Origin of the sequence: Roseateles sp. (assembly GCF_047654785.1) — a bacterium.
In the GTDB taxonomy this organism is placed as follows: domain Bacteria; phylum Pseudomonadota; class Gammaproteobacteria; order Burkholderiales; family Burkholderiaceae_C; genus Pelomonas.
In genome coordinates this window covers 677,673-897,836 of record NZ_JASGKQ010000003.1, presented here as the reverse complement: position 1 = coordinate 897,836, position 220,164 = coordinate 677,673, and the positions used below count along the sequence as shown (strand labels likewise).

At 72.4% G+C, this 220,164-nt stretch carries 207 protein-coding genes, 3 tRNA genes, 1 pseudogene and 1 riboswitch (2 of these 212 running past the window's edge); of the genes and pseudogenes, 78 read left to right on the top strand and 133 right to left on the bottom strand.

Annotated elements, in window-relative coordinates:
- A protein-coding gene (locus tag QM788_RS13250; protein ID WP_415661944.1) for a Bax inhibitor-1/YccA family protein crosses the window boundary here: on the top strand, positions 1-63 show its 3' portion. It extends 630 nt beyond the left edge of the window; 63 of the gene's 693 nt are visible here — the last part of the coding sequence; the start codon falls outside the window, past its left edge; the stop codon is at positions 61-63.
- A 123-nt stretch (positions 64-186) separates the two neighbouring features.
- On the opposite strand, the gene rlmD is transcribed toward QM788_RS13250, so the two are convergent.
- From rlmD to surE, 5 genes are read right to left on the bottom strand one after another with little or no spacing between them, the layout of a single operon-like run.
- Positions 187-1,539 carry a 23S rRNA (uracil(1939)-C(5))-methyltransferase RlmD gene (gene rlmD / locus QM788_RS13245; RefSeq protein ID WP_415661943.1) on the bottom strand — a complete coding sequence of 451 codons (1,353 nt, stop codon included), beginning with the start codon at positions 1,537-1,539 and terminating at the stop codon, positions 187-189.
- 24 nt (positions 1,540-1,563) lie between these two features.
- On the bottom strand, positions 1,564-2,574 hold the full coding sequence (gene rpoS, locus QM788_RS13240; protein WP_415661942.1) for an RNA polymerase sigma factor RpoS: 1,011 nt from the start codon (positions 2,572-2,574) through the stop codon (positions 1,564-1,566).
- A gap of 43 nt (positions 2,575-2,617) precedes the next feature.
- Positions 2,618-3,502, bottom strand: coding sequence for a peptidoglycan DD-metalloendopeptidase family protein (locus QM788_RS13235; RefSeq protein WP_415661941.1), 885 nt, complete (start codon positions 3,500-3,502; stop codon positions 2,618-2,620).
- Positions 3,503-3,562: 60 nt separating this feature from the next.
- Complete coding sequence (locus tag QM788_RS13230; RefSeq protein ID WP_415661940.1) at positions 3,563-4,420, bottom strand: protein-L-isoaspartate O-methyltransferase family protein; 858 nt, start codon at positions 4,418-4,420, stop codon at positions 3,563-3,565.
- Positions 4,380-5,123, bottom strand: coding sequence for a 5'/3'-nucleotidase SurE (surE, locus tag QM788_RS13225; RefSeq protein ID WP_415661939.1), 744 nt, complete (start codon positions 5,121-5,123; stop codon positions 4,380-4,382). Before surE ends, QM788_RS13230 begins: the two co-directional genes overlap by 41 nt.
- A gap of 95 nt (positions 5,124-5,218) precedes the next feature.
- Between surE and QM788_RS13220 the strand changes: the two genes are divergently transcribed.
- Together QM788_RS13220 and QM788_RS13215 are read left to right on the top strand one after the other, a co-directional pair.
- Positions 5,219-6,202 (top strand): NADPH:quinone oxidoreductase family protein, encoded by a 984-nt coding sequence (locus tag QM788_RS13220; RefSeq protein ID WP_415661938.1) that lies wholly within the window; start codon positions 5,219-5,221, stop codon positions 6,200-6,202.
- Between the two features lie 91 nt (positions 6,203-6,293).
- Entirely contained in the window at positions 6,294-7,025 is a 732-nt protein-coding gene (locus QM788_RS13215; protein ID WP_415661937.1) for a LuxR C-terminal-related transcriptional regulator, read from the top strand.
- Here the strand turns inward: QM788_RS13215 and QM788_RS13210 are convergent.
- Positions 7,022-7,819, bottom strand: a complete 798-nt coding sequence (locus QM788_RS13210) for a 2-keto-4-pentenoate hydratase (RefSeq protein ID WP_415661936.1) — start codon at positions 7,817-7,819, stop codon at positions 7,022-7,024. The two genes, QM788_RS13215 and QM788_RS13210, sit on opposite strands and share 4 nt — an antisense overlap.
- Positions 7,820-7,992: 173 nt before the next feature.
- Between QM788_RS13210 and QM788_RS13205 the strand changes: the two genes are divergently transcribed.
- From QM788_RS13205 to QM788_RS13190, 4 genes are all read left to right on the top strand, one after another.
- Positions 7,993-9,003 carry a sulfate ABC transporter substrate-binding protein gene (locus tag QM788_RS13205; protein WP_415661935.1) on the top strand — a complete coding sequence of 337 codons (1,011 nt, stop codon included), beginning with the start codon at positions 7,993-7,995 and terminating at the stop codon, positions 9,001-9,003.
- Positions 9,004-9,113: 110 nt separating this feature from the next.
- Positions 9,114-10,004 carry a sulfate ABC transporter permease subunit CysT gene (gene cysT / locus QM788_RS13200; RefSeq protein WP_415661934.1) on the top strand — a complete coding sequence of 297 codons (891 nt, stop codon included), beginning with the start codon at positions 9,114-9,116 and terminating at the stop codon, positions 10,002-10,004.
- A complete protein-coding gene (gene cysW / locus QM788_RS13195) occupies positions 10,001-10,876 on the top strand; it encodes a sulfate ABC transporter permease subunit CysW (protein WP_415661933.1) in 876 nt (291 codons plus the stop codon). The genes cysT and cysW overlap by 4 nt, the downstream gene beginning before the upstream one ends.
- Positions 10,876-11,934, top strand: a complete 1,059-nt coding sequence (locus tag QM788_RS13190; protein WP_415661932.1) for a sulfate/molybdate ABC transporter ATP-binding protein — start codon at positions 10,876-10,878, stop codon at positions 11,932-11,934. Before cysW ends, QM788_RS13190 begins: the two co-directional genes overlap by 1 nt.
- Here QM788_RS13190 and QM788_RS13185 read toward each other — a convergent pair.
- On the bottom strand, positions 11,931-12,113 hold the full coding sequence (locus tag QM788_RS13185) for a transposase family protein (RefSeq protein ID WP_415661931.1): 183 nt from the start codon (positions 12,111-12,113) through the stop codon (positions 11,931-11,933). The two genes, QM788_RS13190 and QM788_RS13185, sit on opposite strands and share 4 nt — an antisense overlap.
- Positions 12,114-12,249: 136 nt before the next feature.
- Between QM788_RS13185 and QM788_RS13180 the strand changes: the two genes are divergently transcribed.
- Complete coding sequence (locus QM788_RS13180) at positions 12,250-13,074, top strand: DMT family transporter (protein WP_415661930.1); 825 nt, start codon at positions 12,250-12,252, stop codon at positions 13,072-13,074.
- 56 nt (positions 13,075-13,130) lie between these two features.
- Here the strand turns inward: QM788_RS13180 and QM788_RS13175 are convergent, their stop codons facing one another.
- The 15 genes from QM788_RS13175 to flgB form a co-directional block, all read right to left on the bottom strand.
- On the bottom strand, positions 13,131-14,153 hold the full coding sequence (locus tag QM788_RS13175; RefSeq protein ID WP_415661929.1) for a hypothetical protein: 1,023 nt from the start codon (positions 14,151-14,153) through the stop codon (positions 13,131-13,133).
- A gap of 81 nt (positions 14,154-14,234) precedes the next feature.
- A complete protein-coding gene (locus QM788_RS13170) occupies positions 14,235-16,433 on the bottom strand; it encodes a tetratricopeptide repeat protein (protein ID WP_415661928.1) in 2,199 nt (732 codons plus the stop codon).
- 150 nt (positions 16,434-16,583) lie between these two features.
- Positions 16,584-17,468: a flagellin gene (locus tag QM788_RS13165; RefSeq protein WP_415661927.1), complete on the bottom strand. Its 885-nt coding sequence runs from the start codon at positions 17,466-17,468 to the stop codon at positions 16,584-16,586.
- Positions 17,469-17,798: 330 nt separating this feature from the next.
- Positions 17,799-18,863: a hypothetical protein gene (locus QM788_RS13160; RefSeq protein WP_415661926.1), complete on the bottom strand. Its 1,065-nt coding sequence runs from the start codon at positions 18,861-18,863 to the stop codon at positions 17,799-17,801.
- Positions 18,864-19,015: 152 nt separating this feature from the next.
- Positions 19,016-19,906, bottom strand: coding sequence for a flagellar hook-associated protein FlgL (gene flgL, locus QM788_RS13155; RefSeq protein WP_415661925.1), 891 nt, complete (start codon positions 19,904-19,906; stop codon positions 19,016-19,018).
- Positions 19,907-19,918: 12 nt separating this feature from the next.
- Positions 19,919-21,247 carry a flagellar hook-associated protein FlgK gene (gene flgK, locus QM788_RS13150; protein ID WP_415661924.1) on the bottom strand — a complete coding sequence of 443 codons (1,329 nt, stop codon included), beginning with the start codon at positions 21,245-21,247 and terminating at the stop codon, positions 19,919-19,921.
- A 24-nt stretch (positions 21,248-21,271) separates the two neighbouring features.
- Positions 21,272-21,607 carry a hypothetical protein gene (locus QM788_RS13145; protein WP_415661923.1) on the bottom strand — a complete coding sequence of 112 codons (336 nt, stop codon included), beginning with the start codon at positions 21,605-21,607 and terminating at the stop codon, positions 21,272-21,274.
- Positions 21,608-21,609: 2 nt separating this feature from the next.
- Positions 21,610-22,719, bottom strand: coding sequence for a flagellar basal body P-ring protein FlgI (locus QM788_RS13140; protein WP_415661922.1), 1,110 nt, complete (start codon positions 22,717-22,719; stop codon positions 21,610-21,612).
- Between the two features lie 11 nt (positions 22,720-22,730).
- Positions 22,731-23,528, bottom strand: coding sequence for a flagellar basal body L-ring protein FlgH (gene flgH, locus QM788_RS13135; protein WP_415661921.1), 798 nt, complete (start codon positions 23,526-23,528; stop codon positions 22,731-22,733).
- Position 23,529: 1 nt separating this feature from the next.
- Positions 23,530-24,318: a flagellar basal-body rod protein FlgG gene (flgG, locus tag QM788_RS13130; RefSeq protein WP_415661920.1), complete on the bottom strand. Its 789-nt coding sequence runs from the start codon at positions 24,316-24,318 to the stop codon at positions 23,530-23,532.
- Positions 24,319-24,338: 20 nt separating this feature from the next.
- Positions 24,339-25,076 carry a flagellar basal body rod protein FlgF gene (locus QM788_RS13125; RefSeq protein WP_415661919.1) on the bottom strand — a complete coding sequence of 246 codons (738 nt, stop codon included), beginning with the start codon at positions 25,074-25,076 and terminating at the stop codon, positions 24,339-24,341.
- Positions 25,077-25,327: 251 nt separating this feature from the next.
- Positions 25,328-26,536 carry a flagellar hook protein FlgE gene (locus QM788_RS13120; RefSeq protein WP_415661918.1) on the bottom strand — a complete coding sequence of 403 codons (1,209 nt, stop codon included), beginning with the start codon at positions 26,534-26,536 and terminating at the stop codon, positions 25,328-25,330.
- Between the two features lie 31 nt (positions 26,537-26,567).
- Complete coding sequence (locus QM788_RS13115; protein ID WP_415661917.1) at positions 26,568-27,248, bottom strand: flagellar hook capping FlgD N-terminal domain-containing protein; 681 nt, start codon at positions 27,246-27,248, stop codon at positions 26,568-26,570.
- 2 nt (positions 27,249-27,250) lie between these two features.
- On the bottom strand, positions 27,251-27,673 hold the full coding sequence (gene flgC / locus QM788_RS13110) for a flagellar basal body rod protein FlgC (RefSeq protein ID WP_415661916.1): 423 nt from the start codon (positions 27,671-27,673) through the stop codon (positions 27,251-27,253).
- 11 nt (positions 27,674-27,684) lie between these two features.
- Positions 27,685-28,047 (bottom strand): flagellar basal body rod protein FlgB, encoded by a 363-nt coding sequence (gene flgB / locus QM788_RS13105; RefSeq protein ID WP_415661915.1) that lies wholly within the window; start codon positions 28,045-28,047, stop codon positions 27,685-27,687.
- A 31-nt stretch (positions 28,048-28,078) separates the two neighbouring features.
- Between flgB and flgA the strand changes: the two genes are divergently transcribed.
- Positions 28,079-28,735 (top strand): flagellar basal body P-ring formation chaperone FlgA, encoded by a 657-nt coding sequence (gene flgA / locus QM788_RS13100; RefSeq protein WP_415662987.1) that lies wholly within the window; start codon positions 28,079-28,081, stop codon positions 28,733-28,735.
- 2 nt (positions 28,736-28,737) lie between these two features.
- Here the strand turns inward: flgA and QM788_RS13095 are convergent, their stop codons facing one another.
- From QM788_RS13095 to QM788_RS13015, 17 genes are all read right to left on the bottom strand, one after another.
- Positions 28,738-29,430 (bottom strand): glucosaminidase domain-containing protein, encoded by a 693-nt coding sequence (locus QM788_RS13095; RefSeq protein WP_415661914.1) that lies wholly within the window; start codon positions 29,428-29,430, stop codon positions 28,738-28,740.
- Complete coding sequence (flgN, locus tag QM788_RS13090; protein ID WP_415661913.1) at positions 29,417-29,848, bottom strand: flagellar export chaperone FlgN; 432 nt, start codon at positions 29,846-29,848, stop codon at positions 29,417-29,419. Before flgN ends, QM788_RS13095 begins: the two co-directional genes overlap by 14 nt.
- Positions 29,845-30,132 (bottom strand): flagellar biosynthesis anti-sigma factor FlgM, encoded by a 288-nt coding sequence (gene flgM / locus QM788_RS13085; RefSeq protein WP_415661912.1) that lies wholly within the window; start codon positions 30,130-30,132, stop codon positions 29,845-29,847. The genes flgN and flgM overlap by 4 nt, the downstream gene beginning before the upstream one ends.
- Positions 30,133-30,165: 33 nt before the next feature.
- The gene (locus QM788_RS13080) at positions 30,166-31,152 is read right to left on the bottom strand and encodes a flagellar motor protein MotB (protein WP_415661911.1); all 987 of its coding nucleotides are present in this window, start codon (positions 31,150-31,152) and stop codon (positions 30,166-30,168) included.
- Entirely contained in the window at positions 31,142-32,074 is a 933-nt protein-coding gene (gene motA, locus QM788_RS13075) for a flagellar motor stator protein MotA (RefSeq protein WP_415661910.1), read from the bottom strand. The genes QM788_RS13080 and motA overlap by 11 nt, the downstream gene beginning before the upstream one ends.
- A gap of 20 nt (positions 32,075-32,094) precedes the next feature.
- On the bottom strand, positions 32,095-32,814 hold the full coding sequence (locus tag QM788_RS13070; protein ID WP_415661909.1) for a FliA/WhiG family RNA polymerase sigma factor: 720 nt from the start codon (positions 32,812-32,814) through the stop codon (positions 32,095-32,097).
- 11 nt (positions 32,815-32,825) lie between these two features.
- Positions 32,826-33,299 (bottom strand): flagellar basal body protein, encoded by a 474-nt coding sequence (locus tag QM788_RS13065; RefSeq protein WP_415661908.1) that lies wholly within the window; start codon positions 33,297-33,299, stop codon positions 32,826-32,828.
- Positions 33,300-33,314: 15 nt separating this feature from the next.
- Positions 33,315-34,391: a flagellar hook-length control protein FliK gene (locus QM788_RS13060; RefSeq protein WP_415661907.1), complete on the bottom strand. Its 1,077-nt coding sequence runs from the start codon at positions 34,389-34,391 to the stop codon at positions 33,315-33,317.
- Positions 34,388-34,681, bottom strand: a complete 294-nt coding sequence (locus tag QM788_RS13055) for a hypothetical protein (protein ID WP_415661906.1) — start codon at positions 34,679-34,681, stop codon at positions 34,388-34,390. Before QM788_RS13055 ends, QM788_RS13060 begins: the two co-directional genes overlap by 4 nt.
- Positions 34,682-34,685: 4 nt before the next feature.
- On the bottom strand, positions 34,686-35,072 hold the full coding sequence (gene fliS / locus QM788_RS13050; protein WP_415661905.1) for a flagellar export chaperone FliS: 387 nt from the start codon (positions 35,070-35,072) through the stop codon (positions 34,686-34,688).
- Between the two features lie 3 nt (positions 35,073-35,075).
- A complete protein-coding gene (gene fliD / locus QM788_RS13045) occupies positions 35,076-36,452 on the bottom strand; it encodes a flagellar filament capping protein FliD (protein ID WP_415661904.1) in 1,377 nt (458 codons plus the stop codon).
- Positions 36,453-36,528: 76 nt separating this feature from the next.
- A complete protein-coding gene (locus tag QM788_RS13040) occupies positions 36,529-36,957 on the bottom strand; it encodes a flagellar export protein FliJ (protein WP_415661903.1) in 429 nt (142 codons plus the stop codon).
- Positions 36,954-38,264 carry a flagellar protein export ATPase FliI gene (gene fliI / locus QM788_RS13035; protein WP_415661902.1) on the bottom strand — a complete coding sequence of 437 codons (1,311 nt, stop codon included), beginning with the start codon at positions 38,262-38,264 and terminating at the stop codon, positions 36,954-36,956. Before fliI ends, QM788_RS13040 begins: the two co-directional genes overlap by 4 nt.
- A complete protein-coding gene (gene fliH, locus QM788_RS13030; RefSeq protein ID WP_415661901.1) occupies positions 38,261-38,935 on the bottom strand; it encodes a flagellar assembly protein FliH in 675 nt (224 codons plus the stop codon). Before fliH ends, fliI begins: the two co-directional genes overlap by 4 nt.
- Positions 38,932-39,960, bottom strand: coding sequence for a flagellar motor switch protein FliG (locus tag QM788_RS13025; RefSeq protein WP_415661900.1), 1,029 nt, complete (start codon positions 39,958-39,960; stop codon positions 38,932-38,934). Before QM788_RS13025 ends, fliH begins: the two co-directional genes overlap by 4 nt.
- On the bottom strand, positions 39,953-41,608 hold the full coding sequence (gene fliF, locus QM788_RS13020; RefSeq protein WP_415662986.1) for a flagellar basal-body MS-ring/collar protein FliF: 1,656 nt from the start codon (positions 41,606-41,608) through the stop codon (positions 39,953-39,955). The genes QM788_RS13025 and fliF overlap by 8 nt, the downstream gene beginning before the upstream one ends.
- Positions 41,609-41,618: 10 nt before the next feature.
- Entirely contained in the window at positions 41,619-41,966 is a 348-nt protein-coding gene (locus tag QM788_RS13015) for a flagellar hook-basal body complex protein FliE (protein ID WP_415661899.1), read from the bottom strand.
- A gap of 446 nt (positions 41,967-42,412) precedes the next feature.
- Positions 42,413-42,510: riboswitch (cyclic di-GMP riboswitch) on the bottom strand.
- 369 nt (positions 42,511-42,879) lie between these two features.
- Here QM788_RS13015 and QM788_RS13010 point away from each other — a divergent pair.
- From QM788_RS13010 to QM788_RS12955, 12 genes are all read left to right on the top strand, one after another.
- Positions 42,880-43,692, top strand: a complete 813-nt coding sequence (locus QM788_RS13010) for a FliM/FliN family flagellar motor switch protein (RefSeq protein WP_415661898.1) — start codon at positions 42,880-42,882, stop codon at positions 43,690-43,692.
- Positions 43,693-43,705: 13 nt separating this feature from the next.
- The gene (locus tag QM788_RS13005; protein WP_415662985.1) at positions 43,706-44,071 is read left to right on the top strand and encodes a FliM/FliN family flagellar motor switch protein; all 366 of its coding nucleotides are present in this window, start codon (positions 43,706-43,708) and stop codon (positions 44,069-44,071) included.
- A gap of 43 nt (positions 44,072-44,114) precedes the next feature.
- Positions 44,115-44,870, top strand: a complete 756-nt coding sequence (gene fliP, locus QM788_RS13000) for a flagellar type III secretion system pore protein FliP (RefSeq protein ID WP_415661897.1) — start codon at positions 44,115-44,117, stop codon at positions 44,868-44,870.
- Positions 44,871-45,127: 257 nt separating this feature from the next.
- On the top strand, positions 45,128-45,397 hold the full coding sequence (gene fliQ / locus QM788_RS12995; RefSeq protein WP_415661896.1) for a flagellar biosynthesis protein FliQ: 270 nt from the start codon (positions 45,128-45,130) through the stop codon (positions 45,395-45,397).
- Positions 45,397-46,188 (top strand): flagellar biosynthetic protein FliR, encoded by a 792-nt coding sequence (locus QM788_RS12990; RefSeq protein WP_415661895.1) that lies wholly within the window; start codon positions 45,397-45,399, stop codon positions 46,186-46,188. The genes fliQ and QM788_RS12990 overlap by 1 nt, the downstream gene beginning before the upstream one ends.
- A complete protein-coding gene (flhB, locus tag QM788_RS12985; protein ID WP_415661894.1) occupies positions 46,181-47,323 on the top strand; it encodes a flagellar type III secretion system protein FlhB in 1,143 nt (380 codons plus the stop codon). Before QM788_RS12990 ends, flhB begins: the two co-directional genes overlap by 8 nt.
- The gene (locus tag QM788_RS12980) at positions 47,320-49,419 is read left to right on the top strand and encodes a flagellar biosynthesis protein FlhA (RefSeq protein WP_415661893.1); all 2,100 of its coding nucleotides are present in this window, start codon (positions 47,320-47,322) and stop codon (positions 49,417-49,419) included. Before flhB ends, QM788_RS12980 begins: the two co-directional genes overlap by 4 nt.
- Positions 49,420-49,551: 132 nt before the next feature.
- The gene (locus tag QM788_RS12975) at positions 49,552-50,172 is read left to right on the top strand and encodes an RBBP9/YdeN family alpha/beta hydrolase (RefSeq protein ID WP_415661892.1); all 621 of its coding nucleotides are present in this window, start codon (positions 49,552-49,554) and stop codon (positions 50,170-50,172) included.
- Between the two features lie 77 nt (positions 50,173-50,249).
- Positions 50,250-51,194 (top strand): CysB family HTH-type transcriptional regulator, encoded by a 945-nt coding sequence (locus QM788_RS12970; protein ID WP_415661891.1) that lies wholly within the window; start codon positions 50,250-50,252, stop codon positions 51,192-51,194.
- Between the two features lie 41 nt (positions 51,195-51,235).
- Positions 51,236-52,231 (top strand): sulfate ABC transporter substrate-binding protein, encoded by a 996-nt coding sequence (locus QM788_RS12965; protein WP_415661890.1) that lies wholly within the window; start codon positions 51,236-51,238, stop codon positions 52,229-52,231.
- A gap of 106 nt (positions 52,232-52,337) precedes the next feature.
- Entirely contained in the window at positions 52,338-53,846 is a 1,509-nt protein-coding gene (locus QM788_RS12960) for a DUF1800 domain-containing protein (RefSeq protein ID WP_415661889.1), read from the top strand.
- Positions 53,847-53,851: 5 nt separating this feature from the next.
- Positions 53,852-55,042, top strand: coding sequence for a DUF1501 domain-containing protein (locus tag QM788_RS12955; RefSeq protein ID WP_415661888.1), 1,191 nt, complete (start codon positions 53,852-53,854; stop codon positions 55,040-55,042).
- On the opposite strand, the gene QM788_RS12950 is transcribed toward QM788_RS12955, so the two are convergent.
- Positions 55,039-55,602 carry a flavodoxin family protein gene (locus QM788_RS12950; RefSeq protein ID WP_415661887.1) on the bottom strand — a complete coding sequence of 188 codons (564 nt, stop codon included), beginning with the start codon at positions 55,600-55,602 and terminating at the stop codon, positions 55,039-55,041. The two genes, QM788_RS12955 and QM788_RS12950, sit on opposite strands and share 4 nt — an antisense overlap.
- Before the next feature lie 34 nt (positions 55,603-55,636).
- Positions 55,637-56,359 carry a pirin family protein gene (locus tag QM788_RS12945; protein ID WP_415661886.1) on the bottom strand — a complete coding sequence of 241 codons (723 nt, stop codon included), beginning with the start codon at positions 56,357-56,359 and terminating at the stop codon, positions 55,637-55,639.
- A 99-nt stretch (positions 56,360-56,458) separates the two neighbouring features.
- Here QM788_RS12945 and QM788_RS12940 point away from each other — a divergent pair, with 99 nt between their 5' ends.
- The 4 genes and pseudogenes from QM788_RS12940 to QM788_RS12925 all read left to right on the top strand — a co-directional run bounded on the left by QM788_RS12940 (position 56,459) and on the right by QM788_RS12925 (position 59,066).
- Positions 56,459-57,427, top strand: a complete 969-nt coding sequence (locus tag QM788_RS12940; protein WP_415661885.1) for a LysR substrate-binding domain-containing protein — start codon at positions 56,459-56,461, stop codon at positions 57,425-57,427.
- Entirely contained in the window at positions 57,424-58,347 is a 924-nt protein-coding gene (gene gluQRS / locus QM788_RS12935; RefSeq protein ID WP_415661884.1) for a tRNA glutamyl-Q(34) synthetase GluQRS, read from the top strand. Before QM788_RS12940 ends, gluQRS begins: the two co-directional genes overlap by 4 nt.
- Positions 58,344-58,688 (top strand): annotated as a pseudogene (locus QM788_RS12930) (FKBP-type peptidyl-prolyl cis-trans isomerase); the annotation flags it as partial. The gene gluQRS and the pseudogene QM788_RS12930, both read left to right, overlap by 4 nt.
- A 30-nt stretch (positions 58,689-58,718) precedes the next feature.
- Positions 58,719-59,066 (top strand): FKBP-type peptidyl-prolyl cis-trans isomerase, encoded by a 348-nt coding sequence (locus tag QM788_RS12925; RefSeq protein ID WP_415662984.1) that lies wholly within the window; start codon positions 58,719-58,721, stop codon positions 59,064-59,066.
- Between the two features lie 74 nt (positions 59,067-59,140).
- Here QM788_RS12925 and map read toward each other — a convergent pair whose 3' ends face one another.
- From map to QM788_RS12890, 7 genes are read right to left on the bottom strand one after another with little or no spacing between them, the layout of a single operon-like run.
- The gene (gene map / locus QM788_RS12920; protein WP_415661883.1) at positions 59,141-59,932 is read right to left on the bottom strand and encodes a type I methionyl aminopeptidase; all 792 of its coding nucleotides are present in this window, start codon (positions 59,930-59,932) and stop codon (positions 59,141-59,143) included.
- Positions 59,929-60,177 carry a ParD-like family protein gene (locus tag QM788_RS12915; RefSeq protein WP_415661882.1) on the bottom strand — a complete coding sequence of 83 codons (249 nt, stop codon included), beginning with the start codon at positions 60,175-60,177 and terminating at the stop codon, positions 59,929-59,931. The genes map and QM788_RS12915 overlap by 4 nt, the downstream gene beginning before the upstream one ends.
- 36 nt (positions 60,178-60,213) lie before the next feature.
- A complete protein-coding gene (locus tag QM788_RS12910) occupies positions 60,214-60,654 on the bottom strand; it encodes an acyl-CoA thioesterase (protein WP_415661881.1) in 441 nt (146 codons plus the stop codon).
- Positions 60,651-61,820: a hypothetical protein gene (locus tag QM788_RS12905; protein WP_415661880.1), complete on the bottom strand. Its 1,170-nt coding sequence runs from the start codon at positions 61,818-61,820 to the stop codon at positions 60,651-60,653. The genes QM788_RS12910 and QM788_RS12905 overlap by 4 nt, the downstream gene beginning before the upstream one ends.
- Positions 61,807-64,623: an ATP-binding protein gene (locus QM788_RS12900; RefSeq protein ID WP_415661879.1), complete on the bottom strand. Its 2,817-nt coding sequence runs from the start codon at positions 64,621-64,623 to the stop codon at positions 61,807-61,809. Before QM788_RS12900 ends, QM788_RS12905 begins: the two co-directional genes overlap by 14 nt.
- Positions 64,623-65,333: a hypothetical protein gene (locus QM788_RS12895; protein ID WP_415661878.1), complete on the bottom strand. Its 711-nt coding sequence runs from the start codon at positions 65,331-65,333 to the stop codon at positions 64,623-64,625. Before QM788_RS12895 ends, QM788_RS12900 begins: the two co-directional genes overlap by 1 nt.
- The gene (locus QM788_RS12890; RefSeq protein WP_415661877.1) at positions 65,330-66,643 is read right to left on the bottom strand and encodes a hypothetical protein; all 1,314 of its coding nucleotides are present in this window, start codon (positions 66,641-66,643) and stop codon (positions 65,330-65,332) included. Before QM788_RS12890 ends, QM788_RS12895 begins: the two co-directional genes overlap by 4 nt.
- A 91-nt stretch (positions 66,644-66,734) precedes the next feature.
- Here QM788_RS12890 and QM788_RS12885 point away from each other — a divergent pair, with 91 nt between their 5' ends.
- Complete coding sequence (locus QM788_RS12885) at positions 66,735-67,526, top strand: DODA-type extradiol aromatic ring-opening family dioxygenase (protein ID WP_415661876.1); 792 nt, start codon at positions 66,735-66,737, stop codon at positions 67,524-67,526.
- Between the two features lie 12 nt (positions 67,527-67,538).
- On the opposite strand, the gene QM788_RS12880 is transcribed toward QM788_RS12885, so the two are convergent.
- A complete protein-coding gene (locus tag QM788_RS12880) occupies positions 67,539-68,468 on the bottom strand; it encodes a Gfo/Idh/MocA family protein (protein WP_415661875.1) in 930 nt (309 codons plus the stop codon).
- Positions 68,469-68,567: 99 nt separating this feature from the next.
- Here QM788_RS12880 and QM788_RS12875 point away from each other — a divergent pair, with 99 nt between their 5' ends.
- The gene (locus tag QM788_RS12875; RefSeq protein WP_415661874.1) at positions 68,568-69,242 is read left to right on the top strand and encodes a 2-keto-4-pentenoate hydratase; all 675 of its coding nucleotides are present in this window, start codon (positions 68,568-68,570) and stop codon (positions 69,240-69,242) included.
- On the opposite strand, the gene QM788_RS12870 is transcribed toward QM788_RS12875, so the two are convergent.
- Genes QM788_RS12870 through QM788_RS12860 form a run of 3 tightly spaced genes read right to left on the bottom strand, consistent with a single transcriptional unit; the run spans position 69,220 to position 72,006 of the window.
- The gene (locus QM788_RS12870) at positions 69,220-69,816 is read right to left on the bottom strand and encodes a DUF1294 domain-containing protein (RefSeq protein WP_415661873.1); all 597 of its coding nucleotides are present in this window, start codon (positions 69,814-69,816) and stop codon (positions 69,220-69,222) included. The two genes, QM788_RS12875 and QM788_RS12870, sit on opposite strands and share 23 nt — an antisense overlap.
- Positions 69,813-70,328: a GNAT family N-acetyltransferase gene (locus QM788_RS12865; RefSeq protein ID WP_415661872.1), complete on the bottom strand. Its 516-nt coding sequence runs from the start codon at positions 70,326-70,328 to the stop codon at positions 69,813-69,815. The genes QM788_RS12870 and QM788_RS12865 overlap by 4 nt, the downstream gene beginning before the upstream one ends.
- A gap of 19 nt (positions 70,329-70,347) precedes the next feature.
- Positions 70,348-72,006: a DEAD/DEAH box helicase gene (locus tag QM788_RS12860; RefSeq protein WP_415661871.1), complete on the bottom strand. Its 1,659-nt coding sequence runs from the start codon at positions 72,004-72,006 to the stop codon at positions 70,348-70,350.
- 417 nt (positions 72,007-72,423) lie between these two features.
- Between QM788_RS12860 and QM788_RS12855 the strand changes: the two genes are divergently transcribed.
- Positions 72,424-72,855, top strand: coding sequence for a putative toxin-antitoxin system toxin component, PIN family (locus QM788_RS12855; RefSeq protein ID WP_415661870.1), 432 nt, complete (start codon positions 72,424-72,426; stop codon positions 72,853-72,855).
- Positions 72,852-73,103 (top strand): toxin-antitoxin system HicB family antitoxin, encoded by a 252-nt coding sequence (locus QM788_RS12850; protein WP_415661869.1) that lies wholly within the window; start codon positions 72,852-72,854, stop codon positions 73,101-73,103. The genes QM788_RS12855 and QM788_RS12850 overlap by 4 nt, the downstream gene beginning before the upstream one ends.
- Here the strand turns inward: QM788_RS12850 and QM788_RS12845 are convergent.
- Together QM788_RS12845 and orn are read right to left on the bottom strand one after the other, a co-directional pair.
- Positions 73,092-74,873 (bottom strand): chorismate-binding protein, encoded by a 1,782-nt coding sequence (locus QM788_RS12845; protein ID WP_415661868.1) that lies wholly within the window; start codon positions 74,871-74,873, stop codon positions 73,092-73,094. The genes QM788_RS12850 and QM788_RS12845 overlap by 12 nt on opposite strands.
- A complete protein-coding gene (gene orn / locus QM788_RS12840; RefSeq protein WP_415661867.1) occupies positions 74,873-75,430 on the bottom strand; it encodes an oligoribonuclease in 558 nt (185 codons plus the stop codon). Before orn ends, QM788_RS12845 begins: the two co-directional genes overlap by 1 nt.
- Positions 75,431-75,496: 66 nt before the next feature.
- Between orn and QM788_RS12835 the strand changes: the two genes are divergently transcribed.
- Genes QM788_RS12835 through rsgA form a run of 3 tightly spaced genes read left to right on the top strand, consistent with a single transcriptional unit; the run spans position 75,497 to position 78,005 of the window.
- Positions 75,497-76,777: a M48 family metallopeptidase gene (locus QM788_RS12835; RefSeq protein ID WP_415661866.1), complete on the top strand. Its 1,281-nt coding sequence runs from the start codon at positions 75,497-75,499 to the stop codon at positions 76,775-76,777.
- A complete protein-coding gene (locus QM788_RS12830; RefSeq protein WP_415661865.1) occupies positions 76,774-77,103 on the top strand; it encodes a 4a-hydroxytetrahydrobiopterin dehydratase in 330 nt (109 codons plus the stop codon). Before QM788_RS12835 ends, QM788_RS12830 begins: the two co-directional genes overlap by 4 nt.
- Positions 77,100-78,005 carry a ribosome small subunit-dependent GTPase A gene (gene rsgA, locus QM788_RS12825; protein WP_415661864.1) on the top strand — a complete coding sequence of 302 codons (906 nt, stop codon included), beginning with the start codon at positions 77,100-77,102 and terminating at the stop codon, positions 78,003-78,005. Before QM788_RS12830 ends, rsgA begins: the two co-directional genes overlap by 4 nt.
- A 29-nt stretch (positions 78,006-78,034) precedes the next feature.
- On the opposite strand, the gene QM788_RS12820 is transcribed toward rsgA, so the two are convergent.
- Genes QM788_RS12820 through QM788_RS12790 form a run of 7 tightly spaced genes read right to left on the bottom strand, consistent with a single transcriptional unit; the run spans position 78,035 to position 81,876 of the window.
- On the bottom strand, positions 78,035-78,319 hold the full coding sequence (locus tag QM788_RS12820; RefSeq protein WP_415661863.1) for a hypothetical protein: 285 nt from the start codon (positions 78,317-78,319) through the stop codon (positions 78,035-78,037).
- 2 nt (positions 78,320-78,321) lie between these two features.
- Positions 78,322-78,726: a type II toxin-antitoxin system tRNA(fMet)-specific endonuclease VapC gene (vapC, locus tag QM788_RS12815; protein WP_415661862.1), complete on the bottom strand. Its 405-nt coding sequence runs from the start codon at positions 78,724-78,726 to the stop codon at positions 78,322-78,324.
- Between the two features lies 1 nt (position 78,727).
- Positions 78,728-78,961, bottom strand: coding sequence for a type II toxin-antitoxin system VapB family antitoxin (vapB, locus tag QM788_RS12810; RefSeq protein WP_415661861.1), 234 nt, complete (start codon positions 78,959-78,961; stop codon positions 78,728-78,730).
- Positions 78,962-79,012: 51 nt separating this feature from the next.
- Entirely contained in the window at positions 79,013-79,753 is a 741-nt protein-coding gene (locus QM788_RS12805) for an SDR family oxidoreductase (RefSeq protein ID WP_415661860.1), read from the bottom strand.
- Complete coding sequence (locus QM788_RS12800; protein WP_415661859.1) at positions 79,750-79,923, bottom strand: penicillin acylase family protein; 174 nt, start codon at positions 79,921-79,923, stop codon at positions 79,750-79,752. The genes QM788_RS12805 and QM788_RS12800 overlap by 4 nt, the downstream gene beginning before the upstream one ends.
- Complete coding sequence (locus QM788_RS12795; protein ID WP_415661858.1) at positions 79,923-80,711, bottom strand: SDR family oxidoreductase; 789 nt, start codon at positions 80,709-80,711, stop codon at positions 79,923-79,925. Before QM788_RS12795 ends, QM788_RS12800 begins: the two co-directional genes overlap by 1 nt.
- A gap of 43 nt (positions 80,712-80,754) precedes the next feature.
- Positions 80,755-81,876: an ABC transporter substrate-binding protein gene (locus QM788_RS12790; RefSeq protein ID WP_415661857.1), complete on the bottom strand. Its 1,122-nt coding sequence runs from the start codon at positions 81,874-81,876 to the stop codon at positions 80,755-80,757.
- Positions 81,877-82,054: 178 nt separating this feature from the next.
- Between QM788_RS12790 and QM788_RS12785 the strand changes: the two genes are divergently transcribed.
- Positions 82,055-83,689, top strand: coding sequence for a sensor histidine kinase (locus QM788_RS12785; protein ID WP_415661856.1), 1,635 nt, complete (start codon positions 82,055-82,057; stop codon positions 83,687-83,689).
- Here QM788_RS12785 and QM788_RS12780 read toward each other — a convergent pair.
- From QM788_RS12780 to QM788_RS12750, 7 genes are all read right to left on the bottom strand, one after another.
- Entirely contained in the window at positions 83,683-83,898 is a 216-nt protein-coding gene (locus QM788_RS12780; protein WP_415661855.1) for a hypothetical protein, read from the bottom strand. The genes QM788_RS12785 and QM788_RS12780 overlap by 7 nt on opposite strands.
- A 170-nt stretch (positions 83,899-84,068) precedes the next feature.
- Complete coding sequence (locus tag QM788_RS12775) at positions 84,069-85,748, bottom strand: MFS transporter (RefSeq protein WP_415661854.1); 1,680 nt, start codon at positions 85,746-85,748, stop codon at positions 84,069-84,071.
- A 131-nt stretch (positions 85,749-85,879) separates the two neighbouring features.
- The gene (locus tag QM788_RS12770) at positions 85,880-86,353 is read right to left on the bottom strand and encodes a DsbA family protein (protein ID WP_415661853.1); all 474 of its coding nucleotides are present in this window, start codon (positions 86,351-86,353) and stop codon (positions 85,880-85,882) included.
- Positions 86,350-86,577, bottom strand: a complete 228-nt coding sequence (locus tag QM788_RS12765; protein WP_415661852.1) for a DUF1289 domain-containing protein — start codon at positions 86,575-86,577, stop codon at positions 86,350-86,352. Before QM788_RS12765 ends, QM788_RS12770 begins: the two co-directional genes overlap by 4 nt.
- Entirely contained in the window at positions 86,574-87,077 is a 504-nt protein-coding gene (locus tag QM788_RS12760; protein WP_415661851.1) for a YbaK/EbsC family protein, read from the bottom strand. Before QM788_RS12760 ends, QM788_RS12765 begins: the two co-directional genes overlap by 4 nt.
- 32 nt (positions 87,078-87,109) lie before the next feature.
- The gene (locus tag QM788_RS12755; RefSeq protein WP_415661850.1) at positions 87,110-88,270 is read right to left on the bottom strand and encodes a cyanophycinase; all 1,161 of its coding nucleotides are present in this window, start codon (positions 88,268-88,270) and stop codon (positions 87,110-87,112) included.
- A complete protein-coding gene (locus QM788_RS12750) occupies positions 88,267-89,715 on the bottom strand; it encodes a cyanophycinase (RefSeq protein WP_415661849.1) in 1,449 nt (482 codons plus the stop codon). Before QM788_RS12750 ends, QM788_RS12755 begins: the two co-directional genes overlap by 4 nt.
- Before the next feature lie 156 nt (positions 89,716-89,871).
- Here QM788_RS12750 and QM788_RS12745 point away from each other — a divergent pair, with 156 nt between their 5' ends.
- From QM788_RS12745 to QM788_RS12735, 3 genes are read left to right on the top strand one after another with little or no spacing between them, the layout of a single operon-like run.
- Positions 89,872-92,622: a TonB-dependent receptor gene (locus QM788_RS12745; protein ID WP_415661848.1), complete on the top strand. Its 2,751-nt coding sequence runs from the start codon at positions 89,872-89,874 to the stop codon at positions 92,620-92,622.
- A gap of 51 nt (positions 92,623-92,673) precedes the next feature.
- Complete coding sequence (locus tag QM788_RS12740; protein WP_415661847.1) at positions 92,674-92,928, top strand: type II toxin-antitoxin system HicA family toxin; 255 nt, start codon at positions 92,674-92,676, stop codon at positions 92,926-92,928.
- Entirely contained in the window at positions 92,925-93,257 is a 333-nt protein-coding gene (locus QM788_RS12735; protein WP_415661846.1) for a type II toxin-antitoxin system HicB family antitoxin, read from the top strand. The genes QM788_RS12740 and QM788_RS12735 overlap by 4 nt, the downstream gene beginning before the upstream one ends.
- A 32-nt stretch (positions 93,258-93,289) precedes the next feature.
- Here QM788_RS12735 and QM788_RS12730 read toward each other — a convergent pair whose 3' ends face one another.
- From QM788_RS12730 to QM788_RS12720, 3 genes are all read right to left on the bottom strand, one after another.
- Complete coding sequence (locus QM788_RS12730) at positions 93,290-93,739, bottom strand: acyl-CoA thioesterase (RefSeq protein ID WP_415661845.1); 450 nt, start codon at positions 93,737-93,739, stop codon at positions 93,290-93,292.
- Positions 93,740-93,804: 65 nt separating this feature from the next.
- Complete coding sequence (locus QM788_RS12725) at positions 93,805-94,428, bottom strand: YceH family protein (RefSeq protein ID WP_415661844.1); 624 nt, start codon at positions 94,426-94,428, stop codon at positions 93,805-93,807.
- On the bottom strand, positions 94,428-95,210 hold the full coding sequence (locus tag QM788_RS12720; protein WP_415661843.1) for an SDR family oxidoreductase: 783 nt from the start codon (positions 95,208-95,210) through the stop codon (positions 94,428-94,430). Before QM788_RS12720 ends, QM788_RS12725 begins: the two co-directional genes overlap by 1 nt.
- A 129-nt stretch (positions 95,211-95,339) precedes the next feature.
- Between QM788_RS12720 and QM788_RS12715 the strand changes: the two genes are divergently transcribed.
- Together QM788_RS12715 and fdhD are read left to right on the top strand one after the other, a co-directional pair.
- Positions 95,340-97,028: an electron transfer flavoprotein-ubiquinone oxidoreductase gene (locus QM788_RS12715; RefSeq protein WP_415661842.1), complete on the top strand. Its 1,689-nt coding sequence runs from the start codon at positions 95,340-95,342 to the stop codon at positions 97,026-97,028.
- A gap of 121 nt (positions 97,029-97,149) precedes the next feature.
- The gene (gene fdhD, locus QM788_RS12710; protein WP_415661841.1) at positions 97,150-97,920 is read left to right on the top strand and encodes a formate dehydrogenase accessory sulfurtransferase FdhD; all 771 of its coding nucleotides are present in this window, start codon (positions 97,150-97,152) and stop codon (positions 97,918-97,920) included.
- Between the two features lie 65 nt (positions 97,921-97,985).
- Here fdhD and QM788_RS12705 read toward each other — a convergent pair.
- Positions 97,986-98,076: transfer RNA gene (locus tag QM788_RS12705), tRNA-Ser, on the bottom strand.
- Between the two features lie 350 nt (positions 98,077-98,426).
- Between QM788_RS12705 and QM788_RS12700 the strand changes: the two genes are divergently transcribed.
- Together QM788_RS12700 and QM788_RS12695 are read left to right on the top strand one after the other, a co-directional pair.
- A protein-coding gene (locus tag QM788_RS12700; RefSeq protein ID WP_415659607.1) for an IS5 family transposase occupies positions 98,427-99,238 on the top strand; the annotation gives its coding sequence in 2 pieces (ribosomal slippage) (positions 98,427-98,757 and positions 98,757-99,238; 813 coding nt in all).
- Positions 99,239-99,286: 48 nt separating this feature from the next.
- Positions 99,287-100,097, top strand: a protein-coding gene (locus tag QM788_RS12695; protein ID WP_415659828.1) for an IS5 family transposase whose coding sequence is annotated in 2 segments (ribosomal slippage) — positions 99,287-99,550 and positions 99,552-100,097 — 810 coding nt in all. Because the reading frame shifts where the segments join, the coding sequence is not laid out codon by codon here.
- A 2-nt stretch (positions 100,098-100,099) separates the two neighbouring features.
- Here the strand turns inward: QM788_RS12695 and serS are convergent.
- The 3 genes from serS to QM788_RS12680 all read right to left on the bottom strand — a co-directional run bounded on the left by serS (position 100,100) and on the right by QM788_RS12680 (position 102,887).
- Positions 100,100-101,395 carry a serine--tRNA ligase gene (gene serS / locus QM788_RS12690; protein WP_415661840.1) on the bottom strand — a complete coding sequence of 432 codons (1,296 nt, stop codon included), beginning with the start codon at positions 101,393-101,395 and terminating at the stop codon, positions 100,100-100,102.
- Positions 101,396-101,466: 71 nt separating this feature from the next.
- On the bottom strand, positions 101,467-102,444 hold the full coding sequence (gene ispH / locus QM788_RS12685) for a 4-hydroxy-3-methylbut-2-enyl diphosphate reductase (RefSeq protein WP_415661839.1): 978 nt from the start codon (positions 102,442-102,444) through the stop codon (positions 101,467-101,469).
- Positions 102,444-102,887: an FKBP-type peptidyl-prolyl cis-trans isomerase gene (locus QM788_RS12680; RefSeq protein WP_415661838.1), complete on the bottom strand. Its 444-nt coding sequence runs from the start codon at positions 102,885-102,887 to the stop codon at positions 102,444-102,446. The genes ispH and QM788_RS12680 overlap by 1 nt, the downstream gene beginning before the upstream one ends.
- Before the next feature lie 41 nt (positions 102,888-102,928).
- Between QM788_RS12680 and radC the strand changes: the two genes are divergently transcribed.
- Both radC and QM788_RS12670 read left to right on the top strand, forming a co-directional pair.
- Positions 102,929-103,603, top strand: a complete 675-nt coding sequence (radC, locus tag QM788_RS12675) for a RadC family protein (RefSeq protein ID WP_415661837.1) — start codon at positions 102,929-102,931, stop codon at positions 103,601-103,603.
- A gap of 235 nt (positions 103,604-103,838) precedes the next feature.
- Positions 103,839-104,498: a Smr/MutS family protein gene (locus QM788_RS12670; protein ID WP_415661836.1), complete on the top strand. Its 660-nt coding sequence runs from the start codon at positions 103,839-103,841 to the stop codon at positions 104,496-104,498.
- Between the two features lie 15 nt (positions 104,499-104,513).
- Here QM788_RS12670 and QM788_RS12665 read toward each other — a convergent pair whose 3' ends face one another.
- The 3 genes from QM788_RS12665 to QM788_RS12655 form a co-directional block, all read right to left on the bottom strand.
- Positions 104,514-104,930, bottom strand: a complete 417-nt coding sequence (locus QM788_RS12665; protein WP_415661835.1) for a group II truncated hemoglobin — start codon at positions 104,928-104,930, stop codon at positions 104,514-104,516.
- A gap of 72 nt (positions 104,931-105,002) precedes the next feature.
- Positions 105,003-105,800, bottom strand: coding sequence for a MinD/ParA family protein (locus QM788_RS12660; protein ID WP_415661834.1), 798 nt, complete (start codon positions 105,798-105,800; stop codon positions 105,003-105,005).
- A gap of 58 nt (positions 105,801-105,858) precedes the next feature.
- The gene (locus tag QM788_RS12655) at positions 105,859-106,596 is read right to left on the bottom strand and encodes a GGDEF domain-containing protein (protein WP_415661833.1); all 738 of its coding nucleotides are present in this window, start codon (positions 106,594-106,596) and stop codon (positions 105,859-105,861) included.
- Between the two features lie 209 nt (positions 106,597-106,805).
- Between QM788_RS12655 and QM788_RS12650 the strand changes: the two genes are divergently transcribed.
- From QM788_RS12650 to QM788_RS12640, 3 genes are read left to right on the top strand one after another with little or no spacing between them, the layout of a single operon-like run.
- Entirely contained in the window at positions 106,806-107,657 is an 852-nt protein-coding gene (locus QM788_RS12650; protein ID WP_415661832.1) for a CheR family methyltransferase, read from the top strand.
- Positions 107,658-107,660: 3 nt separating this feature from the next.
- Positions 107,661-108,320: a chemoreceptor glutamine deamidase CheD gene (cheD, locus tag QM788_RS12645; protein WP_415661831.1), complete on the top strand. Its 660-nt coding sequence runs from the start codon at positions 107,661-107,663 to the stop codon at positions 108,318-108,320.
- Between the two features lie 16 nt (positions 108,321-108,336).
- Positions 108,337-109,422, top strand: coding sequence for a protein-glutamate methylesterase/protein-glutamine glutaminase (locus tag QM788_RS12640; RefSeq protein WP_415661830.1), 1,086 nt, complete (start codon positions 108,337-108,339; stop codon positions 109,420-109,422).
- Between the two features lie 6 nt (positions 109,423-109,428).
- Here the strand turns inward: QM788_RS12640 and hemW are convergent, their stop codons facing one another.
- The 5 genes from hemW to QM788_RS12615 all read right to left on the bottom strand — a co-directional run bounded on the left by hemW (position 109,429) and on the right by QM788_RS12615 (position 113,933).
- A complete protein-coding gene (hemW, locus tag QM788_RS12635) occupies positions 109,429-110,589 on the bottom strand; it encodes a radical SAM family heme chaperone HemW (RefSeq protein ID WP_415662983.1) in 1,161 nt (386 codons plus the stop codon).
- Between the two features lie 13 nt (positions 110,590-110,602).
- Positions 110,603-111,208, bottom strand: coding sequence for a non-canonical purine NTP pyrophosphatase (locus tag QM788_RS12630; protein WP_415661829.1), 606 nt, complete (start codon positions 111,206-111,208; stop codon positions 110,603-110,605).
- Positions 111,209-111,213: 5 nt separating this feature from the next.
- Positions 111,214-111,957 carry a ribonuclease PH gene (gene rph / locus QM788_RS12625; protein ID WP_415661828.1) on the bottom strand — a complete coding sequence of 248 codons (744 nt, stop codon included), beginning with the start codon at positions 111,955-111,957 and terminating at the stop codon, positions 111,214-111,216.
- Positions 111,958-111,973: 16 nt separating this feature from the next.
- A complete protein-coding gene (locus QM788_RS12620; RefSeq protein ID WP_415661827.1) occupies positions 111,974-112,882 on the bottom strand; it encodes a PP2C family protein-serine/threonine phosphatase in 909 nt (302 codons plus the stop codon).
- Positions 112,883-112,964: 82 nt separating this feature from the next.
- Positions 112,965-113,933: a serine/threonine protein kinase gene (locus QM788_RS12615; protein WP_415661826.1), complete on the bottom strand. Its 969-nt coding sequence runs from the start codon at positions 113,931-113,933 to the stop codon at positions 112,965-112,967.
- A 47-nt stretch (positions 113,934-113,980) separates the two neighbouring features.
- Between QM788_RS12615 and QM788_RS12610 the strand changes: the two genes are divergently transcribed.
- Entirely contained in the window at positions 113,981-114,880 is a 900-nt protein-coding gene (locus QM788_RS12610) for a YicC/YloC family endoribonuclease (RefSeq protein ID WP_415661825.1), read from the top strand.
- A gap of 24 nt (positions 114,881-114,904) precedes the next feature.
- Here QM788_RS12610 and QM788_RS12605 read toward each other — a convergent pair whose 3' ends face one another.
- From QM788_RS12605 to QM788_RS12580, 6 genes are all read right to left on the bottom strand, one after another.
- Positions 114,905-115,963: an OmpA family protein gene (locus tag QM788_RS12605; protein WP_415661824.1), complete on the bottom strand. Its 1,059-nt coding sequence runs from the start codon at positions 115,961-115,963 to the stop codon at positions 114,905-114,907.
- 10 nt (positions 115,964-115,973) lie between these two features.
- Entirely contained in the window at positions 115,974-119,354 is a 3,381-nt protein-coding gene (locus tag QM788_RS12600; RefSeq protein ID WP_415661823.1) for a hypothetical protein, read from the bottom strand.
- Positions 119,351-129,130 carry an SdrD B-like domain-containing protein gene (locus QM788_RS12595; protein WP_415661822.1) on the bottom strand — a complete coding sequence of 3,260 codons (9,780 nt, stop codon included), beginning with the start codon at positions 129,128-129,130 and terminating at the stop codon, positions 119,351-119,353. The genes QM788_RS12600 and QM788_RS12595 overlap by 4 nt, the downstream gene beginning before the upstream one ends.
- Before the next feature lie 437 nt (positions 129,131-129,567).
- Positions 129,568-129,864 (bottom strand): CcdB family protein, encoded by a 297-nt coding sequence (locus QM788_RS12590; protein WP_415661821.1) that lies wholly within the window; start codon positions 129,862-129,864, stop codon positions 129,568-129,570.
- A gap of 2 nt (positions 129,865-129,866) precedes the next feature.
- Positions 129,867-130,151, bottom strand: a complete 285-nt coding sequence (locus tag QM788_RS12585) for a type II toxin-antitoxin system CcdA family antitoxin (protein WP_415661820.1) — start codon at positions 130,149-130,151, stop codon at positions 129,867-129,869.
- A gap of 113 nt (positions 130,152-130,264) precedes the next feature.
- The gene (locus QM788_RS12580) at positions 130,265-133,660 is read right to left on the bottom strand and encodes an SNF2-related protein (RefSeq protein WP_415661819.1); all 3,396 of its coding nucleotides are present in this window, start codon (positions 133,658-133,660) and stop codon (positions 130,265-130,267) included.
- Between the two features lie 73 nt (positions 133,661-133,733).
- Between QM788_RS12580 and gmk the strand changes: the two genes are divergently transcribed.
- From gmk to QM788_RS12555, 5 genes are all read left to right on the top strand, one after another.
- Positions 133,734-134,354 (top strand): guanylate kinase, encoded by a 621-nt coding sequence (gene gmk / locus QM788_RS12575; protein ID WP_415661818.1) that lies wholly within the window; start codon positions 133,734-133,736, stop codon positions 134,352-134,354.
- A 26-nt stretch (positions 134,355-134,380) separates the two neighbouring features.
- Positions 134,381-134,584, top strand: a complete 204-nt coding sequence (gene rpoZ / locus QM788_RS12570) for a DNA-directed RNA polymerase subunit omega (protein WP_415661817.1) — start codon at positions 134,381-134,383, stop codon at positions 134,582-134,584.
- Between the two features lie 208 nt (positions 134,585-134,792).
- Positions 134,793-137,054, top strand: a complete 2,262-nt coding sequence (locus tag QM788_RS12565) for a RelA/SpoT family protein (RefSeq protein ID WP_415661816.1) — start codon at positions 134,793-134,795, stop codon at positions 137,052-137,054.
- A 299-nt stretch (positions 137,055-137,353) separates the two neighbouring features.
- Positions 137,354-141,157, top strand: coding sequence for a TonB-dependent receptor (locus tag QM788_RS12560; protein WP_415661815.1), 3,804 nt, complete (start codon positions 137,354-137,356; stop codon positions 141,155-141,157).
- A gap of 19 nt (positions 141,158-141,176) precedes the next feature.
- On the top strand, positions 141,177-142,706 hold the full coding sequence (locus QM788_RS12555; protein WP_415661814.1) for a tetratricopeptide repeat protein: 1,530 nt from the start codon (positions 141,177-141,179) through the stop codon (positions 142,704-142,706).
- Here QM788_RS12555 and greB read toward each other — a convergent pair.
- Genes greB through QM788_RS12530 form a run of 5 tightly spaced genes read right to left on the bottom strand, consistent with a single transcriptional unit; the run spans position 142,681 to position 146,402 of the window.
- Positions 142,681-143,247, bottom strand: a complete 567-nt coding sequence (gene greB, locus QM788_RS12550; protein WP_415661813.1) for a transcription elongation factor GreB — start codon at positions 143,245-143,247, stop codon at positions 142,681-142,683. The genes QM788_RS12555 and greB overlap by 26 nt on opposite strands.
- Before the next feature lie 11 nt (positions 143,248-143,258).
- Positions 143,259-144,452, bottom strand: a complete 1,194-nt coding sequence (locus tag QM788_RS12545; protein ID WP_415661812.1) for an NnrS family protein — start codon at positions 144,450-144,452, stop codon at positions 143,259-143,261.
- On the bottom strand, positions 144,449-145,564 hold the full coding sequence (locus QM788_RS12540; protein WP_415661811.1) for a hypothetical protein: 1,116 nt from the start codon (positions 145,562-145,564) through the stop codon (positions 144,449-144,451). The genes QM788_RS12545 and QM788_RS12540 overlap by 4 nt, the downstream gene beginning before the upstream one ends.
- A gap of 5 nt (positions 145,565-145,569) precedes the next feature.
- A complete protein-coding gene (locus tag QM788_RS12535) occupies positions 145,570-145,893 on the bottom strand; it encodes a metal-sulfur cluster assembly factor (RefSeq protein ID WP_415661810.1) in 324 nt (107 codons plus the stop codon).
- An 8-nt stretch (positions 145,894-145,901) separates the two neighbouring features.
- Positions 145,902-146,402, bottom strand: coding sequence for an Rrf2 family transcriptional regulator (locus QM788_RS12530; RefSeq protein ID WP_415661809.1), 501 nt, complete (start codon positions 146,400-146,402; stop codon positions 145,902-145,904).
- Positions 146,403-146,686: 284 nt separating this feature from the next.
- Here QM788_RS12530 and QM788_RS12525 point away from each other — a divergent pair, with 284 nt between their 5' ends.
- The 13 genes from QM788_RS12525 to QM788_RS12465 all read left to right on the top strand — a co-directional run bounded on the left by QM788_RS12525 (position 146,687) and on the right by QM788_RS12465 (position 163,204).
- A complete protein-coding gene (locus QM788_RS12525; RefSeq protein ID WP_415661808.1) occupies positions 146,687-147,784 on the top strand; it encodes an ester cyclase in 1,098 nt (365 codons plus the stop codon).
- Between the two features lie 8 nt (positions 147,785-147,792).
- Positions 147,793-148,896, top strand: coding sequence for an ester cyclase (locus QM788_RS12520; RefSeq protein WP_415661807.1), 1,104 nt, complete (start codon positions 147,793-147,795; stop codon positions 148,894-148,896).
- A complete protein-coding gene (locus QM788_RS12515) occupies positions 148,893-149,594 on the top strand; it encodes a hypothetical protein (RefSeq protein WP_415661806.1) in 702 nt (233 codons plus the stop codon). The genes QM788_RS12520 and QM788_RS12515 overlap by 4 nt, the downstream gene beginning before the upstream one ends.
- Before the next feature lie 43 nt (positions 149,595-149,637).
- A complete protein-coding gene (locus QM788_RS12510) occupies positions 149,638-152,400 on the top strand; it encodes a TonB-dependent receptor (protein WP_415661805.1) in 2,763 nt (920 codons plus the stop codon).
- A 34-nt stretch (positions 152,401-152,434) separates the two neighbouring features.
- Positions 152,435-153,910 carry an MFS transporter gene (locus tag QM788_RS12505; RefSeq protein ID WP_415661804.1) on the top strand — a complete coding sequence of 492 codons (1,476 nt, stop codon included), beginning with the start codon at positions 152,435-152,437 and terminating at the stop codon, positions 153,908-153,910.
- A 5-nt stretch (positions 153,911-153,915) separates the two neighbouring features.
- Positions 153,916-154,977 carry an ester cyclase gene (locus QM788_RS12500; RefSeq protein ID WP_415661803.1) on the top strand — a complete coding sequence of 354 codons (1,062 nt, stop codon included), beginning with the start codon at positions 153,916-153,918 and terminating at the stop codon, positions 154,975-154,977.
- A 76-nt stretch (positions 154,978-155,053) separates the two neighbouring features.
- A complete protein-coding gene (gene hisD / locus QM788_RS12495) occupies positions 155,054-156,373 on the top strand; it encodes a histidinol dehydrogenase (protein ID WP_415661802.1) in 1,320 nt (439 codons plus the stop codon).
- Positions 156,374-156,387: 14 nt separating this feature from the next.
- A complete protein-coding gene (locus tag QM788_RS12490) occupies positions 156,388-157,152 on the top strand; it encodes an SDR family NAD(P)-dependent oxidoreductase (protein WP_415661801.1) in 765 nt (254 codons plus the stop codon).
- 38 nt (positions 157,153-157,190) lie between these two features.
- The gene (locus QM788_RS12485) at positions 157,191-158,207 is read left to right on the top strand and encodes a LacI family DNA-binding transcriptional regulator (RefSeq protein WP_415661800.1); all 1,017 of its coding nucleotides are present in this window, start codon (positions 157,191-157,193) and stop codon (positions 158,205-158,207) included.
- Positions 158,208-158,245: 38 nt separating this feature from the next.
- Positions 158,246-159,373: a hypothetical protein gene (locus QM788_RS12480; RefSeq protein WP_415661799.1), complete on the top strand. Its 1,128-nt coding sequence runs from the start codon at positions 158,246-158,248 to the stop codon at positions 159,371-159,373.
- Positions 159,370-160,083 (top strand): alpha/beta fold hydrolase, encoded by a 714-nt coding sequence (locus QM788_RS12475; RefSeq protein WP_415661798.1) that lies wholly within the window; start codon positions 159,370-159,372, stop codon positions 160,081-160,083. The genes QM788_RS12480 and QM788_RS12475 overlap by 4 nt, the downstream gene beginning before the upstream one ends.
- A complete protein-coding gene (locus QM788_RS12470) occupies positions 160,080-160,853 on the top strand; it encodes an HpcH/HpaI aldolase family protein (protein WP_415661797.1) in 774 nt (257 codons plus the stop codon). The genes QM788_RS12475 and QM788_RS12470 overlap by 4 nt, the downstream gene beginning before the upstream one ends.
- Before the next feature lie 98 nt (positions 160,854-160,951).
- The gene (locus tag QM788_RS12465; protein WP_415661796.1) at positions 160,952-163,204 is read left to right on the top strand and encodes a hypothetical protein; all 2,253 of its coding nucleotides are present in this window, start codon (positions 160,952-160,954) and stop codon (positions 163,202-163,204) included.
- A 132-nt stretch (positions 163,205-163,336) separates the two neighbouring features.
- Here QM788_RS12465 and QM788_RS12460 read toward each other — a convergent pair.
- The 5 genes from QM788_RS12460 to hemC all read right to left on the bottom strand — a co-directional run bounded on the left by QM788_RS12460 (position 163,337) and on the right by hemC (position 167,671).
- A tRNA-Arg gene (locus QM788_RS12460) sits at positions 163,337-163,413 on the bottom strand.
- A gap of 125 nt (positions 163,414-163,538) precedes the next feature.
- Positions 163,539-164,786, bottom strand: a complete 1,248-nt coding sequence (locus QM788_RS12455; RefSeq protein ID WP_415661795.1) for a heme biosynthesis HemY N-terminal domain-containing protein — start codon at positions 164,784-164,786, stop codon at positions 163,539-163,541.
- 13 nt (positions 164,787-164,799) lie between these two features.
- Positions 164,800-165,960, bottom strand: a complete 1,161-nt coding sequence (locus tag QM788_RS12450) for a uroporphyrinogen-III C-methyltransferase (RefSeq protein WP_415661794.1) — start codon at positions 165,958-165,960, stop codon at positions 164,800-164,802.
- Positions 165,957-166,742, bottom strand: a complete 786-nt coding sequence (locus QM788_RS12445; RefSeq protein WP_415661793.1) for a uroporphyrinogen-III synthase — start codon at positions 166,740-166,742, stop codon at positions 165,957-165,959. The genes QM788_RS12450 and QM788_RS12445 overlap by 4 nt, the downstream gene beginning before the upstream one ends.
- Entirely contained in the window at positions 166,739-167,671 is a 933-nt protein-coding gene (hemC, locus tag QM788_RS12440) for a hydroxymethylbilane synthase (RefSeq protein WP_415661792.1), read from the bottom strand. The genes QM788_RS12445 and hemC overlap by 4 nt, the downstream gene beginning before the upstream one ends.
- A 183-nt stretch (positions 167,672-167,854) precedes the next feature.
- Between hemC and ppc the strand changes: the two genes are divergently transcribed.
- Positions 167,855-170,662, top strand: a complete 2,808-nt coding sequence (ppc, locus tag QM788_RS12435) for a phosphoenolpyruvate carboxylase (protein WP_415661791.1) — start codon at positions 167,855-167,857, stop codon at positions 170,660-170,662.
- Positions 170,663-170,672: 10 nt separating this feature from the next.
- On the opposite strand, the gene QM788_RS12430 is transcribed toward ppc, so the two are convergent.
- Genes QM788_RS12430 through QM788_RS12420 form a run of 3 tightly spaced genes read right to left on the bottom strand, consistent with a single transcriptional unit; the run spans position 170,673 to position 173,762 of the window.
- Complete coding sequence (locus tag QM788_RS12430; RefSeq protein WP_415661790.1) at positions 170,673-171,896, bottom strand: hypothetical protein; 1,224 nt, start codon at positions 171,894-171,896, stop codon at positions 170,673-170,675.
- 13 nt (positions 171,897-171,909) lie between these two features.
- Entirely contained in the window at positions 171,910-172,743 is an 834-nt protein-coding gene (locus QM788_RS12425) for a LytR/AlgR family response regulator transcription factor (RefSeq protein ID WP_415661789.1), read from the bottom strand.
- Positions 172,740-173,762, bottom strand: a complete 1,023-nt coding sequence (locus QM788_RS12420) for a sensor histidine kinase (RefSeq protein WP_415661788.1) — start codon at positions 173,760-173,762, stop codon at positions 172,740-172,742. Before QM788_RS12420 ends, QM788_RS12425 begins: the two co-directional genes overlap by 4 nt.
- An 88-nt stretch (positions 173,763-173,850) precedes the next feature.
- On the opposite strand from QM788_RS12420, the gene argH reads away from it, so the two are divergent.
- The gene (argH, locus tag QM788_RS12415) at positions 173,851-175,266 is read left to right on the top strand and encodes an argininosuccinate lyase (protein ID WP_415661787.1); all 1,416 of its coding nucleotides are present in this window, start codon (positions 173,851-173,853) and stop codon (positions 175,264-175,266) included.
- Between the two features lie 59 nt (positions 175,267-175,325).
- Positions 175,326-175,811 carry a hemerythrin domain-containing protein gene (locus QM788_RS12410; RefSeq protein ID WP_415661786.1) on the top strand — a complete coding sequence of 162 codons (486 nt, stop codon included), beginning with the start codon at positions 175,326-175,328 and terminating at the stop codon, positions 175,809-175,811.
- A 6-nt stretch (positions 175,812-175,817) separates the two neighbouring features.
- Here QM788_RS12410 and QM788_RS12405 read toward each other — a convergent pair whose 3' ends face one another.
- Positions 175,818-177,809 (bottom strand): M3 family metallopeptidase, encoded by a 1,992-nt coding sequence (locus tag QM788_RS12405; RefSeq protein ID WP_415661785.1) that lies wholly within the window; start codon positions 177,807-177,809, stop codon positions 175,818-175,820.
- 65 nt (positions 177,810-177,874) lie between these two features.
- The gene (locus QM788_RS12400) at positions 177,875-179,770 is read right to left on the bottom strand and encodes a propionate--CoA ligase (RefSeq protein WP_415661784.1); all 1,896 of its coding nucleotides are present in this window, start codon (positions 179,768-179,770) and stop codon (positions 177,875-177,877) included.
- Positions 179,771-180,004: 234 nt separating this feature from the next.
- Here QM788_RS12400 and QM788_RS12395 point away from each other — a divergent pair, with 234 nt between their 5' ends.
- Positions 180,005-180,718: a C40 family peptidase gene (locus QM788_RS12395; RefSeq protein ID WP_415661783.1), complete on the top strand. Its 714-nt coding sequence runs from the start codon at positions 180,005-180,007 to the stop codon at positions 180,716-180,718.
- Positions 180,719-180,769: 51 nt separating this feature from the next.
- On the opposite strand, the gene paaZ is transcribed toward QM788_RS12395, so the two are convergent.
- The 11 genes from paaZ to QM788_RS12340 all read right to left on the bottom strand — a co-directional run bounded on the left by paaZ (position 180,770) and on the right by QM788_RS12340 (position 191,014).
- Entirely contained in the window at positions 180,770-182,818 is a 2,049-nt protein-coding gene (gene paaZ / locus QM788_RS12390) for a phenylacetic acid degradation bifunctional protein PaaZ (protein ID WP_415661782.1), read from the bottom strand.
- Positions 182,819-182,922: 104 nt separating this feature from the next.
- Positions 182,923-184,068 carry an ABC transporter substrate-binding protein gene (locus QM788_RS12385; RefSeq protein WP_415661781.1) on the bottom strand — a complete coding sequence of 382 codons (1,146 nt, stop codon included), beginning with the start codon at positions 184,066-184,068 and terminating at the stop codon, positions 182,923-182,925.
- Between the two features lie 24 nt (positions 184,069-184,092).
- The gene (locus tag QM788_RS12380; protein ID WP_415661780.1) at positions 184,093-184,710 is read right to left on the bottom strand and encodes a TetR/AcrR family transcriptional regulator; all 618 of its coding nucleotides are present in this window, start codon (positions 184,708-184,710) and stop codon (positions 184,093-184,095) included.
- Positions 184,710-185,771, bottom strand: coding sequence for a 1,2-phenylacetyl-CoA epoxidase subunit PaaE (gene paaE / locus QM788_RS12375; protein ID WP_415661779.1), 1,062 nt, complete (start codon positions 185,769-185,771; stop codon positions 184,710-184,712). Before paaE ends, QM788_RS12380 begins: the two co-directional genes overlap by 1 nt.
- An 82-nt stretch (positions 185,772-185,853) precedes the next feature.
- Positions 185,854-186,321, bottom strand: coding sequence for a 1,2-phenylacetyl-CoA epoxidase subunit PaaD (gene paaD / locus QM788_RS12370; RefSeq protein ID WP_415661778.1), 468 nt, complete (start codon positions 186,319-186,321; stop codon positions 185,854-185,856).
- On the bottom strand, positions 186,318-187,082 hold the full coding sequence (gene paaC / locus QM788_RS12365) for a 1,2-phenylacetyl-CoA epoxidase subunit PaaC (protein WP_415661777.1): 765 nt from the start codon (positions 187,080-187,082) through the stop codon (positions 186,318-186,320). The genes paaD and paaC overlap by 4 nt, the downstream gene beginning before the upstream one ends.
- Entirely contained in the window at positions 187,082-187,375 is a 294-nt protein-coding gene (gene paaB, locus QM788_RS12360; protein WP_415661776.1) for a 1,2-phenylacetyl-CoA epoxidase subunit PaaB, read from the bottom strand. Before paaB ends, paaC begins: the two co-directional genes overlap by 1 nt.
- Positions 187,375-188,379, bottom strand: coding sequence for a 1,2-phenylacetyl-CoA epoxidase subunit PaaA (gene paaA / locus QM788_RS12355; RefSeq protein WP_415661775.1), 1,005 nt, complete (start codon positions 188,377-188,379; stop codon positions 187,375-187,377). The genes paaB and paaA overlap by 1 nt, the downstream gene beginning before the upstream one ends.
- Before the next feature lie 108 nt (positions 188,380-188,487).
- Positions 188,488-189,786 (bottom strand): phenylacetate--CoA ligase PaaK, encoded by a 1,299-nt coding sequence (paaK, locus tag QM788_RS12350; RefSeq protein WP_415661774.1) that lies wholly within the window; start codon positions 189,784-189,786, stop codon positions 188,488-188,490.
- A complete protein-coding gene (gene paaI, locus QM788_RS12345) occupies positions 189,783-190,211 on the bottom strand; it encodes a hydroxyphenylacetyl-CoA thioesterase PaaI (protein ID WP_415661773.1) in 429 nt (142 codons plus the stop codon). The genes paaK and paaI overlap by 4 nt, the downstream gene beginning before the upstream one ends.
- Positions 190,211-191,014: an enoyl-CoA hydratase-related protein gene (locus QM788_RS12340; RefSeq protein WP_415661772.1), complete on the bottom strand. Its 804-nt coding sequence runs from the start codon at positions 191,012-191,014 to the stop codon at positions 190,211-190,213. The genes paaI and QM788_RS12340 overlap by 1 nt, the downstream gene beginning before the upstream one ends.
- Positions 191,015-191,136: 122 nt before the next feature.
- Between QM788_RS12340 and moaA the strand changes: the two genes are divergently transcribed.
- The 4 genes from moaA to QM788_RS12320 are packed head-to-tail and all read left to right on the top strand — an operon-like array spanning position 191,137 to position 194,434.
- Positions 191,137-192,249, top strand: coding sequence for a GTP 3',8-cyclase MoaA (gene moaA, locus QM788_RS12335; protein ID WP_415661771.1), 1,113 nt, complete (start codon positions 191,137-191,139; stop codon positions 192,247-192,249).
- Positions 192,242-192,799, top strand: a complete 558-nt coding sequence (gene mobA, locus QM788_RS12330; RefSeq protein ID WP_415661770.1) for a molybdenum cofactor guanylyltransferase MobA — start codon at positions 192,242-192,244, stop codon at positions 192,797-192,799. Before moaA ends, mobA begins: the two co-directional genes overlap by 8 nt.
- 32 nt (positions 192,800-192,831) lie before the next feature.
- Positions 192,832-193,368, top strand: a complete 537-nt coding sequence (locus QM788_RS12325) for a DUF962 domain-containing protein (protein ID WP_415661769.1) — start codon at positions 192,832-192,834, stop codon at positions 193,366-193,368.
- Between the two features lie 52 nt (positions 193,369-193,420).
- Positions 193,421-194,434 (top strand): 2-dehydropantoate 2-reductase, encoded by a 1,014-nt coding sequence (locus QM788_RS12320; protein WP_415661768.1) that lies wholly within the window; start codon positions 193,421-193,423, stop codon positions 194,432-194,434.
- A 59-nt stretch (positions 194,435-194,493) separates the two neighbouring features.
- On the opposite strand, the gene QM788_RS12315 is transcribed toward QM788_RS12320, so the two are convergent.
- The 3 genes from QM788_RS12315 to QM788_RS12305 form a co-directional block, all read right to left on the bottom strand.
- A complete protein-coding gene (locus QM788_RS12315; protein ID WP_415661767.1) occupies positions 194,494-196,257 on the bottom strand; it encodes a ShlB/FhaC/HecB family hemolysin secretion/activation protein in 1,764 nt (587 codons plus the stop codon).
- Positions 196,258-196,297: 40 nt separating this feature from the next.
- Positions 196,298-202,426 (bottom strand): YDG domain-containing protein, encoded by a 6,129-nt coding sequence (locus QM788_RS12310; protein WP_415661766.1) that lies wholly within the window; start codon positions 202,424-202,426, stop codon positions 196,298-196,300.
- Between the two features lie 190 nt (positions 202,427-202,616).
- On the bottom strand, positions 202,617-203,654 hold the full coding sequence (locus tag QM788_RS12305; protein WP_415661765.1) for a helix-turn-helix domain-containing protein: 1,038 nt from the start codon (positions 203,652-203,654) through the stop codon (positions 202,617-202,619).
- Positions 203,655-203,825: 171 nt separating this feature from the next.
- Here QM788_RS12305 and QM788_RS12300 point away from each other — a divergent pair, with 171 nt between their 5' ends.
- Complete coding sequence (locus QM788_RS12300; RefSeq protein ID WP_415661764.1) at positions 203,826-204,593, top strand: TerC family protein; 768 nt, start codon at positions 203,826-203,828, stop codon at positions 204,591-204,593.
- Between the two features lie 242 nt (positions 204,594-204,835).
- On the opposite strand, the gene QM788_RS12295 is transcribed toward QM788_RS12300, so the two are convergent.
- Genes QM788_RS12295 through ureE form a run of 4 tightly spaced genes read right to left on the bottom strand, consistent with a single transcriptional unit; the run spans position 204,836 to position 207,617 of the window.
- Entirely contained in the window at positions 204,836-205,672 is an 837-nt protein-coding gene (locus QM788_RS12295) for an urease accessory protein UreD (RefSeq protein WP_415661763.1), read from the bottom strand.
- Complete coding sequence (gene ureG / locus QM788_RS12290; protein WP_415661762.1) at positions 205,665-206,315, bottom strand: urease accessory protein UreG; 651 nt, start codon at positions 206,313-206,315, stop codon at positions 205,665-205,667. Before ureG ends, QM788_RS12295 begins: the two co-directional genes overlap by 8 nt.
- Positions 206,312-206,995: an urease accessory protein UreF gene (locus tag QM788_RS12285; RefSeq protein ID WP_415661761.1), complete on the bottom strand. Its 684-nt coding sequence runs from the start codon at positions 206,993-206,995 to the stop codon at positions 206,312-206,314. Before QM788_RS12285 ends, ureG begins: the two co-directional genes overlap by 4 nt.
- The gene (gene ureE, locus QM788_RS12280; protein ID WP_415661760.1) at positions 206,979-207,617 is read right to left on the bottom strand and encodes an urease accessory protein UreE; all 639 of its coding nucleotides are present in this window, start codon (positions 207,615-207,617) and stop codon (positions 206,979-206,981) included. Before ureE ends, QM788_RS12285 begins: the two co-directional genes overlap by 17 nt.
- Before the next feature lie 63 nt (positions 207,618-207,680).
- Between ureE and QM788_RS12275 the strand changes: the two genes are divergently transcribed.
- Genes QM788_RS12275 through QM788_RS12260 form a run of 4 tightly spaced genes read left to right on the top strand, consistent with a single transcriptional unit; the run spans position 207,681 to position 209,766 of the window.
- Positions 207,681-207,905, top strand: a complete 225-nt coding sequence (locus QM788_RS12275; protein ID WP_415661759.1) for an AbrB/MazE/SpoVT family DNA-binding domain-containing protein — start codon at positions 207,681-207,683, stop codon at positions 207,903-207,905.
- A complete protein-coding gene (locus QM788_RS12270) occupies positions 207,902-208,297 on the top strand; it encodes a type II toxin-antitoxin system death-on-curing family toxin (RefSeq protein WP_415661758.1) in 396 nt (131 codons plus the stop codon). The genes QM788_RS12275 and QM788_RS12270 overlap by 4 nt, the downstream gene beginning before the upstream one ends.
- Positions 208,298-208,315: 18 nt before the next feature.
- A complete protein-coding gene (locus QM788_RS12265; protein ID WP_415661757.1) occupies positions 208,316-209,137 on the top strand; it encodes a crotonase/enoyl-CoA hydratase family protein in 822 nt (273 codons plus the stop codon).
- Positions 209,138-209,139: 2 nt separating this feature from the next.
- Positions 209,140-209,766 (top strand): LysE family translocator, encoded by a 627-nt coding sequence (locus QM788_RS12260; protein ID WP_415661756.1) that lies wholly within the window; start codon positions 209,140-209,142, stop codon positions 209,764-209,766.
- 12 nt (positions 209,767-209,778) lie between these two features.
- Here the strand turns inward: QM788_RS12260 and QM788_RS12255 are convergent, their stop codons facing one another.
- The 11 genes from QM788_RS12255 to selA all read right to left on the bottom strand — a co-directional run bounded on the left by QM788_RS12255 (position 209,779) and on the right by selA (position 217,990).
- Positions 209,779-210,087 carry a helix-hairpin-helix domain-containing protein gene (locus QM788_RS12255; RefSeq protein WP_415661755.1) on the bottom strand — a complete coding sequence of 103 codons (309 nt, stop codon included), beginning with the start codon at positions 210,085-210,087 and terminating at the stop codon, positions 209,779-209,781.
- Positions 210,088-210,122: 35 nt separating this feature from the next.
- Positions 210,123-210,548 (bottom strand): SgcJ/EcaC family oxidoreductase, encoded by a 426-nt coding sequence (locus QM788_RS12250; protein WP_415661754.1) that lies wholly within the window; start codon positions 210,546-210,548, stop codon positions 210,123-210,125.
- 110 nt (positions 210,549-210,658) lie between these two features.
- Positions 210,659-210,856, bottom strand: coding sequence for a DUF2283 domain-containing protein (locus QM788_RS12245; protein WP_415661753.1), 198 nt, complete (start codon positions 210,854-210,856; stop codon positions 210,659-210,661).
- A gap of 69 nt (positions 210,857-210,925) precedes the next feature.
- Positions 210,926-212,644 (bottom strand): urease subunit alpha, encoded by a 1,719-nt coding sequence (gene ureC, locus QM788_RS12240; protein WP_415661752.1) that lies wholly within the window; start codon positions 212,642-212,644, stop codon positions 210,926-210,928.
- A 76-nt stretch (positions 212,645-212,720) separates the two neighbouring features.
- Positions 212,721-213,026 carry an urease subunit beta gene (locus QM788_RS12235; RefSeq protein WP_415661751.1) on the bottom strand — a complete coding sequence of 102 codons (306 nt, stop codon included), beginning with the start codon at positions 213,024-213,026 and terminating at the stop codon, positions 212,721-212,723.
- Entirely contained in the window at positions 213,026-213,589 is a 564-nt protein-coding gene (locus tag QM788_RS12230) for a HupE/UreJ family protein (protein ID WP_415661750.1), read from the bottom strand. The genes QM788_RS12235 and QM788_RS12230 overlap by 1 nt, the downstream gene beginning before the upstream one ends.
- A gap of 20 nt (positions 213,590-213,609) precedes the next feature.
- On the bottom strand, positions 213,610-213,912 hold the full coding sequence (gene ureA, locus QM788_RS12225) for an urease subunit gamma (protein WP_415661749.1): 303 nt from the start codon (positions 213,910-213,912) through the stop codon (positions 213,610-213,612).
- A gap of 10 nt (positions 213,913-213,922) precedes the next feature.
- Positions 213,923-214,507, bottom strand: coding sequence for a nitroreductase (locus QM788_RS12220; protein WP_415661748.1), 585 nt, complete (start codon positions 214,505-214,507; stop codon positions 213,923-213,925).
- A gap of 18 nt (positions 214,508-214,525) precedes the next feature.
- Positions 214,526-214,621 (bottom strand) — tRNA-Sec (locus tag QM788_RS12215).
- A gap of 4 nt (positions 214,622-214,625) precedes the next feature.
- Positions 214,626-216,569 carry a selenocysteine-specific translation elongation factor gene (gene selB, locus QM788_RS12210; RefSeq protein ID WP_415661747.1) on the bottom strand — a complete coding sequence of 648 codons (1,944 nt, stop codon included), beginning with the start codon at positions 216,567-216,569 and terminating at the stop codon, positions 214,626-214,628.
- Entirely contained in the window at positions 216,566-217,990 is a 1,425-nt protein-coding gene (gene selA, locus QM788_RS12205; RefSeq protein WP_415661746.1) for an L-seryl-tRNA(Sec) selenium transferase, read from the bottom strand. Before selA ends, selB begins: the two co-directional genes overlap by 4 nt.
- Positions 217,991-218,129: 139 nt before the next feature.
- On the opposite strand from selA, the gene fdnG reads away from it, so the two are divergent.
- On the top strand, positions 218,130-220,164 hold the 5' portion of the coding sequence (gene fdnG, locus QM788_RS12200; RefSeq protein ID WP_415661745.1) for a formate dehydrogenase-N subunit alpha. 1,082 nt of this gene lie beyond the right edge of the window; 2,035 of the gene's 3,117 nt are visible here — the first part of the coding sequence; the start codon lies at positions 218,130-218,132; its stop codon lies off the right edge, out of view.

The following is a 220,164-nucleotide window of genomic DNA, read 5'->3' as shown; positions in this document are numbered from 1 at the left end:
ATCTACAACGTGTTCCAGAGCCTGCTCAGCCTGCTGGGCATCTTCGGCGGCGACCGGGAGTAGATAACCCACCCCCGAAGGCGCTGACGCGCCGCCCCCTCGAGGGGGCGCACTGAGCGGCCCGGCAGAGCCGGTTCCGCCAGTGCCGCTGGATGAGGAGCCTGCTGACGCGGCTCCTTTTCTTTTTCAGCGGTCGAAGACGGCGATGCTTTCGACGTGCGCGGTGTGCGGGAACATGTTCACCGCGCTGGCCGCCGTGCAGCGGTAGCCGGCCACGTTGACCAGCAGGCCGGCGTCGCGCGCCAGCGTCGCGGGGTTGCAGCTGACGTAGACGATGCGCTTCGGCGCCACCCAGCCGGGCGCCAGCGACGGGTCCTGCGCGATGTCGGCCACGGCCTTGGCCAGCGCAAAGGCGCCCTCGCGCGGCGGGTCGATCAGCCAGCGGTCGGCCGTGCCGTCCTGGGCCAACAGCGCGGGCGTCATCTCGAACAGGTTGCGCGCGACGAAACTCGTCTTGTGCGCCAGCCCGTTGGCGGCCGCGTTCTCGCGCGAGCGCTGCACCAGCGCCTCGCTGCCCTCGATGCCAAGCACCTCGCGCGCCTGCGTGGCCAGCGGCAGCGTGAAGTTGCCCAGTCCGCAGAACCAGTCGATCACGCGGTCCCCGGGCGCCACGGCCAGCAGCCGCAGCGCGCGGCCCACCAGCGTCGCGTTGATGTGCGGGTTGACCTGCGTGAAATCGGTGGGCTTGAACGGCATCCGGATGCCGAACTCCGGCAGCGCATAGGCCAGCTGCGGACCGCCCTCGTCCAGCAGCGCCACCGTGTCCGGCCCCTTGGGCTGCAGCCACCACTGCACGCCATGCCGTGCGGCGAACTCGCGCAGCAGCGCGAGGTCGCCCGCCGGCAGCGGGTTCAGGTGGCGCAGCACCAGCGCGATGACCTCGTCGCCCATCGCCAGCTCGATCTGCGGCAGGCGGTCGCGCTCGGCCATCGCGGCGATCAACGCGCGCAGCGGCATCAGCAGGTCGCTGACCGCCCGGGGCACGACCTTGCAGACCTGCATGTCGGCCACGTAGCGGCTCTTGCGCTCGTGGAAGCCGATCAGCACCACGCCCTTCTTCGCCACATAGCGCACCGAGAAGCGCGCGCGGTAGCGGTAGCCCCAGGCCGGCCCTTCGATCGGCCGCAGCAGCGTCTCGGGCCTGACCTTGCCCAGGTGCCAGAGCTGGTCCTCGACGACGCGCTGCTTCACCGCCACCTGCGCGCCCGCGTGCAGGTGCTGCATCTTGCAGCCGCCGCAGGCGCCGGCATGCAGGCCGAAATGCGGGCAGCCGGGCGTCACGCGCAGCGGGCTCTCCTTGCGGATCTCGGCGAGCTGGCCCTGCTCCCAGTTGTTCTTGCGGCGCGCGATCTGCGCCTTCACGATCTCGCCCGGCAGCGCGCCGTCGATGAACACCACCTTGCCCTCGGCGTTGTGCGCCACGCCCTGCGCTTCAAGCTCGAGGCTCTCGACCTTGAGCCAATCCGTTGTCTGAGTCATAGGGCCGGGATTATCCCGGCAGGCCTAGAAGATCGAGTCCCGGTCCACGCCATGCCGCATCATGTTGCGCTTGAGCTTGGCCAGCGCCTCGATCTGGATCTGGCGGATGCGCTCGCGCGTGAGCTTCAGGCGGATGGCCAGCACGTCCAGCGTCTCCGGCTCGCGGTCGGCGAGCCCGTAGCGGCCCGACAGCACCTCGCGCTCGCGCTCGTTCAGGCTGGCCAGGCCGTGGCGCAGCAGCGCCTCGACCTCGTGCGACAGGCGCAGCCCCATCGGGTCGATGGCCTGCTCGTCGGCCACGAGGTCCAGCATGGACTCGCCGCCCTCGCCATGGCGCTCGACCGGCGAATCCAGCGAGCTGGGCAGTTCGGCATGGGCCAGCAACTGGGCCACCTCGTCCACCGGCCGGCCCAGGGCCTGGGCCACGTCCTCGGCGCGCACGCGGCCCTCCGCACCCTGCGCGCTCTGCAGCGCCTCCAGTGCGCGGCGGGCCTTCAGCACCTGGTTCAACTCGCGCACGATGTGCACCGGCAGCCGCACCAGGCGCGCCTGCTGCATCAGCGCGCGCTCGATGCTCTGGCGGATCCACCAGCTCGCATAGGTCGAGAAGCGGAAGCCCCGCTCCGGCTCGAACTTGCCGATCGCATGCATCAGGCCGAGGTTGCCCTCCTCGATGAGGTCGCTCATCGGCAGGCCGCGGCCCAGGTAGTTCTTGGCGATGCTGACGACCAGCCGCAGGTTGTGCTCGATCATGGCCTGGCGGGCCTCGAAGTCGCCCGCGCGCGCGGCCTGCGCCGTGTCGAACTCCTGCTGCGGCGTCAGCAGCGGCGTGCGGCGGATGTCGCGCAGATAGGCCTGCAGCGCATTGCCGGACTCGACCTCGCCGCCCGCCTGGCGCAGCAGCGCACGCTCGTCGCCGCCCGCCGGCGGCCCGCCGTTCAGCGCCGGCGGCACCCCGCCCGGCTCGCCTGCGGCGGCGCCGCCAGGGCTGTCGTGGCCGTCATGGCCGTTCGGGAGGGGCGCAGCGCGTTTCATGGCGTGGTCGCTGGCCCGGGGTGTCGTCCGTGCGGCTCGGGCGTCAGCGCGGCGGCAGCAGCTTGGCCGGATCGACGGGCTTGCCGAGCTTGCGCACCTCGAAGTGCAGCTTCACGGAGTCGCTCTCGGTGGAACCCATCTCGGCAATCCTCTGGCCCTTGCGCACGGCTTGATCCTGCTCGACCAGCATCGCCCGGTTGTGGGCGTAGGCCGTGAGGTAGGTGTTGTTGTGCTTGATGATGACCAGGTTGCCGTAGCCGCGCAAGCCCGAGCCGGCGTAGACGACGCGGCCGTCGGCGACCGCGAAGACCGGGTCGCCCGCCTTGCCGGCGAAGTCCAGCCCCTTGTTGCGCTGCTCGTCGAAACCGGCGCTGACGGGCTGCGACACCGGCCAGGCCCAGGCCGGCGCGTCATCGTCCGACGCGGCGGCGGCTTCCTTCGCCGGCTCTTTCGCCGGCTCCTTGGTCGGCTCCTTTGCCGGCGCGGGCGCCGCGCTGGCCGAGGCCACCGGCGGCTTCGCGTCCAGCGGCCGCGACTCGACCTTGCCGGCGCTGGCGATGGGCCGCGCCGTCGCGGCGCTGGCGTCCACGCCCGGCGGCACCACGCGCAGCACCTGGCCCACCTCGATGCGGTTGGGGTTCTCCAGGCCGTTCCACCGGGCGACGTCGCGCCAGCTCTGGCCGTTGTCCAGCGCGATGCGGATCAGCGCGTCGCCCAGCTTGACCGTGTAGTAGCCGGGCTTGCCGGCGTTCTCGGCGCCGGGCGGCGGCTTGACCTCGTGCGCCTCGGCGGCGGACGCCGCGGGCGCGGCGGCCCTGGGCTGCGGGTTGCGGTCCTCGACCGGGGCCCGGTTCAGCGACGTGCCGCAGGCGCTGAGCAGCAGCGGGGCGGCGAGGAGGACGGAAAGGTGGCGCAGGCGTGAAGGCATCGTGGGGCTGGTGCACGTGGGAGGGCCGCCCGGATGGCGTGGCGCGGCGCGCCAGCGGTCTCAGACGACGCCGGATTTTAGGGGGACGAACAGCACCGCCTCGTGCTCGCTGCGCACCCAGCGGCTGGCGCCGCCTTCGACGACGTGGTCCAGCACGACCAGCACCTGGCCGCGGCCGGCGGCGGCCATGGGCGCCACGAGCCGGCCGCCTGGGGCCAGCTGCGCCGCCCAGGCCGGCGGGAGGTCCTCGCCGCCGGCCGCGGCGATGATGCTGTCGAACGGGCCGCTGGCCGCGTGGCCGGCGTGGCCGTCGCCCCAGATGAGCCGCGGCGCCGGCTGCGAGCGGGGCAGGGCCACGCGCTGCAGGTTCTGCCGCGCCTTGTCGTGCAGGCCCTGCAGGCGTTCGATGGTGGTCAGCTGGCGCGCCAGCAGCGCGATGACGGCGGCCTGGTAGCCACAGCCGGTGCCGATCTCCAGCACCCGGCCCAGCGAGCCGCGCTGCCGCGCGCCGTGGCCGGCGAACAGCAGCCCGAGCATGTGGGCGACGACCGAGGGCTTGGAGATGGTCTGGCCGTGGCCGATGGGCAGGGCCGTGTCTTCGTAGGCCTGCGCGGCCAGCGCGGTATCGACGAATTCGTGGCGCGGCACGGCGGCCATCGCGGCCAGCACGCGCTCGTCGAAGCGCCCCTCGGCGCGCAGCCTCGCCACCATGCGCTCGCGCACCGCGCCGCCGTCCAGCCCGGTGCCGCTGGGGCGGGCGAGCCGCGCGGCGTCGCGCGTGGCCTGGTGCAGGTGGCGCTGCGGCATCAGCACCTCGCGCTGCACGGCGGCCGCGGCGGGCTTGAGCGTGGCGGGGAAGCGCTTGGGCGCGGTCACGTCAGAGCCCGAGGCGCTGCGCCCAGGCGCCGAGCGACGCATGCTCGGTCAGGTCCACCTGCAGCGGCGTGATGGACACCTGGCCGTTGGCGGTGGCGTGGAAGTCGGTGCCCTCGCCGGCCTCGCGGGCGTCGCCGGCCGGGCCGATCCAGTAGATGGTCTCGCCGCGCGGGTTGAGCTGCTCGATGATGCCTTCGCTGGCGTGCCGCCGGCCCAGCCGCGTGATGCGGCGCGGCAGCGCGTCGGCGTCGGGCCGGTTGGGGATGTTGACGTTCAGCAGGAAGCCCTGCCCCAGCCCGCCGGCGATGACCTGCTCGATGAGGCTGCGCGCGACGCGGGCGGCGGCGTCCAGCTCGCCCCAGCCCTTCTCGACCTGCGAGAACGCGATCGACGGGATGCCGAACAGGTAGCCCTCGGTGGCGGCGGCGACGGTGCCGGAGTACAGCGTGTCGTCGCCCATGTTGGCGCCGTTGTTGATGCCGGAGACGACCAGGTCCGGCCGGTAGCCCAGCAGCCCGGTCAGCGCCAGGTGGACGCCGTCGGACGGCGTGCCGTTGACGTAGCGGAAGCCGTTGGCGGCCCGGTAGACGTTCAGCGGCCGGCCCAGCGTCAGCGAGTTGGAGGTGCCGCTGGCGTTCTGCTCGGGGGCGATGACGTCGATCTCGCCCAGGCCTTCACAGGCTTTCACGAGGGCCGCGAGGCCCGGCGCGAGGTAGCCGTCGTCGTTGGAAATCAGGATTCGCATGGCGCGCGATTGTAGGGAGCGCGTCACCTGCGGGACCGGGTGCCGGCCGCCCGATTTCTATCATCGGCGCTTCATATTTTCCCCAGGAGACGACGATGAAGGCATGGGTCTGCGAGAACCCGGTGGGCGTGGACGCGCTGCAGTGGCGCGAGGTGCCGGCGCCGGCGCTGGCCGCCGGCCAGATCCGCGTGGCCATCCGTGCCGCGAGCCTGAACTTCCCCGACCTGCTCATCGTGCAGAACAAGTACCAGATGAAGCCGCCGCTGCCCTTCGTGCCGGGCACGGAGTTCTCGGGCGTCGTCACCGAGGTGGGCGAAGGCGTGGCGGGCTTTGCCGTGGGCCAGCGCGTCGCCGCGTTCGGCGGGCTGGGCGGCTTCGCCACCGAGGTCTGCATCCCGGCCGCGCTGGCCATGCCGCTGCCGGACGGCTTCAGCTTCGAGGACGCCGCCGCCTTCATCTGCACCTATGCCACCAGCCACCACGGCCTGATGGACCGCGGCGCGCTGCAGGCCGGCGAGACGGTGCTGGTGCTCGGCGCGGCCGGCGGCGTCGGCACGGCGGCCATCCAGATCGCCAAGGCGGCGGGCGCGCGCGTGATCGCCGCCGCCGGCAGCGACGCCAAGTGCGAGGCCTGCAAGGCGCTGGGCGCCGACGCGGCGATCAACTACGCCACGCAGAACCTGCGCGACGAGCTGAAGGCGCTGACCGGCGGCAAGGGGCCCGACGTGGTCTACGACCCTGTCGGCGGCGACCTGGCCGAGGCCGCCTTCCGCTCCATCGCCTGGCGCGGCCGCTACCTGGTCATCGGCTTCGCGCAGGGCGCCATCCCGGCGCTGCCGCTGAACCTGGCGCTGCTCAAGGGCGCGTCGCTGGTGGGCGTGTTCTGGGGCGAGTTCGCCAAGCGCGAGCCGGGCCGCAACGCGCGGATGATGGCCGAGCTGGCCGGCTGGTATGCCGCCGGCCGCCTCAAGCCGGTGCTGGACCGCGTGCTGCCCATGGAGCAGCTGCCCGCGGCCTTCGCGCGCATGGCGGCGCGGGAGGTCGTCGGCAAGCTGGTCCTCGCCAATCCGGAAGCCTGAAACCCCAGGCCCTGCCCCCTGCGACAGCGCCCGACAAGGTGGCTGCGCTACATTCGCCGGTCGAACCGACAGCCGCTGCGCCCGCTCCGCCATGACCGTCAAAGTCCTCATCATCGAAGACAACCCCGTCGCCCGCAGCTTCCTGTGCCGGGTGGTGCGCGAGAGCTTCAGCGATGTGATGGAGATCACCGAGGCCGGCGACCTGGAGAGCGCGCGCCGGCAGGTCGGCAAGGCCGGGGACGGCGGCTTCAAGCTCATCCTCGTCGACCTGGAGCTGCCCGACGGCAACGGCATGGAGTTCCTGACCGAGCAGGCCGGCTCGACGGCGATCAAGATCGTCACGACGCTGTACTCCGACGACGACCACCTCTTCCCCGCGCTGCAGTGCGGCGCCGACGGCTACCTGCTGAAGGAGGACCGCTTCGAGGTGCTGGTGGAGGAGTTGCAGCGCATCGTGCGCGGCCAGCCGCCGCTGTCGCCGGCCATCGCGCGCCGGCTGCTGTCGCACTTCCGCCCCTCGTCGGGCGACAGCGGCACCATGCCGCTGACCTCCGGCTTCGGCTCGCTGTCGTCGTCGCACGCGCCGTTCGGCAACAGCCGCAGCGTGGCGCTGGACCCGCCGCCCGAGTGGGAGCGCCTGACGCCGCGCGAGAACGAGGTGCTGACCTACCTGAGCAAGGGCTTCACGATCAAGGAGATCGCGAACCTGATGGGCATCAAGTGGTTCACCGTCAACGACCACATCAAGAGCATCTACAAGAAGCTCAACGTCAGCAGCCGCGCGGAGGCGGCGGTGCTGGCGAGCAAGCAGGGCCTGGTCTAGTTGCCGGGGCGGGCCGCGGCGCGGGTGACCCGCACCCGCAGCTCGCCGACGCCCTCGAACACGTGGCGCGACTGCTGGCCGATGCGCACGTCGTGCACGCCGGTGATCATGCCGGTCGAGATGACGTCGCCGGCCCGCAGCGGCGCGCCCTGCTGCGCGCGCTTGTTCAGCGTGAAGGCCAGCGCACCCAGCGGCCCGGGCAGGAGGGCGACCCGGCCGGTGCCGGCCGACTGGCCGTCGATGAAGGTCTCGGCGGCGATGCTCTCGCGCTCGCGCCAGTCCGCGATCTCGGGGCCGACGACGACGCCCCAGTTGTTGCCGAAGTCCGAGATGACGGCGCCGGGGCCGAGGTCGTTCAGCGTCGCCAGCGGGCTGCTGGCCACTTCCACGCCGATGTGCATCGCGGCCACGAGTGCGGCGGCGGTGTCCGCGGCCCAGTCGCACTTGCCGGCCGGCGCGTCGGCCGCGACGACGATGACGATCTCCGCCTCGACGGCCGCGAAGCCGCCCTCGAACACCGGGCAGGCCGCCGCGTCGCCGGCAGCCGGGCGGTGGATGTTGGCCGCGAACGCCGGGCCGATGAGGCGCTCTTCAGGGAACTGGGCGGCGAACGCCGGGTTGACGCGCGCGACCTTCCAGCCGGCCACGGCGTCGGGCCAGCGGGCGATGGCGGCCGCCTGCACGGCATAGGCCTCGGCCAGCGTGGCCGGCGGCAGGCCGGGGTAGGCGGACAGCGCGCGGCCGGCGGCGCGGGCGGCGGTGAACTGGGCGGAAATGTCTTGGGGCTGGCTCATGGTGGGTCCCGCGGCGCGCGGCGGCGCCCTGTGGCATGCGGCCGGCAATGTACCCTGGCGCCGCCGTGGCCGCGATCGGGCGGATGGCGCATAAGGAAATAAGCAAACTGTCGTTCCCCGAATAAGCGACTTCGGGCACCCTCGCGGCTTCGCTCCATCGACGGCCTGCCGACATGTCCATTGCCAAGCTCACCCGCCGCGCCACCCTGGCGCTGTTCGCCGCCTCCGGCGCCCTGCCCGCCTTCGCCGCCGACCCGGTGCTGCTGAACGTCTCCTACGACGTGGCCCGCGAGCTGTACAAGCAGATCAACCCGGCCTTCGTCGCCGCGCAGAAGGCCAAGGGCCAGGCCGTCACGGTGAACCAGAGCCACGGCGGCTCCAGCAAGCAGATCGGCGCCGTGATCGGCGGCCTGGAGGGCGATGTCGTGACGATGAACCAGGCCACCGACGTGGACCAGCTCGCCAGCAGCGGCCTGACGCCGGCCGACTGGCGCAGCCGCTTCCCCAACAACGCGGCGCCCTATTCGTCGACGATGACCTTCCTGGTCCACAAGGGCAACCCCAAGGGCATCAAGGACTGGGCCGACCTGGCCCGCCCGGGCGTCAAGGTCATCATCCCCAACCCCAAGGTGACCGGCAACGGCCGCTACAGCTACCTCGCCATCTGGGGCAGCGTGCTGGCCAACGGCGGCTCCGAGGCGCAGGCGCGCGAGCTGGCCACCAAGATCCTGAGCAACGTGCCGGTGCTGGACGGCGGCGGCCGCGGCGCGACGACCACCTTCACGCAGCGCGGCATCGGCGACGTGCTGGTCACCTTCGAGGCCGAGGTGGAGCTGATCGAGAACGAGTTCGGCAAGGGCAAGTTCGAGCAGGTCAACCCCAGCATCTCGATCGAGACGGAGGCGCCGGTGGCGCTGGTCGACAAGGTGGCCGCCAAGAAGGGCACGGCCGCGCTGGCCAAGGCCTACCTGGACTTCCACTGGAGCCCGGAGGCGCAGGACATCATCGCCAGGAACAACTTCCGCCCGCGCGACCCGGCCGTCTTCAAGAAGCACGCGCAGCGCTTCGCCAACATCAAGCTGTTCACGGTCGAGCAGACGCTGGGCGGCTGGGCCAAGGTCAGCAAGACGCACTTCGCGGACGGCGGCACCTTCGACCAGATCATGGCCGGGATCAAGCGCTGAGCGCCGCCCCGCCTCCACACACACCCGGGCCGCCGCGCTGAACGCGGACCGGGCCTGGCCGCCGCCAATTCGAGGGCACGGCGATGCCTGCCAGCGCGGCCCGGCCTGAAATGCAGGACCTACCTCTCATTCCTATGGCTTCGTTCTCGCTGGGGCGACGGCGTGTGCTGCCCGGCTTCGCGCCGACGCTGGGCTTCACGCTGTTCTACCTGTCGCTGCTGGTGCTGATCCCGCTGGCGGCCGTGTTCATCAAGTCCGCCGGCCACGGCTGGGACGCGTTCTGGGCCGCGGCCACGTCGCCGCGCGTCGTCGCGTCGTACCGGCTGAGCTTCGGCGCGGCGCTGCTGGCCGCCGGCATCAACCTGGTGTTCGGCCTGATCCTGGCCTGGTGCCTGGTACGCTACGAGTTCCCCGGCCGCAAGCTGGTGGACGCGCTGATCGACCTGCCCTTCGCGCTGCCCACCGCCGTGGCCGGCATCGCGCTGACCGCGCTGTACGCGCCCAACGGCTGGGTCGGCGCGCTGTTCGCGGCCGGCGGGCCGCTGGCGCCGCTGTTCGGCGAGGAGGGCCTCAAGATCGCCTTCACGCCGCTGGGCATCCTGCTGGCGCTGATCTTCATCGGCCTGCCCTTCATCGTCCGCACGGTGCAGCCGGTGCTGGAGGACATGGAGACGGAGCTGGAGGAGGCCGCCGCGTCGCTGGGCGCGCAGCGCTGGACGACGTTCCGCTTCGTCGTGCTGCCGACGCTGCTGCCGGCGCTGCTCACCGGCTTCGCGCTGGCCTTCGCGCGCGCGGTGGGCGAGTACGGCTCGGTGATCTTCATCGCCGGCAACATCCCGATGGTCAGCGAGATCACGCCGCTGATGATCATCTCCAAGCTGGAGCAGTACGACTACGTGGGCGCCACGGCCATCGCGGTGGTCATGCTGGTGGTCAGCTTCGTGCTGCTGCTCGTCATCAACGGCCTGCAGGCCTGGGCGTCGAAGCGGGGGGCGCGATGAGCACCGCGCTGTCCGTCTCCCGCACCCGCCCGGACTACCAGGCCAACCCCGCCACGCGCGAGTCGCGGCCGGTGCGCTGGCTGCTGCTGGCGCTGGGCCTGGGCTTCTTCGCCGTCTTCCTGCTGCTGCCGCTGGTGGCCGTGTTCACCGAGGCGCTGCGCAAGGGCTGGGACGCGTACTTCTCGGCGCTGGCCGACGCCGACACGCTGTCCGCCATCCGGCTCACGCTGCTGGCCGCGGCCGTCGCGGTGCCGTTCAACCTGGTGTTCGGCGTCAGCGCCGCCTGGCTGATCGCCAAGCACGAGTTCCGCGGCAAGCAGCTGCTGATCACCTTCATCGACCTGCCCTTCTCGGTGTCGCCGGTCGTCGCCGGCCTGATGTACGTGCTGCTGTTCGGCGCGCAGGGCTGGCTGGGGCCGTGGCTGCAGGCGCACGACCTCAAGATCGTCTTCGCCGTGCCGGGCATCGTGCTGGCCACCGTGTTCGTGACCTTCCCGTTCATCGCCCGCGAGCTGATCCCGCTGATGCAGGCCCAGGGCAGGGACGAGGAGGAGGCCGCCACGGTGCTGGGCGCCAGCGGCTGGCAGACCTTCCGCCGCGTCACGCTGCCCAACATCAAGTGGGGGCTGCTGTACGGCGTCATCCTGTGCAACGCGCGGGCCATGGGCGAGTTCGGCGCGGTGTCGGTCGTGTCCGGCCACATCCGCGGCCAGACGAACACGCTGCCGCTGCACGTCGAGATCCTCTACAACGAATACCAGTTCGCCGCCGCCTTCGCCGTGGCCTCGCTGCTGGCGCTGCTCGCGCTGGTGACGCTGGTGATCAAGCAATTCGTCGAATGGCGCGCCACGGCCGCGTCGAAGGAAGCGTGATGGGAATCCAGGTCCAAAACATCCACAAGCGCTTCGGCGGTTTCACGGCGCTGGGCGACGTGTCGCTGGACTTCCCGCGCGGCGAGCTCGTCGCGCTGCTCGGCCCCTCGGGCTGCGGCAAGACCACGCTGCTGCGCATCATCGCGGGGCTGGAGCAGGCCGACGCCGGCCGCGTGCTGCTGGACGGCCAGGACGCCTCCGACACCCATGTGCGCGAGCGCCAGGTCGGCTTCGTGTTCCAGCACTACGCGCTGTTCCGCCACATGACGGTGTTCGACAACGTCGCCTTCGGCCTGCGCGTGAAGCCGCGCCGGCAGCGGCTGCCCGAGGCCGAGATCAGGAAGCGCGTCACCGAACTGCTCAAGCTCGTGCAGCTGGACTGGCTGGGCGACCGCTTCCCGCCCCAGCTCTCCGGCGGCCAGCGCCAGCGCATCGCGCTCGCGCGGGCGCTCGCCGTCGAGCCGCGCGTGCTGCTGCTGGACGAGCCCTTCGGCGCGCTCGACGCCAAGGTGCGCAAGGAGCTGCGCCGCTGGCTGCGCCGGCTGCACGACGAGCTGCACATCACCAGCATCTTCGTCACCCACGACCAGGACGAGGCGCTGGAGGTGGCCGACCGCATCGTGCTGATGGACCACGGCCGCGTGGAACAGGTGGGCACGCCGCAGGAGGTCTACGAGCGCCCGGCCACGCCCTTCGTGTACGGCTTCCTCGGCGCGGTCAACCACTTCGTGGGCCAGGCGCGCGGCGGCGTGCTGCACATCGGCGAGCACCAGCTGCCGCACCGCGGCGCGCACGGCGACGGCGAGGTGCAGGCCTACGCCCGCCCGCACGAGCTGCAGATCGCCACCGACGAATCGGCGCCCGGCCTGGCCGCGACCGTGGAGCGCGTGCTGGCCTTCGGCGCCAGCGCCCGCGTCGAGCTGATCGGCCCAGGCGGCCAGCCGCTCGAAGCCGAGCTGACCCGCGAGCAGGCCGAGGCGCTGCGCCTGCAGGGCGGCCAGCGCGTGAAGCTCAGCGCCAGCCGCCTGAGCCTGTTCGAGGCCGGCGCGGGCATCTAGTCGACCACGAACAGCTTGGCGCCAACCGCCGTCATGGAGCGATGCGGCTCCGCCCCATCGGCGACCCAGTCGTCCGCGCCGCTGGTCACCGCACACAGTGCCGTCAGCAGCAATTCGTCCAGCGGATAGGCGCAACTCGCCCTGCGGCGTGGGTCTTCCAGGGCTTCGAAGGCCTGCATCAGTGGGGGCTTCGGTCGCGTGGGTTCATTGGCTTCGGCTTGCTCTGCTCTTCTCACGTCGCAATGGCGTTGTCTTTGTCGGGAGAACCTATACCAGCATGTCGGGGACTGCGTTCATGCAATCGCCCTGACGGTGATGGCATTCATCATCAAGCTGGAAGCAAAACAGTTCTCGGTTCCCGACATCCTGTTCATCAGGTCGGCGTCGTCCGCCTGCTTCGTGCTGCTGCTCCGGCCAGTCCTCCGCTTCCCGCTGCGGACGCCTGTTTTCGGCCTCCATGCCCGGCGCAGCGCCTTCGGGCTGGTGTCCATGGCGACCTGGTACTACACGCTGGGGGTCTTGCCGATGGGCGTCTCCGTGACGCTGAACTACCTGTCGCCACTTTTCCTCGGGCTCATCCTCTACCTCGGCGACGGCTCCGGCAGCAAGCCATCGACGCGGGAGCTCGGATACCTCCTGCTCGGCTTGCTGGGCGTCATTGTTCTTTTGAACCCCTTCAGCGGCCGCCTGCAACCCGGCGATGTCATCCCCGTCGCGTCGGGCGTGTGCGCTTCGGCGATGGCGGCGCTTGCATTCAAGGACGTCCGCGTGCTGAAGCGCGCCGCGCAGAACGAATGGCAGATGGTGTTCTATTTCTCGGCCATCGCGGCCGTCCTGTCATTCCCGCTGACCTCGCTGGCCCGGCTCCACATCGGCCATGACGTCCAGGGCGGCCTGCTGCTCGTGATGGCCGGGGTCCTGGGGGCGCTGGGGCAGTTTGGCGTGTCGAAGGCGTTTGGCTCCGGCGACCCGATCGTCGCCGCGTCCCTCCAGTACCTGACCGTCGTGTTCTCGCTGCTTCTCGCGTGGCTTGCGCTGGGAGAAACGGTTTCGCTCGCGCAGCTGACGGGGGTCGGCATCATCGTCGCGGCCGCCCTCCTCAACATCGCCGCCCGCGGTCGCAGGCCATCCGGGGCGTAGCAGGCCGGGCCATGCCCGCCCCCGGGGCGCCGCGCGGACGCTGGCCGGCCGGCGCTTCACCGCAACGCCTGGTCCTGCTGCAGCACGCGGGCGATCTCCGCGGCGGCGCGGAACAGCGGCTGGCTGGCCGCCGCGGCCAGGCCCTGGGCGCGCTGTGCGGGGGCGGCGTCCGGCAGCGGCGGCGGACGCAGGCCCAGGCTGCAATGGCGCAGGCGCAGCGGCACGGCGGCCAGCGCCCGGGCGATGGCCGGCAGCCGCGTGCGCAGCCAGGGCAAGGCCTCGGCGCGCTCCGCGCAGCAATGCAGCAGCAGGCCGTGGCGCCACTGCAGCAGCACCAGCACCCAGCCCTGCGGCGTGGCCAGGTTCAGGCCCAGGCAGACGCCGCCGTCCGGCAGGCCGGCCCCCGCCGGCGCCCCCCCGCCCCGGCCGCCATCCTGCCGGCCCGCCTCATCGGCGCCGGCGGCGGCCGGCCAGAAGCCGCCCAGCGGGCCCAGCAGCCGCAGCCACAGCATCTGGCCCAGCCAGCCCGCCAGCTGCACCGGCGCGGCCTGGGCCGCCAACGCGGCGTCCGGGCCGGGCGGGGGCGCGGCCGGGCCGGCCGGCGCGCGCAGCTGCTCGGCCAGCATCCGGGCGCGCCACTGCACGGCCATCTGTTCTGCCACTTGTTCGGCGCCCTGTTCGGCCCCCTGCACGGGCAGCCGCGCGTCCTGGTCCAGGTGCCAGCGCTGCAGCCGGCCCTGGTCCGGCCGCAGCGCGCGCCAGCCCCATTCGTCGCCCGGCGTCTCGTCTGGCAGGGCAGCGGCCGCCGCCTCGCGCTGCAGCAGCTGCAGCGCCAGCCGCGGCTCGCGGGACAGCACGCGCAGCAGCAGCGTGTCGCCCGGCCGGGCCAGGCCGGCGGGCAGGCCCAGCTGCAGGCCGTCCTCGGCGTCGCCCAGCAGGCCGCCGTCGGCCGCCTGCGCGACGCGCAGGCGCAGCAGCTCGCCGACCTGCGCCTCCCGCCCACCCGCCTGGCGCGGCCAGGCCTCGACGGGGCGCAGCGGCCTGAGCGCCGAAACGGGGGCGGGGATGGGGGCGTTCATGGGCAGGCGGGCTGGCCCAGGAACAAGGCGACCGCCGCGCGGGGAACTTAACCCCGCGCCCCGGCGGACGCGGGCGGGCCGTCAGCGCCCGATGTGCAGCTTCTGGCCGGAGCCCAGGATGTCGGCGAGGTCGCGGCGGCTGCGCTCCTGGTCCAGCCGGGCCTGCAGGGCCTCGATCCGGGCGTCCTGCTCGCGGCAGCGCTGCGCGACCTGGTCCTGCAGCGTGTCGAGGGCCGCCTGCAGCCGGCCGTTGGCCGCCTCCAGCACGGCCACGCGCTGCGCCAGGCCGTCGGCGTCGGCCGGTGCGGGGCCTGGCGCCGGTGCCGCAGCGGCCGGCGGGCGTTCGGTGGCAGCCGGCAGCGGCTCGGGCGGCAGCCCCGCCTCGGCGCGCACCCACATGCGCTCCAGCAGCGCCGCGAAGTCGCGCGCATAGCGCGGCGCGTCGAACAGCGGCAGCTCGCGGCGCCGCTCGCGCAGCCCGGCCTGGGCGGCGCGCAGCTCGGCCAGGTCGCCCTGCGTCAGCGCGATGGCCCGCTGCACATAGGCCTGCGCATCGGCGCAGACGAAGCCGGGCAGCTCGCAGGCCTGGACCAGGCTGGCCGCCACGCGCGACGCGAAGGTCTCGCCGGGCACGGTCAGCACCGGCACGCCGGCCCACAGCGCGTCGCTGGCCGTGGTGTGCGCGTTGCAGGGCCAGGTGTCCAGGAACAGGTCGGCGGCCTGCAGCCGCGCGACGTTCAGGTCCTCGGCGACCCGTGGCGAGAAGAACAGGCGCTCGGCCGCCACGCCGCGCCGGCCCAGCTCGGCCACGAGCGCCTTGCTCGCGCCCTCGTTCCAGTTCAGCAGCCACAGCACGGCCTGCGGGCTGCCGTGCAGGATCTGCGCCCACAGCCCGGCCATGTCTGCCGTGATCTTGTAGGCCTGGTTGAAGCAGCACAGCACCGGCACGCCCGCGGGCAGGCCCAGCGCGGCGCGGTCCACCGGCGGCAGCGGCGCGCGCTGGCGGTCGTTGGGCTGGTAGCTGTGCGGCATCTGCGCGATGCGCTCGGCGTAGCCGTCCTGGTGCGTCAGCGGCGTCACCACCGGGTCGCCGATGAGGTAGTCCAGGAAGTCGGCGCCGCTGGTGCCGGGGTAGCCGAGGAAGCCCACCTGCACCGGCGCCGGCCGCTGGCTCAGCAGCTGCATCCGGCCGTTCTCGGTGTGGCCCTTGAGGTCGATGGCGATGTCGATGCCGTCCGCGCGCATCAGGCGCGCGACCTCGGCGTCGCTGACGTTGTTGACGTCGCGGAACTGGTCGGCCGCGGCGCGGATGCGCTGCTGCTGGGGCGAGCCGTCGGCCGGGCTGTGGCAGTAGAGGACGACCTCGAAGCGCCCGCGGTCCAGCAGCTCGACGAGCTCCACCAGCAGGGTCACGGTCGCGTGCCGGAAGAAGTCCGACGACAGCAGGCCCAGGCGCAGCCGGGGCTTGCGCGTGCCGGCGGCCGTGACCGGCGGCAGCGGCCGCAGCCCCCGCACCAGGCGCTGCGTCTCCAGGCGGCCGGCCTGCAGCTGCTGCGCGCGGCTGCTCGGCAGCGCCAGCAGCACGAACGGCGGCACGCCCTCGTCCGCGCGCGCCAGCCGCTCCAGCAGGCGCGGCGCCTGCTTCGCCAGGTCCTCCCAGCGCGCCAGCCGCCCCAACTGGTGGACCAGCAGGCTCTGCGCCAGCACGCCGCACTCCTGCGTGCCGTCGGCGGCGAGCAGGCTGGCCGTCTCGAAGCTGATCGCGGACTGCGCGTCCATGTCCAGCCGCTTCAGCGCCAGGCCGAGCAGGTAGTGCGTCGCGGCCCGCTTGGGGTCGAGCTGCAGCGCGTCGATGCAGACCTGCACCGCGTCCCGGGGCCGGTGCGCGCGGAACAGCGCCAGCGCCTGCTTCTCCAGCGCCTGCGGGTCGCGCCGCAGCGGCGCCGGCAGCTGCTCGCAGGCGGTCGCCAGCCCGGCCCAGTCGGCCTGCAGCTCCAGGCATTGCAGCAGCAGCTGCTGCGCCTGGGCGTGGTGGGGCACGAGCGCCAGCAGCCGCCGCGCCGCCCGCTCGGCACGCGCCGCGTCGCCCATGGTCAGCCCCAGCTCCACCAGGTTCAGCCAGGGCTCGGGCGCAGCGGGCGCGAGCCGGGCCGCGGACTCGAACAGCGCGGCCGCGCGCTCCCACTGGCGCGCCGCCATCGCCTTGCGGCCGGCCTCGCCGGCCTGCCGGGCCTTCGGGCTCTGGCGGGCCGCGCCGGGCCGGGGTGCGACAACATTCATACGGGCATCCTGACAAGAAAAAGCGGCCTGCCGGCAGCGGCAGCCCATCGGCCGCCACTATCCCCGCAAAGCCGCGCGGCGGTCCAAAAGGAAAACCGGGCCTCGGCCCGGTTTTTCACGCTTGCCGGCCCGTCATGCCGGGCCCCGGCCTCATTGCAGCAGCGACATGACCATGCCGGACATGCTGTTGGCCTGCTTCAGCATCGAAGTGCTGGCCTGCATCAGCATCTGCTTGGTCGTCATGTTGGACGTCTCGGTCGCGTAGTCCACGTCCATGATGCGGCCGGTGGCGGCCTTGGCGGTGGTGCTCATGTTCTGCAGGTTGTTGAAGACGTGGTCCAGGCGGTTGGACGCGGCGCCCAGGTCGGCGCGCAGCGCACCGACCTTGTCGAGCGCGCCGGCCAGCGTCGTCAGCATCGTGTTGTCCGTCGCGCTCATCTCCGTGCCCGCCGTGCCCGGCGTGGCGTAGGTGTGCGCCGCGGTGCTCAGCGCGGTGGCCAGGGACGTCAGGTTCGTGGCCAGGTCCACCGTCATCGTCTCGCCCGAGGTGGCACCGATCTGGAAGGTGACGCCGCCGGCCGTGGACAGCAGGCCGCCGGCGCCGGTGACGCCGGTGCCGTCGCTGAGCAGCTTGGTGCCGCCGAACGCGGTGTTCTTGACGATGTTGGCCAGTTCCTTGCCCAGCGCGTCGTATTCGGACTGCATGGCGGTCTTGTCGGCGGTGGTGGTGGAGACCGTGTAGGCCTCGGTCGCCAGGTCCTTCATGCGCGTCAGGATGTTGGAGACCTCGTCCAGCGCGCCTTCGGCCGTCTGCATCATCGAGATGCCGTTCTGCGTGTTCTTCATCGCCACGGCCATGCCGCTGGTCTGGGCCTTCAGGCGGGTGGCGATCTGCAGGCCGGCGGCGTCGTCCATCGCGGAGTTGACGCGGAAGCCCGTGCCCAGGCGGGACATCGAGGTGGACAGGGCCGACTGGGTGCGGCTCAGCGAGGCTTGGGTCGACAGGGCCGATGCGTTGGTGTTCAGGCTCAGCATGGGAGGCTCCAATAGGGTGGGTTGATCTGCTTGGCGGGGCGAGCTTTCCTGCCCTCAACAGCACAGGGCGGCCGCCCCGGCACCGGACTTAAGCGCGCCGCGCCGGCAAATCCACTTTCGCTGCATTCGCCGCGCCCCGCGTGCACTCCATCACGGCGCCGGGCCGATCCCCGGGCAGATGCCCCCGCAACGGCCACCGCCGCGATGGGCGAGCCGGCTTCCAGGGAGAGGCTTCTGCGGCGAAGGTTCGTGGAGCGGACAGCCGGCGTGCGGCGGCTCGCAGGGCAGAAGGCGGTATCGGAAACGGCGCGCGCGGCGCGGCGCCCGCGCTCAGGCCGCGCCGGGCGCCAGCAGCTGGTCCACGCGCGCGCGGTGCACGCCGGACACCGCCGGCAGCAGGGCCGACAGCTGTTCGTAGTCCAGCGGCGCGCCCTGCCCCGCCTCGGCGAAGTGGGCGGCCAGGCGGGCGGCGCTGGCGGCCTCGGCCGCATCGGGCGCGGGCGCCGCGGCGGCCGCGGCCTCCAGCCGCTGGCCCAGGGCCTGGCGCGCCAGGCCCAGCTGCTGCTGGGCCTGCACCACGCCGGCCAGGCTGGTGCGCTGGGCCTCGGCGTCGTCCACCTGCCAGCGGGCGGGCTGGAGGGCGTCGGGCCTGGCGTCCAGCATCGCGCGCACCGGCTGGCCGCTGGGGAAGCGGCGGCCGTCGCCGCGCAGCTGCAGGCCGTCGCGCAGCATCGGCCAGCGGCTCTCGGACACCGCGAGCAGCACGCCGCCGTCGGCCTGCGCGCGGGTCTGCACGCCCAGGCCGGCCAGGCCCTGGGCGACGGCACGCAAATGGCTGTCGCGGCCCCGGCCGTCGAGATGGATGCTGAGCGCACGGCCCTGGCCGGGCAGGGTCAGGCGCAGGGTCTCGGCGCCGGCGGCGGCCAGGCTGTTGCCGTCCAGCCCGCGCAGGCTGAACTCGCGCTGCGGCTCGCGGCTCTCGGGCACGGCCTGCAGGCGGGCGTCGATCCGGCCCCCGGCCTCGGCCTCGCGGGCCTGCCAGAGGCGGGCGACGCCGTCCACGCGGGCCTGCAGGTCCAGCGCGGAGGCGGGCAGCTGGCGCGCCAGCGTCAGGCTCAGGCCGCTCTTGAGCTGCTGCAGCGCGGCATCCAGCTGCTGCGCATAGGCCAGGCCCTGCTGCAGCGCGCCGACGCGCTGCTGCGCACCCGGCTCGCGCGCGGCCTGCCCGGCCGCCATCGGCCGCAGCGGCCGGGCCGCAGCCGGCACGCCCGGCGCGGACGCCAGCGGCGCCGGGGCGGCGGGCGCCAGCGCCCCGCCCGCCGCGGCGGTGGCGGTGCGGCCGGCGGTGCGGGTCGGCGGGTTCTGGAGGGCAGGCAGGGCCGGCAGCGCGGGCATCAGCCTAAATCCGGCGGTTGGGCATGCCCGCAGCGCCAGACCAGCGGGCGTGCAGCGCTACCCACCGAAGTGCTGATCTCCGCATCGGCGACAAGGTGTTGAAACATCAGCGCTTTCGATGAATGGCAAGCGGTCAACTGCCGGATTTGGGCTCAGAGCACGTCGAACAGGCTCAGGTTGCTGACGCGGGCATAGGCCTTCTGCGTCGCCTGCACGGCCAGCTCATAGCTGTTCAGCCGGATCGCCGCCTCGGCGTAGTCCACCTTGCCCAGCGCCAGCGTCGCGTCCTGGTTGGCCAGGCTGACCGCGGCATGGTTGTCGTCCAGCGTGTTGATGACGTTCTGGCGGCCGCCCTGCTGGGCGATCTGGCCACTGAGGAAGCCCAGCAGCCCATCCGCGGCGTCGATCTGGCTGCGCGCCGTGGCGCTGGTGTAGCTGCCGCTGCCGAAGGCCGTGATCGCGGCCTGCAGGCCGTTCAGGAAGCCGGCCACGTCGTAGTCGCTCAGCGCGACGTTCGCGGGCAGGGTCACGCCGTCGCCGACGGCGACCTGCTGGGTCGCGTTGTCGACCCCGGCGCCGAAGCCGTAGACGCCGGCCGACAGCGTCAGCGTCGGCACGTCGGACGCCGTGCCCGAGAACATGTACTGGCCCTCGGCGTTGCGCGTGTTGGCGCTGTAGAACAGGCTGTCGCGCAGCGACTCCAGCGAGGTCGCCATGGCCTTCACGTCCTCGGGCGTGGACGAGCCGTTGGCCGCCCAGACCATCAGGTCGCGCACCATCATCAGGTCGTCCTGCATGCTGGCCAGCGTGGTCTCGTTGTTCTGCAGCCGCGTCGTCAGCGCCGCGATGTTGTTGCGGTACTGGCCCAGCGCCGCCTCCTCGCGCGACAGGCGCGCCAGCCGCACGGTGGCGATGGTGTCGTCCGAGGGCTTGAGCACACGGCTGCCGGAGGACATCTGGCTCATCACCTTGGTCAGGCCGGCGTTGGCCGTCTGCAAGGCGGTGTTCATGGTCTGGCTGTACTGGGCGGTGGCGATGCGCATGGGGAGCTCCGGTCAGAACGCGGCGAGCGTGCTGTCGAACAGCTTGCCGGCGGCGGCGATGACTTTCATGTTGGCCTGGTACATCTGCTGGTACTGCATCAGGTTGATGGCCTCCTCGTCGGTGTTGACGCCGCTGGTGGCCGCCCAGGTGGCCTGCGACTGGTCGCGCACGGTCTGCGCGGTGGTCTGGGCCGCCTGGTTCTGCTGGCTGCGCACGCCCAGCGTGCCGACGAGCTGGGTGTAGATGTCGCCCAGCACGGTGCCGGTGCCGCCGAACTGGGTGACGGCGAGGCTGCTGTCTTTCAGCTTGATCAGCGCGGTCAGGTTGGCGCCGCCGCCGACGCCCTCGCCCGGCCCCGCGAACGCGAGCTGGGCGGCGGTGATGCCGGTGACCCCCAGCCCGTCCGGCGTGAACAGCGCCGGCCCGCCGGCCAGCGCCAGCTGGCCGTTGAACTTCTGCGCGATGCCCGCGGCCAGCTCCGTGACCGTCTGCTGCATCGGCTTGAGCACCTGCAACTCGTAGTCGATGACGCCGCCCAGCTGGCCGCCCAGGCCCTGGCTGGCCACGCCGAAGGTGGTGTTGGCGAAGCGCAGCTCCAGCGCGCCGCCGTTCTGGCTCAGCACCGCCGCGTCGTCGCCCACCACCAGCGGCTGGCCGTTGTTCAGCGACACGTTGACCGTGCCGTCCGCCTGCGCCACCACCTGCACGCCGGCCAGCGCGGCCAGCGCGTCGATGCGCTGGTCGCGCGCGTCCAGCAGGCCCGAGGTGTTCAGGCCGCCGGCCTGGGCCGCGGCGATCTGGCGGTTCAGCAGCGCGACGTCGGCCGTGTAGCCGTTGATCTGGCTGACCGCCGCGCCGCGCTGGTCGCCCAGCGCGTTGAGCTGCGTCGTGAACAGCTGCCGCTGGCCGGCGATGCGCTTGGCCAGCGTGTCCGCCGCGGTCAGCACCTGGGAGCGCAGCGAGGCCGAGTCGGGCTGCACGCTGGCGGCGTTGAGCGACGCGAAGAAACCATCCAGCGCGTTGTTGATGTTGGAGGTGTCGTCCGACATCACCGATTCGAGCTGGTCCAGGTAGGGCTGGCCGGCGTCGTAGCGGCCCAGCTCGGAGGCCGCCTTCCACATCTGCTGCGACTTGTAGCCGTCGGCGAAGCGGACCAGCGACGACACCTGCACGCCGTTGCCGGCCGCCATCAGGCCGCCGGCCAGCGCCTGGCGCGAACTCAGCAGCACGCCCTGGCGGGTGTAGCCCGGCGTGGCCGCGTTGGCGAGGTTCTGGCTGGTGGTGTTGAGCACCGTCTGCGCCGCGATGGCGCCCGACAGGGCGTTGTGGATCATGCTCATGGGCGGCTGCCTCGGGTCTGGGCCTCAGGTCTGGGAAGAAGGCGACGCGCCGGGGCCGGCGCTTAAATCCGGCGCCGGCAGCAGCTGCCTGAGCAGCAGGTCGGCGATGCCGAAGGCGCGCTGGCCCGCCAGCGCGTCGGCGACCAGGCCGTCGGCCAGGTCGTTCAACGGCTCGTCGGCCTTCTTCTTCAGCGGGCTGTCGTCGTCGGCCAGCTCGCGCGTGGCGGCGCGCATCTGGCCCAGCATCTGCTTGATGAACTGGGCCTCGAACTTGACGGCCGCGTCGGTGGCGCGCTGGTGCAGCCGGGCGTCGGCGTCGGCGGCCGGGGGCTGGGACTGGAGGGCGTTGTCGAGCTTCATCGCTAGATGACCTGCAGTTCGCCGTCGATCGCGCCGGCCTGGTCCAGCGCCTGCAGGATGGCCATGATGTCGTCGGGGTTGGCGCCGATGCTGTTGATGGTGTCGACGATGGCCTGCAGGCTGGCGCCGGCCGGCCAGCGCAGCATGCGGCCGCTGCCCTGGTCCACCGCCACCTGCGACTGCGGCACCACCTGCGTCTGGCCCCGGCCGAAGGGCGCGGGCTGGCTGACCTGGGGGCGCTCGCTGATGACCACCTTCAGCGCGCCGTGCGAGACGGCGGCCGGGCGCACGCGCACGCCCTCGGCGATGACCACCGTGCCGGTGCGCGAGTTGAACACCACCTTGGGCAGGCCGGCGCCGGCCTCGATGCCCAGTCCCTGCAGCTGGGCGATGAAGGCCACGCGCTGCGTGGGCTCCTCGGGCGCCTGCACCTCGACGCTGGTGGCGTCGCGCGTGCTGGCGACGCCGGCGCCGAAGCGCTGGTTGACGGCCTGCACGATGCGGGTGGCCGTCTCGAAGCTGGGGCGCTTCAGGCTCAGCGTCACGCCGGGGGCGCTGGCCAGGTCGTTGCCGATCTCGCGCTCGATGCTGGCGCCATTGGGGATGCGGCCCGTGGTGGGCGTGTTGACGGTGACGCTGGAGCCGCTCTGCCCCTGCGCCGACAGCCCGCCGACCACCACGTTGCCCTGGGCCAGCGCATAGACCTCGCCGTCGGCCGCCTGCAGCTGCGTCAGCAGCAGCACGCCGCCGCGCAGGCTCTTGGCGTCGCCCAGCGACGAGACCGTCACGTCGATGGTCTGGCCGCGCCGGTAGCCGCTCGGGAAGCTGGCGCTGACCATCACGGTGGCGACGTTCTTGGATTTGGGGTCCACGCCCGGCGGCTGCTTGATGCCGAACTGCTTCAGCAGGTTGTTGACCGACTGGCCGGCGAACTTGACCTGGGTGCTGTCGCCGCTGCCGTTCAGGCCCACGACCAGGCCGTAGCCCAGCAGCTGGTTCTCGCGCATGCCCTCGACGTGCACCAGCTGGCCCAGCGCCTGCGCGGCGTGGGCGGCCGGGGCCAGCAGCAGGAGCAGCAGCGCGGCGGCGGCCGAGGCGAAGAGTTGCTTCATGGGTCCGGGCCTCAGAAGGGCATCAGCGGGTTGACGAACCAGCGCGTCAGCCAGCCGGGGGTGTTCGCGTTCGCCATGTCGCCCTGGCCGGCGTAGGCGATGCGGGCGTTGGCGATGCGCTGCGAGGAGACGCGGTTGTCGCTGTCCACGTCGGCCGCGCGCACATAGCCGCCCAGGCGGATCAGCTCCTCGCCCTGGTTCAGGTAAAGGCTTTTCTCGCCCTGCACCTTCAGCAGCCCGTTGGGCAGCACCTCGCCGACGACCACCGTGATCGCGCCGCTGAGCGTGTTCTGCTGGCTGCTGGTGGCGCGGCCGCTGAAGTCGCGGCCGCTGCCGATGTTGCCGCTGCTGCCGATCTGGCGGATGCCCATCGCGAACTCGGCGCTGCTCTGCTTGCCCAGCGTCGTGTCGGCCTTCTTGCTGGCCTGGGTGGTTTCCTGCAGCACGACGGTCAGCACGTCGCCGGGGCGGAAGGCGCGCGTGTCCGAGGTCAGCGGCGTCGCGCGCTCGGCGACGAACACGCCACCGGCCCGCGCACGCACCGGCGCCGCCGCGGGCGTGACCGGCGGCAGTGCCTGCGGCTCGGCGGCGGGCAGCGGCGGGGGCACGAAGGCGGCGCAGCCGGTCAGCAGCCCGACCAGCGCAAGGCTGGCGTATTTCGACTTCGGGCCGAGCGCCGGGTTGCTCCCAAGCCGGCCCGCGCTGGCGATGTACTCGCGGCTCGACGCCGCGAGCATCGCCGTCCCCTCGGGGGACCGGCCGGGCTTGCCGGCGTCCAGCCGGCGCAAGACGGGGCGAGGGGCAGTCATCTCAGCGTGCAGCCTGCGCCAGCGTCTGCAGCATGTTGTCGGCCGCGGACAGCACCTTGGTGTTCATCTCGTAGGTGCGCTGCGCGGCGATCATGTCCACCATCTCTTCCACCACCTGCACGTTCGAGCCCTCCAGCGCGCCCTGCTTGAGCTTGCCCAGGCCGTCCGCGCCAGGCACGCCCTCGGTGGGCGCACCGCTGGCGCTGGTCTCCTGGTAGAGGTTGTCGCCCAGCGCCAGCAGGCCGGTGGGGTTGATGAAGTTGGTCAGGCGCAGCTGGCCCAGCTCGGTGGGCGTCGCGGCGCCGGCCACGGTGGCGGTGACCAGGCCGTTCTCGCCAATGGTCAGCCCCGTCGCGTTGGCCGGCACGCTGATCTCGGGCTGCAGCACCAGGCCCTGCGCGTTGGTCAGCTGGCCGTTGGTGTTGACCTGCAGCTGGCCGGCGCGCGTGTAGGCGGCGCGGCCGTTCGGGCCGGCCACCTGCAGGAAGCCCTGGCCGACGATGGCCACGTCCAGGCTCTGGCCGGTGGTCTGCAGGCTGCCGTTGGTGAACACCTTCTGCGTGCCCGCCAGCCGCGTGCCGTTGCCCAGCTGCACGCCGGCCGGCGCGGCGTTGCCGTCGTCGCCCTGCGCGCCGGGCTGGCGCTCCACTTGGTAGAACAGGTCCTCGAACATCACGCGGTCGCGCTTGAAGCCGACGGTGTTGACGTTGGCGAGGTTGTTGGCGACGGCCTGCAGCTTGGCGTCCTGCGCCTGCACGCCGGTCTTGCTGATCCACATGGCGGGGTTCATGGTTTTCTCCTGGCTGGGATTTATTCGCGGATGAGACGGTTGCCCGCTTCGGCCATGCCGTCCGCGGATTTGAACAAGCGCATCTGGATTTCGAAGTCGCGCGACAGGCTCATGGTCGTGACCATTTCCTCGACGGCGGACACATTGCTGCCCTCCAGCCGCCCGTTGGCCACGCGCACGCCCTCATCGGCGTCCAGCGGCGCGCCGTCGCGGGCCACCAGCAGGCCCTGCTCGTCCTTGCGCAGCCTGCTGAACTCGGGGCTGACCAGCTTGAGCCGGTCCACCGCCTGCAACTCCGCCGAGTCGGCGGTGCGCACCGAGATCACGCCGTCGGCGCTGACCTCCAGCTTGCTGTATTGCGGCAGCGTGATCGGGCCGCCCTCGCCCAGCACCGGGCGGCGGCCCAGCAGCAGCCGGCCGTCAGCATCCAGCGTGAAGCCGCCGGCGCGCGTGTAGGCCTCGCCAGTGGCGCCGCCCTGCTCGGTCTGCACGGCGAACAGGCCGGGGCCCTGGATGGCGATGTCCAGCTCGCGGCCGGTCTCACGCTGGCCGCCCTCGCGGGCGCTGACGGCGTCGCTGGCCAGCTCGTTGAGGTGGCGCGCGGCATAGCCGGCGCCCTCGACCTGGTGCGCGCTGGACAGCTCCAGGTTGGCGCGGAAGCCCGTCGTGTCGGCGTTGGCCAGGTTGTTGGCGTGCACCTGCTGGGCGCGCAGCACCCGCTCGGCGCCGCTCATCGCGGTGTAGATCAGGGCGTCCATGGCTCAGCCTAAATCCGGCAGTTGGGCATGCCCGAGGGGCTGGCGAGGCGGGCCGCTGGCAAGGCGCGCCGACGAAGTGGGCTGATGCCCACGAGGAGAAGCAACGCCGCCAGCGGCTCGCAGCGCCAGTCCAGCGGGCATGCAGCGGTGCTCACCGACGTGGTGATCCCCGCATGGGCGACAAGGTGTTGAAACATCATGGCTTTCGACGAATGGCAAGCGGTCAACTGCCGGATTTAGGCTCGGTCGCCTCAGATGGCTTGCATCAGCGCCTGCATCACCTGGCTCTCGGTGGAGATGACCTTGGTGTTGGCCTGGTAGTTGCGCTGGGCGGACATCAGGTCCACCAGTTGGCTGGTGATGTCGACGTTGGACTGCTCCACCGAGCCGACCGCCAGCGAGCCCGTCATCGACGTGCCGGGCTGCGAGTACAGCGCCGTGCCGCTGTCCGGCGTGGCCTTCCAGCTGGTGTCGCTGACGGCCTGCAGCGCGAACGGGTTGGCGAAGTTGGCCAGCGCGACGGTGCCCAGCCTCTGCTGCTTGCCGTTGCTGTAGGTGGCGATGACGCTACCGTCGTCCGCCAGGCTGGTGCCGGTCAGCGTGCCGGCGGCGTTGCCGTTGGCGGCGTTGGTCAGCGTCGTCGTGTCGCTGGCGTACTGCGTCGTGCCCTTGTAGTCGATGGTCAGGTTGATCGGGTCGACGCCGGCCGGCGAGGCGGTGAAGGTCGCCGTCGATGCGCCGGCCAGCGTGCCGTCGGTGCCGAAGCTCAGCGTGGCGTTGGCCGCCGCGGCCGGGGTGCTGCCGTCGAAGCTGTAGTAGACCTCGGCCTGGTTGCTGCCCGTCTTCACGAAGTACTGCGTCAGCGCGTGCTTGGCGCCCTGCGAGTCGTAGACGACCGAGGTGACCGAGCTGTTGTAGGTGGTCGCGTCCGTCATGTCGAAGGGCGTGGTGGCGGGCACGCTCCAGTCGGCCGACAGGTTGCCGTTCAGGTTGAGCTTGTCGCTCGCCGCGGCGCCCACCTGGGTGCTGCCGACGCGCAGGTCGCCGAAGGCGCCCAGGCCGGCGCCGGCCACCGGCTGGCCGTTGGCGTCCAGCACCGCGTTGTTGCCCTGCAGCTTGCGGCCCAGCGTGTCGATGACGTAGCCGTCCTTGTCGACGTTGAACAGGCCGACGCGGGTGAACACCGTCTCGCCCATGCCGTCGCGCACGGCGAAGAAGCCGCTGCCCTGGATCATCGCGTCCATGCTGCCGCCGGTGTTCAGCGCGCCGCCGGCCTTGCCGATGTTCTGCGTCACCGACGACACCTCGGCGCCGTTGGCCTGCGTGCCGGCGTACATGGCCGAGAAGTTCGCGCGGCTGCTCTTGTAGCCGTAGGTGCCGGTGTTGGCGATGTTGTGGCTGATGGTCTCCAGCGAACCGTTGACCGCGGCGATGCCCGAGCGTGCGATTTCAAAACTCATGGTGGGATCCTTGTCGCTTTGGGGAATGGGGTTAGTGGGCCCCGGCCGCGCCGGCGGCCAGGCCCTTGAACTGGGTGATGAGGCGCGAGCTGAATTCGCCCAGGCCGCCGAGCTGCACCATCGCGCTGCCGTCGCTGGCCAGGCGCACGCCGCTGATGCGGCCGACGGCTTCCGGCGTGACGCCCTGGCCGGCCTCGTTCAGCACCGCGACCGTGTAGCTGCCCGTGGCCAGGCCCAGCGCCTGCGGGTCCAGCGTGTAGCCGTGGCTGCCCCGGGCCAGGTCGCCGAGATCGACCTCGCGCTTGCGGCCGGCGGCGTCGGTCAGCAGCAGCGTGGCCGGCGCGGCGGCGCCGTCCAGCGTGAAGGCCAGCTCGACGGGGCTGCCGTCCAGCGCCAGTTGGCCGGCGCTGACATGCACCGTGCTGCCGACCTGGCTGCCCAGGCTCAGCATCTGCAGGCTGGACAGGATGCTGTTGTTGTAGGCCGTCTGCGTGGCCAGCGCCTGCAGCGACTCGACCTGGCTGAGCTGCGACAGCTGGTTGACGAACTGGCTGGCGTCGGTGGGCTCCAGCGGGTCCTGGTACTGGATCTGCGCGACCAGCAGCGTCGTGAACAGCTGCGAGATCTGTGCCGCGCCGTTGGCGGCCACGGCGGAGCCGTTGGCGGCCGTGCCGGCGGCGGCGCCGGCCTGGGTGGCATCGACGGTGCTCATGTTCAGGACTCCCCGAGGCGCAGCAGCGACTGCTGCATGGACTTGATCCGCCCCAGCACCTCGACGTTGGTCTCGAAGGCGCGCGACGCGGACAGCATGTCGGTCATTTCGGCGACCGGGTTGACGTTCGGATAGAAGACCTCGCCGCGCTCGTTGGCCAGCGGGTTCTCGGGCTCGTAGACGCGGCGCAGCGGCTCGTCGCTCTCCACCACGTCCAGCACCTGCACGCGGCTGCCGGCGAGCTGCCCGCCCGCCTCGCCGCCGATCGGCAGCGCCGCGAACACCGGCTTCTTCGCGCGGTAGGCGCCGTCCTCGCTGCCGGCGGCGGACTGCGCGTTCGCCAGGTTGCTGGCGATGGTGTTGAGCCGCGTCGTCTGGGCCGCCATGGCCGAGCCGGCGATCTGGCTGATCTGCTTGAAGGACATGCCGCTACTCCTTACTGCCCGTTGATGGCCTTGGCCAGGCCCCTGAGCTTCATGTTCAGAAAGGTCAGGCTGGCGCCGAAGTCCTGCGCGTTCTGCGCGAACGCGGCCTGCTCCACGCCCAGTTCGACGGTGTTGCCGTCCTGGGCCGCATGGAAGGGCACGCGGTACTGCAGCTCGCCCGCGTCAGTGTCGGCCAGCAAACCGTCTTCGCCGTCGCCGAGCTGGCGCAAGGTCGCGGCAAAATCCACATCACGCGCCTGGTAGCCGGGCGTGTTTTCGTTCGCGATGTTCGAGGCCAGCACCTTGGTGCGCTCGGCACGCAGGCGCAGCGCGTCGGCGTGCAGGCCCATGGCCTTGCTGAAATCAATGCTCATGCTTCGCTCTCCGAGAAATCTGTTGTGGGCCGTGCTGGCCCTGCCGCTGCCGGCGCTGGCCGCCAGCCTGGAGGCCCAGGTGCAGGACGCGGCCCGCCGCGCCGTGCTGGAACTGGCCGACCGCGAGGGCTGGGTGGCGCCCGAGCTGCAGTTCGCGCCGCTGGCCGCCCGGCCCGCGCCGGCCTGCGCCGGCGGCTGGGAGGTCACGCTGCAGGACGCGCGCAGCCTGTCGCGGCTGCGGCTGGCGGCGCGCTGCCCGGCCAGCCCGGCCGTGCCGGCGCAGAGCTTCGTGCTGCGCGCCAGCCTCAGCGCCGAGGTGCTGGTGGCCCGCCAGCCGGTCGCCGCCGGCCGGCCGCTGGCGGAGGACGATGTCGAGCTGCAGCGCCGCGACATCGGCCAGGCCAGCGACGCGCTGGGCCGGCTGGAGGACGCGCTGGGCCAGGCCCCGCGCAGCAGCCTTCGGCCGGGCCAGCTGCTGCAGAAGCGCCAGCTCGCGCCGGCCCAGCTGGTGCGCCGCGGCGAGCGGGTGCGCATCGTCGCGCACAGCGAGGGCATCGAGGTGCAGGGCGCCGGCGAGGCGCTGGACGCCGGCGCGCGCGACGCGGTCATCCGCGTGCGCAACAGCGCCAGCGGCCGGGTCATCAGCGCGCGCGTGCTGGACGCCGGCCTGGTGGAGCCCCTGCGCTGACATCAGCGCTTCCCCTTGGCGATCTGCGCCGCCACGCGGGCCAGCTTGTCGGCATAGGCCGGGTCGGTGGCGTAGCCGCCCTGCTGCAGCGCGCGGCCATAGGCCAGCGCGTCGCCGCCGGTGCCCAGCGCGCCCTGGTAGCGCGGGCTGCCGCCGATCAGCTGCGCGAAGTCGCGGAAGGCGCTGCCGGCGTCGGCATAGCTGCGGAAGCCGGCGCGGCGAGGCTGGGCCACGCCGTCCTCGTATTCGGTGGTCTGCACCTCGGCGACGTCGCCGCGCCAGGCCGCCGTGGCCTTCAGCCCGAACAGGTTGTGGCTGTCGGCGCCGGCCTCGGTGCGGATGGGCCGCTGGCCCCAGCCGGACTCCAGCGCCGCGTGCGCGGACAGCACCTCGGGCGCCACGCCCAGCGCGCGGCCGGCCTCCTCGGCCAGCGGCGCGATCCGCGCCAGCCAGGCCTGCTGCTCGGCGGACGGTGCATCCACGGCGCCGGCCTGCAGCCGGTGCACCTGCGCCTCGGGGCTGAGCCCGCCGCCCGCGTCGTCGCCCTGCGCGATGAAGCGGCTGACCTCGGCGTTCAGCTCGCGGTAGAGCGCGCCGAAGCTGCCGCCCGCGCCTCCCGCACCGTTCGCGCGCGGCGCGTCCGGCAGCGCCGCGAAGCCGCCCGCGGCGCCGATGCGGAACTCAGGATTCAGCATAGAGCCCCTCCTCGACGCCCATCACCCGGCGCATCAGCGCCTGCTGGTCGGTGATGAGCTGGCAGTTGCGCTGGTTCAGCGCCTTGCAGTCGCGCACCTGCGCCTCCAGCGCCGCCCACAGGCCGGCCAGCGGCTGCTCCACCGGCGCCGGCAGGCGCTGCAGCAAGCGGCCGATGCCGGGCTCGCCCTGCGGCCCCAGCAGCTGGCGCAGCAGCAGGCCGCGGCGGCGGGTGTGGGCGTCCAGTTCGTCCACCAGCGCGACGATCTCGTCGGCGAGCCGCCGCAGCGGCTCCGCCTGGTGGCGCAGCGCGGCCTGGAACTGGGCCTCCAGCAGCTCGCGCAGCCGGGCGTAGGCCGAGCGGTCGGCCTGCAGCCCGCGCAGCAGCGCCGCCAGCGCCTCGGTACGGCGACCCGTCACTGGCCGGCCCCGTGGAAGCGCTGGATCAGCCGGGCCAGGCGCTCGGCGTCGAAGCCGATCTCGCCGCGCGCCAGCGCCTCGCGCAGCGCGTCGACCTTGGCCTGGTCGATCTCGGGCAGCACGGCCAGCGCCTCGCGGGCCGGGCCCAGCACGCGCGACTCGAGCTCGGCGTTCGCCGTGCCCAGCACCGCGGCGGCGGCGCCGCCGGCCTTGGCGACGGCCGGCTGCTCGCCGCCGGCGGCGGGCTTGTCCACGGCATGGCCGCTGTTCGGGACGATCTTCATTCGGTCACCTCTCGACTTGGTTCGCATGGCCGCTCACTCCTTCTCGCCGGGCAGCGCCCGGCGCAGCTCGCGCGCGGCGTCGGCGGACTCGGCGCTCAGCGCCGACAGGCCGTCGCCCCCCTGCGACAGCGGCACGCTCTGCGGCGGCGCGCCGTAGATCTGCGCCAGCAGCCGGGTCTGGCCGGGGGTCAGGATCATCAGCTCGATGCGGCGGTTGGTCGCCGCGAAGCGGTCCTGCGCGTCCAGCGGCACGCTGTCGGCCATGCCGCTGACCTGCATGACGCTGCGCTCGGGCATGCCGCCCTCCAGCAGGTGTAGCCGGGCCGACATCGCGCGGTGCGTGGACAGCGCCCAGTTGGAGAAGGCCGCCGGGCCGCGGTCCACATACTGCGAGGCGTCGGTGTGGCCGACGATCAGCAGCTGGTTGCGCATCTGCGCGAACACCGGCCCGAGCTTCTGCAGCAGGGCCTTGAAGTGCGGCGACGGCGCGGCGCTGCCGCGCTCGAACATGCCGCTGGACTCGGTGTCGTGCAGCATCACGCGCAGGCCCTGCGGCGTGATCGCCATGCGCAGGTTGCCGCTCAGGCCCTCGTCGGCGCTGAGGCGCTCGATGGCGCGCGCCAGCGCCGCCAGGTCGGCCGGGCGCTCGTAGGTGGTGCGGCCGTCGGCGCCCTCCTGGCCGTCGTTCGACCGGCCGCGCGCGGGCGTCTCGCCGTAGGCCGGCACCGGGTGGCGCTCGATCAGGCTGCCGCGCGAGCCCGTGCCCTGCGTGTTGTTGATGCCGTTGCCGTCGTCCAGCATGTTGGCGCCGGCGCTCTTGATCAGCACCTGCATGCGGTCGGACTCGCGCGAGGCCAGCAGCCACATCACCAGGAACAGGCACAGCAGCGCCAGGCAGAAGTCGGCGAAGGCGACCTTCCAGGCGCCGCCGTGCGCTTCGTCGTGCCCCTTGCGCGAGACGCGCTTGACGACGGTGGGGTGCTGCTCGCCCGCGTGGCCGGGCTTGCCGTTAGGCTGCACTGCGCTCTCCCTCCATGCGGTCGGTCGAGCGGCGGCGCGGCGCCTCGCCGTCCTCGCCGCCCGGCTCGCCCAGCTTGTTGATCCAGCCCTCCAGCCGCGCGAAGCTGGGCTTGATGTTGAGCTGCACCAGGCGGCGGCCGGCGTCGATGGCCAGCAGCGGCGGCTTGCCGGCCACGTGCGTGACCAGCACCACCTTGACGGACTCCATCGCCGCCATCTCCTCGTGGACCACCTGCTTCATCATGCTGGCCAGCGGGTCGAACAGGCCGTAGCAGAACAGGATGCCGATGAAGGTGCCGACCATGGCCGCGGCCACCATCATCGCGATCTCGCCGGTGCCGGCGCCGTCGGCCACCGAGGTCATCGCCGTGACGATGCCCAGCACCGCCGCCAGGATGCCGAAGCCGGGCATGGCCTCGGCGACCTTGCCCAGCGAGCGCGCCGGCTGGCTCAGCTCCTCGTGGATGGCCTCCAGCTCCTGCTCCAGCACGCCCTCCAGCTCGTGGGCGTTGATCTTGCCCATCGCCATCAGGCGGAAGTTGTCGACGATGAAGTGCAGCAGCTTGGGCTCCTCCAGCACCAGCGGGTAGCGCTTGAACAGCGCGCTCTCCTGCGGCGCCTCGACGTGCGCGTCCAGCGCCTTCAGGCCGCCGGCCGCCGTCTGCAGCAGCTCGTACATCAGCAACAGCAGCTGGCGCTGGAACTCCTCGCCGGCCTTGCGGCGCGCGACCACCTTGCGCAGCTGCAGCAGCATCTCCGACAGCACGTGCTTGGGGTTGGCCAGCAGGATGGCGCCCAGGCCCGCGCCCAGGATGATCAGCAGCTCGATGGGCTGCCAGATCACCGCGATGTTGCCGCCGTGGATCACGAAGCCGCCGAAGACGCAGCCGATGACGATGAGGATGGCGATGAGGGGTTGCATGGTGGGGGGCGTCCTCGGCTTCAGGCCTGCTGCAGGAAGGCTTTCATCTTCCCGAGCGCGGCCTTGTTGATCTGGGAGACGCGCGCCTCGGTGAGATCGAGCACCGCGGCGATCTCCTTCAGGCTGGCGTCGAATTCGTAATAGAGCTGGATGACCTTCTGCTCGCGCGCGTCCAGGCACTGCAGCGCCTGCGCCAGCGAGCGCGTCACCATCAGCTGCGCCTCGGGCGTGCGCGTGTCGCTGGGCAGGTTGCTCAGCTCGGCCACCATCTCGTCGAAGCTGGCCAGCTCCTCGGCCACCTCGTCCTGCTGGAAGGCCTGGTAGGCCTGCGGCGTGATCTTCAGGTGGCTCAGGATCTCGGCCTCGCCGGGCTCGCGGCCGAGCTTGCGGGTCAGCGCGCGCAGCGCGTCGCGCAGCTTGTGGCTTTCCTGGCGCACCGAGCGCGGCCGCCAGTCCTGGCGGCGCAGCTCGTCGAGGATGGCGCCGCGCACGCGCAGCGCGGCGAAGGCGCCGAAGGCCTCGTCCGGCTGGCCGTAGCGGCGCAGCGCCTCCAGCAGCCCCATCAGGCCGACCTGCTCCATGTCCTCGCGGTCCATCACCGCGCTGGCCTGCGCGCCGAGCTGGCGCACGATGCGCTTGACCAGCGGCGCGTACTGGCGCAGCTGCGTGCGCTCGAAGTCCGGCCCCAGCAGGCTGGCGCCGGGCTGGGCGTACTCGGCGTAGGCGGCGGCGACGTGCATGGGTGGGGCCGTCACTCGATGATGAGCTTGCCGATCAGCGCCTCGGCGAACGGTGCGTCGCGCCGCTCGGCCGCGTAGCTGTCGCGGTAGGCCTTGTTCAGCGCCTCGCCGAACTGCGGCACCGTCATCTCGCGGGCGGCCTCCAGCGTGTAGGCCGACAAGGCGCCCACCGCCACCGTGCGCAGCAGCGGCAGGTGCTCCTTGGTGCGCTTCTCCTGGTCGGGCAGCGCCTTGAACACGATGTCCAGCGCCATGTAGTGCGGCGTGTTGTCGCCCTCGCCGCCGCGCACCATCACCAGCACCTTCTCCAGCGTGACGTATTTGTAGTCCGGCGCGGGCTTGGGCTCCTCGGCCGCGGCGGCCTCGGCCTTGCCGCCATGCGGCGCGCGGGCGCCCAGCACCCACCAGACGGCGCCGCCCGCAGCCCCGGCGGCCAGCAGGCCCACCAGCGCGACGACGGCGATCAGCTTGAATTTCTGTTTCATGGTCTTCCCTTGGCGTCAGGCGGCCGCGAGGTCGGCCGCGAAGCCGGCCGCGTCGCCGCCGTCCAGGCCGCGGCCCGGGCGGCGCTGCTGCTGTTGTTCCTGGCGCGCCTGCTGCTGGCCGTCGCGCGCGGCCTGCTGCTGGGCGCCGCCGCGGGCCTCCGTCTCGCGGCCGGGCGCGGCCTGGGCCAGCACCTGCACGCTGACCTCGCCCGTGTGGCGCTGCACCAGGCTCTGGCGCAGCGGCTCGCTGACCTGCTGGATCTGCCGCACCACCTCGTCGTGGCTGGCCGCGATGCGCACCTGCAGCTCGCCGGCCTGCTGGGAGATGGCGATCTCCACCCGGCCCAGCATCGGCGGCTCCAGACGGATGACGGCCTGGTCGCTGCGCGCGGCGATCTGCAGCTGCAGCCGGTCGCCCAGCGCCTGCAGCAGCGGCTGCTGCCATTGCGGGGCCTCGCCCTTCAGCGCGATGGCGGGCAGCGGCAGCGCCGCTGCGGCGGCCGGGGCCGGCGGCGCGGCGGCGAGGACGGGCCCGGCCACGGTGACCGGGGCCGCGTCGGCCTGGGCCGCGGCGCCCCGCGCCGGCTCATCCAGCCCGGCCGGTGGCAAGGCCGGCGATGCCGGCGCCGGCCGGGGCGCGGCGGCCGGTAGCGCGGCCAGCGCGGCCAGCGCGGACGCGACCGGCAGCGCCGCGTCGGCGGCCGCTGATTCGGCATCGCCCGCCGCGGCGGGGGTCGCCAGCGGCGCGGCCGGGGCCGCCGGCAGCACCGGCACCACGGGGGCGGCGGGCCCGGCCAGCAGGCCCAGCGCCGCCAGCGCGAAGGCGGACTGCGGGTCCAGCGCCTGCGGCTCGTCCTGCGCCGCCTCGGCGTGCGGCGCTTCGTCCGGGGCGCCGGCCGGCAGCCCGTCCGGCTGGGCCTGCGGCAGCGGCGGGGCCGCCAGCTCGGCGGCGCCGTCCAGGCTGGCGACCAGTGCGTCGGCGAAGCCCGCTTCCAGCGGCAGCGCGGCCGGGGCGTCGGCGATGGCGCCGGCCAGGGCGCCGCGCTGCGGGCGGGCCGCGGCGGGCGGGGGCAGCAGGGCTGCGGTGTTCATGGCTGGTCCTCCAACTGCTGGCCGCCGTGGGCGGCATAGGCGCGCCAGCGCTCGCGGCCCTCGCGCATCTGGCTCAGGGTCTCTTCGAGCGACTGCATCTCGTCGCGGCAGCACCGGCGGGCCTCGGCATGGGCCTCGCCCAGCGCCTGCAGCGCCTGGCGCTCCGGCTCGCCGGCCGGCGTCCAGCCGCGCAGCGCGGCGCCCAGTTCGAGGTCCAGGCGCTGCAGCGCGCGCCAGTCGCGGCGGCGGCCGGCGTCGCCCAGGGCCTGGGCCAGGCGCTGCAGCTGCATGGCCTTATCCATGGCGGGCCTGCACGCCCTGCCAGCCGTCGCGGATCTGGCCCAGCAGCCGGCTGACCTCGTCGACGATGGCCACGTCCAGCGCCACGCCGGCCCGGTACAGCCGCTCGGCGCAGTAGTCGTAGAGGCGGGCGAGGTTGTGGACGACCTCGCCGCCCGCGTCCATGTCCAGCGCGCTGGACAGGCCGTTGATGATGCCGACGCACTTCTCCAGGCTGGCCGCCTTGAGCTCGAAGCGGCGCGCCTCGATGTGGCCGCGCGCGCGCGCCAGCTCGTCGAGCAGGCCGTCCATCAGCACCAGCACGAGCTGCACCGGCGAGGCCTGCGCGGTCTGCGCCTTCAGGTTGACGGACTGGTAGCTTTGGTAGGCGTCGTGGATCATGGGCTACTGGGTGGAGAAGAGGCTGTCCAACAGCCCCGAGGTCTTGGACATCTGCTCCTGCATGGCCTGCAGGGCGGAGAACTGCTTCAGGTAGCGCTCGTACATCTGGTCGAAGCGGGCGTCGAGCCGGGTCTGGCGCGCGGTCAGCGTGCGCTGCTGGGCGGCGATCGCGTCCTGGCGCTTCTGCAGCAGGCCGCCGGTGCTGCTGGTCCACTGCTCGGTGGCGGTGGCGAGGCTGCCGAGCAGGCCGCTGCGGGTGGTCAGCGTGGCCTTGCCGAGGAAGCCGTCCAGCACGTCGGGCGTCGTCGCCAGCGCCCGGGACAGCTTGTCGCCGTCCAGGCTGAGCTTGCCGGCGCGGTCCAGCGAGAAGCCCAGGTCGCGCAGGTTCGTGCCGCCGACGTCCTGGCGCAGCAGGCCGGCGAGGCGGTCGCGCAGCGACTTCAGGCTGGAGTCGCTGGCCAGCGGGCCAGCCGCGCCGTCCGCGCCGCCGCTCTTGAGCAGGCCGTCCAGCGTGCTGCGCAGCGTGTTGTACGCGTTCACGAAGCCGGTGATGTTGCCCTGGGTGGCGCTGGTGTCCTGGGCCACGGCCAGCGTCATCGGCGCGCTGCCGGCGGCCTGGGCGGCCTTCAGCGTCAGCGTCACGCCGTCGATGGCGGTGACGGTGTTGCTGTTCTGCTCGATCTTCAGGCCGCTGCCCTGGGCACCCAGCCAGACGACGGCGTTGCGCGCGGCCACCAGCTCCCGGGGCGGGCCGTTCAGCACGGCGGCCAGCGCCGCATCGACGTTGCCGTCGGCGCTGACGGTCATCTCGCCGTCGCTGCCGCCGGTGCCGGCGCTGAACACCAGGCTGGACTGGCCGTTGACGGTGCTGACCATCGCGGTGACCTTGCCCTGGTTGCCGCTGGCGCCGTTCACCGCGCGGGCGATCTCGGCATAGGACAGCGTGCCGTTGCCGTCCATGTCGGCCACCGCGAGGTCGACCTCGAAGCTGTCGCCGTTGCCCAGCGACAGCTGGATCTTGCCGGCGGCGTTGGCCGCGGTGGCCGGCAGGTCCTGGAAGGCGATCTGCTGGTGGCTGGCCAGCTGCTCGACGAACAGCGAGTAGCTGCCCGGCGCGGCCTTGCCGCCCGCGGTGGCGCTGGCGACGGCGGGGTCGGACGCGGTCGCGCTCATCTTCAGCAGGCTGCCGGCGCTGGAGACGCTGCTGAGCGAGCCCAGCGCGGTCTGGAAGCTCGACAGCGCGCTCTGCAGCTTGCCCAGCGCGCCGGACGAGGTGGTCGCGGCGGTCTTCTGCGAATCGATCAGCGACTGCGCGGCCGCGGTGTAGGCCTTGGCCAGCGAAGTGGCCGTGGTCGTCGGGTCATAGCTCGTGGTGGTCATCGGCGGCTCCTCGGAGAGGTGATGGGACTACCCTCGGACAAGACGACGCGCGCGGCCGACAACTTAAAAAACCCCCTCATGCCCGGCTCCGCTGCCAGACCTGGCCGGCCAGCTCGTCCTGGCCCTTCTGCTGGCGCCGCTCGTCCTCGGCGCGCAGGCGGCTGCCCACGCGCTCCAGCAGCTGGCCGACGGCCTCCTGCTTGCGCGCCACGGCCAGCACGGCCTGGCGCTGGGCGGCCACGTCGGCCTCGTGGGCGGCGAGGTTCTCGCGCTGCCGGTCGGCCCACTGCATGACGGACTCCTTGTAGTCGCCGCCGTTGACGGCCAGGCTGGGCGAGAACGCGCCGGTCGGGCCCAGCTGCGCGTTCAGCGTCTCCAGCCGCTGCACGGCGGCGGCGCTGCGCGCGCGCAGCCGCTCCTTGGCGGCCAGCTCGGCCTGGTGGCGTTCCAGCTCGCGGCCGCGCAGGTCGACGATGCGGCGCAGGTTCAGTTGCAGTTGCTTCATTGCACGATCTCCGCGAGGCGCTGCAGGGTCTCGTCCAGCCGCGCCGGCTCGTTGACGCCCTGGTGCAGGAAGGCCTCGATCTGGGGGAAGAGCCGCACGGCGCGGTCGGTCTGGGGGTCGGCGCCGGGCACGTAGGCGCCCAGCGGCATCAGTTCGCGCACCTGCTCGTACTTGGCGGCCAGCGCCTTCAGCTCGCGCGCGGCCTGCTGGTGCGCCTTGGCCGCCACCAGCGCCATGCAGCGGCTGATGGACTGGGCCACGTCGATGGCGGGGTAGTGGCCGCGCTCGGCCAGCGCGCGGGACAGCACGATGTGGCCGTCCAGGATGGCGCGCGCGGTGTCCACCACCGGGTCCTGCTGGTCGTCGCCCTCGGCCAGCACGGTGTAGATGGCGCTCATGCTGCCCTGCGGGTGCTCGCCGTTGCCGGCGCTCTCGACCAGCTCGGGCAGCACCGAGAACACCGACGGCGGGTAGCCGCGCGTGGCCGGCGGCTCGCCCAGCGCCAGCGCCACCTCGCGCTTGGCCATCGCGTAGCGGGTCAGCGAGTCCACCAGCAGCAGCACGTGGGCGCCGGTGTCGCGGTAGTGCGCGGCGATGGTGTGGCACAGCTCGGTGGCGCGCATGCGCATCAGCGGCGACTCGTCGGCCGGCGCGACGACGACGACGGCACGCGCCAGGCCGGCCTCGCCGAGGCTGAGGTCGATGAACTCGCGCACCTCGCGGCCGCGCTCGCCGATCAGGCCCACGACCACCACGTCGGCGACGGTCTGGCGCGTGATCAGGCCCAGCAGCACGCTCTTGCCCACGCCGGAGCCGGCCATCAGGCCGACGCGCTGGCCGCGGCCCAGCGTCAGCAGGCCGTTGATGGCGCGCACGCCGACGTCCAGCGGCTCGTGCACCGGCGTCTTCTTCAGCGGGTTGACCTTGGGCGGGCGGCTGGGCAGCGGGTGCTCGCCGGTCAGCCGGCCCAGGCCGTCGATGGGCTCGCCCAGGCCGTTGACGATGCGGCCCAGCCAGGCCGGGCCGATCATCGGCGTGCGCAGCTCCGGCGCCGGCAGCACGCGCGCGCCGGTGGACAGGCCCTCGGGCTTCTTGAACGGCATCAGGTAGGACACCTCCTCGCGGAAGCCCACCACCTGCGCCGCGATCCACTCGCCGCCCGCGCCCTCGATCATGCAGCGCTGGCCGGTGCGCAGCGCGCAGCCGACGCTCTCCAGCAGCAGCCCGGAGGCGCCCACCAGCCGGCCCGTGGGCGTGGCCACCGGCACCTCGCCCAGCTCGACCCGGCGCAGCGCGGCGGCGATCACGAGGCCTCCTCCGCCGCCACGTCCAGCAACTGCGCCTTGACCTGGTCCATGCAGGCCGCCAGCCGCTGGCCGCAGCCGGCGTCGGCCTCGTGGCCGCCGGCCAGCAGCCGGCATTCGCCGCTTTCGAGCTTGGCGTCGGCGCGCAGCGTCCAGGCCGCGGCACGCTCGGGCGCCAGGTCCTGCAGCCGGCGCAGGTCCTCGGGGTTCAGGAACACCTCCACGCCCTCGCGGCGCACCGGCATGCTGGCCAGCGTCTCGTCCACCAGCGCCAGCAGCTGCGTGGGCTGCAGCGTCAGCTCGGCGCGGATGACCTGGCGCGCGACCTTCTCGACCAGGTCCACCACCTCCTTGCGCAGCGCCGACTGGTAGTCGGCCTGCAGCTGGCGCAGCTCGGCCAGCAGCGCGTCCACCGGGCCCGACAGCGCGGCGAAGCGCTCCTGCGCCTCGCGCCGGCCCTGCTCGCGGCCCTCCTCCCGGCCGACGGCCTGGGCAGCTTCGCGGCCGGCGGCCAGGCCGCTGGCGTGGCCTTCCTCGTAGCCCTTGGCCAGGCCTTCCTGGAAGCCCTGGGCCAGCACCTGCTGCAACTGCGCCGGCGAGCTGCCGGCCAGCTCGCGCGCGGCGCTGAGCTGGGCCAGCGGCGGAAAGCGGTGGGGGCGAAGTACGGGTTTCACTCGACGGTCGCCTCGGCAAACAGCTGCACCTGGATCTCACCGGCATCCACCAGGCCCTTGACCAGCGTCATGACCTCGTTGCGCGACTGCTCGGCGCGCGACAGCGGGATCGGGCCGCCGCGGCGGATCAGGTCCTCGAAGCTCTGCGCCTGGCGGCGCGGCATCGCGGCCAGGATGGCCGTGCGCACCGCCGGCTCGGCGCCCTTCAGCGCCACGGCCCACAGCTCGATGGGCACCTCCTCGATGATGCGGGTCAGCACCGCCTCGGTCTGGCGCGACAGGATGAAGAAGTCGTACATGCTGACCTCGATCTCGCTGACCACGTCGGGGTCCTGCGCGCGCAGCAGCTCCACCATCTGCTGGCGCTGGTCCGGCAGCCGGTTCAGGATCTCGGCGACCTGGCGCACGCCCTCGACGTTGGCGCCCTGGTGGCCCAGGCCCACCAGGCAGCGCTCCACCAGCTGCTCCAGCTCGGCCAGCAGCTCGGCGTCCACCTCGGACAGCCGGGCCACGTTCAGCAGCACCTGGTCGCGGCCGGCGTCCGGCAGCGCGGCCAGCACGTCGCTGGCCAGCGTGGGCGGCAGGAAGGCCAGGAACACCGCCTGCATGCGCACATGCTCGTCGGCGATGTGGTCGGCCAGCCACTTCGGCGAGGCCCATTGCAGGCGCTGCATCTTGGGGCGGATCGCGTCGCCGTAGATGCTGTTGAGCACGCTGTTGGCGATGTCGCCGCCCAGCGCCATGTCCAGCGAGCGCTTCAGGTAGCTGCGCGACGCGCCGTGCACGCCGCTCTGCTCGCGGTAGTCGTCGAAGAAGCCCTGCAGCGCGGTCTTGACCCAGTCGACCTTGATGCCGCTCATGCGCGACATCACCTGGGTCACGTCCAGCAGCTCCTCGCGCGACAGGCAGCGCAGCACCGCCGCGGCGGGCTCCTCGCCCATGCTCAGCAGCACGATGGCGGCGCGCTCCACCGGCGTCAGGCCGGCCGCGGTGGTGGCGGGGATCAGGTCGGTGGCCTCAGGCATTTTTCTTCTGCACCCATTGCTTGACCACCTCGGCGACGCGCTCCGGCTCCTTGGAGGCGAGCACCTTCAGGTGGTCCACCATCACATCCACCGGCGAGCCGGGGGGCGGCAGTTCGTAGTCCTCCAGCAGCGGCACCACGGGCATCGGCCGGTCGGCGGCGCCGCTGGCGGCCGGCGACGGCAGCGCGGCGGCCTGCGCGCCCGCGGCCAGCGCCGCCGGCTCGGCGGACTCCGGCGCCGCACGGCGCGGCGCCAGCGCCTGCTGGCCCAGGCGCAGCAGCGGTCGGGCGAGCAGCAGGTAGCCCAGCACCGCCGCCAGCGCCCAGCCCACCCAGCCGCCGATGTCGACCAGCGTGTCGCGCTGCTGGTACCAGGGGGCGGCGGGCGCCGGCGCGGGGAAGTTCAGCGTCGAGACGGCCAGCTTGTCGCCGCGCTCGGCGTTGATGCCCAGGCCGTTGCCCAGCAGCGTCTGGACCTTGGCGATCTCCTCCGGCGTCCAGGCCTTGGCGCCGCCGGGCGCGACCGCGTTGTTCAGCACCACGGCCACCGACAGCCGCACCAGCCGGCCGCGGCTCTTCTTCACCTGGGTGATGCTGCGGTCGTAGGCGTACTGGCGGGTCGCGGCGTTCTTGCGCGCCTGCGTGCCGTTGGCGCCGGCCGCCGACGCGGCCGGGTTGGGCGCGTTGACCGGGCGGTTGGACAGCGAGCCGGGGATGCCCAGCGCCAGCTGGCCGCGGTCCTGCTCCTCGCGCATGGCCTCGTTGGTCAGGCGCGGCGCGTCGCCGTACTGCTCGCGCGTCTCCTGCACGCGGTCGTTGTCGACCTCGGCGGTCACGGAGACGCGGTAGTTGTCCTCGCCCAGCACCGGGGCGAGCAGGTCGCGCGCGTTGCGGCGCGCCTCGTCCTGGTAATGCCGGGCGGCATCGGTGACCTGGCTGCCCTCGAAGCCCTCGCTGAGGTCCACGCGCGAGGACAGCAGGTTGCCGGCCTGGTCCACCAGGCTGACGCGCGCCGGCTCCAGGCTGGCGACGCTGCCGGCCACCAGGTTGATGGCCGCGGCGATCTGCTCGTTGCCCAGCGTGCGGCCGGGCTTGAGCGTCAGCACGATGGAGGCGGAGCTCTTCTGGCCGTCCGACAGCACGAAGGACGAGGACTTGGCGATGGACAGGTGCACGCGCGCCGACTCCACCGCGTCCAGGCTCATCATGCTCTGCGCCAGCTCGCCCTCCAGGCCGCGGCGGAAGCGCACGTCCTGCACGAACTGGCTGACGCCCAGCGGGTCGTTCCTGTCCATCAGCTCCAGGCCGGCCGGCAGCTTGGCGACGACGCCCTTGGCCGCCAGCAGCATGCGCACCCGGCCGAGCTGCGACTCGGGCACCAGCACCTGGCCGGTCTCGGGGTGCAGCCGGTAGCCGATGCGCTCGGCGTCCAGCACCGCCATCATCTCGGCCGTGGCGATGCGCTCGCGCTGGCCGAACACCGGCTTGTAGCCGGCCTGGTCGCGCCACATCAGCATCAGCGCCAGCGCGGTGCCGGCCAGCGCCAGCCCGACGACGGGCAGCAGGCCGCGCAGCAGCCCGCCCGGCAGGGCCTGCAGGGACGGCAGGCGGCTCCAGGCCGGGCCGAGGCGGGCGCTCAGGGCTTTCATCATGCGGGCCTCAGAGCGGCAGCTTGATCAGCTCGTCCACCGCGCCGACCACCTTGTTGCGCACCTGCATGAGCATCGAGAAGGACAGGCTTGCCTGCTGGCTGGCGAGCATGGCGCCGACGAGGTCGTCGCTCTCGCCGGTCTCGACCGCCGTCATGCGCTGGGCCGCGTCCTGGTCCTGCCCGTCGACGCCGCGCAGCGCCTGCACCAGGCTGTCGGCAAAGCCGCCCGCAGGCGCGGCAGCGGCGCCGGGCGCGGCGGCGGCGACCAGGCGCTGCGCATCCTGCTCCAGGCGGGCCAGGTCGGCCAGCAGCCCCGAGCTCAGCGACGGCGCCATGGAGGCGTCATTGACGGCCATTTTCATTCCTTCTCGTCAAAAGGCTGGCCCTGCGCCGGGCAAAACCATCCCCTGCCCCACTTCGGGGCATATTTACCGACTTATTCAATATCGACCCGCCGCGGTTCTTATTCGATGCCGGCGGAAACCTTGGCCGGGCCGCATCCGGCATCCCCAGGACGCGTCACCCGATTCACGGCCTGAATACTATTCAGGCCAATATGACGAATCCATGCTACCCGGGGCAGCGGCCGGGCAAGCCGCGGAAAAGGACCGGAAAAGGCCGGGAGAACCGGCGCGGCGCGGCCGGCGGGGCAAGGACGGGAAGCGGTTCGGCTCGCGCATGGTCGCAATCTCCAACGGGTGGGTCGGCGGCGAACCCGGCGAGTGCCAGCGGGTCACGACAGGCCGCGGCAAGCGACCCGGCAGGCAGGAGCGCGGCACCGGGGCGGCGCGGCGGACTCAGGCCTGGCAACCCCGCTATCGTGATGCACGGCCTGCGCCGCGCATGGTGGACCGGAAGCTTTGCGACCCCGACTCTCGTTCGGGTGTGCCCTGATGCGATGGACTGTAGCCAGCCCGGGCCGGGCCGCGGCGCACGGCGCCGCGGCCGCCGTGATTTTGTGCACGCGCAGCATGAGCCCCGCCGCGCCTCGGCGGCCGGCGTCTTCCCCGCACGAGCGGGCGCCGGCCCCGGGCCGCACGCCGCTCCAAAGACGAAGGCGACCGCCGGCGACGCCGGCTTAAATCGGCGCCGGGCCGCGCCGCGTGACTTTTTTCTCGCCGCAGCCGCAAGCAATTTCCCGCCGGACGCCGCCACCCTTTGCCGGCCCATCGAAATTTCGCCAGAATCCACCCACCCGGAAATACCCCCCAGCAGGCCGCCGCCATAATGCGCCGGCCGCCGCACCCCGATATTCATCCCGCACCGCCCATGAGCACCCCCACCCCCACCGTCCTGGACCCGCGCACGCTGGGCCGGCCGGTGCACCTGCTGCCGCAGTTCACCGGGCAGCTGAGCGAGGCGCTGGGCGAGCTGCTGCGCCAGCACAACCGCCGCTACCGCGCCCACTACCAGGTCGGCGAGGTGGCGCTCGCCCCGGGCCAGGGCGACGCCGGGCGCTGGCTGGTCGGCAGCGCCGCGGCCGGCCACCTGGCCTGCCTGCTGGAGCGCAGCCTGGTGCTGAGCCTGATGGCGCACCGCTACGGCGCCACGCCGGCCGAGACCGAGAACGCCCAGCAGACCGCCACCGAGGCGCGCCTGCAGGCGCTGCTGTGCCGCCAGCTGCTGGGCTGCGTGCAGCAGGCCCTGGGCCTGCCCGCCGAGGACCTCGCGCTGCAGCACAGCCCGCACTCGGGCCTGACGCCCGGTGGCTGGATCGTGCGGGCCACCATCCTCGAGCCCGGGCAGAACTTGTCCAGCACCGTCCTCATCGGCCTGGACGGCGCCTGCATGGACCGGCTGCTCCACCGCCTGGCCGACGGCCAGCCGCCGCGCGCGCCGCGCGCCCGCACGCCGCCGCCGCAGGCGCTGGCGCGCCGGCTGGACGTGAAGCTGCAGGCCCGGCTGCTGCAGCAGACCCTGTCGCTGGGCGAGCTGCTGGACCTGCGGCCCGGCGACCTCGTGCCCGTGCGGCTGAACCCCAAGGCCACGCAGGTGCTGGTCGACGGCTCCTGCCTGTTCACCGCCTCGGTGGCCGAGCACCAGGGCAAGCTGTGCCTGACCTCCTTCGCGGACACCGACTGACATGAGCCCCCCGATGAACATGAACGACAACCAGGCCATCGAGGCGCTGCTGGATGAATTCCCCGAACAGGACCTGGCGCTGCCCGGCGCGGCCCAGCCGGCCGTGCCGGCGGCGCCGGCACGCGACCTGCCCAAGCTGATGCGCAAGATCCCGGTCACGCTGACGCTGGAGGTGGGCGAGGCCAAGCTGTCGCTGTACGACCTGGCCCACCTGCAGGCCGACAGCGTCGTGGAGCTGGACAGCCTGGCCGGCGAGCCGCTGACCATCAAGGTCAACGGCACCGCCATCGGCCGCGCCGAGGTGGTCGTCAGCGGCGAGAACTACGGCCTGAAGATCGTCGAGATCGACGGGCTGGACCTGGACTCGCTGCAGTCATGAGCACCCGCCCGGCGGGACGGCGCGCCGCGCCCGGGGGGCGCCGGTGAGGCCGCTGCGCGCGCTGGGCGCGGCGGGCCTGGGGCTGGGCCTGACGCTGCTGCACCACCCGGCGCTGGCGCAGACGCTGAAGATCGCCGGCGTCCAGGCCGGCGGCGCGGCCGGCGAGTTCACGGTGAAGACGCAGGTCCTGATCATCATGACCCTGCTGGGGCTGCTGCCCTCGCTGGTGCTGATGATGACCAGCTTCACCCGCTTCGTCATCGTGCTGGCGCTGCTGCGCCAGGCGCTGGGCCTGCAGCAGGGCCTGCCCAACCGCCTCATCACCGGCGTCGCGCTGATCCTGACCCTGCTCGTCATGCGGCCCATCGGCACGCAGATCTGGGAGCAGGCCTTCGTGCCCTATGACGCCGACAAGATCACGCTGACGCAGGCGCTGCAGGTCGCCGAGGCGCCGCTGTCGCGCTTCATGCTCGCGCAGACCAGCAAGACCGCGCTGGCCCAGGTGGCCAAGCTGGCCGGCGAGGACGGCGCCGCCGAGCCCGCGCCGCACAGCTTCCCGGTCAAGCTGTCGGCCTTCGTGCTGTCGGAGCTGAAGACGGCGTTCCAGATCGGCTGCATGCTGTTCATCCCTTTCCTGGTCATCGACCTGGTCGTCGCCTCGGTGCTGATGGCCATGGGCATGATGATGCTCAGCCCGCTGGTGATCTCGCTGCCGCTGAAGCTGCTGCTGTTCGTGCTGGTGGACGGCTGGACGTTGACGGTCAACACGCTGGTGTCCAGCGTGAGGGTGGTGAGCTGAATGTGGCCGCCCCTCGCCCGATCTCGCCACGCTGAACGCGGGCGAGCCTGGTCGGTCTTGCAGACCGCGCAGCGGGCCAGCCCGCTGCCCTTCGGCAGGCACGGCGAGCCCACTGGGCTCGCTGTGTCCGGCCTCAGCCCCCGAGGGGACGGCGATGCTTGCGGCATCGAGCCGCAAGCACATCGCCAGCGCGGGCCGGCTTGGGGCGGCCCGGCGCTCGGCCCGCAAGACCCGGACACCAACGCGGCAGGCCATCCATGACCCCGGAAATCGCCGTCGACCTGCTGGGCGAGGCCGTCCACCTCGTCATGCTGCTGGCGCTGGTGCTGGTGCTGCCGGGGCTGCTGGTGGGGCTGCTGGTGAGCCTGTTCCAGGCGGCCACGCAGATCAACGAGCAGACACTGTCCTTCCTGCCCAAGCTGCTGGTGACGCTGCTGGCGGTGACGCTCGCCGGGCGCTGGATCGTCGGCTACCTGATGGACTTCTGCGTCTCGATCTTCGAGCGCGCCGCCTCGCTGGTGGGCTGATGGAGCTGCTCTTCCCGCAGTTGCTCACGCTGCTGGCCGGGCTGTGGTGGCCGTTCTGCCGCGCGATGGCGATGTTCAGCGCCGCGCCGATGATCGGCGAGGCGCTGGTGCCGGTCAGCGTGCGGGTGCTGCTGTCGCTGGTGCTGGCCGTCGTGCTGCTGCCGGTGTCGCAGAGCACCGCCGTCGCCGGCATCGACCCCTGGTCGCTGCGGGGCGTGGCCGTGGCCGCCGAGCAGGCGGTGCTGGGCTTCGTGCTGGGGCTGGCCTTCCACCTGGCGATGGCGGCGATCACGGTGCTGGGCTATCTGCTGTCGTCGCAGCTGGGCCTGGCGATGGCCGTCATGAACGACCCGCTCAACGGCAGCTCGTCGGACGTGGTCTCGGCGCTGCTCAGCGTGCTGTGCATGCTGGTGTTCTTCAGCGTCGACGGCCACCTGCTGCTGCTGGGCGTGCTGGGCCAGAGCTTCAAGGCCTGGCCGGTGGGCTCGGGCCTGCTGTCCATCTCGCTGGAGACCGTCGCCTACAACGTGGCATGGATGTTCTCGGCCGCGCTGCTGCTGGCGCTGCCGGTGGTGCTGTCCACCTTCGTCGTGCAGATGGGCCTGGGGCTGCTGAACCGCGTCGCGCCGACGCTCAACCTGTTCTCGCTGGGCTTCGCGGTGGTGACGCTGTTCGGCCTGTTCATGCTGTCGCAGATGCTCAGCTTCGTGCCGGGCCACTACCTGCGCCTGACCGAGCGCGTGCTGGACCTGCTGGGCCAGGGCCTGCGCGGCGGAGCCGGCCATGTCTGACAACGCCAGCAGCGGCGACAAGACCGAGAAGCCGTCGGACCAGAAGCTGCGCAAGGCGCGCGAGAAGGGGCAGGTGCCGCGCTCGCGCGACCTGTCCATGGCGGTCGGCGTGCTGCTGGGCTTCAAGCTGGTCACGCTGCTGATGCCGCTGTACCTGGACGACTTCCGCCAGCTGTTCGCGCTCGGCTTCGCGCTGCTGGAGGCCGACGGCGCGCAGGACAACGTCTGGTCGGCCAGCTTCTTCCACGTGATGGCCCTGCTGGCCAAGATGTGCCTGCCGCTGCTGGTGCTGCCGGCCGCCGCGCTGCTGGCGTCCGTCGTGCCGGGCGGTCTGGTGTTCAGCACCTCGCGCTGGCTGCCGGACTTCTCCCGGCTGTCGCCGCTGTCCAACCTGGGGCGGCTGGTCAGTGCCAAGCACTACAGCGAGCTGGCCATCTCCATCGGCAAGGTGGCCTGCCTGCTGGCGCTGCTGGTGCACATGAGCCGCAGCCTCGCGCCCGCCTACCTGGCGCTGCAGGGCCTGAGCCTGGACCAGGCCCTGCTCCAGGGCGCGGGCCTGATGCTGGACGCGCTGCTGACGCTGGCCGCCGTGCTGCTGCTGTTCGCGCTGGTCGACGCGCCGCTGCAGCACTTCTTCTTCATGCGCGGCCAGCGCATGAGCAAGCAGGAGGTCAAGGAGGAGCACAAGCAGCAGGAGGGCCGGCCCGAGGTGCGCCAGCGCGTCCGCCAGCTGCAGCGCGCGCTCGCGCAGCGCGCCGTGCGCAAGACCGTGCCGCAGGCCGACGTCGTCATCGTCAACCCCGAGCACTACGCGGTGGCGCTGCGCTATGACGAGCAGCGCGCCGAGGCGCCCTTCGTGGTCGCCAAGGGCGTGGACGAGATGGCCTTCTACATCCGCGACCTGGCCCGCCAGCACGGCGTGCAGACGCTGACGCTGCCGCCGCTGGCGCGCGCCCTCTACAACAGCGCCCAGGTGCAGCAGCAGATCCCGGCCTCGCTGTACCAGGCGGTGGCCCAGGTGCTGAGCTACGTGATGCAGCTCAAGGCCTTCCAGGCCGGCAAGCGCCGCAGCGCCCCGCGCCCGCCCACCGACTTGCCGGTGCCCCCGCAGCTCTCGGACCCGCAGACCCCATGAACTTCCTCAGCCGACTCCAGGCCCAGCTGGGCCGCTACCGCGTCGCCGCGCCGCTGTTCCTGCTGGCCATCCTCGGCATGGTCATCCTGCCGCTGCCGCCGGTGCTGCTGGACGCGCTGTTCACCTTCAACATCGTGCTGGCGCTGGTGGTCATCCTCGTCAGCGTGAACAGCAAGCGGCCGCTGGACTTCTCGGTGTTCCCGAGCATCATCCTGGCCACCACGCTGCTGCGGCTGTCGCTGAACGTGGCGTCCACGCGCGTCGTGCTGCTGCACGGCCACGAGGGCACGCACGCGGCCGGCCAGGTCATCGAGAGCTTCGGCAACGTCGTCATCGGCGGCAACTTCGTCGTCGGCCTGGTGGTGTTCGTGATCCTGATGGTGGTGAACTTCATCGTCGTCACCAAGGGCGCTGAGCGCATCTCCGAGGTCTCGGCCCGCTTCACGCTGGACGCGCTGCCCGGCAAGCAGATGGCCATCGACGCCGACCTGAACGCCGGCCTCATCAACCAGGAAAAGGCCCAGCAGCGCCGCAAGGACGTGGGCGCCGAGGCCGACTTCTACGGCGCGATGGACGGCGCCAGCAAGTTCGTGCGCGGCGACGCGATCGCGTCCATCCTGATCCTGCTGATCAACATGATCGGCGGCGTCGCCATCGGCGCGCTGATGCACGACCTCAGCCTTGGCGAGGCCTTCCGCACCTACGCGCTGCTGACCATCGGCGACGGCCTGGTCGCGCAGATCCCGGCGCTGCTGCTGTCGGCCGCGGCGGCCATCATCGTCACCCGCGTCAGCGACTCGGGCGACGCCGACGGCGCCTTCGAGGCGCAGATCGGCCAGCAGCTGCTGGCCTCGCCGCAGGTGCTCTACAGCGCCGCCGGCGTGATGACGACGCTGGCGCTGATCCCCGGCATGCCCACCCTGCCCTTCCTGGGCTTCGCGGCGGTGCTCGCCTATGCCGGCTGGCGCATGGCGCAGCGCACGGCGCAGGAGGTCAAGCCGGCGGCGCCCGTCGAGGCCGCGCTGCTGACCGGCCAGCCGCCCGAGCTGGACTGGCGCGCGCTGCCCGCCGTCGAGCCGCTGGCCGTGGCGCTGGGCTACAAGCTGGTGGGCCTGATCGCGCCCGAGCAGGGCGCGCCGCTGCAGCAGCGCGTGCGCGGCATGCGCCAGTCCCTGAGCGAGAGCATGGGTCTGCTGCTGCCGCCCATCCAGGTGCGCGACGACCTGACGCTGCGGCCCGGCCAGTACGCGCTGCTGCTGGACGGCCAGGTGCTGGCCCAGGCCGAGGTGCAGGCCGACCGGCTGATGGCCATCGCGTCGCCGCAGGTCTACGGCGAGCTGGACGGCATCCCCGGCACCGACCCCGCCTACGGCCTGCCGGTCACCTGGATCGAGCCCCAGCACAAGGCCCATGCGCTGGGCCTGGGCTACCAGGTCGTGGACGCGGCCAGCACCATCGCCACCCACCTCGCCAAGGTCGTGCGCGAGCAGCTGCCCGAGCTGCTGCGCTTCGACGACATCACCGCGCTGCAGGAGCGCCTGGCCGCGCAGGCGCCCAAGCTGGCCGCGGCGCTGGACAAGGCCTACAGCCACGCCCAGCTGCTGAAGGTGCTGCGCCTGCTGCTGGCCGAGGGCGTGTCCATCAAGGACATCGTGCCCATCGCCAGCACGCTGGTCGAGCACGCCGAGACCACCAAGGACCCCATCCTGCTGGCCGCCGAGCTGCGCTGCACGCTGCGCCGCCAGCTGGTGGGCCAGCTCGGCGGCCCCACCGGCACGCTGCGCGTCTTCAACCTCGGCGGCGAGCTGGAGAACCTGCTGCTGGCCGCGCTGAACCAGGCCCGCCAGGGCAACGCCAAGGTGCCGCTGGACAGCTACCCGGTGGACCCGCAGCTGCTGGCCCAGCTGCAGCTGCACATGCCCGGCGCGCGCGACCAGCTCAAGGCCCAGGGCGCCGCGCCGGTGCTGCTGGTGATGCCGCAGATCCGCCCGCTGCTGGCCCGCTACGCACGCCTGTTCGCGCCGGGGCTGGCCGTGCTGTCCTACAACGAAGTGCCGGAGCAGCGCGAGATCGCCGTGCTGGGCACGCTGGGCTGACGCCCCCGGCCCGCGAGCCGCAGCGGCGGCGCGGCCCCGGATATGCGGCGCGGGCATGCGCTGCTGCGGATTCCTTCGTTCCCCGGCGCGGCCGCGCCGCGCAGACTGGGCCTTCCCGACACAGGAGCGCCCATGAGCACCGCCGCATCCGCCGAGGCCGCCGCCGCGGGCCGCCGCCCGCCCCGCATCCTCATCATCCCGGGCCTGCACGACAGCGGCCCGGCGCACTGGCAGACCTGGCTGCAGGGCCAGTACCGCGACGCCCGCCGCGTCACGCAGCGCGACCCGAGCCGCCCCGAGCTGGAGCGCTGGGCCGAGCGCATCACGCGCACGCTGGAGGTCGCGGGCGACGGCGAATGGCTGGCCGTCGCGCACAGCTTCGGCTGCCTGGCGCTGGCCCGCCACCTGGCCGACCAGCCCGGCTCGCCGATCCGCGAGGCGCTGCTGGTCGCGCCGGCCGAGCCCGACAAGTTCGGCCTCGCGCACGCCCTGCCCCAGCACCGCCTGCCGCGCCGCGCGCGCCTCATCGCCAGCAGCACCGACCCGTGGATGAGCGCCGCCAGCGCCGCCCGCTGGGCGCACCGCTGGGGCGCCAGCTACAGCAACCTCGGCAACGCCGGCCACATCAACGCCGAGGCCGGTTTCGGCCCGCTGCCGGCGGCCAGGAGCTGGGTCGAGGCCGCCCGCGCCCGCGCCGCCGCCGAGCACCGGCCGCGCGCGGCGGCATTCAGCGCCTGGGCCTGCACGATCTGAGCCGATCAGGAAGCGCATATGCATATCGCCATTCCTTCGACGACAAGCCGCACCCTGCGTCGCAAGAATCCCGCCGCATGAACTTCCAGCAACTCCGCTCCGTCCGCGAAGCCCAGCGCCGCGGCTTCAACCTGACCGAGGTGGCGCAGGCGCTGCACACCTCGCAGCCGGGCGTCAGCCGCCAGATCCGCGAGCTGGAGGAGGAACTGGGCATCGAACTGTTCGTGCGCGTGGGCAAGCGCCTGACCGGGCTGACCGAGCCGGGCGAGCAGGTGCTGCCCGTCATCGAGCGGCTGCTGCAGGAGGCCGAGAACCTGCGGCGCGCGGCCGACGACTTCGCCCAGGCCGGCAGCGGCCGGCTGCGCATCGCCGCCACGCACAGCCAGGCGCGCTACGCGCTGCCGCCGGCCGTGCGCGACTTCCGCGCCCACCACCCCGACGTGAGCCTGCACCTGCAGCAGGGCTCGCCGCAGCAGATCGCGCGGCTGCTGCTGGACGGCGAGGCCGACGTGGGCATCGCCACCGAGGCGCTGGCGCAGTACCCCGAGCTGGTGGCCCTGCCCTGCTACCGCTGGACGCATGCGGTCATCGTGCCGCCCGGCCACCCGCTGCTGGACGGCCCGCTGACGCTGGAGCGGCTGGCGCAGCACCCCATCGTCACCTACGAGCCCGGCTACACCGGCCGCTCGCACATCGACGCGGCCTTCGCCGCCGCGCGGCTCGCGCCGCACATCGTGCTCAGCGCGATGGACGCCGACGTCATCAAGACCTACGTGGAGCTGGGCCTGGGCGTGGGCATCGTCGCGGCCATCGCCTTCGACGAGGAGCGCGACCGCCACCTGCGCGCCCTCGACGCCCGCCACCTGTTCGAAGACAACATGACCCGCCTGGCCGTGCGCCGCAGCGCCTACCTGCGCGACTACGTGTACGCCTTCATCCAGACCTTCGCGTCGCCGCTGCGCCGCGACGTGGTGGACGCCGCCCGCCACGAGCCCGCGCCGACCTGGGCCGAAGCCGCCTGACCCGCCTCCCTCACCCTGCCCTGTCCCCGACCACGACGACCATGCGCCGCACCCTCACCGCCCTCGCCTTCACGGCCTTCGCCACCTTCACCGCCACCGGCGCCCACGCGCAGGCCTCGCTGCTGAACGTCTCCTACGACCCCACGCGCGAGCTGTACCAGGACTTCAACAAGGCCTTCGCCGCCCACTGGAAGGCCAGGACCGGCGAGACCCTCACCATCAAGGCCTCGCACGGCGGCTCGGGCAAGCAGGCACGCTCCGTGATCGACGGCCTGGAGGCCGACGTGGTGACGCTGGCGCTGGCCTACGACATCGACGCCATCGCCGACCACAAGCTGCTGCCGCTGGACTGGCAGAAGCGCCTGCCGCAGAACGCGTCACCCTACACGTCCACCATCGTGTTCCTGGTGCGCAAGGGCAACCCCAAGGGCATCAAGGACTGGCCGGACCTGGTCAGGCCCGGCGTCGGCGTCATCACGCCCAACCCCAAGACCAGCGGCGGCGCGCGCTGGAACTACCTGGCCGCCTGGGGCTACCACCTGAAGAACGGCGGCACGCCGGCCACGGCGCAGGACTTCGTCAAAAAGCTCTTCGCCAACGTCAAGGTGCTGGACTCCGGCGCCCGCGGCGCGACGACCACCTTCGTCGAGCGCGGCATCGGCGACGTGCTGATCGCCTGGGAGAACGAAGCCTTCCTGGCCGTCAGGGAACTGGGCCCGGAGAAGTTCGAGATCGTCACGCCCAGCCTGTCCATCCTGGCCGAGCCGCCCGTGGCCGTCGTGGACAAGGTCGTCGACAAGCGCGGCACCCGCAAGCAGGCCCAGTCCTACCTGGAGTACCTGTACGGCCCCGAAGGCCAGGAGCTGGCGGCGCAGAACTACTACCGGCCCCGCGATGCCAAGGTCGCGGCCAAATACGCGAAGACCTTCGCGCCGGTCAAGCTGTTCACCCTCGACGAGCTGTTCGGCGACTGGCGCAAGGTGCAGAAGACGCACTTCGACGACGGCGGCGTGTTCGACAAGATCTACCTGAAGTGAGGCCCGCCGGCGGGCCGCGAGGGCTGCGAGCCGCCCGTCACCGGATGTGAAGTCTTGTTGCCCGCCTCGACAGCGGGCGCAGCGCGGGCCCATCATGGCGCCCGCCATGAGAACCCTCGCGCTCGCTGCCGTCCTCGCTGCCGTCCTCGCCGGCTGCGCCACCGCGCCGGCCGCTGATCCGGCCACGCAACCGGCCGCCCAAACGACCGCCCAAACGGCCCGCGACGCGCTCTGGCTGGACCGCCTCACCTGGGGCGCCACCGGCGCCGACCTCGCGCAGCTGCGCCGCCAGGGCCGCGCCGCCTGGCTGGACGCGCAGCTCGACGACGGCCCCGCCGCCCGGCCGCCGGCCCTCCCGCCGCTGCCACCGCTGCTGCCGCTGGTGCAGCAGCTGGCGGCGCAGCGCCAGGCGGCCGATGCCCTCGCCGACGGCGACGCCCGCGCCGCCGCGCGCCGGGCTTACCAGCAGGCGCTGGCCCGGCTGGCCCGCGGGGCCTCGGCGCGCACGCTGCTGCACGCGCTGGACTCGCCGCAGCAGCTGCGCGAGCAGCTGACCTGGTTCTGGTTCAACCACTTCAACGTGGCCCAGGCCAAAGGCGACCTGCGCGCGATGGTGGGCGACTACGAGCAGGGCCTGCGCGAGCGCGCGCTCGGGCGCTTCCGCGACCTGCTGGGCTACGCGGTCCGCCACCCGGCCCTGCTGCGCTACCTGGACAACGAGCGCAACGCCGCCCGCCGCCTCAACGAGAACCACGCCCGCGAGCTGCTGGAGCTGCACACGCTGGGCGTGGACGGAGGCTACGGCCAGCGCGACGTGCAGGCGCTGGCCCGGGTGCTCACCGGCCTGGGCCTGCGCCTGGCGGACGGCCCGCCCCGGCTGCGCCCCGCGCAGCAGGCCCGGTACTGGCGCGACGGGCTGGCGGAGTTCAACCCCGCGCGGCACGACTTCGGCGCCAAGACGCTGCTGGGCCAGCCCATCCGCGGCGACGGCCTGGCCGAGATCGACCACGTGCTCGACCTGCTGGCCCGCCATCCCGCCACCGCGCGCCACCTGTGCGCCAAGCTGGCCCGCTACTTCGTCGCCGACGAGCCGCCGCCCGCGCTGGTCGCGCGGATGGCCGAGCGCTGGCGGCGCAGCGACGGCCGCATCGCCGAGGTGCTGCGCACCCTGGTCGCCTCGCCCGAGTTCGAGGCCTCGTTGGGCCGCAAGTTCAAGGACCCGGTGCACTACGTCGTCTCCGCCGTGCGGCTGGCCCATGCCGACCGCGCGGCGCTCGACACCGCGCCGCTGCTCGGCTGGCTGAACCGGCTCGGCCAGGCGCCCCACGACCGCGCGACGCCCGACGGCTACCCGCTGGACGAGGGCGCCTGGGCCGGGCCCGGGCAGATGGCCACGCGCTTCGAGGTCGCGCAGGCCATCGGCAGCGGCATGCCGGCGCTGCGCCGGGCCCCGGGCCAGCGCCGCCCGGCCGTGCCGCAGCTGGACACGCCGCTGTACCGCGACGCCATCGCGCCGCGCCTGGCGCCCGCCACGCGCGCGGCGCTGGCCGGCGCCGCCTCGCCGCAGGCCTGGAACACCCTGCTGCTCGCCTCGCCCGAGTTCATGCACCGCTGACCGCCATGCAACGCCGCCACCTGCTCCAACTGGGCCTGGCCGCCACGCTGCCCGGCACACGGCTGTGGGCCGCCGCGCCCGGCACGCCGCGCCTGCTCGTCGTGTTCCTGCGCGGCGCCTACGACGCGGCCAGCCTGCTGGTGCCCGTCGCGTCGCCGTTCTACGACGAGGCCCGCCCCAGCATCGCCATCGCCCGCGACGCCACGCTGCCGCTGGACGGCGACTGGGGCCTGGCGCCCGCGCTGGCCGACAGCCTGCACCCGCTGTGGCAGCAGGGCCAGGCCGCGTTCGTGCCCTTCGCCGGCACCCACGACCTCTCGCGCAGCCACTTCGAGACCCAGGACCGCATCGAACGCGGCCAGCCGGACGACCCCGCCCCAGGCCGCCCAGGCGGCCGCGACTTCCGCAGCGGCTTCCTGAACCGCCTGGCCGGCGTGCTGGGCGCCGGCCCGCAGGCCATGGCTTTCACGGACCAGCTGCCACTGATCCTGCGCGGCGGCGAGCCGGTGGCCAACCAGGCGCTGCGCGAGCTGGGCCGCGGCGCGCTCGACGCCGCGCAGGCGCGGGCCATCGCCGGCATGTACGCCGGTAGCCGGCTGGCCGGCGCGGTCGGCGGCGGCTTCGCGGTGCGCGACGAGGTGAGCCGCACGCTGGCCGGGGCCGGCGAGATGGAAGCCGCCAGCCGCGGCGCGATCCCGGCCCGGGGCTTCGCGCTGGAGGCCTGGCGCGTCGCGCGGCTGATGCGCGAGCACGTGGCGCTGGGCTTCATCGACGTGGGCGGCTGGGACACGCACGCGGCCCAGGGCGGCGCGACCGGCCCGCTCGCCAACCGGCTGGGCGAGCTGGGCCGGGGCCTGGCGCTGTTCGCCGACGAGATGGGGCCGCGCTGGCGGGACACCGTGGTGGTGGTGCTCAGCGAATTCGGCCGCACCTTCCGCGAGAACGGCAGCCGCGGCACCGACCATGGCCACGGCAGCGTCTACTGGGTGCTGGGCGGCGGCCTGCGCGGCGCCCGCGTGGCCGGCGAGCAGGTGGCGGTGGCCGCCGCCACGCTGCACCAGGGCCGCGACTATCCGGTGCTCAACGAGTACCGCGCGCTGCTCGGCGGCCTGTTCCAGCGCCTGTACGGCCTGGGCGACGCGCAGCTGGCCGCCGTGTTCCCCGGCGCCCGCCCGCGCGACCTGGGGCTGGTTTAGGCCCCGCCCTTGACCCAGCGGTCCACGGCCGCCTTCACGCGCTCGCCGAAGACCTTGGCCGTGGCGATGTCGCCCGGCACCATCTCCTCGGCGGAGGCGTCGCTGGGGGTCTGCGTGATCAGGCCGGCGTAGCCGCCGAGGTTGTTGATGTCGTCGCGCGTGGCGGCCTTGTGGTTGGGCGCCTTCAGGCCGATGCCCACCCAGACCATGCCGTGCTGCTGGCTCAGCGCGTGCAGGTAGCTCAGGGTGCCGGCCTTGTCGCCGTTCAGCGTGGCCGAGTTGGTGAAGCCGGCGGCGATCTTGTCCTTCCACAGCTGCGCGTACCAGGGCTTGCTGCTGGCGTCGGCGAACTTCTTGAACTGCCAGCTCGGGCCGCCCATGTAGGTCGGCGTGCCGAAGATGATGCCGTCCGCCGCGGCCAGCGCGGCCCAGTCGGCCTCGCCGAGGTTGCCCTCGGCGTCGATGGCGATCAGCTGCGCGCCGGCCGCGCCGGCGACGGCCTCGGCGATCTTGCGGGTGTGGCCGTAGCCGGAGTGGTAGAGGACGACGATCTTGCTCATGGGAAAACTCCTGTGGGGGAAGGTGGAGCGGCGCTCAGGCCGCGAGGTCGAACACGAGCACCTCGGCGTCCTGGCCTGCGGCCAGCGCGAGGCGCGGGGTCTGGCGGATCTGCAGCGCGTCGCCCGCCGACAGCGCCTGGCCGTTGACGGTCAGCACGCCGCGCACCAGGTGGACGTAGGCGATGCGCCCGCCCGCCAGGTCCAGCTCGGCGCGCTCGGCGCCGTCGAACAGGCCGGCGTAGAGCCGGGCGTCGGCGTGCAGGGCGACGGCGCCGTCCGCGCCGTCGCGGGCCGCCACCAGGCACAGCCGGCCGCGCTTGGAGGCGGCGTCGAAATGCCGCTGCTCGTAGCTGGGCGGGAGGCCGCGGCGGTCGGGCTGTATCCAGATCTGCAGGAAGTGCGTGGCCTGGTCGCGCGCATGGTTGAACTCGCTGTGCATCACGCCGGTGCCGGCGCTCATGCGCTGCACGTCGCCGGGGCGGATCACGCCCGCGCTCGCGCCGCCGCGCTCGCCGTTGCCCAGGCTGTCCTTGTGCGCCAGCTCGCCGGAGAGCACGTAGCTGATGATCTCCATGTCGCGGTGGCCGTGCATGCCGAAGCCGGTGCCCGGGGCGATGCGGTCTTCGTTGATGACGCGCAGCGCGCCGAAGCCCATGCGGGCGGGGTCGTGGTAGTCGGCGAAGGAAAAGCTGTGGAAGGACTCCAGCCAGCCGTGGTCGGCATGGCCGCGGTCGCAGGACTTGATCAGCTCCAGCATGGCGGGCTCCGGGCTCGATGCGATGGCGCCACTGTAGGCAGCGCGCCCGCCGCCATCGCCCAGCCGCGCCGGGGGACACCATTCAAATAGACTGAACGGATGCCGCACAACGCCGACAAACGCCGCGCCCTCACGCCCGAGGCGCTGTCCATGATGGACACCATCGCCCGCACCGGCAGCTTCGCCGCCGCCGCCCGCGAGATGGGGCGCGTGCCGTCGGCGCTGACCTATGCCGTGCGCCAGCTGGAAGACGCGCTGGACGTGCTGCTGTTCGACCGCAGCTCCCGCCAGGCCGTGCTGACCCGCGCCGGGCAGGAGCTGCTCACCGAGGGCCGGCGCCTGCTGCAGGAGCTGGACGCCGTGGCCAACCGGGTGCGCCGCATCGCCACCGGCTGGGAGAGCGAGCTGACGATCGCGGTGGACGACGCGCTCGCCCGCCGCGCGCTGTTCGACCTGATGGAAGCCTTCTACGCCCAGCGCCTGGACGGCGGCGGCCCGCCGCCCACGCGGCTGAAGCTGCGCGTGGAGGTGCTGTCCGGCACCTGGGAGGCGCTGCTCAGCGGCCAGGCCGACATCGCCATCGGCATGCCGCCGCGCACGCCCAACGCCGCCATCCAGAGCGAGCCGCTGGGGGCGCTGGAGTTCGCCTTCTGCGTCGCGCCGCACCACCCGCTGGCCGGCGCGCCCGAGCCGCTGACCGCTGCGCAGATCGCCGAGCACCGCGTCATCACCGTGGCCGACAGCGCCCGCCAGCTGCAGCCCGTCACCATCGGCGTGCTGCCCGGGCAGGACGTGCTGACGCTGCCGTCGCTGGCCGCCAAGGTCGAGGGCCTGCTGCGCGGCCTGGGCTGCGGCTCCGTACCCGCGCCCATGGTGCGCCGGCACGCCGAGGCCGGCCGGCTGGTGCGCAAGTCCACCTACGAAGGCCTGCGCGACGCCGCCATCCACTACGCCTGGCGCGACACCGGCGCCGCCCCCGGCAAGGCGCTGGCCTGGTGGCTGGCGCGGCTGCGCAGCGAGACGACGCGCGCCGCGCTGCTGGCGCAGCACGAGGGCCTGCTGCTGTGACGCCCTACTGCGGCCGCTTCGCCCCGTCGCCCACCGGCCCGCTGCACGCCGGCTCGCTGGTGGCCGCGCTGGCCGGTTGGCTGGATGCGCGCGCCCACGGCGGCCGCTGGCTGGTGCGCCTCGAGGACGTGGACGGCCCGCGCTGCCCGCCGGGCATGGACGAGCTCATCCTCGGCCAGCTCGCGGCGCTGGGGCTGCACGCCGACGAGCCGCCGGTGCGGCAGTCCCGCCGCGGCGAGCGGTACCAGGCCGCGCTGGACCGCCTGGCCGCCGCCGGCCACGCCTACGGCTGCGCCTGCACCCGCGCCGAGATCGCCGCCGCCCAGGCCCGCCTCGCCGGCCCGCGCGCGAAGCACGGCGAGCTGGTCTACCCCGGCACCTGCCGCCACGGCACGCGCGGCCGCCCGGTGCGCGCATGGCGCTTCCGCGTCGATGCCGACGGGGAAGACGGCGCCCGCGTCGACTGGCGGGACCGCCGCCTGGGCGCGCAGTCGCAGGACCTGGCCGCGGAGGTCGGCGACTTCGTGCTGAAGCGCGCCGACGGCCTGTGGGCCTACCAGCTCGCGGTCGTCGTGGACGACGCCGCGCAAGGCATCACCGACGTCGTGCGCGGCGAAGACCTGGCCGACAACACGCCGCGCCAGATCGCGCTGCAGCGGCGCCTGGGCCTGCCCACGCCGCGCTACCTGCACACGCCGCTGGTGCTGGCGGCGGACGGGCACAAGCTGTCCAAGCAGAACGGCGCGGCGGCGCTGGACCTGGGCGACCCGGCCGCGCGGCTGTCGGAAGCCGCCGGGCACCTGGGCCTGGCGCTGGACGGCCGCGGCCCCGTCGGCCGCCTGCTGGCCGAGGCCGCGGCACGCTGGCCGCACCGGGCGGCGACAATCCGGCGTTTTCCCACGGAAGGACTGTCCCCATGAACACCACGCCCACCGGCCTGCAGTACGAAGACACCGTCGTCGGCGACGGCCCGCAGGCCCAGGCCGGCCAGGACGTCACCGTCCACTACACCGGCTGGCTCTGGGTCGATGGCCGGAAGGCGGCCAAGTTCGATTCCAGCAAGGACCGGGGCGACCCGTTCGAGTTCGAGCTGGGCGCCGGCATGGTCATCCGCGGCTGGGACGAAGGCGTGCAGGGCATGAAGACCGGCGGCCGGCGCACGCTGATCATCCCGGCCGGCCTGGGCTACGGCGCGCGCGGCGCGGGCGGCGTGATCCCGCCGAACGCGACGCTGTGCTTCGAGGTCGAGCTGCTCGGCCTGGCCGGCGGCCCCGAGCCCGTGGCGCTGAACCTGCAGGCGGCCGCCAGCGGCCTGCAGTTCGAGGACCGCGCGCTGGGCGACGGCGCCACCGCCGAGGCGGGCCGGCGCGTGTCGGTGCACTACACCGGCTGGCTCTACAAGGACGGCCTGCGCGGCAAGAAGTTCGACTCCAGCAAGGACCGCGGCCAGCCCTTCCAGTTCCAGCTGGGCGGCGGCGAAGTCATCCAGGGCTGGGACGAAGGCGTGCAGGGCATGAAGGTCGGCGGCACGCGCATGCTGGTGCTGCCGCCCGAACTGGCCTACGGCGAATACGGCGCCGGCGGCGTGATCCCGCCGAATGCGACGCTGCTGTTCGAGGTCGAACTGCTGGCGGTGTGAGGCGCCGGGGCGGCGCGGGGGCTGCCCCGGGGCTCGATGGCCGGGGCGTCGAGCGCCGCCGCCACCCGGCCGCCTCAATCAATCGCCGGATACTCCCCCACCCCATCCGGCCACGGCGTCAGGACCTCGAAGCCGTCCCGGGTCACGGCCACCATGTGCTCCCATTGCGCCGACAGCGAGTGGTCCTTGGTCACCACCGTCCAGCCGTCGCTCAGCTCGCGGATGGCGGCGGCGCCCGCGTTGAGCATGGGCTCGATCGTGAAGATCATGCCCTCCTGCAGGCGCAGACCCTCGCCGGGGCGGCCGAAGTGGTTGACGTGCGGCTCGTCGTGGTAGACGTCGCCGATGCCATGGCCGCCGTACTCGCGCACGACGCTGAAGCCGGCCGCGTGCGCGACCTTCTGGATCGCGTGGCCCACGTCGCCCAGCGTCGCGCCCGGCCGCACCTGGCGGATGCCCGCGCGCAGCGCCTCGTAGGTCGTCATGACCAGCCGCCGCGCCAGCACATTGGCCTCGCCGACGAAGAACATGCGGCTGCTGTCGCCGAACCAGCCGTCCTTGGTCAGCGTCACGTCCACGTTGACGATGTCGCCCTTCTTGAGCCGCTTGTCCCGGCTCGGGATGCCGTGGCAGACGACGTGGTTGGGCGAGATGCAGGCCGTCTTCGGGTAGCCGTGGTAGCCGACGTTGGACGGGATGCACTTCAGCGTGTTGACGATGTAGTCGTGGCAGAGGTCGTCCAGCTCGCCGGTCGTCACGCCGGGCACGACGTGGGGCTTGAGCATGGCCAGCACCTCGGCGATCAGGTGCCCGGCCTCGCGGGCCTTGGCGACCTCGGCGGGCGTGCGCAGCTTCAGGCTTTTCATGAGCGCGCCCCCTTGGCCGGCGCCGGCCGGGCCCAGCCGGCCACGCGGGCCAGGTCCAGCCCGCCTTCCTGCTCGGCGCGGATCAGCAGCTGGCAGATCTCGCTGTGGCTGAGCTGCGGGTGCAGCTCGGCCAGCATGCCGATGCGCATCCAGTGCTCGGCCTGGGCGTTGATGGAGCGCGACAGCGCCTGGCTGGCAAGGCGCAGGCTCTCGTGCAGCGGGTCGGAGATTTTGACGATTCCCATGCCGGCACTATATACGATTCGTATATGAACCGTATATCACCCGGCGACGGCCGCCCCGTACACGGCCAGGAACTCCGCCGGCATGCGCCGCGGCCTGCCGCTGCCGATCTCGATGCAGACCAGCGCCCAGCGCCCGCGCAGCAGCGTGGCGCCGTCGCTCGCGCGGCGCAGCTGGAAGCGGCGCTCCATCGTCAGCTTGCCGTCGCACTGCGTCAGCCAGGTGCCCAGCAGCAGCGCCTCGCCCTCGAACGAGGGCAGCAGATAGTCGTAATGCCCCTCGCGGATGGCCATCGCGCGGTCCAGCCGCCGGTAGTCCGCGAGGCCCAGGCCCAGCGCCTCGGAGTGCGCCCAGCCGGCGCGTTCGCACCACTGCACGTAGACGGCGTTGTTGGTGTGGCCCAGGCCGTCGATGTCGCCCGGCTGCGGCGCCAGCGCCAGCGTGAAGGGGTCGGGGCGGTCCCAGTCGTCGGCGGTCACAGCCAGCCCTCCTGTTCGGCCTTCACGCCGCGTTCGGTCAGGGCCTCGCGCAGCGCCGCCAGCGCGGGCGGCAGCTCGCGGGCCGACAGCCGCGCCAGCAGCGCGCGGTCGTAGCGGCCCAGCGGCGGCAGGCCGGCCCGGGCCAGCCGCGCGGGCTCCATCGCCACGGCCTCCCAGGCCAGGCCGGCGTCCACCCAGGGCCGGGCGGCGGCCAGCGCGATCTCGATGCCGGCCGGGTCGGCGTCAGCGCTGACGGCGGCCGGCGCGGGCGCCAGGGCCAGCAGCCGCGCCATCGCCTGCGCCCAGGCGCGCGTCGGCCGGCCGGCGATCCACACCAGCGCATCGCCCGGCGCGCGCCGCGCGGCCTGCTTCTCGAAGCTGGCGCGGTTCTCGATCAGCCACCAGCGGCCGGGCGGCGCCGCGGCCTGCACGCCCGCCAGCGCGTCGGCCGGCAGCGTGTGGAAGGCCGCCACGCCGAGGTCCAGCCGCCGGCCGCCGGCCCAGTGCAGGCTCAGGTCGCCGGCCAGCGTCAGCGTCGGCGCAAAGGCGTCGATGCCCAGCGCCGGCAGGTCGAAGTGGCGCGCCAGCCACTGCCACTCGCCGTCGGTGACGGCCTTGGTGTGGCCCAGGCGCAGCGCGAAGTCGCGGCGCAGGCCCTGCTCGCCGCCGGCCACCCAGCCGCGCAGGGCCTCCAGCAGCGCGGCGCGCGCCTCGGCCGGCCCGGCCGCCATGCGCGACTCGGCCAGCGCCTGCGCCGCCTCGCCGACGAGCGCGTCGTCCATCAGCGCCGCCAGCCGCGCGGCCAGCGCCTCGCGGCGGGCCTCGCGCTGGCTGCGCGTGGGCAGGCCCAGCGCGGCCTGCAGCGCCTCCAGCGCCACCCACTGCACGGCCGTGCGCTGCCAGCGGCCGTGCGCGAAGCGCTCGTCCACCGTGCACAGGCCGGCCGCCAGCGCCCGCTCGGCCAGCCGGTCCGCCAGCTCGATGCGGGCCGGGCCGGCCGCCTCCAGCAGCGCCTGCCACCGGCGCGACGCCGCGCTGCCGCGCAGCCAGTCGGCCAGCAGCCCGCGCTCGTCCACGTCCAGCGCCGGCAGCCCGGCCGGCCACTGCGGCCGCGCCGCGGCCCGTTGCCGGCGCGTGCGGCTGGCGCTCAGTTCAAGCGTACTCACTGACCTCAGGCCGCCTCGCCAGCACCGCGATCGGCGGCGCCCAGCGTTCGCCGCGCGGCTTCTTGCTGGTCACCAGCGTGATCTCGCTGGGCTCGAACACCTCGACGTTGTGCGTGATCGGCGTCGTCAGCAGGTATTGCGCGCGCGTGCTGCGCAGGAAGTGGCCGACGAGCTGGATGTTGCGCACGTCCAGGTGCGCGAACGGCTCGTCGATGAAGACGAAGCCGCCCGGCGTCTCGTCGTCCTTCATCAGCCCGACGAGCAGGATCAGGCTCTTGAGCACCTGCTGGCCGCCCGAGGCCTCGCCGTCGTTCAGGCCGACCTCGCCCTTGCCGTCGAAGTTGAACCTGACGTGCAGGCCGGCCTGGGCGAGCACGGTGTCGTCGTTGTCCAGGTGCGGCAGCTGCGCCTCGGCGACGACGCCGGCCAGCTCGCCCAGTTCGGCCACGTTCTTCTTGTAGCGGCGCACGGTGGCGCGCAGCACGTCGATGTAGCGCTCGCGGGCGTTGCTGGCGGCGGTGGCGGCCAGCGCGTTGCTGGCGCGGCGGTCGCCGAGCTGAGCGTCCTGTTCGCGCACCTGCATCTCCATGCGGGTGTGGCGGTCGACGACGGTGGCGTCGGTCTCCCACACGCCGCTGGCCAGCTCCTGCTCGACGTGGTGCGAGCGGATCTCGGCCTGGCGGGCGTTCTCGAACTCGTCGCGCAGCGCGGCCAGCGCGGCGGGCGCGACCCAGCGCGGCGGGAAGCCGCCGCGCGCCGCGCGGGACTCGCGGGCGGCCTGCGCCAGCGCGGTGCGGCGCTGGCCGTGCTCGCGCGCGGCCTGGGCCTGGCGGGCCTCGCCGTCGGCCAGCTCCTGCTGGGCGCGGTGGTAGCCGTCCTCGCTGCGGGCCGAGGCCTTGACGAGCCGGTCGTGCTCGGCCTCCAGCGCCTGCATGCGCGTGGACGCCTCGGCGCGGGCCTGCTTCAGCGCCGGCAGCCGCGCGCGCGCCTCGGCGAACTCGCCGGCCCGCTCGCCCAGCTCGACGGCGGCCTTGTGGCCCTGCGCGGCGCGCTGCGCGTCCTTGAGCTGGCGCTCGACCTCGCCCTGCGCCTTGGCCACGCGGGTCAGCTCGCCGTCCAGCCGCGCCAGCTCGGCCTCCAGCGAGGCGCGGCGCGCGGCCACGGCGTTGGCGCCGAACTGGTGGTCGGACGGCGGCACGAAGACGCTGCGGCCGCCGCGGCCGTCGCGGTAGTAGGCCTCGGGCGTGATCCATTCGCCACCCACGCTCGCACCCTCGGCCGTGCTGGCCACGCAGCGGATGCCGTCGAGCTGGCGGATGAGCCAGGTCGGCAGCGGCGCGCCGACCTGCAGCGCGGCCAGCAGCGAGCCGGCCCGGGCCGGCGGCACCGGCGCGGCGTCGGACACCACGTAGTGCCGGTACTTCAGCCGCTCGGCGATGCCGAAGGCGCGCCCCTCGTCGCCGCGCTGCTTCAGCACGACGACCCAGCGCGAGCCGCGCAGCACGCCCTCGGCGGCGGCGCGCCAGCGCTCGTCGGCGATGTCGATGCTGTCGGCGACGACGTGGTGGGCGATGCCGGCCTCGTCCAGCGCGCGGCGCATCGGGCCGACCTCGGGCGGCGGCGGCGGCAGGCGCTTGTCCTTCAGCTCGTGGAGCAGGCCCTGCACATGGCGCAGCTTGTCGTCGGCGCGCGTGTAGTCGCCGCGCAGCCGGTCCCGGTCGGCGGCCAGCGCCTGCGTGCGCGCGGCCAGCGCGGCGGCGTCCGCCTCCACGTCGGCCAGCGCCTTCAGCTCGTCCTCGCGCCGAACGGTCTGCTCGACCGGCTTCTCGGCCTCGCGGGCGGTGTCGAACGCGGCGCGGGCCTGGCGGCGCTCCTCGTCCAGCGCTGCCAGCCGCGCCTGCGTGGCCTCGTGCTCGGCGAACAGCTCGTGCAGCGTCGCGCGCTTGGCGGACAGCCGGCGGCCGTCCTCCGCCGCGAACAGCCGCGCGCGGTGCAGGTCGCGGCCGTCGCGCGCCAGCCGCTCGCGCGCCTCGCTCCACTGCATGACGGGCAGCACCTCGGTCGCCAGGCGCTCGCGCTCGGCGATCTTGAGCTGCCACTGCCGGTAGCTGGTGACGCGGTGGGCCAGCTCGGCCAGCTGCGCCTGCGCGCGCGCCAGCTCGCCCTCGGCCGCCTGCACCTCGCGGGCGAGCTGCTGCTGGTGGCCGCGCGCCTGCTCGTAGCGGTCCAGCACCTCCTGGTCGCCGAACACCTCGAACACCAGGCGCAGCAGCTCCTTGGGGCTGAGCTCGCAGAGCCGGTCGGTCTGGCCCTGCTCCAGCGCCAGCACGCGGCCGATGGCGCGCGTCAGGCCGGCCGCCTCCAGCCGCTTGCGCCAGGCCTCGACGCCCAGCCACTCGCGCTCGCCCTTCTCGGCGAGCTGCTCGATCTCGACGGCGCCCTCGACGATCAGGTAGCGCCGGACCCAGTCGCCGCCCTGGCGCTCGATGCGGCAGGCCAGCGTCACCTGGTCCGCATACAGCAGCGACGACGCGAACGGCCGGCTGCTGTTCTGCCGGCCGCGCGGGCGGTTGTCCACCAGCGCGCGCAGCCAGGCGGTCTCGGCGTTGGCGTGGCGGGCGTAGGTGCGGAAGGTGCGGCCGCCCGAGCACTCCAGGCCCAGCAGCGTGCGCAGCGCGTCCAGCAGCGTGGTCTTGCCCGAGCCGTTGGGGCCGGCGATGGTGATGATGTTGCCGTCCAGCGGCAGCGTGACGCGCTGGCAGTAGTCCCAGTGCAGCAGTTCCAGGGTTTGCAGGTGGAACATCAGTCGTCGCTCGGTGTGTCTTCGGGGTCCTGGCGGGCGGCCTGGATCTCGGCCAGCGCGGGCGCGGCCGCGGCGTCGGTGGCGCGGGCCAGCACGTCGGCCAGCGCGCCGTCGAGGATGCGCGGGGCGAGCTGGTCGTAGTCCAGCAGCAGGTCCAGCAACGGGCCTTCGGCGATGTCCTCGCCGCGGCGCGTGATGAAGCCGTGGCGCTCCAGCAGCTTGAGGTTGCCGTCCAGCCGCACCTTCTTGCCGAGCTGGTCGCCGAAGTCGGCCAGCAGGCTGCGGTAGCTCAGCGTCGGCGCCACGCTGGCGGCGGCGGGCAGCGGCTTGTCGGCCGCGAACATCTCGCCCTGCTGCTCACCGGCCGCGTCGGCGCGGTTGAGCTGGCGCTGGCGCTTGGGCAGCACGATCAGGCTCCACAGCACGACCAGCAGCGACACGCCGTCGCGCGGCAGCTCCAGGTTGTTGTTGGCGGCCAGGCCGGTCTCGCCGAACACGGCGCCCTCGGCCGGCCGCAGCAGCGCCACGCCGACGTGCTCGGCGTAGACGTTGTCCACCAGCCGGCAGCCCACGCCGGCCAGCCGCGCGGTGACGGCGGCCCAGAGGTCGGCGTCGATCAGCGCGCGCTTGACCAGCGGGTGGCTGCGCGGGAGCCAGCGGCGCGCCAGCAGTTGGGCCGCCAGGCTGGCGGCGTCGTCGAGTGCGTTCATGTCGGTTCGGATTCGCTCAGGAGGTCGCCGCGGCTCATCCAGGCCACGAACGCGTCGTCGATGGCGCCCTGCTCGGCGTGCCAGCGCACGCGCCAGGGCTGGCGGGCCATGTCGCCGGTGGCGCCCTTCAGGTGGCGGGCCTGCGGGTCGCCGAGCAGCGGCAGCAACTGGGCGCGGTAGGCCGCGCTGGCATAGCTGCCGCCCAGCACGGCGGGCGCCACGGGTTGGGCGGCGCGGCCCTCGGCCGTCCAGCCGTCCAGCAGCGCCTGCAGCGCGCCCAGCTCGGGCGGCAGGCTCAGCACTTCGAGGCGGCCGTCCGGCGCGGCCTGGGCCGTGGGCAGGCCGGCCGCGTCGGCGGGCCGGGGCCGGTCGCGCTCGAACTCGGCCTCGGCGCCGTCCACCAGCTCCTGCGCCGCGACGAACACCGGCTGCACGCCGGCCCCGAGCGCGTCGCCCAGCAGCGCGGCGAGCTGCCCGGCGCCGGCCTGGCGCTGCAGCCACTGGCGCAGGTCGGTGGTGGTGACGCCGGTGGAGCCCAGCGTGACGCGCTGGCGGTCGGCCTGCTGCAGCGCGCGGTTGAACTGGCTGGCCATCACGAGCAGGCCGGCCTGCGCGCTGGCGAGGTCGCGCGCCAGCCGCTCCAGCCGCGCGTGGCCGCTGGCCTGGGCCTGCTCGATGATGGCCTTGACCGCGTCGCTGGCGCGGTCCACCAGCGTCATCGCGCGCTCGAAGCGGGCGTTGGCGCGGCGCAGCTCGAACTCGCTGCCGCTGGCCATCGCGTCGGCGAATTCCTCGCGCAGCCGCGCCAGCTGCGCCTGCAGCATGCCCAGCCGCTGCGGCTCCAGCAGGCCCAGCTGGTGGGCGCCGGCCACGCCGGCCAGCAACGCGGCGAGGTCGTCGTCGGCGTCGGCGGCATCGGCCGTCAGCGGCTGCAGCATGGCCACCACCGACTGCGCCAGCGGCGTGATCGCATAGGTCTGCGTGGAGGCGTCCCAGTGCAGCAGGCCGGCGTCGCGCAGGCGCTTGAGCACGGTCTCCAGCGCGTCCTCGCGCACGTGGTGGAAGTGGCGGTTCAGCGCGTCGCGCGCCAGCCGCGCGGCCGGCAGCGCCATCAGCTCCAGGAACACCCACACCCGCAGCCGCACCCAGGCCGCCTCGCCGCCGAACAGCGCCCGCTGCGCGGCCAGCAGCGCCTCGTGGCGCTCCAGCTGCCACCACAGCAGCGAGTCCACCGGCGCGGCGGCGTCGCGGAAGAACTCGTCGGCGGAGCGCGGCTCGTCGGGGGCGGGCGTGGAGCGGGGGTCGGACATGGGGCGCGGATTATCAGTTCAGTCGCTTTGAGCGCTGCCGGCGGCTGCGCCGAACGCCGGCCGCACGGACCGGGCCTAGGCTGGCGGCCTGATGAAACAGCCCACTTTCTTCCTGTCCCACGGCGGCGGCCCCTGGCCCTTCATGGACGGCGACTACCGCCGTGCCCACGCGCGGCTGGAGGCCGCGCTGCAGGCGCTGCCGGCCACGCTGCCGGAGCAGCCGCGGGCCATCCTGATGGTGTCGGCCCACTGGGAGGAGGCCGCCTTCACGGTGAGCACCTCGCCCGCGCCCGGCCTGCTGTACGACTACGGCGGCTTCCCGCCGCACACCTACGCGCTGCGCTACCCCGCCCCCGGCGACCCGGCGCTGGCCGAGCGCGTCGCCGCGCGGGTCGCGGCCGCCGGCCTGCCCGTCGCGCGCGATGCCGGGCGCGGCCTGGACCACGGCGCCTTCTGCACGCTGGTGCCGATGCATCCGCAGGCGGACATGCCGGTCGTGCAGCTGTCGCTGAGGCAGGGCCTGGACCCGGCCGAGCACCTGGCGCTGGGCCGCGCGCTGGCGCCGCTGCGCGACGACGGCGTGCTCATCCTCGGCAGCGGCTTCAGCTTCCACAACCTGCGGCTGTACGGGCCGGCCGGCCGCGAGCCCTCGGCACAGTTCGACGCCTGGCTGCAAACCGCCCTGCCCGCGCCCGAGGGCCGCGCCGGGCGCCTGCAGGCCTGGGCCCGCGCGCCCGCCGCGCGGCTGGCCCACCCGCGCGAGGAGCACCTGCTGCCGCTGATGGTGGCGGCCGGCGCCGCCGAGGGCGACGCGGCCACCTGCATCTACCACGAGACCGGCTTCTTCGGCGGCGTGACGGCGTCCAGCTTCAGGTTCGGCTGAACGCCGCGGCGCTCACACCTGATGCGCGGCCACCGTGCGGCGCTCGCCGATCAGGAAGGCATCCGCCACCAGCTGGAACGGCCGCCAGTCCACCTCCGAGCGCCCGGCCGCGCACAGCTCGGCGAAGCGCGCATACAGCCGCGGGTACTCGCCGGCCAGCGCGGCATCGGCGGCCACCGGCCGGCCGTCGATCTCCAGCGCGCCGCCGCCCTGCGACAGCCGCAGCCGGCCGTCCGTGGCGACCAGCTCGATGTCCCAGGTCTGCTCGCCTTTCTGGCGGAAGTCGAACACGGTCGCCACCGGCACGCCGGACTCGGTGCGCAGGTCCAGCTGCGCGGCGATGGGCGCCTGCTGGTTCTCGGGGAACTCGAGCACGGCCTGGTTGACGACCACCTCCTCGGCCAGCACCTCGGTCAGCACCGACAGCGCGTTGATGCCGGGGTCGAACACGCCCAGGCCGCCGGCGTCGAAGATCCATTGCTGGCCCGGGTGCCAGTGGTGCACGTCTTCCTTCCATGTGATGCGGCCGCCGGTCAGCGTGCGGCCGCGCAGCCAGTCGCGCGCCGCGTCCACGCCGGCGGCGAAGCGGGAATGCCAGGTCTGGAACAGCGTGCGGCCGTGGCGGGCGGCCTCGGCCTGCAGCAGCGCGATCTGGCGCGTGGTGGCCGCGGGCGGCTTCTCCAGCATCACGTGCTTGCCGGCGCGCAGCGCGGCGAGGGCGGCGTCGAAATGCGCCTGCGGCGGCGTGCAGATGGAGACGGCGTCCAGCTCCGGCACTTCGGCCAGCATGGCCTCGACCGTCTTGAAGCCGGCCACGCCGTCCACGCCGGCGTTGCGGCTGGCGGTGGCCGCCAGCTCGAAGCGCGGGTCGGCCGCGATCGCCGGAATGTGTTGATCACGGGCGATCTTGCCGATCCCCACCAAGCCCAACTTCAGTGCCATGCCGTTCCCGGAAAAATGCGCTGCCGGACCCAGCGTCCGACAGGTTTTTCATCTTAAGGTCCGGCCTCCCGCCACCGCCCCGCAGCAACGCTCACGCTCATGACCGAAGCACTGATCCAAGCCCTCGCCGCCTGCCACCGCGACGGCAGCCGCCTGAACGCCGCCGACTGGGCGCACGCCGTGCGCAGCGAGGCCGACGCCTATGCCGTGCAGGACGGCGTGGCCCGCGCGCTGGGCTGGCCGCGGGCGCGCTGGAAGTCCGGCGGCGCGGGACCGCAGGGGCCGTTCAGCCACTCGCCGGTGAGCCCGGTGACGGCAGGCCCGCTGCTGGGCCTCGAAGCCGAGGTGGCGCTGCGCGTCGGCGCCGACGGCTCGCCCGAGGCGATGTGCATCGCCGTCGAGCTGGTGGCGTCGCGCTGGGCCGAGGGCATGGAGGCCCCGGCGCTGCTGCGCATGGCCGACTTCCAGAGCAACGCGGGCCTGCTGCTGGGCGAATGGCAGCCCTACCGCGCGCTGGACTGGGCGAACGTCGCATGGCGGCTGGCGCTGCCCGGCCAGCCGGACATCGTGCGCCGCGGCGGGCATTCGCTGGCCGACCCGGCGGGCGTGCTGCCCGCGTGGTTCCAGCACGCGACGCGCAACGGTGCCACCGTGCCGCCCGGCACCGTCGTGACGGCGGGCGCCTGGGGCGGCCTGCATGCCTGGGCCGGCCCGGTGCGGGGCAGGCTGGCCTTCGAGGGACTGGGCGAGTTCAGCTTTTCAGCAGCGGCGTGAAGACCGCGGCGAACGCCGCGACATTGAGCAGCACCATCGCCCAGTAGACGCGCCGGAACGGCGCCTTCGCGCTCTTGTGCCGCAGCGTCTGCTGCGCCAGCAGCGCCCCCGGCCAGCCGCAGGCCAGCGACAGCGCGTGCAGCGTGTTCTCGGGCACGCGCCAGTCGCCGCGCATGGCGGCGCGCTTGTCCAGCGCGTAGGTGATGAAGGTGGCCAGGCTCATCGCCGAGTACAGGCCCCAGAGCCAGTTCGGCACGCCCCAGGCCAGGTGGACAGCGAGCACCAGGCCGGCGAAGGCCGGGACCAGCAGCAGCACGCGGCCGCCATCGCGCCGGGCGGGCGCACGCGGCGCCGCGCGGGGCGCCAGGCCGCGCACGTCCTGCGCGCGCCGCTTGCCCTGCGCGTCCCGGCCTTCGCGGTAGCTGAGCCGCTCGCCCACGAAGGGCCGGTGCGGCCGCGGGCCGAACGCCTTCGCGTGCACGAACACCTTGGCGCCGCCGCCGTCGGGCGTGATGAAGCCGTAGCCCCGGGCGTCGTCCCACTGGGTCAGCGTGCCGGCCGGCATCGGCGTCATCCGCCGCGCGCCAGGAAGCGCGCCTCGGGCCCGAAGCTGGCCAGCTTGGCGGCCAGCACCGGCGCCAGCACGGCCGGCTCGGCAAAGCCGTGGCGCTGCCAGTAGCGCAGCGAGCCCTGCACCGCCACCAGGCCCAGGCGGCGCAGGCCGAACGCGCGGGCGCGCGCGGCCAGGGTGTCGAGCAGCCGCGCGGCCAGCCCGAGCGAGCGCGCCTCGGGCGCGACGGCCAGGTCGTGCAGGTAGAGCAGCGTCGGCGCGGCCGGACGCTCGCAGTGCGGCGCGTCCAGCGCCGGCAGCGTGGCCTCGCAGGCCGGCAGGCTGACGGCGTAGGCCAGCGGCTCGCCGCCCTGGGCGCCAGGCCGGCGCGCCATCCAGCAGCAATCCTGGCCTTGCGTGGCGGCCAGCTTGGCCGCGAAGGCCTCGCGGCGCTCCAGCAAGGCCGCGCCATAGCAGCGCCGCTGCAGCGCCAGCACGGCGTCCAGGTCGGCCGGCGCCATGGCGTGGAGCTCCACGCCCGGCGCCTGCCGCGGGTCAGCGGCCGAAGCCACCCTTGCGCGGGCCGCCCGGGCCGCGGCGGTCGCCGCCGAACGACGGACGCTCGCCGCCGAAGCTGGGCTTGCCGCCGAATGCCGGCTTGCCATCACCGTGGAACGGACGGTCGCCGCGCGGCGGGAAACCACGGTCCTCACGCGGCTGGAAGCCGCGGTTGTCGCCACGCGGCTGGAAGCCCTGGCCTTCGCCACGCGGGGCGAAGCCACGGTCTTCACGCGGGGCAAAGCCGCGGTCGTCGCCACCGCGCGGCGCGAAGCCGCGGTCGTCACGGCCGTGGAAGCCCCGGTGGTCGCCACGCGGCGCGAAGCCGCGATCGCCACCGTGGCCGAAGGGCTTGCCGCCACCATGGTGCGGGCGGCCGCCGTCGTCGCGGCGGAAGCTCTTGTTGCCGAAGCCCGGGCGGCCGCCGAAGCGGTCGCCGCCCCGCTCGAAGCCCTGGCCAGCCGGGCGCGGCGGGAAGATGCGCGGCTCCTGCGTCTTGGGCTCCAGGCCGGCGATCTGCTGCACGGGGATGGTCTGCGTCGTGAACTGCTGGATGCGGCGGATCATGCCCACGTCGTCACGCAGGCCCAGCGTGATGGCCAGGCCGGTGCGGCCGGCGCGGCCGGTGCGGCCGATGCGGTGGACGTAGTCCTCGGCCTTCATCGGCAGGCCGTAGTTGATGACGTGGCTGATGGTCGGCACGTCGATGCCGCGCGCGGCGACGTCGGTGGCCACCAGCACGCGCAGGTCGCCACGGCGCAGGCCCATCAGCACGCGGTTGCGCTTGCCTTGCGGCATCGCGCCGTGCAGCGGGGCGCAGGCGTGGCCGATCTCGGCCAAGCGGTCGGCCAGCCAGTCGGCGTCGCGCTGCGTGCTGGTGAAGACGACGGCCTGCTCCAGCTCCGGCGCGGCCAGGATGGCTTCCAGCAGCTGGTCCTTGTGGTGCGGGTTGTCGGCCCAGTGCAGGCGCTGGGTGATGTTCTCGTGCGTGTCGGTGTGCGTGGCGACCTCGATGCGCTGCGGCTCCTTCAGCAGCTGCTGCGCGAGACGGCCGACGTGGCCGGCGAAGGTGGCGCTGAACATCACCGTCTGGCGGGTGTCCGGCGTGTGGCTGGTGACGACGTTGATGTCGTCGATGAAGCCCATGTCCAGCATGCGGTCGGCCTCGTCCAGCACCAGCATCTCGACGTTGCTCAGCACGCACTTGCCGCTGGCCAGGTGGTCCAGCAGGCGGCCGGGGGTGGCGATCAGGATGTCCAGCGGGCCGGTGAGCTGGCGGATCTGCAGCGGATAGGGCATGCCGCCCAGCACGGTGGCGACCTTCAGGCCGGGGATGTGGCGGCCATAGGTCTGCGCGGCCTTGCTGACCTGCATCGCCAGCTCGCGGGTCGGCGCCAGCACCAGCACGCGCGGGCCGTAGATGACGCCCTTCTCACGGCGCTTGGTGTTGTCGCCGCGCGCGGCGAGGATCTTCTCCAGCGCCGGCAGGATGAAGGCGGCCGTCTTGCCCGAGCCGGTGCGCGACGAGACCATCAGGTCCTTGTTGGCGATGGCGGCGGGGATGGCTTGCGCCTGCACGTCGGTGGCGTTCTCGTAGCCGGCGTCCTTGACGGCTTGCAGCACGGCGGGGCTCAGGCCCAGGGTCTCGAAACTCATCGTTCGTTCTTTCGTTCACAGTCACGCCGCGCCAAGGCAAAGGCGCAGCGCCGAGGAGCGTCAGGCTCTTCGGAATCATCAAAAGTCGCTGGGAGAGAGATCAGCTCGCGTCGTGCGGCTCGGGCAAATACGTCAGCCCGGGTGCGGCGCGGGGGAACAGTCAGTCAAAGCGACGGCTTCATCGCCGCCGACCGATCCGTGTTCGGAGTCCGATTCGAATGATCGAACGAGGTCAGAGGAGACGTGGAACACCCGGGGCTGGCCCAGGCGAAGCGGCGAGTATAGCAGGGGATCAGGGTTTTTGCTAGGCCTGCGCCTTTTCCGCCCCGGAAGCCCCTGCTGCCGCAGCAACTCCATGCCGTCCATCCAGAATGGTCGGCGAAACAACTCGATCCACAAGGTATCATCGGCGATACCATGCCAGTCTCACCTCGCATCGTCATCGACACCAATGTGCTGGTGGCGGCGCTGCGCTCGCGCATCGGCTGGTCGTTTGACCTGCTGTCCCGCCTGGGGCTCGGGCAGTTCCAGCCCGTCGTCTCCGTACCCTTGGTCATGGAGTACGAGGCCGTCCTGCTGAGGCCCGGCCTCGTGCCCGTCCCGCCACAGGCGGTGCACGACCTGCTGGACTATCTATGCGCCGTTGCCGTGCGGCAGACCGTGCATTTCCTCTGGCGCCCGCAGCTGCCGGACGCCAAGGACGACATGGTGCTGGAAGCCGCCGTGAATGGGCAATGCAACAGCATCGTGACCTGGAACGTGCGCGACTTCGCGGCCGCCACCCCGTTCGGCATCGACATCGTCACTCCGCAACAGTTTCTGGCCGCCTTGCAAGGAGAAACCCCATGAGCGCCCTGAGCATCCGCCTGCCCGAGTCCCTGCACAAGAACGCCAAGGCATTTGCCGCCGCGGAAGGCATTTCGGTCAACCAGCTCATCAGCACGGCCCTGGCCGAAAAGCTCTCTGCGCTCGCCACCGAGCAATACCTGGAGCAGCGCGCCGCACGCGGCCGCCGCGCGGCCTTCCTGGCTGCGCTGGAGCAGGTGCCCGACGCACCTGGCGATCCGCAGGATCGCAAGCTCTCTTCAGCACCGTAAAGCCGGCAGCCAGCCGCGCAGGCTGTTGAAGAAGGCCAGCCCCTCGGCCCGCGCGAGGTCGTCGCGCGTCAGCCGCGCCTCGCGCAGGCGGCCCTGCGCCAGCAACTCGGCGCGCAGCACGCCGGGCAGCAGGCCGGCGGACAGCGGCGGGGTCAGCCACTCACCATCCAGCCGCAGCGCGAGGTTGCCGAAGCTGCATTCGGTCAGTTCGCCGGCCTCGTTCCAGAGGATGAGGTCGAAGGCGCCGGCCGGTTTGCTGAAGCCGGCATAGGCTTCGCGGCGCGTCGTCTTGTGGGCGAGGAACTCCGCGCCGGGGCCGCGCGTGGCGATCGGGCGGTCGGCCAGCGCGAGCGCCACCGGCCCGGGCGTCGGGGTGAAGGCGGCCAGCGTGTGCGCGAGGCGGCCTTCGGCGTCGCAGGTCAGGCGCAATCGCCAGCTTGCTTCCGGCTGGGCGGCCGCGACGGCCTGCAGATACGCCCGCGCCTCCGCCGGCGAAAAGCGCAGCCCGAAGTGGCGCGCGGTGCGCTGCATGCGGGCCAGGTGCGCGTCGCCGCGCAGGGCCACGCCGTCCTGCAGCCGCAGCGTCTCCAGCGCCTCGACGGGCGCTTCGGCACGGGCCAGGAAGCGCGATTTCGCGCGCCATTCGGCGATCTCGGCGGCGGGCTCGCTGTCCAGCATGATGGCGCTGCCGATGCCGCAGTTCAGCTGATCGCCATTGAACTCGACGGTGCGGATCGGCACGTTGAAGGTCGCCACGCCGCCCGGCTGGATCAGCCCCAGCGCGCCGCAGTACCAGCCGCGCGGCGCGGGCTCCAGGTCGCGGATGATCTGCATCGCGCGCACCTTGGGCGCGCCGGTCACGGAGCCGCAGGGGAAGAGCGCCGCGAAGGCGTCCGCCAGCGTCAGCCCGGCGCGGCTGACGGCGGTGACGGTGGAGGTCATCTGCCAGACGGTCGGCAGCGCATGCAGCTCGAACAGGCGCGGCACGCGCACCGTGCCCAGCTGCGCGACGCGGCTGAGGTCGTTGCGCAGCAGGTCCACGATCATCAGGTTCTCGGCGCGCTCCTTCTCGCTGCTGCGCAGGTGCTGCTGCGCGGCCTCGTCGTCGACGCGGTCGCGGCCGCGCGGGGCCGTGCCCTTCATCGGCTGGGCGGCCAGCAGCCAGTTGGGGGCCTGGACGGCGCCCGGCACGGGGCGCCAGTCGAAGAAGAGTTCGGGCGACACGCTGGCCGCGCCCGCCTCGCGCAGGAACAGGCTGAAGCCGCCCGGCTGGCTGGCGTGCAGCGCGAGGAAGAGCCGTTCGGGGTCGAGCGCACCGGCCTGCGCGCGCAGCCGCGTCGTCAGGTTGACCTGGTAGCAATCGCCGGCCCGTATGCAGTCGCGGATGCGCTCGATGGCGGCGGTCGCGTCGGGCCCGTCGTCCCGCCAGCCCAGCGGGCCGGTGAATGCCGGCGGCGCCTCCGGCCAGGGGCCGGGCGCCGTGTCGTAGACGGCGAATTCGGCCAGCGGCGCGTCCGCCTCCCGGGTGGCCAGCACGGCGTCGAACGCGGCGGCGGCCTCGTAGCGCAGGCCGCCCAGCACCCAGGCGCCGGCGCGCGCGGCGGCCTCGGCGTCGGCGATGACGCCGCGCACCTCGGCCCGCCGCATCGCCCGCAGCCAGCGGGCCGGCGGCGCCGTCCAGCAGCCGCGCAGCCGCTCGCCGTCCTCGCGCGCCAGCGGATGGCGGGGAAAGTCGAACGCGGCGTGGAGGCGGCCGGCCTGCGGCGCCATCAGAGCGCCAGCAGGGTCGCGCGGTAGTGCGCCAGCTCGTCGATGGACTCGTGGATGTCGGCCAGCGCGGTGTGGGCCTGGGCCTTCTTGAAGCCCTCCAGCGCCGCCGGCTTCCAGCGCTTGGCCAGTTCCTTCAGCGTGGACACGTCGAGGTTGCGGTAGTGGAAGAAGCGCTCCAGCTCCGGCATGTAGTTGGCCAGGAAGCGGCGGTCCTGGCAGATGCTGTTGCCGCACATCGGGCTCTTGCCCTTGGGCACGTAGGCTTTCAGGAAGTCGAGGGTCTGCGCGGCGGCATCGGCCTCGCGGATGGTGGAGGCCTTGACGCGGTCGATGAGGCCGCTCCTGCCGTGGGTGCCCTTGTTCCAGGCGTCCATCGCGTCCAGCGTGGCGTCGCTCTGGTGGACGGCGAAGACCGGGCCTTCCACGCGCCGCTCCAGGTGGGCGTCGGTGACGACGACGGCGATCTCGATGATGCGGTCGGTGTCGGGGTACAGCCCGGTCATTTCGAGGTCGATCCAGATCAGGTTGTCGTCGCTGGGGGCGAGGGTGTCGGGCATGGCGCGCTTTCTTGTCGGCAATCGGCGGGGGAGTGCGCAAATTGTCGCAGCCTAAACTTCGCGGCCATGTCCCCGCTGCTGCCATCCCTCGCGTTCGCCCTGGCGCTCGCGGCCTCCCTGCTGCTCAGGTTCTGGCTGTCATCGCGCCAGATCCGCCACGTCGCCGCGCACCGCGGCCGGGTGCCGCTGGCGTTCGCCGGCCGCGTGCCGCTGTCCGCGCACCAGAAGGCGGCCGACTACACCGTCGCCCGTGGCCGCTTCGGCCTGCTGGCGATGGCCTTCGACGCGGCGGTGCTGCTGGGCTGGACGCTGCTGGGCGGCCTCGGCGCGCTGAACGCCTGGGTGCTGGACGCGAGCCAGGCGCTGCTGGGCTTAGGCCCGGGCTGGCAGGCCATGGGCTACCAGCTCGGCCTGGTGGCGGCGTTCGTGCTGATCGGCGCGCTGCTGGAGCTGCCGTGGCAGCTGTGGGCCACCTTCCGCATCGAGCAGGCGTTCGGCTTCAACCGCACGACGCCCAGGCTCTACGCGGCCGACGCGCTCAAGGGCCTGCTGGTGGGCGTGGTGCTGGGGCTGCCCATCGTCGCGCTCATCCTGTGGCTGATGGGCGCCGCCGGCCCGCGCTGGTGGCTGTGGGCCTGGGGCGCGTGGGCGGGCTTCCAGCTGCTGGTGATGGTGCTGTACCCCACCGTCATCGCGCCGCTGTTCAACACCTTCGAGCCGCTGGCCGACGCGGCGCTCAAGGCGCGCGTGGAGCGGCTGATGGCGCGCTGCGGCTTCGCGGCCAAGGGGCTGTTCGTGATGGACGGCAGCCGGCGCTCGGCGCATGGCAACGCCTATTTCAGCGGCTTCGGCCCGGCCAAGCGCGTGGTGGTCTTCGACACGCTGCTGGCCAAGCTCGACGGCGGCGAGCTGGAGGCCGTGCTGGCGCACGAGCTGGGCCACTTCAAGCACCGGCACATCGCCAAGCGCGTCGTGCTGATGTTCGCGCTCAGCCTGGCCGGCTTCGCGCTGCTGGGCTGGCTGGCCCGGCAGCCGGCGTTCTACCTGGGCCTGGGCGTGCAGCCCTCGCTGGGCGCGCCCAACGACGCGCTGGCGCTGCTGCTGTTCATGCTTGCGGGCCCGGTGTTCGGCTTCTTCGTGACGCCGCTGGCCAGCCACTTCTCGCGCCGCGACGAGTTCCAGGCCGATGCCTACGCCCGCGCGCAGGCCAGCGGGGCCGACCTGTCGTCCGCGCTGCTCAAGCTGCACGAGGACAATGCCGGCACGCTGACGCCCGACCCCGTCTACGCCCGCTTCTACTACTCGCACCCGCCCGCGGCCGAACGGCTCGCGGCGCTCGCCTCATGAACCTCCTGCTCGCCCAATGCGACCCCAAGGCGCCGCTGCTGGACGCCGACACCCGCGCCCGCGTGCTGGCCGCCCTGCCCGGCTGGCTGCCCGACGCCGGGAACCGGGTCATCGGCCGCCGCTTCGGCTTCCAGAACTTCTACCAGACCATGGCCTTCGTCGATGCGGTCGCCGAGATCGCGCATGCGCAGGACCACCACCCCGAAATGCTCGTCGGGTATGACGCCTGCACCGTCAGCTTCTCGACGCACGCGCGCGGCGGCCTGACGCTGAACGACGCGATCTGCGCGGCGCAGGTGAGCGCGCTGCCGGAAGCCGCCGCTTGAGCAAGTTCAGCGCGCTCGACCTGGGGCTGGTGGTGCGCGGCCACGGCCGCCACTACATCGTCGAGGACGCCGACGGCCACCGCCTCGTCTGCCACCCGCGCGGCAAGAAGAGCGACGCGGTGGTCGGCGACCAGGTGCGCTTCGCCGAGGCCAGCCGCGACGAGGGCGTCATCGAGGCCGTGGAGCCGCGCCGCAACCTGCTGTTCCGCCAGGACGAGTGGAAGACCAAGAGCTTCGCCGCGAACCTGGACCAGCTGCTCATCCTCGTCGCCGTCGAACCCGTGTTCAGCGAGAGCCAGCTCGCCCGCGCGCTCATTGCCGCCGAGTCCGCCGGCATCTCCGCCGCCATCGCGCTGAACAAGATCGACCTGCCCGGCGCCGACGCCGCGCGCGAGCGGCTCGCGCCCTATCGCGCGATGGGCCTGCGGATGTTCGAGGTCGCGCTGAAGGCCGACCGCGACGGCTCGCGCGCCACGCTCACGCCCTGGCTGCAAGACCGGCGCAGCTTCGTGCTCGGCCCCAGCGGCACCGGCAAGAGCACGCTGATCAACCTGCTGGTGGACGACGCGCAGGCCCAGGTCGGCGAGATCTCGCAGGCGCTGAACTCCGGCCGCCACACGACGACGACGACGCAGTGGTACTGGACCGACGCCACGCGCGAGACGGCGCTGATCGACTCGCCCGGCTTCCAGGAATTCGGCCTGCGCCAGATCGACGCCGCCGAACTGTGGCGCTACATGCCCGACCTGCGCGAGCACGCCGACTGCCGCTTCCACAACTGCACCCACATCCACGAGCCCGGCTGCGGCGTGCAGGCCGCCGTGCAGGCCGGACGCATCAGCGCCAGCCGCTACCGCATCTACGGCGAGATCCTCGAAGAGCTGCAGCGCAAGGCCTGGTGAGGCGCGCTTCGGCGCCTCGGCACGGCCGGTCAGCGCGGCGCGTCCGGCCCGGAGTGCGGCAGCGGCAGCGGCGGCGCGTCCGGCACCTCGCGCACCTCGATGTCCACCACCTCGCCGGTCTCGTCCGCCGGCGGGCGCCGCGGCGCCCAGGGATTGCGGTTCATGCGGAACTGCACGGCGGGCTTGCGGCCCGTGACCAGGCCATAGAGCAGCAGGCCGACGAAAGCGATGACGGCGAACAGGAACAGGGCCAGGCCGATGGCGGCGCCGGCCAGCAGGATCACGACGCGAAGCAGGAGGCGAAGCAGCGCCATGGTCAGCCGCCCACCCAGTTCTCGACCTGCAAGGCCGGCACCCACGCGAACTCGCCGACATCGTTGGTGACCACGGTCAGTCCCTCGCTGCGGGCGTGGGCGGCGATGTGCAGATCGTTGACGCCGATGGGCTGGCCCGCCTTCTCCAGCACGGCGCGGATCGCGCCGTAGTGCTGGGCGGCCTTGGGGCCGTAGGGCAGCACTTGCAGGCGGCTGCAGAAATCTTCGATCGCCAGCAGGTTGTCGCTGACCTGGCTGCTCTTCTCCGCGCCGTGGACCAGCTCCGCCAGCGTGATCGCGGAAATCGCCATGCGGCTGGCGTTCTGGTTGAAGAGGTGCAGCATTTCGACGGGGCGCCGCTTCAGCACGTAGATGACGATGTTGGTGTCGAGCAGATAGCGCAGCATGTCACAGCGGCTCCCGCTCCGTGAGCGGCTGCGCGGCGCGCTCGGGCAGGAAGTCGTCGCTCACCGGGGGGCCGCCCAGGAAGAAGCTGTCCCAGCTCTGGCCGACGGGCGCGATGATGCGCTCGCTGCCCCGCGCCCGCACATCGACCTTGCGCACGTCCTCGGGCAGGCGCAACTCCACCGGCAGCCGGACGGCCTGGGTGCGGTTGTTGATGAAGACGGAGCTGATGGCCATGGGTGCCTCCTTGCGTATAGCGCGGGAGTATATGGCGCACAGCCTTCGGGCTCACCCCCGCCCGACGAACGGCATGTCCCGCGCCATCACCGTCATCGTCTGCACATTGGCCGACAGCGGCAGCGAGGCCATGTAGACCACCGCGCGGGCCACGTCCGCGACGTCCATCGTCGGCTCGACGGCGATCTGGCCGTTGGCCTGGGCGATGCCGCGCTGCATCGGCGCGGCCATCTCGGTCGCGGCATTGCCGATGTCGATCTGGCCGGCCGCGATGTCGAAGGCGCGGCCGTCCAGGCTCAGCGACTTGGTCAGGCCCGTGATCGCGTGCTTGGTGGCCGTGTACGGCGCCGAGTTCGGCCGCGGCGCGTGCGCCGCGATGGAGCCGTTGTTGATGATGCGGCCGCCGCGCGGCGCCTGCGCCTTCATCAGCGCGAAGGCGGCGCGGGCGCACAGGAAACTGCCGGTCAGGTTGGTGTCCACCACGGCACGCCACTGCGCCACGTCCAGTGCGTCGATGGGCAGGGCCGGCGCGCCGATGCCGGCGTTGTTGAACAGCAGGTCCAGCCGGCCGAAGCGCGCGCGCAGCGCGGCGAAGGCGGCGTCCACCTGGGCGGCGTCGGCCACGTCGGCGCCCAGGTGCAGCGCGTCGGGCAGGGTCTCGCGCAGCGGCGCCGTGCGGCGGCCCAGCAGCGCGAGCGTCCAGCCGTCCTGCGCCAGCGCGCGGGCCACGGCGCGGCCGATGCCGGAGCCGGCACCGGTGACCAGCGCGATGCGGGGGGAGGAAGTCGTCATGGTTTCAGCACCAGTCGGTGGCGGGTCTCGCCGGGGAGGAAGGGCAGCGGCCCGCCGGCCGCGTTGCGGCGCATCAGGTCCATCTGGAAGAAGCGCTCCTGCGCGTGCGCGAAGCCCAGCGCGCGCGCCGCGTCCGCGCGGCTGGCGGCGAGGCGCCTGGGCGTGGCCATCAGAACGTCCCCGGGTAGCTGCCGCCGTCCAGCAGGATGTTCTGCCCGGTCAGGTAGCCGGCCTGCGCGCTGCACAGCATCGCGCAGATCGCGCCGAACTCGGCCGCGCTGCCGAAGCGCTGCGCCGGGATGGCGGCGCGGCGCGCGGCGGCCACGTCGGCCACGCTGGCGCCGGCGGCGGCCGCGCTGGCGGCGAAGGTCTTGTGCAGCCGGTCCGTGTCGAACGCGCCGGGCAGCAGGTTGTTGATCGTCACGTTCGCCGCGGCCAGCCGCGGCTGGCGCGCCAGGCCGGCGACGAAGCCGGTCAGCCCCGAGCGCGCGCCGTTGGACAGGCCCAGCACGGCGATGGGCGACTTCACGGCGCCGGAGGTGATGTTGACGACGCGGCCGAAGCCGCGCGCGGCCATGCCGTCCACCGTGGCGCGCATCAGCTCGATGGGCGCCAGCATGTTGGCGTCCAGCGCGGCGAGCCAGGCGTCGCGGTCCCAGTCGCGGAAGTCGCCGGGCGGCGGGCCGCCGGCGTTGTTGACGAGGATGTCCACCTGCGGGCAGGCCGCCAGCGCGGCCGCGCGGCCCAGCGGCGTGCCGATGTCGCCCACGACGCTGCGCACCTCCACGCCCGGGTGGCGCGCGCGCAGCGCTTCGGCGGTGGCGAGCAGGTCCGCCACGCCGCGCGCGGTGATGACGACATGGGCGCCCTCGCCCGCCAGCGCCTCGGCGCAGCCGCGCCCCAGCCCCTTGCTGGCCGCGCAGACCAGCGCCCAGCGGCCTTTCAACCCGAGATCCATGGCTCACCTCCTGCCTCGGCGGCGGCCGGCGCCGCCGGCCACATCATCGCCAGAATTTGCCGTCGGGCCCAATGATGGACACGTCGGTGAACGAGAGGCCGCCATGGTCTTTGTCGCCGTAGCGCAGTTGCAGGCCGCCCAGGTCGATGCGCGGGCCTTCGAGCGCCTTGAGCACGCCGTCGCGCGTGAGGTCCTTGCCGGCGCGGCGCAGCGCCTCCACCACCAGCTTGGCGGCGGCGAAGCCCTCCAGCTGCGCGGGCGTCAGCTCGCCGCGGCCCGCCGCCCGGGCCAGGCCCAGCGCCTCGCGCACCAGCGGGTGGGCCGTGGAGCGCTCGTAGGGGAAGAGCTGCGTGACGATGACGCCGCGCGCGTTCGCGCCCAGGCGTTTGACGAACTCGCCGGTGGCGTTGTTGGACAGCGTGGCCACGTGCGCCGTCGAGCCGGCCGCGCGCAGCGCATTGACGCCCTCGACGACCGCGGCGCCGGGGCCGATCAGCACGACGGCCTCGATGCCGGCCCGGGCGATGGCGTGCATGGTCGGCGCGAGGTCGGGCCTGCGGCCGTCGAAGCGCAGGTGCGACAGCGCGCGCAGCCTGACCGCGTCCAGCCCCCGGATGGCGCCCTTGCCGGCGTCGTTGCCGAAGGCGTCGTTGACCTGCACGATGGTGATGCGCTTCACGCCGATGCCGGCCAGGTGCCGGACCGCGCGCTCGGCCTCCTGCGGGTAGCTGGCGCGCAGGTGGAACACATAGGGCTGCACCGGCTCGCGCAGGCCGACGGCGCCCGTGGCCGGCGCCAGCAGCGGCAGGCGCTGCGCCTTCAGCACGGGCAGCAGGGCCTCGGTGGGGCCGGTGCCGCGGCTGAGCATCAGCGCCAGCACGCCCTGGCTGGCCAGCGAGCGGGCCTGGGCGGCCGCGGCGGCGGGGTCGTGGCGGTCGTCCTGGGTCAGCAGCTCGATGCGCTGGCCGCGGATGCCGCCCTGCGCGTTCACCGCATCGAAGTACAGGCGCGCGCCGTCCGCGCTTTCCTGCACCGGGACGGCCTCCGGGCCCGTGAACCCGGCCACCATGCCGATGCGCAGCGCGCCCTGCGCCGCCGCGCCCTCCATGCCCATGCAGGCCACCCACCACACCGCCAGGCCCAGCCAACGCTTCACTGAAGTCATGTCCTCGTCTCGGTTGTCCAGGCGCCACCCGGGCGCCGCGTGGCGGCGGATTGTGGGGGCGCACCCCCGCGCCGCCGAAGCGCGCCGGCCCGGGAAAAACCCGGAGCCGGACGGCGCCGGATGCGCCGTCCGGCCGCATGCCGCAGCCCTACACTGGCGCGCCTTCGACCGCCCGCCCATGCCGGACAGCCCCGCCCCGCCGCCCGCCGCCGCCCTGCCCCCACCGCCCCCCCGGCCGCCCGGCTGGCAACGCAATTCGCTGCGGGTCGCCGTGGTGCTGGCGCTGCTGCTGGGCCTGCTGCTGCCCACCACCGCGGTGCTGCTGTACGACGGCCAGAAGACCCGCGAGACGGCGATGGAAGACCTGCGGCGCGACCTCGAGCGCACCAGCGAGATCATGTCGTTGTCGCTGGCCGAGCCGGTGTGGCAGGTGTCCCCCGACCTGGCCGAGCCCATGGTGAAGGCGCAGATGGGCGACCCGCGCTTCGTCGCCGTCAAGGTGGCGGAGCCGGCGGCCTCGGCGCCGTTCCTGGCACTGCAGCGGCCGCAGGAGGCCGGCGAGGCCGCGCTGACGCTCAGCCAGACCCGCCCCATCCAGCGCGACGGCCGCGAGATCGCCAAGCTGACGGTCAGCATGAGCGCCGCGCCGCTGCTGCAGGCCAAGCAGGCCGAGATGTGGCGCGCCGTGTGGCGCAGCGGGCTGACGCTGGCGCTGTCGCTGGCGCTGATGCTGTGGGTGCTGCAGCGCTTCGTGCTGCGCCCGATGACCGAGCTGACCCGCGCCGCCGAGGCGCTCGCCGCCGGCCGGCTGCAGCAGCCGCTGCGGATCGGCGGCGCGGACGAGATCACCCGCGTCGGCAGCGCGATGGAGCGCATGCGCCAGGCGCTGCTGTCGGCCTTCGAGGCGCTGCGCCAGCACAACGTGAACCTGGAGGAGACGGTCGCGCAGCGCACCGCGCAGCTGACGGCCAGCAACACCGAGCTGTCCGAGGCGCTGCAGACGCTGCGCAAGGCGCAGCACGAGCTGGTGGAGAGCGAGAAGCTGGCGTCGCTGGGCCGGCTGGTGGCCGGCGTCGCGCACGAGCTGAACACGCCGCTGGGCAATGCGCTGACGGTGGTGTCGGCGCTGGACGACCGCTACAAGCAGCTGGAGGCCATGCTCGCCGGCACCGTGCAGTTGCGCCGCAGCACGCTGGAGGAGCTGGCGCGCGACACGCGGCGCGGCCAGGACATCCTGCAGCGCAACGTGCAGAAGGCCGCCGACCTGGTGCGCGACTTCAAGCAGGTGGCCATCGACCAGACCGCCGACCTGCGGCGCGAGTTCGACCTCGGCAAGGTGGTGGAGGACGTGCTGGTGATGGTGGAGCCCAGCTTCAAGCACACGCCCTTCGTCATCGAGACCCGGCTGTGCCGCGGGCTGCTGATGAACAGCTACCCCGGCGCGCTGGGCCAGGTGCTGACCAACCTGCTGATGAACGCGCTGCTGCACGGCTTCGAGGGCCTGGCGCAGGGCCGCGTGACGGTGCATTGCGGGCGGCTGAACGACGCCGAGGCGGAACTCAGCGTCAGCGACGACGGGCGCGGCATGGACGAGCCGGTGCGCCGCCGCATCTTCGATCCCTTCTTCACCACCAAGCTCGGCACCGGCGGCTCGGGCCTGGGCATGCACATCGTGCACAGCATCGTCACGAACGTGCTGGGCGGGCAGATCGAGGTGCGCTCGGCGCCCGGCCAGGGCACCGAGATGCTGATGCGCCTGCCGCTGGTCGCGCCGCAGCGCGCCGGCGGCGAGGCCTCAGCCGACCCTCACTGAGCGGACGCGGCGGACGCGGGCTCGGAGGCGGCGTCGGCGGCCGGTGCGGAGGGTGCCTCGAGGGCGGCCGGCGCCGAGGCCGCCGCCGGCTCATGGCCGCCGGTCACGTCGTGCTTCTCGCCGCTGAGGTCGATGTCGCCCCCGCTCTTGGTCAGGATGAACAGCGCCAGCGCGGCAAAGGCGATGAAGCCAACGATCAACTTCCACATGCTCGGGTCTCCTCGGGAGGTATTGGGGATGGGCGCATTCTGGGCAGCCAGGCTGACGCTCAACTGAAGTCGCGCGCCCATGCAAAAAGCCGGCTCGCGCCGGCTTCTGTTCGGGATTCAGGCCCGGCCCGGTATCCAGCAGGTCCGGGCCGGGCGCTGGGCGAGGGGCATCAGTCCTTCGCGTAGATGTCCACGTCCTTGGTCTCGCGCACGAACAGCACGCCGATCACGAAGGTGACCACCGCGATGACGATGGGGTACCACAGGCCGTGATAGATGTTGCCGTTCTGGGCCACCATCGCGAACGTGATGGAGGGCAGCAGGCCACCGAACCAGCCGTTGCCGATGTGGTACGGCAGGCTCATCGAGGTGTAGCGGATGCGGGTCGGGAACATCTCCACCAGCATCGCCGCGATCGGGCCGTAGACCATGGTCACGTACAGCACCAGGATGAACAGGATGCCGACGACCAGCGGCACATTGGCCTGGCTCAGGTCCGCCTTGGCGGGGTAGCCGGCGGCGTTCATCGCGTCCGCCAGGTCCTTCTTGAAGGCGGCGATGGCCTTGGTGCTGGCTTCGTCGAACTTGTGCTCGGTCAGCTTGGTGGCGGCCGGGACGACGAGTTCCTTCTCGCCGACGCGCACGACGGTCGGCGCGCCGGGCGCGGCTTCCACCGTCTCGGAGCTGGCGGACGACAGGGCCAGCGCGCGCTTGGCGATGTCGCAGGCGCTGGTGAAGTCCACCTCGCGCGCCGTCGGGCTACCCTGGAAGGAGCAGGAGGCCGTCGCGGTGGTCAGCGTGACCTTGGAGGCCTGCTGCGCATGGGCCAGCGCGGGGTTCGCCGCGGCGGTCAGCGCCTTGAACAGCGGGAAGTAGGTCACCGCCGCCAGCACCAGGCCGGCCATGATGATGGGCTTGCGGCCGATCTTGTCGGACAGCGTGCCGAACACGACGAAGAACGGCGTGCCCAGCAGCAGCGCGATCGCGATCCAGATGTTGGCGCTCGCGGCATCGACCTTCAGCACCGAGGTCAGGAAGAACAGCGCGTAGAACTGGCCCGTGTACCAGACCACGCCCTGGCCGGCGACCAGGCCGAACAGCGCCAGCAGCACGATCTTCAGGTTCTTCCACTGGCCGAAGGACTCGGACAGCGGCGCCTTGGAGGTCTTGCCCTCGGCCTTCATCTTCTGGAAGGCCGGCGACTCGTTCATCGACAGCCGGATCCACACCGAGATGCCCAGCAGCAGGATGGAGACGATGAAGGGCACGCGCCAGCCCCATTCGCCGAAGTCCTTCTCGCCCAGCACGGTGCGGGTGCCCAGGATGACCATCAGCGACAGGAACAGGCCCAGCGTCGCGGTCGTCTGGATCCACGACGTGTAGGCGCCGCGCTTGCCGTGCGGCGCGTGCTCGGCCACGTAGGTGGCCGCGCCGCCGTACTCGCCGCCGAGCGCCAGGCCCTGCAGCAGGCGCAGGCCGATCAGGATGACCGGGGCCGCCGCGCCGATGGTGGCGTAGCCGGGCAGCACGCCGACGATGAACGTCGACAGGCCCATGATGAGGATGGTGACCAGGAAGGTGTACTTGCGCCCGATCATGTCGCCCAGGCGGCCGAACACCAGCGCGCCGAAGGGCCGCACGATGAAGCCCGCGGCGAACGCCAGCAGCGACGCGATGAACGCGGCCTGCGGATCAAGCCCCGCGAAGAACTGCTTGGCGATGATGGCCGCCAGCGAACCGTAGAGATAGAAGTCGTACCACTCGAACACCGTGCCCAGCGAGGAGGCGAAGATGACCTTCTTCTCCTCGGCGGTCATCGGCGCCGCGGCGGAACCTGCTGCAGTTGCCATGAATAGTCTCCGTCTGTTGTCGGACCTCCCCACGGCGGGGCGATCCTTGCGGCGTGACTATTGCGAGGCCCTCTGACCGTGTTCTGACGCGAGTCTGAACCGGGGCTGACAAACCCCGCAGGAACCCGCGGTCAGCTTTTCTCAATGCGGGAACCCATGCCGCTCACGGGTAAATCCCGAGAGGGGAAAAGCCGGCCGTCCAGCGCCACCACCGGCAACTCGCCGGACACGCCCAGCGCCCGCGCGGCCGCGGCCTCGCGGCGCAGGCGCTGCTTCACGGCCTCGCCGGCCGGGTCCTGCGGCGGCGCCAGGCGCCGGGCCAGCTCGGCCAGGTCTTCCAGGCGCGCCGCGCCGCCGTGCTGACGGACGTGGTGCAGCAGCTGCTCGACGACCCAGCGGCCCGGCGTGTCGCCCGGCTGCCCGGCCGGCGCCGCGCAGGCCCAGGCCAGGTGCAGCAGCGCCTCGTCCTGCGGCGCCTGCGCGGCGGCCGGGACGGGCCGGTAGACCACCTCCACGCTGTGCCCCGCCAGCGCCTCGGGCAGCGCGTCGAAGGCCTGCGCGGCGTCCGGGCAGCGCGGGTCGAAGTAGAAGCTCAGGTACTTCACGCGCGCGCCTCCCCGCCCGGCGGCACGGGCGCCAGCCACAGGCCGCGGCGGCGCAGCTCGGCGCGGCGCCCGGGCAGCTGGGCCAGGATCTGGCGCTGCCGGGCCTCGGGCGCGCCGCCCCAGCCGGCGATCTCGTCCAGGCCACGCGCGCAGCCGCGGCACCAGCCGCTGGCCGCGTCCATCCGGCAGACCCGGGTGCAGGGGGACGCGACCGCTGGCGTCACGCCTGCACCACGTCGATGACCGGCGCGCCGGTCAGCCGCGCCAGCTCGTCCGGGCTCAGCCGGAACACGCCGTGGGGGTGGCCGGCGGCGGCCCAGATCACGTCGAAGCGGAACAGCTCGCGGTCGATGAAGAGCTGCGGCGGCGCGCCGCCATCGGCCGGCGCGAAGCCCGCGGGCGACACGCCGCCGATGGAGAAGCCGGTGCGGGCCTTGACGAAATCGGCGTCGGCCCGGCCCAGCGCGCCGGTGAGGGACTTGAGCTTGCTCTCGTCCACGCGCTTGTCGCCCGAGGTGATGACGAGCACGGCCGTGTCGTCGGCCTTGCGGCGGAAGACGACGGACTTGGCGATCTGCCCCAGCGTGACGCCGAGCGCATCCGCCGCCTCCTGCGCCGTGCGGGCGGACACCGCCAGCCACTGCGGGGGGTGCGGGTGGGCCAGGGCCGCGAGCGCGGCGCTGACGCGCTGGAAGCCTTCGGATCGGGTGTCGATGTCGTTCATGGCCGCGATTGTGGCCGGCCCAGGCACGGGGTTCACAGCGGCGTGAACAGCGGCCGGGCCAGGCGCACCGGCACCACGTCCAGCAGCGCGCCGAGCACGGTGTAGGCCTCGCCGCTGCACCAGCCGACCAGGCCGGGGCCGCGGCGCAGCCGGAACTCGAAGCCGAGGTCCGGCGCCGGGTCGCCCGGCCTCGGATCGACCCGGCAGGCCAGCCCGCGCACCAGCGGCGCGGGGCCGTCCAGCAGCTGGGCCAGCGCGGCCGGCAGCGCCTGCTCGGCGAGCATGTCGAGGAAGTAGCGCTCCTGCGGCAGGCCGGGCTGGAAGCCGGGCGCGGCCGGGTCGATGCAGGGCGACTGCAGCTTGTGGCCGGCGGGCGTGGTCAGGCCGCTGGCGAGGTCGTGGCGGTCGCCCGGCCCGAGGTGGGACAACCGCGCGCCACGCAGGTTGAAGGCCGGCAGCGCGGGGTCGCTGCTGGCGCCGCTCAGGTCCACCAGCAGCGCGCCGCTGCCGCCCATGACCTCCAGCTGCGGGCCGCGGAAGACGACGGCGGCGTTCTCGTCCACGCCCAGGCCGCGGCGCAGGCCCAGCGCCTGCAGCGCCGGCAGCATGCGGGCGATGCGGCCGCGCTTGAGGAAGTGCTGGTCGATCAGCAGGTCCGGGTCGACGAAACCCAGGCCGTGGTCGTACTCCCGCCCGGCACGCCAGCGGCCCTTGAGCACCGCCAGGCTGTCCATCGCGTCGCGGAACATCAGCCGGCTCAGCACCGCCGCACCGGCGCTGGTGCCGGCCACCACGCCGCCGGCCGCGAACACGCCGCGGATGGCCTCCAGCATCGCCGTGGGCCGGCCGCCGGGCTGCAGCGTGTCGACGATCAGCTCCTGCGCGCCGCCGCAGAAGAACACGGCCCGGCTGGCCGCCACGCGGGCGATCAGCGCCGGGTCGTGCAGCGCGGCCTGCAGGTCCACGCCGCGCAGGTGCGGCGCCACGGGAATGAGCTCGGCGCGGGCGCCGCAGCGCTGCAGCGCCTGCCCGGCCTGCGCGGCGCTGCGCTCGGGCTCGGCCGCCGCAGTGGCGAACACGGCCACCGCCGCGCCGGGGCCGCCGGCCGCATCGACCAGGCGCCGCCAGACGGCATCGCTGGCGGCGCTGTCGGCCTTCAGCGCGCCGCCGATGGCGATGACGGTGCCGCTCACGACCCCGACGGGGCCGGAGCGGCGGCGGCAGGAGTCGGGGCCGAGGACGCGGGCGCCGCCGGCCGGGGCGCCGTGCCGGCCCAGCTGCCGTACAGCGGCATCGGCAGGCGCACCGGGCTGATGTCCAGGTAGAGGTTGGCGACGGTGAACTGCTCGCCGCCGAACTCCTCGGTACTCCAGCCCAGCGAGTCCGGACCCTTGTAGATGCGGAACAGGAAGCCCTGGTCCGCCAGCGGATCGCCCGGGCGCGGCAGCGCGTCGAAGGCCAGGCCCTTGATCTCGCGCCGGTAGCTGTCGATCAGCCGCGTCATCGCGTTGGAGACGGCGGAATCGCCCAGCATGTCGAGGTTGAACACGTCCTCGGTGTAGTAGGCGCGGAAGTTGGGCGACTCGGCGTCGTGCAGCTCGCCGCGCAGCTTGGGCGCGGACGGCGTGGTGGCGCGCGCGCGCATGTGGTAGCGGTCGCCGTGCTCCAGGTAGGAGATGCGGGCGCCCTGCACGTTGAACGCGCCCAGCGCCTCGTCGCTGTGGGCCTCGGTCAGGTCCACCACCAGGCAGCCGCGGTCGCCGATGACCTCGATCTCGTCGCCGCGGATGATCGCGGCCGTGTTCTCGTCCACGCCCAGGCCTAGCTTGTAGCCCTTGGCCATCATCAGCGGCACCATGCGGCCGAAGCGCCCGCGCTTGAGGAAATGCTGGTCCACGAACAGGTGCGGGCCGACGAAGCCCAGGCCGCGGTCCACCTGCTTGCCGTCGGCGAAGCGGCCCTTGAGGATGTTGATGATGCTGGGCGCGTCGCGGAACATGATGGTGCTCATGATGGCCGCGCCGGCCGAGGTGCCCGCGACGACGCCGCCCTTGCGGTAGACGTCCCAGATCGCCTCCAGCATCGGCGTGCTCTGGCCGCCGGGCTGCAGCACGTCGACGATGCGCTCCTGCGTGCCGCCGGTGAAGAAGATGCCCCGGGCGGCCTTGACCTTGGCGATCAGCGCCGGGTCGCGCACCACCTTGTTCAGGTCCACCCACAGGAACTTGGGCGCCACCGGCAGCGCCTCGGCCACCGCGCCGCGGCGCTGCAGCAGGTCCACCACCTGCTTGGCGCTGGCTTCCGGGTCCTCGCTGGCGGTGCCGAAGACGACGAAGCGCGCCCCCTTGCCACCGGCCAGCTGCACGATGCGCTGCCAGACTTCCTCGTTGTCCGCCTTCAGCGCGCCGCCGATGGGGATGGCGTAGCCGCGGATCGCGGGATCGGGCTCGGGGATCAGCGCGCCGTCGCCGGCCGCCGGCCGGGCCGGGGCGGGCGCCACGGCCGGCGCCGGAGTCGGCACCGCTGCCGCGGCGGCGCGCGGCTGCGGATGCGGTTGCTGCTTGGCCGCCGGCGGCGCCGCCTGCACGCCCACGGCCATCGCCAGCGCGGCCGCGCCGGCCCAGATCCATGCCCTCATACCCACGTCCCTCCTTGGAATCAGACCGCGCATGATGACAGAGCGCGGAGGCTGGCTTCGCCGCTGCGGCGTGGCGTGCGCGAGACGGTCCCACCCGCGAGCGGCGGCGGCCGGCGCGGGCATGCCTAGACTCACGCCAACTTCAGAAGGCCCACCATGCGCATTCCCCGCCACTCCCGCCTCGCCACCGCCGCTGCCGCCGCCCTCGCCCTGCTGGCGCCGGGCGCGCAGGCGCAAACCCAGTCCCAGCTCGAACGGGTGGAGATCACCGGCTCGGCCATCAAGCGCATCGAGGGCGAGACCGCGCTGCCGGTGCAGGTCATCACGCGCAACGACATCGACAAGGCCGGCGTGACGACCGCCGCCGAGCTGATCGCCCGCCTCAGCGCCAGCGCCAACAACCTGACGGACGGCGGCAGCATCGGCACCGGCGGCTTCCGCGACCAGATGGGCTTCAACGCGGCCAACCTGCGTGGCCTGGGCGTGTCGTCCACGCTGGTGCTGCTGAACGGCCGCCGCATGGCCAACTTCGCGTCGCCGGGCGACGGCGCCGGCGTGGACCTGAACAGCATCCCCGCCGCGGCGATCCAGCGCGTCGAAATCCTGCTGGACGGCGCGTCGTCGCTGTACGGCTCGGACGCGATCGGCGGCGTGATCAACTTCATCACCCGCAAGGATTTCCGCGGCATCGACCTCAGCGTGCTGGCCGGCAACACCCGCGAGGGCGGCGCAGCCAAGCGCTCGGCGACGCTGGCCGGCGGCTTCGGCGACTATGGCCGCGACGGCTTCAACGTGATGGCGGTGCTGGACCTGCAGCGAACCGGCAACCTCAATGCCAGCCAGCGCAAGTTCATCAAGGAACTGGACATCCCCGGCAACCTGCCGGACCAGCTGTCCAGCTACGGCTTCCCCGGCAACATGCGCCTGTCGAGCTCCCAGCGCGACACGCTGATCGCCGAAGGTTTCTCGGCCAATGGCAAGACGGTCATCGACTCCCGCAACGTCAACCCCGCGGCAGCCACCGGCTGCGCCCCGGCGAACGGCAGCCTGTACCTGCCCGACGGCATCGGCGGCACGGACGGCTGCACCTTCGATTTCATGCGCGACATCGAGCTCTACCCCAAGTCGCGCAAGAGCAGCCTGTTCACGCGCGGCGTCGTGGATCTGGGCGGCGGCCACCAGCTGTTTGCCGAGGCGTCGCTGGCCCGTGCCCGCACCTTCTACTCCGGCACGCCCAACCGCACCGACGTGGACCTGGACGTGTCCCAGGTGGCCGCGCTGCGCAACAGCGCGTTGAACGCGCTGGACGCGGACGACGAGGAACGCATCATCACGGTGCGCACCCGTCTCGTCGAAGCCGGCCTGCGCACCAGCGAGCTGGTGTCCACGGGCAACCGCTTCGTCATCGGCACCAACGGCACGCTGGACGGCTGGGACTATGAATGGGCCTACAACCACAGCACCAGCAAGGTGTCGGACCGCGATTCGCAGGGCTACCTGAACGAGCAGATGGTGCTGGACGGCTTCACCGCCGGCACGCTCAACCCCTTCGGCCCGTCCGATGCCGCCGGCCTGGCGCTGTACGAGCAGGCGCAGATCCGCGGCGAGGTGCGCCGCGCCATCGGCACGATGGACAGCCTGGACTTCCGCATGTCCAAGGGCCTGATGCCCCTGGCCGGTGGCGACCTGGCGCTGGCGCTGGGCGGCGAATTGCGCCGCGAGAAGCAGCGCTACCACCAGTCCGACGCGCTCAAGCAGGACAACATCATGGGCGAAAGCTCCCAGGGCCCGGACTCCGACTTCGGCAACTCGCGCAAGGTCAGCGCGGTGTTCGGCGAGATCAGCGCCCCCGTCACCAAGCAGTTGGAGGTGCAGGCGGCGATGCGCTACGAGCACTACCAGGTCAGCGGCGGCGCGCTCAGCCCCAAGGTCGGCCTGCGGTACGTGCCCACGCCTGAGCTGCTGCTGCGCGCGTCGCTGGGCAAGGGCTTCCGCGCGCCGAGCATGTCCGACCTGTACCGGCCGCTGACGCTGGGCAACGCGGCCGTCGTCGTGGACCCGGTCTGCCTGGACGCCGACCCCGACAACACCGCCACCGACTGCTCGGAAGGCTGGGGCACCTACAACTACAGCAACGCCAGGCTGAAGCCGGAGAAGTCGCGGCAGTTCTCGGCCGGCGCGGTGTTCGAGCCCCGCCGCGGCGTCAGCATCAACCTCGACTACTGGAACATCGAGAAAAGCAACCTGATCAGCACGCTGGGCGTGGACGTGATCCTGAACGACCTCAACAAATACGGTTCGCTGGTGCATCGCTACTGGGACCAGAGCCTGCCGGCCGACTGCGCCGACTATTACGACCCCGACGACTACGAGATCTGCGGCATCGACCTGATCAAGGAGAACCGCGGCAAGCAGAAGATCTCCGGCCTGGACCTGGGCCTGGCGCTGACCGGCCTGAAGACCGGCGTCGGCGAATTCAGCCTGCACCTGAACGGCACGCTGACGCTGAAATCCAAGCAGCAGACCGGCGACGGCGACCCCTTCGTCAGCAACCTGGGCCGCTTCGTGAACGACGGCGCCGTGCAGCGCTGGCGGCACACGCTGAGCCTGGACTGGGCGCAAGGCCCGTTCTCGGCCATGGTGTCCAACAGCTACCTGTCGGGCTACACCGACCAGCACATCATCGGCAAGGACGACCGCAAGGTCGCCGCCTACTCGCTGTGGAACCTGTCCGCCGCCTGGGAAGCGACGAAATCGCTCACCTTCCGCGCCGGCGTGCAGAACCTGTTCGACAAGGCGCCGCCGTATTCGCAGCAGGTCTACTTCTTCCTGGTCGGCTACGACCCGAGCTACACCGACCCGCGCGGCCGCTACGGCTACGTCAGCGCCCGCTACACGTTCAGGTGAGGGTGCGGTGTTCCGCGCTGGTCAAGTACCTGATCTTGGTACCATGCCGGCATGAAGCGGAAGCATCAGCGCACGCTTGAGCTGATCTTTGCGCGCCCGGTGAGTGGAAACGTCCCGTGGCGCGACATCGAGTCCTTGTTCGTGGAGCTGGGTGCCGAGGTGAGTGAGCGGGAAGGCAGCCGCGTTGCCGTCGTTCTGTTCGAAGAGGTGCGCGTGTTCCATCGACCTCACCCTTCTCCAGACACGGACAAGGGTGCCGTCGCAAGCGTCCGCAAGTGGTTGGAGCAGCACGGAGTGGAACCATGAACGTCATGACGGTGGACGGCTACCACGCGAAGATCGAATACGACGAAGAGCTGGATCTCTTTCGGGGTGAAATTCTCGGCCTGAACGGCGGCGCCGACTTTTACGGCAAGAACCCGAAGGAGCTGCGGGCCGAGTTCAGGAAATCACTCGGTGTCTTTCTGGAGGTGTGCAAGGAAAAGGGGCTCGAACCGCGACGCCACTTTTCCGGCAGGTTCAATCTGCGCATCTCGCCCGAGCTGCACGAACGGCTGGCCATCGAGGCGCAGGCCCAGGGCAAGAGCATCAACACCCTGGCTCAAGAGGCGCTCCAGGAGCACGTCGCGTCCTGAGGGCCATGCCATTCCTCCGCTCACGGAGGGCACTATCGGGCCGCGCCCTCCGGCGCCCCTTCAGGACGGACGATCTCGCGCACCCAGTCCGGCAGGGCGATGGCCTTGTCGGTGCGGGCGTCGAACCACAGCGTCGTCGCGCCGCCCTCGGCGTAGATGAGGCCCGGCTCGTCCACGCGCTCCAGCGTGATCCAGGTCTCGAAGGCGGTGCGGCCGGGGTCGCTGACGTAGTGCCGGGCCAGCACCTCGCCCGGCGCCTTCAGCTGCCGGTAGAAGTTGCAGAACGCGTTGACGATGACCGGCCCCTGGCCGCCCGGGTTGGGCGGCGCGCCGATGCGGGTCAGCCAGTCGATGCGCGCCATCTCCAGGTAGCGGAAGTACAGCGTGTTGTTGATGTGGCCCATCGCGTCCATGTCGCCCCAGCGCAGCTGGATGCGGTATTCATGGGTGAGCTTCTTGACGGCGGGGACGAGGTATCTCATGGTTTTTTTTGCTGGACGGGGTGGGTCAGGACACAAATAGACCCGGCGCGGCGGCCTTGTCGAGTTCAGGGCTCGATGCCGAGTTCCGCCGCGATGCGGTTGACCAGTTGCCGCAGCGCGGCGACCTCGGCGCGCAGCAGGGCCACGTCCTCGTCGCGCGGCGCCGCGGCGGCCACCGCCTGGTCGAACGACGCGGCCGGCCCGCACAGCAGGTGCGCCCAGCGGGCCTCGCGCGCGCCGGGCGCCTTCGGCAGCCGGACGGCGAACGGCGGCTCCCGGCCGGCCAGTTCCTCCAGGAAGCCCTCCACCGACGACACGTCCGCGAAGCGGTGCAGCCGCTCGGTGTTCTGGCGCAGCTCGGCCGCCGTCTGCGGGCCGCGCAGCATCAGCTGCGCCAGCAGCGCCACCGCCGCGCCGGGCACGCCCAGCGCCCGCGCGAAGTTGTGCTCGTAGCGCACGACGCGGCTGCCGCTGACCGTGTTGACGAGGTGCAGCGCCTTCAGCTCCTCCACCGTGGCCAGCACCTCGGCCTCAGCCACGTCCATCACCGGGTCGCGCGCCGTCTTCTGGTTGCAGCCGGCGGTCAGCGCGTTGGCGGACAGCGGGTAGCTGTCCGGCACGGTGGACTCCTTCTCGACGAGGACGGCCAGCACGCGGGCCTCCAGCGGGGTCAGGTCGCGGCGGCCCATCAGACGCCGAACCCGTCGTCGGCCTGGATCACCGCGCCGTTGATGAAGTGGCTCTCGTTGGCGCAGAGCATCAGCAGCGCGGTGTCCAGGTCCCGCGGCTGGCCGACGCGCTTGCGCGGCAGCAGCTCGACGAGCTTCCTGCCCTGCTCGGTGCCCCAGTGGTGGTGGTTGATCTCGGTGTCGATGTAGCCGGGGCAGATCGCGTTGACGTTGATGCCGTACTTGCCCCACTCCAGCGCCATCGCGCGGGTCATGTGGATGACGGCGGCCTTGCTCATCGCGTAGACGCCGATCTGGCCCAGCACGCGCAGGCCCGCCATCGACGCGACGTTGACGATGCGCCCGCCGACGAAGGCCCCCGGCGCCGCGCCGCGCGCGCGGGCCAGCATGCGCTTGCCCACCTCCTGCGCGACGAAGAAGGCGCCGCGCGTGTTGGTGTCCATCACGTAGTCGTAGTCGTTCTCCGTGACGTCGGTGAGGCGCTGCGTGGTGCTGACGCCGGAGTTGTTGATCAGGATGTCCAGCGTGCCGACCTCGGTCTCGGCGTGCGCCACCGCGGCCTTGATGCTGGCCACGTCGGTCACGTCCAGCGACACGACGTGGGCGTCGCCGCCGCCGCCCTCGATCTCGGCGCGCAGGTCCTTCAGCCGCTCGACGCGCCGGCCCGCCAGCACGACGCAGGCGCCCGCCGCGCTGAGCGTGCGCGCGAACTGCGCGCCCAGCCCGCTGGAAGCGCCGGTGACCAGGGCCACGCGGCCCTCCAGGTTGATGGAGTAACTCATGAGACTGCCTTGTGAATGGGTTGCGGCCATCCTACCGGCGTAGGCAGTGCGCACTAAAAAAGCACGGTCGTTCGTTTTTTGGCGCAACCTCTCTAGAATCGCGCGCAATTCAAAGCTGACGGAGACCTCATGACGCCCGAAGAGATCCTGGCCCAGTTCGGCCCCCGCGAGTCCATGGAATACGACGTGGTCGTGGTCGGCGGCGGCCCGGCCGGCCTGGCCACGGCCATCCGGCTGAAGCAGCTCAAGCCCGACGCCAACATCGTCGTGCTGGAAAAAGGCTCGGAGCCCGGCGCGCACATCCTGTCCGGCGCCGTGATGGACCCGCGCGCCCTCGCCGAGCTCTTCCCGGACTGGCAGGAGCGGGGCGCCCCGCTGCACCAGGCCGTGACCGGCGACGACGTGCTCTTCCTCAGCGAGACCGGCAGCAGCCGCACGCCCGACTTCCTCGTGCCGCGCAACTTCCACAACCACGGCTGCTACGTGATCAGCCTGTCGGACGTCGTCAAGTGGATGGCCCAGCAGGCCGAGGCGCTGGGCATCGAGATCTTCCCGGGCTTCGCCGCGGCCGAGGTGCTCTACGAGGAACAGGGCCCCCATCAAGGCGCCGTAAGGGGCGTGGCCACCGGCAACATGGGCCTGGGCAAGGACGGCGAGCCCACCGACCACTTCCAGCTCGGCATGGAGCTGCTGGGCAAGTACACCGTGTTCGCCGAAGGCGCGCGCGGCCACCTGGGCAAGCAGCTGCTCGCCAAGTACAAGCTGACCGAAGGCAAGGACACGCAGACCTTCGCCATCGGCATCAAGGAGCTGTGGGAAGTCCCCGCCGACAAGGCCCAGCCCGGCAGGGTCGTGCACACCGCCGGCTGGCCGATGCAGGGCGACACCTTCGGCGGCGGCTTCCTGTACCACCTGGCGGACAACAAGGTCACGCTGGGCTTCGTCATCGGCCTGGACTACGACAACCCCTACCTCAGCCCCTTCGAGGAGATGCAGCGCTGGAAGGCCCACCCCGCCATCCGCGCCCACATCGAGGGCGGCAAGCGCATCGGCTACGGCGCCCGCGCGATCAACAACGGCACGCCGCAGGCCCTGCCCAAGACCGTGTTCCCCGGCGGCTGCCTGGTGGGCTGCGACGCCGGCTACCTGAACGCCGCGCGCATCAAGGGCAGCCACGCGGCCATCAAGAGCGGCATGCTGGCCGCCGAGGCGCTGGCCCCGGCACTGGAGGCCGGCCGCGCGCAGGACGAACTGGCCGCCTACCCCGCCGCCTTCGCGCAGAGCTGGCTGAACGAGGAACTGCAGCAGACGCGCAACTTCAAGCTCTGGTTCAAGAAGGGCAAGACCACCGGCCAGCTGATGACCGGCATCGAGCAGTGGCTGCTGCCCAAGCTGGGCATCGCCAGCCCGCCGTGGACGCTGCACAACCACAAGGCCGACAACACCGCGCTGCGCCCGGCCGCCGAGTGCCAGCCCATCGCCTACCCCAAGCCGGACGGCAAGCTGACCTTCGACCGCCTGTCGTCGGTGTTCATCTCCAACACCAACCACGAAGAGAACCAGCCCGCCCACCTGACGCTGAAGGACGCGGCGGTGCCGGTGCAGGTCAATCTCGCCACCTACGCCGGCCCCGAGAGCCGCTACTGCCCGGCCGGCGTCTACGAATTCGTGCCCAACGAAGGCGGCAGCGGCGAGCGCCTGCAGATCAACGCGCAGAACTGCGTGCACTGCAAGACCTGCGACATCAAGGACCCGACGCAGAACATCGTCTGGGTCACGCCCGAAGGCGGCGGCGGGCCGAACTACGCGGGCATGTAGGCCCCGCCGCCCCAGCAGCCAGCGCGCGTCCCGGGCCCGCTGGCTTTTTCATGCCCGCCATCGCGCGGCCGCACGACAGGCCGCGCGGATGGCCGGCAGCGCCTCTCTATCATCGGCCCCCATGCATGCCAGCGCCCTGCTCAAGTTCCGCCCGCCCGGCGCCCCGGCCGACGAAGAAGTGGCCGTCGAAGTGCCGGTGGCGCTGACCGTCAACGGCGTGTCGCAGGCCGTCATGCTGGCCACGCCGGCGGACCTGGAGGACTTCGCGCTGGGCTTCGCGCTCGCCGAGGGCTGGATCCGCCACCGCGGCGAACTGCTGGACGTCGAGCTCACCGAACGCACCGAAGGCATCGAGCTGGCGCTGCGGGTGACGGCCGCGCGCGAACAAGGCCTGAAGCTGCGCCGCCGCCAGCTCGCCGGCCGCACCGGCTGCGGCCTGTGCGGGCTGGAGAGCCTGGCCGACTTCGCATCGCTGCAGCCGCCGGCCGTGCAGCCGCCCGAGCTGGCGCCCGGCGCACTCGCGCGGGCCATGGCCGCCCTGCCCCGCGCCCAGGTGCTGAACGCACGCTGCGGCGGCCTGCACGCGGCCGCCTGGTGCGCGCCGGACGGCACGCTGCGCCTGGCCCGCGAGGACGTGGGCCGGCACAACGCGCTGGACAAGCTCATCGGCGCCCGCGCCGCTGCGGCGGCGCCGCATGCGGGCGAGGAGCCCGGCTTCGTCGCCATGTCCAGCCGCGCCAGCCACGAGCTGGTGCACAAGGCCGCGATGGCCGGCATCGGCCTGCTGGCCTGCGTGTCCGCGCCCAGCAGCCTGGCCATCCAGACGGCCGAGCGGCTGGGCCTGCAGCTGTGGGCCTTCGTGCGCGAGGCGCGCGCGACGCGCTACGCCTGAACGGCAACCAAGCGCTGCACGGCGCGGAAATGAAAACGCCCCGGGGCAAAGCCGGGGCGTCGTGTTGGCGGAGAGGGAGGGATTCGAACCCTCGGTGCGGGGATACCGCACGCCTGATTTCGAGTCAGGTACATTCGACCACTCTGCCACCTCTCCTGGATTCAGTGCGAGTGAAGCCGGCCATTATAGCCAGCTTTTCGAGCGCCCAGTCCGGCTCAGCCTAAATACGGCAGTTGGGCATGCCCGAGGGGCTGGCGAGGCGGGTCGCTGGCAAGGCGCGCCGACGAAGTGGGCTGATGCCCACGAGGAGAAGCAACGCCGCCAGCGGCTCGCAGCGCCAGACCAGCGGGCATGCAGCGCTGCTCACCGACGTGGTGGCCTCCGCATGGGCGACAAGGTGTTGAAACATCAGCGCTTTCGATGAATGGCAAGCGGTCAACTGCCGGATTTAGAGCGGCTAACACAACCCTGTCATCGTCAGGCGGTTGAAGTGCGTTTGACGGTACATGGGTCGAACCAAGAACAAGGAAATCAGCGCGGCGCTGTTCAAGAAGATTGAGCCACTGCTGCCGGTATTCGTGCCCTCGGTCAAGGGCGGTCGTCCACGGGTGAGCGACGAGATGGCTCTGAACGGCATCCTGTTCGTGCTGCGCACCGGCATCCCCTGGGAAGAGTTGCCCCAGGAACTGGGCTTCGGCAGTGGCATGACCTGCTGGCGGCGACTGCGCCAATGGCAGGATGCCGGTGTGTGGCACCAATTGCATATGCTGTTGTTGGCCGAACTGCGTAGCGCCGGGCGGCTGGACTTCAGCCGAGCCAGCCTGGACGGGGCCAGCGTGCCCAGCCCCCGGGGGGCTCGCACACTGGCCCCAACCCCACGGACAGAGGAAAACTCGGCAGCAAACGTCACATCATCACGGACCGCCAGGGCATCCCGCTGATGTTCTGCGTGACCGGAGCCAACCGCCACGACTCGGTGGTCTTCGAGCAGTTGATCGATGCCTTGCCCGATGTGCGAGGAAAGCGTGGAAAGCCGCGCCGCTGGCCCGACAAGCTGCACGCGGACAAGGGCTACGACTTTGCACGCTGTCGGGAGCACCTCAAGCGCCGAGGCATCCAGGATCGGATCGCCCGCAGGGGTATCGAGCGCAACGACCGACTCGGGTGCCATCGCTGGGTCGTCGAACGCACGCATGCTTGGCTGGCCGCCTTCGGCAAGCTGCGCGTGCGTTTCGAGCGAAGCGTTCATACCCATGTGGCCTTGCTATCCCTGGCGTGCAGCGTCATCTGCGTGCGAGCATTGATTCAGTTTTGTTAGCCGCTCTTAGAGCGTGTTTACGATCTCATTTCCTCCGACAATTGTTGGGTGAAGAGGAAGCCGTACCCAAGCGACATCAGTCGAGAGAAGTTTGCCGAGATCGAGCCGCTGCTGCGCAGCGTTCGGCGCAGCACCAAGCCGATCAAGGTCGATCTGTACGAGGTGTTCTGCGCAGTGCTGTACCTGCTGCACACGGGTTGCCAATGGCGCTATCTGCCGCCGCAGTTCCCGAAGTGGCCCAGCGTCTATGCGTACTGGCGCAAATGGAGCGAGCCTGACCAGCACGGAGTGAGCGTGCTGGAGCAGGCTTTAAAAAAATCAGGTTGGCGCGGCCCGCGAGAGACAGGGGCGCAACGCCTGCAGCGCGTTCTTGATCGTGGACGCGCAGAGCGTGAAGAACACGGACACGGCGGGGTTCAAGGGCTATGACGCAGGCAAGAAGGTCTCGGGGATCAAGCGCCACATTGCGGTGGACACCCAGGGGCTTCCCCATGCCGTGGCGATCACGACGGCCGAAGTGACGGACCGCAAAGGAGCGCTGGCGGCATTCAAGCGCTGCAAGCCGTCGCTGGGACGGGTGCAAAGCGTGCTGACGGACAGCGGCTACACAGGCCAGCCCTTCGCGCAAGGCGTCAAGGACATCCTGGGTGAGCACGTGACGGTGCAGATCGCCAAGCGAAGCGAGTTGCACACCTTCAAGGTCATGCCCAAGCGCTGGGTTGTCGAGCGCAGCTTTGCCTGGTTGGAGAAAAACCGCAGACTGTGGAAGAACTGCGAGCGTTGGCTCAACACCAGCTTGCAGTTCGTCCATTTGGCGTTTCTGGCTCTGCTACTCAGGAGATCGTCAACACGCTCTTAGGCTCAGCCGCGCAGCACGTCGATGCCGCCCAGGTAGGGGCGCAGCGCCTGCGGCACCTCGATGGCGCCATCGGCCTGCTGGTAGTTCTCCAGCACCGCCACCAGCGTGCGGCCCACGGCCAGGCCGGAGCCGTTGAGCGTGTGCACCAGCTCGTTCTTGCCCTGCGCGTTCTTGAAGCGCGCCTGCATGCGGCGGGCCTGGAAGGCGCCCATGTTGGAGCAGGAGCTGATCTCGCGGTAGGTGTTCTGCGCCGGCAGCCACACCTCGAGGTCGTAGGTCTTGGTGGCGCCGAAGCCCATGTCGCCGGCGCACAGCAGCATGGTGCGGTACGGCAGGCCGAGCTTCTGCAGCACGGCCTCGGCGTGGCCGGTCATCTCCTCCAGCGCGGCCATGCTGTGCTCGGGCTGCTCGATGCGCACCATCTCGACCTTGTCGAACTGATGCTGGCGGATCAGGCCGCGCGTGTCGCGGCCGGCCGAGCCGGCCTCGGAGCGGAAGCAGGGGCTGTGGGCCGTCAGCTTGACGGGCAGGTCCTCGGCCTTCAGCACGCTCTCGCGCACGGTGTTGGTCAGCGAGATCTCCGAAGTCGAGATCAGGTACTGCTCGACCTGCTCGCCGTCGCCGCCGCGCAGCACCCAGAACATGTCTTCCTTGAACTTGGGCAGTTGGCCGGTGCCCTCCAGGACCTCGCGGTTGACGATGTAGGGCGTGTAGCACTCGGTGTAGCCGTGCTCGGTGGTCTGCACGTCGAGCATGAACTGCGCGAGCGCGCGGTGCAGCCGGGCGGCCGGGCCTTTCAGGAACGCGAAGCGCGAGCCCGACAGCCGGGCGCCGGTCTCGAAGTCCAGGCCCAGCGGGGCGCCGAGGTCGACGTGGTCCTTGACCTCGAAGTCGAAGCGGCGCGGGCTGCCCCAGCGGCGCAGCTCGACGTTGCCGGTCTCGTCCGCGCCGGCCGGCACGCTGGCGTCGGGCAGGTTGGGCACGCCCATCAGCATCTCGTTCAGCTCGGCCTGGATGGCGTCCAGCCGGGCGGCGCCGGCCGCCAGCCCGTCGGCGATGCCGCCCACCTCGGCCATCAGCGCGGCGGCGTCTTCGCCCTTGCCCTTGGCCATGCCGATCTGCTTGGACAGCGCGTTGCGGCGGGCCTGCAGTTCCTCGGTGCGGGTCTGCACGGTCTTGCGCTCGGCCTCCAGCGACTTGAAGCGCGCCACGTCGAGGTAGGGCTGCGGGGTCTTGCGCGCGTTCAGGCGCTCGATGACGGCGTCGAGGTCCTTGCGCAGTTGGGTGATGTCGAGCATGGGGGTCTTTCAGGATTCGGAGGCGAAAGCGGCGCCCAGATCAGCGCCGCCGGAAGCTGCAGGCACCGGCGTCAGGATGGTGAGCGCGTCACCTCGGCCATGGACTTGTCGCCCAGCCCCAGCGGCAGCGGGAAGCGCACATGCTCCTCGACGCCGGGCAGGCTGCGCACGGTTGTCGCGCCGAATTCGCGCAGGCGGTCGATGACGGCCTGCACCAGCACGTCGGGCGCCGAGGCGCCGGCCGTCAGGCCCACGCGCGGGCGGCCCGCCAGCCACTCGGGCTTCAGGTCCTGCGCGGCATCGACCATGTAGCCCGGCGTGCCCAGCCGCTCGGCCAGCTCGCGCAGGCGGTTGCTGTTGGAGCTGGTGGGGCTGCCGACGACGATGACCACGTCCACCTGCGGCGCCAGCACCTTGACCGCGTCCTGGCGGTTCTGCGTGGCGTAGCAGATGTCCTGCTTCTTGGGCTCGCGCACCTGCGGGAACACGCGCTTGACCTCGGCCAGGATCTCGGCGGCGTCGTCCACGCTCAGCGTGGTCTGCGTGACGACGGCGAGCCGGGCCGGGTCGCGGACCCGGACGCGGGCCACGTCCGCCACCTCTTCCACCAGGAAGATGCCGTCCGACAGCTGGCCCATCGTGCCCTCGACCTCGGGGTGGCCCTTGTGGCCGATCATGATGAACTCATAGCCCTCGCGGTGCAGCTTGGCCACTTCCACGTGGACCTTGGTGACCAGCGGGCAGGTCGCATCGAACACGTTGAAGCCGCGCGCGGCGGCCTCGCGGCGCACCTCCTGGCTGACGCCATGGGCGCTGAACACCAGCGTGGCGCCGGCCGGCACCTCGGCCAGGTCCTCGATGAAGATCGCGCCACGCGACCGCAGGTCGCTGACGACGTAGGTGTTGTGGACGATCTCGTGGCGCACGTAGATGGGCGCGCCGAACTTGACCAGCGCCCGCTCGACGATCTCGATGGCGCGGTCCACGCCGGCGCAGAAGCCGCGCGGCTCGGCCAGGATCACTTCGTTGGGATGCACGGCGGCGTTCATTACAGCACCCCGATCACTTGCACTTCGAAGCTGACCGGCTGGCCGGCCAGCGGGTGGTTGAAGTCGAACAGCAGCGCGTCGCCGCCCAGCTCGCGCACGATGCCGGCGTAGCCGCCCTGCCCGTCCGGGCCGGGGAACTGCACCACGTCGCCGACCGCGTAGCTCTCGTCCGGGTCGCCCAGCGTGCGCAGCAGCGACAGCTTCACGCGCTGCAGCAGCTCGGGGTTGCGCTCGCCGAAGGCCTCGCCCGCGGGCAGCTCGAAGCGCTCGTGCGCGCCTTCCGGCAGGCCGATCAGGCGGGCTTCGAGGGCCGGCGACAGCTGGCCGGCGCCCAGCGACAGCGTCGCCGGCAAGGCGCCGAAGGTGTTGACGATGTCGGCGCCGTCCGGGCCCGAGAGCCGGTAGTGCAGCGTGAGGAAGGAGCCGGCCTGGATGGGATTCATTCGAGAGGGGTCGGGGAGCGCTTGGCTAGACTACCGATTTTATGCCGCTGACCCACCTGCCCCCGGACGCCCGGCCGCGCGAGAAGCTGCTCGCCCGCGGCCCGCAGGCGCTGGCGGACGCCGAGCTGCTGGCCCTGCTGCTGCGCACCGGCCTGCAGGGCATGCCGGTGCTGCAGCTGGCGCAGAGCCTGCTGGACCGCTTCGGCGGCTGGGCCGGGCTGCTGGCGGCCAGCGTGCAGGACCTGGGCCGGGTCAAGGGCCTGGGGCCGGCCAAGCGCGCGGAGATCGCCGCCGTGCTGGAGATCGCCCGGCGCTCGCTGAACCAACAGCTGGCCGAGAAGCCGGCGCTGCACAGCGGCGACACCGTGAAGACCTACCTGCGGCTGCACCTGGGCGGCCTGGGGCACGAGGTGTTCGCGGTGCTGTTCCTGGACGCGCAGCTGCGGCTCATCGCGCTGGAGACGCTGTTCACCGGCTCGCTCACCGCCACGACCGTGCATCCGCGCGAGGTCGTCAAGCGCGCGCTCGCGCTGGGCGCCGCGGCGGCCATCCTGGCGCACAACCACCCCAGCGGCGATGCCGAGCCCTCGCCCGCCGACCAGCTGCTGACCCGGCAGCTCGTGCAGGCGCTGGCGCTGGTGGAGGTGCGCGTGCTGGACCACTTCGTCGTTGGCGCTGGCGAGGTGGTGTCGTTCGCCGAGCGGGGGCTGCTGTGACCCTGAATCCGGCAGTTGGGCATGCCCGAGGGGCTGGCGAGGCGGGTCGATGGCAAGGCGCGACGACGCTGCGGGCTCATGCCCGCGAGGAGAAGCAACGCCGCCAGCGGCCCGCAGCGCCAGACCAGCGGGCATGCAGCGGTGCCCACCGAAGTGCTGATCTCCGCATGGGCGACAAGGTGTTGAAACATCCGGGCTTTCGATGAATGGCAAGCGGTCAACTGCCGGATTTAGGGTGACCCAGGCCGTGCGCAGCCTGGCGGACCTGCAGCCGCTGGCCCGCGAGCTGGCCGCCGCGCGGCGGGCGGCCGAGGCGGAGCGCGAGCGGCGGGCCGCGGCGCTGCGGCTGGCGGAGCAGGAGCGCCGCGTGTTCGAACTGAGCGTCGGCCCCGTCACGCCGCTGCGCAGTACCGGCCGCGCCGTCCCCATGCGCGCGCAGCCCGCACCCGAGCCGCGCCAGCGCGAGGCCGACGAGCGCGCGGTGCTGCTGCAGGCGCTGTCCGACGAGATCGACGTCGACAGCCTGCTGGAAACCGACGAGACGCTCTCCTACCGCCGCGAGGGCATCGCCGTCGCGGTGGTGCGCAAGCTGCGCCGCGGCCACTGGGCGCTGCAGGCGCAGCTGGACCTGCACGGCCTGCGCCGCGACGCCGCGCGCGAGGCGCTGGGCCGCTTCATCCACGACAGCGCCCGGCGCGGCCTGCGCTGCGTGCGCGTCATCCACGGCAAGGGCCACGGCTCGCCGGGCCGCGAGCCGGTGCTCAAGGCCCGCGTGCGCCGCTGGCTGGTGCAGAAGCACGAGGTGCTGGCCTTCGTGCAGGCGCGCGCCAGCGACGGCGGGGCCGGCGCGCTGATGGTGCTGCTTGGCAGCGAACCAGGCCCGGGGCCGGGCTGACGGAACGGGAACGGATCAGGTCAGCTTGCGCACCGGCGGCTGCTGGTTGACCATCCACGCTGCCGTGCCGGCGAACGACTCCTCCAGCCGCGCGCGCAGCGCCGGGTCCACGCCGCACTCCCGCAGGGCCTGCGCCATGCAGGCCACCCATTCCCGGCTCTCCTGCACGCCGATGCGGAACGGCAGGTGCCGCGCCCGCAGCCGCGGGTGGCCGAAGCGGCTGACGTAGTGGTCCGGCCCGCCCAGCCAGCCGCACAGAAACCAGAACAGCTTGTCGCGCGCGTCGTCCAGGCTGTCGCCATGCGTGGCGCGCAGCGCGGCGTAGGCCGGCTCCAGGTCCATCAGGTCGTAGAAGCGGTCGACCAGCTCGCGCACGCGCGCCTCGCCGCCGAGCCACTCAAACGCCGTCGCGGGGTGCTGTTCCGAAGACATGCGGGTGTCTCGCCTTTCTTACCCCGCGGCCGTCACGGCGCCGGGCCGTCGGCGGTGCAGGGCATGGAGCATTCAGCCAAGGAGCTTGGCGGCCAGCGCCCGGATGGCCTGGGCCGCGTCGCAGCCCGGGTAGTGCTCCAGCATCAGCTGGCGCTTGAGCACGGCCTGGCGGACGGCCGTGTCGGCCCGCACCTCGCCCAGCAGCTCGAGCTTGAAGCCCTGCCCCGGCACCGCACCGACGAAGCGCTGCAGCACCTGCTGCAGTTGCCCGCAGATCAGCCGGCCCTCGCCGACGCGGTTGGCCTGGTTGACCAGCAGGCCCACGTGGCGGCGCTCCTGCTGCGTGGCCAGCACCTTGATGGTGGCGTAGGCGTCGGTCAGCGACGTGGGCTCCGGCGTGGCGACGACCAGCACGTCGGCGGCCAGCGAGACGGCGTACAGCACGACGTCGGAGATGCCGGCACCGGTATCGAGCAGCACCCAGTCGAAGCGGGGCTTCACGCGGTCGATGATGTCCAGCAGCTTGTCGCGCACCTCGGGCGTGAGCCGCGAATACTCCACCATGCCCGAGCCGGCCAGCAGCACCGAGAAGCCGCCCGGCGCGGGCAGGATGGCCTGCTCCAGCGTCGCGGCGCCGGTGAAGACGTCGTGCAGCGTCAGCTTGGGGTGCAGGTTCAGCACCACGTCGAGGTTGGCCAGGCCCAGGTCGGCGTCCAGCACCAGCACCTTCTGGCCCTGCGCGGCCAGCGCGGCGGCGAGGTTGGCGGTGACGAAGGTCTTGCCCACGCCGCCCTTGCCGCTGGTGATGGCGAGCGTGCGGGCGCCTGCGCGCGGCGGGCGGGGGGCCGCGGGATCGGGGGTCGTGCTCATCGGAAAGCCTTCGTGCTTCGCACTGCGGTGCGAGCCCCTGCGGGCGGCCTTGCGGGTCTCATGGCAGGTCCTGTTGCGTGTCGGGGTTCAGCGGGGCGAACAACATGCCCTTTTCTTCGGCGCTGACGAGGGAGTCGACCTGGGGTTCGAGGCAGGCGCGGTTGCGGCCTTCGGCCTTGGCGCGGTAGAGCTGGCGGTCGGCCCGCTCGGTCCACAGCAGCGGCGACGAGCGCACCCACTGCGGCGCGAACGCGCCGCCGAGGCTGATGGTGACCTGGAGCACCTGGCCGCTGCCGACCGGGATGCCCAGCTGCGACACCCGCTCGCGCACGCGCTCGGCCACCGCCAGCCCCACGTGCGTGGCGCAGTTGGGCAGGATGATGGCGAACTCCTCGCCGCCCACGCGGGCCACCAGGTCCATGGGCCGCACGGTCTGGGCCACGGCCGTGGCCACCGCGCGGATGACCTCGTCGCCGGCGCCGTGGCCGTGGGTGTCGTTGATGGCCTTGAAGTGGTCGATGTCCAGCATCAGCAGCAGCGCGGCCTCGCCGGAGCGGGCGACGCGGTCCACCTCGCGGGCCAGCGCCATCTCGAAGCTGCGGCGGTTCACGAGGCCGGTCAGCGCGTCCTTGCTGGAGAGGTCGCACAGCGCGTCCAGCAGCGCCTGCAGCCACGCCTGGCTCCGCGGCTCGCCGTCGGGCAGCGCGGCCCCGGCCTGCTGCAGCAGCTGCAGGGCCTGGTCCAGGTCGAGCGCCCGGGCGTCGATCAGCGGCGGAGCGGGCAGGCGGTGTTCCAAGGGATCGGGCGGGAAGGCGGGCGGGTGGGGACGGGCTGCGGGGCAGTCTAGCAGCGGGCCCGCCGGCGCCAGGTCGTGAAACAGGCACGTTCCTCCGGCCTGTTTGCGCCGTCCGGGCCCGGCGCGGGCCGCGCGGGCGGGCCTGCGGTGCAGAATCGTCGCGCCGACGCCCCAGGCTGCGAGCAGCCCCGAAAACCCCGCCACGACACATGCCCGCACCCGGTCCCGCCCACGGCAATGACGCACCCGACCACGAGTTCAGCTTCAGCAAGGCCGACTTCGACCGCGTGCGCGAGCTGATCTACCGGCACGCCGGCATCAGCCTGCACGACGGCAAGCATGCGATGGTCTACAGCCGGCTGTCGCGCCGCCTGCGCGACACCGGCCACAAGAGCTTCGGCAGCTATCTGCAGTGGCTGGAGGCCTCCAGCGGCCCGTCGGGCGCGGCCGAGTGGCAGGAGTTCGTCAACTGCCTGACGACCAACCTGACCTCGTTCTTCCGCGAGGAGCACCACTTCCACGCGCTGAAGGACGACCTCAAGCCCTTCGCCGGCAAGCCGGTGCGCATCTGGTGCTGCGCGGCGTCCACCGGCGAGGAGCCCTATTCCATCCTGATGACCTGCAGCGAGGCGCTGGGCAGCGGCGCGGCGGTGCAGCTGGTGGCCAGCGACATCGACACCAATGTGCTGGCCACCGCGCGGCGCGGCGTCTACAACGCCGACTCGCGCGGGCTGGACGCGGCCCGGCTGAAGAACTTCTTCATGCGCGGCACCGGCGCCAACGCCGGCAAGATGCGCGTCAAGCCCGAGTTGCAGCGCTGGGTGGAGTTCCGCCCGCTGAACCTGATGGACACGCAGTGGGCGCTGGGCGACCCCTTCCACATGGTGTTCTGCCGCAACGTGATGATTTATTTCGACGCGCCCACGCAGCGCAAGGTGCTGGAGCGCATCCACCGCGTGATGCGCCCGGGCGGGCTGCTGTTCGTGGGCCACTCCGAGAACTTCACCGAGTCGCGGGACCTGTTCAAGCTGCGTGGCAAAACCATCTACGAACGGGTCTGATCCATGAGTACGGCTCCCACTTCCGCACCGCTGCTCGGCAACCCCGCCGCGCAGGCCCGCGTCAGCCAGCTCAAGGCGCTGCCGCGCAAGCCGGGCGAGGCGTCGTTCTTCTTCTACGACGCCCACTTCAAGAACGCGGCCGTCAAGATCCTGCCCGGCGAGTACTTCGTCGACACCGAGGACCTGCTGGTCATGACCACGCTGGGTTCGTGCATCGCCGCCTGCCTGTGGGACCGCGTGGCCCGGATCGGCGGCATGAACCACTTCATGCTGCCCGAGGGCAACGGCGACTCGGGCCGCTACGGCACCTATGCGATGGAGCTGCTGATCAACGAGATGATGAAGCGCGGCGCCAGCAAGGCGCGCATGGAGGCCAAGATCTTCGGCGGCGGCGCCGTCATCTCGGGCATGAACTCGCTGAACGTCGGCGAGCGCAACACCAATTTCGTCATCGACTTCCTGAAGCTCGAGCGCATCCCCATCGTCTCCAAGGACGTGATGGACGTGTACCCGCGCAAGGTGTGCTTCCTGCCGGCCAGCGGCAAGGCCATGGTCAAGCGCCTGGCGCCGACGAACACCGACGCGCTGGTCCAGCAGGACCGCGCCGCGATCCAGAAGGTGCAGCCGGTCGCCAGCGGCGGCGGCTCCATCGACCTGTTCTAGTAGGAGAGATTCCCCCATGGCCAAGACCAAGGTTGTCGTGGTCGACGATTCGGCGCTGGTGCGCTCCATCCTCACCGAGATCATCAACCGCCAGCCCGACATGGCCTGCATCGGCGCGGCCGCCGACCCGCTGCTGGCGCGCGAGATGATCCGCAACCTCAACCCCGACGTCATCACGCTGGACGTGGAGATGCCGCGCATGGACGGGCTGGACTTCCTGTCGCGCCTGATGCGGCTGCGGCCGATGCCGGTGGTGATGGTGTCCACGCTGACCGAGCGCGGCGCGGACGTGACGCTGAAGGCGCTGGAGCTGGGCGCGGTGGACTTCGTCGCCAAGCCCAAGATCGGCGTGGCCGACGGCATCCGGCTGCTGGCGCAGGACATCACCGACAAGATCCGCATCGCCGCCAAGGCGCACATCCGCCGCCACGTGGCGCCGCCGCCCGGCGCGGCCGCGCCGCCGCCCGCGCGGCCCGTGACCATGGCCAGCCTCGGCAAGGCGTCCACCGAGAAGCTCATCTTCATCGGCGCGTCCACCGGCGGCACCGAGGCGACCAAGGACGTGCTCGTCAACCTGCCGGCCGACAGCCCGGCCGTCGTCATCACCCAGCACATGCCGCCCGGCTTCACGAAGAGCTACGCGGCGCGGCTGGACGGGCTGTGCAAGATCCGCGTCAAGGAGGCGCAGGACGGCGAGCGCATCCTGCCCGGCCACGGCTACATCGCGCCCGGCGGCCTGCACCTGACCGTGGAACGCAGCGGCGCCAACTACGTCGCCCGCGTGCAGGACGGCGAGCCGATCAACCGCCACAAGCCCTCGGTGGAGGCGCTGTTCCTGTCGGCGGCCAAGGTGGTCGGCCCGAACGCGATCGGCATCATGCTGACCGGCATGGGCGCGGACGGCGCCCGGGCCATGAAGGTCATGAAGGACGCCGGCGCCTACAACTACTGCCAGGACGAGGCGAGCTGCGTCGTCTTCGGCATGCCGCGCGAGGCCATCGCGGCCGGCGCGGCCGACGAGGTGCTGCCGCTGAACCAGATCGCCGCCAAGGTGCTGGAGCGGCTGCGCGCGACGTCGGGCCTGTCGCTGAACCGCATCTGACGCGCGCTACAGGAAGAGCTGCTGCAGGTCGCTGAGGAAGTCGAAGCCGCGCGCGGTAGGCTGGATGCGCGCGGGGTCGGCCTCCAGCAGCCCGCGCCCGCGCGCCGCCGCCAGCCCGGCCGCGATGCTGGACGGCGGCAGCCCGGTGCGCTCCAGGAACTGCGCCAGCGCCACGCCCTCCTTCAGCCGCAGCGCGTTCAGCATGAACTCGAACGGCAGGTCCCGGCGCGCCACCTCGTGCTCGTTGCTGACCTTGTTCGCCTGCGCCATGTAGGCCGCCGGCTCGCGCCAGCGCACCTGGCGCAGCACGCGGTGCGGGAAGCTCAGCTTGCCATGCGCGCCGGCGCCGATGCCGAGGTAGTCGCCGAACTGCCAGTAGTTGGTGTTGTGGACGCAGCGGTGGCCGTCGCGCGCATAGGCCGACACCTCGTAGCGCGCCAGGCCCGCGGCGGCGGTCCGGGCGGTGATGAGGTCGAGCATGTCGCTGGCGAGGTCGGCGTCGGGCAGGCCGGCCGGCGTGCGGTTGGCGAACACCGTGTTGGGCTCGATGGTCAGGTGGTAGATGGACAGGTGCGGCGGCGCGAAGGCCAGCGCCGTGTCCAGCTCGCGGGCCAGGTCGTCCAGCGTCTGGCCGGGCAGCGCGTACATCAGGTCGAGGTTCCACGTCTCGAACGCGGCGGCCGCCTCGGCCAGCGCCTCGCGCGCCTGGGCGGCGCTGTGGACGCGGCCGAGCCGCCGCAGCTGCGCATCGTCGAAGCTCTGCACGCCGACCGACAGCCGCGTGACGCCGGCCGCGCGGAAGCCCCGGAAGCGCTCGCGCTCGAAGGTGCCGGGGTTGGCCTCCAGCGTGATCTCGCAGCCCGGCTCCAGCGGCAGGCGGGCGCGGATGTCGCTGATCAGCTCGGCGATCCGTTCCGGATCGAACAGGCTGGGCGTGCCGCCGCCGATGAAGACGCTGACCACCGGCCGCCCCCAGACCAGCGGCAGCGCGGCCTCCAGGTCGGCGCGCAGCGCGGCGAGGTAGGCGGCGGCCGTGTCCGGCGACAGGCCCGACTTCATCTCGTGCGAGTTGAAGTCGCAGTACGGGCATTTGCGCAGGCACCAGGGCAGGTGCACGTACAGCGACAGCGGCGGCAGCGCGGGCAGCTGCAGCGTGCCCGGGCGCATCAGGTGGGCCAGCTCAGCCAAGCCGCCAGGCCTCGCGGAACTGCGCGATGAGCTGCGCCGCGGCCAGCGCGCGGTGGCTGTGGCGGTTCTTGTCCCCGGCCGACAGGCTGGCCACGGAGCCGCCGAGCGCGGGGATGTGCATCAGCGGGTCGTAGCCGAAGCCGCCCGCGCCGCTCGCCGCGGCCAGGATCTCGCCCATCCAGCGGCCCATGGCGATCAGCGGCTCCGGGTCGTCGCCGCTGCGCACGGCCACCAGCGCGCAGACGAAGCGCGCGCGGCGGTCGCCGACGCCGGCCATCTCGCGCAGCAGCCGGGCGTTGTTGGCGGCGTCGCTCTTCTCGCCGCCGGCGTCCAGCGCGTAGCGCGCCGAGCGCACGCCGGGCGCGCCGCCCAGCGCGTCGACGCTGAGGCCCGAGTCGTCCGCCAGCGCCGGCAGGCCGCTCAGCCGGGCCGCATGCCGGGCCTTGGCGAGCGCGTTCTCGACGAAGGTGTCGAACGGCTCCTCGGCCTCCGGGATGCCAAGGCTGCCCTGGTGGACCAGCTCGATGCCGAGCGGCGCGAACAGTGCCTGCAGCTCGGCGAGCTTCTTGGCGTTGTTGGAGGCGAGGACCAGCTTCATGCCCGTCAGGCCTTCGCCACGGCCTGCAGCGCCGCCTGCTGCGCGGCCAGCAACTCGCCGATGCCCCGCTCGGCCAGGTCCAGCAGCGCGTTCATCTCGGCACGCGTGAACACCACGCCCTCGGCCGTGCCCTGCAGCTCGACGAAGCCGCCGGACGCCGTCATGACGACGTTCATGTCGGTGTCGCAGGCCACGTCCTCGACGTACTCCAGGTCCAGCAACGGCGTGCCGTCGACGAGGCCGACCGAGATCGCGGCCACGGCCTCCTTGATGGGCGAGCGGGCGAGCCTGCCGTCGGCCAGCAGCCGGTTGACCGCATCCTGCGCGGCGACGAAGGCGCCGGTGATGGCCGCCGTGCGCGTGCCGCCGTCGGCCTGCAGCACGTCGCAGTCCAGCGTGATCGTGCGCTCGCCCAGGGCCGCGAGGTCGAACACCGCGCGCAGCGAGCGGCCGATCAGGCGCTGGATCTCCTGCGTGCGGCCGCTCTGCTTGCCCTTGGCCGCCTCGCGGTCGCCGCGGGTGTGGGTGGCGCGCGGCAGCATGCCGTATTCGGCCGTCACCCAGCCCTCGCCGGAGCCGCGCTTGTGCGACGGCACGCGCTCCTCGACGGAGGCGGTGCACAGCACGCGCGTGCCGCCGAACTCGATGAGCACCGAGCCCTCGGCATGCACGGTGAACCCGCGGGTGATGCGCACCGGGCGCAATTGGTGGGCGGCGCGGCCGGCGCCGCGCGTGAAGCTGTGGGTCATGATGGAAAAGAAAGGGTTAGCGGCGGTTCTGGCCGCGGCCGGACTGGCGGATGACTTCGTTGATCTCGCGCACCGAACGCTCGATCTCCTCGTCGTCCATGGCGGCCACGAGGTCGGCGTCCAGCGCGCCCTGGATGGTGGAGGCGAAGCCGGAGTGGCCCAGGCTCTGCGTCGTGTCGCCGCCGGGCTCGTCCTCGCCTTCCCACTCGATGGCCAGCACGGTGACGTTGTCGCAGCGCTCGCCGCCGCGGCGCAGGGCCTGCTCGACGAGGTCGGGCGCGGCGTCGGAGACGCCCTGGTCGGCCAGCTGCTGGACGATCTCGTGGTCCTCGACATTGCCCCACAGGCCGTCCGAGCACAGCAGGAAGCGGTCGCCCGGCTCCATGACCATCGGCCCCTGGCAGTCCACCATGGGCTTGCCCGGGCTGCCCAGGCAGGTGAACAGCACGTTGCGGTTGAACGGCTCGATGCCCCGGCCGACGCGGCCCAGGGCTTCGTGCAGCTCGGAATAGGAATGGTCGCGCGTGCGGGCGATCAGCCGCGCCGCGCGCACCAGGTACAGGCGCGAGTCGCCGCAGTGCGCCCACCAGGCCTGGTTGCCCTGCAGGATGCAGGCGACCACCGTCGTGCGCGGCGTGTCGGACAGGCCCCGGCCCTCGGCATAGCGCAGCAGCTGCTCGTGGGCGATGACGATGGCGTCCTGCAGGAAGCGCTGCGGGTCGTCCAGCACCGGGCGGGCGTCCTGCTGGAACAGCGCGGCCAGCGTCTGCAGCGCGATCTGCGCGGCGACCTCGCCCTCGGGGTGGCCGCCCATGCCGTCGGCCAGCGCGAACAGCCCGGCCTCCTGCGTGAAGCAGTAGCCCATGCGGTCCTCATTGGTCTCGCGGCCGCCACGGCGGCTGACCTGGAAGACGTTGAACCTCAAGCCGGGGCTCCCACGAGGGCGCTCACGGAGGCGTTCTTCGCCAAGCCGGCGCGGGCTTGCTTCGGGCGGCCCGGCGCGGCGCTCATGCCTTCGCCCCGGACTTCAGGTTCTCCAGCTGCAGCTTCAGGCGCTCGCTGAAGGACAGCTTGGTGTAGCGCCGCTCCGTCTCGCGGGCCAGTTCCTTCTGCAGCGCGAACACGCTCTGCGGGCGCGACAGCGGGTCCAGCGACATGCACCACTCGGTCACCTCGATGAGGTTGTCGGAATAGACATTGCGCAGGCGCGACAGGCTCAGGCCGAGCCGGTCCTTCTCCAGCCGCTGCGGCGCGTCGTTGGGCGGGTAGCCCTGCATGCAGGCGTAGATGCAGGCACCGATGGCGTAGATGTCGGTCCACGGGCCCAGCGAGCCGTCGCGGCGGTACATCTCCGGCGCGGCGAAGCCCGGTGTGTACATCGGGCGGATGAAGTTGCCCTCCTTGCTCAGCACCTCGCGCGCGGCGCCGAAGTCCAGCAGCACCGCCTTGTTGTCGTTGGTGATGAAGATGTTGGCCGGCTTGATGTCCAGGTGCAGCATCTTGTGCTGGTGGACGATGCGCAGGCCGCGCAGGATCTCGTCGAACAGGCTGCGGATGGTGGACTCGCGGAACACCTTGTCGCGCTTCATGTCGCGCGCGGTGACGATGAAGTCCTGCAGGGTGTCGCCCTGCAGGTAGTTCATGACCATGTAGACGGTCTCGTTCTCGCGCAGGAAGTTCAGCACCGACACGACGCTGGGGTGCGAGATCTGCGCCAGCGAGCGACCTTCCTCGAAGAAGCTCTTCAGGCCCAGGCGGTACAGCGGCTGCTTCTCGGGCTTGACGCGCGGCGTGAGCTCGCCCGGCGAGCGTTCGGCCAGTGACGAGGGCAGGTATTCCTTCAGCGCCACCAGATGATGGTCGGGGTCTTCGGCCAGGTACACCACCCCGAAACCGCCTGACGCCAGCCGCTTGATGATCTGGTAGCCCCCAACCACCGTGCCTGCGGGCAACGGCGCCGGCTTCGGCTTGGACATAATCGCGTTTTGTCTGTATTGCGAGATGCGAAATGCCAGTCTACAGCATGACCGGGTACGCCAATTCCACGGCGCAGCCCCCTAAAGCCGAAGACGGCAACACCGCCACGCAGGCGGCGGTCAGCGTCGAGCTGCGCTCGGTCAACGGCCGCTTCCTGGACCTGTCCCTGCGCATGCCGGAAGAGCTGCGCGGGCTGGAGCCACAGCTGCGCGAGCTGGTGGCGGCGCGCTTCAAGCGCGGCAAGATCGAGCTGCGCATCAACACCCAGCGCGAGGCCGACGGCGGCTGGCCGCAGCCCCAGCCCGAGCAGCTCAACCGCCTGGCCAACCTGGAGGCCAAGGTGCGCGCCTGGCTGCCGCAGGCCGCGCCGCTGTCGGTCCACGAGGCGCTGAACTGGTGCAAGAGCGGCGGCGGCGCGGCGATGCCGCTGGATGCGGCCACGCTCGACGCCGCGCGGGCCTGCGTCGCCGGCCTCGCCGAGTCCCGCGAGCGCGAGGGCGAGAAGCTGGTCGCCATCCTGATGGAGCGCATCCAGCGCCTGCGCGAACTGGCCGACGAGGCCGAGCCGCTGCTGCCCGCCGTGGTCGCGCGCCAGCAGCAGCGCTTCCTGGAGCGCTGGCAGGAGGCGCTGGCCGCCACGGGCGCCCAGTCCAGCGTCCCGCCGGAAGCCCTGCAGGAACGGGCGCTGAACGAGGCGGCGGCCTTCGCCATCCGCATCGACGTGGCCGAGGAGCTCGCCCGGCTGCGCGCCCACCTGGACGAGCTGACCCGCCTGCTGAAGAGGGGCGGCGAGTTGGGCAAGCGGCTGGACTTCCTGATCCAGGAACTGCACCGCGAGGCCAACACGCTGGGCTCCAAGTCCGCCGCGCTGGAGCTGACGAACGTCTCGGTCGAGATGAAGGTCGCGATCGAGCAGATGCGGGAGCAGGTGCAGAACATCGAGTGAGCGGCCGCGGGCTGGCCGTCGTGGCTAGCGTCCCAGCTCGAACCGCACTTCGACACGGCGGTTCGGCAGCAGGCATTCCAGCAACGCCGCACGCGGCTTGACATCGTCGCACTGCTGCACCTGCTGCGTGTCACCACGGTACTCGTAGCGGATCTTGTCCGGGTCGATGCCACGGCTGACCAGCAGGTCGCGCACGGTCTGCGCCCGGCGCTGCGACAGGCGCTGGTTGTGGTCGGGGCTGCGGCCCTGGAGACGGTCGGCATGGCCCACGAGTGCCACGCCGGCCAGGCTCAGGTTCTCGGCCTCGATGGCCGCCAGCGCACGGTTCACGCTTTGCAGCGAGTAAGACCGGATGTCACCGTACTGGTCACGGTCGAACTCGAACAGCACATTGGCAATCAGGGGCCCGGCCGGCGCGGCTACCACCACAGGCGTGGCCGGACCGGCCGGCGCGGCCGGTGCCGCAGGCGTGGCCGTAGCTCCATGGCACTGGCGCGCCAGCGCCTCGGCATCGTTGACGAGATCCTCCGCGATCTCGATATACGGCCTGGAATGCCGCCACTGCTGCTGGTTGAACTCGTTGCCGGCGTGTACCAGTTCGACCTCGCCGCAGGCCACCTTCTGCGCGGCACAGGCGAAGCCCGCAGTCCCATGGATCGCCTTCAGTCGCTGCCACAGATCGGCACGCAGGTACTTGGCTTGATTGACCAGGGCCGTGTCGGTGGGAAGCGGCGAGACGCCGCTCTCCATGCCAACGATCAGCTTTTCCGACTCGGTCAGGGCCTCCTGCGGGAAGGCACTGCGGTCGTTGCGGGTGTATTCGTGGAAGGACACGTCCAGCCAGCACTGCGCCTTGGACAGGGGGTAGTCACGCACCGGCCGGCCGGCGCCGTTCAGCGCCTTGATCCGGCCTTGCATGGCTTCATAACCCTGCAGGTCGGCATGGATCGCCTCGTCGGTGATGCGCTGCTCCTGCGGCACCAGCCGGGTCTGCTGGGCTGCGGCGGTGCCGGTCATGACCACCAGAGCGGCAGCCGCCAGCAGCGTATGGGTCAGGTTGGAACGCGTTGTCCGTAGATGCATGGGGTCGTCCTCAGCCAGCCTGGTGGCGATCGCGCACCGGGTCCCGGCGGAAAAGGTTTTCGTCGAACTTGAAGCGCAGGCGCAGGAAGAAGCCCTGCTGGGTGTACTCGTAGCCGTCGAGGTCGCGGTCACCGCTGAAGCCGCTCCAGTTGTAGCCGGCGGACAGCCACAGGTTCTGCCGCAGCAGGCGGCCCAGTTCCACACCGTAGGCGTACTGGTTGGCGCCGGACTGGCCCCGGAAAGCGGAACCCAGCACGCCGACGTCCCACTGCTCGCTGACGTCGTAGACGATGCGGCCGGAAAGCAGCATCGCTCGGAAGCCGCTGTTGACGCGGCTGCCGTCGCCATGGGCGAACTGGTCACGCTGCCACTTGACGGCAATGCTCCCGGTCAGCCACCACGGCCGCGACGGATGCCAGTCGGCATGGGTGGAGACGATGTGGGCGCGGGTGCGTACGTCCTGGCTGCTGCCGTTGACCACCTGGCCGTTCAACAGGGTCAGGCCGCTTTCGTCGCGTTCGAGCTTGTACTCGTAGCGCATCAGCGCGTTGACCTGGTTGCGGTCGGTGTCGCGGTAGGCCAGGCCCAGCTGAAAGCGGTTCTGCAGGACGTCGCCGCGCGCCTTGTAGTCAGTCGCCAGCAGGTAGTTCCGGCCCAGCAGGGTCCAGTCGCGGTCGAGCTTGCGTGCCACCATGAACTGCAGCAGCGTGGTGTCGAACGCCTCGCTGGCCTCGGTGCGCGGCACATCCTCGGAGATGCGGTGCTCCACCCGCGCCGCCCCACGCCACAGCGGATTGACGCTGTAGTCCAGCGCCAGCGCCAAGCCGATGCTGTCGCCGGTGTTGCCAGCCATCACGTTGACCCGCTCCGCCGAGCTGCTCAGGCGCACGCCCTCACGAATGTCCCAGTTGTTGCGGATGCCCGAAGCGGCCTGCACGTCGCGGCCGCTGATGGCGTCGCGCAGCCGGTATTCGCTGAACACCTGGGTGTCGCGGACGTAGCTGCTGTCCACGCCGAACACCAGCGCATCGGCCTCGCGGTCGGTGGTCGTGATGCCATACGCGCTGGTCAGGCCGGTCTGCTTCTCGTAGCGGCCGTACAGGCGGCTGCGCTCGAACACCTGGTAGTCGACGCCGGCCGCGACGCGGTGACGCGCCTCGCCGCCAATACTCTGCTCGTACTCTGCGCCCCCACTGAATCGGTCGCTGAAGCGGTAGCCAAGGCCGATGCGGGCGCTGTCCGACGCCAACCTGGTCCCTGCCGGCAGGTCGCTGGTGATGACGCTGTCCGAAGCCGAGCCGTTGATGACCATCAGGCCCGTGGCCGGATCCAGCGCCTGCTGCCCGTAGCCCAGCGCACCGCCCCCCATACCGGTGGCGAAGCCGCCGGTCAGGCCGCCCAGTTGCCCGAACGGAGATCCCATAGCCCACGGCGAGGTCACGCCGACGGTTTCGCGGATGCTGCGCAGGCCGAAGTCCAGGGTCAGCCGCTCGGTGGCGCCCACGCGCACGCCAGCACTGCCGGCATCGCGCCGGCCTCCATCGGGGTTGCGGTCTTCGCTGCGCAAGCCCTCGGCGTACAGCTCCAGCCGCGGGTTGACCGCATAGCTCGCGCGGGCGCTGTATTCGCCACGGCCGCCATCAAGCGGCGAAGCCGGATTGTTGAACTCCGGATCCGTGCGGGCCGCGAACAGGCGCGCGTCGAACTTGTCGCCGTCATGGGCGAATTCGACGCGCCATGCATCGCCTTCCACTTCGCCCGCCATGTTCCGCAAACCCTGCGAGCCGACCTGGTTGAGCGAGTTGGTGTTGACCTCGCTGCGGGTGCGGGCGAACTCGGCGACCAGCGCGGTGCGAGGGCCGAAGCGATAGCCGGTATTGACGCTGGCCATCTTGAATTCCGCGAACGGGTTGCGGTCCTCCACCACCGACGCGCCCACCTCCAGCTTGTCGGTCAGCTTGAACTGGCCATCGGCGCCGAGCACCCAGAATTTCTCGCCCTGCTGGTCCAGTTCATAGGTGATGCGCAGCGATACCGGGTTCAAGTCGCTGTCGAAGGACGGCATGAACTGGTTCAGCAAAATGCGGCCGGAGAACGGCTCGAAGCTGTAGTCCACCAACCGCGCCAGCGGCCGCACCGAGACGATGCGGCTGGGCTGGTTGCGGTCTCGCACGATCACTTCCACCCGCTCGCTGCCCTCCAGCACCGCGTTGTTGCGCAGCGCATATGGGCCGCTGCCCTGGCTGCGGAACTCCTCGATGATCTGCCGCAGCGAATCCCTGATGGCGAACACGTTGGCGCGCACCCGCTCGCTCTCGAAGTGCCAGCCCAGGCCGGTGGCCGTGCGGTTGTAGGCGCTCAGGGCGCGTTGCGGGATCGGGCCGCTGCCGCCGGAGCCGGTGGCCGTGGCCAGGCCGTCGCCCGTCTGGAAGTCACCGTACAACAGGTAGCTGCGCTGCTTGTCGATGCGCACGTACAGCCGCTCAGCCGAACGCGCATCGAAGCCGCGCAGCGACGAGTCGCCATACACCGGGTAGAACTCTTCCGGGCGGATGTCGCGCAGCAGCCGTCCGCGCACCTCCTTGTCGGAGTCATAGGCGGCGGTCAGCAGGTATTCGCCCTTGATCTGGCCCTTGACGAAGAACGCGGTGCGCGCGGCGGCATTGGCTTTGCCGTTGTTGAACTGCTTTTCCCATCGGCGGATGTCGCGGTCGAAAGCGTCGTGGTGATCGACCGGGGAGATCAGCTTGGCATTGCCGCTGCGGCGGAAGTTGACGATGCCCTCGATCAGCCCGGTGGCCAGCATCTCCCGCATTTCCGGCAGGAAGCCGACCACGCCCTCGGCCGTCTGGCCGCCAGCCGTCACGCGCAGTCGCACGTCCTGCGGTTCGTGCGGCGCCAGCAGGTCGAACTCGGCCACGCCGTTTTCCACCGCCACCTGGATGCCCGGCATCACCTTGTCGGCATCGGCCGCGCCCGGTCCGAACTCATCGGTGGGCGCGCCTGACAGGCGGATGCGGCCTCCGCTGTGCTCGACGGTGAGGTAAGCCTTGCCAGCCAGCGGCTTGCCGTCCACGCCAAGCAATTGCACACGCACGTGTACCGGGGTCTGGCCGTCGGCCGGCACGCCGTCGCGGTCCACCTCCACGCGGACATGGTCGACGGCGCCGTTGGCGCTGTCATCGGCCTGCCCGGAACGGGCCGCAAGCACTTGCGCAGCAGCGCCGGTACCGGCCAGCGAACGCGGATACAGGGTGTCGGCATCGCCCAGCACCGAGGTGAAACGGGTGCGGGTGTCGACGCTCTGGGCCATGACCGGCAGCGTCGCCGCCAGGGCACAGGCCAACAGGCTCCAGCGCGGGGCCGGGCGCAGGCAGGTGCGGCGGCTCATGGCTGCACCTCCTGCGAAGCGGCGGTTTCTGGCTGTCTGGGCCTTGGCGCCACGATCGGTCTCTGGCTGGCCGAGTCCGTGGCCTGCTGCGGCGCGCGGAGCGGCTTGCTTTCGAAACGCAGTTGCGGCCGCCTGGCCTCGCTCTCCGGCGCACGCACCTCGCCTTGGGTACGGCGGGCCTTGACCTGCTCCATTACCGGATTGGAGCAACTGCCCTCGACGAAGTCGGCACGATGCAGTTCGCCGTTCTTGAGATCCAGGAACAGGCTGTCGGCATCGCCCAGGTTGCGGTTGCTGCTGGTGGTCATGCGCGAACCCTTCGGCAGCGTGGAGCCATCCACCTTCAGCGTGTGGCTCTGCGGCGTCAGGCCGCAGTAGCTGTACTTGCCCTCCGAATCGGAGACCACCCAGCTGCCGTTGGAGAAATACAGGCGCACGCCAGGGATGCCCAGTTCTTCCTCGTCCTGCACGTGGTTGAGGTTGCAGTCCACGAACACCTTGCCCAGCACGCAGGCTTCCTCGGTGAACACGCCGCCCGTCACGCGCACGCGGTACTCGGCGCGGTTGGAAGCCACCGAGCCCGGCAACGGCGTCAGGCCGGCCGGATCGACACAGCCGCCAGCCATGGAGCAGCCGTGTGCCTGGGCACGGTTGACGCCGTCCCCCTGCTGCGCCCCGACCCCCACGCGAACGCGGTAGGTCAGCACGATCTGCTGGCCCGTGCCCAGCGGCCCCAGGTCGAAGCCCAGCCGCGGGCCCGGGCGGCCCCGGGGCTCGGCCAGCGCCGCGCCGCCGGAGCGCGCGCTGCCTTCGATGTAGGTGAAGCCGCGCGGCAGGGTGTCGACGAGATCGACCGTCCGCAGCGGGCTGCCGGCGGTGTGGCGCACCGTGATCGTGTACTGCACGGTGTCGCCGATCTCCGCGATCCGGCGGTCGCCGGTCTTGGTGATGACGAGGCCCGGCGCCACCGACGCATCCAGCGGGATGTGGTTGTGGATGATGCCCACCGATCCCGAGCCGGAGAACAGCGTCAGCCAGTACTGCGTGGCCGTGCCCACCGGTCCGGTCGGTGCATCGGGCTGCGGCTGCACCAGGTGGTTGCTGCCCATCGGGCCCGTCGGGGACAGCGAGTCGCCCTGCGGCGGGATCACCCGCGACACGAATACGTGGCCGGCCGGCGGCGTCACCGTCAGGCGGAACTCGCAGCGCGCCGGCGCGCCCGGACCGAACAGGAACTGGTAGTAGCCATCGCTGCCGGTCGTCATCGAGATCGCCGTGCCGCGGACGGCATAGCCGCCGGCACCGGCATTGATCACCGCCTTCAGTGGGTCATAGCCCTGGCACGCGCCCACCGGCTCCAGGGTCACGATGGCGCCCGGCACCGGGTCGCGGGTGCTGGCGTCGTAGACCACGCCCGACGGATCGACCGGCAGGCTCTGCTGCGGCAGATGCCCACCCGGCTTGAGCACCACCTGGAGCTGGACGACGCCGTTCTCGCTGACGCGACAGGCGCTGGTGCCGCCGTTGGCGATGGCCGCGTCCGTATCGCAGGGCACGCCGGTGCCGCTGGCGGTTTCGCTGTTCACCGGCGACCCCCACAACACGCCCGAACCCGGGTCGCGGAACTGCAGGCGCCACGGCACGCCCGGCACCACGTCGGCAAAGCGGTAGCTGCCGTCGGCCCCGGTGGCGGTGCTCCGGACCACGGCCCGGGTCTGCGGGTCCACCAGTTCGACGCTCCAGCGCTGCAGGCGCTCGTCGCCGCCGTCCAGCCGGGCGTTCTCGCCGCCCCGGTCGAACCACACGGTGCCGCCGACCGACGCCGACAGCTGCACCTCGTTGGGCACGCGGCAGGCGTTGTGGAGGATGGCGGCGTCGCACACCGGCAGGTCCTCCACGCGGCCCTCGAACGCGGCGCGCTCCTGCCCCGTCGGGCGGCGGAACGGGCTCTCGCCGCCGCCCTCGACCAGCGCCGCGTCGTTCACGGTGCCGGCCTCCGCCGCGGCCGCCGAGACGTTCACCATCACGGTGATGTCCGAGGCCGAGGTCGCGCCGGCATCGATGACCTGCGCGCTGCGGCACTCGAAACGGGTATCGCCCGCCTCGCCTGTGCAGGCCCAGTGCGGGCCGGCCGGGACCGCCGCCAGCGTCAGGCCGGCCGGCAGGCGGTCCTGCACCAGGTATTCGCCGCGGGTCGGCTGATGGCCGCCATTGCGCACGCGAATCACGTAGGTGGCCAGGTTGTTGACGGTGAACCTGGCCGTGCCGGAAGAGATGCCGACCCGCAGGTCCGGCGAGTCGCCGGCTTCGCCGAAGTCGTTGTCGATCGACAGGCCGCCCGGCGGCAGCTCGATCTGGCTGATCGCGGATGGCGAGGTGGCCTTGTCCGTCGCCACGCCAACCGCAACGCCATCGACGGTGCCCGGCGTGGTGATGCCGTTGAGCGTCTCCGGCGGCTGCGCCGGCTCGGTCACGGTGTAGCGGCCCGGGCGCAGGCCCTCGAAGCGGTAGCGGCCATCGGCGCCGGTGGCCGTGCTCAGGCTCACCGGCCGGCCGAGGTCGTCGGTGCCGGTCAGTTCGACCACGACATTGGCGATGCCGCCCTCGCCGCCGTCGGCCACGCCGTTGTCGTTGGCGTCGTTGTAGACCCGGCCGGAGATCCCACCCGGCGGGAGCTCGCCGAAGTTGTTGCCGATGGCGTGCTGGTCGTGGCTCAGCACGACGGCGGTGACGGCCGAGGGCAGGCTGCCCGCCGGCGATCCGGTGCCCATCGCCGCGCCGCCGATGCTGCCCGCCACGGTCCGGCCATCGAGGGTGCGCGGCGGCTGCAGCGGCTCGGTCACCGCATAGCGGCCCGGCAGCAGCCCGGTGAACGCATACGCGCCCTGCGCGTCGGTCTGCACCTCCAGCGAGACGGGGTTGTTGAGGATGTCCGTGCCGGTCAGCTGCACGGTCACGCCGGCCAGGCCGGCCTCCTCCGCGTCGATCACGCCGTCGTTGTCCAGGTCCAGCCAGACGCGGCCGGAGATGGCGCTGCTGTTCATCGGAATTTCGCCGAAGCTGTTGCCCGTCGAATGCTGGTTCGCACCCAGCACGATGCCCGCGATGGCCGACGGCACCGTGCCTTTGCCCGTGGCCGTGCCGCCCAGGCTGCCGGCGGTGGTGTGGCCGTTCAAGGTGGCCGGCGGCTGGTTCGGCTCGGTCACCGTGTAGTGGCCCGGGCGCAGGCCGCTGAAGCCGTAGTGGCCGTCGGCACCGCTGGTGACGCTGAGGCTCACCGGCTGGCCGAGGTCGTCGGTGCCGGTCAGTTCGATCACGACGTTGGCGATGCCACCCTCGCCGCCATCGGCCACGCCGTCGTCGTTGGCGTCCTTGTAGACCCGGCCGGAGATCCCGCCCGGCGGGAGCTCGCCGAAGTTGTTGCCGACGGCGTGCTGGAGGTGGCTCAGCACGATCTGGGTGATGGCCGAGGGCAGGCTGCCCACCGGCGATCCGGCCCCCATCGCCGCGCCGCCGATGCTGCCCGCCACGGTCCGGCCATCGAGGGTGTGCGGCGGCTGCAGCGGCTCGGTCAGCGCATAGCTGCCCGGCACCAGGCCGGTGAACGCATACGCGCCCTGCGCATCGGTCGGCACCTCCAGCAGGACCGGGTTGTTGAGGATGTCCGTGCCGGTCAGGCGCACGGTCACGCCGGCCAGGCCGGCCTCTCCGGCGTCGATCACGCCGTCGTTGTCCAGGTCCAGCCAGACGCGGCCGGAGATGGCGCTGCTGTCCATCGGGATTTCGCCGAAGCCGTTGCCGGTCGAATGCTGGTTCGCGCCCAGCACGACGCCTGCGATGGCCGACGGCACCGTGCCCTTGCCCGTGGCCGTGCCGCCCAGGCTGCCGGCGACGGTGTGGCCGTTGAAGGTGGCCGGCGGCTGGTTCGGCTCGGTCACGGTGTAGGTGCCCGGCGGCAGGCCGTTGAAGCCGTAGTTGCCGTCGGCATCGGTGGTCACCGTGACCGGCGGGAAACCCGGGCCGCTGGTGCGGGTCAGGGTGAGCTGCACGCCGGCAATGCCGGTCTCGCCCGCATCGGCGAGGCCGCTGTCGTCCCGGTCCAGCCAGACGCGGCCGGACAGGGAGCCGCCGACCGGCATCTCACCGAAGTCGTTGTCGACCGACTCGGCGCCCACCGGCAGCACGATGCCGCCGATGGCCGAGGGCGTGGTGGCCGTTCCCGTGGCCGTGCCCACCAGGGTGCCGCCGATGCGGCCCGGCGTGGTGATGCCGTTGTCCGTCTGCGGCGGCTGGTTCGGCTCGGTCACCGTGTAGCTGCCCGGGCGCAGGCCGTCGAAGCGGTAGCGGCCGTCGGCCCCGGTGGTCGTGCTCAGGCTCACCGGCTGGGCGAGGTCGTCGGTGCCGGTCAGCTCGATCACGACGTTGGCGATGCCGGCCTCGCCACTGTCCACGGTGCCGTCGTCGTCGCTGTCTTGGTAGACACGCCCGGCGATGCTCCCCGGCGGCAGCTCGGCGAAGTTGTTCTGCACCGCATGCCGGCCGCTGCCCAGCGCGATGCCGCCGATGGCCGAAGGCACGGTGCCCGCACCCGTCGCCGTGCCGGAGGCGGTGCCCCCGACGACCTGGCCTGGCACGGTCTGGCCGTTCAAGGTGTTGGCCGGCTGATCCGGCTCGGTCACGGTGTAGGTGCCCGGCGGCAGGTTGCTGAAACCGTAGTTGCCGTCGGTGTCGGTGCTGGTGTCCCGGCTGATCGCGTTGCCGTCGGTGTCGGTGCCGGTGAGATGGATAGCCACGCCGGACAGGCCGGTTTCACCGGCATCGACGACACCGTCGTTGTCCAGATCCAGCCACACCCTGCCGCCGATGCTGCCGTTCAAGGCCGCCTCGCCGAAATTGAACTGGCGGCCGTTGCCGGTCAGCACGATGTTGCCGATGCGGTCGGTGGTGGCCGCGTCGCCCGCCGTGCCGGCACCCACCGTGCAGGCGCTGCAGTGGCTGCCGCCCACGGTGCCCGGCCGGCTCGCGCCGGGCTTGTTGACATGGCCCCCGGGCAGCGGCTGGCGCACGGCAAAGGTCCGGCCGGTGGGCAGCGCGCTGAATTCGTAGAAGCCCTCGCCATCGGTCAGGGTGGTGGCCACCTGCACATAGTTGCCGCCCTGAAGCTCTAGCAATTCCACCGTGGCGCCGGCAATGGGGGCGTCGCCGCTGCCTGCAACGTAAACGTCGTTGTCGATGATGTCGGCAAACACGTAGCCGGACAGGCTCAGCAGGTTCAGTTCAGGGAAATCGAACTGGACCCCGCTGCCATCGCGGCTCACCACGATGCCGCCGATGACGCTGGTGGTCGCGGTGTTCCTCGCCGTGTAGCCGCCCGCGGCCGGGGCCACGCCCGCGCTGCTGCCGTTGCGGTGGGCGCGCGGGGTGTTCGGCTGCGGCAGGCCGTTGTTCAGGCTGGCAGGCAGTACCGTGGCCTGGTCCTGGGTGATGGTGTAGCCGGCCGCGTCGGACGGCGGCAGATGGCTGAACTGGTAGTCGCCGTTTGTGCCGCTGGTGGTGCTCATGTCCACCGGGCTGCCGTAGGCATCAGTGCCCGTGACGCGCAGGGTGACGCTGCCGATCCCGGTATCGCCGGCATCCGCATCGCCGTTGTTGTTGACGTCCAGGAACACGCGGCCGCCCACGGTGGCGTTGCGCACCTGCACCGGGCCATCCTTGCCGTTGTTGCCGGATTGGCCGTCCGGGGCGCGCTCCACGTTCGAAGTGCCTCGCCCCGGCTCCACGCTGGCCCGGTTGTCGATGGCGGTCAGGTACGGGCCGGTGAACACGCCCGACCTGGGCCGGGCGTGCAGGACCAGGGTGTACTGGCCGCCCACCGGAAAGTAGCCGTCCACGTGGCAGGTGATCTCCTGGCGCTGACTCATGTTGACGACGCTGGTCACGCCGTTGGAGACGTAGCAGACGTTGTCCGCGTCCGGCGTCGGCAAGCTGCCCGCCACGGCCAGCTTGCCGCCTGCCGCGCTCAGCGTGGCCCCGCCACTGGCCTCGCCCACGCTCGGCACGGGGGTGCTCACCCACTCGAAACCGGCAGGCAGGGCATCGACCACCCGCATCCAGTGGGTCACCGAGGCGCCGTTGTTGCGCAACACGATCCGGTACGGCAGGGTCTGGCCGATGTCGACCGGCCCGTTCGCGTCCGCCGTCTTGCTCACCACTTCGAGGTCGGTGCGCGGGAACAGGAAGTCGGCCACCGAGGCGATGTTGTCCTTGGCCAGCGCCGGGTCGCTGCTGCAGCGACCGTTGACTTCATAGCTTTCGGTTTCGTCGGCGCAGACGTGAACGGCGTTGCTGAACTCCACCGTGTAGGCGCTTTCACCGCCGGGGGTGAGGGCCAGCTCGAAGTTCAGCTCCTGCTTGGCTTCGAGCTGGTCGAAGGTGCACACCACGTTGGCGCTGGGCTGCGCCTGGGTGCAGGCCGGCACCTTGCTGGCCAGGGTGTAGCCGGTGGCGGCCGGCACGCCGTTGATGTTCTGCGCCACGCCGTTGAGCGCCAGGGTGAAGCCCGCGGGCACGGTCAGGATGTCGGTCATCGTGATGACCTCGGCGCGCGACGGGCCGGCATTGCGGATGGTGAAGCGGTAGCGCAGGTCGTCGCCGGCCGAGAAGTTGCTCTTGCCGGCCGGGTACACCTGGGTCTTGCCCTGGAACAGGTCGAACGCCGGGCGGGTGACGTCCAGCTTGGCGCTGGCGGTGTTGTCGGCCAGGGCAACGCTGTCGCCGCAGCTGCTGGAGACCGGGCCACCGGGGCCGGTGTTGACGGCCCAATAGCCGTTGTGCTCCTTCGCGCGCCACTCGCACAGGCCGCCGCCCACCGTGGCCGTGGCCGTGTTGGTCACGTTGGTGTAGAGCATGTCGTTCAGGCTGGGCGGAATGGCCACGCCGGCATCGGGCTTCTTCACCCGGGCGCGAATCGTCACCACGGCCTTGTTCGTGCCGGTCAGATGCACACCGATGGCAAGCTGCGCGCTGTTGGTGCAGGAGATGGCGCCGCTGGCCAGGTTGCTGGCCGAGCAATTCATATTGCCCCCGCCCTCGACGCCGAGGATCTCGAACGAGGCATTGCCGGGCAGGCTGGCCGCGCCGGTGTTGATCTGGTCGGTGAGGGTCAGCTTGCCGGCAACGATGGGGTTGGGGCCCTGGTTGGTCGCGGTCAGCGTGTAGGTGACGATCTCGTTGAGCGAGGCCACCGGGTTGCCGCTGCTGCCCCCGGCCGGCATCCGCGCGGTTTCCACCGTCTTGGTGAGCGCGACGTTGACGCGCGGCTTGACCACCACGCCCGCCTGGGCAGAGAACGGCGCATTGCCCGGCACCACCTCCTTGCCGGTGCCGGTCCAGTTGCCCAGCTTGGCTTCGGTCGAATTGATCGAGGCGGTGTTGGGGATGGTGACGTCTTCGCCATTGGCGATGGCGAACGGGCGCCTGAGCGTGAAGGTCACCGCCACGGTCGCATTGGGCGGCAGGTTGCTGAGGGTGCATTCCTTGGCAACGTCGCCAAAACTCGCGTTGCCATTGGCGGTGTTTGCGCCGTTGGTGCCGTTCGTTCCAACGAACGTGCCGCCGGCCGGGTTGCAATACCCGCCGCCACCGGACAAGGTCGCGCTGCCCAACCCCTCCCATGCGTAGGCGATGAGCGGGGTGAGGTAATAGGCCGCGCCACCGGGATTGGGATTGGGCGGAGTGCCCCAGCCGGAGTAGCGGATCATGCCGAGGAAGCGCTCGCTCAGCACCAGCGAAGGAATGACCTGCTGGGCGCCGTTCTGCGCGTTGGACGGCGTGGAGATGAGCACCCGCCACTTGATTTCCTCCTGGTCGCCAGCCAGCACCGGCCGGTCGCCCGCGGTATGCCAGCTGGCGCCGCCATCGGTGGAGGCCTGCTTCTGCACGCGCACCAGCGCCTGGCCCCCGACCACGCCGGTGCCGGAAACCGAGACGCAGTCGCGGTATTCGTTCGGATCGCCCGGCCCCGGTGTCGGATCCTTGGGCCGCGGCCCCTGCGCATCGGTGCGGCCGAGCATGTTCAGCGCGGTGCTGCCGGTGCAGGCGTAGTTGGTCAGCGTGACGGGGTCGTTGCCAATGGCGTCGTCGCCAGCCACGGTGGTCCGGAATTCGAGCCTGCGCCAGGTGCCGCCGGAGGCGTGGAAGGCCATCGAATTGCCCCACTGGGCGCGGCCACTGCCGCCGGCGGTCGAGCCGTCGTTCTCGCAGAGGATCCGGCTGGTCAGCTGGGCCGCCACACCGGCGGGCGGGGTCTGCCCGTGCGTCGCGCTGCACGTCCAGCCGTTGCCGGACAGCACGACCGGCTGCCCGAGCCCCGGCGCGCCGGCACCGTCGGCAATGGCGCGCGGGTCGATCCAGTCCACCACCACCAGTTCGTTGCCCGGCCCCCAGGTGGCGTCCTCGGGGCCGTAGTTGGCGATATCGATCCTCGTGGTGATGTTCTGCCCGGCCACCCAGGGCGAGGCTTCCACGACGGTCTTGCTCAGCTGAAGATCCGCCGCCGACTCCTTGAGCTCGTAACTCACCGGCACGGCGTCGTTGGACGGATTGGACTCGTTGTGACCGCCCGGACCGACCACGCGGACGGGGAAATGCCCCGTTCGGTTGAGGTTGGGCAGGGTCAAGGAAATCGCGTGCAGCGTGCCGTGGTTGGGATTGCCCGGCCCCGGCAGCCCCATGGCCCCCGCCGGGCAGCTGACCCGCGTGCCGCTGTACGGCCCGGCCATCGACGCGGGCTGCGCGAAGGAGATGCCGCTGACCACGGACGAGGTGCAACCGGCAGGCAGGCTGCCCACGGCCATGTCCGCCGGAATGACGGTCTCGATCGACCCGCCCGCCGGCACGGCCAAGGGCCCGCCGTTGCGGGCCTGGATCTGCAGCGTCTGGGTGCTGTTGCCGGCCACGGGGATGCTCGGGAAGCTCCCCCAGGCCTGCAGGTCGCTGCCCGGCAGCACCGTCACCGTCACCTCGTCGCTGTTGTCGGACAGGTTCAGGTCGATGTAGGCCCCGCTGGCCTCGATCCGGGCCTTGTTGACGAGGGTGCCGGCGGCGGACGCCGTCCCCTGCACCGTGATGAAGCGGGTATTGAGGGTCGCGGCGGTGATGTTGGTGTAGATACAGCTCACCACGCGCGAGGCATTGGCGTTGGCGGCGGCGCTGCAGCTGGCATTGGTGCCGCTGGGGTTCTCGGTCAGCGTGAAGCCGGCCGGCAGCTCATCGGTGACGGTGACGGTGCCGCCGGCGGGCACGTTCATGCCGCCCGGATCGACCTTGGGGTAGAGGCGGAAAACGAGGGCCTCGCCGGCGAGCGGGTCACCCGCCGGGGAGAACTTTTCCTTGTTCACCTGCAGGTTGCCGGCATTGCGCACATTGCCGGACTGCATGATCGGATTGGCGTTGCCCGTGCCCTGGCTGACGATGTTGAAGGACGCCGTGCTCAGGCCCTTGAGCTGGAAGCGGAGCGTGCCATTGGCGGGCGGCACGACCACCGCGCACGTCAACACGCCGCCGCCGAGCGTGCAGCCGCTGGGCAGGGTCGCGGCCTGCACTTCCAGCGCGGCGGGAATCTGCACGGTGAAGGTGTCCGTCTGGCCGTTGTCCACGAACGCCCAGGGCACATCGACATCCACCACCTGGTTGACGCCGATGTCGGCCGGGTAGACCAGGTTGGTCAGGCCGATGCCGGCCTGCGCGGCGGGCGCGGCCAGCACCAGGGCGGCCAACAGTCCGGACAGCCGGACGGCAAGGCGGCAGCCACCCCACCCACGTGGGGCCTGCAGGCGCCCCGCCTGGTCATCCGATTGGTGCAAGACACTCCCCCCAACGCTCTGAAACAGTGAAATGCGCCCCGCCCTCCGGTCGGCCGCACACCTTGACGGCCCACGGGCCGGCCCGCCGGGCCAGCGCCGGAGCCCGGCGGTTCCCTGCTGGCTCACCGCGCCCCATGCGCCCGTTTCGACGGGATCGTGTCCACCTCGAAAGACCTGCTGACGATAGAAGAGCTTCCGCGCCCAAAGGCCTGGAACAAGTCCGATTTCCGGTACTTGTTTGGATCACTGGCGATGCAGGGGACGGACCGGTCCCGTCCTGGACCGCCCGGGCTCCGCGGCCCGCTGTATGCCGCAGATGCAGGCGCCGTCGCGCCCCGCCTGGGCAGCGCTCAAACGCCGCTGAACAAGCAGTCCAGCGCCGCGACGACCGTGCGCTCCTCGGCCGCCAGGCGGGCCACCTCCGCGCCCAGGGCGGCCAGCGGAACGGCCGCCATGAACTGCGTGGCCATGGCGTGAGGTTCGCCGTCGATCATGAACACGGGGTTGAGCTGGCGCGCCGGCTTGAACCGGCCCGTCGGCAGCAGCGGCACGACGACGCGGGTGTTCAGGTGCGCCAGCAGGTCCGCCTGGACATCGAGCAAACAGCCCTCGCCGTCCCGGTTCCGGTAGACGTGGAACCGGGCCACGTTCAGAAGTTCCGGTGGCGGGCCAGCGGCAGGCCGTGCGCTTCGACGTAGGCGTTCGAGCCGTCGAGCGCGTCGCGGTTCTCGGCGAGCCAGGCCTCCTGCCTGCGCCGGCTCACCGCCGCGGCAATGCCCATCTCGGCGGCCTGGGACAGGTTGACGCCCAGGCTTTGCGCCTCCGCCACCAGGCCGGCCGCCAGCGTCAGGTTGGTCGATCGGCGCTGCGCCGCCGCGCTGCGGCCGGCGCGCGGGGCGGGCGCATCCATCGGGCGGGCAAGGGCGGCGGGCATGGCGGTTCGGTCCTGGTTTCAGCCCATCGGGCGGGGATGGCGGCCGCGCCAATATAGCAGCCGGCGGGTGCCACATGCGCATACTGGATGCGCATGAATCCGCGCACGGCGCCTCATCCGCCCAGCGGCCGCAGCAGCTCGGCCACGTCGTCCTCGGTGAACAGCGGCTGCCCGCGCGCCGCCGCGCCGTGCAGCAGGCCCTGCGCCAGCGCCGCCTTGCGGGCCTGCAGCGCCTGCATGCGCTCCTCGATGGTGCCCTCGGCCACCAGCTTGTAGACCATCACGCGCCGCGTCTGGCCGATGCGGTGGGCGCGCGCCGTGGCCTGCTCCTCGACGGCCGGGTTCCACCAGGGGTCGTAGTGGATGACCGTGTCGGCCTGCGGCAGGTTCAGCCCGGTGCCGCCGGCCTTCAGGCTGATCAGGAACAGCGGCACCGCGCCGCCCGTGAACTGCTCGATCGCCGCCTCGCGGTGCCGGGTCTGGCCGGTCAGCTTGGTCCAGGCCAGGCCGGCGGCCTGCAGCTCGGCCTCGATCAGCGTCAACATGCTGGTGAACTGCGAGAACAGCAGCACCCGCCGCCCCTCGGCCAGCAGCGGCGGCAGCAGTTCCATCAGCAGCCCCAGCTTGGCCGAGCCGCGCACTGCGGCTGCGGCCGGCAGGCCCTTGACCAGGCGCGGGTCGCAGCAGACCTGGCGCAGCTTCAGCAGCGCGTCCAGCACCTGGATCTGCGAGCGCGCCAGGCCGCGCTCGGCCAGCGCGTCGCGCACGGCCTTCTCGGTGGCCAGGCGGATGGTCTCGTACAGGTCGGCCTGCGCGCCCTCCAGCGTCACCGGTAGCAGGCTTTCGCTGCGCGGCGGCAGCTCGGCGGCCACGGCGTCCTTGGTCCGGCGCAGCATGAACGGGGTCACGCGGCGGCGCAGGCGCGCCAGCGGCTCGGCCTGGCCCTGCTTCTCGATCGGCGTGCGGAACAGCGTCTTGAAGCGCGCCTGGCTGCCCAGGAAGCCCGGCATCAGGAAATGGAACAGGCTCCACAGCTCGCCCAGGTGGTTCTCCACCGGCGTGCCGGACAGCGCGATGCGCTGGCGCGCGTCCAGCGCCGCGACCACCTGCGCCGCCTGCGTGCTGGCGTTCTTCACGTGCTGGGCCTCGTCCAGCACCACCACGTGCCAGCGCTGCGCCAGCCAGCGCTGGCGGTCGCGCTGCAGCAGCGAGTAGGGGGCGATCAGCAGGTCGCAGCCGTCGGCGAAGCCGCCGTCGTGGCGGGCCGCGCCGTGCCAGACGCGGGTGCGCAGCTGCGGCGTGAAGCGGGCGGCCTCGCGCCGCCAGTTGCCCAGCAGGCTGACGGGCGCGACCACCAGGCAGGGCGCGTCCAGCCGCCCGGCCTGCTGCTCGCACAGCAGGTGGGCCAGGGTCTGCAGCGTCTTGCCCAGGCCCATGTCGTCGGCCAGCACGCCGCCCAGGCCCTGCGCGCGCAGGAACTGCAGCCAGTCCAGCCCGCGGCGCTGGTAGGGGCGCAGCTCGGCCCCGAGACCGGCCGGCGGCGCCACCTCGGGCAACCGGCCGTCGACGAGCCGGCCCAGCAGCTCGCGCAGCCGCGCGCCGCCGGCCCACTGGGCGCCCTCGCCCAGCGAGGCCCCCAGCCGCAGCGCCTCCACGCGCGACAGGCGCAGCGCGTCGGCGTCCAGCTCGCGGTCACCCACCAGCTCCAGCAGCGCCTGCAGCCAGGGCCGCAGCGGCGCGGCGGGCAGGCGCAGCCAGCGGCCGTCGGGCTGCTCGCGCCACAGCCAGTCGGGCAGTTGCGCCGTGCCGTCCGGGCCGGTCTGCAGCTGCGCGAGCAGGCCGGGCAGCCAGGGCAGCACGTTGTGGCGCACGCCGTCGATCTCCAGGCCCAGCGACAGGTCGAACCAGGGCGACACCGTGCCCTCGCCCTCGCCCTCCCCGTCGGCGCCGCCCTCGCCCGCCGCCGCGACGGCGACCGCCACCGGCCCGGCGGTCCGCACCAGGTCCGCCAGCTCGTCGGCGGCGTCGATCTCGAACCCGGCCTGGCGCAGCGGCTGCCAGTCCGCCGCGGCCCAGTCCAGCCAGGCGGCGGTGCCGGCGCGCCAGCCCTGCGCCGCGTCCGGCGCCAGGCCCAGCGCGGCCAGCCGGTCGCGCGCGGCGTCCTCGGCGGCCAGGTCGCGCGTCAGCAGCACGCGGCGGCCGCCGTGCCGCACCAGGTGGCGGCGCTCGCGCTGCGGCCAGGCGCCGCGCAGCCCGGCGTAGTCGAACAACAGCCGGGCGTCGAGCAGGCCGTCGTCATGGCGGCGCGCCGGGGGCCGCAGCGCCAGTTGCAGCCGGGCGACGGGCGGCGCCTCGGGCCACGGCTGCGGCGGCTCGACGGTGGGCGGCAGCGGCAGGCCGGCCAGCCGCTCGAGCAGCGGCGACGCGGGGTCCGCGAACGCGGCGGCCGGCATCGGCGGCGCCGCCAGCAGCAGCGCCAGCCGGCCGTCGTCCAGGCCCGGCGCCTGCAGCGGGCCGCATTCGCCGGCGGCCGGGTCCAGGTAGAGCGCGGGCGGCCCGGCGTAGGCGCGCGCGCCCGACGCCCCGTTGGCCAGCACGGGCCGGAGCTGCCACAGCGGCCCGCCGGCCGAAGCGGCGGCATCGGCCTCGCGCCACAGCCAGTCCAGGCCGCGCGCGGCGCCCCAGCGCAGCGGGGCGCTGGCGATCGCGCCGCTCGCGTCGGCGAGGAACAGCCGGCCGGTGCCGGCACAGAGCTGCAAGGCCAGCACGCCGGCCGGGCCGCGCAGCATGCCGCTGTGCGAGGACTGGCCGTAGTGCCCCTCGGCCAGCACCCGGATCAGCCGCACGCATTCGCGGTCGTCGCCGACGCTGAGGCGGTATTCGCCGTCATAGCCCGGCGACCGGGGCCGGGACCAGCCGCCGCGCTTGAGCGGGCGCGCCCAGGCCCAGCCCAGCGCGAGCTGCGGCGGCTCGCCGCGCCCGGCGGGCGCGTCGCGCAGCAGGTAGACGGGCTGGTCGCCGAACGGGTCGCGCGGCCTGGGGGCATCGGCGAAACGCTCCAGCCAGCGCGCCAGGCCGTTCGCGTGGACGCGGGCCTGCGTGGCCTCCCGGACGGGCGCATCGGCCTGGGGCCGGGTCAAGGCCAGCGCCAGCGCCTGGGCCATCACCTGCGCCTGGGCCTGCGTGGACATCGGCACGGCGGAGATCGCGGCCGGCCGGCCGAGGCTGAGCGTCAGCGCCACCGCATGCTTGCAGTCCACGCCCACCGGGCAGCTGCAGTCGCCCTCGAAGGTACGCACCTGGCCGTCGTCCGTGACCTGGACGACGGCGCTGGTCTCGTAGGGCCGGGGCGCACCGCCCTGCACCTCGCCGTGCAGGTGCCAGCGGCCCGGGCCCAGCGGCTCCATGCCCGGCGACAGCACCCGCCCGCCGTGGTGCAGGGCCTGGCCGCGCGCGAAGGTGGCCGGCAGGACGTGCAGGCGCAGGGTGTCGGGCAGCAGGGGCAGCATGGATAGGCGGCGGCAGGGCCGGGCGTGGCGGGGCCGGCATTGTCGGCGGGCCTGCCTGCGACAATGGCCGCCCATGGACTATCCGGGCAATCTCTTCGTCGTGGCCGCGCCGAGCGGCACGGGCAAATCCAGCCTCGTGAAGGCGCTGCTGGAGCTGGACGCCCGGCTCGCCGTGTCCGTCTCGCACACCTCGCGCGCGCCGCGCGGGCAGGAGCAGCATGGCCGCGAGTACTGGTTCGTCGCCGCGGAGGAGTTCCGCACGATGGCCGGCCGCGGCGAATTCTTCGAGTGGGCCGAGGTGCACGGCAACCTGTACGGCACCTCGCGCGCCGGCATCGAGAGCCGGCTGCGCGGCGGCGAGGACGTGGTGCTGGAGATCGACTACCAGGGCGCGCTGCAGATCAAGCAGCTGTTCGCGCACGCGGTGCTGATCTTCATCCTGCCGCCCAGCTGGGACGAGCTGCGCCTGCGCCTGAACCGCCGCGGCGACACCGAGCCCGAGGTCATCGCCCGGCGCATGGCGGCCGCGCGCGTCGAGGTGGCTCAGGCGTCGAAGTTCGATTTCGTCGTCGTCAACGCGGTGTTCGACACGGCCGTCTTCGACCTGAAAGCCATCGTCCACGCGCAGCGGCTAAAATACGCGGCTCAGCGCCGCAACCGCTCGGCGGTCTTCCAGGCGCTCGATCTGCCCTGATCGCCCCGACATCCTCTAGGAACACCATGGCCCGCATCACCGTCGAAGACTGCCTGACCAAGATCCCCAACCGCTTCCAGCTGGTGCTGGCCGCCACCTACCGCGCCCGCATGCTGAGCCAGGGCCACAGCGCCAAGATCGAAAGCAAGAACAAGCCCGGCGTGACCGCGCTGCGCGAGATCGCCGCCGGCGAGGTCGGCGTGGAGATGCTGCGCAAGGTGCCGGTCTAAACACCGCCCTGCCCCGACCCGTACACGGGCGCCTTCGGGCGCCCGTGTGCATTTGGGCTTCGCGGGCCGAGCGCCGGGCCGCCCCAAGCCGGCCCGCAGGCGATGTGCGAGCGGGGCAGCCCCCGCGAGCATCGCCGCCCCCTCGGGGGGCCGGCCAAGGTACGCCTTGGACGGGGGGCCCCACACCTTCGGATAAATTCGGGCCCCTATGGTCCAACGCTCCCTCACCGCCTGGTTCACGCTGCCTGGCCTGCGCCAGCCCAGCCCCCCCACGCCGGCCGAGGCAGCCTCGTTCGACGCGCTGGCCCCGAAGCTGGGCTACCTCAGCAAGGCCGAGATCAAGCGGGTGCGCGACGCCTACCGCTTCGCCGACGAGGCCCACCTGGGCCAGAAGCGCGCCACCGGCGAGCCCTACATCACCCACCCCATCGCCGTGGCCGGCATCTGCGCCGAGTGGCGGCTGGACGCCCAGGCGCTGATGGCCGCGCTGATGCACGACGTGGTGGAGGACTGCGGCATCTCCAAGGCCGAGCTGATCGAGAAGTTCGACGCCACCACCGCCGACCTGGTGGACGGCCTGACCAAGCTGGACAAGCTGCAGTTCTCCACGAAGGAGGAGTCGCAGGCCGAGTCCTTCCGCAAGATGCTGCTGGCGATGGCGCGCGACCTGCGCGTCATCCTGATCAAGCTCGCCGACCGGCTGCACAACATGCGCACCATGGGCGCGATGGCGCCGCACAAGGCGCGCCGCATCGCCCGCGAGACCTTCGACATCTACGCCCCGATCGCGCACCGGCTGGGCCTGAACCAGACCTTCCGCGAACTGCAGGACCTGTCCTTCCAGTACTTCCACCCCTGGCGCCACGCGGCGCTGTCCAAGGCGGTGGCCAAGGCGCGCGGCAACCGGCGCGACCTGGTGTCGCGCATCGAGGGCGAGATCCGCGCGGCGTTCGCCAAGGCCGGCCTGCGCGTGCAGGTGCAGGGGCGCGAGAAGACCGTGCACTCCATCTACAAGAAGATGCGCGAGAAGGGGCTGATGAGCTTCGCCCAGGTCAGCGACATCTTCGGCTTCCGCATCCTCACCGAGGCGCCGCTGCAGTGCTACACGGCGCTGGGCGTGCTGCACCAGCTCTACAAGCCGCAGGCCGGCCGCTTCAAGGACTACATCGCCAACCCCAAGGACAACGGCTACCAGTCGCTGCACACCACGCTGATGGGGCCGCTGGGCACGCCGCTGGAGTGCCAGGTGCGCACCGAGGGCATGCACCAGATCGCCGAGCAGGGCGTGGCCGCGCACTGGATCTACAAGAGCCGCAGCAAGCAGGCCTCGGCGCTGGTGGCGCAGCAGGCCAATGCGCGCTGGCTGCAGAGCCTGATTGACATCCAGGACGAGACGCGCGACGCCAACGAGTTCCTGGAGCACGTCAAGATCGACCTGTTCCCGGACTCCATCTACGTCTTCACGCCCAAGTCCAAGATCATGGCGCTGCCCAAGGGCGCGACGCCGGTGGACTTCGCCTACGCCATCCACTCCGACGTCGGCGACCACTGCGTGGCCGCGCAGGTCAACGGCGAGGCCGTGCCGCTGCGCGCGGAGCTCAAGAGCGGCGACATCGTCGAGATCGTCACCGCCCCCGGCGCCAGCCCCAACCCGGCGTGGCTGGCCTTCGTGCGCACCGGCCGGGCGCGCTCCAAGATCCGCCACTACCTGCGCGACCTGGAGCAGGAGGAATCGCACGAGCTGGGCGAGAAGATGCTGGCCCAGGCCATGCGCCTGGAGGGCCTGGGCCTGCCCAGCCTGGAGGACGACGACGGCCCCGCCGCGCTGATCTGGCAGGAGCTGGCCACCTGGGCCGGCAGCGCGGGCGCGGACCAGCTGCTCGTGGACATCGGCGCCGGCCGCAAGATCGCCGCCATCATCGCCAAGAAGCTCGCGCGGCTGATGGCCGAGCAGGGCCAGAAGCCCGACGCGCTGGCGCTGACGCTGGGCCGCTTCACGGCCACGCCGGTGGACCGCGGCAGCGTCACCATCGACGGCAGCGAGGGCGCCTCGGTGCAGCTGGCCGGCTGCTGCCGGCCCATCCCGGGCGACGAGGTGCGCGGCTACCTGGGGCGCGGCGAGGGCCTGGTCGTGCACACCTGCGACTGCCAGGTCGGCCGGCGGCTGTTCCAGCGCGACAGCGAGCACTGGATCCAGGTCGAATGGGCCGACGAGCTGACGCGCAGCTTCGAGGCCGGCATCACGCTGCTGCTCGCCAACGGCAAGGGCGTGCTGGCGCAGGTGGCGCAGGCGGTGGCGCAGGCCGAGGCCGACATCACCCACATCGCCATGGGCGACGAGGCGGCGCTGCGCGAGACGGCGGAGATGAGCCTGCTGATCGCCGTGCGCGACCGCCAGCACCTGGCGGACGTGCTGCGCGTGCTGCGCCGCGCCCCGGCGGTCCAGCGCGTCTGGCGCAACAAGGCCTGAGCGCCGCCGCCTGCCCGCCAAGCCAATCACGGGCTTGAGTGTTTCCGTTCGTGGCTGCGGGTTAACCAGTGTTTCCGGCCCCGGTATCGCGTTTGCAGATAGCAAAACGCTCAAAACGAATTTCTCGCGTTTTCACCGCCTGCGTAAGGTCCGCTCCAGCGCCCGCGACGGAGTGACCTGACGCGCTCTCCGCCGCACCAGCGAGCCCCCTGCCTGCCGCAGGACGGGCTGCGGTCAGGGCTTCGCCCTTTCCACAACAACGATGGCCGCCCCAGCGGGCCGGCTCGCGGAGACCTCTCGTGACCCCTTCCAGCAAACCCGCGCTGCGGCGTGACCACATCGGCGCCGCCGCCGCCCTCGCCCTGGCCCTCCTCGCGCACGAGGCCGCCCAAGCCCAGCAGGCGCAAGCCGCGGCCGCGCCGGGCGCCGCCGCGTCGGCGCCCGCAGCCGGCAAGCCCGCCGCAGCGGCCCCGGCGGCCCAGGCCAAGGCGCCGGTCAACGAACTGGAGACCGTGCTGGTCGTCGGCACGCGGCAGTCGCAGCAGTCCGCGATCAACCGCAAGAAGCATGCGGCCACCGCGCAGGACTCCATCGTCGCCGAGGACGTGGGCGCCTTCCCCGACCGCAACATCGGCGAGGCCATCTCGCGCATCGCCGGCGTGGCGCTGGACCGGGGCGACTACGGCGAGGGCGTGAGCGTGTCCGTGCGCGGCAACGGCGCGGAGCTGACCCGCGTGGAGCTGGACGGCATGGGCGTCAGCTCCGGCGCCGGCACCAACCTGCTGGGCCGGGGCGCGGAAGGCGGCGACGGCCGCGGCACCGAGTTCCGCGAGCTGTCGTCCGACCTGATCAAGAGCGTGGACGTGGTCAAGGGCTCGACCGCGGCGATGACGGAAGGCTCGCTGGGCGGCGGCATCATCATCCAGACCCGCACCGGCCTGGACTTCGACAAGCCCTACTACTCGCTGCGCGCCGCCGCCACGCAAAGCTCGCTGAACAAGAAGACCACGCCCAACTACAACGCGGTGCTGGCCGACAAGTTCCTGGACAAGCGCCTGGGCGTCATCGCCAACCTGAACTACTCGCGCTACCAGAACGAGATGCACTCCATCTCGCAGGGCGGCGGCTCCAACGTGCAGGGCCTGGTGCGCCAGGCGGACTTCGACAACTCGCCCGAGAAGACCTTCACCCACAACCCGGCCACGCTGTGGGGCGACACGATCGACAAGCCGCTGCTGGCCTCGCCGCTGACGGGCGGCGGCTTTTTCAACGCCGCCACGCCGAGGGATCTGCTGACCAAGTCGGCCGCCGCCCAGACCAAGAACGACTGCTTCATCGCCTTCCCCGACCTGACCGGCGACCAGACCGCCGCCATCAACGGCAGCACCGCCCGCACCGCCGCCTACACGCAGCGCCAGAACGAGCAGCTGACCTGCCTGAACCAGTGGAACGACTATGCGCCGTCGCACAGCGCGGGCTTCCGCTACAACCTGCGCAAGCAGGACGACGAGCGCAAGGGCGGCGACATCCGGCTGGACTTCAAGGTCAGCGACAAGCTGACCGTCTACGGCAAGTACAGCCTGGCCAGGCGCCACGTGGACGACACGGTGGGCTTCCTCGGCGTCGGCAGCGCGGTGCTGGTGAACCCGGCCGGCAGCTTTGTCGACGACGTCGCCGCCAAGACGCGCACGCTGAACCCGGCGCAGTCCGCCGTCGCGTCGCTGCTGCCCGGCAGCTATTCCTGGCGGGCCGCGAACGCGCCGCTGGTGCAGGGCACCACCACCAATGTGCTGCCCGGCTACACGGTGGACGCCAACCACCACCTGACGAGCTACTCGACCAACAACGGCTTCTACACCACCGACACCATCTTCAGCACCATCGACACCGACTCCAAGACCCTGGTCCTCGGCGGCGAGTACATCGACGGCCGGCTGAAGGCGCAGTTCATGGGCGGCTCCGGCAAGTCCAGCGCGCAGCGCTACGACCGCCGGGCTTCGTTCGGCTACAACTACGGCGTCGGCAACTTCGCCATCCAGCCCAACGGCTTCTGGGCGTTCAACCTGCCCGACGGCAGCCAGAACGACCAGCTCAACTACCCGGCCTACGCGACGCTGAACCCGGCGGTCCAGTCCGCCCGCTTCGCGCCCTCGGCCGTCAACCCGGTCGAGGTGCCGGCCTACACGGCCGCGCAGCGCGCGCAGTACACCAACAACACGCTGCTGCAGGTGATCCGCTCCTTCGACTCGGAGAACACCGAGAAGACCGGCAAGCTGGACCTGGCCTACAACCTCGTCGACAAGCTGCCCTTCCTGACCGCGCTGAAGGGCGGCCTGAACTACCGCAGCACCGGCGGCGACTTCTACACCGGCGCCGGCGGCACCCTCAAGGAGCCCATCGGCACCTACGGCCAGGCCGGTTTCGTGCCCGGCGTCTACATGCCGCAGGTGAACACGCGCTGGAACGTCATCGGCTGCGAGAACACGCCCGGCTCGCTGGCCGCGGGCGGCCAGCCCTGTGCGCAGAACGGCTACGTGCCCAACAACCAGCGCAACAGCGGCATCGGCGGCGTCGTCGCCGGCACCACGACGCTGACGCGCGCCCAGTACGAGGAGCTGGTGCGCCAGACCCTCACGCTGCCGCCGGCCGGCCAGTTCTACGCCGGCGCCAAGGACCGCCCGGCCTCGCTGCTGAACGGCTGGCACCAGATCGACATCGACAAGCTGTTCGCGCTGGCCGGCGTGCCGGTGCGGCTGGACTGCTTCCGCAGCTGCACGGCCAGCGACGGCCAGGTCTACGACATGCCGGTCTCGCGCTTCAGCGAGAAGTCGCAGGCCGCCTACCTGATGACGGACTTCGACATCGACCGCCTGCCCTTCACCGGCCGCGCCCTGCCCTTCGGCATCGAGCTGAGCGGCAACGTCGGCGTGCGCGTCGTCAAGACCGACGTGGCGGGCACCGGCTCGATGACCTTCCGCTCCATCCGCAAGACCGGCAGCTTCGACAACGACGACCCGACCAACCCGGCCGGCTTCGTGATGAGCACGCTGACCCAGAACACCTCCATCCAGGACAGCAACACCGACGTGCTGCCCTCGCTGAACCTGGCGCTGTGGCCCGTGCCGGACAAGCTGGTGCTGCGCTACTCGGTGGGCAAGACGGTCGCGCGGCCGGGCGTGTCCAAGCTGCTGCCCGCGGGCACCTGCACGGTCAGCCAGATCATCGAGGAAGACCCCGCCAACGACCCGGACGATCCCAGCGACCAGGGCTGCTCGGGCACCTTCGGCAACCCCGCGCTCAAGCCGCAGACCAACGTCAACCACAACCTGTCGCTGGAGTGGTTCCCCAACCGCGACACGATGTTCTCGCTGGCCTACTACCGCCAGCGCGGCCTGATCGGCGCGCCCACGCTGAGCGTGAACCACCCGAACTCCAAGGTGTTCGCGGGCAGCGACGCCATCGACCCGGCCACCGGCCAGCCGCTGTCCGACGTGGAGTTCAGCTTCAACCGCTGGGAGAACCAGCCCGCGTCCACGCGCCGGGGCTTCGAGTTCGGCATGAAGTCGGCCTTCACCTTCCTGCCGTCCTTCCTGCGCTACACCGGCTTCGACGCCAACTTCACCAAGGCCAAGTCCACCCAGACGCTGCCCACGCTGGACCTGATCAGCGGCGACGTGCTGCCGGTGCAGGGCGAGCCCAAGTACTCGTACAACGCCTCGCTGTGGTATGACGACGGCGCCTTCCAGGCCCGCATCGCCGCGCAGGTGGTGGCGCAGCGCTACACCGGCTTCTCGCCCGTGCTCGGCACCAGCGGCCTGGGGGTGAACAACTACCCCGGCTTCGGCGTGCCCAACTGGCGCCTGCCGTACAACCCGGGCGCGCCCATCTTCAGCAACCGCACGGCCTTCGTCGACGCCAAGGTCTCCTACCGCTTCAAGAACGGCCTGGAAATCTTCGCCGACGTGCGCAACCTGACCGGCGAGCGCACCATGAGCAGCACCGGCGGCTACCAGGACTACGCGGACGGCATTCCCAACATCTACGGCGACAACTACAACGGCCGCCGCTACATGGTGGGCTTCACGCTGCGCAGCCCGCGCTGAGCCGGGAGGCCAGGCGCCCATGGCCGGCACCGCCCGCCCCAGCCCGCCGAGGCGCCGGCCGGCGCGGGCCGGCCTGCCGCCGATGCTGATGCTGGCGCTGGCGGCCCACGCCGCCAGCGCCGAGGCCGGCCCGGCCCGGACGCTGGGCGCGGTCCAGGTCACCGGCCGGCGCAGCGACGGCGCGGACCCATCCCTCGTCACCGCCGCCAGGAGCCGGCTGCTGTCGCGCCGGGACGCCTCGTCCTGCGCCTTCATGCGCGGCCACTCGGCCGCCGACGACGAGGCCACGCTGGCCTATCTGCGCGACTTCGGCCTGCTGGACAGCCCGTCCCACGAGGCCGAGCGCTTCAGCGACCTCGGCCCCGACGGCGATGCGAAGACGGCCGCGGTCGGCAGCGGCATCGAGCGCCTGGACGCCCAGGGCCCCGAGCCCATGCCGCCCGCGGCCGGCTGCGCGGCCGGCGACCGCCGCTTCGCCGCCGGCCGCCACTGGATCGCGCGCAAGGACAGATCGCTGCAGCAGGCCTTCAAGGCCTACGAGGCCGGCGACTTCGACACGGCCCGCGCCAGGTTCGAGCAGGGCTGGGACAAGCTCGGCGACGAGGAAGCCGCGCTGATGCTGGGCCGCCTGCACCTGCTGGGCCTGGGCACGCCGGCCAGCACGCCCCGGGCCATCGCGTGGCTGCGCGAGGTCGTGGACGCGCGCTACGACCCGGTCGCCGACCGGCTGCGCTTCGACCCGCAGCAGCCCGGCCGCGTCAACGCCCGCGTCGAGGCCGCGCTGCTGCTGGCGCGCATCCACCTGGCCGGCCTGGGCACCCGGCGCGACCCGGCCGCGGCCCGTGCGTGGTCGATCCGGGCGCTGGACTACGGCTTCGTGCCCGCCGGCACGCTGCTGGGCCAGGCCCACCTCAGCGGCCTCGGCGCGCCGCCCGACGCCCGCCGCGCGCTGGCCTACCTGCAGGCCGCCGGCGAGGCGGGCGACGCCAACGCGCTCTACCTGCTGGGCCGGCTCTACCACCACCAGATGCCCCGGCAGCCCGAGGGCATCGCGCTGGACCTGCAGCGCGCCGGCGCCTACTACGGCGCCGCCGCCCGGACCGGCCACCTGGACGCCACCTACGCCGCCGCCCGCATGCTGGACCTGGGCGAGGGCCTGCCCGCCCCCGCGCCCGAGCGCGCCGTGGTGCTCTACAAGGCGGCGGCGGTCCAGGGGCATGCCGACGCGCAGAACGCGCTGGCGACCTTTTTCTACCGCGGCGAGGGCGTGCCGCAGGACCTGGCCACCGCGCGCCGGCTGTTCCAGGCCGCCGCCGGGCGGCGCCAGCCGGAGGCGATGTTCAACCTGGCCGTCATGCTGGCCAAGGGCGAAGGCGGCGACACCGACCTGGCGGCGGCCTACGCCTGGTGCCGCCTCGGCCAGGCGCTGGGCCATCCGCAGGCGGCCGCGGCGCTGCCCGCGATCGCCGCCCGGCTCAGCCCCGAACAGCGCGCCCGTGCGGACGCCCTGCTCCACCCGCCCGTCAAGCCGGCGGCGCCGGGTAGCTGACCTCGACGACCTCGATGCGCTCCACGCCCACCGGCGTGACCAGCTGCAGCTCGTCCCCCACGCGCGCCCTCAGCAGCGTGCGGGCGATGGGCGAGACCCAGCTCACCTCGCCGGCCAGGCTGTCCGCCTCGTCGATGCCCTTGATGGTGATCGTCCGCTCCTCGCCCCGGGCGTTCGCGTAGGTCACCGTCGCGCCGAAGAAGACCTGCTCGGCCCCGTGGTGCACGCTCGGGTCCACCACCTCGGCGATGTCCAGCCGCTTGGTCAGGAAGCGCAGCCGGCGGTCGATCTCGCGCAGCCGCTTCTTGCCGTAGAGGTAGTCGCCGTTCTCCGAGCGGTCGCCGTTCTTGGCCGCCCACGACACGGTCTCGACCATCCGCGGCCGCTCCACGTCGATGAGCTGCATGAACTCCGCGCGCAGCCGCGCATGGCCGGCCGGCGTCATGTAGTTGCGCGTGCCGGCCGGCAGCGCGGGCAGCGCCGGGCCGTCGCCGTCGTCATCGTCGGCGCCGTCGGATTCCTTGGTGAAGGCCTTGCTCATCGCGCCATTATTCAGCCCGGGCGGCCGTCGATGCGCGGCCGCGACAGCACCGGCCAGTAGCGCACAGCATAGAGCCCGAAGCCCGCCGACCACAGCAGGCTGGACACCACGGTGGCGGGGACGAACAGCCCCGGCCACGGCAGCGGCAGCACCACGCGCACCAGCGCCGCCAGCGCGACCAGCCCGTAGCAGGCGACCTCGAAGCCGTCCGCCTTCAGCGGCCGCCCGGTGTGGCCCCGGGCCGTGCGGGTCATCATGCCGATCACCAGCCCGCCGACGGCGCCGACGGTCAGCGCATGCGTGGCCAGCGACGGCATCACCCAGCCCCGCTCGGCCAGCCCGCGCAGCAGCAGGTGCACCGGCACCCACAGGTAGGCCAGGTGAAGCACCCACAGCAGCGGCACCGGCAGGCTCTTCCACGGCCGCCACAGCAGCCAGCGCCAGGCATGGGCCACGCAGGCCGCGAGCGCGACGGCCATCGCCGGCCCGCCGCGCAGCCCGAGCAGGTCGCAGGCCGCCAGCGCCAGCACGCCGCCGAGCGCCGCCCGCTCGACCTGCGGATGGCGCGCGGCGCCCGCGCCGGGCAGGCCGTTGTTCGTGAACATCGGGATGACGCGCCCGCCCATCACGGCCAGGATGAACAGCACCGCGTCCAGCGCCAGCTGCACGCCCGGCCAGCCCGGCGCCGCCAGCACGCCCAGCTGCGCCAGATGCACCCAGCCCGCGGCCGCCGCGAACGCCACCAGCAGCGCGATGAAGAAGTAGTTGCGGCGGTTCTTCGCCCGCAGGAACGGCACGGCCAGGCCCAGCGCGGCGGCCAGCGGGAAGGCGACGTTCGCCACCGCCGCCGCCACCGCATGCGGCGTCAGCACCAGTACCCGCGCGGCCAGCCACAGGCCGGCCAGCGCGGCCAGCGGCCAGCCGGTGGGCGTGGGCAGGCCGGTCCAGTTGCGGCCCGCCGTGAACAGGAAGCCGACGATCACCGCCAGCGTGAAGCCGAACAGCATCTCGTGCGCATGCCAGATCGCGCCGGCCAGGTAGGCATGGCCCAGCAGCCCGGAGAACTGCAGCGCCCACAGCGGCACGGACAGCGCCGCGAAGACGCTGGCCAGCAGGTAGAACGGCCGGAAGCCGAGCGCGAACAGCGCGAAGCCGCCGGGGGCGGGCCGGGGCGGCTCGCCGATGTTCAGCAGGGGGGAAGTCATGTGTCGTTCTCCGCAGGGGCAGGACGGGGCGCGGCGCGCCCGAAGCGCCAGGCCAGCGCGGCGCCGGCCACGGTCAGCGCGAAGGCCGCGATGGCCGCCGCGTTGCCCAGCGCACCGGCGGCCAGCAGCCGGGCATCGACGCCGCCGCCCAGCAGCCGCAGCGCCAGCGAGGCCTGCAGCAGCGCCAGCGGCAGGTAGAACGCGCGGCCGAAGCGCAGCTTCACGCGCGCCACGGCCGGCAGGATCACCGGCGCGTGGCCCAGCATCATGCTGAACACGAAGCCGAGCGCCAGCGCATGCAGCGCCGCGTCCCGCAGCGGCAGGCCCAGCGCCGCGCCACCCCAGGCCAGGCCGGCGGCGAACAGCCACGCATAGCCCAGCAGCAGGCACACGGCCATGTAGCGGCTCAGGCCCTGCGCGCGCAGCGTGCGGCGCGCGATGTCGAAGGCCAGCAGCCAGGCGGCCAGCGCCGCCAGCGACAGCCCGTAGAGCAGGCCGCCCAACCCGCCCTGCACGCCGGACAGCGCCGCCCCCAGCACCATCGCCGCGAGGATGCCGGCCAGCGCCGGCGCGGCGGCCTGGCGGCGGCGCATCAGCCGGGTCATCTCCAGCCGCTCCGCCGCGATGGTGAGCGTCAGGAAGCAGAACCACAGCGGCACCACCGCCCCCGGCAGCACGGCCAGCGCATGCAGCAGGCAGCCCGCCGCCCAGGCCAGCGCCGCCGCGAGCAGCAGCGCGGTGTGCAGCGCCGCCTGCCGCCCGAGCACGACGAGGTTCACGCCGACGAAGCCCAGCGACGCGCCCACCGCCAGCCAGGCCGCCCCGGCCGGCCGGCCCGCGAGCAGCACGAGGCCGGCGGCACCGGACGCCAGCGGCGGCAGCCAGGCCGGCCAGCGCTTCACCGCCACGGCCCGCTCGGCGCCGATGACCGTGCCCATGAACGCGCAGATCACCAGGAAGGCATGCGCGGACACCGCGGCCCCCAGCCAGGCGCCGCCCGCCGGCAGCGCCACGCCCGCGCGCAGCAGGCCGCCGGCGATGCCCGCCGCCAGCGCCGCCAGCACGGCCGGTGCGAGGACGAACCGGACCAGGATGGAGCGGGCGCGCGGCATCCGGCTCACCATCCCATGAAGGCCCGGGCCGTGTCGCTCATGCGCTCGGCCGTCCAGGCCGGCTCCCACACCAGCTCGACGTCCACGCCCATGCCGGCCGGCAGCACCGGCGCCAGTTCCGCCTGCACGTCGGCGGCGACCAGGTCGGCCACCGGACAGGCGGCCGAGGTCATCGTCATCCGCACCCGCACGCGGTCCTGCGCCACCGACACGCCGTAGACCAGGCCGATGTCGACGATGGACAGCGCCACCTCCGGGTCGACCACGCGCCGCAGCGCCGCCAGCACCGGGCCGCGCAGCGCCTCCGGCCCGTCGTAGGGATAGGGCATGGCCGCCGTCATCCCCCGGCCTCCGCGGGCAGCCGCAGCACGCGGGCCAGCACCTGCCGGCGCGTGGTGATGTCGGCCAGCGTGTAGCCGTCCAGCACCGCCTGGAAGGCCGCCACGGCCTCCGCCAGCACGCCCTGGAGCCGGCAGTGCCCGTCGAGGGCGCACTGGCCGCCCTCGGCCGCGAAGCACTCGGCCGGCAGCGCCTGCCCCTCGGTGTCGCGCACGACGTCGCCGATGCGGATCTGCGCCGCCGGCCGCGCCAGCGTCAGGCCGCCGCCCTTGCCGCGCGCCGTCGCCACCCAGCCGCAGCGGCCGAGGTGATGCACGACCTTGGCCAGGTGGTTGAGCTTCACGCCGAAGGCCGCGCCGATCTCGCCCACCGTCGCCCGCCGGTCCGGCTCGGCGGCCAGGAAGATCAGCACGCGCAGGCTGTAGTCGGTGAACGCGGTGAGCCTCATGCCCGCCTCGCGCGCGCCGGCCCCGGGCGTTTCCTGGAAGGGACGGGCCATGCCATGGGCAGCTCCTTAACCTGCATTTCTGATGCAGGTATTTTGCGGAGCGGCGCGGCGCGGGGACTTGATGCCCGTCAAGCCGGGGCGCGAACGCCGCGATACCCGCCGCCTCCGTCCGCATTGCATACGATTGCAACAAGATAGATGAGAGGCACCTTGCAGGTGCGCCGAACCAGGCTGTAACAGCGATTGCTTCGGCAATACAAGCCCGAAAGCCATTTGCGTTCCACTCAGGGATTCCACTATGCATACGCATGCAACACCGCTTGTATCGTGGCTTCATGACGCAGATCAAACCGAACGCGAATCACGCGGGCCTGCCGTTCAGGCTGCCGCCCCGCCCGGCCGTCACCCGCATCCGCCAGGTCGACCCGCTGGCCCTGCGGGCCCCCAAGCCGGCGCGGCTGCAGGAGATGGCGGGCTTCGACGAGGGCTATGCCGACATCGTCGACTTCATCGTCCGCATCACCGAGGAGATCTGGGTCGACCGCGCCGTGGGCCGCATCTACGAGACCTACGACCACGCCTGCACGATCTACTCGCCCTACGGCGTGGTGCGCTCGGTGCAGGAGGTGGTGGCCTCGACGGTGGCGACGCTGAACGGCTTTCCGGACGGCGAGCTGCACCACCTGAACGTGGCCTGGGACGGCGACGACGCGCAGGGCTTCTACACCTCCCACCTGGGCTACAGCCGCTCCACCAACCTGGGCGCGTCGAACTGGGGGCCGGCCACCGGCCGGCGCATCGGCGTTCACTTCGTCGCGGACTGCGTGACGCGCGGCAACTTCGTCCACACCGAATGGCTGGTGCGCGACAACGGCGCCGCCGTCCGGCAGCTGGGCCTGGACCCGCACGTCGTGGCCCGCCGCATCGCCGACGCCCAACCCGGCGCCCAGCGCGTGCATTCCAGCCCCACCGCGCTGCTCGGGCAGGCGCCGCGGCCCGCGCTGCAGGCCGGCGACGACGGCGTGGAGAGCTGGGTGCGCGTGATGTTCGACCAGCTCTGGAACCAGCGCCGCCTCGACCGCCTGGGCCACTACTTCAGCACCGACTCCGTCTGCCACGCGGGCGGCGGCCGCGTCGCCGAGGGCCTGCGCAACCAGCAGGCGCTGATGCTGCTGGTGCTCGGCGCCATGCCCGACGCGCTGATGCAGGTCGACAAGGTGAGCTGGTCGGAAGAGACCGACGGCGTCATCGTCGCCGTGCGCTGGCGCCTGGAAGGCAGCAGCCAGCCCGGCGCGCTGTTCGGCGACTGCCCCGCCCACAAGCCGGTGCTGCTGAACGGCATGAGCCACCTGCGCCTGGCCGGCGCCCAGGTGGTCGAGCACTGGATGGTTTTCGACGAAATCGGTGCCCTCGCCGGCATCTACCGCGCATGAGCACGCCCATGACATCCGCCCCCTGGAACCAGCACCCCCAGGTGCGCTCGCCCGCCGGCCGCACCATCGGCGACCTGCTGGCGCCTCGCCCGCGCCAGCAGCCGCTGGCCGGCTTCGAGGACGTGTACGCCGACTTCGTCGACTACATCGTCCGCTGCACCCACCGCATCTGGGAGCAGAAGGACATCGGCCTGTGCCGCACCCACTACGCGGACGACGTGGTCATGCACACGCTGGCCGGCCCCAGCCGCGGCCGCGAATCCGTCGTGCAGGGCACGCTGGGCGCGCTGGCGGCCTACGCCGACCGCCAGGTGATCGCCGAGGACGTGATCTGGAGCGAAGACGCCCCGGCGCTGTTCTATTCGTCGCACCGCATCACCAGCCGCTCGACGCTGGAAGGCAGCGACGCGCTGTACGGCGCCGCCAGCGGCGCGGCGCAGATGGCCACGACCGTGGCCGACTGCCTGGTGCGGGAGAACCTGATCGTCGAGGAATGGCTGTTCCGCGACAACGCCCGCGCGGCGCTGCAGATGGGGCATTCGCCGCATGCCGTGGCGCTGGCCCAGGCCGAGGCCGACCAGGCCGGTGATCCGCAGCGCCACGCCTGGCGCCGGCAATGGATGGACCGGGTGCGCGCGGCCCGGCAGGCCTGGCCCGAGGCCGGGCACCCGGCCGAAGGGCCGATGCGCATGCTGCGCGCGGCCTGGGTCGACGACCTGTACGGCGAGGCCGCCGCCGCGGCCGTCTCGCCCAGCGTCGAGGTGTGCTGGCCGACCGGCCGCCGGGGCTGGGGGCGCGGCTACCTGATCGGCTGCCTGGTGCAGCTGCGCGCCCAGCTGCACGACTTCCACTTCAACGTCGAGCACTGGGCCGCGCGGCCGCTGCCCAACGGCGAAGTGGCCGTCGCGCTGCGCTGGGCCGGCTGCGGCGTGCACGCCAGCCAGGGCGGCTGGGGCGCGGCCAGCGGGCGCGAGATCCTGGTCGCCGGCAGCAGCCACTACGTGCTGCGCGATGGCCGCATCGTGCGCGACCAGACCGTTTTCGACGAACTGGCCGTGCTGCGCCAGGTGCTGGGCGGCCTGGGCGCCGTCGCCCCGGGAGAACCGACATGAACACCACCGACACCACGCCGCGGCTGCTGGCCGAACTGGGCGCGCTGCTGCGCGGCCTGCCCGGCGCTGCGGCACCGCTGGCGAACACGCTGACCGTGCAGGCCTGGGGCCACGAGACCTTCGGCCGCACCGATGCGCTGGACCTGTTCGCCCGCCATCCGCTGGCGCTGTCGGCCACGCCCCATGTGCTGGCCGCGCCCGGCGCGCTGATGGTGCTGGACGCGGGGCCGGACGGGCGCGCCATCGGCGTGTTCGCCGACGTGGCGGACGGCGTGCTCGCCCGCCTGTGGGTGGCCGGCCCGGTGGCCGCCGACGCCGTGGCCGAGCCGGCCGTGCCGGTGGCCAGCGACGACTTCCTGAGCCAGGACCGCAGCGCCTGCACCGGCGACCCGCAGGACCACCCCGGCCTGGACGCCTCGGCCTGGCCCCAGGTGCTGGCCGGCGCGCCCGCCGCGCTGCTGGCCGTGGGCGAGCCGGCGGCGGCCAGCAGTAGCCGCGCGGTCGTCGTGCGCGCCTTCGGCAGCGGCGACGCCTTCGCGGCGCTGTACACGCTGCGCGTGCTGGCCCCCGGCGTGCCGCGCCTGGCCCACCGCCGCTGGGCCGTGGCGGCGGGCCGCATCGGCGCCGACGGCGCCCTGCTCCACCGCCGACTCGCCGTGTCCGAGCCCTGGCCCGCGCCAGCGCCGGTCCTGTTCTGACGCCCACGCGTCTTCCACCGCCAGCCCTCGAAGAGAGCAAGCCATGCCGACCCACATCCGACGCCAGCCGCCCCTGCATCTGACCACCCTGGCCGCCCTGGTCTCGACCAGCTTCGCGCTGCCGCTGGCGGCGCAGACCGTGGCCCCTCCGCAAGCGGCCGCCAGCGCGCCGCGGGCGGCGCCCGACGAGCCCGCCAGCCTGGAGCGCATCGTCGTCACGGCGCAGCGCCGCGCCGAGCCGCTGCAGGCGGTGCCGCTGTCGATCTCGGCGCTCTCCGGCGCCCAGATCAAGAACGCCAACGTGACCAGCGCCGACCGGCTGGAGCAGCTCATCCCCGGGCTGCGCATGGGCCGCTCCGGCTCCGACCTGCGCCCGGCCATGCGCGGCACCTACACCGAGAACGTCGCGGCCAACGGCGACCCGCGCTTCGGCATCTACGTCGACGACATCTACCAGTCGCGCACCAGCCAGGTGCCGCCCATCGTCGACCTGGCGCGGGTCGAGGTGCAGAAGGGCCCGCAGGGCACGCTCTACGGCCGCAACAGTTTCGGCGGCAACATCGTCTTCCACTCCGCCGAGCCCACGGACCACTTCGAGGGCGGCCTGGACCTCGGCTTCGGCAACTTCGGCCGCAAGCGCGCCGAGGGCCATGTCAACGTGCCGATCTCCGAGGGCGTGGCGGTGCGCTTCGCCGGCCTGGCGGAAGACGCCAGCGGCTACGTGAAGAACATCGGCACCGGCAACGACCTGGGTGGCGAGTCGCAGAAGTTCGTCCGCGCCACGCTGCGCATCGCGCCCGCAGCCCGCCCCGAGCTGGAGGTGCTGCTGCGCGGCTCCTACCTGGACCTCGGCGGCGAGGGCCTGGGCGGCTTCGGCTACAAGATCCTCGGCACGCTGGTGGACCCCGGCCTGATCCGCAAGCCCGGCGAATCGCTGACCCACGGCGGCGCCACCTACGAACTGCCCAACGGCTTCAACGGCAACAGCTGGACCGGCGTGGGCATGCCCATCGACACCCGCTACCGCGACGGCATCGCCGACGTGGCCGGCGCCGACATCGGCATCCCGACGCTGGCCGACCCCTACACGGTGGACTACGCGGGCGAGGTCTTCCGCAAGGGCCGGCAGCAGCAGTACGGCGCCACCGTCAACTACGACGTCGGGCCGGTGCGGCTGCGCTCGATCAGCAGCTACACCGACTTCGACATCGTCCGCACCGGCGGCAGCCTGACGCCCGTGCTGCTGAACTACTCCTACGCGCAGACCGCCACGCGGACCTTCACGCAGGAATTCCAGCTGCTGTCCAACGACGAGAAGAGCCCGCTGCAGTGGATCGTCGGCGGCTACTACTTCAACGACACGGCCCGCGACCGCGGCGTCACCAACGTCAACCGCGGCTACGTCACCGCGACCGCGCCGGCCGGCCAGCAGTACTACCCCTTCGGCTTCACCTATGCGGCCTCGGGCACCGGCTTCGACCAGCGGGCCGCCTACGACAGCTTCGGCGCCCAGCAGCAGAAGACCCGCTCGCTGGCGGCCTACGGCCAGCTCTCGTACACGCTGTTCGACAAGCTGACGCTGACGGCCGGACTGCGCCACACCCGCGACGAGAAGACCGTGCTGGCCACGCGCTTCAACACCGCCGCCACCGGCCCCGGCGCCTACTTCGCGCACAGCATGGACGACCCGGTGGACTACCGCTGCGGCAGCTACGTGGCGGCGAACGCGGCGTCCGTGTCCGCGTCGGCCACCGCGGTGAGCCAGGCCTACAACTTCATCTGCGCCAACAACGCCTACAGCTACGACACCTACCGGCTGGCGGCGGACTACAAGCTCAACGCCGACCAGATGGTCTACGCCAGCTATTCCACCGGCGTCCACGCGGGCGGCTTCAACACCGGGCCGGTGAGCATCAACGGCGTGCCCACGCTGCTGCCGTTCGCACCGGAGAAGGTCAAGGCCTTCGAGGTCGGGTCGAAGAACAGCTTCTTCGACCGGATGCTGACGCTGAACGCCGCGGCCTTCGTCAACGACTACCGCGACCTGCACGCGCAGACCTCCATCCCCAACCCCAACTCGCCGCTGACCAGCGTCATCGCGCTGGTGCAGAACATCGGCAAGGACCGCGCCTACGGCCTGGACCTGGAGGCCGTGCTGCGGCCCACCCGCAACCTGCGCGCCACGCTGGCCTACAACTGGCTGAACGCCAAGCAGATCGACTACGCCGTCAACACCTTCAACTTCGGCGGCGCGGCCAGCTTCTGCGGCATCACGCCGAGCTGCGACGCCGCGAGCGGCGAGGCCAACACGGTGCAGGGCACGCCCTTCCCGAACTCGCGCACCGACGCGAACCGCTTCGTCCCGGTGGTGGACGCGAGCGGCGCGCCCGTGGTCACCGGCGGCGTGCCGCAGTACCGCTACGTGATCGCCGGCACCGGCCGCGATGGCACGAAGTACACGTCGAAGAAGGCCTTCTCGCCCAAGCAGACCTTCCAGGTCGGTCTGTCCTACGACATCCCGCTGGGCAACGCCGGCACGCTGACGCCCGAGGTGCAGGCCTACTACAACTCCGGCTACATCCTGACCGACCTGACGCCGGACTACGGCAACAACCCGTCCTACACCAAGACCGACCTGCGCCTGACCTACCGCAGCGCGGACCGCGACTTCCACGTGCAGCTCTACGTCAACAACGTGGAGGACAAGGCCATCATCACGCGCGCCTCCTACACCAACCACCGCGCGCTGCTGGTGAACTACGCGCCGCCGCGGACCTACGGCATCAACGCCGGCTTCCGCTTCTGAGCCCGGCGCCCCGAGGCCCTGACGACGCGGCGCGATGACCTCCTCCCCCGCACGCCCCCCGGTGAGCTGGCGCATGAAGTGGGCGTTCGGCCTCGGCAGCTCGGCCGAAGCCATCGTCATCACGACGACCAGCGCCTTCCTGATGCTGTTCTACAACCAGGTGCGCGGGCTGGACCCGGCCGCCATCGGCATCGCGCTGGCCCTCGGGCTGGCGGCCAACGCGGTGTTCGACCCGCTGATCGGCTCCTGGTCGGACCGCACGCGCTCGCGCTGGGGGCGGCGCCACCCGTTCATGTTCGCGTCCATCCTGCCGGCGGCCCTGCTGTTCTGGGGCCTGTTCAACCCGCCGGCCGGGCTGGGCGCGACCGGCCAGCTGGTCTGGCTGGCGGTGCTGAACGTGCTGCTGCTGCAGGCCATGACCGTCTTCCACACGCCGCACCTGGCGCTGGGCGGCGAGATGTCGGAGGACTACCTGGAGCGCTCCAGCATCATGAGCGTCAACACCTTCTTCCTGTGGGTGGGCGACACGGTCGGCTGGCAGCTGTGCTTCCTGGTGTTCTTCCGCGCGACCGAGGCCTTCCCCAACGGCGCGCTGGACCCCGCGCGCTGGCCGCTGTTCTCGGTGGCCATCGCCGCCATCGTCGGCGCCTGCCTGTTCATCTCCAGCGCCGTCACGCGCAAACGCATTCCCCACCTGGTGCAGCCGGCGGTCGGCACGCCCGGCTTCAGCGCCGGCGAATGGATGCGCGACATCGGCCGCGTGCTGCGCAACCGCAACTACCTGGTGCTGCTGGTGGGCTTTTTCTTCCTGTCGCTGATGACCGGCGTCCGCGGCGGGCTGTGGATCTACACCAGCACCTACTTCTGGCAGCTGCGCAACGACGAGCTGGCGTTCTTCTCGATCGGCAGCCTGTGCGGCTACCTGTTCGGCTCCTGCGTCGTCACGCGGCTGCACCAGCGCTTCGAGAAGCGCTGGACCGGCATGGCCGCGCTGCTCGTCTACTGCATCGGCCCGGCGCTGCCGCTGGCGCTGGGCTACTTCGGCCTGCTGTCGGCGCAGACGCCCGGGCTGCTGGCCATCCTGATCGCCTTCTCGCTGCTGCAGCACGCGCCCTACAGCATCATGACGACGACCATCTACTCCGCGCTGGCCGACATCGCCGACGAGAACGAGCTGAAGTACGGCCTGCGCCAGGAGGGCGCGCTGTACGCCACGCGCACCTTCTTCGCCCGCGTCGACCAGGCGCTCGGCACCGCGCTGGCCGGCTGGGTGCTGGCGCTGGTGGCCTTCCCGGCCAAGGCCACGCCCGGGCAGGTGCCCGAGGCGGTGTTGACGGGCCTGGCCGGCGCCTATGTGCTCTCCGTGATCCCGGGGCTGGTGGCCTGCGTCTTCTACGGGATGCTCAACGTCACCCGCTCCACGCACGACGCCACCCGCGCGGCCATCGACGCCCGCAAGCGCCAGGCCGGCCCCGGCACCCAGCCCACCCCCAACCCTTCCGCCCCCTGACCCCCATGAGCCCCCACCTCGACAACAAGCGCCGCCTGACCGAGCTGCTGTACCGCCTGTCCGAATCCGACGGCACGGCGATCGACCAGACCCTGGCGGCGTTCTGCCACCCCGACGCCGTCTGGCGCATCTTCCACCCCTTCAACGAGCTGCACGGCATCGAGGCGGCCGGCGCCGCGTTCTGGGCGCCGCTGCGCGAGGCCTTCCCCGACTGGGAGGCCCGCATGGCCTTCATGCTGGCCGGCGAGTACGAGGGCCGCGAGTGCGTCAGCACCTGGGGCGTGCTGATGGGCAACCTGGCCCGGCCCTGGCTGGGCATCCCGCCCACGCACGGCCTGTGCTCGCTGCGGCTGGGCCTCAACGTGGTGTTCCGCGAGGGCCGCATCGCCAAGGTCCACGTGCTGCTCGACATCCCCGACCTGATGCGCCAGGCCGGCTACTACCCCTTCCGCCGCATGCCCGGCTCGGCCGAGGCCTGGGCCTTCCCGCCCTGCGACAGCGGCGCGACGGCCGAAGGCATCGACCTCGAACTCGGCGCGACGACGCTGCAGCACGTCCGCGAGATGCAGCTCGGCCTGGCCAAGGGCGACGAGCTGAAGGACCTCGGCGCCACGCGCAGCAAGCACAGCCCGCACTGGCACAAGCACATGATGTGGTACGGCCCCGCCGGCATCGGCAGCAGCCGCGGGCAGCGCGGCTTCCTGGACTACCACGGCGCGCTGTTCATCCAGGCCTTCCCGGACCGGGAAGGCATCGTGCGCGACCACGCCGGCCCCGAGGACGCGCACGGCCACTACATCCGGCTGGGCGACGGCCACTTCGCCGTCACCGCCGGCTGGCCCTCGCTGTACGGCACCCACCTGGGCGGGCAGTGGCTGGGCCTGGCGCCGTCCGGCAAGCGCGTCGAGATGCGCGTGGCCGACTGGTACCGCACCGACCGCGACGGCAAGATCATCGACAACTGGGTCATGATGGACCTGCTGCACATCCTCCATCAGGCCGGCCTGGACGTCCTCGACGACCTCCGCTACATCGCCGACCCCAGCCTGAAGCGGTGGCCCGGATGACCCTCCGCCGCACCGCCCGCACGCCCCGCCGACCCGCCGCGGTCCGGCCCTCCCCCGTTTTCCCCAGGAGCACCCCATGATCCGCCATCTGAAGCGCGGCGCCAGCGCCGCCGCCCTGGCCGAGGCCGACGCCAAGGTCCGCAACACCGTCGAAGGCATCCTCAAGGATGTCCAGGCCCAGGGCGACGCCGCCGTGCGCCGCTACTCCCAGCAGTTCGACCAGTGGGATCCGGCCGACTTCACGCTGTCCCAGGCCGCCATCGAGGCCGCCGTCAGGCAGCTCAGCCCGCGCGAGCTGGAGGACATCCGCTTCGCCCAGGCGCAGGTGCGCCGCTTCGCCCAGGTGCAGCGCGACTCGATGAAGGACGTCGAGGTCGAGACCCTGCCCGGCGTCGTGCTGGGCCACAAGCACATCCCCGTCAACGCGGTGGGCTGCTACGTGCCGGGCGGCAAATACCCGCTGATCGCCTCCGCGCACATGAGCGTGCTGACGGCCAAGGTGGCCGGCGTGCCGCGCGTCGTCGCCACCGCGCCGCCCTACCAGGGCGCGCCGCACCCGGCCATCGTCGCGGCCATGCACTTCGCCGGCGCCGACCAGATCCTCGTGCTGGGCGGCGTGCAGGCCGTGGCCGCGATGGCCCTGGGCACGCAGAGCGTGAAGGCGGTGGACATGATCGTCGGCCCCGGCAACATGTTCGTCGCCGAGGCCAAGCGGCAGCTGTACGGCCGCGTCGGCATCGACCTGTTCGCCGGCCCGACCGAGACGCTGCTGATCGCCGACGACAGCGTGGACGGCGAGATGTGCGCCGTCGACCTGCTGGGCCAGGCCGAGCACGGCCCCACCTCGCCCGCCGTGCTGCTGACCACCAGCGAGCAGCTGGCGCGCGACACGATGCGGGAGGTCGAGCGCCAGCTGCTCAGGCTGCCCACCGCCGGCATCGCGCGCCAGGCCTGGGAGGCGCATGGCGAGGTCATCGTCTGCGACACCCAGGAGGAGATGCTGGCCCAGGCCGACGAGCTCGCCAGCGAGCATGTGCAGGTGCTCACCCGCGACCCCGACTGGTTCCTGCAGCGCATGACCAACTACGGCGCGCTCTTCCTCGGCCCGCGCACCAACGTCAGCTTCGGCGACAAGTGCATCGGCACCAACCACACGCTGCCGACCAACAAGAACGCCCGCTACACCGGCGGCCTGTGGGTGGGCAAGTTCATCAAGACCTGCACCTACCAGCGCGTGCTGACCGACGAGGCGAGCGCCGCCATCGGCGCCGTGTGCTCGCGGCTGTGCCACATGGAGAACTTCGCCGGCCACGGCGAGCAGGCCAACCTGCGCGTGCGCCGCTACGGCAAGCGGCCCGACCTGGCCTGGTACGAGCCGGTCGCGGCCCAGGACTGAGCAGGAGCCCGGCCATGACCCTGCCCCGCACCCCCAGCCTGCGCCTGGACGGCCGGCGCGCGCTCGTCACCGGCGCGGGCCGCGGCCTGGGCCTGGCCTGCGCGGCGGCGCTGGCGGAGGCCGGTGCCGAGGTGTGGCTGGCCGCCCGCAGCGCCGACGAGGTGGAGGCCGCCGCGCAGGCGCTGCGCGAGCGCGGCGACCGCGCCCATGCGCTGGTGCTGGACGTGACCGACGCCGACGCCGTGGCCCGGGCCGTCGCGCTGCACGGGCCGTTCCAGGTGCTGGTCAACAACGCCGGCACCAACCGCCCCAAGCCGTTCGAGGACGTCACCGAGGCCGACGTCGACCTGCTGCTGGCGCTGAACACCAAGGCGGCGTTCTTCGTAGCCCGCGCCGTGGCCGCCGGGCTCAAGCAGGCCGGCCTGCCGGGCAGCATCGTGCAGATGTCCTCGCAGATGGGCCACGTCGGCGCGGCCAGCCGCAGCATCTACTGCATGACCAAGCACGCGCTGGAGGGCATGAGCAAGGCGCTGGCGCTGGAGCTCGGCCCGCACGGCGTGCGCGTCAACACCGTCTGCCCCACCTTCATCGAGACGCCGCTGACCCGCGACTGGCTGGCCACGCCCGCCTTCCGCGAGCAGGTGCTGGGCAAGATCCCGCTGGGGCGCGTGGGCCGGGTGGAGGACGTGATGGGCGCGGTGCTGTTCCTGGCCAGCGACGCCGCCGCGCTGGTCACCGGCTCGGCCCTGATGGTGGACGGCGGCTGGACGGCCTCATGATGAGCGCCCCCCGACCACCCCGCCGCCCGGCGCCTCCCGTGAGCAAACACAACGTAACTTCCAACGACGTCGCGCGCCTCGCCGAGGTGTCGCAGTCCGCCGTCAGCCGCACCTTCACGCCCGGCGCCAGCGTGGCGCCGCAGACCCGCGCCCGCGTGCTGGAGGCCGCGCGCAAGCTGGGCTACCGGCCCAACGCCATCGCCAGCACGCTGAGCACCCGGCGCAGCCGCATGATCGCCGTGGTGCTGTCCAACCTGCAGAACCAGTTCTACCCCATCGTCATCGAGACGCTGTCGCAGCGCCTGCAGAAGGACGGCTACCACGTCCTGCTCTTCATCACCGAGACCGAGGACGCCGACGAGCTGCTGCTGGAGCTGATGCGCTACCAGGTCGACGGCATCGTGATGGCCTCGACCAACCTGTCCTCGGGCCTGGCGCAGCAGATGGCGGACGCGCGCATCCCGGTGGTGATGTTCAACCGCGCCAGCAGCAAGGGCAGCATCAGCACCGTCAGCTCCGACAACTTCGGCGGCGGGCGGGCGGTGGCGCATTTCCTGGCCGACGGCGGCCACCAGCGCATCGCCTACCTGGCCGGCGCCGAGGACTCGTCCACCAACCAGGACCGCGAGGCCGGCCTGCGCGCCGGCCTGGCCGAGCGCGGGCTGCGCGTGGCGGCCCGGGCGGTGGGCCACTATGAATTCGACCGCGCGGCACAGGCCACGCGGGAACTCTTCGGCGGCCCGGCCGCCGGCGCCGACCGACCCGACGCGCTCTTCGTGGCCAGCGACCACATGGCCTTCGCGGCGATCGACACGCTGCGCGCGCTGGGGCTGCGCGTGCCGCAGGACGTCTCGGTGGTCGGCTTCGACAACGTGCCCCAGGCCGCCTGGGGCGCCTACAGCCTGACCACCATCGAGCAAAGCGCCGCGCCCATGATCGAGGCAACGGTGCGCATGCTGCTGCAACAGCTGGACGACGACGCCGTCACGCGCGACCACGTCGTGGTGCCCACGCGCCTGGTGCTGCGCACGTCCGCCAGGCTGCCCCCTTCCTGACCGCTCCGGCCTTCCCGGCCTCAACCCAAGCCGTATCCATGATGCTGACCGCCACCGAACTCGCCCGCCGCCACATCCGGCGCGCCCAGTACGTCTCCTGCGACGAGGCCTTCGTCGACGTGCGCCTGCCGGGCAGCACGCCCAAGGAGAACTATTCCATCGTCGGCCCGGGCGTGACGCAGAACCCCAGCCAGGTCGTCAACCTGCGCGAGGCCCACGGCTTCAACATCGGCGCGGCGGGCATGGCCCCGGGCATCACCAACAGCCTGCACCTGCACTTCACGGCGGAGGTGTTCATCGCCTGCGAGGGCCGCTTCAAGCTGCGCTGGGGCGCCGATGGCGACGAGGGCGAGGCGGTGCTCGAGGAGGGCGACGTCATCTGCATGCCGACCTGGATGTTCCGCGGCTTCTCCAACTGCGGCAGCCGCCACGGCTTCCTGATGACGGTGCTGGGCGGCGACGACACCGGCGGCATCATCTGGAGCCCCGACGTGCTGCGCCGCGCGCGCAGCACCGGCCTCTACCTGGGCCGCGACAACCAGCTCATCGACGTGCCCGCCGGCGCCGCGCCGCCCGACGAGGCCCGCCTGCTGCCGCTGATGCCGGCCGACGAGGTGGCCGCGCTGCGCCGCTGGACGGCCGAGGAACTGCTGCAGCGCTGCGTGCGGCCCGCGCAGCGCGACTTCCGGCCCGCGACGCTGGACACCGCGATCGCCGGCCACGGCTGGCAGGTCGCGCCGCTGATCGGCTGGGGCATCAGCCAGCACCGCGAGCACCGCCCCGCCGTCGGCGAACCGCAGGGCTTCTCGGTCGAGTGGATCAAGGTGCCTGCGGGCCAGTGCAGCGCGCCGCTGCGGCTCGACGAGGCCGCCGTGCTGGTGCACGCGGACGGCCCGCTGTCGGTGGCGTTCAACCGCGGCGCCGACGCGCTGCGCGCCGACCTCGGCCCGTGGGACACGCTGTCGATGCCGGCCGGCTGCTGGCGCCAGTTCGTCAACACCGGCACGCAGGACGCCCATGCGCTGCTCGTCATCAACGGCGATGGCCGCAAGACGCCGCACTTCGACGCCGGCGTGCAGGCCGCCGCCGAGCAGGCCGACCTGACCCTGGACGCCGGAGGCCGGCTGGCGCGCAAGAGCCTGCTGCCCCCGGCGATGACGCTGTGAGCGCGGCGCCGCTGTTCGCGCTGCCCGGCACGCTGCTCGACGGCCGCAGCCTGGCCGCGATGCTCGACGGCCTGGCCGCGACCACCCTGCTGCTAGGCGACTGCGCCAGCCTCGAAGACGAGGTGGACCGCCTCGCCGCGCATGCCCCGGCGCCGGCCGTGTGGCTGGGGCACTCGCTGGGCGGCATCGTCGCGCTGCACCTCGCCAAGCGCCACCCGGACCGGGTCGCGGGCCTGGTGCTGCTGGGCAGCAACGCGCGCGCCGGCCGCGACACCCGCGAGGACCGCCGGGTCGCGCAATGGGCGACGGCCCAGCTCGACGGGCTGACCGCGCTGGTGTGCGACGACCTCGCGCCGGCCTACGGGCTGAAGGCCGGCGCCGACGACGCCATCACCGCATCGCTGGCCGCGCAGGCCGAGGCCATCGGCCTGGAGCGCTTCGAGCGGCAGCTCGGCTACGCCCGCGCGCGCACCGGGCTGCTGGCGCCGCGGCGGCCGCTGCGCTGCCCCGTGCTGGTGCTCAGCGGCGAGCGCGACGCGCTGTGCCCGCCGCTGCACGGCAACGAGATCACCCGCCTGGTGGAGCCGCCCGGCCGGGCCGAGCACCACACGCTGGCCGGCGCCGGGCACCTGTTCCCGATGCAGCAGCCGGACCTGGCGGCGCAGCACCTGCGCCGCTTCCTCCACACCCTCGACGAGGACGCCCGATGACAAGCCATCGACTGCTGGACATCTTTCGCGCCGGACGGACCGCCGTGGCCGGCTGGATCAGCCTGGACTCCGCCTACGCCGCGGAACTGGCGGGCTGCAGCGGCTTCGACGCCGTGGTGATCGACTGCCAGCACGGCATGGCCGGCCACGCGCAGATGCTGGCCATGCTGCAGGCGCTCTCGCACACGCCCGCCGTGCCGCTGGTGCGCGTCAGCCAGAACAACCTGGCCGAGATCAACCGGGCGCTGGATGCCGGCGCCTGGGGCGTGATCTGCCCGCTGGTCAACACGGCGGCCGAAGCCCTGGCCTTCGGCCGCGCCTGCCGCTACCCGCTGGACGGCGCGGCGGGCGACCGCTCCTTCGGCCCGGCGCGCGGCCTGCTGGTGGGCGGCGCCGACTACCCGCAGCAGGCCAACGCCGCCATCCTGGCGCTGGCGATGATCGAGACCCAGGCTGGCCTGGACGCGGTGGACGCGATCGCCGCCGTGCCGCAGATCGACGGCCTGTTCATCGGCCCGAGCGACCTGGGCATCGCCCTCGGCCTGGGCCCCGGCGCAAGCCACGAGCACCCGGTGCTGGCGACGGCCATCCGCCGCATCCAGCAGGCCTGCGCGGCCGCCGGCAAGGTGGCCGGCATCTGGTGCGGCAGCGCCGAGATGGCGCGCGCCATGCAGGCCCAGGGATTCCAACTGGTCGTCCCGGGCCACGACGCCATCTGGCTGAAGGCGGAAATCGCGCGGCGCCTGGCGGTGCTGCGCGCGGCGGGCTGAGCATGCGTGCGCTGGCGGCGGCCTGGCGCCGGATCATCGTCGCCCTCACCCTTGGCCTCGGCCTTGGTGCCGGCACCGCGGCACAGGCCCTTGCCCCGGTGCAGACGGACCGCTGGCTGGAGATGGACCTCTACTGGTTCGACCCGGCCGACGTCCAGGCCAGCGCGGACCGCTTCTGGGCCCGCTACGCGCCGCTGTACCGGGGCGTCTCGGGCCACCGGGGCATCGTGCTCAGCGTCGGCCTGACGGCGGACTTCATCCTCTCCTACGGCGGCGACCCGGCGCAGCAGATCGCGCTGCCCGGCACCCACGGCCAGGAGATCGGCCACTCGCTGCGCGGCCAGCTCGACGGCGACACCGCGCAGCGCCAGCGCGCCTGGCGCGAGCGCTTCCGCGGCGCGCCGCCTGCCGCGCACGCCGTGGCCTACGGCCGCTGGACCTACCGCGACCTGCGCCGCCTCGGCGACGCGATGCGGGAGCGCGCGCGCCGCGCAGGCATCGCCGACTTCAAGGTGGCCACCTTCGTGGTCGGATCGGACAACGCCTATGGCGAGCCCATCCCCTTCGTCCGGCGCCACCCCGAGGCCTTCACCCGCTGGGGCGAGACGGCCCCGGGCGCGCTGGGCTCCAGCAGCCACTTCGACCCGTCCAATGCGCTGCGCGCCGACCCCCGGCCGCTGGGCGGGCTGCCGCAGGGCATCCCGGAAGGCCTGCCGGTCCACGCGCTGTTCGCGGCCCAGTGGGGCGCGGTCGCCCGCGCCTGCGGGCTGGACGGCCTGATGCTGCGGGACTCCTTCAGCTTCCCGCGCGCCTACACCCGCTACGGACCCTGGGGCGCCTACCTGCCCGATGCCGCCACCGCCGAGCGCAACACCGCCGGGCTCGCCGCGCTGCTGCGCGGCGTCAAGCAGGCCGCGCCGCACACGCTGACCATGATGTACTCGACCGCCGCGACGGCCACGGCCGACTGGCGCGCCAACGGCATCGACCTCGAACGCATCGCCCGCGAAGGCCACCTCGACATCTTCGTGGACCAGACCTGGGCGGGCGCCTGGGGCGAGGTCGGCGTGCGCGAGCAGACCTTCTGGAACGCACCGCTGCTGGGCTGGACCTACCAGCTCGCCACGCTGCTGATGCACGCCGCCGTGCTGGCCGACACGCCGGTGCGGCACTACCCGCTGATCGAGACCTTCGACGCCTGGGAGAGCTGGGACACCATCCACACCGCGCCGGCCCGGCTGCGCTGGGCCATCTGGGCCTATTCGCATGCCGGCGTCAAGACGCCCCGGGGCCTGCGCATGCCGGCCGGGGCCTACATCTCCTGGGGCCACCACGGCGAAGCGCTGCTGGACGAGCGGGACGTGGCCTTCCTCGGCGGCGAGCTGGACGCGGCCGCCGCCGACGCCGCGCAGACGGCGGACATCGCCGGGCCGACGCTGGTCTACTCGCGCGACGCCATGGCCGCGCAGTTGGCCCGCATCGGCCCCGGCTTCGACCCCCGCGACCGGCTCGACGAGCAGCTCGGCACCCTCATCAAATGGCCGCTGCCGCTGCTGTCCGCGACGCGCGCCGAATGGCTGCCCCAGGTGCGGTCGGACCTGTTCGTGTTCGGCGCCACCACGGGCCTGCCGCCCGGCCAGCTGGCCGACATCGAACGGCTGGCCGGGCAGGGGCAGGCCCTGGCCTTCTTCGGCGCCGTCGCGGCCGGCACCCATCCGGCCCTGTCCGGCCTGCTGGGCGTGTCGAGCACGCCCCATCGGCCCCGGGTACAGGACCGCATGCTGCGCGCGACGCCCGGCGCCGCCTGGCCGGCCCATCTCGCCCATGCCGGAGCCTTCGACGCACCGCCGCCGGCCACGCACCTGAAGGCCCCCGACGCCACCGTGGTCTACGGCTTCGGCGAAACGGCCGGCCTGGTGCTCGACCAGGCCGGCAGGCGCAACCTCGCGCTGTGGGACCCGGTGCCCTTCTTCGACTACTGGTACCGGCCGCTGAAGGACCTGCTCAACGGCGATCCGACCCCTTACGCGGTGGCCGCGGCCACGCTCAACGGCCAGCTCGCCAAGGCCGGGGCCTTCGGCGCAGCGGAGGTCGACGTGGCGCAGTCCGGCACCGTCGCGGCATGGACCCGGCATGACGGCGGCGTGCGGCTGCTGGCCGGCAACCTGGAAGAAGGGCTGCGCGACGACGCCGACCGCCGTCGCCACCTGTCCCTCAGGCTCCCGCCGGCCTGGCAGGCCTGCCGCTGGCAGTCGGCGGGCGGCGACGTGCCGCCACCGCCAACCGGCGCAGCCCGGATCCGCATCGACCTGCCGCCGCAGGGCAGCGCGCTGTTCAGCTGCGAACGGTGAGGGTTGCCCTCTCGGCCGGTGCGTCTTCCGTCCCCCGCGAACGGCAACCAGCGGCGGCAACGCCGCCCGCAGGCAAGAAAAAACGGGCTAGCTGCTTTCGCGGCTAACCCGTTGATCCATTTCTTGTTTTTCTGGCGCGGCTGGCAGGATTCGAACCCACGACCCCTTGGTTCGTAGCCAAGTACTCTATCCAACTGAGCTACAGCCGCTGAAGCCTCACAGTATAGCCAGATTTTTCCGTACCCGGCAAGACTTCGGCGATTTTTTTGAGAAATCTCCGGAAATCTCCGGGAGGAGGCCGGCGGACGGCCGCCCTGCCGCCCCGGAGCGCCCCTCAGGGCACGCGCGCGGCCGATTCGAAGCAGCGGGCACGGCGGGCGTCGTCGCCCTCCTGCTCCGCCAGGGCCGCCAGCGCCAGCCAGCTGCGGCGGCGTGCGGCGCCGGGCATGGTCGTGTCGTCGGCGACGGCTTCGAGCATCAGCCGCGCCTTGCCCCACAGCTGGCGCTCGGCCAGCGCATGGCCCAGCGCGTAGGCGAGCGCGCGTTCGCGCGGGAAGCGCTGCTGCGCGGCTTCCAGGCGCTGCAGCCAGTCGGGGCCGCAGCCGGCCAGCACGGGCACGAGCGCGTTCGCCAGCGCGGCGCGGTCGTCGGGCTGCAGCGCCGCGCCGTCGTCGAAGAAGGGGCGCAGCCAGCCGCGGCCGTCGTCGGGAGCGCCGAGCTGGCCGGCGCAGTGCGCGGCGCGCGCGGCCACCAGCGGGTCGCGGCGGTCGGCCGGGTCCAGCTGCTGCCAGACGGTGCGCAGCTGGTCGACGTCGCGGGCGCCGTCCAGCGCCTCGAACGCCAGCGAGCGCAGCAGGCCTTGCGCGGCAACCTTCGAGAAGGCCTGGTGCTTGGCGAGCAGGCGCGCGGTGCGCAGCGCGTCCAGCGGCTGCCGCGCCAGCCGCGAGGCCTGCAGGCGCAGCCGCAGGGCCTGCGTGCGGCGGGCGACGCCGGGGGCCAGTTCGCCCAGCACGGCCAGCGCGCGCGGAGCGTCGCGGTCGTCCAGCGCCCATTGCGCGGCGAGCAGCCGGGCGCCGTCTTCCTGCGCGCGGGCGCCGCCGGCACGCTGGGCCGGGTCCAGCGCGCGGGCCAGCTGGTCGTCGCGGTGGCGGCGGTCCTGCAGGCGGTGGGCGCTTTCGGCGGCCAGCAGGTGGGCCAGCGCCATGAAGGCGGGGTCGGCCGCCAGCTCGGGCGTGGCGGACTGGATGCTGAGCGCCTTCTGCGCCGCCTTCTGCGCGCGGCTGTAGCGGGCGCCGAAGAGTTCGACCAGCGCCTCGCGCAGCGCGAGCTGGGCGCTGCGTTCGCGCTGGGCCAGGCGCCATTCGCGGGCGCGCCTGGGCAGCGTGGTCAGTGCCTCGACGGCCTGGATGGCGGTGACGAGCGCGAAGCAGCCCGCCACCAGCAGCAGCAGGAACAGGTTGAGCGAGATGTCCACGCGCCAGCCGCTCCAGTAGAAGCTGGCGAGGCCGTCGTTGGACCCGAGCGTGAGCGCCGCGACGACCGCCGCGGCGAAGAGCAGGACCAGCCAGATGACGAGGCGCAAGATCGGCCTCCCCTCAGCGGCCGGCCGCGGCGGCGGTCAGCGCGGCCAGCGTGTCGTCGGGGCGCGGCACGCTGACCTGGCGGGCCTGGCCGGCGACCTGGCGCAGCAGTTCGACCACGCCGGCCACCTTGCGCGAGCGGGTGTCGAAATAGCGGTTCAGCATGTCCTGGCTGTCGCGCAGGTCGGACTGCGCCGTGTCGAACTGCCGGCTCAGCAGCGCCAGGCGGGCGTTGAGCAGGCGCAGCTTGAGGTTCTCGCGCAGGAAGAAGCTCTGGTCGGGCGACATCAGCGCGGCCTCCGGGCGCTCGATGCGGGTCACGCGCAGCAGCGTGCGGGCCTCGCCCCAGACGATGCCGGTCCAGCTGGCGAGCTGCTCGCGCGCCTGCCACCACCACAGCGCCAGCTTGCCGTCGGCGGCCGCAGCCGCCTGCTCGCGCTGCAGGCGCAGCGCGCGTTCGCGCTCGCGGGCCGCGGCGTCGCCAGGGCGGTCGTCGTGGACGCGGTGGGCCGGGTCGCCGCCGGACGTCAGCGGCAGCTCGTCGGCCATGCGGACGACGTCGTCGAGCTTGATGGTCAGCGTGGCGACGTCGACCACCGCGACGGCCTTGACGCGGTCCAGGTCGCGCGCGACGGCGCGGCGCACGCCCTCCAGGCGCGGCTGCTTGTAGCGCAGCAGCCGCTCGTCGGCCTGCCTCAGCGTGGCGACCAGCGGCTCGGCGCTGCCGGTGATCTGCGTCTGCTGCAGGGCCACGCGGATGGCGGCCTCGATGTCGCCGACGACGTTCTCGTCGCGCGAGCGGGACATGGACTGAATCAGCTCCTCCAGCTGGCCGCGCTGCAGCGCCACCTCGGCCAGCCGCGCGTCCAGCAGCGAGACCTTGGCGGCCGTGTCGCGCACCAGCTCCGACGACTGCTTGGCCGCCAGCCGCGCCTCGGTGGCCTGGGCCTGGCTGGCCTCCTGGCGGCGCACCAGCTCCTGCTCCAGCGACTGCTGGCGCGCCAGGCTCTGCCAGACCAGCACCACGCACAGCAGCACCCCGGCGCCCAGCAGGGCCAGCAACCAGGGCATCCAGGACAGCCACGGCGGCAGCGCGGCGGCGGCCGGCGGCGGCGGGGCGACGGGCTCGGCCGCCGGGGGCGGCGGCAGCGGGACGGGGGAAGTCGGCTCACTCACAGTGCGGGCGATTCTGTCAGAAGGGCTTTCAGCGCCCCGGCCACGGCCTGCGGGTCCGGTCGCGCCAAAACCACAGGCGCGAAGCCGGCGGCACGGGCCGCGTCGGCGATGCGGGGGTGCGTGGCGATGGCGCGCTGGCCGGCCGGTGGCCGGCCCGCCAGCGGCTCGCGGAGGTGGCCCACCGCCTCCGCGCTGCTGAACAGCCAGGCCACGCGGGCCGGATGCGCCAGCGCGCCGGCCAGCAGCGCCTGTTCGGCGGCGCCCAGGCGCGGCCCGGCGCGGTGGTAGACGGCCACGGCGCTCACCTGCGCGCCGGCCTCGGCCAGCCGCTCGGCCAGCCACTCGCGGCCGCCGTCGCCGCGCAGCAGCAGCACGCGGGCACCGCGCCAGGCGCGGCGGGGCGCGAGCCGTTCCCAGAGGTGTTCGGAGTCCAGGCCGGCCGCGTCGGCCGCGGGCTGGACGATCTGCGCCGGCGGCACGCCATGCGCGGCCAGGGCCTGGGCGCTGCCGGGGCCGACGCAGGCGGCCAGCGTGCGCGCCGGCCAGGCGGCGCCGGCCGGCGCGTGGGCGAAGAACTGCGCGACGGCGTTCGGGCTGACGAACACCGCCAGCTCCGCCGCCGCAAGCCCGGCCCAGGCGGCGCGCACGGGCGCGGCGTCGCGGGCCGGCAGGATCTCGATCAGCGGCAGCGCCGCGGCCGGCACGCCCAGTGCCGCCAGCCGCGCCAGCCAGTCCGCGCACTGCGCGCGCGGGCGGGTGACGAGCAGCGTGGGCAGCGTCATCCGGGCAGGTAGGCGGCGGCGCCCAGGTCGCGCAGCCGCGCGGCGGCCTGGTTGCCCAGCGCGCGCGCGGCGGCCACGTCGGCCACGTCGCCGGCCACGCTGGCACGCAGCAGCGGCACGGCATGCCGCTCGGCATGGCCCAGCGCGGCGTCCAGGCACAGCGTGGCGCCCTGCCAGCGCGCATGCGCGGCCAGCGGCACGCTGCAGCTGCCGCCCAGCGCGCGGGAGACGGCGCGCTCGGCCTCGCAGGCCAGCCGCGTCGGCGCGTGCGCGAGCGGCGCCAGCGCGGCGGCCAGCGCCGCGTCGCCGGCGCGGATCTCGAGGCCCAGCGCGCCCTGCCCGGCGCACGGCAGCATCTGGCCGGTCTCGAACAGCGCGCGCATCCGGTGGGCCAGGCCCAGGCGCTTGAGGCCGGCCGCCGCCAGCACGATGGCGTGGTAGCCGCCCTCGTCGAGCTTGCGCAAGCGAGTGTCGAGGTTGCCGCGCAGCGGCTGCACGCGCAGGTCCGGACGCAGCTGCAGCAGCTGCGTGACGCGGCGCAGGCTGGAGCTGCCGACCACCGCGCCCTCGGGCAGCTCGGCCAGCGAGGCGTAGTCGTTGGCGACGAAGGCGTCGCGCGGATCCTCGCGCTCCAGCACGGCGGCCAGCGCGAAGCCCTCGGGCAGCTCCATGGGCACGTCCTTCAGCGAATGCACGGCGAGCTGCGCGCGGCCGTCGGCCAGCGCGGCCTCCAGCTCCTTCACGAACAGGCCCTTGCCGCCGATCTTGGACAGCGCGCGGTCGAGGATCTGGTCGCCCCGGGTGGTCATGCCCAGCAGCACGGCGGGCAGGCCCAGTTCGCCGGCCAGGCGGGCCTGCACATGCTCGGCCTGCCACAGCGCCAGGCGGCTCTCGCGCGTGGCGATGGTGATGGGGGTGGGGACGGTCATAGGGCGGTGATTATCGAGGCCGGCCCGCGCCGTACTTCCGCAACCGGCGCTTCGCCGCGGCCGAAACCGCGGGCCGCGACACCGGGCCGCCACGGGGTCCGCGCCGCGGGAGAAACTGCTAGAGTCAGTTTTCGGTAACTTCGTTACCTATCCTGCAGCAATTTCCACCTCCGGACGACCGCCATGCCTCCACGAGCCGCTCCCGCCCGCGCCGATGCCGACAAGAACGAACCGCTGGTGGCCGACATCCGGCTGCTCGGCCGCATCCTCGGCGACGTCATCCGCGAGCAGGAGGGCCGCGAGGCCTACGAGCTGGTCGAGCGCATCCGCCAGCTCGCGGTGGCCTATCGCCACAAGCACGACAAGGAGGCGGGCAAGCGCTTCGACAAGCTGCTCAAGGGCCTGTCCGGCGAGCAGGCGGTCAGCGTGATCCGCGCGTTCAGCTACTTCTCGCACCTGGCCAACATCGCCGAGGACCGCCACCACGTGCGCCGCCGCGAGGTCCACGAGCGCGCCGGCAGCCTGCAGCCCGGCTCGCTGGCCTACTGCCTGGAGCACCTGCACCAGGCCGGCGTGCGCCCCAACGAGATCGCCGCGGTGCTACGGCGCGGCTTCATCTCGCCGGTGCTGACGGCCCACCCGACCGAGGTGCAGCGCAAGAGCATCCTGGACGCCGAGCGCGCCGTCGCCGGCCTGCTGGAGGCGCGCGACCGCGCCCGCCAGGCCGGAAGCGAGCGCGAGCTGCGCGACACCGAGGCGCTGCTGCGCGCGCGCATCACCCAGCTGTGGCAGACGCGCATGCTGCGCTACTCCAAGCTGACGGTGGCCGACGAGATCGAGAACGCGCTGTCCTACTACCCGTCCACCTTCCTGCGCCAGATCCCGCGGCTCTACGCCGAGCTGGAGGAGCACCTGCCCGGCGAGGTGCTGCCCAGCTTCCTGCGCATGGGCCACTGGATCGGCGGCGACCGCGACGGCAACCCCAACGTCGGCGCCGCCACGCTGCACCAGGCGATGAAGCGCCAGGCCGAGGTGGCGCTGCGCCACTACCTGACCGAGCTGCACGAGCTGGGCGCGGAGCTGTCCATCTCGCTGCGGCTGACCGGCGTGTCGCCCGACATGCAGGCGCTGGCCGAGCGCAGCCCCGACCAGAACGCGCACCGGCTGGACGAGCCCTACCGCCGCGCGCTGACCGGCATGTACGCCCGCCTGGCCGCCACGCTGCACGCGCTGACCGGCACCGAGGCGCTGCGCCACGCGGTGGCGCCGCAGCACCCCTACCTCGCGCCCGCCGAGCTGCTGGCGGACCTGCGCGTCATCGAGGCATCGCTGAAGCAGCACCACGCCGAGGCGCTGATCGCGCCGCGCCTGGCGCCGCTGATCCGCGCGGTGCAGGTGTTCGGCTTCCACCTCGCCACGCTGGACCTGCGCCAGAGCAGCGACCAGCACGAGCTGGCGCTGGCCGAGCTGCTGGCCGCCGCCCGCATCGAGCCCGACTACGCCGCGCTGGACGAGGCGGCCAAGCGCGCGCTGCTGCTGCGGCTGCTGAACGACGCCCGGCCACTGCGCGTCATCGGCGCCGCGTACAGCGAGAAGACGCTGGGCGAGCTGGCCACCTTCGAGGCCGCGCGCGAGGCGCTGGCCCGCTTCGGACGCGAGGCGCTGCGGCACTACATCATTTCGCACACCGAGTCCGTCAGCGACCTGCTGGAAGTGGCGCTGCTGCTGAAGGAGACCGGCCTGCTGCGCGGGCTGCTGGCCGAGCAGGCCGTCAGCGACCTCATCATCGTGCCGCTGTTCGAGACCATCGGCGACCTGCGCATCGCGCCGGCCATCATGCGCGAGTTCTACGCGCTGCCCGGCGTGCGCGGCCTGGTGGACCGCAGCAGCCCCGGCGGCGTGGGCGAGCAGGACATCATGCTAGGCTACTCCGACAGCAACAAGGACGGCGGCATGTTCACGTCGTCCTGGGAGCTGTACCGCGCCGAGATCGCGCTGGTCGAGCTGTTCGACGAGCTGCGCCAGCAGGGGCCGCTGACACTGCGCCTGTTCCACGGCCGCGGCGGCACCGTGGGCCGCGGCGGCGGCCCGAGCTACCAGGCCATCCTGGCGCAGCCGCCGGGCACGGTGAACGGCCAGATCCGCCTGACCGAGCAGGGCGAGGTCATCGCCTCCAAGTACGCGCACCCGGAGATCGGCCGGCGCAACCTGGAGACGCTGGTCGCCGCCACGCTGGAGGCCACGCTGCTGCACCCGACGCAGAGCGCGCCCAAGAGCTTCCTGCAGGCCGCGCAGGCGCTGTCGGACGCCAGCTTCGCCGCCTACCGCGGCCTGGTCTACGGCACCCCCGGCTTCGCCGACTACTTCTTCGCCAGCACGCCCATCCGCGAGATCGCCGAGCTCAACATCGGCTCGCGCCCCGCGTCGCGCAAGGCCACGCGCGCCATCGAGGACCTGCGCGCCATCCCCTGGGGCTTCTCCTGGGGCCAGGCGCGCGTGGCGCTGCCGGGCTGGTGCGGCTTCGGCTCCGGCGTCGAGGCCTTCCTCGGCGACGAGCCGGCGCAGCGGGCCAAGAACCTGGCGCTGCTCAAGCGCATGCTCAAGGGCTGGCCGTTCTTCCGCGCGCTGCTGTCCAACCTCGACATGGTGCTGGCCAAGGCCGACCTGGCGCTGGCCGAGCGCTACGTCGAGCTGGTCGAGGACAAGAAGCTCGGCAAGCGCATCTTTTCGGCCATCCGCGCCGAGTTCGAGCGCACGCAGGCGGCGCTGGCGCTCATCACCGGCGACGACAAGCGGCTGGCCGCCAACCCGTCGCTGGCGCGCTCCATCGAGCACCGCTTCCCCTACATCGACCCGCTGAACCACCTGCAGATCGAGCTGATGCGCCGCTACCGCCGCACCGCCGCCGACGACCCGGCGATGGAGCGCGTGCAGCGCGGCATCCACCTGTCGATCAACGGCATCGCGGCGGGGCTGCGCAACACGGGCTGAGCCGCCCCGCTCAACGCGACGCGGCCGGGCGCGGGGCGTGCGCCCCACCCTGGCGTTCGCGCAGCCAGGCCAGTTCGCCCTGCCGGCTCCTGGCCGCCTGGCCCCGGCCGTAGGCGGCGAGGCCGGCGCAGCTCATGTCGGTCTCGATGCGCGCCAGATCCTCCAGCGCCAGGCTGAAGGCGGCCCGCTGCTCCTGCGGCGACACCGCCTTGGCGCTGGGCGGCCAGCCCAGCCGTGATTCCAGCGCATGCAGCATGGCGCCATCCGACACCGTGCTGACCATCGCGGGCAGCGCCCGTGCCAGCTGCCCGCACAGCTGGTGGCGGTTCGCATCCCGCAGGGCCTTCGCGTGGCAGGGCCGGGAGATGGCCAGCAGGCCGGACACCGCCGCCAGCGAGGCGTCATGGCCGTTGGCCTCCAGCAGCACGAAGACATCGCCCGGCCCGGGAGCGTCGCCGATGACCTCCTGCACCGCCGCGCCCAGCCCCCGGCGCGCATCGGCCAGGCGCTTGCGCTGGCTCAGCTGATACAGGGCCTGCGCCATGCCGGCCTCGTCGCGCCGGTCGGCGCCGTCCTCCAGCCGCAGCAGCCAGGGCCAGGCGTCGCCCGGGTCCAGCGCCTCCAGCCGGTCCACGTTCAGCGACGCACAGGCGCTGGGCGCCACGGGCGAGACGTACAGCGGGCTGTCCGGCGGTTCGTCCTTCAGCCCGTGGCCGAGCGCGGCGGTCCGGCGCATGTTGGCGTCCCATCGGCAGGCGCGCAGCGCGAGGCGGTAGGCCGCCACGTCGCCCGACGGTGCCGCCAGCAGCGCGGCGGCCTGGGTGTCCCGCCTCAGCAGCGCGGCAGCCACCCGATGCACCAAGGGACCGGCCTCCAGCCGCTGCAGCACGCGGGCGCGGTCCTGGTCGATCCGCGCCTGCATCGCCTGCGCCCAGGCCGGAGGCGTCGCGCCGCCGGCACGGAACTGCGCCGCATCCACGCGCCCCACGCCGCAAACCTCCACCCGGCCATCGGCCGGCAGCGACGCCGACGCCTGCGGCATCGCCGGCCCGGCGAACGACGCGCCGCGCGCGGCGGCCTCCGGGCTGGCAAGCACACTCTGCGGCGAGGCGGGCCGGGCGGCCGGCGGCGCCGCCGGCACGCCCGCCGGCGCCGCCACCGGGCGCCACGCCAGCCATCCCGCCAGCATGGCCAGCAGCAACGCACCGGCGACGAGCCACCGCCTCTTGCGCACCGTCATCGCGTCGTCATCGCGCCGCAGCCGGCAGGCCCTGCCCCGCCAGCGCCTCCCGCACCGCCGCCACCTGGCGGCGCGACACGGCCAGCCATTCGTCCACGTGGACGATGCGCACGGCCCAGCTGTCGGCGGGCTCGGCGGCGCCGTCGTCCAGCTCGCCGAAGTGGGTGGGCGCATGCCGCTCCAGCTCGCGCACCGCCCAGCGGGCCACCAGCGCGTTGCGGTGCACGCGCAGGAAGCGCTCGCCCAGGCGCTGCTCCAGGTCGGACAGCGCGCCGTCCATCACATGCGTCTCGCTGGCGGTGCGCAGCGTCAGGTACTTCAGCTCGGCCTTGAAGTACAGCACCTCGCCGACGGGCACGCGCAGCAGGCGGCCGCGGTCGGTCAACGTGATGAAGTCGGCCGGCCCGGCGGCCGCGGGCGCCTCGGCGGGCGGCGCGGACTGCGCCGCCGCCCGCTCCGCCAGGCGCTGCGCGGCGCGCGCCAGCGCGGCCTGCAGGCGCTCGCGGCGCACGGGCTTGGTGAGGTAGTCCAGCGCGTCCAGCTCGAAGGCGCGCAGCGCATGCATCGCATGGGCGGTGACGAAGATGACCAGCGGCGCCGGCGCGCCGGGCGGGCGGCGGGCCAGGCCGTCGGCGAACTGCAGGCCGTCGGCCCCGGGCATCTGCACGTCCAGCAGCACGACGTCGCAGCCCTGCTCGCGCAGCCAGGCGTCGGCCTGCGCGGCCGTGGCGGCCTCGGCCACGACCGCGCAGCGCGGCTCCGGGATGGCCTCCACCAGCCCACGCAGGCGCAGGCGGGCCAGGGGTTCGTCGTCGACGATGAACAGGCTCAGCGGGTTCATGACGGCAGCAGGATACGCAAGACGAAGCGGTGCTCGCCGGCCTCGACCTCGAAATGCGCGGCCACGTCGTGCATGAGCTTCAGCCGCTGGCGCACGTTGCGCAGCGCCAGGCCGTGGCCGGCGACGCGGGCCGGCGCGCCGACGCTGTTGGCGATGCGGATCTCGACCTCGGCGCCGCGCCGCAGCGTCGTGACCTCCAGCTCGCCGCCGTCGTCGTTGGGCTCCACGCCGTGGCGCACGGCGTTCTCGACCAGCGGCTGCAGCAGCAGCGGCGGCACGCGGGCGGCGCCCGCGGCGGGGTCCAGGCGCCAGGCCACGCGCAGCCGCTCGCCGAAGCGGATCTGCTCGATGGCGAGGTAGCGGCGCGCCAGCTCCACCTCGTCGGACAGCGGCACGGAGGCGCTGGAATCGGCCAGCGCGACGCGGAACAGCTCGGCCAGGTCCTCCAGCACGCCCTCGGCGCGCGCCGGGTCCACCTGCACCAGCGCGATGGCGCTGTTCAGCGTGTTGAACAGGAAGTGCGGGCGGATGCGCGACTGCAGCTCCACCAGCTGCGCCAGCGCATCGGCCGGGCGCCGGGTGTGCTCGCGCAGCCTGAGCCAGGCCAGCAGCCCGGCCGCGCCGCTGGCCCCGGCGGCGGCGACGCTGGCGAAGCGCCACGGGCCGGCCGGCTCCTCGGCGGTGGCGTTCAGCAGCGCGAAGCCCATCAGCGCGCCCGCCGCGCCCAGCGCCATCAGCGCCAGCCACTGCGCCGGCTCCGGCAGGCGCGGCCACAGCCGCTTGCCCGAGCAGACGGCCAGCAGCCACGACAGCACCGCGAACATGGTCACCACGGTGCCGTTGGCCATCAGCGTGAGCCACTGGCCGGCGTCGCGCGCGACCAGGGCCGCGCCCAGCGCCAGCAGCAGCTGCACGCCCAGCACGGCGCGCAGCACCAGGCCGACGTGGCAGACGTCGAAGGCGCGGGTCGGGTCCAGCAGCGGGGCCGGGCCCGGCGCGCGGCGCTTGGAGAAGAGCATGTGCGTGGCTTGAGAAGCGGGGCGATCCGGGGCGTTCGATAATCCCGCGCTGCAGCGCATTGTGCGCGCCAGCCCCCTCACGCCTCCCATGTCAGACAACCAACTCGCCAACAAATCCCAAGCCTGGTCCGCGCTGTTTTCCGAGCCGATGAGCGACCTGGTGAAGCGCTACACGGCCAGCGTCGGCTTCGACCAGCGCCTCTGGCGCGCCGACATCGCGGGCAGCCTGGCGCATGCGGAGATGCTGGCCGCGCAGGGGATCCTGAGCGCCGGGGACCACGCCGCCATCCAGCGTGGCCTGCACGAGATCGCCGCCGAGATCGAGGCCGGCCAGTTCGAGTGGAAGCTGGACCTGGAGGACGTGCACCTGAACATCGAGGCCCGGCTGACCGAGCGCGTCGGCCTGGCCGGCAAGCGGCTGCACACCGGCCGCAGCCGCAACGACCAGGTCGCCACCGACGTGCGGCTGTGGCTGCGCGGCGAGATCGACGAGATCGCCGGCCTGCTCACCGCGCTGCAGCGGGTGCTGGTCGAGCAGGCCGGCACGCACGCCGACGTGATCCTGCCCGGCTTCACCCACCTGCAGGTGGCGCAGCCGGTCAGCTTCGGCCACCACCTGCTGGCCTATGTGGAGATGTTCGCGCGCGACGCCGAGCGCATGGCCGACGTGCGCCGCCGCGTCAACCGCCTGCCGCTGGGCGCCGCCGCGCTGGCCGGCACCAGCTACCCGCTGGACCGCGAGCGCGTGGCCCGCACGCTGGGCATGGTGGACGCGGACGGCGCGGCCTGCGTGTGCCAGAACAGCCTGGACGCGGTCAGCGACCGCGACTTCGCGATCGAGTTCTCGGCCGCCGCGTCGCTGGTGATGCTGCACGTGTCGCGGCTGTCCGAGGAGCTGATCCTGTGGATGAGCCAGAACTTCGGCTTCATCGCGCTGCCGGACGCCTTCTGCACCGGCTCGTCGATCATGCCGCAGAAGAAGAACCCGGACGTGCCCGAACTCGCACGCGGCAAGACGGGCCGCGTCGTCGGCCACCTCGTCGGCCTCGTCACGCTGATGAAGGGCCAGCCGCTGGCCTACAACAAGGACAACCAGGAGGACAAGGAGCCGCTGTTCGACACCGTGGACACCTTGAAGGACACGCTGCGCATCTTTGCCGACATGCTGGCCGGCCTGAGCGTCAGGCCCGACGCGATGCGCGCCGCCGCGCTGCGCGGCCACGCGACGGCGACCGACCTGGCCGACTACCTCGTCAAGAAGGGCCTGCCCTTCCGCGACGCGCACGAGGTGGTGGCGCATGCGGTGAAGTCGGCCAGCCGCCAGGGGGTGGACCTGGTGGCGCTGTCGCTGGGCGAGTTGCGAGCCTTCGACGCGCGCATCGAGGCCGACGTGTTCGACGTGCTGTCGCTGGAAGGCTCGCTGAACGCGCGCAACGTGCTGGGCGGCACCGCGCCGGCCCAGGTGCGCGCGCAGGTGGCCCGCCACCGCGCGCGGCTGGCGTGATGCGGCGCCCTTGAGCCCCGTCAACGCCGCCACGCCACCGCCCGCCTAGCATCCACGCCATGACCGCCCCCACGCTCGCCTGGACCGACGCCCTGACGCTGAACCAGCCCACGCTGGACGCCACGCACCACGAGTTCGTCGACCTGCTGAACGCCTTCGGCGCCGCGCTGGACGCCGGCGCCGACGCCCTGCCCGCCTTCCGGGCGCTGCTGGCCCACACCGAGGACCACTTCGCGATGGAGGAGGACTGGATGGCGCGCTGCGGCTTCGAGCCGCAGAACTGCCACGCCAGCCAGCATGCGATGGTGCTGAACGTGATGCGCGAGGCGCTGCGCTATGCGACCGAGCTGGGCGACCGCGAGCCGCTGTCCATCCTGCGCGGCGAACTGGCCGCGTGGTTCCCGGCGCACGCCGAGATGATGGACGCGGCGCTCGTCTTCACGATGGCGCAGCGCGGCTTCGACCCGGCCACGGGCGCATGCCGCGCGGCGCCCGCCGCCGAAGCGGCCGCCCATGCCTGCGGCGGCCCGGGCGGCTGCGCCTGATCCCCGCTACTGCTTCAGGTCCTCGAAGAAGGCCTGCGCATTGCTCTCGCGGCCCAGGAAGTCCCTGACCAGTTCCGGCGCCGGCTTCTGCGCGCCCTGGCCCAGCACCCGGTCGCGGTAGCGCCGGCCCGCGTCGCCGTCCAGCTTGTCGGCCGCGAACGCGGTGCGCAGGTCCATCGCCACCACCAGGCTCCACAGGTAGCCGTAGTAGCCGGCGCCGTAGCCGCCGGCGATGTGCGCGAAGCCGGCCGGGAACATCGTGCCCGGCACATGGCCCAGCGGCGTCGCGCCTTCCATGCGCGCCCACAGCGGCAGCGGCTCGGGGCGGGCCTGGCGGTGCAGCGCCAGGTCATAGCTGGCGTACAGGTGCTGGCGGCCGAAGTGGCCGCCCTTGCCGTGGTGCCTGGCGGCCAGCGCCTGGTCCACCATCGCGTCGGGCACCGGCTTGCAGGCGGGGCACACCTCCTGCATCAGCTTCAGCACGCGCTTGTCGTAGACCCAGTCCTCCAGCATCTGCGACGGCGCCTCGACGAAGTCGTGCATCACCGCCGTGCCGGCCGCGGCCGCGTAGCGCGTGCTGGACAGGTTCACGTGGACCGCGTGGCCCAGCTCGTGCAGCAGCGTCTCCACCTCGTCCAGCGTCAGGCCGTCGCGGTCGAAGTTGACGACCAGCGCCGCCGCGGGCGTGCGGCCGATGCGCGTCGCGCTGCCGCGCAGCGGCCACACGGCCGCATGGTTGTACTTGCCCTCGCGCGGGTACAGGTCCACGTACATCTGCGCGAGGGGCCGGCCGGTGGCGGCGTCGCTGACGACGTAGGTCTGCACCTCCTCGTGCCAGAGCCGGTTGTCGACGCGCTCGTACTTCACGCCCATCAGCCGCTCGATGATGCGCATGGCGAACGCCAGGCTGGCCTGCGGCGGGAAGTAGGGGCGGAAGGCGTTCTGGTCGACGCTGAACTTCTCGCGCTTCACGCGCTCGCCGTAGAACGGGGCGTCCCAGCGCTCCACCCGGGTCTGCGCGGGCGGCGTGCCCAGGTGCCTGGCCTTGTCGGCGCGCAGTTCCTCCAGCTCGCGCTGCTCACGCGCGTCGACGACGCCGGCCACCGTGTCCAGGAAGCGCATCGCGGTCGCGCCGTCCCGGGCCATGCGGCGGCGCAGGTTGAAGTCCACGAAGTTGTCGAAGCCGAACAGCCGGGCGTATTCGCCGCGCAGCGTGACGATGCGGGCCAGCAGGTCCAGGTTGGGCGGGCCGCCCTCGTTGGTCTTGGCCAGCCACATGCGCTGCCGCGCCGCGCCGCTCTCCGCGCCGCGCATCACGGGCACGAAGCTGGGGTAGTCCACGCCCAGCACGACACGGCCCTGGGCATCGCGCGGCGCCTTCCCCCAGACGCCGGGCGGCACGCCCCGGAGCTCGTCCTCGGTGAAGGCCACGCGGGTGCCGGCGTCGCGGATGTTCTTGTTGAACTGCTGGTCCAGCTCGATCAGCTCGTCCAGGATCCGCTTGGCGCGGGCGCGCCGCGGCGCCGGCAGCGCCACGCCGCCGTCCTCGAACTGCGCCGAGGCCAGCCGCACGAACTCGGCATCGACCGCGTCGGCCTGGGGCGCCTTGCGCAGCACGCGGTAGAGCTTCTCGTTCTGGCCCAGGCTGGAGCCGAAGTCGGCCCAGCGCAGCGAGCAGGCCTGGGCCGCGTCGCGGACGGCCTTGTCGGGATGGACGTTGAGCGCGAAGTCGGTGGGGTACTGGTGGTCTTCGAGATAGACCGTCAGGTCGTCGTAGGCGGCCAGCCAGCCGGCGTCCACGCGGCGCCGCTCCAGCGCGGCCACGCGCTGCCTGGCGCCCTTCAGGCCGGCGTCGCAGCCGGCCTTGACGTCGGCGGCGGTGGCGAAGGTCGGGAAATTGGGGCCGGGCAGCCGGGGCTGGGCGGCGGCCATCGGCGCCAGCGCGGCCAGGGCCAGCGCGGCCAGGGCCGCCAGCGGGGTCGTCGGGGCGGGTCTCATCGCGTCTCCTTCAGGCAAGGGCGCGATTCTCCCGGCCGGGCCGCGCCCGGCTGGCGGGCCGGCGCTTATTTCTGCAGCAGGGTTTTCACCTGGGCCAGCGCGCCCGGGTCGTCCAGGGTCGTCAGGTCGCCCGGATCGCGGCCCTCGGCGACGGCCTGCAGCGCGCGGCGCAGCAGCTTGCCGGAGCGGGTCTTGGGCAGCACCGTCACGAAATGCACGCGCGCCGGCCGGGCCACGGCGCCCAGTTGCGTGTCGACATGCTTCATGACCTCGGCCTCCAGCGCCGGCGAGGCCTGCGCCGGGTCGCGCAACACCGCGAAGGCCAGCGCCACCTGGCCCTTGAGCGAGTCCGCCACGCCGACCACGGCCACCTCCGCCACGCCCGCGTGGCCCGAGATGCACTCCTCGATCTCGCGCGTGCCCAGGCGGTGGCCGGCGACGTTGATGACGTCGTCGGCGCGGCCGAGGATGAAGGTGTAGCCGTCGGCGTCGCGCAGCGCCCAGTCGAAGGTGGAGTAGACCAGCCGGTCCGGCACGCTGCCCCAGTAGGTGTTGAGGAAACGCGCGTCGTCGTGCCACACCGTCTGCAGCGTGCCCGGCGGCAGCGGGTACTCGATGACGAGCACGCCCTTCTGGTCCGCGCCGTCGCGCACCGCGCCGGTGTGCTCGTCCACCAGCTTCACGTCATAGCCGTACATGGGCACGCCGGGCGAGCCGAAGCGCGTCGGCACGGCCTGCACGCCGGGGATGTGGTGCGCCACCGTCAGCAGCGGCCAGCCGGTCTCGGTCTGCCAGTAGTTGTCGATGATGGGCACGCCCAGGCCCTCGGCGATCCAGCGCCCCGTCGGCTCGTCCAGCGGCTCGCCGGCCAGGAACAGCGCGCGCAGGCTGGACAGGTCGTGCCGCTTCAGCAGCGCCGCGTCGTGCTTCTTCAGCACGCGCACCGCCGTGGGGGCGCTGAACATCACCGTCACCTGGTATTTCTCCACCAGGCGCCACCAGACGGCCGCGTCGGGCTGCACCGGCGTGCCCTCGTACATCAGCGTCGCCATGCCGTGCAGCAGCGGGCCGTAGATGATGTAGCTGTGGCCCACCACCCAACCGATGTCGCTGGTGGAGAAGAAGGTCTCGCCCGGCTTGCCGCCGAAGATCCAGTCCATGCTGGTGGCCAGCGCCACCGCGTAGCCGCCCACGTCGCGCTGCACGCCCTTGGGCCGGCCGGTGGTGCCGCTGGTGTAGAGCGTGTAGCTCGGCGTGTTGGACTCCAGCCACTCGCAGGGCACGCGCTGGCCCCAGTGGCGGGCGCGCAGCTCGGCGTGGTCCAGGTCGCGCCCGGCCACGCGCTCGAACGGCACCAGGCCGCGATCCACCATCAGCACGGCGCCGGGCTTGTGGCTGGACAGCGCGATGGCCTCGTCCAGCAGCGGCTTGTACGGCAGCGCCTTGCCGGCGCGGCTGCCGGCGTCGGCGCTGACGACGAGCTTGGGGCGGGCGTCGTCGATGCGGCTGGCCAGGCTGGCCGACGCGAAGCCGCCGAACACCACCGAGTGGATGGCGCCGATGCGCGCGCAGGCCAGCATCGCAAAGGCGGCCTCGGGGATCATGGGCATGTAGATCAGCACGCAGTCGCCCCGGCCCACGCCCTGCGCGAGCAGCATCGCGGCGAAGGCTTCCACCTCCGCCTGCAGTTCGGCGAAGCTGTACACCACCTCGCGGCCCACCTCGCTGGACACCCAGACCAGCGCCCGGTCGCCGGGCCGCTCGGCCGCGTGGCGGTCCACCGCGTTGTGGCACAGGTTGGTGGTGCCGCCGACGAACCAGCGCGCGAACGGCGGGCGGCTGGTGTCGCAGATCTGCTGCGGCGGGGTCTGCCAGACGATGCGCCGGGCCTGCTCGGCCCAGAAGGCGTCACGGTCGTCCAGCGAGCGGCGGTGGAAATCGGCGTAGGCGGTCTGCGTCATGGCGGCGAGTGTGGGCCGCAGCGACTGACGACAGTCTGACCTTCGTCAAATCGTGACAAAATTCAGGGTTTCCACCGTGAGCCACCCCCTCAAGTCGGGGTTTGCCCTGAAAATCGCGCGCTAGACAGCTTGTGCGGTTGACGCTGGTGGAGTACCTCCCTACCCTGCGCGCCGCCGCCCTCTTCCGCTACCGCAGCCGCTCCGCGGCCCGCCCCTGGTTCCCGTCCCGTCCTGATGTCCCTGCTTCCCGTTGCCCTGCTGAATCGCCTTGCCGCCGCCGCCCTGCTGGCCGCCGGCTGCGCGGCCGCTCAGGCGCAGGGCGTGGCCCAGGCCGCGACGCTCGCGCCGCCGCCGGGCACGATGATGGGCGCCTACGGCCAGAGCCTGCACCAGCAGCAGCAGGCCGCCGCCACGCAGCCGGCGCAGGCCGCCGCGCCGGCGCCCGGCGATGCGGTGAGCCGCTTCCTCAGCGAGCGCGGGCTGCTGAACATCGCCGAGCCGGGCCGCTCGTCGCGCCTGCTGGCCAGCGTGCGCGACACCGCGTCGGACCTCGTGCTGTCGGCGATGAACTTCCTCGGCGTGCGCTACAAGCTGGGCGGCAACTCGGTGGAAAGCGGCTTCGACTGCAGCGGCTTCACGCGCCACATCTTCGAGCTCAGCGTGGGCCTGGTGCTGCCGCGCCGCGCCGACGAGCAGGCCCGCGACAACAGCCTGACCTCCATCCGCAAGGACGAGCTGAAGCCGGGCGACCTGGTGTTCTTCAACACGATGAAGCGCACCTTCAGCCACGTGGGCATCTACGTCGGCGAGGGCAAGTTCATCCACGCCCCGCGCACCGGCAGCGCCGTGCGCGTGGAGGACATGCGCGATGCCTACTGGTCCAAGCGCTTCACCGGCGCGCGCCGCGCCGACCTGAGCGCGGCGGCCGAGGCGCCGGCCACACGCTGACGCCGCCGGGCGGGGCGCCAGCCCCGGGCTCCATCCGCCGGCTCCACCTCGTCAACCCGCAATCCGCTTGGCCACCAGCGTCAGGATCTCGTAGCTCGCGCACAGCTCGCCGCGCTGGTTGGTCACGGCCACGTCCCAGCCGATGACGCCTTGCGCGGGTTGGTCGTCGCGCGGCGGGCGGTCGATCTTGCGCTTGGCGGTCAGCCGCGCCTGGATGGTGTCGCCGAGGGCCACCGGCGTCACGAATCGCAGGTTCTCCAGCCCGTAGTTGGCCAGCACCGGCCCCGGCGCCGGGCTGACGAACAGCCCCGCCGCCGCCGACAGCACGAAATAGCCGTGCGCGATGCGCTGGCCGAAGGGCGAGGCCTTGGCCGCCACGTCGTCGAAGTGCATGTAGAAGTAGTCGCCCGACAGGCCGCCGAAGGCGACGATGTCGGCCTCGCCGACGGTGCGGCGGTGGGTCAGCAGGCTCATGCCGACCTCCACGTCCTCGAAGTAGCGGCGGAAGGGGTGGACCTCGCTCTCGGTGACCGCGCCGCCGCGCTGGTATTCGCCGGTGACGGCCGAAATCATCGTCGGCGAGCCCTGCACCGCGCAGCGCTGCAGGTAGTGCTTGACGGCGCGCAGGCCGCCCAGTTCCTCGCCGCCGCCCGCGCGGCCGGGGCCGCCGTGCTTGAGCTTGGGCAGCGGCGAGCCGTGGCCGGTGCTCTCCAGCGCGGCCTCGCGGTCCAGCACCAGCATGCGGCCGTGCCAGGCGGCGAAGGTCGGCACGGCCTGCGCGGCCAGCGCCGGCGTCTTGGTGCAGATGGTGCCGACCAGGCTGCCGCGGCCGAGCGTCGCCAGGTGCAGCGCCTCGTCGAAATCGCCGTAGGGCAGCAGCGTCGTCACCGGACCGAAGGCTTCGACGTGGTGGGCGTCGCTGCTGGCCGCGTCGCGCGCGAGCAGCAGCGTCGGCGCGAAGAAGGCGCCGTCGCCGACGCCCTCGCCCTTGGGCGCGAAGCCGTCGCTCGCCGACAGCAGCAACTCGCAGTGCTTGGCCAACTGCGCGACGCGCTCGGCCACGTCGGCCTGCTGGGCCTTGCTGGCCAGCGCGCCCATGCGCACGCCCTCGATGGCGGGGTCGCCGACGACGGTCTTGGCCAGCCGCGCCTTCAGCGCCGTGGCGACCGCATCGACCAGCGGGGCCGGCACCAGCGTGCGGCGGATGGCCGTGCATTTCTGGCCGGCCTTGGCCGTCATCTCGCGCGCCACCTCCTTGATGAAGAGCTCGAACTCCGGGTCGTCCGGCGTCACGTCGGGCGCCAGGATGGCGCAGTTCAGGCTGTCGGCCTCGGCGTTGAAGGGGATGCTCTTCTTCAGCAGGTTCGGGTGGGCGCGCAGTTGCAGCGCGGTGTCGGCGCTGCCGGTGAAGGTCACCACGTCGGCCTCGTCCAGCCGCTCGAACAGATCGCCCGTGCCGCCGACGATGAGCTGCAGCGCGCCGGCCGGCACCAGGCCCGACTCGACGATCAGCCGCACGCAGGCCTCGGCGACGTAGCTGGTCGCCGTCGCCGGCTTGACCAGGCAGGGCATGCCGGCCAGGAAGCTCGGCGCGAATTTCTCCAGCATGCCCCACATCGGGAAGTTGAACGCGTTGATGTGCAGCGCCACGCCGCGCTTGGGCACGAGCACGTGGCTGCCGACGAAGTGGTTGTCGGCGCCCAGCCGCATGGCCGGGCCTTCGTGCAGCACATTGCTGCTGGGCAGGTCCTTGCCGCCGATGGAGGCATAGGCGAACAGCGTGCCGATGCCGCCCTCGATGTCGATCCACGAGTCCGCCCGCGTCGCGCCGGTGTGGGCGCTGATCGCGTAGAGCTGCTCCTTGCGCTCCATCAGGTAGGCGGCCAGCGCCTTCAACACGCGGGCGCGGTCCTGGAAGTGGCTGCGCAGCAGGCCGGGCAGCGCCGTGCCGCGCGCGTAGGCCATGGCCTCGGCGAAATCGAGCGATTCCTCGTGCGTGTGCGCGACGACGCGGCCGTTGATCGCGCTGGCCAGCGGCTTGGCGGCCCGGGCGCCGACCCAGCGGCCGGCGATGTAACTCTGAAGCGTGGGGACAGACATCTCAATTTCCTCAGGGCGGCGCGAAGCGCCGGCCGTGGCGCCGGCACTGCCGGGCCACGGGAGCGCCCCCTTGGCGGGGGCGCGCGGAGCACGTCGGGGGTGGGCTACTTGATGAGCTTCCAGGCGCCCTTGTCGATGGTCACCATCACGCGGGCGCGCTGGTCCAGGCCCAGGTGGTCCTGCGGCGACATGTTGAACACGCCGTGCGCGCCGGCCACGTTCTTCACGTTCTCCAGCGCGTCGCGCAGCGCGGCGCGGAAGGCCGGCGTGCCCGGCTGCGCCTTCTTCAGCGCCTCGGGCGCGGCGGCCGCCAGCAGCAGGCCGGCATCCCAGGCATGGCCGCCGAAGGTGGACACGCTGCCCTTGCCATACGCCGCCTCGTACTTGGTGATGTAGTCCAGCGCGCTCTTGCGCACCGGGTGGTCGGCCGGCAGCTGCGAGGCCACCAGCACCGGGCCGGACGGCAGCAGCGTGCCCTCCACGTCCTTGCCGCCCACGCGCAGGAAGTCGTTGTTGGCCACGCCGTGGGTCTGGTAGATCTTGCCGGCGTAGCCGCGCTCCTTCAGCGCCTTCTGCGGCAGCGCGGCGGGCGTGCCCGCGCCGGCGATCAGGATCGCGTCGGGCCGGGCGGCGACCAGCTTGAGCACCTGGCCGGTGACGGAGGTGTCGGTGCGGTTGTAGCGCTCGCTGGCGACGACGTTGAGCTTCTTGGTCGCGGCGATCTTGCTGAACTCGCTCCACCAGCCCTCGCCGTAGGCGTCGGCGAAGCCGATGAAGCCCACCGTCTTCACGCCGCTGTCGGCCATGTGGGTCATGATGGCCAGCGTCATCATGATGTCGTTCTGCGGCGTCTTGAACACCCACTTCTTCTTTGCGTCGACGGGCTCGACGATGCGGGCCGAGGCGGCCATGGAGATCATCGGCGTGCCGGACTCGGACACCGCGTCGATCATCGCCAGCGAGTTGGGCGTGACGGTGGAGCCGATGACGACGTCCACCTTGTTCTCGGTGATGAACTTGCGCGTGTTGGCCACGGCCATGGTCGTGTCGGTGGCGTCGTCCAGCACGATGTAGTTGACCTTCTGACCGGCGATGGTCTTGGGCATCAGCCCGATGGTGTTCTTCTCGGGGATGCCCAGCGAGGCGGCCGGGCCGGTGGCCGAGAGCGTGACGCCGACGTTGATGTCGGCCTGCGCGGCCAGCGCCATCGAGGCGGCGAGCGCGACGCTCAGTTGCTTGAACAGTTTCATCCAGGTCTCCTCAGGGGTGGGTTGTCATTGCATGAGTGCGGGCTGGCGCGCTTGTACCGCGCCGAGTCCGCCGAAGAACAAGTCGCCGACCAGGGCCGCGATCGCCTCGTGCGACAGGTCGCCGTCGGGACGCAGCCATGTGAAGGTCCAGTTGATCATGCCAAAGAGCAGCATGGTCAGCGGCTTGTGCAGATTGGCGTCGCGCAGCTCGGGCCGCAGCCGGCACAGCACGCCGGCGAACTCGGCCACCACGCGGCGCTCCACGTCCAGCAGCCGCCCGCGCAACTCGGCGTCCAGGAACTTGACCTCGCTGGTCAGCACCCGGTGCTCGGCCTGCGCGTCGGCATAGGCGCGCGTGAAGCGCTCGATCAGCGCGCGCAGCTGCGCCTCCGGGGCCAGCCGCTCTGCGTGGACCTCCTCGACCAGCGCCAGCAGCGCATGCACGTGCTCGTCGCAGATCTGCGCGAGCAGCGCCTGCTTGTCCTGGAAGTAGTGGTAGAGCGTCGGCTTGGCGACGCCGCAGGCCTCGGCGACCTGGTTCATCGACGTGGCGCTGAAGCCCTGGTCCGCGAACAGCCGCGCGGCGGCGGCGAGGATGTCCTCGCGCTGGGCCTCGAAGCCGGGGGCTCGCTTTCTGGCCATCAGCGCTCGTCGAAGGAAATCACCACCCGCTCCGTCAGCGGATGCGCCTGGCAGCTCAGGATGAAGCCGGCCGCGACCTCGTCCTTGTCGAGCGCGAAGTTCTTGTCCATGCGCACCTCGCCCTCGACGAGCTTGCAGCGGCAGGTGGAGCAGACGCCGCTCTTGCACGAGAAGGGCACGTCCAGGCCCTCGCGCGCGGCGGCGTCGAGCAGGCTGGGGTCGCCGGCATGGAACTCGATCTCGCGCGACAGGCCGTCGCGGATCACCGTCACGCGCGCCTCGGGCGCGTCGCCGGGCTTGACCTCGTGCGGCGCCGGCTTGCCGGCCTGCATCTCCGGCGTGCCGAAGCGCTCGACGTGGATGCGCTCGGCCGGGACACCGGCGCCGCGCAGCGCGGCCTCGGCCTGGTCGTTCATCTCGAAGGGGCCGCAGACGAAGACCGCATCGACGCTCGCGGCCGGCACCGGGCCGGCGAGGAAGGCGCTCAGCTTGCCGGCGTCCAGCCGGCCGGCGTAGAGCGGCGCGTCCACCGCCTCGCGGCTGAACACGAGGTGCAGCGACAGCCGCGTCATGAAGCGGTTCTTCAGGTCCTCCAGCTCCTCCTTGAACATCGTCGAGGCGGTGCGGCGGTTGGCGTAGATCAGCGTCGCGCGCGCGCCGGGCTCGCGCTCCAGCAGCGCGGTCAGGATCGCCAGGATGGGCGTGATGCCCGAGCCGCCGGCGATGCAGAGCACGTGGCGGCCCCGGCCCGTGGCGGCGGGCAGCACGAAACGGCCCTGCGGCGGGTAGGACTCGATGACGTCGCCCGGCTTCAGCTGCTCGTGCACCCAGGTCGAGAACGCGCCGCCCTCGACGCGGCGGATGCCGACCCGCAGCCGGCGGTCGGAGCAGATCGAGTAGCTGCGCCGCAGCTCCTGGCCGCCGACGCTGGCGCGCAGCGTCAGGTACTGGCCGGGCTCGAAGCCGAAGCCTTCGGGCGGCGCCTCGAAGCCGACGACCATCGCGTCGTCGGTGTCGCGCTCGACGGATGTGACGCGCAGGGGGTGGAAGTGGAGGGCCATCTCAACGACCGCCCGGCCGCCCGAAGGGCGTTGACGCCCCTTCGGGGGGCAGTGAACGAAGTGAACGTGGGGGCTTCATGTTCTAGATCGGCTTGAAGTATTCGAAGGGCTCGCCGCACTCGATGCAGCGCCACGTCGATTTGCACGCGGTGGAGCCGAAGCGGGAGAGTTGTTCCGTGCTGCCGCTGTCGCAGCGCGGGCAGCGCAGCCGCGGCACGACGCGGATCGCCTGCTCGCCCCCGCACTGCGGCGGCACGATGCCGTAGCGCTGCAGCTTGTCGCGGCCTTCGGCGCTGATCCAGTCGGTACTCCAGGCCGGCGCGCGCTGCAGCGTGACGGTCACGTCGCCGAACTCGGCCAGCGCGGCGCGCACGTCGTCGGCGATCAGCTCGGTGGCCGGACAGCCGCTGTAGGTCGGCGTCAGCACGACCTCCAGGCCCGCATCCGTCTCGCGCAGGTCGCGCACGATGCCGAGGTCCACCAGCGTCACCGCCGGGATCTCGGGGTCGGGCACGGCGGCGAGCTTCGCGCGGGCGGCGTCCAGGCTCACCACACGCCTCCGGGGTAGGCGCGCTGCAGGTACTGCATCGTCGCCAGCAGGTGGCCCATGTGCTCGCTGTGGACGCCGTCGATGCCGCGCGGCTGCATCGCGCTGTCCTGCGGCAGAGCGAGCGTGGCCTCCTGCATCAGCGTGGCCCAGCGGGCCCGCCATTCGGGCTCCAGCTCGCGCCAGGCCGGACCGACGCCGTCCACGCCCTCGGCCGCGAACAGCTCGCCGAAGTAGGGCCACAGCACGGCCAGCGCGGCCTGCATGCGGGCCCGGGAGTCGTCGGTGCCGTCGCCCAGGCGCACGACCCAGTCACTGCTGTGCTGGCGGTGGTAGCGCACTTCCTTCAGCGACTTGGCGGCGATCGCGGCGAGTTCGGCGTCGGCGCTGGCCTGCAGCCGGTCGTAGAGCAGTTCCAGCCAGATCGCCAGCGCGGCGTTGCGCAGCGTCGTCAGCGCGAAGTCGCGTCCGCCGCTGCCGTCGCTGGGGCTGGCCACCGCGTTGGGCAGCTCGGCCAGCACGACGTTGCGGTAGTCGCGCTCCTCGCGCAGGAAGGCGAGCCGGTCCTCGTCGCGGCCCGCGCCTTCGAGCCGGCCGGCGTGCGTCAGCAGCGCGCGGGCCTGGCCGAGCAGGTCGAGCGCGATGTTGGACAGGGCCAGGTCTTCCTCCAGCACCGGCGCGTGGCCGCACCATTCGGACAGGCGCTGGCTGTGGATGAGGCAGGTGTCCGCGAGGCGCAGGACGTAGGTGGTGGTCGCGTCCATCACATGTGGTTGAGCTGCTCGGGCAGCTCGTAGAAGGTGGGATGGCGGTAGACCTTGTCGTCGGCCGGCTCGAACAGGCTGCCCTTCTCGGCCGGGTCGCTGGCGACGATCTGCTCGGAGCGCACGACCCAGATGCTGCTGCCCTCCTGGCGGCGCGTGTAGACGTCGCGCGCCATCTGGATGGCCAGCGCCGCATCGGCCGCGTGCAGGCTGCCGCAGTGCTTGTGGTCCAGGCCCGCCTTGCTGCGGACGAACACTTCCCACAGCGGCCATTCGTTTTGCGTGTTGCTCATCAGGCAGCCTCCACTTTCATTGCTTGCTTGCGCGCATGCGCCAGCGCCGCGTCGCGCACCCAGGCGCCCTCGTCCCAGGCCTTGTTGCGGGCGGCGAGGCGCTCGCGGTTGCAGGGGCCTTCGCCGCCGACGACGCGCCAGAACTCGCTCCAGTCGATCGCACCGAAGTCGTAGCTCTCGCGTTCGGCGTTCCACTTCAGGTCCGGGTCGGGCACAGTGACGCCGAGGATCTCGGCCTGCGGGATGGTCGCGTCGACGAACTTCTGGCGCAGCTGGTCGTTGGTCACGCGCTTGATGCCCCAGCGGATGCTCTGCTCGGAGTTCGGCGAGTCCTTGTCGGCGGGGCCGAACATCATCAGCGACGGCCACCACCAGCGGTTCACGGCGTCCTGCACCATGGCCTTCTGCTGCTCGGTGCCCTTCTGCATCATCGTCAGCAGGCTCTCGTAGCCCTGGCGCTGGTGGAAGCTCTCCTCGCGGCAGACGCGGATCATCGCCCGCGCATAGGGCGCGTAGGAGCAGCGGCACAGCGGCACCTGGTTCATGATGGCCGCGCCGTCCACCAGCCAGCCGATCACGCCGATGTCGGCCCAGGTCAGCGTCGGGTAGTTGAAGATGGAGCTGTACTTGGCCTTGCCGGACAGCAGCGCCGCCGTCATCTCGTCGCGGCTGGTGCCCAGCGTCTCGGCGGCGGCGTAGAGGTAGAGGCCGTGGCCGCCCTCGTCCTGCACCTTGGCGAGCAGGATGGCCTTGCGCTTGAGCGTCGGCGCGCGCGTGATCCAGTTGCCCTCGGGCAGCATGCCGACGATCTCGCTGTGCGCGTGCTGGCTGATCTGGCGCACCAGCGTCTTGCGGTAGTGCTCCGGCATCCAGTCCTTGGCCTCGATGAAGTCGCCCGCGTCGATGCGGGCCTCGAAGGCCTCCTCGCGCTGCAGTTCCTCGGCGCTCTTGACGACCTTGGGCTTGGCCTCGCGGGCCATCAAGTCCATGGCTTGCGTATACATATGCAGGCTCCTAAATGCGTTGATCGAGTGGCCACCGCAGAACCGGCTTGGCCGGGCTGCTGGTGGCGCCCCCTCGAAGGGGGCGCGCGAAGCGCGCAGGGGGTGGCCTCATTTCCTGCGCTGGTCGACCACGCGGCGGGCCTTGCCGACCAGCGTGCGCTCGATGGCGTTGTTCGGCTCGACGCTGATGGTGGCCGTCACGCCGATCAGGTTCTTGATGCGCTCGGCCAGCCGCCGGGCGATGCCGTCGTCGACCGCGCCGGCCGCCAGCTCGCAGCGGATCAGCAGCTCGTCCAGCGGCCCGTCGCGGCTGACCACCAGCTGGTACTGCCCGCCCAGGCCGCGCTCCTGCAGCACCAGCTCCTCCACCTGCGTGGGGAACAGGTTGACGCCGCGGATGATCAGCATGTCGTCGCTGCGGCCGACGATCTTGCCGATGCGGCGCATGCTGCGCGACGTCGGCGGCAACAGCCGCGTCAGGTCGCGCGTGCGGTAGCGGATGACGGGCATCGCCTCCTTGGTCAGCGACGTGAACACCAGCTCGCCCTCGCTGCCGTCCGGCAGCACCTCGCCGGTGTCGGGGTCGATGATCTCGGGGTAGAAGTGGTCCTCCCAGATCACCGGGCCGTCCTTGCTCTCGACGCACTCGCTGGCCACGCCCGGCCCCATCACCTCGGACAGGCCGTAGATGTCCACCGCGTCGATGCCGGCACTGGCCTCGATGTCGCGGCGCATCGCCTCGGTCCAGGGCTCGGCGCCGAAGATGCCCACCTTCAGCGACGAGGCCCGCGCATCCAGCCCCTGGCGCGCGAACTCCTCCACCAGCACCTGCATGTAGCTGGGCGTCACCATGATGATGTCGGGCTTGAAGTCGGTGATCAGCTGCACCTGCTTCTCGGTCTGACCACCGCTCATCGGGATCACGGTGCAGCCCAGGCGCTCGGCGCCGTAGTGCGCGCCCAGGCCGCCGGTGAACAGGCCGTAGCCGTAGGCGATGTGCACCAGGTCGCCCGCGCGGCCACCGGCGGCGCGGATCGAGCGCGCCACCAGGTTGGCCCAGTTGTCGATGTCCTTCAGCGTGTAGCCGACGACCGTGGGCTTGCCCGTGGTGCCGGACGACGCATGGATGCGCGCCAGCTTCTCGCGCGGCAGCGCGAACATGCCGAAGGGGTAGTTCGCGCGCAGGTCGTGCTTGGTCGTGAACGGGAAGCGGGCCAGGTCGGCCAGCGTCCTCAGGTCCGACGGGTGCACGCCCTTTTCGTCGAACCTGATCTTGTAGTGCGGCACATGGTCGTAGGCGTGCTGCAGGCTCCAGCGCAGGCGCTCCAGCTGCAGCGCCTGCAGCTCGTCGCGGCTGGCGGTCTCGATGGCCTCGAGGTCGCCGGGGCGGGGGGATTTGACGGTCATGCTTCGAACACCTTTCGTTCACCGAGGCGGTAGGAGCGGCCGCGGAACACGGCGATCAGTTCGCCATGCTGGTTGCGCACCGCAATGTCGTACAGCCCCGTGCGGCCGGCCAGCGAGGTTTCCTCGGCGGTGGCGGTCAGCAGGTCGCCCAGCCTGGCGCTCTTCAGGATGTCGATGCCGAAGCCCGACGCCACCGTCAGCGCGTTGCGCGCATTGCAGGCGAAGGCGAAGGCCGAGTCCGCCAGCGTGGCGATCAGCCCGCCGTGGCAGATGGCGAAGCCGTTCAGCATGTCGGCCCGCACGGTCATGGTCACGACCGCGCGGCCCGGCGCCACGTCCACGACCTGCAGGCCCAGCATCCGGCTGGCGGCGTCGTCCGCGAACATCACGTCGCGGACCTTCTCGGCAACGGCTTGGGCGTCCATCAGCGGTCCTTGAATTCGGGGGGGCGCTTGTCCAGGAAGGCGGCGGTGCCCTCCAGGTAATCATGGGAAAAGCCGAGCTGGCTCTGCAGCACGGCCTCGCGCCGCAGCGCGGCGTCGAAGTCCAGCCGCAGCGCCTCGTCCATCGCGCGGCGCGTCTCGGCCAGCGCGCGCGTCGGCATGCCGGCCAGCTTGCGGGCGACGGCCAGCGCCGCGTCGGCCAGCTCGGCGTCGGGCAGCACGCGGCTGATCAGGCCCAGCGCCGCGGCGTCCGCGGCCTTCAGCTTCTCGCCCAGCAGCGCCATCTCCAGCGCCTTGGCGCGGCCGACGAGGCGCGGCAGCAGCCAGGTGCCGCCGCAATCCGGGATCAGGCCGATCTTCGAGAACGCCTGGATGAAGCTGGCGCTCTCGCCGGCCAGCACCAGGTCGCAGCCCAGCGCCAGGCTGGCGCCCGCGCCGGCCGCCACGCCGTTGACCGCCGCCACCACCGGCACCGGCATGCTGCGCAGCCGCAGCGCCAGCGGGATGTAGTGGTGCTCCAGCATCAGGCCGATGTCCTTGGGCGCCGCGGCCGGGTCGCGGCTGGGCGCCACCTGCGGGTCGGCCAGGTCCTGCCCGGCGCTGAAGGCACGGCCCGCGCCGGTCAGCAGCACGCAGCGCGTGCCGGCGTCGTCCGCCGCGGCGTCCAGCGCCTGGCGCAGCTGGCCCAGCATGCCCGTCGTGAAGGCGTTCAGCGCCTCCGGGCGGTTCAGCCGCAGCAGGCGCACGCCGCCGTGCTGCTCGATCTGGATCACTTGCTCGGACATTCAATTCCTCTACCGACCGGTCGGTTAATCGTAAAAGCCCGCCCGGCGGGGATCAAGAGGCCTGCGGGAAAGTCCCAGGAGCCCGGCCGGCCGCGCCGGCGCCGGCTGACACAATCGCCCCCATGCCCGGCCCCGTGTTCCCGCTGCTCGACGCCCGCCCGCCGCGCCCCGCCGCGCCGGACGGCGCCGCGCCGCGCGGGCTGCCGCTGGCCGACGCGCTCGGCCGGCCGCTGCGCGACCTGCGCCTCTCGGTGACCGACCGCTGCAACTTCCGCTGCGGCTACTGCATGCCCAAGCAGGTGTTCGACAAGCACCACCGCTTCCTGCCCCACGCCGAGCTGCTCAGCTTCGAGGAATCGGCGCGGCTGGCGCGGGTGTTCGTCGGCCTGGGCGTCGAGAAGCTGCGCATCACCGGCGGCGAGCCCACGCTGCGCCGCGGGCTGGCGTCGCTGGTCGCCCAGCTCGCCGCGCTGCGCACGCCCGACGGCCGCGAGCTGGACCTGACGCTGACCACCAACGGCTCCACCCTCGTCAAGCAGGCCGCCCCGCTGCGCGCCGCCGGCCTGAAGCGGCTGACGGTCAGCCTGGACGGGCTGGACGACGCCGTCTTCCAGCGCATGAACGACGTCGGCTTCCCGGTCGCCGACGTGCTCGCCGGCATCCGCGCCGCGCAGGCCGCGGGGCTGGGGCCGGTCAAGGTCAACATGGTGGTGCAGCGCGGCGTCAACGACGGCCAGATCCTGGCCATGGCCCGGCACTTCCGGCACAGCGGCGTGGTGCTGCGCTTCATCGAATACATGGACGTCGGCGCCACCAACGGCTGGCGCATGGACCAGGTGCTGCCCAGCCGCGAGGTGCGGCGCCGCATCGACGCCGCCTTCCCGCTGCGGCCGCTGGGCCCCGGCGCGCCGGGCGAGACGGCCGAGCGCTGGGCCTATGCGGACGGCGGCGGCGAGGTCGGCTTCATCTCGTCCGTCACGCAGGCCTTCTGCGGCGGCTGCAACCGCGCGCGGCTGTCCACCGAGGGGCGGCTGTACACCTGCCTGTTCGCCACGCGCGGGCACGACCTGCGCGCGCTGCTGCGCGGCCCCCGGCCGGCGGACGACGCCACGCTGGCCCGCGCCATCGCCGGCGTCTGGGCCGGCCGGGCCGACCGCTACTCGCAGCTGCGCGGCCAGCAGCCGGCCGCGCTGGCGGCCGAGCCCCGCGTCGAGATGCACTACATCGGTGGCTGAGCTCCACGCCCTCGTGCTGGCCGGCGGCCGCGGCAGCCGCATGGGCGGCGTGGACAAGGGCCTGCAGCCGCTGGCCGGCCGGCCGCTGGCCGCCCACGTCATCGACCGGCTCGCGCCGCAGGCCGGCGCCGTGTGGATCAGCGCCAACCGCAACCTCACGGCCTATGCGGCGCTGGGCTGCCGCGTGCTGCGCGACCCGCCCGGCCTCGAATTCGCCGGGCCGCTGGCCGGCATGCTGGCCGGGCTCGCCGCGCTGCCGGCCGGCGCCTGGCTGCTGACCGCGCCCTGCGACGGCCCGCACCTGCCGGCGGACCTGGCCGAACGGCTGCGCGCCGCCGCGCCGCCCGGCGGCCTGGCCTTCGCGCGGGCCGGGCGCGAACACCCCACGCACGCGCTGCTGCACGCCGGGCTGCGCGAGCCGCTGGCCCGCTACCTGGCCGGCGGCGGCCGGGCCGTGCTGCGCTGGATGCTGGCGCAGCCGCACGGCGTCGCCCGCTTCGACGACGAGGCCGCCTTCGCCAACTTCAACCACCTGGCGGACCTCGACTAGCATTGCCCATCTCTCCGCCAGGAGCCTCCCGCATGGCCAGCCTGTTCCGCCCCGCCCTCGACCTGATGGCGCAGTACGCCGCCTACCACCGCGACCGCCGCAACATCGCCACCCACTTCGTCGGCATCCCGCTCATCGTGTTCGCCATCAGCGTGCTGCTCGCGCGCATCGGCTTCACCGTGGGCGACACGCCGACGAACGCCGCCGTCGCCGTGTGGGCGCTGAGCTCGCTGTGGTACCTGACGCGCGGCCACCTCGCGCTCGGCGCGGCCACCGCCGCCGCCAACGGCGTGCTGACCGCGCTGGCCATCGCCGCCGCGCAGGGCGGCACGGCGGGCTGGCTGGCCATCGGCGTGGGCAGCTTCGCCGCCGGCTGGGTGTTCCAGTTCGTCGGCCACTACTACGAAGGCCGCAAGCCCGCCTTCGTGGACGACCTCGTGGGCCTGCTCGTCGGCCCGATGTTCGTCGTCGGCGAGGCGATGTTCATGCTGGGCTGGGCGCGCGGCCTGCTGGCCGAGATCGAGCGCCGCGTCGGCCCGACCCACCTGCGCGACCTGGCGCATCCGTGAGGCCCCTCGCCCGCCCTGCACACACACCGCCAGCACAGGCGCCGTGGCGGCGATGAGCGGCATCCTCGTCATGGGGGCCGGCTCGGTCGGCTGCTTCATCGGCGGGCTGACGCAGCTGGCCGGCGTGCCGGTGCATTTCGTGGGCCGGCCGCGCGTACTGGCCCACCTGCGCAGACACGGCCTGCGGCTGACCGACCTTGACGGCCTCGACCGCCACATCCCGCCGCCGCAGCTGCGGCTGCACGAAGACATTCCCGCCGGCCTCAGGCCCGACCTCGTGCTGCTGTGCGTGAAATCCGGCGCCACCGCCGAGGCCGCCACGGCACTGGCGTTGACGATGCCCGAAGGCACGGACGTCGTCAGCCTGCAGAACGGCATCGCCAACACGCCGGCGGCCCGAGCCCTCGCGCCGCGGCTGCACTGGCATGCCGGCATGGTGCCCTTCAACATCGCCGAGCTGGCCCCCGGCCACTACCACCGCGGCACCACGGGCTCACTGGCCGTCGAAGGCGACGCGGCAGACGCCGCCCTGGCCGCCTGGCAGACCGCACTGGCCCGCGCCGGCATGGCGCTGACGCTGCACGCCGACCTTGCCCCCGTGCAATGGGGCAAGCTGCTGCTGAACCTGAACAACCCCGTCAACGCCCTCTCCGGCCGGCCGCTGCGCGACCAGTTGCTGCAGCGCGGCTATCGGCGTGTGCTGGCCGCGCTGCAGGAAGAAGCGCTGGACCTGCTGGACGCCGTGCAGCGCCCCGTCGCGCAGCTCTCGCCGCTGCCGCCGCGCCGCCTGCTGATGCTGCTGCGCCTGCCCACGCCCATCTTCCGCCTGGCCGCCGCGCGCATGCTGCGCATCGACGCCCAGGCCCGCTCCAGCATGGCGGACGACCTGGCCCAAGGCCGCAGGACCGAGATCGACGTGCTGTGCGGCGAGGTGGTGCGCCTGGCCGGGAACCTGCACCGCACAGCGCCGCTGAACGCGCGCATGCAGGCGCTCGTCGAGGCCCAGGCGAAACGCCGCCGCACCTACACGCCGCGCGAGCTGCTGCAGGCCCTCGGCCTGTCCTGACCGGTCAACGCTTGAGAGTCTTTCGGCCGTGCCCGAAAGGCACGCCGGGATGAAAGGCGCTAGAACACCCACCCCCCCTGCACCAGCACCCGCGTGCGCCCGGCGCGCTCGCTCATCGGCTCGCCGCCGGCGGTGCGGCGGGCGAGCTGCAGCTTGGCCATGCCGCCGCCGGCGCTCGCCAGGCTCAGCGAGGCGCCCACGTCGGCCAGCGTGCGCGGCTGGCCGGAAGGCCCGGCGGGGTGGGCCGCGCGCGCCCGGCCGTGGTCGGTGAAGACCCCCGCCGTCCAGCGCAGCCGGCTGTTCTCCGTGCCGCCCAGCGCCTTGTTCAGCTCTGCGTGCAGCAGCACCGCGTGGTCGCCGCTGAGCTCGCCGATGGGGTAGGCCAGCACGCCGCCGCTGCCGGCCACGCCCATGCGTTCGCTGCCGTCGAGGTTGCGCCCGCTCAGCGTGATCTGCGCCCGCGCGCTGGCCTGCGCCGTGACGCCCTGCGGCAGTTGCACGGCATGCGCCAGCCGGAGTTCGAGCTTGCCGTAGTCGCCCTCGGTGCGGTCGCCCGCCGCGTCCAGCGCCCGGGCCGTGGCGTCGCGGAAAGCGAGCCGCCCGTAGCTCAGCGCCGCGCTGGCCGTGGTCTGGCCGTCGTGGCCGGCCAGCAGCGCGTGGATGTGGCGCAGGCTCACCGAGGCGGTGACGCCGTGCGAGCGCTTGGGCGTGACGAGGCCGGCGCTGCGCACCTCGTCGCGCAGCTGCCGCGCGGCCAGCGCGAGGCCGGCTTCGATGCTGGTGGCCCGGGTGCGCTTGAGCGGCGTGGTGAGGTTGAGTTCGAGCGCGTCGGCGGTGCCGGTGGCGTCCAGCGCGGCGTAGCGGTCGCCGAGTTCGTAGCGGGTGCGCGAGAGCGCGGCTTCGGCACGGGTGCCGCGGGTGCTCAGCAGCGCGGCGTAGGCCAGGCGCCCGTTGGCCAGGCCGGCGTGTTCGGTGAGCAGGCCGCTGGCGGAGAGCCGGTCGCCGCGCCCGGTGGGGGAGTTCCAGTCCACGGCGCCGGAGAGGCGCGCCTTGCCGGTGTAGCGCGAGCCGTGGTTGTCGGCCAGCAGGTAGCCGTTGGCCGCGGGCGTGGCCTGGGTGCCGACCGCGAAGTCGCTGGTGCCCACGCGGGCGCCGGGCATCACGTCGGCGCGCACGACCTGCACGCCGGGCGTGTCGTTGATGATCAGCATCGCGCGCTCCAGGGTGTCGAGCGAGACGATGTCGTAGCGCTTGACGTCGTCCAGCAGGCCTTGCACGACCGCGTCGTTGACGCGCGAGCGGTTGTCGAGCACGAAGCGGCCGTAGTTGCCCTCGAGCACGCGCAGCGTGAGCACGCCGCCGCCGGCTTCCTGGGCGGGCTCCTGGGCGGGCACGTAGACGCGCGCGACGAAGTAGCCGCGCCCGCGGTAGTAGCGGGTGAGGCGGGCGGCCAGGGCTTCGAGCTCGGCCAGGGTGTAGGCCTTGCCGGCCTCGCCCTGCAGCTGGGCCTGCAGCGTGGCGGTGTCGATCTCGCGGTTGCCGGCGATCTCGAAGCGCGCCACCTGCACGCGCGGGCCGCCGCCGGGCAGGGCCTGCATCGGGGGTGCGGGCGGGAGGTTGCCGAGCGTGGGCAGCGGCGGCGCGGTGTCGGGGCGCGGGGCGGGCGCGGGCAGCTGGCGCAGCGCGTCGCCGATGCCGGGCGGGGCCGTCTGCGCCTGCGCGGCGAAGGCGGCCAGCGCGAGCGCGGCCGACAGCGCCGACAGCGTGAGAAGGCGGGGCTCGAAGGTGCGGGCGCGGGGGGCGGAGCGGGTCGTCATGGACATCGGGGGCATGGGGGTGATGGGAGAGCGGGCGGTCAAGGCGTCACTCCTCGGCCTGGACGACGAACAGCAGCTGGTCCACGCCGGTGGGCAGGCGCACGCCGCCGTTGACGATCTCGGCCAGCGAGTTGCGGCTGAGCGGCACGCGCACGTCGGGCGGGGTGCCGGTGGCGGCCCCCGCGCCGGGCTTGAGCATCGCGCGGGCCTGGGTCAGCGTGACGCCGGTGCTGGCCTCGCCGCCGCGCGGCGCGGACACCAGCGCGAGCGCCGCGCCTTGCTCGAAGGCGCCGGCCAGGGCCTGCGGCATCGCCACGACGTTGGGCGCCAGGCCCGCCACCGGGCCGGTGGCGTCGCCGGGCAAGGCGGCTTCGGTCAGCGCGGGCACGGCCGGCAGGGTGCGCACGGCCTGCGCCACCACGGCCTTGACGGCGTTGTCCTGCACCGTGATCTGCAGCACCGTGTTGCCGCTGTCGGCGATGGCGTAGTGCGCGTCCTGCGCGGCGAACTGCGCGCGGATCTCGTAGACCCCGGCGTTGCGGATGGCGTCCACCTGCTGGCCGTCCTTCCAGATCGTGTAGGCCAGCGCGCCGGGCTCGGTGCCGGCCACCGTGTTGGCCCAGCTCTGCAGCACCAGCTGGTCGAGCTGCGCGGGGGTGACCAGGTCGGAGCCGTTGGCCGTGTAGAGCTTGCCCGGCTCGGCGCTGGCCAGGGTGTAGGTGAGCGGGCGGTGCAGCAGGTTGCCGGTGAGGCCCTGGCCGGCGCCGCCGGCCAGCTGGTAGTTGCCGGCGTCGGCACCGCCGAGGGCCAGGCCGGTGAGGGCCACGGGCTTGCCGCTGCCGGCCACCGTGTCGGCGAAGGCGGCGCTGTAGTCGAGGGCCAGCTGGTCGCCGGCGATGCGGTCGTCCGTGGCCTGCACGCTGGCGGCCAGCGTGCCGTCGAACACCTTGTCGGCGACGGTGAAGCTCAGCTGCAGCACGCGCGGGGTGATGAGCACGCTGCCGGTGGGCGAGCCGGCCAGCGCGTAGTTGGCGTTGCTCAGGCCCAGCGTGCCGGCGGACAGCGCCTGCGTGCCCACGCCCTTGCCGGCCAGCGCGGCGCTGCCGGTGAGGCTGGCCTGCTCGCCGGGCAGCACGCCACTGAGTTGCAGCAGGTCCAGCCCGGCCACGGCCGTGCCGTCGTAGGCCCGGCTGGCGCCGGCGATGGCGCTGACGGTGACGGGGCGGGCGGTGATGGTGACGTTGCCGGTGGGCGTGCTGCCCGTCAGCGTGTAGTTGCCGGCAGCCGTGCCGGTGAGCGCCAGGCCCGACACGCCGGCCAGCGCCTGCACGCCGGCATTGGCGCCGGCCAGGCTGGCGTTGCCGGCCAGGGCCAGGTTGTCGCCGCTGACGATGTTGGTGATCTGCAGCAAGGTGCTGCCGGCGTCGGTGGTGGCGTCGTAGACCCGGCTGGCGCCCGCGACGCTGGCGATGCTGACCGGCCGCGCGGTGATCGTCACGGTGCCCGTGGGCGTCGTGCCGACCAGCGTGTAGTTGCCGGCGTCCACGCCGGTGAGCGTGAGGCCCGTGAGGCCCGCAATGGCCTGGGTGCCCACGTTGGCGCCGGCCAGCACGGCGCTGCCGGACAGGCCCACGCTGTCGCTGCCGATGAGGTTGCCGAGTTGCAGCAGCGCATTGCCGGCGTCGGTGCTGCCGTCGTAGACCTTGCTGGCACCCGCGATGCTGGCGATGCCGACCGGCCGCGCGGTGATGGTCACGTTGCCCGTCGGCGTGCTGCCGACCAGCGTGTAGTTGCCGGCAGCCGCGCCGGTGAGCGTCAGGCCGGTGAGGCCGGTGAGGGCCTGCGTGCCGATGTTGGCGCCGGCCAGGCTGGCATTGCCGGACAGGCTCACGCTGTCATTGCCGACGATGTTGGTGATCTGCAGCAGCGTGCTGCCGGCATCGGTGGTGGCGTCGTAGACCCGGCTGGCGCCCGCGACGTTGGCGATGGCGACCGGGCGTGCGGTGATGGTCACGTTGCCGCTGGGCGTGGCGCCGACCAGCGTGTAGTTGCCCGCGTCGGTGCCCGCCAGCGTCAGGCCGGTGAGGCCGGTGATGGCCTGGGTGCCGACGTTGGCGCCGGCCAGCGTGGCGTTGCCGGACAGGTTCACGCTGTCGCTGCCGATGAGGTTGCCGAGCTGCAGCAGCGTGCCGGCGGCGTCGGTGCTGCCGTCGTAGGCCCGGCTGGCGCCAGCCGCGACGGCCACGCTGACCGGGCGGGCGGTGATGGTGACGCTGCCGCTGGGGGTGCTGCCGACCAGCGTGTAGTTGCCGGCATGTGCGCCGGTGAGCGTCAGGCCGGTGACGCCGACGAGCGCCTGGCTGCCCACGCCGGCGGCGGCCAGGGTGCCGGTGCCCGACAGGGCCACGCTCTCGCTGCCGACGATGTTGGTGATCTTCAGCAGCGCGTGGCCGGCGTCGGTGGTGGCGTCGTAGGCCTTGCTGGCGCCGGCCACCGTGGTGAGGGCCACCGGGCGGGGCAGCACCAGGTAGCTCGATCCGTTGAGGGTGTAGTTGCCGTTGCTCAGGGCCAGCGTGCCGGCCGAGGCCAGGGTCTGCGTGCCCACGCCGGCGCCGGAGAGGGTGCCGCTGCCGGTGGCGGTGACGGTGTCGCCGGCCACCAGGTTCTGCACCACCAGGTCGGTGCCCGCGAAGGCGCTGGTGCCGTCGTAGGTCTTGCCGGCCTGCACCACGCGCGGGGTGATGGCGGTGCCGTCGGCGGCGAGCGTGACGCTGTAGTTGCCGGCCTTGCCGCCGTTCGTGCCGTCGGCCAGCGTGGCACCCACCTGCGCGGTGGCGCCGGCGTTGGCGGAGGTGAAGGTGACGGTGGGGGTGAAGACCAGGGTCTCGCTGCCCACCAGGCCGCTGAGCGTGCCGCCGGTGGCGCTGCCGGCGGTGGTGCCGTCGTAGACCTTGGCGCCGACCGTGGCGCCGGTGATCGTCAGGGCCTTGGGCGTGACGGTGGCGGCCACGGCCTGGCCGGTGAGGGGCGTGAAGTCGTAGTCGCTGGGCAGGCCCGAGCCGGTGACGGCCAGGCCCGCCACGTCCACGCTGGCGCTGCGGCTGCCCGCGTCGGGGCTGTCGAGCACGCCGGTGACGCCGGTGAAGCTGAGCGTGTCGACTACGGCGCCGCCGGTGGCGGTGGCGGTGACGGTGGCGCCGGTGGTGCCGTCGTAGGCGCGTGTGGCCACGCTCAGGGCGGCCGTGACCGCGGCCTTGCTGACCTCGACCGTGCCGGAGGGCAGGCTGCTGCCCAGCGTGTAGTTGCTGCTGGAGAGCGTCAGGCCGCCGATGTTGTTGACCGAGCGCGTGCCGGCGTGGATGGAATCCAGCGTGGCCAGGCCGCCAAGGCTCACGCTGTCGCCGTTGACGGTGCCGGCGAGGTTGAACAGGCTGGCCGCGGCCACGTTGCTGCCGTCGTAGACGCGGGTGGCGCCGTTGTTGACGGCCAGTGTCAGGGCGCGGGGATCGACGGTGAACGCGCCGGTGGGCAGGGTCACGTCGTAGTCGGCCGAGTTGAAGCCGGTGGCCCAGGTCAGCGAGAAGATGTTGGGCGTGCTGGCGTAGGCGTAGCTGCCGGCGTTGGTGGTGGAGGAGATTGCGGTGCCCCAGTTGACCGACAGGCAGCCCGTGCAGCCGGTGAGGCTCAGGCCCGACAGTGAGGGCAGCACCGTGTCGCCGTAGGTCATGCCCAGTGCGCCGGGCAGGGTCAGGGTGAGTGCTGTGGTGGTGGGCGTCCAACCCGCCTTGTGTACCGGGTAGCCGTCATTGAGCGTGCTCTTGTGCAGCCAGGGGCCGGTGGGGCCGAAGTCCCAGTTCGCAGCGGTGAACGTGGCCTTGTCCGTCATCTGGGCGTTGGAGAGCCCGCTGCTGTTGGTGATCGTGCGCGGCACTGATACGCCAACGTTGCTGCCCACCGCCACAGTGGCCGCGCCGGTGACCGAGTTGTCCCAGAAGCTGTTGGTGACGGAGACGGTGACAGTCGTACCAGGGTCTTTCTCGGTACCGCCGACAAAAGCTCCCGAGCCCGTCGGCACACTGCCCACGTGGTAGCTGCGCTCGATGATGGTTATGGCACGCGCACGGCCAACCAATCCGCCACCGGGTTTGCTATTGCCGCCCGGCGTTGTCACGTCGACACGCGCATAAGAGTCGGCCACATGCACACCCGCCTGCCCGCCTGTGCCCGTATCGCCCGTGTTGTAGCCGACCAAGCCGCCTGCCACTTCGCTTGCGGACACCGTACCCTGGACAGTGCTTCGCACGATGCGGGCAGCGGCATAGGCGTCCAAGTTACCGACCAATCCACCGGAGTATTCAGCGCCCGAGACGCTCAGATTGGAGACGGAAACCCCTGAAATCCACACTGGACTCGTCGCAGCCGCAACCAGGGCGGATGCAGCATTCGCGCTACTGCCATGGACGTTCACATTCTCCAGACGCAGGTCGCGCACCGTCAGGTTGCCTCGCGTTCCGCCAAAGAAGGCGGCTTTCGCGGTCGAGGCGCCCGCGATGTCGATGTTGCTGATCGTGTGCCCCAGCCCCGTGAACACCGTGGGCGTGTTGCTGCCCGCCACGGAGTTCGTGAAGCTGATGCTGTTGGCATCCATGTCCGCCCCCAGCGCCAGGTACGCGGTCACGGTGCTGGTGTTCAACGCGCCGATCAGGTCGGCGGTCGAGGTGTTGCCCAGCGCGCCCAGGCTGGTCACCACGGTGTAGGTGTTGGTGCTGCCGAGCCCGCCCGCCATCGTGGAAAAGTTCTGCCCGGCCTGCAGCGAGATCGGCGCCCACACGTAGTAGTCCGAGGCCTGCCCGCCGACCACGCCGTCGTTCGCCGCCTGCCCGTACTCCAGGGCCAGCTTGCCGCTGGCGCCCGTGGCGGTGATGGGCTTGTTGATGTAGATGTTGCGATCGGCCACCAGCGACAGCGTCGTGTTGGCCGACCAGTTCACCGCGTCGTTGACGAAGATGTCGCCGTTGCCGCTGGTGCCGCCGTTGATGCTCAGGATCCCGACATGGTTGTTGTTCAGCTGCGCCGACAGGGTGGCGCCGCTGATGTCGCCGCCGCTGGCGATGGTGTAGTCCTGCGGGTCGATCAGCCAGGTGCCAGTCTTGCCCTGCGGCGCGGCCGTGGTGATGTGCGCGCTGTCGGCGACCTTCACCTTGGCGGCGCTGGTCTCGATGAAGCCGCCATTCACACTACTCGCGCCGTCCGGTGCGCCGGCGTCCAGCGTGCCGCTGACCGTGGTGGTGCCGCGCTCCATGTCGCCCAGCAGCACGATTTTTCCCTCGTGCTCGGCGATGCTGCGCGCGCGGATCTCGCCGCTGTGGTTGACCATGCCGTCCAGCAGCCCTTCGGCTGCCTTGGCCGTCAGCAGCACCTGGCCGCCATCGGCCAGGATGGCGCCGCCGTTGGCCACCAGGCTGTCCAGCGCGCCCTGCTCCAGGGTCACGCCGACCAGCGAGCTGCCGTTGAAGTTGAGCGTGACCTGGTTGCCCGCGGCCAGCGCGACGTGGCCCAGCTTGGCCGAGATCACGCCGTCGTTGCGCACCTGCTGGCCGATCAGCGCCACGTAGCCGCCGTCGGCTGCGTTGAGCGTGCCTTCGTTGACGACGCTACCGGCGCCGCTGCCGCTGAAGCTGGCCTTGCCGGCCATGAAGTCCGCATCGCTCAGGTCGCGCGTGGAGGCCACGAGGCCGGCCGTGTCCACGCGCGCGCCCTTGCCGAACAGCACGCCGTTGGGGTTGAGCACGAAGACCTGGCCGTTGGCCTTCAGCGCGCCGTCGATGACGGAGGTGTCAGCGCCGGTGACGCGGTTCAGCACCACGGCCTGCGCATTGGGCTGCTGGAAAGTGACGCTGGCGTCCTTGCCGATCGAGAAGTTCTGCCAGTTGATGGCCGCGCGCTGGCTGCCCTGGGTGACCGTCATCGCGCTGCCCTGCTGGGCGATGGCCGCACTGCCGGCGGTGACCTGCCCGCCGGTGGGCAACGTGCCCGGGCCGGCCGCGAAGGCCGCGCTCGCGGCGGCGACCAGGCCGGCCGCACCGGCCGCCTTGCCGCAGCTGCGCGCGGTCTCCGCGACGGCGACGAAGGCGCCCAGGCGCCGGTTCCAGACTTTGCGATAGATGTGGTTCATACGGGCTGCAAGACGGTGAGGAGCCACGCGGCGCCACCCCCACCTGGGCGGTGGCGCGCGCATGTGAAAAACAGGTGCAGCCAGTATTCGGAAAACGCTCAGATCCGTATACGCGGATCGCGCAAACCTCTATACGGATTGCGCAGTCCACCCCTGCTCCCGCGCCGAAAGGCCGGGAATGCGTGAGGAGTTAACAGTCCCTGGACACCAGGCTGGGCGTCAGGCTGGGCAGTTCGCCGAAGCGCCGCTTGTAGGCGGCCGAGAAGCGGCTGGGCGTGGCGAAGCCGCATTCCAGCGACAGCGCCGCGATGCTCGGGAAGTCGCCGCGCTGCAGCCGTTCGCGGGCGCGGAGCAGGCGCTGTTCGGTCAGCCAGTCGGACGGGCTCATGCCGTAGCGGCTCTGGAAGGCGTATTGCAGCCCGCGGGTGGACAGGCCGCTCCACTGGGCCATCTGCGTCAGCGTGGCGCGCCGCGAGAGGTCGCTTTGCAGCCTGTCGCAGACGTGGTCGATGGCGCGGCGCCCGAGGGCGGGCGACGGCAGTCCGGCGTCCGGCCGGGGTGCGTCGCCCAGCGGCGCGGTGAACCAGTCGGGCCGGAACAGCAGCACCAGCTGGCGGTAGAGGAAGTCCTGCAGCCCGAGCTGGTGGAGCGCCGCGGGGTCGCAGCCGTAGGCATCGACCAGGCCGCCCAGGTGCCGGGCGACGGTTCCCACGGGCGTGCCGTGGACCTGCGGGGGCATGACGCGAGGGGTGCCGAGCCCCAGGTCCACCGGGTGGCCGGGCGGCAGGCCGCGCATGGCGCGCGCGGCGTCTTCCAGCAGGGCCAGGTCGAGTTGCAGCATCAGCAGCTGGCGCTCGCCGCCCCAGCCGCGCGTGCTGCCGCAGTGCGCCGGCAGGTAGAGGCTGCCGCAGCCGGCGCCCCAGGCCAGCGGCCGGCCGCCGTCCACCCGCACGCGGGCCCGGCCGTGCAGCGGGATCAGCAGGGTGGACTCGCGGGTGTCGCTGAGTTCCACCAGGGTCGGCGAGATGGCGCTGGCCACCAGCCCGAGGCCCGGGAGCGCGACCGAGGCGCTCTTGCTGCGGAAGCCGCTGTCGTCCGCCAGCGTCTCGTAGGCGGTGAGCCCGGGGAAGGTGCGCGCGATCAGGTCGGAGAAGGGCTGCGCGGCGGTGTGCAGCGTGGCGCTGTGGTCACCGAAGAGCAGGGGTTCCGAATCGCGCGGGGTGGGCATGGGGCAGGGGCGGGCTGGCGTCAGCGGCCCGGATTTTGCGGCCAACGGCGCCGGGCCCGGCGCCGGCCCGCTGGACGCCCCCCGAAAAACCGAAGCGTCGCTCAGGCGGCGGGTATCGACAGGCGCGGGAGGCGCTGGCGACAATCCGCGCCCCCATCACGGAACGCCGCCATGCTCGAACTGCTGTCCGACCCGCAGACCTGGATCGCCCTCGCCACGCTGACGGCGCTGGAGCTGGTGCTGGGCATCGACAACATCATCTTCATCAGCATCCTGGTGGACAAGCTGCCCAAGGCGCAGCAGGAGACGGCGCGGCGGCTGGGGCTGTTCATGGCGATGTTCATGCGCATCGGGCTGCTGCTGACGCTGGCCTGGATCGTCGGCATGACGGAGCCGCTGTTCCACGTGTTCGGCTTCGGCTTCTCGGGGCGCGACCTGATCCTGCTCGGCGGCGGGCTGTTCCTGATCTGGAAGAGCACGGTCGAGATCCACGGCTCGCTGGAGGGCGAGGACGAGGCCGAGGCGATGAGCGGCAGCCAGGCGGCCAAGGCCGCGTTCGGCGCCGCCATCGTGCAGATCATGCTGATCGACCTGGTGTTCTCGCTGGACTCGATCATCACGGCCGTGGGCATGGTGAGCGACGTGCGCATCATGATCGCCGCGGTGGTGGCCTCGGTCGGGCTGATGATGCTGTTCGCCGGGCCGATCGGCCGCTTCGTGTCGCACCACCCGACCATCAAGATGCTGGCGCTGAGCTTCCTGGTGGTGGTGGGCGTGGTGCTGGTGGCCGAGGGCTTCGGCAACCACGTGCCCAAGGGCTATATCTACTTCGCGATGGCGTTCTCGCTGGGCGTGGAGATGATCAACATCAAGATGCGCAAGAACGCGGACACCAAGGTCAAGCTGCGCCGCCAGATCCCGGGCGACGAGGACTACTGAGCCTAAATCCGGCAGTTGACCGCTTGCCATTCATCGGAAGTCCTGGTGTTTCAACACCTTGCCGCCAATGCGGGATTCACCACTTCGGTGAGCAACGCTGCACGCCCGCTGGTCTGGCGCTGCGGGCCGCTGGCGGCGTTGCTCCTCCTCGCGGGCATGAGCCCGCAGCGTCGTCGCGCCTTGCCAGCGGCCCGCCTCGCCAGCCCCTCGGGCATGCCCAACTGCCGGGTTGAGGCTGAGCCTCAGGTGGCCCAGATGCGCGGGTCGGCGCCGGCCAGGCCCCAGAGCCGCGCGCGCCACAGCGCCCTGACCCGCCGCAGCGCCAGCGCGACCGCCTCGACCTCGTCGCCCACCACGCGCGCCAGCAGCAGCGCGCCGTGCGGGCCGGCCAGGTGGGTGGCGCCGGCCAGCGGCTGGCCGGCCAGCAGCTCGCGGCCGTCGGCCAGCAGGGTTTCGGCGTCGGCCAGCGCGGTGGTCTGCGCATAGGCCAGCGTGCCCAGCACGCGGTGGCCGGCGAGGCCGCAGGGGCCGTCCAGCAGCGCCGCGTCGGCGGCGTCCAGCCAGCCGCGGTCCAGCCACTGGCCCTCGATCTCCAGGTGCTGCAGCAGCCGGCCGGCGTCGAAGGGCCGGCCGGCGGCCGGCAGGCCCAGGCCCAGCACTTCGGCCGCGAACAGGCTGGCGCCGGGCGCGAGCTGGAGCCGGACTTCGTTGCGGCCGAGGCAGGCCGGGTAGGCCAGGGTTTCCTGCGGCAGCCATTCCAGCCGCGCGCCCTCGCCCGCCCGGGCCTGCACCACCTGGGCGGCCTCGCCCGCGCTGGCGCGGTAGAAGCGCGTGGCGGCGGGCGTGGTGACGAGCAGGTGGGCGCCGGGCTGGACGTCGATGTCGATGTCCAGCCGGTCGCCGCCGACGAGGCCGCCGGGCGGGTGGACCAGCACGGCATGGGCCACCGAGTCGCCCTCGGGGTAGAGCGTCTTGAGCAGGCGCAGCGGGCCGTCGTGCCGCGCGTGGACGCGGGTGGCGCCGCCGTCGCGCACGGCGGCCAGCGCCAGCCGCGCGGGCCAGCGGACCGGGTCAGCCAACGAGCAGGCCCTTCTTCTCGATGAAGTCCACCACCTCGGCCAGGCCCTCGCGGGTCTTGAGGTTGGTCATGACCCAGGGCTTGGCGGGCCGCATGCGGGCGGTGTCGGCGCGCATCACGGCCAGGTCGGCGCCGACGTGGGGGGCGAGGTCGGTCTTGTTGATGACGAACAGGTCGCTCTTGGTGATGCCGGGGCCGCCCTTGCGCGGGATCTTCTCGCCGGCGGCGACGTCGATGACGTAGATCGTCAGGTCGCTCAGCTCGGGGCTGAAGGTGGCGGCGAGGTTGTCGCCGCCGCTCTCGACGAAGACGATGTCGGCGTCCGGGAAGCGCTCCAGCATGCGGTCCACGGCTTCGAGGTTGATGGAGCAGTCCTCGCGGATCGCGGTGTGCGGGCAGCCGCCGGTTTCCACGCCCATGATGCGCTCGGGCTCGAGCGCGCCGGCCACGGTCAGCAGGCGCTGGTCTTCCTTGGTGTAGATGTCGTTGGTGACGACGACCAGGTCCCAGCGCTCGCGCATGGCCTTGCACAGCATTTCGACGAGGGTGGTCTTGCCCGAGCCCACGGGGCCGCCGACGCCGACGCGCAGCGGCGGCAGCTTCTTGGTGCGGTGGGGGATGGCGTGCAGCGGTGCGGCGGTCATGAACGGAACAGTCTGGAATATTGGGTTTCGTGGCGGGCGCCGTGGATGCCGAGCAGCGGCGCGAAGGCCAGCGGCTCGGGTGCGGCCAGCGCGGCCGCGACGGCTGGCGGGATGGCTTGCACGAGGCATGCCAGCAGGCGCTGGCCGGCCGTCTGGCCCAGCGGCACGCAGCGCACCGCGGCCTGCACCAGGTTCTCGGCCCAGCCGAAGGCGATGGCCTGCAGCGCGGGCTCCGGCGCCGCGCCGCGCGCCGCGGCGGCCGCGCCCATCGCCACCGGCCAGGCCGGCGCGGGCTGGAGGCGCTGCAGCAGCGGCAGCACGGGCGCGTCGGGCATCAGGCCCGCCATCCAGGCGAGCAGGCTGCGGCCCATCTGCCGGGCCTGCTGCAGGCTCTCGCTGGTTTCGCGGGTCTGCAGCGTCCAGGCGTTGAGGGCGGCCAGGCGCTCGCCGTCCAGCGCCCGCGCGGCCGCATGCGCCGCCGCGGCCATCGGCAGCTCGGCGCGGGCCTGCACGAGTTCGAGCTGGTTCAGCAGCCAGCCGCGCGCGCTGGCCTCGTCATGCACGAGGCCGGCATCGACGGCGGCCTCCAGCCCCTCGGAGTAGCTGAACCCGCCCACCGGCAGCGCCGGGGAGGCCAGCCACAGCAGGTGCAGCAGCGCGGCGTCAGTGCCCGTGGTCATGCGCGTGGCCGTGGCCGTGGCCGCAGCCGGGGCCGTGCACATGGCCGGCCGGGCCGGCGTCATGCGCCTTGACGGGGATGGCCAGCGGCTTGCGCGCGGGCGCGGGGTCGCCGTGGCCGTGGGCGTGGGCGTGGTCGTGGCTGTGGTCATGCGCGCCGTGGCCGGCCCCGTCGCCGTAGGCGCCGCCCTCGGGCTCGAACGCGGCCCGCGCCTCGGTGACGATGAGGTGCTGGCGGCGCAGCATGTCGGCCAGCACCGGGTCGGGCTCGAACTGCAGCAGCGCGGGCTGCAGCTCCAGCGGCACGTGGCGGTTGCCGAGGTGGTAGGCGGCGCGCAGCAGGTCGAACGGGCTGCCGTGCTCGGCGCAGTGGCGCACCTGCAGCACCGGCTGGGCGGCGGCGACGACGCGCAGCAGGGAGCCGTCGTCGGCCACCAGCACGTCGCCGCCGCGCAGCGTGGTGCCGCGCGGCAGCACGACGCCGATCTCGCGGCCGCTGGAGTCGGTGGCGGCAAAGCGGCTCTTGCTGCGGGTGTCCCAGTCGAGCTCCAGCGCGGGCGCGCGCTTGACGAGCACGGGGGCGAGGCCGGCGCCGCCGGCAATGCGTTTGGTGGCGTGGATCATGGCGGTTGCAGAGTGCAGTAAGCGCCGTTAGTATTACACAAGTTATAACTCGGAGGAACCGCCATGAGCGCACTCAAGGTGACCCAGATCGGCAACTCGCTGGGCGTGATCCTGCCCAAGGACGTGTTGGCGCGCCTGAAGGTGGAGAAGGGCGACGTGCTCTACCTGTCGGACGCCGTCAACGGCGTGCTCATCTCGCCGTACAGCCCGGAGTTCGAGCAGCAGATGGATGCCGCGCGCAGCATCATGAAGAAGCGGCGGGCCGTGCTGCGGGAGCTCGCCAAATGACCGCGCGCGCCTGGCGCTGGCTGGATGCGGACGTGCTGCGCGCCATCCACCACGAGCAGCTGGCCGAGCACGGCGGCGCACCGGGCGTGCGGGACGAGGGGCTGTTCGAGTCCGCCGTCAACCGGCCGCGGAACCTGGTGGCCTACGGGCAGCCCGACGTGTTCGAGCTGGCCGCCGCCTATGCCGTCGGCCTGGCGAAGAACCACCCGTTCATCGACGGCAACAAGCGCACCGCCTACGTCGCCATGGAGCTGTTCCTGTGGCTGAATGGCCTGGAGCTGCTGGCGTCCGATGCGGATTGCGTCATCACCATGCTGGGCGTCGCCGCCAGCCAGGTCAGCGAAGCCGAGCTGGCAGACTGGCTGCGGCAACAGACCGAGCCCATCGCCTGACATTCCCTCCATCGCCCCATGACCCCGCCCCGACTCGACACCCTGACCCTCTCCGTCCAGGCCCGCGTCGCCACCGTGCGCCTGAACCGCCCCGACAAGGCCAACGCGATGGACGCGGCGATGTGGCAGGACATCCGCCGCGCGTTCGACTGGATCGACGCCCAGCCCGAGGCCCGCGTCGCGGTGCTGGAGGGCGAAGGCCGGCACTTCACCGCCGGCATCGACCTGGCCATGATGGCGGGCCTGGCGCCGCAGCTCCAGGACCCCTGCGGCGGCCGCACCCGCGAGGCGCTGCGCCGCGTCATCCTCGACATGCAGGACACGCTGACCAGCCTGGAGCGCTGCCGCAAGCCGGTGCTCGCGGCCATCCACGGCGCCTGCGTGGGCGGCGGCATCGACCTGGTCAGCTGCGCCGACATGCGCTACTGCAGCGCCGACGCCTATTTCTCGATCAAGGAGATCGACATCGGCATGGTGGCCGACGTGGGCACGCTGCAGCGCCTGCCCAAGCTCGTCGGCTCGCAGGGCCTGGTGCGCGAGCTGGCCTACACGGGCCGGCGCGTCGATGCCGCCGAGGCGCGCGAGATCGGCCTGGTGAACCGCGTGTTCGACAGCCGCGAGGCGCTGCAGGCCGGCGTGCGCGAGCTGGCCGCGGCGATCGCCGCGAAGTCGCCGCTGTCCATCCGCGGCACCAAGGAGATGCTGAACTACGCGCGCGACCACTCGGTGGCCGACGGGCTCAACCACGTCGCCACCTGGAACGCCGCGATGCTGATGAGCGAAGACCTCGCGCTGGCGATGCGCGCCGGCAAGGGCGCGGCGCCGGACTTCCGCGACTGAGCATGCTGACCGCCGCCCAGGCGCTCGCCTTCCTCGCCGCCGCCGTGATGCTGACCGCCACGCCGGGGCCGGACAACCTGATGGTGCTGGGCATGGGCATGTCGCGCGGCCGGCGCGCCGGCATGGCCTTCGGCCTGGGCTGCGCGCTGGGCTGCCTGAGCCACACGCTGCTCGCCGTGCTGGGCGTCAGCGCGCTGCTGGCGGCCTCGCCCCTGGCCTTCGCGGCGCTGAAGGCGGCCGGCGGCGCCTACCTGCTGTGGATGGGCGTGCAGGCCTGGCGGCATGCCGGCGCCGTGCGCGTGGACGGCGGCGCGATGGCCGAGGCGCCGCTGCGCCGGCTGTTCGCCAAGGGCCTGGTCGCCAACGCGATCAACCCCAAGGTGGTGCTGTTCTTCCTGTCCTTCCTGCCGCAGTTCGTCGTCGCGCCGCAGGGGCCGGTGGCGTGGCAGCTGGGGCTGCTGGGCCTGCTGTTCACCGCGCAGGCGGCGCTGCTGTTCGGCCTGCTGGGCTGGTTCTCGGGCAGCGTCGGCGCCTGGCTGAACCGCCGGCCGCGCGCCGGGCTGTGGCTGGACCGGCTGGCGGGCACGGTCTTCATCGGCCTGGGCCTGAGGATGATCGCGGCGCGCTGAGCGCCGGCCAGGTCAGGCCGGGGTGGAACGCAGCAGCGCGCCGTACCGCTGCTTTCTCAGCGCCGTGTAGTGCCACCACGGCCGGGCCGGGTTGCCGTCCAGGAAGTCCACGACGGACATGAACACGTCCAACACGCAGGGATCCTGCGCGGCGCCCGTTCTGCGGCAGAGCTCCTTGTAGAGGGCCAGCGGGTCACAGCCCTGCAACTGGCCCGGATGCTCGAAGCCCAGCAGCACCAGGTCCCGCGCGGCGGCGGGGCCGATGTTGGGCAGGTCGGTGAACCGGCGAATCCGTGCTCTGGCGACTTTTTGGGGATGCATGGGGAAAGCGCCGTTGGGGCGCGCTACTAGATTCGCTAGCGATCGCGCAATACCGGCTCGCCGGTTCTCGGGTTCGTCAGGGTGACGTTCTCAAGCGCCCGAATGCGCCAACCACGCCCCTGTTTCACAACAACCGCAAGAATCAGCGTATCGACCTGATGCGGCCCGGCCGGATGCGCGGCACCCGCCGACAACCGGCTCCAGAAGTGGACCACTGCGGCCTGGTCGGAAATATCGACGGCGCTGATCAGCTCATTGCTGAGCGCGGAGTCGCTGTAGAGGGTTTCATGCAGGGGGGCGTGAAGCGCCACGATCTCATCGACGCCCCGGACATAGTGGCCGAAGCGGTTCACGAACGTCGCGTCCGCATCAAACAGGCCGCCGAACGCTTCCATGTCATGCGCGTTCCAGGCCGCTTGAAATGCAAGGGGCGCGTCTTCCGGCTTTTCAATTTTTGGCATCGCCGCCTCTCTCGATCATCTTTACGCCAAGTCCCGGCGCCAACAAATCTCAGATCGGCAGGGTGGGGTCAGCGCAGCGAAACCCACCCTACGGCCCTTGATATCGGCACTCAAGCCACCGCCCGATGTTCGATCTGCAACGGCCAGGCACCGATCCGCGCAGCCTCCAGGATGACCGTCTCGACCACGCTGCCATCCGCGGCATAGCTGACGTGCGTGTGCCAATCCTGTGAGACCTCGCGGACGATGGGTTTGTCGGACAGACGAATGACCAGGGTGTCGTCCTCGTCGTAGTAGATGGTCTTCATGGCTCGCATGCTGAACATGGCTGGACTTTACGCCCCACGTCAGCGCCACCCGACCCGAACCGCCAGCATTCAGAACAGGAAATACCGCTGCGCCATCGGCAACTCCTGCGCCGGCTCGCAGGTCAGCAGCAGCCCGTCGGCCCGCACCTCGTAGGTCTGCGCGTCGATCTCCATCGTCGGCAGGTAGTTGTTGAGCACCATGTCGGCCTTGCCGACCGTGCGGCAGCCCTTCACCGGCACCAGTGTTTTGGCCAGGCCCAGCCGCTCGGCCGCTCCCTGCCCGGCCTGGCTGACGAAGGTCAGCGAGCCCTGCGCCAGCGCGCCGCCGAAGGCGCCGAACATCGGCCGGTAGTGCACCGGCTGCGGCGTCGGGATGGAGGCGTTCGCGTCGCCCATCGCGGCGGCGGCGATGAAGCCGCCCTTCAGGATCAGCGACGGCTTCACGCCGAAGAAGGCGGGCTTCCACAGCACCAGGTCGGCCCATTTGCCCACTTCGATGCTGCCCACCTCGTGGCCTATGCCGTGCGCCAGCGCGGGGTTGATGGCGAGCTTGGCGAGGTAGCGCTTCACGCGCGCGTTGTCGTTGCCGGCGCCGTCGCCCGGCAGCGATCCGCGCTGCAGCTTCATCTTGTGCGCGGTCTGCCAGCAGCGCAGGGACACCTCGCCGACGCGGCCCATGGCCTGCGAGTCGGACGAGAACATGCTGATCGCGCCCAGGTCGTGCAGCACGTCCTCGGCGGCGATGGTCTCGCGGCGGATGCGGCTCTCGGCGAAGGCCAGGTCCTCGGCGATGCCGGCGTCCAGGTGGTGGCAGACCATCAGCATGTCGAGGTGCTCGTCCAGCGTGTTGACGGTGAACGGCCGCGTCGGGTTGGTGGAGCTGGGCAGCACGTTGGCCTCGCCCACCACCCGCATGATGTCCGGCGCATGGCCGCCGCCGGCGCCCTCGGTGTGGAAGCTGTGGATGGTGCGGCCCTTGAAGGCGGCGATGGTGTCCTCGACGAAGCCGCTCTCGTTCAGCGTGTCGGTGTGGATGGCGACCTGCACGTCGGTCGCCTCGGCCACGTTCAGGCAGTTGTCGATGGCGGCCGGCGTCGTGCCCCAGTCCTCGTGCAGCTTCAGGCCGATGGCGCCGGCCTCGACCTGCTGCATCAGGCCCTCGGGCCGGCTGGCGTTGCCCTTGCCCATGAAGCCCAGGTTCATCGGGAAGGCCTCGGCCGCCTTCAGCATGGTGGCGATGTGCCGGGGCCCGGGCGTGCAGGTGGTGGCCAGCGTGCCGGTGGCCGGGCCGGTACCGCCGCCGATCATCGTCGTCACCCCGCTCATCAGCGCCTCCTCGATCTGCTGCGGGCAGATGAAGTGGATGTGGGTGTCGATCGCGCCGGGCGTGACGATGAAGCCCTCGCCCGCGATGACCTCGGTGCCGGGGCCGATGACGATGTCCACGCCGGGCTGCACGTCGGGGTTGCCGGCCTTGCCGATCGCCGCGATGCGGCAGCCGCGCAAGCCAATGTCGGCCTTGACGATGCCCCAGTGGTCGAGGATGACGGCGTTGGTGATGACGGTGTCCACGGCGTCGCCCGCGCCGGGCCCGTTCGGGCGCTGCGACTGGCCCATGCCGTCGCGCACGGTCTTGCCGCCGCCGAACTTGACCTCCTCGCCGTAGCCGCCCGCGCGCAGCGTCAGGTCCTGCTCGATCTCGATGACCAGGGCGGTGTCGGCCAGGCGCAGCCGGTCGCCGACGGTGGGGCCGAGCATCTCGGCGTAGGCGCGGCGGCTGATCTTCATTTGAACCTCCGCACGGCCGCCCGAAGGCGGCGGGCGCCCCCCGGCGGGGCAGCGAACGCAGTGCGCGCGGGGTTTGTCATAAGTTGCCCTGCACGAGGCCGCGGAAGCCCCAGACGGCGCGGTCGCCGGCCAGTTCGACCAGTTCGACGGTGCGCGTCTGCCCGGGCTCGAAGCGCACCGCCGTGCCGCTGCAGATGTTCAGCCGCATGCCGCGCGCGGCCTCGCGGTCGAAGGCGAGCGCGGCGTTGGTCTCGGCGAAGTGGTAGTGCGAGCCGACCTGGATGGGGCGCTCGCCCGCGTTGGCGACCTGGAGCGTCAGCCTGCGGCGGCCGGGGTTGAGTTCGTGCTCGCCGTCGGCGGTGATCAGCTCGCCGGGAACCATCAGGCCGCTCCGCCCAGGCGCGCCACGGCCAGCGCCGCGACGCTGGCGCCCAGCAGCGCGCGCGCCAGCACGGGCGCGTTGCGCAGCCGCCAGCCCAGGGCCAGCCCCGCGCCGTGCAGCGCGGCGGTGCCGAGCACCATGCCGGCCAGCGCGGCGGCGCCGTGCAGCTCCAGCCCGTGCGCCGCGCCATGGCTGAAGGCCAGCACGGCGGCCGTGGCCGCGCCCGCGGCCGGCGGCATCGCCAGCCGCAGCGCCACCAGCAGGCCCAGCACGGCCAGCGACACGGTGATGGCGGCCTCCATCGCCGGCATCTGCCAGCCGGTGGCCATGGCCAGCAGCGCGCCGGCCAGCAGCGACGCGGCGAACGCGAGCGGCGCGCGCAGCGGATGCCGCAGCGCCATCGCGCTCCAGAGGCCCACGGCCAGCATCGCGGCGAGGTGGTCCGGCCCGGTCAGCGGGTGCAGCACGCCGTCCACGAAGCCGCCGAGGTGGCTGTGCCCGCCGGTGTGGGCCAGGGCCGGCGCGGCCGGCAGCGCCAGCAGCAGGGGGAGTGTTTTCTTCATCGCAGGGGCGGCGCCTGTTCTCAAGGGATCGGTTGGTGGACGGTCACGAGCTTGGTGCCGTCCGGGAAGGTGGCCTCGACCTGGATCTCCGGGATCATCTCGGCGATGCCGTCCATCACGTCGGCACGGGTCAGCACGGTGCGGCCGTCGCTCATCAGCTCGGCCACGCTCCTGCCGTCGCGCGCGCCTTCGAGGATGGCGGCGCTGATCAGCGCCACGGCCTCGGGGTAGTTCAGCCGCAGGCCGCGGGCCTTGCGGCGCTCGGCCAGCAGCGCCGCGGTGAACAGCAGCAGCTTGTCTTTTTCGCGCGGGGTGAGTTCCATAGCTGCCGGCTCACTTGCAAGGCGGGTGCCAGTCCTGCAGCACGGCGGCCGGATCGGGCTTGCGGGAGGCCCCGGAAGGCGCCCGCCGGGCCGGCGTGCCCAGCGCGATCCAGCCCAGCAGCGTCTCGCCGGGCGCGCAGAAGGCGGCCGCGATGGCCGGGTCGCGCGCCTTGGCGCCGCTGAGCATCTTGCCGCCGAAGCCCAGCAGGTGCGCGGCCGTCAGGAAGTTGCTGACCGCCCCGCCCACGGCCGCCCATTGCTCGGGCACGGGCACCTGCGGATGGTCCGGGTCGATGCGGGCAACGACGGCGACGCTCACCGGCGGCCGCAGCGCGCGCTCGGCGTCCAGCGCGGCGCCCTCCTCGCCCTTGCCGGCCGCGCGGGCCGCGTCGGCGAACAGCGCCGCCATGCCCTGTTTGGCGGCGCCGCGCACCAGCTTGAATCGGTAGGGCACCAATTCGGCGTGGTCGGGCGCGCGCAGCGCGGCGCGCACCATCACCGCCAGCTGCGCGTCGCTGGGGCCGGGTTCCACCAGGTGCTTGGGGCCGACCGAATGGCGGCCCAGCAGCGCGTCCAGGCCCGGTGTGGAAATCATGAATCCCTCGCGCCGTCATGGCGGAAAGAGGTGGGAGTCGAACCCACCCGGCGGCGCGTGGCGCCACCCACCGGGTTTGAAGCCCGGCCGGCACACCGGTGCCGTTCTCTTTCCATGGTCAATCCGCAGCGTCCGAAAACAGCGCGCTGTCGGCCCGCAGCCGGTGCTCGTCGCCGACGCGGCGCAGCAGGCCGACGCGGTCGAAGTGCTCCAGGTGCTGGATGGCGCGCTTGCGGCCCAGGCCGGTCGCGTCGCGGAACGCCGCGGCCGTGACGCTGCCTTGCGCCCCCGCCAGCCGGCGCACCGTGGCCGCGAGGCCCGCCATGGTCGCAGTGTCGCAGTAAAGGTCTTTCACCACCTGGTGCAGCTCGCCCTGCCGCGCCAGCCGCGCCAGCGTCGCCCGCATCAGCGGCTCGGGCTCGGCGCAGTCGCGGGCCAGGTCGCGCGCCCATGCGCCCTCGGCGCCGGCCGCAGCCAGGCGCGGCGCCACCTGCAAGGCGATGCGCTGCTCGGCCGCCGACAGCTGCACGCCATGCTCGGGCAGGTACACGAAGGCGCCGTGCACCGCGATGCGGCCCTGCGCACGCAGCCGCTCCAGCAGCTGGCGCCACGGCGCCTCGGCCATGCGCGGTGCCGCCAGCCGGCGCAGGCGCGCGGCGTCGGGGCCGAGCTCGTCCGGCAGCCGGGCGTGGAAGCCGGCCAGCGCGGCCAGCAGCCGGGCGGCCAGCGCGGCGGCGGCGTCGTCGCCCAGCGCCCAGCCCTGCAGCGGCTCGGCCAGGCCCTCCGCCTGCGCGAAGCGGGCGAGGTCCAGCCCCTGCGCCGACAGCGCCAGCAGCCGCTCGCGCCGCTGCGCGGCGTCGGGCAGCTCGCAGGCGGCCAGTTCGGCCAGGCGTTCGGACGTGCGGCGGTAGCGCGCGGGCGCGAACGGGTCCAGCACCACGCCGCCGGCCAGCGTGCGCGTGGCGCCGGCATCGCGCAGCACCAGCCGGTCGCCGCGCCAGGCGCCCACCGGCGCGTGGCACACCAGCTGCACGCGGCCGCTGGCGCCGGGGTCGATCTGCTCGCCGTCCAGCACCGCGACGCTGGCGGTGGTGGCCTGTGCCCCCAGGTGCAGGTGCACGCGGGTGCCGGAGCGCAGCGGCCTGGCCTCGCCGGGCCAGAGCAGGAGGCGCGCGTCGAAGCGGTCGGTGCGCAGCGCGGCGTGCGGGGCGGTGAGCCAGGCGCCGCGCGGGGCCTGGTCCTTGGCCACCCCGGCCAGCGCGACGGCGCAGCGCTGGCCCGCATGGGCGCGGTCGGCCTCGCGGTTCTGCGCATGCAGGCTGCGCACGCGGACGCGGCGGCCGTCGAGCAGCAGCTCGTCGCCCACCGCCACCTCGCCGGCGTGCAGCGTGCCGGTGACCACGGTGCCGACGCCGTCGAGCGTGAAGGCGCGGTCCACGGCGAGCCGGGGGGCGAGGCCCCGCGCCGGGCGCGGCGGCAGCCGCCGGGCGGCGTCGAACAGCAGCTCGCGCAGCGCATCGACGCCCTGCCCCGACGGCGCCGACACCGCGAGGATGGGCGCCGCGTCCAGCCCGGTGCCCGCGAGCAGCGCGCGGATCTCGTCGCCGAGCGCGGCGATGCGGCCGGGCGCCGCGCGGTCGGCCTTGGTGATGGCGACGGCGCCGCGCGTCAGCCCGAGCAGGCTCAGCACGGCCAGGTGCTCGCGCGTCTGCGGCATCACGCCGTCGTCGGCGGCGACGAGCAGCAGCGCGAAGTCGATGCCGCTGGCGCCGGCCAGCATGGTGTGGACCAGCTTCTCGTGGCCGGGCACGTCGATGAAGCCGATTCGATCGGTGCCCCCGGCGGCCATACCGTCCGCCCCCCGCGGGGGCAGCGCCCCGCCTTCGGGCGGCCGGGCGCCGGGTCGCTCGTCCAGCGAAGGCAGGTCCAGGTAGGCATAGCCCAGCTCGATGCTGATGCCGCGCGCCTTCTCCTCCGGCAGCCGGTCGGTGTCCACGCCGGTGAGCGCGCGCACCAGCGTGGTCTTGCCGTGGTCGATGTGGCCGGCGGTGCCGACGATCACGCCAGCGCCTCCCGCAGCGCGTCGAGCTGCGCGGTCAGCAGCGCGGGGTCTTCCAGGCAGCGCAGGTCCAGCAGCAGCCGGTTCTCGTGGCGGCGGCCGATGACCGGCCGCGGCAGCGCGCGCAGCGCGTCGGCCAGCGCCTCCAGCGTGCGGCCGCGGCCGTCCACGGCGGCCAGCGCCAGGCCGGCGGACGGCAGCCGCTCGACCGGCAGCGAGCCCGAGCCGATCTGGCTCTGCAGCGCGACGGCCTCGACGCTGAAGCGCGGCGCGACCGCCGCCGCCACGCCGGCCAGCAGGCTTTGCGCGAGCGCGGCGAGCTGCGCCTGCGGGCGGGTCAGCAGCCGCAGCGTGGGCAGGTCCCGCGCCAGCCGCTCGGGCCGCAGGTACAGCCGCAGCGTGGCCTCCAGCGCCGCGAACGGCAGCTTGGACAGCCGCAGCGCCCGCTTCATCGGGAACTTGCGGATGCGGCCCACGGCCGCGCGGCTGCCGACGATCAGGCCGGCCTGCGGGCCGCCCAGCAGCTTGTCGCCGCTGAAGGTCACCACGTCGCAGCCGGCCGCGAGCATGGCCTGCGGCAGCGGCTCGGGCGGCAGGCCCCAGGCCGACAGGTCCACCAGCGCGCCGCTGCCCAGGTCGGTCATCAGCGGCACGCCGGCCCGGGCGGCGATGGGCGCGAGCGTGGCCTCGTCCACCGCCGCAGTGAAGCCCTGCACCTGGTAGTTGCTGGTGTGGACCTTGACGATCAGGCCGGTGCGCGGCGTCAGCGCCTGCTCGTAGTCGCGCGGGTGGGTGCGGTTGGTGGTGCCCACCTCCACCAGCGTGGCGCCGGCCGCGGCCATCACGTCGGGCATGCGGAAGGCGCCGCCGATCTCGACCAGCTCGCCGCGCGAGACGATGGCCTCGCGGCCGCCCGCCAGCGCGGCGATGCCCAGCAGCACGGCCGCCGCGTTGTTGTTGACGACCGTGGCGGCCTCGGCGCCGGTCAGCTCGCACAGCAGGCCCTCGATCAGGTCGTCGCGGTCGCCGCGCTGGCCGGTGCCGAGGTCGAACTCCAGGTTGTTGGGCTCGCCCATCAGCGCCAGCACCTGCTGCAGCGCGGCGTCGGCCAGCAGCGAGCGGCCGAGGTTGGTGTGGATGACGGTGCCGGTGAGGTTGAGCACCGCGCGCATGCCCGGGCGCAGCCGGGCCGCCACCCGCGCGGCGAGCGCCTGCGGCAGCGCGGCGACCTCGCGGCGCGGCAGCGCGCCGGCCACCGCGCGCGGGCGCAGCGCGTCCAGCAGCGCGCGCGCCTCGCGGGCCACCAGCGTGTGGCCGTGCTCGGCGACCAGCGGCGCACAGTCGCGCAGCAGCTTGTCGAGCGCCGGCAGGTCTTGGGGCCGGGCCGTGGCGCCGTGGGCTACGGAGTCGTCGGGCGCTGTCATCGGTGTCGGGTCCGCGGGACGGGCTGAAGGGGGCGCGATGGTACGCCGCCGGCCCGGTGCCTCGGGGTAGAGTCCGGGGTTACCGGAACCCTGCCGGTCGCGGCCGGCCTCCCCGCCCCGCCCGGCACCCTGAGCAGCCATGCAACACATCCCCATCAACCCACCGCTGTCGCGGCGCGGCTTCCTGAAGGTCGCGGGCGCGGGCGCCGCGGCGACCTCGCTGGGCGCGCTCGGCTTCGGCGTCGCCGAGGCCGCGGTCGCCGCCCACGTGCGCCAGTTCAAGCTCGCCACGACCACCGAGACCCGCAACATCTGCACCTACTGCTCGGTGGCCTGCGGCGTCATCATGTACTCCAAGGGCGACTACTACGCGGGCGAGAAGGCGGAGCTGATCCACATCGAGGGCGACGCCGACCACCCGACCAACAAGGGCACGCTGTGCCCCAAGGGCGCGGCGCTGAAGGACTTCGTCAAGTCCGACACCCGCACCACCGTGCCGCGCTACCGGGCGCCGGGCGCGGACCAGTGGCAGGAGGTCAGCTGGGAGTTCGCGCTCGACAAGATCGCGCGCCACATCAAGGACGACCGGGACGCCAACTTCATCGAGAAGAACGCCGCCGGCACCACCGTGAACCGCTGGACCTCGATGGGCTTCCTGGCCGCCTCGGGCGGCACCAACGAGACCGGCTGGCTCACCTACAAGACGGTCCGCTCCCTCGGCGTCCTCCCGTTCGACAACCAGGCACGCGTCTGACACGGCCCCACGGTAGCCAGTCTGGCTCCGACATTCGGCCGCGGTGCAATGACCAACGCCTGGACCGACATCAAGAACGCGGATCTCGTCATCGTCATGGGCGGCAATGCCGCCGAGGCCCACCCCTGCGGATTCAAGTGGGTGACCGAGGCCAAGCACCGCAACAAGGCCAAGCTCATCGTCGTGGACCCGCGCTTCAACCGCACGGCGGCGGTGGCGGACGTCTACGCGCCGATCCGGCCGGGCTCGGACATCGCCTTCCTGATGGGGGTGATCCGGCACTGCATGGCCCGCGGCATGGTGCAGTGGGAGTACCTGAAGCACTACACCAACGCGAGCTACCTGGTGCGCGACGGCTTCGGCTGGCAGGACGGGCTGTTCACCGGCTATGACGAGGCCAAGCGCGGCTACGACCAGACCGAGTGGGAATACCAGTTCGACGACAAGGGCCAGCCGCTGACCGACCCGACGCTGGAACATCCGCGCTGCATCTGGCAGCTGCTGCGCCGGCACGTGGAGGTGTACACGCCGGAGTTCGTCGAGAACATCTGCGGCACGCCCAAGGACCGGTTCCTGAAGATCTGCGACATGATCGGCGCGACGGCGGCCACCGACAAGGTGATGACCTCCTGCTACGCGCTGGGCTGGACGCAGCACTCCAAGGGCGCGCAGAACATCCGCGGCATGGCGATGCTGCAGCTGATCCTGGGCAACATCGGCCTGCCGGGCGGCGGCGTGAACGCGCTGCGCGGCCACGCCAACATCCAGGGCCTGACCGACATCGGCCTGCTGTCGCACATGGCGCCGGGCTACATGGGGCTGCCCAAGGAGAGCGAGGCCGACCTGGCGGGCTACCTGTCCACCAAGGCCAACCTGCCGATGTTCCCCGGCCAGACCAGCTACTGGCAGAACACCGACAAGTTCTTCGTCAGCTTCCTGAAGTCGATGTGGGGCGACGCCGCCACGCGCGAGAACGACTTCGGCTACCAGTGGCTGCCCAAGCTGGACGTGCCGTACTACGACATCCTGCGCACCATGACGATGATGGAGGACGGCAAGGTCAACCTGTACTTCTGCCAGGGCTTCAACCCGCTGATGTCGTTCCCGAACCGGGCCAAGCTGACGCGCGCGCTGTCCAGGCTCAAGCTGCTGGTGTCCATCGACCCGCTGCAGACCGAGACCGCCGGGTTCTGGCAGAACCACGGCGTCTACAACGACGTGAACCCGGCCGAGATCCCGACCGAGGTGCTGGAGCTGCCGTCCACCTGCTTCGCCGAGGACGAGGGCGCGACGGTCAACTCCGGCCGCTGGCTGCAGTGGCACTGGACGGGCGCCACGCCGCCGGGCCAGGCCAGGCACGACACCTGGATCATGGCGCAGATCTTCCTGCGGGTGCGCGAGCTGTACCGCAAGGAAGGCG

What these genes read in the sequence shown, in the direction of transcription:
- QM788_RS12785 (WP_415661856.1), top strand. Translation starts at nt 82,055, where the DNA reads ATGCCGGACAGCCCCGCCCCGCCGCCCGCCGCCGCCCTGCCCCCACCG.
- flgC (WP_415661916.1), bottom strand. Translation starts at nt 27,673, where the DNA reads ATGTCCTTCAAGCAGATCAGCCAGATCGCCGGCTCGGCCATGGCGGCC.
- QM788_RS12970 (WP_415661891.1), top strand. Translation starts at nt 50,250, where the DNA reads ATGAACTTCCAGCAACTCCGCTCCGTCCGCGAAGCCCAGCGCCGCGGC.
- fliD (WP_415661904.1), bottom strand. Translation starts at nt 36,452, where the DNA reads ATGACCACCACGAGCTATGACCCGACGACCACGGCCACTTCGCTGGCC.
- QM788_RS12960 (WP_415661889.1), top strand. Translation starts at nt 52,338, where the DNA reads ATGAGAACCCTCGCGCTCGCTGCCGTCCTCGCTGCCGTCCTCGCCGGC.
- QM788_RS12260 (WP_415661756.1), top strand. Translation starts at nt 209,140, where the DNA reads ATGCTGACCGCCGCCCAGGCGCTCGCCTTCCTCGCCGCCGCCGTGATG.
- QM788_RS13140 (WP_415661922.1), bottom strand. Translation starts at nt 22,719, where the DNA reads ATGAAGCAACTCTTCGCCTCGGCCGCCGCCGCGCTGCTGCTCCTGCTG.
- fliQ (WP_415661896.1), top strand. Translation starts at nt 45,128, where the DNA reads ATGACCCCGGAAATCGCCGTCGACCTGCTGGGCGAGGCCGTCCACCTC.
- QM788_RS13055 (WP_415661906.1), bottom strand. Translation starts at nt 34,681, where the DNA reads ATGCAGCTGCAGCGCCTGGCCCAGGCCCTGGGCGACGCCGGCCGCCGC.
- QM788_RS12835 (WP_415661866.1), top strand. Translation starts at nt 75,497, where the DNA reads ATGTCCCCGCTGCTGCCATCCCTCGCGTTCGCCCTGGCGCTCGCGGCC.
- fliS (WP_415661905.1), bottom strand. Translation starts at nt 35,072, where the DNA reads ATGATCCACGACGCCTACCAAAGCTACCAGTCCGTCAACCTGAAGGCG.
- QM788_RS12340 (WP_415661772.1), bottom strand. Translation starts at nt 191,014, where the DNA reads ATGTCCGAGCAAGTGATCCAGATCGAGCAGCACGGCGGCGTGCGCCTG.
- QM788_RS12480 (WP_415661799.1), top strand. Translation starts at nt 158,246, where the DNA reads ATGATGCTGACCGCCACCGAACTCGCCCGCCGCCACATCCGGCGCGCC.
- QM788_RS13170 (WP_415661928.1), bottom strand. Translation starts at nt 16,433, where the DNA reads ATGAATGTTGTCGCACCCCGGCCCGGCGCGGCCCGCCAGAGCCCGAAG.
- QM788_RS12750 (WP_415661849.1), bottom strand. Translation starts at nt 89,715, where the DNA reads ATGAGGGCATGGATCTGGGCCGGCGCGGCCGCGCTGGCGATGGCCGTG.
- QM788_RS12220 (WP_415661748.1), bottom strand. Translation starts at nt 214,507, where the DNA reads ATGATTTCCACACCGGGCCTGGACGCGCTGCTGGGCCGCCATTCGGTC.
- hisD (WP_415661802.1), top strand. Translation starts at nt 155,054, where the DNA reads ATGATCCGCCATCTGAAGCGCGGCGCCAGCGCCGCCGCCCTGGCCGAG.
- QM788_RS12545 (WP_415661812.1), bottom strand. Translation starts at nt 144,452, where the DNA reads ATGACTTCCCCCCTGCTGAACATCGGCGAGCCGCCCCGGCCCGCCCCC.
- serS (WP_415661840.1), bottom strand. Translation starts at nt 101,395, where the DNA reads ATGCTCGACATCACCCAACTGCGCAAGGACCTCGACGCCGTCATCGAG.
- QM788_RS12445 (WP_415661793.1), bottom strand. Translation starts at nt 166,742, where the DNA reads ATGACGCTGCCCACGCTGCTCGTCACCCGCCCGCGCGCGCAGTGCGCG.
- orn (WP_415661867.1), bottom strand. Translation starts at nt 75,430, where the DNA reads ATGCCCGACACCCTCGCCCCCAGCGACGACAACCTGATCTGGATCGAC.
- QM788_RS12880 (WP_415661875.1), bottom strand. Translation starts at nt 68,468, where the DNA reads ATGGCACTGAAGTTGGGCTTGGTGGGGATCGGCAAGATCGCCCGTGAT.
- QM788_RS12275 (WP_415661759.1), top strand. Translation starts at nt 207,681, where the DNA reads ATGAGCGCACTCAAGGTGACCCAGATCGGCAACTCGCTGGGCGTGATC.
- map (WP_415661883.1), bottom strand. Translation starts at nt 59,932, where the DNA reads ATGAAAAGCCTGAAGCTGCGCACGCCCGCCGAGGTCGCCAAGGCCCGC.
- QM788_RS12410 (WP_415661786.1), top strand. Translation starts at nt 175,326, where the DNA reads ATGACCGCCCCCACGCTCGCCTGGACCGACGCCCTGACGCTGAACCAG.
- paaZ (WP_415661782.1), bottom strand. Translation starts at nt 182,818, where the DNA reads ATGTCTGTCCCCACGCTTCAGAGTTACATCGCCGGCCGCTGGGTCGGC.
- flgM (WP_415661912.1), bottom strand. Translation starts at nt 30,132, where the DNA reads ATGAAGATCGTCCCGAACAGCGGCCATGCCGTGGACAAGCCCGCCGCC.
- fdhD (WP_415661841.1), top strand. Translation starts at nt 97,150, where the DNA reads ATGCATGCCAGCGCCCTGCTCAAGTTCCGCCCGCCCGGCGCCCCGGCC.
- QM788_RS13215 (WP_415661937.1), top strand. Translation starts at nt 6,294, where the DNA reads ATGACCGTCAAAGTCCTCATCATCGAAGACAACCCCGTCGCCCGCAGC.
- QM788_RS12585 (WP_415661820.1), bottom strand. Translation starts at nt 130,151, where the DNA reads ATGCCCGCCGCCCTTGCCCGCCCGATGGATGCGCCCGCCCCGCGCGCC.
- vapC (WP_415661862.1), bottom strand. Translation starts at nt 78,726, where the DNA reads ATGCTGCGCTATCTGCTCGACACCAACATCGTCATCTACGTGCTGAAG.
- QM788_RS12505 (WP_415661804.1), top strand. Translation starts at nt 152,435, where the DNA reads ATGACCTCCTCCCCCGCACGCCCCCCGGTGAGCTGGCGCATGAAGTGG.
- QM788_RS12845 (WP_415661868.1), bottom strand. Translation starts at nt 74,873, where the DNA reads ATGGCGCCGCAGGCCGGCCGCCTCCACGCCGCGTTCGACTTTCCCCGC.
- QM788_RS12255 (WP_415661755.1), bottom strand. Translation starts at nt 210,087, where the DNA reads ATGCATCCCCAAAAAGTCGCCAGAGCACGGATTCGCCGGTTCACCGAC.
- QM788_RS12720 (WP_415661843.1), bottom strand. Translation starts at nt 95,210, where the DNA reads ATGAGTTACTCCATCAACCTGGAGGGCCGCGTGGCCCTGGTCACCGGC.
- QM788_RS12870 (WP_415661873.1), bottom strand. Translation starts at nt 69,816, where the DNA reads ATGACGCCGATGCCGGCCGGCACGCTGACCCAGTGGGACGACGCCCGG.
- QM788_RS12735 (WP_415661846.1), top strand. Translation starts at nt 92,925, where the DNA reads ATGAACGTCATGACGGTGGACGGCTACCACGCGAAGATCGAATACGAC.
- QM788_RS13160 (WP_415661926.1), bottom strand. Translation starts at nt 18,863, where the DNA reads ATGCCCGCGCTGCCGGCCCTGCCTGCCCTCCAGAACCCGCCGACCCGC.
- motA (WP_415661910.1), bottom strand. Translation starts at nt 32,074, where the DNA reads ATGCAACCCCTCATCGCCATCCTCATCGTCATCGGCTGCGTCTTCGGC.
- ureE (WP_415661760.1), bottom strand. Translation starts at nt 207,617, where the DNA reads ATGATCCACGCCACCAAACGCATTGCCGGCGGCGCCGGCCTCGCCCCC.
- QM788_RS12950 (WP_415661887.1), bottom strand. Translation starts at nt 55,602, where the DNA reads ATGAGCAAGATCGTCGTCCTCTACCACTCCGGCTACGGCCACACCCGC.
- QM788_RS13040 (WP_415661903.1), bottom strand. Translation starts at nt 36,957, where the DNA reads ATGAAGCAACTGCAACTGAACCTGCGCCGCATCGTCGACCTGCGCGGC.
- QM788_RS12470 (WP_415661797.1), top strand. Translation starts at nt 160,080, where the DNA reads ATGACAAGCCATCGACTGCTGGACATCTTTCGCGCCGGACGGACCGCC.
- QM788_RS12270 (WP_415661758.1), top strand. Translation starts at nt 207,902, where the DNA reads ATGACCGCGCGCGCCTGGCGCTGGCTGGATGCGGACGTGCTGCGCGCC.
- QM788_RS12790 (WP_415661857.1), bottom strand. Translation starts at nt 81,876, where the DNA reads ATGACTTCAGTGAAGCGTTGGCTGGGCCTGGCGGTGTGGTGGGTGGCC.
- QM788_RS12515 (WP_415661806.1), top strand. Translation starts at nt 148,893, where the DNA reads ATGAACACCACCGACACCACGCCGCGGCTGCTGGCCGAACTGGGCGCG.
- QM788_RS13095 (WP_415661914.1), bottom strand. Translation starts at nt 29,430, where the DNA reads ATGCTGAATCCTGAGTTCCGCATCGGCGCCGCGGGCGGCTTCGCGGCG.
- QM788_RS12830 (WP_415661865.1), top strand. Translation starts at nt 76,774, where the DNA reads ATGAACCTCCTGCTCGCCCAATGCGACCCCAAGGCGCCGCTGCTGGAC.
- QM788_RS12805 (WP_415661860.1), bottom strand. Translation starts at nt 79,753, where the DNA reads ATGACGACTTCCTCCCCCCGCATCGCGCTGGTCACCGGTGCCGGCTCC.
- argH (WP_415661787.1), top strand. Translation starts at nt 173,851, where the DNA reads ATGTCAGACAACCAACTCGCCAACAAATCCCAAGCCTGGTCCGCGCTG.
- QM788_RS12760 (WP_415661851.1), bottom strand. Translation starts at nt 87,077, where the DNA reads ATGAACGACATCGACACCCGATCCGAAGGCTTCCAGCGCGTCAGCGCC.
- QM788_RS13185 (WP_415661931.1), bottom strand. Translation starts at nt 12,113, where the DNA reads ATGCAGGCCTTCGAAGCCCTGGAAGACCCACGCCGCAGGGCGAGTTGC.
- QM788_RS12975 (WP_415661892.1), top strand. Translation starts at nt 49,552, where the DNA reads ATGAGCACCGCCGCATCCGCCGAGGCCGCCGCCGCGGGCCGCCGCCCG.
- ppc (WP_415661791.1), top strand. Translation starts at nt 167,855, where the DNA reads ATGCCTCCACGAGCCGCTCCCGCCCGCGCCGATGCCGACAAGAACGAA.
- rph (WP_415661828.1), bottom strand. Translation starts at nt 111,957, where the DNA reads ATGACCCACAGCTTCACGCGCGGCGCCGGCCGCGCCGCCCACCAATTG.
- QM788_RS13005 (WP_415662985.1), top strand. Translation starts at nt 43,706, where the DNA reads ATGAACATGAACGACAACCAGGCCATCGAGGCGCTGCTGGATGAATTC.
- paaI (WP_415661773.1), bottom strand. Translation starts at nt 190,211, where the DNA reads ATGGACGCCCAAGCCGTTGCCGAGAAGGTCCGCGACGTGATGTTCGCG.
- QM788_RS13205 (WP_415661935.1), top strand. Translation starts at nt 7,993, where the DNA reads ATGTCCATTGCCAAGCTCACCCGCCGCGCCACCCTGGCGCTGTTCGCC.
- QM788_RS13180 (WP_415661930.1), top strand. Translation starts at nt 12,250, where the DNA reads ATGGCATTCATCATCAAGCTGGAAGCAAAACAGTTCTCGGTTCCCGAC.
- QM788_RS12885 (WP_415661876.1), top strand. Translation starts at nt 66,735, where the DNA reads ATGAAACAGCCCACTTTCTTCCTGTCCCACGGCGGCGGCCCCTGGCCC.
- QM788_RS12890 (WP_415661877.1), bottom strand. Translation starts at nt 66,643, where the DNA reads ATGTCCGACCCCCGCTCCACGCCCGCCCCCGACGAGCCGCGCTCCGCC.
- flgB (WP_415661915.1), bottom strand. Translation starts at nt 28,047, where the DNA reads ATGAGCATTGATTTCAGCAAGGCCATGGGCCTGCACGCCGACGCGCTG.
- QM788_RS12565 (WP_415661816.1), top strand. Translation starts at nt 134,793, where the DNA reads ATGGTCCAACGCTCCCTCACCGCCTGGTTCACGCTGCCTGGCCTGCGC.
- flgH (WP_415661921.1), bottom strand. Translation starts at nt 23,528, where the DNA reads ATGACTGCCCCTCGCCCCGTCTTGCGCCGGCTGGACGCCGGCAAGCCC.
- QM788_RS13125 (WP_415661919.1), bottom strand. Translation starts at nt 25,076, where the DNA reads ATGGACGCCCTGATCTACACCGCGATGAGCGGCGCCGAGCGGGTGCTG.
- QM788_RS12265 (WP_415661757.1), top strand. Translation starts at nt 208,316, where the DNA reads ATGACCCCGCCCCGACTCGACACCCTGACCCTCTCCGTCCAGGCCCGC.
- QM788_RS13190 (WP_415661932.1), top strand. Translation starts at nt 10,876, where the DNA reads ATGGGAATCCAGGTCCAAAACATCCACAAGCGCTTCGGCGGTTTCACG.
- radC (WP_415661837.1), top strand. Translation starts at nt 102,929, where the DNA reads ATGCCGCTGACCCACCTGCCCCCGGACGCCCGGCCGCGCGAGAAGCTG.
- QM788_RS12325 (WP_415661769.1), top strand. Translation starts at nt 192,832, where the DNA reads ATGGCCAGCCTGTTCCGCCCCGCCCTCGACCTGATGGCGCAGTACGCC.
- QM788_RS12795 (WP_415661858.1), bottom strand. Translation starts at nt 80,711, where the DNA reads ATGGATCTCGGGTTGAAAGGCCGCTGGGCGCTGGTCTGCGCGGCCAGC.
- flhB (WP_415661894.1), top strand. Translation starts at nt 46,181, where the DNA reads ATGTCTGACAACGCCAGCAGCGGCGACAAGACCGAGAAGCCGTCGGAC.
- ureC (WP_415661752.1), bottom strand. Translation starts at nt 212,644, where the DNA reads ATGAAGATCAGCCGCCGCGCCTACGCCGAGATGCTCGGCCCCACCGTC.
- QM788_RS12395 (WP_415661783.1), top strand. Translation starts at nt 180,005, where the DNA reads ATGTCCCTGCTTCCCGTTGCCCTGCTGAATCGCCTTGCCGCCGCCGCC.
- flgL (WP_415661925.1), bottom strand. Translation starts at nt 19,906, where the DNA reads ATGCGCATCGCCACCGCCCAGTACAGCCAGACCATGAACACCGCCTTG.
- QM788_RS13025 (WP_415661900.1), bottom strand. Translation starts at nt 39,960, where the DNA reads ATGCCTGAGGCCACCGACCTGATCCCCGCCACCACCGCGGCCGGCCTG.
- QM788_RS12400 (WP_415661784.1), bottom strand. Translation starts at nt 179,770, where the DNA reads ATGACGCAGACCGCCTACGCCGATTTCCACCGCCGCTCGCTGGACGAC.
- QM788_RS12615 (WP_415661826.1), bottom strand. Translation starts at nt 113,933, where the DNA reads ATGTCCAAGCCGAAGCCGGCGCCGTTGCCCGCAGGCACGGTGGTTGGG.
- QM788_RS12405 (WP_415661785.1), bottom strand. Translation starts at nt 177,809, where the DNA reads ATGAGACCCGCCCCGACGACCCCGCTGGCGGCCCTGGCCGCGCTGGCC.
- QM788_RS12510 (WP_415661805.1), top strand. Translation starts at nt 149,638, where the DNA reads ATGCCGACCCACATCCGACGCCAGCCGCCCCTGCATCTGACCACCCTG.
- QM788_RS12895 (WP_415661878.1), bottom strand. Translation starts at nt 65,333, where the DNA reads ATGAACGCACTCGACGACGCCGCCAGCCTGGCGGCCCAACTGCTGGCG.
- QM788_RS13065 (WP_415661908.1), bottom strand. Translation starts at nt 33,299, where the DNA reads ATGAAACAGAAATTCAAGCTGATCGCCGTCGTCGCGCTGGTGGGCCTG.
- QM788_RS12800 (WP_415661859.1), bottom strand. Translation starts at nt 79,923, where the DNA reads ATGGCCACGCCCAGGCGCCTCGCCGCCAGCCGCGCGGACGCGGCGCGC.
- QM788_RS12250 (WP_415661754.1), bottom strand. Translation starts at nt 210,548, where the DNA reads ATGCCAAAAATTGAAAAGCCGGAAGACGCGCCCCTTGCATTTCAAGCG.
- QM788_RS13015 (WP_415661899.1), bottom strand. Translation starts at nt 41,966, where the DNA reads ATGGCCGTCAATGACGCCTCCATGGCGCCGTCGCTGAGCTCGGGGCTG.
- QM788_RS12530 (WP_415661809.1), bottom strand. Translation starts at nt 146,402, where the DNA reads ATGGCCCGTCCCTTCCAGGAAACGCCCGGGGCCGGCGCGCGCGAGGCG.
- QM788_RS12385 (WP_415661781.1), bottom strand. Translation starts at nt 184,068, where the DNA reads ATGAAACTGTTCAAGCAACTGAGCGTCGCGCTCGCCGCCTCGATGGCG.
- rlmD (WP_415661943.1), bottom strand. Translation starts at nt 1,539, where the DNA reads ATGACTCAGACAACGGATTGGCTCAAGGTCGAGAGCCTCGAGCTTGAA.
- QM788_RS12665 (WP_415661835.1), bottom strand. Translation starts at nt 104,930, where the DNA reads ATGTCTTCGGAACAGCACCCCGCGACGGCGTTTGAGTGGCTCGGCGGC.
- QM788_RS12965 (WP_415661890.1), top strand. Translation starts at nt 51,236, where the DNA reads ATGCGCCGCACCCTCACCGCCCTCGCCTTCACGGCCTTCGCCACCTTC.
- QM788_RS12875 (WP_415661874.1), top strand. Translation starts at nt 68,568, where the DNA reads ATGACCGAAGCACTGATCCAAGCCCTCGCCGCCTGCCACCGCGACGGC.
- QM788_RS12315 (WP_415661767.1), bottom strand. Translation starts at nt 196,257, where the DNA reads ATGTCCATGACGACCCGCTCCGCCCCCCGCGCCCGCACCTTCGAGCCC.
- QM788_RS12680 (WP_415661838.1), bottom strand. Translation starts at nt 102,887, where the DNA reads ATGAATCCCATCCAGGCCGGCTCCTTCCTCACGCTGCACTACCGGCTC.
- greB (WP_415661813.1), bottom strand. Translation starts at nt 143,247, where the DNA reads ATGAGCAAGGCCTTCACCAAGGAATCCGACGGCGCCGACGATGACGAC.
- QM788_RS12850 (WP_415661869.1), top strand. Translation starts at nt 72,852, where the DNA reads ATGAGCGCCCTGAGCATCCGCCTGCCCGAGTCCCTGCACAAGAACGCC.
- moaA (WP_415661771.1), top strand. Translation starts at nt 191,137, where the DNA reads ATGCCCGGCCCCGTGTTCCCGCTGCTCGACGCCCGCCCGCCGCGCCCC.
- QM788_RS12555 (WP_415661814.1), top strand. Translation starts at nt 141,177, where the DNA reads ATGGCCGGCACCGCCCGCCCCAGCCCGCCGAGGCGCCGGCCGGCGCGG.
- QM788_RS12305 (WP_415661765.1), bottom strand. Translation starts at nt 203,654, where the DNA reads ATGCCCACCCCGCGCGATTCGGAACCCCTGCTCTTCGGTGACCACAGC.
- QM788_RS12715 (WP_415661842.1), top strand. Translation starts at nt 95,340, where the DNA reads ATGACGCCCGAAGAGATCCTGGCCCAGTTCGGCCCCCGCGAGTCCATG.
- rpoZ (WP_415661817.1), top strand. Translation starts at nt 134,381, where the DNA reads ATGGCCCGCATCACCGTCGAAGACTGCCTGACCAAGATCCCCAACCGC.
- QM788_RS12310 (WP_415661766.1), bottom strand. Translation starts at nt 202,426, where the DNA reads ATGAACCACATCTATCGCAAAGTCTGGAACCGGCGCCTGGGCGCCTTC.
- QM788_RS12915 (WP_415661882.1), bottom strand. Translation starts at nt 60,177, where the DNA reads ATGGGAATCGTCAAAATCTCCGACCCGCTGCACGAGAGCCTGCGCCTT.
- vapB (WP_415661861.1), bottom strand. Translation starts at nt 78,961, where the DNA reads ATGGCCATCAGCTCCGTCTTCATCAACAACCGCACCCAGGCCGTCCGG.
- QM788_RS13070 (WP_415661909.1), bottom strand. Translation starts at nt 32,814, where the DNA reads ATGCACGTCGCCGCCGCCTACGCCGAGTACGCCCAGCCCGGCGCCAGC.
- hemW (WP_415662983.1), bottom strand. Translation starts at nt 110,589, where the DNA reads ATGCGCCCGGGCACGCTGCAGCTGCCCGCGCTGCCGCCGCTGTCGCTG.
- QM788_RS13220 (WP_415661938.1), top strand. Translation starts at nt 5,219, where the DNA reads ATGAAGGCATGGGTCTGCGAGAACCCGGTGGGCGTGGACGCGCTGCAG.
- ureG (WP_415661762.1), bottom strand. Translation starts at nt 206,315, where the DNA reads ATGACCGCCGCACCGCTGCACGCCATCCCCCACCGCACCAAGAAGCTG.
- QM788_RS12945 (WP_415661886.1), bottom strand. Translation starts at nt 56,359, where the DNA reads ATGCTGGAGCTGATCAAGTCCTGCGACCGCGGCCATGCCGACCACGGC.
- QM788_RS12775 (WP_415661854.1), bottom strand. Translation starts at nt 85,748, where the DNA reads ATGGCAACTGCAGCAGGTTCCGCCGCGGCGCCGATGACCGCCGAGGAG.
- rpoS (WP_415661942.1), bottom strand. Translation starts at nt 2,574, where the DNA reads ATGAAACGCGCTGCGCCCCTCCCGAACGGCCATGACGGCCACGACAGC.
- cysT (WP_415661934.1), top strand. Translation starts at nt 9,114, where the DNA reads ATGCAGGACCTACCTCTCATTCCTATGGCTTCGTTCTCGCTGGGGCGA.
- QM788_RS13175 (WP_415661929.1), bottom strand. Translation starts at nt 14,153, where the DNA reads ATGAACGCCCCCATCCCCGCCCCCGTTTCGGCGCTCAGGCCGCTGCGC.
- QM788_RS12640 (WP_415661830.1), top strand. Translation starts at nt 108,337, where the DNA reads ATGGCCAAGACCAAGGTTGTCGTGGTCGACGATTCGGCGCTGGTGCGC.
- QM788_RS12725 (WP_415661844.1), bottom strand. Translation starts at nt 94,428, where the DNA reads ATGGGCCGCCGCGACCTGACCCCGCTGGAGGCCCGCGTGCTGGCCGTC.
- QM788_RS13165 (WP_415661927.1), bottom strand. Translation starts at nt 17,468, where the DNA reads ATGCTGAGCCTGAACACCAACGCATCGGCCCTGTCGACCCAAGCCTCG.
- QM788_RS12580 (WP_415661819.1), bottom strand. Translation starts at nt 133,660, where the DNA reads ATGCTGCCCCTGCTGCCCGACACCCTGCGCCTGCACGTCCTGCCGGCC.
- QM788_RS12630 (WP_415661829.1), bottom strand. Translation starts at nt 111,208, where the DNA reads ATGAAGCTGGTCCTCGCCTCCAACAACGCCAAGAAGCTCGCCGAGCTG.
- paaB (WP_415661776.1), bottom strand. Translation starts at nt 187,375, where the DNA reads ATGAGCAACACGCAAAACGAATGGCCGCTGTGGGAAGTGTTCGTCCGC.
- paaC (WP_415661777.1), bottom strand. Translation starts at nt 187,082, where the DNA reads ATGGACGCGACCACCACCTACGTCCTGCGCCTCGCGGACACCTGCCTC.
- QM788_RS13230 (WP_415661940.1), bottom strand. Translation starts at nt 4,420, where the DNA reads ATGCGTCGCTCGGCGCCTGGGCGCAGCGCCTCGGGCTCTGACGTGACC.
- QM788_RS12955 (WP_415661888.1), top strand. Translation starts at nt 53,852, where the DNA reads ATGCAACGCCGCCACCTGCTCCAACTGGGCCTGGCCGCCACGCTGCCC.
- QM788_RS12535 (WP_415661810.1), bottom strand. Translation starts at nt 145,893, where the DNA reads ATGCCCTATCCCTACGACGGGCCGGAGGCGCTGCGCGGCCCGGTGCTG.
- QM788_RS13210 (WP_415661936.1), bottom strand. Translation starts at nt 7,819, where the DNA reads ATGAGCCAGCCCCAAGACATTTCCGCCCAGTTCACCGCCGCCCGCGCC.
- QM788_RS12380 (WP_415661780.1), bottom strand. Translation starts at nt 184,710, where the DNA reads ATGGCCAGAAAGCGAGCCCCCGGCTTCGAGGCCCAGCGCGAGGACATC.
- QM788_RS13145 (WP_415661923.1), bottom strand. Translation starts at nt 21,607, where the DNA reads ATGAAGCTCGACAACGCCCTCCAGTCCCAGCCCCCGGCCGCCGACGCC.
- fliF (WP_415662986.1), bottom strand. Translation starts at nt 41,608, where the DNA reads ATGAAAGCCCTGAGCGCCCGCCTCGGCCCGGCCTGGAGCCGCCTGCCG.
- QM788_RS13235 (WP_415661941.1), bottom strand. Translation starts at nt 3,502, where the DNA reads ATGCCTTCACGCCTGCGCCACCTTTCCGTCCTCCTCGCCGCCCCGCTG.
- QM788_RS12745 (WP_415661848.1), top strand. Translation starts at nt 89,872, where the DNA reads ATGCGCATTCCCCGCCACTCCCGCCTCGCCACCGCCGCTGCCGCCGCC.
- QM788_RS12780 (WP_415661855.1), bottom strand. Translation starts at nt 83,898, where the DNA reads ATGTGGAAGTTGATCGTTGGCTTCATCGCCTTTGCCGCGCTGGCGCTG.
- paaK (WP_415661774.1), bottom strand. Translation starts at nt 189,786, where the DNA reads ATGACCGTCAAATCCCCCCGCCCCGGCGACCTCGAGGCCATCGAGACC.
- QM788_RS13120 (WP_415661918.1), bottom strand. Translation starts at nt 26,536, where the DNA reads ATGAGTTTTGAAATCGCACGCTCGGGCATCGCCGCGGTCAACGGTTCG.
- QM788_RS13010 (WP_415661898.1), top strand. Translation starts at nt 42,880, where the DNA reads ATGAGCACCCCCACCCCCACCGTCCTGGACCCGCGCACGCTGGGCCGG.
- QM788_RS12525 (WP_415661808.1), top strand. Translation starts at nt 146,687, where the DNA reads ATGACGCAGATCAAACCGAACGCGAATCACGCGGGCCTGCCGTTCAGG.
- QM788_RS12860 (WP_415661871.1), bottom strand. Translation starts at nt 72,006, where the DNA reads ATGAGTTTCGAGACCCTGGGCCTGAGCCCCGCCGTGCTGCAAGCCGTC.
- QM788_RS12520 (WP_415661807.1), top strand. Translation starts at nt 147,793, where the DNA reads ATGACATCCGCCCCCTGGAACCAGCACCCCCAGGTGCGCTCGCCCGCC.
- QM788_RS12425 (WP_415661789.1), bottom strand. Translation starts at nt 172,743, where the DNA reads ATGAACCCGCTGAGCCTGTTCATCGTCGACGACGAACCCCTGGCCCGC.
- gmk (WP_415661818.1), top strand. Translation starts at nt 133,734, where the DNA reads ATGGACTATCCGGGCAATCTCTTCGTCGTGGCCGCGCCGAGCGGCACG.
- QM788_RS12740 (WP_415661847.1), top strand. Translation starts at nt 92,674, where the DNA reads ATGAAGCGGAAGCATCAGCGCACGCTTGAGCTGATCTTTGCGCGCCCG.
- hemC (WP_415661792.1), bottom strand. Translation starts at nt 167,671, where the DNA reads ATGACCGTCCCCACCCCCATCACCATCGCCACGCGCGAGAGCCGCCTG.
- QM788_RS12500 (WP_415661803.1), top strand. Translation starts at nt 153,916, where the DNA reads ATGAGCCCCCACCTCGACAACAAGCGCCGCCTGACCGAGCTGCTGTAC.
- QM788_RS13115 (WP_415661917.1), bottom strand. Translation starts at nt 27,248, where the DNA reads ATGAGCACCGTCGATGCCACCCAGGCCGGCGCCGCCGCCGGCACGGCC.
- flgG (WP_415661920.1), bottom strand. Translation starts at nt 24,318, where the DNA reads ATGAACCCCGCCATGTGGATCAGCAAGACCGGCGTGCAGGCGCAGGAC.
- QM788_RS12900 (WP_415661879.1), bottom strand. Translation starts at nt 64,623, where the DNA reads ATGTTCCACCTGCAAACCCTGGAACTGCTGCACTGGGACTACTGCCAG.
- QM788_RS12490 (WP_415661801.1), top strand. Translation starts at nt 156,388, where the DNA reads ATGACCCTGCCCCGCACCCCCAGCCTGCGCCTGGACGGCCGGCGCGCG.
- QM788_RS12855 (WP_415661870.1), top strand. Translation starts at nt 72,424, where the DNA reads ATGCCAGTCTCACCTCGCATCGTCATCGACACCAATGTGCTGGTGGCG.
- surE (WP_415661939.1), bottom strand. Translation starts at nt 5,123, where the DNA reads ATGCGAATCCTGATTTCCAACGACGACGGCTACCTCGCGCCGGGCCTC.
- cheD (WP_415661831.1), top strand. Translation starts at nt 107,661, where the DNA reads ATGAGTACGGCTCCCACTTCCGCACCGCTGCTCGGCAACCCCGCCGCG.
- QM788_RS12540 (WP_415661811.1), bottom strand. Translation starts at nt 145,564, where the DNA reads ATGCCGCGCGCCCGCTCCATCCTGGTCCGGTTCGTCCTCGCACCGGCC.
- paaA (WP_415661775.1), bottom strand. Translation starts at nt 188,379, where the DNA reads ATGTATACGCAAGCCATGGACTTGATGGCCCGCGAGGCCAAGCCCAAG.
- QM788_RS12600 (WP_415661823.1), bottom strand. Translation starts at nt 119,354, where the DNA reads ATGAGCCGCCGCACCTGCCTGCGCCCGGCCCCGCGCTGGAGCCTGTTG.
- QM788_RS12245 (WP_415661753.1), bottom strand. Translation starts at nt 210,856, where the DNA reads ATGAAGACCATCTACTACGACGAGGACGACACCCTGGTCATTCGTCTG.
- QM788_RS12940 (WP_415661885.1), top strand. Translation starts at nt 56,459, where the DNA reads ATGCCGCACAACGCCGACAAACGCCGCGCCCTCACGCCCGAGGCGCTG.
- QM788_RS12990 (WP_415661895.1), top strand. Translation starts at nt 45,397, where the DNA reads ATGGAGCTGCTCTTCCCGCAGTTGCTCACGCTGCTGGCCGGGCTGTGG.
- paaE (WP_415661779.1), bottom strand. Translation starts at nt 185,771, where the DNA reads ATGGCCCTCCACTTCCACCCCCTGCGCGTCACATCCGTCGAGCGCGAC.
- flgK (WP_415661924.1), bottom strand. Translation starts at nt 21,247, where the DNA reads ATGAGCATGATCCACAACGCCCTGTCGGGCGCCATCGCGGCGCAGACG.
- QM788_RS12320 (WP_415661768.1), top strand. Translation starts at nt 193,421, where the DNA reads ATGAGCGGCATCCTCGTCATGGGGGCCGGCTCGGTCGGCTGCTTCATC.
- QM788_RS12650 (WP_415661832.1), top strand. Translation starts at nt 106,806, where the DNA reads ATGCCCGCACCCGGTCCCGCCCACGGCAATGACGCACCCGACCACGAG.
- cysW (WP_415661933.1), top strand. Translation starts at nt 10,001, where the DNA reads ATGAGCACCGCGCTGTCCGTCTCCCGCACCCGCCCGGACTACCAGGCC.
- QM788_RS12820 (WP_415661863.1), bottom strand. Translation starts at nt 78,319, where the DNA reads ATGGCGCTGCTTCGCCTCCTGCTTCGCGTCGTGATCCTGCTGGCCGGC.
- ispH (WP_415661839.1), bottom strand. Translation starts at nt 102,444, where the DNA reads ATGAACGCCGCCGTGCATCCCAACGAAGTGATCCTGGCCGAGCCGCGC.
- QM788_RS12235 (WP_415661751.1), bottom strand. Translation starts at nt 213,026, where the DNA reads ATGGTTCCCGGCGAGCTGATCACCGCCGACGGCGAGCACGAACTCAAC.
- QM788_RS12730 (WP_415661845.1), bottom strand. Translation starts at nt 93,739, where the DNA reads ATGAGATACCTCGTCCCCGCCGTCAAGAAGCTCACCCATGAATACCGC.
- QM788_RS12605 (WP_415661824.1), bottom strand. Translation starts at nt 115,963, where the DNA reads ATGCATCTACGGACAACGCGTTCCAACCTGACCCATACGCTGCTGGCG.
- ureA (WP_415661749.1), bottom strand. Translation starts at nt 213,912, where the DNA reads ATGGAACTCACCCCGCGCGAAAAAGACAAGCTGCTGCTGTTCACCGCG.
- selA (WP_415661746.1), bottom strand. Translation starts at nt 217,990, where the DNA reads ATGACAGCGCCCGACGACTCCGTAGCCCACGGCGCCACGGCCCGGCCC.
- QM788_RS12420 (WP_415661788.1), bottom strand. Translation starts at nt 173,762, where the DNA reads ATGCTCTTCTCCAAGCGCCGCGCGCCGGGCCCGGCCCCGCTGCTGGAC.
- QM788_RS12660 (WP_415661834.1), bottom strand. Translation starts at nt 105,800, where the DNA reads ATGAGCACGACCCCCGATCCCGCGGCCCCCCGCCCGCCGCGCGCAGGC.
- QM788_RS12285 (WP_415661761.1), bottom strand. Translation starts at nt 206,995, where the DNA reads ATGACCACGGGCACTGACGCCGCGCTGCTGCACCTGCTGTGGCTGGCC.
- QM788_RS12610 (WP_415661825.1), top strand. Translation starts at nt 113,981, where the DNA reads ATGACCGGGTACGCCAATTCCACGGCGCAGCCCCCTAAAGCCGAAGAC.
- QM788_RS12300 (WP_415661764.1), top strand. Translation starts at nt 203,826, where the DNA reads ATGCTCGAACTGCTGTCCGACCCGCAGACCTGGATCGCCCTCGCCACG.
- QM788_RS13060 (WP_415661907.1), bottom strand. Translation starts at nt 34,391, where the DNA reads ATGAACACCGCAGCCCTGCTGCCCCCGCCCGCCGCGGCCCGCCCGCAG.
- QM788_RS12980 (WP_415661893.1), top strand. Translation starts at nt 47,320, where the DNA reads ATGAACTTCCTCAGCCGACTCCAGGCCCAGCTGGGCCGCTACCGCGTC.
- QM788_RS12230 (WP_415661750.1), bottom strand. Translation starts at nt 213,589, where the DNA reads ATGAAGAAAACACTCCCCCTGCTGCTGGCGCTGCCGGCCGCGCCGGCC.